Genomic DNA, 230,081 nt, shown 5'->3' with positions numbered 1-230,081 from the left:
GGTGTGTGGCCAAAGGTCCCATCGTCAGAGGTGTAGACGTTCCGCCACCATACGACACGAGAGTGCCGCAATTGCTAGGACTTGAGACATGGATCACAGGTGACATAGGAACCAACGATGGCCTTTCGAAGGTCATCTGCTTGATGTACTGCCTGACTCGCAGGCGCTCGCGATCACCCTCCGGGGGGACTCGTGCGCGGACTACCATCACCCCATGACCCGTGTACTGCTCGCCGAGGACGACGCATCCATCTCGGAACCGCTGGCGCGCGCCCTGCGGAGAGAGGGGTACGAGGTCGAGGTGCGCGAGGACGGGCCGACCGCGCTCGACGCCGGGCTCCAGGGCGGCGTCGACCTGGTCGTCCTCGACCTGGGCCTGCCCGGCATGGACGGCCTCGAGGTCGCCCGGCGGCTCCGCTCCGAGGGCCACACCGTGCCGATCCTGGTCCTCACCGCCCGCGCCGACGAGGTCGACACCGTCGTCGGGCTCGACGCCGGCGCCGACGACTACGTCACCAAGCCCTTCCGGCTCGCCGAGCTGCTCGCCCGCGTCCGGGCCCTGCTCCGCCGCGGCGCCACCGAGCCCGCCGCCCCGCCGTCCACCCACGGCGTCCGCATCGACGTCGAGTCGCACCGCGCCTGGATGGGTGACGAAGAGCTCCAGCTCACCGCCAAGGAGTTCGACCTGCTGCGGGTCCTCGTCCGCGACGCCGGCCGGGTCGTCACCCGCGACCAGCTGATGCGCGAGGTCTGGGACACCACCTGGTGGTCCTCCACCAAGACCCTCGACATGCACATCTCCTGGCTCCGCAAGAAGCTCGGCGACGACGCGGCCAACCCCCGCTACATCGCCACCGTCCGCGGCGTCGGCTTCCGCTTCGAGAAGAGCTGAGGACCTCCACGCCGTGCGCCGCAGGCTGATCAACTCCACCCTGGCCGTGGTGCTCGTCGTCATCGGCGTCTTCGGGGTCTCCCTCGTCATCGTCGAGGCCCGCACCATCTCCGCCGCCGCCCAGGAGTCCGTGGACGTCGAGGCGCTGCGCCTGGTCTCCATCGTCGACAGCCGCCTCTTCGGCGGGGAGCCGGTCAACCCGGACATCCTCGCCGAGCAGAGCGGCGCCAAGCGGTACGCGCTCATCGAGATCCCCGGCCGCCCGCCCATGGAGATCGGCGAGCGCCCCCAGGGCAGCGTCATCCGCGGCACCGCGACCGGCGAACGCGGCGAGACCGTCACCGTCGAGGTGTCCCGGTCCACCATCACCTCCGAGGTCGGCCGCACCCTGCTGATCATCTGTGCGGTCGCCCTGCTCGCCGCCCTGGCCGCCGTCGGCCTCGCCGTACGCCAGGCCAACCGGCTCACCTCCCCGCTCACCGACCTCGCCGAGACCGCCGAACGGCTCGGCTCCGGCGACCCGCGCCCCCGCCACAAGCGGTACGGAGTCCCCGAGCTCGACCGGGTCGCCGACGTGCTCGACGGATCCGCCGAGCGGATCGCCCGGATGCTCACGGCCGAGCGGCGGCTCGCCGCCGACGCCTCCCACCAGCTGCGCACCCCGCTCACCGCGCTGTCCATGCGCCTGGAGGAGGTGGCGCTCGCCGACGATCTCGACACCGTCAAGGAGGAGGCGACGATCGCCCTCACCCAGGTCGAGCGGCTCACCGACGTCGTCCAGCGGCTGCTCACCAACTCCCGCGACCCGCGGACCGGCTCCGCCGTCGCCTTCGACCTGGACGAGGTCATCAAGCAGCAGATCGAGGAGTGGATGCCGGCCTACCGCAGCGCCGGCCGCGCCCTGGTGCACTCCGGCAAGCAGGGCATGCGGGCCGTCGGCACCCCCGGCGCGGTCGCCCAGGTCCTCGCCGCGCTCATCGAGAACTCGCTCATGCACGGCGGCGGCACCGTCGCCCTGCGCACCCGGGTCACCGGCAACCAGTCCGTGATCGAGGTCACCGACGAGGGCCCCGGCGTCCCCGCCGACCTCGGCGCGCGGATCTTCGAGCGGGCCGTCAGCGGCCGCAGCTCCACCGGCATCGGCCTGGCCGTCGCCCGCGACCTCGCGGAGGCCGACGGCGGCCGTCTGGAGCTGCTCAAGGAGCATCCGCCGGTCTTCGCCCTGTTCCTCAGCCGCGAGGTCCGCGGCCGTGCCCGGGAACGCGAGCGCCCGGTCCGCTGAGGGACCGGGCGCGACGGGCAGGAGACGTCTCAGCCGACTCTGTCGGGCTGCGGGCGCACCGCCTGCTTCGGAGCTTTCTCCAGGAACGATTCCGCCACGGCGACGGGCTCCGGCAGCGCCCGGAAGACCCACGTCCGGTACGACCAGAAGCGGAACAGCGTCGCGACGCCGATGCCGAAGAACTTGAAGAAGTTGCTCTGCAGCGGGGTGTCCCAGCCGAAGCCGTACGTCGCCACGAACAGGATCCCGTTCTGGATCACCAGGCCGACGGCGCTGAACACGAAGAACAGCGTGACCTCGCGGGCCCGCCGGCTCTTGTCGCGGTCCCGGTAGGTGAAGTACCGGAAGCCGACGTAGTTGAAGGCGATCGCCACGACGGTGGCGATGATGCTCGCCCTGACCACGGGCAGGTCCGTGAAGTGGCGTACGAGGTTGAAGACGCCGAGGTCCACCAGGAGCCCGACACCGCCCACCGCGCCGAACTTCGCGAACTCGCGGGTGAGCCGGTCGAGCCGCACCCGCAGTGCGCTTCGTTCACTCATGGTGATCGCTCAGCCCCGTCCGTTCGGTTTCGTCAACCCAGCCATGCTAACGAGCCGCACGGGTGACCGCCCGGGGACACCGCAATCACCCGCACGTGCCCGCCCGGGCTGTCGTAAACCACAGGGTGACGGGGTACACCGGCTCGGCGGATACCCTAAGAGGGTGACGTTCCCGGTAGTCGGCATGGTCGGCGGCGGTCAGCTCGCTCGTATGACACACGAGGCAGGCATCCCCCTCGGCATCAAGTTCAAGCTCCTCAGTGACACTCCCCAGGACTCGGCGGCCCAGGTGGTCAGCGAGGTCGTCATCGGCGACTATCGCGACCTGGACACGCTGCGTGACTTCGCGCGCGGCTGCGACGTGATCACCTTCGATCACGAGCACGTGCCCGCGGAGCACCTGAAGACCCTGGAGGCGGACGGTGTCGTCGTCCGCCCCGGGCTCGACGCCCTGGTGCACGCCCAGGACAAGGGGGTGATGCGCGCCAAGCTGGACGAGATCGGCGCGCCCAGCCCGCGGCACCGCATCGTGGCCGACCCGGCCGACGCGGCCGCGTTCGCCGCCGAGGTGGGCGGCTTCCCGATCATCCTGAAGACCGTGCGCGGCGGATACGACGGCAAGGGCGTGTGGTTCGTCCGCTCCGAGGAGGACGCCCGCGACCCGTTCCTCGCGGGTGTCGCGGTGCTCGCCGAGGAGAAGGTCGAGTACGTCCGCGAGCTGGCGGCCAACATCGTCCGCTCCCCGCACGGCCAGGCCGTCGCCTACCCGGTGGTCGAGTCCCAGCAGGTCGACGGCGTCTGCGACACCGTCATCGCCCCCGCCCCCGGCCTCTCCGAGGAGCTGTCGGGCCAGGCGCAGGAGCTGGCGCTGCGGATCGGCCGGGAGCTCGGCGTCGTCGGCCACCTGGCGGTGGAGCTGTTCGAGACCACCGACGGTCGGATCCTCGTCAACGAACTCGCCATGCGGCCGCACAACTCCGGCCACTGGACCCAGGACGGCGCGATCACCTCGCAGTTCGCCAACCACGTCCGGGCCGTCCTCGACCTGCCGCTGGGCGACCCCCGCCCGCGCGCGACGTGGACGGTCATGTGCAATGTCCTCGGCGGCGACTACCCGGACATGTACACGGCCTACCTGCACTGCATGGCCCGGGACCCGCAGCTCAAGATCCACATGTATGGCAAGGACGTGAAGCCCGGCCGCAAGGTGGGGCACGTCAACACCTACGGCGACGACCTGGACGACGTGCTGGAGCGCGCGCGTCACGCCGCCGGCTATCTGCGAGGAACGATCGTTGAGTAATCCGCTCATTGGCATCGCCATGGGGTCCGACTCCGACTGGACCGTCATGGAGGCCGCGGCGCAGGCTCTGGACGAGTTCGAGATCCCGTACGAGGTCAACGTCCTGTCGGCGCACCGGATGCCGCGCGAGATGATCGCGTACGGGGAGGACGCGGACGGCCGCGGCCTGAAGGCGATCATCGCGGGCGCCGGCGGCGCCGCCCACCTGCCGGGCATGCTCGCCTCCGTCACCCCGCTGCCGGTGATCGGCGTCCCGGTGCCGCTGAAGTACCTCGACGGCATGGACTCGCTGCTCTCCATCGTGCAGATGCCGGCCGGCGTGCCGGTCGCGACCGTGTCGGTCGCCGGCGCGCGCAACGCGGGCCTGCTCGCCGCCCGGATCCTCGCCGCGCACGACGCGGACCTCCTCGCCCGGATGAAGGAGTTCCAGCAGGAGCTCAACGACCAGGCGACGGAGAAGGGCAAGCGGCTGCGGGCCAAGGTCGAGGGCTCCACGTCGTTCGGCTTCGCGAAGTGACGGCGGGCGGCTCGGCGGCGTACCTGGACGAGGCGCGGGAGCTGCTCGCCGCGCACCCCGTGGCCGACGGCCACAACGACCTGCCGTGGGCGCTGCGCGAGCACGTCCGCTACGACCTGGACCGGATGGACATCGCCCGGGACCAGGCCGGCCGGCTGCACACCGACCTCGGGCGGCTGAGGGCCGGCGGGGTCGGGGCGCAGTTCTGGTCGGTGTACGTGCGCTCCGACCTGGCGGGGGACGGGGCGGTCAGCGCGACGCTGGAGCAGATCGACCTGGTCGACCGGCTCCTCGTCCGGTACGCCGCCGACCTCGCGCCGGCGCGGACCGCGGACGACATGGAGACGGCCCGCGCGGCCGGCCGGATCGCCTCGCTGAAGGGCGCCGAGGGCGGCCACTCGATCAACAGCTCCCTCGCCACGCTGCGGGCGCTGTACGCGCTGGGCGTGCGGTACATGACGCTCACCCACAACGACAACATCGCCTGGGCGGACTCGGCGACGGACGAGCCGGGCGTCGGCGGCCTGTCGGCCTTCGGCCGCGAGGTGGTCCGCGAGATGAACCGGCTGGGCATGCTGGTCGACCTCTCGCACGTGGCCGCGACGACGATGCGGGACGCGCTGGCGACGACCGAGGCGCCGGTGCTGTTCTCGCACTCCTCGGCGCGTGCGGTCTGCGACCACCCGCGGAACATCCCGGACGACGTCCTGGAGGCGCTGCCCGCCAACGGGGGAGTGGCCATGGCCACCTTCGTCCCCAAGTTCGTGCTCCCGGCGGCGATGGAGTGGACGGCCGCCGCGGACGAGAACCTGCGGGCGCACGGGCTGCACCACCTCGACACCACGCCCGAGGCGATGAAGCTCCACGCGGCGTTCGAGGAGGCGCGTCCGCGCCCGGTGGCGACCGTGGCGACGGTCGCCGACCACCTCGACCACATGCGCGAGGCGGCGGGCGTCGACCACATCGGTATCGGCGGTGACTTCGACGGCACGGCGTTCACCCCGGACGGCCTCTCCGACGTCGCCGGCTACCCGAACCTGATCGCCGAGCTGCTCCGCCGCGGCTGGTCGAAGCCGGACCTGTCCAAACTGACCTGGGGCAACGCGGTCCGCGTCCTGCGCGACGCGGAGTCGGTGGCACGGGACGTCCAGTCCCGCCGCGGCCCGTCGATCGCGACGATCGAGCAGCTGGACGGGGTCTGAGAGACCGGGGGCCCGCCCCGCGCGGGGCGGGCCCCCGGCCCCTTGCGTCAGGCCGCCGGGCGGCCCATCGCGCGGTACGTCCAGCCCGCCTCGCGCCAGCGCTCCGGGTCCAGCGCGTTGCGGCCGTCGAGGACGACGCGGGACGACGCCACCGCGCCGAGCTCCTCCGGCGACAGCTCACGGAACTCGCGCCACTCCGTCAGGTGCAGCACCACGTCCGCGCCGCGCACCGCGTCCAGCGCCGAGTCCGCGTACACCAGGGTCGGGAACAGACGGCGCGCGTTCTCCATGCCCTTCGGGTCGTACACCGTCACCTGGCCGCCCTGCAGCTGGATCTGGCCCGCCACGTTCAGCGCCGGCGAGTCGCGGACGTCGTCCGAGTCCGGCTTGAAGGTCGCGCCCAGTACCGCCACCCGCTTGCCGAGGAACGAGCCGCCGCCGACCGCCTCGCGCGCCATCTCGACCATCTGGCCGCGGCGCCGCATGTTGATCGAGTCGATCTCCCGCAGGAACGTCAGCGCCTGGTCCGCGCCCAGCTCGCCGGCGCGCGCCATGAACGCCCGGATGTCCTTCGGCAGACAGCCGCCGCCGAAGCCGATACCGGCCCGCAGGAACTTCGCGCCGATCCGCTCGTCGTACCCGATCGCCTCCGCGAGCTTCGCCACGTCGCCGCCGGCCGCCTCGCAGACCTCGGCCATCGCGTTGATGAAGGAGATCTTGGTGGCGAGGAAGGAGTTCGCCGAGGCCTTCACCAGCTCCGCCGTCGGGTAGTCCGTCACCACGAAGGGCGTGCCCTCCGCGAGCGGCACCGCGTACACCTCGCGCAGCAGCTTCTCCGCGCGCTCGCTGCGGACGCCGACCACGACCCGGTCCGGGTGCAGCGTGTCGTCCACGGCGAAGCCCTCGCGCAGGAACTCCGGGTTCCAGGCCAGCTCCACGCCCTCCGGCAGCAGCGCCGAGAGCCGCTCCGCGGAGCCCACCGGCACCGTCGACTTGCCGACGACCAGCGCGCCCTCGCGTGCCACCGGGGCGAGCGAGGCGAAGGCGGCGTCCACGTACGACATGTCGCAGGCGTACTCGCCGTGCTTCTGCGGAGTGTTCACGCACACGAAGTGGACGTCGCCGAACGCGCCGATCTCCTCCCAGGAGGTCGTGAAGCGCAGCCGGCCGCTGGAGCCCTCGATCCCGGCGACGTGCTTCGCCAGCAGCTCCTCCAGACCGGGTTCGTACATCGGGACCCGGCCCGTCGACAGCAGTTCGATCTTCTCGGGCACGACGTCGAGCCCGAGCACCTCGAAGCCCAGTTCCGCCATCGCCGCTGCGTGGGTGGCGCCGAGGTAGCCGGTGCCGATCACGGTGATCTTGAGGGCCATGCGGAGACTCCAGTGACGTCGGGCGGAATGCCTGCCCGAGCATAGTCGGGCCCTGGCCCGCGGCCTCCCCACGCCCTACCATTTGGGTTACTTAACGGTAGTTAGCAACGTGGGAGTGACTGCACGTGTCTGGTTCCGCTGATTTCGACCTGTACCGGCCCTCGGAGGAGCACGACATGCTCCGCGAGACGGTCCGTTCGCTCGCGGAGGCGAAGATCGCTCCGTTCGCCGCGGCCGTGGACGAGGAGGGCCGGTTCCCGCAGGAGGCCCTGGACGCGCTGGTCGCGGCCGACCTGCACGCGGTCCACGTCCCCGAGACCTACGGCGGCGCCGGCGCCGACGCCCTCGCCACGGTGATCGTGATCGAGGAGGTCGCCCGAGCCTGCGGAAGCTCCTCCCTGATCCCCGCCGTGAACAAGCTCGGCTCCCTCCCGGTGATCCTCTCCGGCTCCGAGGAGCTCAAGCACAAGTACCTCGCCCCGCTCGCCAAGGGCGACGCGATGTTCTCGTACTGCCTGTCCGAGCCGGACGCCGGTTCGGACGCGGCGGGCATGAAGACCCGCGCGGTGCGTGACGGCGACTACTGGGTGCTGAACGGCGTGAAGCGCTGGATCACCAACGCCGGCGTCTCCGAGTACTACACGGTCATGGCCGTCACCGATCCCGAGAAGCGCTCCAAGGGCATCTCCGCGTTCGTGGTGGAGAAGGGCGACGAGGGCGTCTCCTTCGGCGCCCCGGAGAAGAAGCTCGGCATCAAGGGCTCCCCGACCCGCGAGGTCTACCTCGACAACGTCCGCATCCCCGCCGACCGCATGATCGGCGCCGAGGGCACCGGCTTCGCCACCGCCATGAAGACCCTCGACCACACCCGCGTCACCATCGCCGCGCAGGCCCTCGGCATCGCGCAGGGCGCCCTGGACTACGCCAAGGGCTACGTCAAGGAGCGCAAGCAGTTCGGCAAGCCGATCGCGGACTTCCAGGGCGTGCAGTTCATGCTCGCCGACATGGCCATGAAGCTCGAGGCCGCCCGCCAGCTCACCTACGCCGCCGCGGCCAAGTCCGAGCGCGTCGACGGCGACCTCACCTTCTTCGGCGCCGCCGCCAAGTGCTACGCCTCCGACGTCGCCATGGAGGTCACCACCGACGCCGTCCAGCTCCTCGGCGGCTACGGCTACACCCGCGACTACCCCGTCGAGCGCATGATGCGCGACGCCAAGATCACCCAGATCTACGAGGGCACCAACCAGGTCCAGCGCATCGTCATGGCCCGCAACCTGCCCTGATGAGCGAACGCGCGGACCTGGACGCGGTGGCGGAGGCGCTCGCCGTCCTGCCGCCGCACTGGTACGGGTGGACGGACGAGCTGCACGACCTGTACGAGCGGTTCCTGAAGGGACCACAGCTGCCGCTCCCGGAAGAGTGCCGGCCGAGGTTCGAGAGGCGGCGGGCAAGGGAGCGGCTGTCCTCGGCCACGTACCAGGCGTGGTGGCGTCTGCAGAAGCACGTGCAAGGCGGCGGACTGCGGTCCGCCGAGCGGGCCGAGGCGGTGGACCTGGCCGAGCGCTGTGTCCGTACCGGCTTCCTGGCGCACGAGGCCGTGAACTTCCTGCACACGCTCGGCCGCCCGGACGGCGAAGCGGCCCTGCAGCGGCTTGTGCAGGACCCGTCGGTGCTCCCGTACGACCGGGCCTGGGCGCGCGAGTGGCTGGTCTGGCTGCGCCGGCCCGACTACGACGCCCGGGCCCGTGAGTCCGTCGCGGGCGAGGAGCCGCTGCTGCCGGAGGTGGTGCGGGACCTGCCCGCCGCCGCGCACGGCGGCGTCGCCTGGCCGGAGACGGATTCGCGGGAGACCGTCGACCTCCTTCGCCGGGTGCTCGAGGCGCTGCTGCCCGCCGAGCGCCTGGAGCGGCAGGAGCCGCCGGCCGACTGGACCTACGACGACGAGGGCGAGGAGGTCGACTACTCCGAGCGCCCGCAGTGGTTCGACGTCGAGCTCGTGCGGCGCCACCTGATGCCGCATCCCAGGCTGGTCACGCGCGAGCGGATCGCCGAGCTGCGGAGCGAGTGCGCACGGCTCGGGCTGGACGTTGCCGCCGAGGACTTCGCCGAGCGGCAGCTCACCCGGATCCGGGCGCTGTTCGCGGGCGCGGCCCTCGAACGGACCGGGCAGCTCGAGTACGAGTGGAACCCGTTCCTCACGCCGTGGGCGATGGACCTCGCCCGGCGGTTCGTGGAGCGGGACGCCGCCGCGGAGGAAGCGGTGTCGATGCTGAGTTACCTGGACGACGTGCCGTACACCCGCGAAGTGCTGGCCCGCCTCGCTGCGGACACCTCGCTCCGTCCGGAGCTGCGGAACCGGATCGAGGGAATCCGCTGAGAAAGGGCCCGCCGGGCGCTCGATGCGAGCGCCCGGCGGGCCCTTTCGTCTCCGTGACGGGAGGTCAGCGGTTCGACGTGACCGTCACCGGCTCGTCGTTCTGGATCTGGCTGACCAGCTGCTTCACCTTCGGCATGTCCCACTTCAGCGAACCCTGCGGCGCGCTGCCGGAGATCGGGATGTTCATGGACTTGCCGGTGCCGCCGCTGATGCCCTTCATGGCGAAGAACATCTTCCCCAGGTCGTACAGCGACATGTCCTTGTCCACGATCAGCGTGTCCAGGCCCGCGCCCAGCGTCGGGTACAGCTTGAACGGGTTGATGATCGTGCCCGGCGTCGCCGCCTGGTTGGCCAGCGCGGACAGGAACTTCTGCTGGTTCTTCGTACGCGCCAGGTCCGACTCCGCGAAGGCGTAGCGGGTACGGACGAACGCCAGCGCCTGCTCGCCGGTGAGGGTCTGGGTGCCGGCCTGGAAGTTCGCGCCGGAGTTCTTGTCCTTGAAGCCCTTCTCGATGTTCATCTCGACACCGCCGAGGGCGTCGACGATGTTCGCGAAGCCGGCGAAGCCGATCTCCGCGTAGTGGTCGATGCGCAGCCCGGTGTTGAACTCCACGGTGCGCACCAGCAGCTCGGGGCCGTCCATCGCGTACGCCGCGTTCAGCTTGGAGCCGCCGCGGGCCTTGTACGTCTTGCCGGACTCGGAGCCGACGAAGGAGGGGATCGTCACCCACGAGTCACGCGGCAGCGAGACCATCGTGTTCCCGCTGGAGCAGGCGGCGAGGATCATCATCGAGTCGGTCCGCTTGCCCTCGGCGGAGCCGGTGTGGAGCTTCTTCTTCTCCTCGGCGGACATGCCCTCGCGGCTGTCCGAGCCGACGATCAGGTACGTGGTGCAGTCGCCCTCCTCGGGGCGCTCGATGACCTTGGCGAGGTCGACCTCGCCGCGCAGCTTGGAGCTGGCCCAGGCGTACGTGCCGCCCGCCCACGCCAGCAGCACGACGAGCAGCACGATCGAGCCGACCTTGATCCGCCGGCGCCAGTCCGGGGCGGCGGGGCCGTAGCCGTCGTCGTCGTAGTACGGGTCGCGCGGCGGCGGGACGGTGCCGCGGCCGCCGCCCTGGGGGCCGCCGTAGACCTGACCGGTGTTGTACCCGGAGTCGTACCCGGTGCCCTGCGCGTGGGTGTAGTTCTGGTTGTGTCCCTGGCCGCCCTGGCCGTACCCGGGCTGCTGCGGCGGCACGGGCGGGCGCTGCCGCTGCGCGCGCACGTGACGCATCACACGCGGGCCATCGGGCTCGTCGCCTGCGTTGCCGTGGCCGTATCCGCCTTGCCAGTCGCTCATGCCGAACAGTGTGCCGTTCGCCCCCGTGGCGCCGACAGGCCGGGTGGACAATCGCACCGGGCCTGTTGCCAAGCTGATGCAAAGGTGACCCAGCCGAAGCACCCGGCAAGCTCGGCATAAGGTGGACGGCATGACAGATCAGGGCGATATCCCGGGCAAGCCCACCTCCGCGTCGCGGACCACGCTCAGCCACATCATGACCAGCCACGACACCAACCTCCTGGGGACGGTGCACGGCGGCGTGATCATGAAGCTGGTGGACGACGCCGCCGGGGCCGTCGCCGGCCGTCACTCCGGCGGCCCGGCCGTGACCGCCTCCATGGACGAGATGGTCTTCCTGGAGCCGGTCCGCGTCGGTGACCTGGTGCATGTGAAGGCACAGGTCAACTGGACCGGACGGTCCTCGATGGAGGTCGGCGTCCGGGTCCTCGCCGAGCGCTGGAACGAGTCCACGCCGGCCCAGCAGGTGGGCTCCGCGTACCTGGTGTTCGCCGCCGTCGACGCGGACGGCAAGCCGCGCCCGGTGCCGCCGGTGGTCCCGGAGACCGAACGGGACAAGCGCCGCTACCAGGAGGCCCAGATCCGCCGCACCCACCGCCTGGCCCGCCGCCGAGCCATCAAGGAACTCCGCGAGCGCCGCGCGGCCGAGGGCTACGACGACTGACCGGCGGGGCCCCGGCCCCCTTACCCGCACACCACCTGGTCCCCGGTGACCGCGTCGAACTCCCCGGAGTGCGTCGACTCCGGCCGCACCGGGGTGACCCCCCGATAGTCCGCCCCGGCGGTCACCCGCATCGTCCGCCCCTGCCCCGCCACCGCTCGCAGCTCCGCCCCCGGCAGCGCCGCCGCCAGGGACTTCGCCGAGCGGTCCCAGCGCGGGTCGTACGTGACGAGGGTGCGCCGCACCACCGGCCCCGTGCTGTTCAGCGGCGCGCCCGTGGTGTCGAAGCCCGTGCCCCGCAGCGCCGCGTCGACCTTGCGGCCGAGACCGGCCGTGCGGGTCCCGTTGTAGACCTGCACCCGGATCTCCCGCGGCGCCACGTCCACCACGACCCGCCGCACCGCCGGCCCGCGGTGCGGGGCGAGCGGTTTGTCCTCGCGCAGCGCCAGGAACAGCTTGCGGGCCTTCTTCGCGTCCCACTTCACCGTGGAGCCGATCCCCTTCACCGGGAAGCTCACATCCCCCACCGGTACCGAGACGAACTCCGACGAGGCCGGCCCGAAGCCCCGCATCGCCTTGGCGAGGTCCAGCATCCGGTCCGCCCCGAAGCCCTGGTCGGCCCGGACCGAGCCGAGCACGGTCGTGGCGACCTCCCGGAACCGCACCGGGTTCAGCAGCACCCCGTTGCCGGTGATCCGGTGGATCAGCGCCGCGAGGAACCGCTGCTGGCGCTGCATCCGCCCCAGGTCCGCCGCCCCGTCGACGTGCCGGGAGCGCACGTACTGCAGCGCCTGCCCGCCGCTCAGCCGGTGCCGGCCCGCGGGCATGGCCAGGCCCGTGTAGGTGTCCTTCATCGGCTTCGCGGTACAGATCTCCACCCCGCCGACCGCGTCGACCGTCTTCATGAAGCTGGTGAAGTCGACCTCCAGATAGTGGTCGATCTTGACCCCGGTCATGTTCTCGACCGTGCGCACGGTCAGCGCCGGCCCGCCCTCCGCGTACGCGGCGTTCAGCTTCACCGGGTGCGCGTCGTGGCGCCGGCCGGTGGTCGCGTCGACGTGCTCGGGCATCTCCGCGTACGAGTCGCGGGGGAGGCTCACCACACTGGCCCGCTCCCGGTCCTCGGAAAGGTGCACCAGCATCACGGTGTCGGTGCAGTTGCAGGGCGCGCCGCCGAGCCGGTACTTCTCCTTCTCCGCCTTGGTGATCTTCTCCCGTCCGTCGGTGCCGACGAGCAGGACGTTCATCCCGTGCCCGGCCTGCGGCCGGTTCTTCATGTCCTTGAACGGGTCGATCCGGTCGATCCCGGTGTTCAGGCCCGTCATCAGGGCGTGCCCGATCCCGCCGGCCCCCAGCACCAGCACCGAGAGCGTGGTCGCCATCCGCATCCCCCAGCGGGGCCGCTCTTCCCGTCTGACGCGGCGGGCCGGGGCGGGACGGCGGCCGGCCGGCCGGGGACGGGGCGGGCGGGGCGGTGTGGGCACCGGGGGCACCTCCGGTGGGTTGAGGGAGACCGACAGAACCGTAGGTCCATACGATCAGCGGCAGCGGGCCCCGACCCCGCGGCGCGCGACCATGTCCCCCATTCGCGGTAACGTGGCCGACGATGAACGCCATGCCTCCCGTCTCCGTGATCATGCCGGTCCTCAATGAGGAGCGGCACCTGCGCAACTCGGTCCGTCACATCCTCGAGCAGGAGTACGACGGCGAGATGGAGGTGGTGATCGCGCTCGGGCCGTCCACGGACCGCACCGACGAGATCGCCGCCGAGCTCGTTGCCGAAACGGCATCCGATGACCGCGCGCGGGTCCACACCGTCCCCAACCCCACGGGCCGTACGCCCGCCGCGCTCAACGCGGCGATCAAGGCGTCCCGCCACCCGATCGTGGTGCGCGTGGACGGTCACGGCATGCTGTCGCCGAACTACATCGCCACCGCCGTCCGGCTCCTGGAGGAGACCGGCGCGCAGAACGTGGGCGGCATCATGCACGCCGAGGGCGAGAACGACTGGGAGCACGCCGTCGCCGCCGCCATGACGTCGAAGATCGGCGTGGGCAACGCGGCCTTCCACACCGGAGGCGCGGCCGGCCCGGCCGAGACGGTGTACCTGGGCGTCTTCCGCCGCGAGGCGCTGGAGCAGCAGGACGGCTACAACGTGGAGTTCATCCGCGCCCAGGACTGGGAGCTGAACTTCCGGATCCGCGAGGCCGGCGGACTGATCTGGTTCTCGCCCGAGTTGCGCGTCCAGTACCGGCCGCGGCCGAGCGTGCGCGCGCTGGCGAAGCAGTACAAGGACTACGGCCGTTGGCGGCACGTGGTGGCCCGCTACCACGAGGGCTCCATCAACCTGCGCTACCTGGCCCCGCCGACGGCGGTCTGCGCGATCGCGGCCGGCCTGGTGGCGGGCGTCACGCTCAGCCCGCTCGGCTTCGTGATCCCGGCCGGCTACCTCGCCGCGATCACCGCGGGCTCGGTCCCGGCCGGCAAGGGCCTGCCGCTGAAGGCCCGGCTGCAGATCCCGGTCGCGCTGGCCACGATGCACATGTCCTGGGGCTTCGGCTTCCTCACCAGCCCCCGCGCCCTGGCGAAGAAGGTCATCGCCAGCCGCCGCCCGGCGGTGACGACCGCGCAGGTCTGACACACGTCGCCCAGCGAGGGGCCGCCCGGTGCGTCATGCACCGGGCGGCCTCGTCGTGTCGGCGGTGCCGGGACGTCAGTCCTTGCCGTCCCAGCGGTACGGCCCGTACACCGGCATGCAGTGCTTCTCGTCCGCCCGGACCACGTCCGAGCCCTCCGGCAGATCGCCGGCCTCCGTCTTCGCCGGCTTGTACGCGGTGCCCTCGCGCCAGTCCTGACCGACGACCAGGGTGATCCCCTCGACCGTGGCGTCGGCCCGGACCGAGGTCGCGGGCAGGCCGAGCGCCGTGGCGACCGACACCGCGTCGGCCTTGCCCTGCTCGCCCCCGCTCTTCGGGTACTTGACCACGCTGTCCTTGCGCTGCTCGGCGTCCTGCGAGGAGCTCGCCTGCGTGAAGCCCTTGCCCTTCAGGGTGTCGGCGATGGCGCGCGCCCGGCCTTCGACCGCGGCCTCCGTGTCGGAGCGGGTGCCGTTGACCACCGTGACTCCGAGCGAGCCCGGAGCGGCCGCCGTGGGGCCCGGCTTCGCGGACGGGGCGGCGGACGGCTTGGCGTCCTTCGGGTCGCCGTTCTTGTCCATGGCGACGTCCTCGCGGATCATCCGGAAGATCTTGTCCGCGGAGCTCGGGACCATCTCCAGCTTGTTCCTGTCGAGCCGGGACTCCACCGTCGGGACGGTGGCCGTCGTCATCCGGTTCAGCTTCACGTTCTTGAGCTGCATCGACAGATCGAACAGGCCCTTGACCGAGGCGATCTCGTCGGACACCTGGAGCGCCTTGGTCGCCGTCTCGGCCAGGCCGAGCAACTGACCGGTGTCCGTCCACGCGTTCTGCTTCTGCAGCTTCTCGAACATGCCGTTCATGTACATGTGCTGGGCCTTGGCGCGGCCCTGGTCGTTACCCCAGGCGTGCCGGGTCCGCAGCCACTGGAGCGCCTGCTCGCCCTGGACATCTGTGGTGCCCTTGGGCAGCTTCAGACCCGAGCCGCCGGGGACCCGCAGGGTCGGCTTGTCGTGCACGCCGGTCTCGACGCAGACCGGGACGCCGCCGACCTCGTCCGCCATGGCGACCACACCGACGAAGTCGATCATCATCCAGTGGTCGATGTAGACCCCGGTCAGCGACTCCCAGGTGGTGAGGGTGCAGCCCGGACCACCGCGCCCCAGCGTCTCGTTGATCGGCCGGGTCGTCGTCGCGGCGTACGTCTTGCCCTTGGCGTCCGTGCACTTCGGGATCTTGACGATCGTGTCGCGCGGAATGGTGACGGTGGAGGCGTTCTTCCGGTCCGCGGAGATGTGCACGAGCATCTGCACGTCCGCGAGCGGCTGCTGGTTGCGGAGGTTCTTGCCGCCGCCCAGCTTGACGTTCCGCGGGTCGCTCCGGTCGTCGGAGCCGATCAGCAGGATGTTCAGCGGGGTGTTGCCCAGAGCGTTCGGCGCGGCCTTCTTCACACCGCTGTCGCCGCCGCTGCGGCCGCCGGAGCGCAGGTTGCTGTTGAGGTGCTCGTAGTACCAGTAGCCCGCGCCGGCCGTGCCGAGTATGAGCAGCGACACCGCGGCCGCCGTCCACTTGAGGACCTTGCGCTTGCCCTTCCTGGCACGCCGGCGCGGCCCGCCGCGCCGGTGGCCGCTGCCGCCGCCCGCCTCGCCCGGGCCGTTGTCACCGGCATCGCCGGAACCCGGCCGTACGCGCAGGCCCATCGTGCCCGCTTCCTCGTACAGGCTGTCGTCCCAGCCATGATCACGCGGGTGCGGAACGCGTTCCCGCGTCCCCTCCCTGCGCACCCTGCTCTGTCCCACCCCTGGGCCCCCCTCGGATATTCAGGTGCGGCCGTGGGCCCGGGATTTCCGGGTCACGCGGCGCACACCTTCTTGTCGGCTTCTACCTTCTCGATGTCCGGCACCTTGGCCGGGCCGGTGAGGGGCACCCCCGCGCCCTTGAAGTCAGAGCCGAGGATCAGTGTCATCGGTTCCATCTCACCGGCATCCTGTGTCCCCTGCTTGAGCGCCGTCGCGGGCAGACCCATCAGATCCGCCAGCTTCCGGGCCTGGTCGGCCTGGTTCGGGCCGTACTCCAGCGTCGTCGTGGCCTGCTTCTGCGGCGCGTTGCTCTTGTTCGTGGAGCGGTTCACGCCGGCGTCGTTCTGCAGCCAGAGGATCGTGTTCTGGGCCGCGCCGGTGATGCCGCTGCCGTTGTAGACGTCCACCCGGACCTTCGAGGCCTCCGCGCGGGGGCCCTTGAGGAGCGCGGCCTGGGCGTTCGCCTGGGCGTTCTTGGCGTCCTGCTCCTTCTTCTTCACCGCGGTGAGCGAGGTGTCGGACTTCATCAGCGCGAACAGCTGCTGCGCCTTCTCCGGGTGCGGGACGACCGTCGCCTTGATCTTCTCGGCCGGGTTGTCTATGACCGGCAGCGTGGCGAACGTGATGTTCTTCGGGTCGATCGGGGTGAGTTCCTTCGCCAGGTCGGAGAGCTTGGAGATGCTCCCTATGCCGGTGTCGACGGTCAGCGCGTTGGTGGCCGCCTCGGCCAGCCCGTACAGCTTGGTGGGGCTGGTCAGCGTCTCGTCCGACTTCATCTGACGGATCATCGAACTCAGGAACTGCTGCTGGACCTTGATCCGGTCCAGGTCGCTCTCGTTGCCGAAGCTGTGCCGGGTGCGGACGAACGCCAGGGCCTGCTCGCCGGCCACGACCGACTCGCCGGCGGGCAGGTTCAGCTTGGAGTCCTTGTCCTTGACCGGCTTCTTCAGGCAGACCTTCACGCCGCCGACGGCCGTCGTCATCTCCTTGACGGCGTTGAAGTCGGCCATCATGAAGTGGTCCACGGTCAGCCCGGTCAGCTCGGTGACCGTGCGCATGGTGCAGCCGGGGTCGCGGCCCGCCTGGCCGAGGCTGGTGTTGAAGCGGACGTCCCGCTCGCCGGGGATGGACTTCGTGCCCTCGGGCGTCTTGGTCTCGCACTCCGGGATGTCGGTCTTCAGGTCGCGCGGGATCGACATCGCCGTCGCGTTGGTGCGGTCCGCGGAGACGTGGAACAGGATCGTGGTGTCGGCGTGCCCGGGACTGTTCTTGTCGCCGTAGCCGGAGTTGCCGGAGCCGGTGCGCTTGTCCGTGCCGATCAGCAGGATGTTGAAGGCCTGGCCCTTCTTGAACCCGCCGCCGCTCGCCCCGGCCACATCGACCGTCTTGATGTTCCCGTTGAAGTGCTCGTACAGCGCGTACGCGCCCACGGCGCCCGCGACGACCACGAAGGCCGTCACGCCGCCGGTCCACATCAGGACCTTCTTCTTGCGGGACTTCGCCGGCTTGCGCTTGCGGCGGCCGGCCGGCGGTTCGCCGCCCTGGCCCTGGCCCTGGCCCTCGGGGACCCGGCGCCGGCGCTGGCCGGGGACGGGCGGGGCCTCGGGTGCGGCGGAGCGGCGGCGGCCGCCCTCGGGGGCGGGGCCTCTGGGACTCGGGGGAGTGCTGCCGCGCCTTCCGGAGACGGGTGCCGACTGCCCAGCGGAACGGTCCAGTCGCAGTTCGTAGTTACCGGTCCGCGGGTTGAGTACCCACTGGTCGGCGGGGTCGATCTCGTCCGCCCGTCCACGGCTGTGCGCGTCCACGGTTGCTTGAGTCCTCCGTCGGTGCGACGCGGCGCCTCCCCCGGGCGCTCGATGCGTTCGATCCTCGTCAGTGCGCGACCACGTGGTCGCGGCACCGGATCGCGTCACACTATCCGCCCAGTTCAGCGTGGGGCGACGTCCGTGACAAATTCCACGCACCTTACAAGCGGGCAATTCGCTCAAACACCGTTTCCTGCCGGACAGGGTTTGAGCAGCGCTTTACCAATTCACCTGCGAGTGACCGGACGGTCACTTCATGAACACACGCCCTCGGCGGCGTTGCGGCCGGAGAACGTGGGGGTCGGCTCGGGCTCCGGGGTGGCCGGCTCGTACCGTCCGCTGTCGCTCTCGTCGTCCGGGGCGACCTCCACCGGCCGGTCTTCGCGCAGCCGCCTGAACAGTTCGTCCGCTGCGGGTTGCACCAGTTCGTCCCGGTTCGCGTCGTACGTGTACGGGCGCCTCGGCACCGTGAGGAACTGCACCTTCTCCGTCGGCACGCTGCGCATCGAGCGCGCCAGGTCGTACAGGTCCCGCAGCGAGTCCAGGCCCGGATCGGTGGTGAGCGCCTTGGTCGCCGCGTCGAGGACCGGGTACAGCTTCGTCGGGTTCAGCAGGACGCCGTTGCTCTGCACCTTGTTGACCAGGGCGCCGAGGAACTGCTGCTGGCGGTCCATGCGTTCGGTGTCGCTGCCGTTGCCCAGCGACTTGCGGGCCCGTACGAAACCCAGCGCCTGCTCGCCGCGGAGGGTGTGCCGGCCGGCCGGCAGCTTCAGGTGCGCGTCCGGGTCGTTCACCGGCTCCTTCAGGCAGACCTCCACGCCGTCCACGGCGTCGACCATCTTCTTGAAGCCGCGGAAGTCCACCACCATGTGGTGGTCGATCCGGATCCCGGTCAGCTTCTCCAGGGTGCGGATGGTGCAGGCCGTGCCGCCGAACTCGTACGCCCAGTTGAACTGCGCGAACTGCTCGCGCGTGCGCGTTCCGTCCGGTTTGCGACAGCTCGGGATCCGGACCATCAGATCGCGCGGCACCGACATCGCCGTCGCGCTGGACCGCCCCGCGGACAGGTGCAGCAGGATCGTGGTGTCCGAGCGCTGGGTGCCCTTGTCCCGGCCGTACTTGCGGTTGCCGCTGCCGGCCCGGGTGTCCGAGCCGATCATCAGGATGTTCTGCGCCCCGAGCGCCCCCGGGCTCGGGCGCTCCTTCTCGTAGCGGCGCAGCTCCGCCTCGGCGGAGGTGTCGGTGGTGATGTTGGCGTCCAGCTTGCGGTACAGCCACCAGCCCGTGGCGGCCGCGGCCAGCACGACCACCGAGCAGCCGATCGCCGTCCACCGCAGCCAGTGCCGCTTGCGCGAGCGGCCGCCGGGCTCCCCGCCCGGCTCCCCGACGCCCGCCGGCCCGTCCGGGTCGGCGGGGGGCGGGGTGCCTGCGCTGTCCGTCACGTCCGGTCCCGTCCGTCGAGGGGGCAAAGAGGCATCAAAGGCGTGTACCCGCCGATCATGTACCGGCGTTGACGCCCGAGCCCGGGGACTCGGCGCGTCGCTGCGCCGGACGGGTGGCGGGAAATGTCGTGCGTGGTCCTGTCGGCCGGTCGGCCCCGGTGGCCGGTCGGCCCCGTGGCCGGCCGGTCCCGTGCTCAGTCGACCGTGAGCGTGACCCGCTCGCTGTCCACCCGCTTCTCGAGCCCGTCCGCGTCCAGCAGGTCCAGGTTGCGGCAGAGCACGACAGAGCCGCCGGCCGCCAGCGGCGCATACAGCCCCGCCGAGACGCCCTCCCAGGAGTCGTACGAGCGGCCCGTCAGCACCCGCGATCCGGGAGCCAGGCCCAGCTCCTCCGCGTCGGCCCGCGCCCGCTCCACGAGCTGGGCCCCCGTCAGCTCCACGCCGCCGACGGCCAGCGCCGGGGCGTCCGGATCGACCGGTACGAACGGGGCGAACCGGTCGCCCTGGCTCGGGACTTCCACGGCGTAGTCGGCGTATCCGGCCGGCGCGGCCGGGAAGCGGCGGCCCAACGGGGCGAGCGACAGCGCGATCCGCTCCCCGGAGCAGGCCAGGCCCTCCTCGAGCCGGTCCGGGCCGGCGACCACGAGGTCCGCGCCGGCCGGTTCGCCGCCGAGGTCGGCCGTCACGCCGGCGGACGAGCACGCCAGCAGCCAGACGGCGGTCTGCCAGTGGGCCGGAAGCAGCAGCGCGAGCCGGGCGCCGGGCTCGGCGGCGAGCTCGCCCTGGAGGAGATTGGCCGTCTTCGCCACCCAATTGGCGAAGGTGGCCACGGACAATTCGACGCGCTCACCGGTGGCGTCGTCGTAGAAGGTGACCAAGGGGCGGGCCGGGTCCGCGGCGAGCGCGGATCGCAGCAGGTCGGCGGGGGTGCGATCGGTGGCGTTCACCCGTGCAAGGGTACGCGGGCGGGGCCGCGGGGCACCGCCGTACCGGTGACGCGGGTCCTCCGTCGGGGGGAAAGACGCTCGGTTTCCGGGCCTGATCCCGGCGCGCGGATCGGTGGCGGCCTCCGCACGATCTCAGCATGCGTGCCTACCTTGCTACCTCCATCGGCGTCGTGTGTACGGCCGCCCTCGTCCTTCCTCTCGCTCCCGCGGCCGGCGCGGGGGACCTGCCTCCGGGCGATCCCCTCTCCTCGTCCGCCGAGTCCTCCCCACCCTCCTCGCCCTCCGCCTCCTCCCGGGCGGCGGAGGAGAGCGTGGCGGGGGAGACCCAGTCGCTCGAACTCGGCGTCCTCGGCGGCTCCCGCGCGGCCGGCGCCTCCGCTGTGCAGGGGCTGACCCGACAGGACGTCAGACCGTTCTCGCTGGTCGGTGTCGTCTGGGACGACGCCGACGCGGAGCTGCACGGCAGCGTCCAGGTCCGGACCCGGGCCGCCGGCGGCGCGTCCTGGTCGGAGTGGCAGGACGTGGAGAGCCACAACGCCGACGGTGCGGACCCCGGTGCGGAGGAGCGCGCGTCCGGCGCGGTGCGCGGCGCGACCGCCCCGCTGTGGGTGGGTGACTCGGACGGCGTCGAGGTCCGCGTACGGGCCGAGGGCGCCGCGCCGCTGCCGGAGGGGCTGCGGCTGGAGCTGGTGGACCCGGGCGAGGACGCGGCGGCGGACCTCGGCGCGGGCGGACCGCCGGGGGTCCCCCCGGGCGAAGCCCGGGCGAGGTCCCTGTCGTACGCCGCGCCCGAGGGCACGGTGATCCCGGCGCTGTCCCGGCGTCAGACCGAGGCGGCGTACGGGCAGGTGCCGGCCGAGCGGGTCGCGGCGAAGCCGTACATCGGGCCGCGGCCCCGGATCGTCACCCGCAAGGGCTGGGGGGCGAACGAGAAGCTGCGCGAGAAGAAGTTCGTGTACACGAAGAAGGTCAAGGCGGCCTTCGTGCACCACAGCGCGACCGGCAACAACTACACCTGCAAGCAGGCCCCCTCCGTCCTGCGCAGTATCTACCGGTACCACGTCGTGAGCATGCGCTGGCGGGACTTCGGCTACAACTTCGCCGTCGACAAGTGCGGAAACATCTACGAAGGCCGTGCCGGGGGAGTGACCAGGGCGGTCCTGGGCGCCCACACACGTGGTTTCAACACCGACAGCATGGGCATCGCCGTCCTCGGCACCTTCGGGTCGAGCAACCCGCCGGCGGCCGCCACGACCGCGGTGGCGCGGCTGACGGCGTGGAAGCTGGGGCTCTTCGGGGCCAACCCGAAGGCGAAGACGACGCTGACGTCCGGTGGCGGCAACCGGTTCAAGAAGGGCAAGCAGGTCAGGCTCAACGTCATCTCCGGCCACCGCGACGGCTTCTCGACCGCGTGTCCCGGGGCCCGTCTGTACAGCAAGCTCGGTGCCACCCGGACCGCGTCCGCGAAATATCAGGGGCGTGCTTGAAACACGTACACCCCATACGGTCATCGGTCCGGTCATCTGCATAAACTGACCGGTCACATCGCAGGACCAGCGGTGTGACCGGCCCGAGCAGGAAGCAGAGACGACTGGTGACAGAAGCGATCCTCCTCGTCGGCGGCAAGGGGACGCGGTTGCGGCCGCTGACGGTGAACACGCCGAAGCCGATGATCCCGGCGGCGGGAGTGCCCTTCCTCACCCACCAGCTGGCCCGCGCGCGGGCCGCCGGCGTCGAACACGTCGTCATGGCCACGTCGTACCTGGCGGAGGTCTTCGAGCCGTACTTCGGCGACGGCTCGGAGCTGGGGCTGAGCCTGGAGTACGTCACCGAGGAGGAACCGCTCGGCACGGGCGGGGCGATCCGCAACGTGGCGGCGCGGCTGCACTCGGGGCCGGACGACCCGGTCCTGATCTTCAACGGGGACATCCTCACGGGCCTGGACATCCGCGCCCTGGTCGACACCCACGAGTCGTCCGGCGCGGACGTCTCCCTCCACCTGACCCGGGTGGAGGACCCGCGGGCCTTCGGGCTCGTGCCCACGGACGCGACCGGTCGCGTCACGGCGTTCCTGGAGAAGCCGCAGACGCCGGAGGAGATCGTCACCGACCAGATCAACGCCGGGGCGTACGTGTTCCGGCGCTCGGTCATCGACACGATCCCGGCGGGGCGGCCGGTCTCGGTCGAACGCGAGACCTTCCCGGGGCTGCTGTCCTCGGGCGCGCACCTGCAGGGCATGGTCGACTCCACGTACTGGCTCGACCTCGGCACCCCGCAGGCCTTCGTCCGCGGCTCCGCCGACCTGGTCCTGGGCCGCGCCCCGTCCCCCGCTGTCCCCGGCCGCTGCGGCGACCGTCTGGTCCTCCCGTCGGCCCGCGTGGCCCCCGACGCCAAGCTCACGGGCGGCACGGTCGTCGGCGAGGACGCGGTCGTGGGCGCCGGCGCACGCATCACGGGCAGCGCGATCCTGGCGGGCGCGGTCGTGGAACCGGGCGCGGTCATCACGGACTCCCTCGTCGGCACCGGCGCCCACATCGGCGCCCGCACCCACCTCACCGGCTCGGTCGTCGGCGACGGCGCGACGGTAGGCCCCGACAACGAACTCCGCGACGGCGTAAGAATCTGGTGCAACACCACCCTCCCGGCGGGAGCGGTCCGCTTCTCGTCGGACCAGTAGCGGCGGCACCCGCCCCGCTACGCTCGTACGCATGGCCGGACGTTTCGCGCCCCGTACCCCCACCACCCGGGCCACCTTCCGGGGCGGGCACGTGCCCGTACCTCCCGCTCGCGACGGCAGGCGCGCCGCGCGGGAGTGGGCGCTGCCCGAGGCGACCGATCTCGGGCTGACGCTCGGGCCCCTGCGCCGCGGCCCCGCCGACCCGACCTTCCGGGCCACCGCCGACGGCTCCGTGTGGCGGGCCAGCCGGACGCCGGACGGGGCCGGGACCCTGCGGGTGAGCCTGCGGGACGGCGCCGCGCACGCCGACGCGTGGGGCCCCGGCGCCGCGTGGCTGCTCGACCGGCTGCCCGCACTGCTCGGCGCGGACGACGACCCCGCCGCGTTCGTCCCGCGGCACCGCCTCGTCGCCGCCACGCACCGCCGCCGCACCGGCCTGCGGCTGACCCGCACCGGGCTGGTCATGGAGTCGTTGATCCCGTCCGTCCTGGAGCAGAAGGTCACGACCGACGAGGCGTACCGCGCCTGGCGCCTCCTCGTCCGCCGCTTCGGCGAACCGGCCCCCGGCCCCGCCCCCGACGGCATGTACGCGATGCCCGACCCGCGGACCTGGCGGCAGATCCCGTCCTGGGAGTGGCACCGCGCCGGCGTCGACGACAAGCGCGCCGCCACGATCCTGCGCGCCGCCCGCGTCGCGCACCGCATGGAGGAGGCCGCCGCCATGGAGCCGGCCGAGGCCCAGGCGCGCCTGGAGCTCATCCCCGGCATCGGCCCCTGGACCTCCGCCGAGACGATCCAGCGCAGCAACGGCGCCCCCGACGCCGTCACCGTCGGCGACCTGCACCTGCCCGGCATCGTCGGCTACGCGCTCGCCGGCGACCGCGACGCCGACGACGCCGCGATGCTCGAACTCCTCGCCCCGTACGCCGGCCAGCGGCACCGCGCCGCCCGGCTGATCCTGCTCAGCGGCCGCGTCCCGCCCCGCCGGGCGCCGAGGATGACCCCCGGCGACATCGCCCGGCTCTAGGGGGTGTCTACCGGACCTCGACGAACGCGTCGGCGACCCGCACCGGCCGCTCCTTCGGCGCCGCCGCCGGATGCCCGACGGCGACCGCGCCCATCGGGTCCCAGTCCGCGGGCAGTTCGAGGACGTCCCGGACGACGTCACGGCAGAACATCGTGGACGACACCCACGCCGAACCGAGCCGCTCACCGGCCAGGGCCACCAGGAAGTTCTGCACACCCGCCCCCGCCGCGACCACGAACATCTCGCGCTCCGCCGCGTCCCGGCGCGGATCGCCGTAGTGGTGCGAGCCGTCCATCACCAGGCACGGCACCACGAGATACGGCGCGTTGCGCAGCACGTCCCCGCGCCGCACCCGCTTCGCGACCGACTCCTCCGACTTGCCGTCCCGCCGCAGATCCGCGATCCACGCGTCCCGCATCGCGTCGAGCAGCCGAAGCCGCGCGGCCTCCGACTCCAGCAGCACGAACCGCCACGGCGTCGTGTGGTGCGGCGCCGGCGCGGTGACGGCCGCCGCGACGGCCCGCCGCACCGCGCCCGGGTCGACGGGCCGGTCCGTGAACTCCCGCACCGTCCGCCGCAGCGTCACGGCCTCCCGTACGGCCTCGGAGGTCCCGAGCCGGAACATGTCGTCGGCGGGACTGCGTACCAGCACGTGGGCGCCGTCCTGGCCGCCCACGAGGTGCGGCAGGCCCCGGACCACCGCGACGGGCCGCCCCGCCGCCTTGCCCTTCACCAGGTCGCCCGCGGCGGCCAGTTCGTCCGCCGTGGCGACGACGGTCACGTCGAGCGGGTTGCCGTGCGCGTCCGTCCGGCCCCGCAGGTCGTCGAGGACGCGCACGCCCGCCGCGCCGATCGCCACGTCGGTGAGCCCGTTGCGCCACGGCCGCCCGAAGGTGTCCGTGACGACGACGCCGACGTCCACGCCGAGCGCCGCGCGCAGCCCGTCCCGTATCGCACGCGCCGAGGCATCCGGGTCCACCGGCAGCAACAGCACCGTCCCGGCAGGGGTGTTGGAGGCGTCCACACCGGCCGCCGCCATCACCAGACCCTGCCGGTTCTCGACGATCCGCAGCGTCCCGCGCCGGGCCACCACCCGCACCGTCTCCGCGTCGATCGCCTTCTCGCGGTCGTCCGCCGCGACGATCCGTCCCTCCGCCTTGCTGACGATCTTGGACGTGACGATCAGTACGTCCCCGTCGGCCAGGTCCGGCGCCGCGGCGGCGATCAGCTCCGCCAGGTCGTCGCCCGGCTTCACCTCGGGCAGCCCCTCGACGGCCCGGACGCGGTACTCCGCCGGTCCCGCCCCGGTCACCCGCGGACCTCGTCCGCCAGCGCCAGCGCCTCGCGCGCCATCGCCGCCGTCGCCTCGACGTCGGTCATCATCAGCGGCACCGCGCGGCAGCGGATCCCCGCCGCCTCCACCTGCGCCACCGTGCCCGCGTCGACCGTGTCGACGAGCCAGCCGTCCAGCAGCCCGGAGCCGTAGTGCTCCGCCACCGCCGCGGCCGTCGCCTCCACGCCCACCGCCGCGAGGACCTTGTCCGCCATCCCGCGCACGGGCGCGTCGCCCACGATCGGCGAGAGGCCCACCACGGGCACGCCCGCTTCCGCGATCGCCTCGCGGATCCCGGGAACGGCGAGGATCGTGCCGATCGACACGACGGGGTTCGACGGCGGGAAGAGGATCACGTCCGCCTCGGCGATCGCCTCCAGAACCCCCGGGGCGGGCTTCGCCTGCTCCGCGCCGACCGGTACGACCGCCTGCGCGTCCACGGAGGCGCGCAGCTTCACCCAGTACTCCTGGAAGTGCACCGCCCGCCGCTCGCCGTCGGTCTCGATCGCGACATGCGTCTCGACGCGGTCGTCCGACATCGGCAGCAGCCGTACGCCCGGCTGCCAGCGCGCGCACAGCGCCTCGGTGACGGCGCTCAGCGGATAGCCGGCGCCCAGCATCTGGGTCCGGACGATGTGCGTGGCGAAGTCGCGGTCACCGAGGCCGAACCACTCCGGCCCCACGCCGTACGCCGCGAGCTCCTCCTTGACGTGGAAGGTCTCGTCGGCCCGTCCCCAGCCCTGCTCCTCGTTGATGCCACCGCCGAGGGTGTACATCACCGTGTCGAGGTCGGGGCAGACCTTCAGCCCGAACAGATGGATGTCGTCACCGGTGTTGCCGATGACCGTGATGTCGGCGTCCGGGGCGGCCTGCTTCAGACCGCGCAGGAAGCGGGCGCCACCGATGCCGCCGGCCAGAACCACAATGCGCATGCAGTGCAGTTTGTCAGGCGGAGACGATCTCTTCGGCAGCCGGGGCGCATTGCGCCTGGTGCGTGGCCTGATGTGACGCCTCGTGCATGGGCATCTCGGTCAGGCCCGGGTAGTACACGTGCAGGCTGACCGCCGGTTCGAGGGAGTCGTTGACGACCTCGTGCACGTACCCCGGGGCGAACACGCGCTGGGCCCCGCCGGCGAGGGTGCGCCGGCCGCGCTCGGTCCGCTCGGTCAGCTCGCCCTCCAGGACGGTCAGGACACCGGACGAGCGGCCGTGGTCGTGCAGCCCGCTGCCCTGGCCGGGGACCCAGGACAGCAGCCATACCTCGTAGCCGGGCCCGGTGCGGAGCCGGTGGTACCAGCGGGTCGTGGCGTCGTACCGCACCAGGTGGGCCCACTGCGCGCGGTCGGCGGCGAGCTCGCGGGCCAGGCCGACGAACTCGGCCACGGTGGTGGGGTGCTCCTTGGCGGGCTGGAGCAGGTGCGGGACCTCAAGGATGTCGCCCGCGATCTGAAGGTCGCTGTCGCTGTTCATGGGTGCGGTGGTTCCTCGGCAGAACGTTGCAGGTGAGTGCAGGGAAGTGCGGGAGTGACGCGGAGGCGGCGACGCGGAAGAGGCGTCGGCCTCGGGAAGTTCGCTGGAGCGCTTACGGCATCAACAGCTGGAACAGCAACAGCAACAGCGCGCCTGGACAGCGCTGCGGAACCCACGGACGTGGGTCGCGGAGTGCGCTGTGGTCGCTGGCATGGCATCAAAGGTGGCGGGCGGCGTCCCGACTGTCAACTCAATGCCCGATTTGGCGGCAATGTTTCACCTCATCCGGTTACTCCGTGTGGAGAAAGGTTTGCGCAGTCGGAGGGTGGGAGACATGGCGCAGCAGCAGTGCCCGTAAACGCGGCGGGGGCTCCGTGATCGGACTGTGATCCGGATCGCTTCCGTGGCTGGATCGCAACATGATCCACGTCCCGGGCGTCTCTCTCCTCGAGAGAGGGCGGCGTCGTCAAGGCGGTGGGGTGTGTCATGGTTTTTGGCGATTTGAACACTTTCCGCATAGCCTTGGTTCCGCAGAGTGAATACGGGGCCCAATAGCAGATCTCGGCTTGACTCGCGCGGAGCTACGAACTTGTAATTTCACTCGTGTCGTTCGGCCGAAAGGCGACGGCAACGCACGGGGACGCAAATGACGGACGAGGGGCGCACATGACCGAGTTGTTCCAGGAACTGCTGGTCGAGGACGCGGACGACGAACTCGGCTGGCAGGAGCGCGCACTGTGCGCCCAGACCGATCCGGAGTCCTTCTTCCCCGAGAAGGGCGGCTCGACCCGGGAGGCCAAGAAGGTCTGCCTGGCCTGCGAGGTCCGCTCCGAATGCCTCGAGTACGCCCTGCAGAACGACGAACGCTTCGGCATCTGGGGCGGTCTGTCCGAGCGGGAGCGCCGCCGCCTGAAGAAGGCCGCCGTCTAGTACCGATCAGGCCGCCGGGCCGAGGTCGCGGGTCGACGCACCGTCCGGCACCGTCCGGCGTACCGACCGCCGCCGACCGGCCACCACGCGAGAACAGCTGTCCGCCGCCCGTGCATCGCGCACGGGCGGCGGACGCTTTTGTTCAGCCCGTGTGGGCAACCCCTGCGCACGGCCCCGTCCACGACCCCTGTGCACACCCCCTGTCCACAGCCCTTTGTCCACAGGCTGCGAACCCGGCTCCCCACAGCCGTTAGTGTGGGCCTCCGTCCGAGAGCTCCCCACGCCCCCCGCGGGCGACCCCCGGTGCCGGAGGGCCCGTACCTCGATGTCCGCAACTCCCGAGTTTCCGCGCCACGTCGTCACCGCCGTGCTCGTCTCCCACGACGGCGCACGCTGGCTGCCCGACGTCCTCGCCGGGCTGCTCGCCCAGGAGCGCCCCGTCCAGAACGTCATCGCCGCCGACACCGGCAGCGCCGACGACTCCGCCCGCCTGCTCACCGAGGCGCTCGGCGACGACCGCGTGCTCCACCTCGCCCGCCGCACCGGCTTCGGCGCCGCCGTCGAGGAGGCCGCGCGCACCGCGCCCGTCCTCGGCCCGGAGGAGCTCGAGTACCTCAAGCGCCCCAGCGGCTGGGACCCGGTCAGCCGGACCTGGCGCGACGACGCGTACGACATGCCCGAACTGCCGCACGGCGAACCGGTGCAGTGGCTCTGGCTGCTCCACGACGACTCCGCCCCGGCCCCCGACGCCCTCGCCGAACTCCTGCGCGTCGCCGACGCCGACGCGTACGCGGCCGTCGTCGGCCCCAAGCTGCGCGGCTGGTACGACCGCAAGCAGCTGCTCGAGGTCGGCGTCTCCATCGCCCGCAGCGGCCGCCGCTGGACCGGCCTCGACCGCCGCGAGCAGGACCAGGGCCAGCACGACCAGGTCCGCTCCGTCCTGTCCGTCTCCTCCGCGGGCATGCTGATCCGGCGCGACGTCTTCGAGCAGCTCGGCGGCTTCGACCGCCGGCTGCCGCTGATGCGCGACGACGTCGACCTGTGCTGGCGCGCCCACTCCGCAGGCCACAGCGTCCTCGTCGCCCCCGACGCGATCCTGCGGCACGCCGAGGCGTCCGCCCGCGAGCGCCGCACCGTCGACTGCGTCGGCCGCTCCGCCTCCCGCCCGTCGCCCGACCACCACCCCTCAACGACGCGCTTCGCGCGGCAGGGTGCGTCTCCGCACCGCGTCGACAAGTCCGGCGCCGTCTACACGCTGCTCGCCAACACCCGTGGCGCCGCCCTGCCGTACGTCCTGCTCCGGCTGGTCGTCGGCACCCTGCTGCGCACCCTCACCTACCTCGTGGGCAAGGTCCCCGGCCAGGCCGTCGACGAGGTCATGGGCCTGTTCGCCGTGCTGCTGCGGCCCGAGCGGATCTTCGCCGCCCGCCGCCGGCGCAAGAACCCGGCCGTCGCCCCGAACGAACTCAAGGCGCTCTTCCCCGCGCCCGGCGCCACCGTCCGCGCCACCGTGGAACAGGCCGTCTCCAACTTCGGCGGCTCCGACGCCGAATCCGGCGGCTCCCGGCACGGCGTCGTCGAGTCCGGGCCCGGCGGTGACGACGCCGACTACCTGGAGATCGAGCAGTTCGCCCGGCTGAAGAAGATCGCCCGCAAGCCCGGCCCGGTCCTCTTCGCCCTGCTGCTCCTGGTCTCCCTCGTCGCCTGCCGCGGCCTGTTCGCCGGCGGTGCGCTCACCGGCGGCGCCCTGCTGCCCGCCCCCGACTCCGTCGCCGAACTCTGGGGCCGGTACGCGGACACCTGGCACCCCCTCGGCACCGGCGGCACCCAGACCGCCCCGCCCTACCTCGCCGTGCTCGCCGGGCTCTCCGCCCTGTTCCTCGGCTCCACCGGCTTCGCGCTGACCCTGCTGCTCGTCTGCTCGGTGCCGCTCGCCGGCTTCACCGCGTACTTCGCCGCCCGGCCGCTCGTCGAGTCCCGGCTGCTGCGCGCCTGGGGCGCCATCGCGTACGCCTTCCTGCCCGCCGTCACCGGAGCGCTCGCCACCGGCCGGCTCGGCACCGCCGTCCTCGCGATCATGCTGCCGCTGATCGCCCGCGCCGCCGTCGCCGCCCACGGCTTCAACCGGCCCGACCGCGGCAGTTGGCGCGCCACCTGGGCGTACGCCTTCCTGCTCACCTTCACCATGGCGTTCACGCCGATCGTGTGGCCGATCGCCGTCGTGCTCGGCCTGGCCGTGCTGGTGGTGCGCCGCTCCGACCTGCCCGCCTACGGCCTGCGGTTCCTCGCCACCGTCGGCACCCCGGTGCTGGTGCTCGCCCCCTGGTCGCTCACGCTGCTGACCGACCCCGGCGCGTTCCTGCGCGAGGCCGGTCTCGACCTCGGCCCCGGCGCCGCCTCCGCGCTCGACCTGCTGGCGCTCAGCCCCGGCGGTCCCGGCACCGTCGGCGGGCTGCTGCTGCTCGGCGTCGTGCTCGCCGCCCTGGCCGGTCTGCTCCGCGAGGAGCGGCAGTTCGCCGTCCGCACCGCCTGGGCCGCCGCCCTCGTCGGCCTGGTCTTCGCCGTGCTCGCCAACGCCTCCGGCTGGGCGGGCCCGGCCACCCTCGTCTACGGCGCGGCCCTGCTCGCCGCCGGCATGATCGGCGCGGAGGGCGGCCGCACCCGCGTCGCCGCCCACGGCTTCGGCTGGCGCCAGCCGGTCGCCGCCCTGGTCGCGCTGGCCGCCGCGCTCGGCCCGCTGGCGGCCGCCGCCGGCTGGATGATCGGCGGTGCCGACGGCCCGCTGACCCGCCGCGACCCCGTGCAGGTCCCGGCGTTCGTCGCCGAGGAGTCCGGCACTCGCGACCAGCCCCGCACCCTCGTCCTCGGCGGCGCCTCGCCCGGCGAGGTCCAGTACGCCCTGGTCCGTGGCTCCGGCGGCGTCCTCGGCGACGCCGAACTCGCCACCACCGGCGGCGGCGACCCGCGCCTCGACAAGGTCGTCGCGCACCTGGTGGCCGGCTCCGGCGCCGACCAGACCGACCAGCTCAGCGGCTTCGCGATCCGCTACGTCCTGGTCCGCGACGGCGCGCCGCGCCAGATGAGCCGCGTCCTCGACGCCACCCCGGGCCTGAGCCGGCTCAGCCAGCTCGACGGCAGCGCCCTCTGGCGGGTCGACCGCCAGGTCGCCCGCGCCACCATCGTGCCGCCGGCCCGCGGCGACGAGCCCGTCGAGCCCCTGCCGGTCGCCTCCGACCGGGTCGAGGCGCACACGAAGATCCCCTCCGGCCCGGACGGCCGGATCCTGCGCATCGCCGACCGCGCCGACGACGGCTGGACGGCCACCCTCGACGGCAAGCCGCTGACGAAGACCACCGTCGACGGCTGGGCCCAGGGCTTCGAACTCCCCGCCGACGGCGGCCGGCTCGACCTCACGTACGAGGCGCCGCTCACCCACACCGTGTGGGTCTGGGCGCAGGCGTTCCTCGCCGTCGTCCTCCTGGTGCTCGCCCTGCCGGGCCGGCGCCGCGAGATCGACGACGACCTGCCGGAGGAGGACGTCGTCATCCCCGCCCAGGCGATGGAGGGCGACGGCCGCCGCGCCCGCCGGCTGCGCGCCGCCGCCGAGGCGGAGGCCGCCGCCGCGGCGGAGACGGCCGGCGACGCGGAGCCCGAGCCGGTTCCGGTGCCCGCGCAGGCGGAGCCGTACGCCGATCCGTACGGGCAGCAGCAGCCCTACGGCGACCAGCAGGGCTACGACCCGTACGGCCAGGCCCAGCAGCAGTACGCCGATCCGTACGCCCAGCAGGGCTATGACCCGTACGCCCAGCAGCAGGGCTACGCGGACCCGTACGCCCAGCCGCAGTACGGCGATCAGCAGTACGGCGACCAGCAGGGCTACGACCCGTACGGCCAGGTCCCGCAGCAGTACGACGGGTACGGCCAGGGCGACGCCTACGGCCAGGGCTACGGGTACGGCAACGAGACCGAGCAGCGTCCCGACGGGAGCAGCAACCAGTGAAGCGCACCACCCTCTCCCTGATCGCGGCCGCCACCGCCCTCGCCGCCGTCACCGGCTTCGCCGCCCTGACGGCCCCCGATGGCACGAAGACGGCCGACCTGTCGCTGCCGCTCGGGCTGCCCGTCGAGCGCACCACCCTGCTCTGCCCCGTGCCCAGCAGCTCCGAGGTCGCCGAGACCACTTACACCTCGTACACCCCGCCCGGGCAGGGCGCCGGCTCCGCCCAGGGCGCGGGCGGCAAGGGCGACGCGGACAAGCCCGCCGACAAGGCCGAGCTGCTGCCGTCCACGGTCACCCTCGTCGACACCGACCCCAAGAAGGCCGCCGACGCGGCGAAGAAGCCCACGCCCACCAAGCCCACGCTCAGCCTGACCAAGCCCGGCACGCCCGTCACCGCCCAGGTGAACGGCCCCGCCGCCCCCGCCCTCGTCGGCACCGCGACCGGCGCCCTCGCGCCCGGCTGGACGACCCAGCTGTCGACCGTCGTCCCGGCCGGCGGTGCCCGCGGCCTGCTCGGCGTCACCTGCACGCCGCCCGACACCGACGTCTGGTTCCCGGCCGCCTCCACCGCCAAGGAGCGCCAGGACTACGTCCACCTGACGAACCCCGACGACACCGCCGCCGTGGCCGACATCGAGCTGTACGGGCCCGGCGGCAAGCTCAAGTCCGTGCTGACGGACGGCATCTCCGTGCCGGCCCGCTCCAGCGTCCCGGTGCTGCTCTCCACGCTGACCGCCGAGGCCCCCGCGGCCGACGTGACCGTGCACGTGACGACGCGTACCGGACGGGTCGGCGCGGTCGTCCGGGTCGCCGACGACAAGATCGGCAGCGACTGGCTGCCGGCCTCCGCCGACCCCGCCGCCACGGCCGTGCTGCCCGGCATCCCCGCCGACGCGACCGGCGTCCGGCTCGTCGCGTACGCGCCCGGCGACGACGACGCCGAGCTCAAGGTCAAGTTCGTCGGGGCGTCCGGCACGATCGTCCCGGCCGGCGGTGAGTCGCTGACCGTGAAGTCCGGCATGACCGCCGCCCTCGACCTGCCGAACCTGACCCGCGGCGAGGCGGGCGCGCTGATGATCGTCCCGGCCGACCCCAAGCGGCCGACGCCGGTGGTGGCGGCGCTGCGCGTGGTGCGCGGCAAGCCCGGCAAGCAGGAGCTCGGCTTCGTCCAGGCCACCGCGCCGGTCACCGTCCGCGGCACCGCCGCCGACAACCGCGCCGCCAGCTCGACGCTCTCGCTGACCGCGCCGGGCGAGACCGCCCAGGTGAAGGTGACCGCCTCGGCGGGCAGCGGCGGCGGGGCGACCGTCTCCAAGACGGTCACGGTCAAGGCGGGCACGACGACCGCGTTCGCCCCGCCGGTCCCGTCCGGGCTGAAGGGCGGCTACGCGCTGACGGTCGAGCACGTCTCGGGCGGGCCGGTGCACGCGGCCCGGATGCTGGCGCTGCCGGAGGACGGCGTCCCGATGTTCACGATCCAGGCCATCGGCGACGACCGGGGCACCGTCGACGTCCCCACGGCCCGCCAGGACCTGTCGGTCCTCGACGACTGACCTGGCGGGGGTACGGGCGGTCTCGCTCCTTCGGGAGGTCTCGTCCCGCGGTCGGGCTCAGTCCTGCCCGTACCGCGGGTCGACCGACTCCGGGGAGAGGCCGAGGAGATCGGCGACCTGCTCCACGACCACCTCGTGGACCAGCGTCGCCCGCTCCTCGCGGCTCTTCGTACGGATCTCCACGGGCCGCCGGTAGACGACCACCCGGGCGGGGCCGTCCTTCTTGGCCGGCACGGAGCCGCCCAGCGGGACGGTGTCCTCCCGGACGTCCGGCGGCACCTCCATCACCAGGAACTCGACGTCGACCAGCTGAGGGAACCGCCGCTCCAGGCGCTCCACCGAGTCCAGGACCAGATCGCGGAAGGTGTCGGCGCGGCTCGCCGACAGCGGGACCTGGGGCGGCGCGACGGGGCCCCGCATACCTCGGCCGTGGCGGTCCCGCCGGCGGATCCGCGGCTCGGTCGGTCGGGGCGGCACAGAACTGTCCATCACTCACGCAGGGTAGCCCCGAACGGACCGATCGGGCCGTCTCCGGGGGCCGATCGAGCCGCCCTCGGCGTACGGTCGCGCCGAGCCCGAGTACGGTCGCGCCGATCCCGAGTCCGGTCACGCCGTATCCCGAACCCGATCGCGTCGTCACGCGAGCCGATCGCGCGGTCTCCGCCGCCCGGAGGCGCCCGGCGCGCGCCCTCCGCGTCCGTGCGCCGGTGTCCGACCGCCCCCTACGCCGGGGTCACCCCCGCCTCCTCAGGACTGTCGATAGTTGAACATTCCGGCCACGCATGGGCCCGAATCGACACGTCCCCGCGATCGCCTCCCGGGCCGTGGTTGACCGGTTTTCTCCCCATCGCTGTCCGGAACCCGTCCTGCCCCCGACCGCCCTCCCCACCTCCCGCGCAGGTCAGGACCGTCGGGCGGAACGGCCCCGTGGCGGACGTCACCATGCGACACGGTGGAGTGACCTGGTGGAGAGTCGTCGCGGCCCGCTCAAGAGTGCGGTACCGTCCAACGTCGTGAGCCCTGTACGTCGCTGTTCGCGCACCGCGTGCGGCCGCCCTGCCGTCGCGACGCTGACGTACGTCTACGCCGACTCGACTGCGGTCCTCGGCCCGCTCGCCACCTACGCCGAGCCCCACTGCTACGACCTGTGCGCCGAGCACAGCGAGCGCCTCACCGCGCCCCGCGGCTGGGAGGTCGTCCGGCTCTCCGACGGCTCCGCCCCGGCCCGGCCCAGCGGCGACGACCTGGAGGCCCTGGCCAACGCCGTGCGCGAGGCGGCCCGTCCGCAGGAGCGCGCCGCCGAGGCGGGCGGCGGTGGCGGCAAGGGCGGCCGCGGCGGCGAGGTGGGCCGCCGGGGCCACCTGCGCGTGCTCCGCTCCCCGGACTCCTGACACCGGACCCCTGACACCGAGGCTGCCCTGCCCACCGCATTCCTGAAGTACGGAGCACGGACCTCCGGAATCCAGACGGACCCGTTTCGTACGCGCTGTCCCGAAGCCGCCCTGCCGGTCTCCCCGCGGCGGCGGGTAGTTTGGGCGTTCCGTACACGCGCCGCAACCGCGTGCAGGTGACCTCAGGAAGGTGAGTCCGTGGCTGCTGATCTCTCGCAGATCGTGAAGGCGTACGACGTCCGCGGAGTTGTTCCGGACCAGTGGGACGAGGAGCTCGCCGAGCTCTTCGGCGCGGCCTTCGTCCAGGTGACGGGCGCGGACGGGATCGTCGTCGGCCACGACATGCGTCCCTCGTCGCCCGGCCTCGCCGGCGCCTTCGCCCGCGGCGCCGCCGCGCAGGGTGCGGACGTGACCCTGATCGGCCTCTGCTCGACCGACCAGCTGTACTTCGCGTCCGGGCAGCTCTCGCTGCCGGGTGCCATGTTCACCGCCTCGCACAACCCGGCCCGGTACAACGGCATCAAGATGTGCCGCGCGGGCGCCGCTCCCGTCGGCCAGGACACCGGCCTCTCCGAGATCCGCGCCCTCGTCGAGCGCTGGTCCGAGCAGGGAGCGCCGCAGCCCGCCGGGCGGACCGGCACGGTCGCCGAGCGGGACACCCTCGGCGACTACGCCGCGTACCTGAAGTCGCTGGTCGACCTGACGGCGATCCGTCCGCTGAAGGTCGTCGTGGACGCCGGCAACGGCATGGGCGGCCACACCGTCCCCACCGTCTTCGACGGGCTCCCGCTGGACCTCGTCCCGATGTACTTCGAGCTCGACGGCACCTTCCCCAACCACGAGGCCAACCCGCTCGACCCGAAGAACCTCGTGGACCTGCAGGCCCGCGTGCAGGCCGAAGGCGCGGACCTGGGCCTCGCCTTCGACGGCGACGCCGACCGCTGCTTCGTCGTCGACGAGCACGGCGACCCGGTCTCCCCGTCGGCGATCACCGCGCTGGTCGCCGCGCGCGAGCTGGCCAAGGCGCCCGGCGGGACGATCATCCACAACCTCATCACCTCGTGGTCCGTGCCCGAGGTCGTCCGCGAGAACGGCGGCACGCCGGTGCGGACCCGAGTGGGGCACTCCTTCATCAAGGAGGAGATGGCGAAGAGCGGCGCGATCTTCGGCGGCGAGCACTCGGCGCACTACTACTTCAAGGACTTCTGGAACGCCGACACCGGCATGCTCGCCGCGCTGCACGTCCTCGCCGCGCTCGGCGGCCAGGAGGGCCCGCTGTCGCAGCTGGTCGCCTCGTACGACCGGTACGCCGCCTCCGGCGAGATCAACTCCACCGTCGCCGACCAGACGGCCCGGATGACCGCGGTGAAGCAGGCGTACGAGGGGCAGGACGACATCACCCTCGACGAGCTGGACGGGCTGACCGTGACCGCCCCCGACTGGTGGTTCAACCTGCGCGCCTCCAACACCGAGCCGCTGCTCCGCCTGAACGTCGAGGCCCGCGACGCGAGCACCGTCGAGCGGCTGACCCAGCAGGTCCTGGCGATGGTCCGCGCGACGGACTGACGCCCGCCCGCCGGGGCCTCCCGCGTGCCCCGCCCGGGCCGCGCGGGAGGTTCCCCGGCGGTAGGCTGACCTGGCCCGACGGGGCGCCGACCGGACGCCGGGAGGGCGCCGCCACCACGTCTGTCCGAAGGGGACACCACATGCCGCTCGAAGCCGGCCTCCTGGAGATCCTGGCCTGCCCGGCCTGCCACGCTCCGCTGAACGACCGCTCGGCGGACGAGACCCCCGAGCTGGTCTGCACGGGCGCCGACTGCGGCCTGGCCTACCCGGTCCGCGACGGCATCCCGGTCCTGCTCGTCGACGAGGCCCGCCGCCCCGCGTAGGACGCCGCAGGAAGACCGTCGGCCGACGTCCGCGTTGTACGAGTGGTGACGGTGGGACCCGTGGGACCCCGAGCCCGGCCGAAGGGCGGGCGCACCCCACGGACCCGCCCCGCTCCGCCCCGCACCCGCATCCCGGAGGCACCATGCTGGACGAGACCCTGCTCGACGCCCCGGAGGCCCTCGCCCGTGCCGACCGCCGGGGCCTTCTGCGCGCCGCCGCCGAGGCGGGCGCCCGGGTCCGTACCGCCGCCCGGCACGCCGCCGAGGCCGGTATCGCGGACCTGCGCCCCGACGGCCGACCGCGCACCGTCCTCGTCGCCGGCCCCGGCGCCGCCGCCGTCGGCGTCGCCGACCTCGTCGGCGCCCTCGCCGGAGCGGCCGCCCCCGTCATCCGGCTGCGGCCCACCGGCGTCGCCCCCGCCGCCGGCGCCCTGCGCTGGGAACTCCCCGGCTGGGCGAGCCCCCTCGACCTGCTCCTGATCCCCACCACCGACGGCGCCGAGCCCGGCCTCGCGCTGCTCGCCCAGCAGGCGTACCGGCGCGGCATCACCGTCGTCGCCGTCGCCCCGCAGCGCTCCCCGCTCGCCGAGTCCGTCGTCGCCGCCCGCGGCCTGGTCGTCCCGCTGGCGATCGCCCCGCACGCGATGTACGACGAGGAGATCCTCGCCGCCAGCCCCGGCTCGCTGTGGGCGCTGTTCACGCCGCTGCTGGTGCTCCTCGACCGGGTCGGCCTGTTCACCGCCCCGCCCGAGACGCTGGAGAAGGTCGCCGACCGGCTCGACCGCACCGCCGAGCGCTGCGGCCCCGCCATCGCCACGTACGACAACCCGGCCAAGACCCTCGCCGCCGAGCTCGCCGACTCGCTGCCGCTGATCTGGACCGAGGGCGAGACCGCCGGCCCCGTCGGCCGCCGCTTCGCCGCCGTGCTCGCCGAACTCGCCGGACTGCCCGCGCTCGCCGCCGAACTGCCCGAGGCGCTGCCCTCGCACGGCGTGCTGCTCGTCGGCGGCTACGCCGCGGGCGCCGACCCCGACGACTTCTTCCGCGACCGCGTCGAGGAGCCGCAGGCCCTGCACGCCCGCGTCGTCCTGCTCCGCGACCGCCCCGCCGGCGGGCTGACCGCCGCCCCCGCCGCCCGCGAACTCGCCCTCAGCCACGACACGCCGATCAGCGAACTCGAGCCCGCGCTCGAACCGCAGGACGAGCCCGAGGCGGAGGACGGCACCCTCGAAGCCCTCGCCGAACTGCTGGCCGTGACGGATTTCGCGGCCGTTTACCTGTCGCTCGCCTCGGCCGTGGACGCTGCCGGAAGCACCGGGGCAACCGAACCGCCGACCGCGGCGTCCGACTCGACGACGCGCGACGCCGACGGCGGTTCGTGACCGTCCCGAGCCCTGCCCGACGTACCGAGCACGCTGGAGCGCCCGATGGACCGCCTCTCCAACACCGTCCGCCCCTACGCCTGGGGATCCACGACGGCCATCCCGGAACTGCTCGGCACCGCCCCCACCGGTGAGCCGCAGGCCGAGTTGTGGATGGGCGCCCACCCCGGCGCCCCGTCGGTCACCCCGCGCGGGCCGCTCAACGAGGTGATCGCCGCCGACCCGGTAGGCGAACTCGGCGCCGCCGCCGTCGAGGAGTTCGGCCCCCGGCTGCCGTTCCTCTTCAAGATCCTCGCGGCCGGCGCCCCGCTCTCCCTCCAGGTCCACCCCGACCTCGCGCAGGCGCGGTCCGGACACGCCGCCGAGGAGGCCGCCGGCATCCCCGTCGACGCCCCGCACCGCAACTACAAGGACGCCAACCACAAGCCCGAACTCCTCTGCGCCCTCACCCCGTTCGACGGGCTCTGCGGCTTCCGCGCCCCCGACGAGGCCGCCGACCTGATCGCCGCCCTCGGCGTCGACTCGCTCAAGCCGTACGTCGACGTCCTGCACGCCCACCCCGAGGACGCCGCGCTGCGCGAGGTCCTGACCGCGCTGCTGACCGCCGAGCGCCACGAGATGGCACACACCGTCGCCGAGGCGGCCGCGGCCGCCGCCCACCTCGGGGGCGACCACGCCGTGTACGCCGAACTCGCCCACCACTTCCCCGGCGACCCGGGCGTCCTCGCCGCCATGCTGCTCAACCGCGTCCGGCTCCAGCCCGGCGAAGGGATCTTCCTCGGCGCCGGTGTCCCGCACGCCTACCTCAGCGGGCTCGGCGTCGAGATCATGGCCAACTCCGACAACGTGCTGCGCTGCGGACTCACCCCCAAGCACGTCGACGTCCCCGAACTGCTGCGCGTCGTCCGCTTCGAGCCCGGCGAGCCCGGTGTGCTCCGCCCCGAGGCGTCGCCGTCCGGCGAGGAGCTGTACGACACCCCGATCGACGAGTTCCGGCTCTCCCGCTACGTCCGCTCCGAAGGAGCCGTGCCCACCGACATCACCGCCGAGGGCCCGCAGATCCTGCTCGCCACCGCAGGCCGGCCCACAGCAGGCGAAGTCACCCTCGCCCCGGGGGAGTCGGTCTTCGTTCCCGCAGGCGAAAAGACCGAACTGTCCGGTACGGGGACGCTCTTCCGCGCCACGGTCGCCGCCTGAGGTAAAAAGGTGCGGCCGAACAGCGGCCGCGCCCCGGGACCACGGGCCCAGGGGCGGCACCGACGAAGGGAACACACAGACCCATGAGCGCGTCAGGCGGAACCAAGGCGATCGTGGCGGCACTCGCCGCCAATCTCGCGATCGCCGCAGCCAAGTTCGTGGCGTTCCTCTTCAGTGGTTCGTCCTCGATGCTCGCCGAGAGCGTCCACTCGCTCGCCGACTCCGGCAACCAGGGGCTGCTGCTCCTCGGCGGCAAGAAGGCCCAGCGCGAGGCGACCCCGCAGCACCCGTTCGGCTACGGCCGCGAGCGCTACATCTACGCCTTCCTCGTCTCCATCGTGCTGTTCTCCGTCGGTGGCATGTTCGCCATCTACGAGGGCTACCTGAAGATCAAGGAGCCGCACGAGATCGAGCACTGGTACTGGCCGGTCGGCGTCCTGGTCTTCGCGATCATCGCCGAGACGTTCTCCTTCCGCACCGCCATCAAGGAGTCGAACGCGATCCGCGGCGAGCTCTCCTGGAAGGAGTTCGTCCGCCGGGCCAAGGCACCCGAGCTCCCGGTCGTCCTCCTGGAGGACCTCGGCGCGCTGGTCGGCCTGGTCCTCGCCCTCGGCGGTGTCGGCCTCGCCCTCCTCACCGGCGACGGCATCTGGGACGGCATCGGCACCCTGTGCATCGGCATCCTGCTCATCGCGATCGCGATCGTGCTCGCCGCCGAGACCAAGTCGCTGCTGCTCGGCGAGTCCGCCGGCCTCGAGGACGTCAAGAAGATCGAGGAGGCGGCCGTCGACGGCGAGACCGTCACCCGCCTCATCCACATGCGCACCCTGCACCTCGGCCCGGAGGAGCTGCTCGTCGCCGCCAAGGTCGCGGTCCGCCACGACGACACCGCCGCCCAGGTCGCCACCGCGATCGACGCCGCCGAGCAGCGCATCCGCGCGGCCGTGCCGATCGCCCGGGTGATCTACCTGGAGCCGGACGTCTACAGCGAGGCCGCCGCCCAGGCCGGCCCGGACCCGGCCGCCACCCCCGGCGGCCCGGGCCCGACCGCGGACCACTGACGCCCGGGGCACGCACGCCCCGAGACACCCACGCAGGGCCGAGGCCCCGGCGGCCGGAAACGGCTCCCCGGGGCCTCGGCCATGCCCCGCCGCTGCGCCGATCGGTGTAGATTCGTAACGCCAGACGTCGCTGCTGATGGCGGTCGGGCGGCCCGCACGGGCCGACCGAGGGAGAGAGGGCCTCCGACGACTGCACCGCGGGTTTTCCCGGGCATTCGTATGCCCGCTGCCGTGGTGCCGGCGTGCCCGAACGAGCCTCGAAACCCGAACCACGAGGAGCAGCTCCGTCATGACGACTGTCGTCAACCAGGACTTCAAGGTCGCCGACCTCTCGCTGGCGGCCTTCGGCCGCAAGGAGATCACCCTCGCCGAGCACGAGATGCCCGGCCTGATGTCGATCCGCAAGGAGTACGCGGACCAGCAGCCGCTCGCCGGCGCCCGCATCACCGGCTCCCTGCACATGACCGTGCAGACCGCCGTCCTCATCGAGACCCTGGTCGCTCTCGGTGCCGAGGTCCGCTGGGCCTCCTGCAACATCTTCTCCACCCAGGACCACGCCGCCGCGGCCATCGCCGTCGGCCCGAACGGCACCCCGGAGAACCCCCAGGGCGTCCCGGTCTTCGCCTGGAAGGGCGAGACCCTGGAGGAGTACTGGTGGTGCACCGAGCAGGCCCTGACCTGGCCGAACACGCCCACCGGCGGCCCGAACATGATCCTCGACGACGGCGGTGACGCGACCCTGCTCGTCCACAAGGGCGTCGAGTTCGAGAAGGCCGGCGCGGCCCCGGACCCGTCCACCGCGGACAGTGAGGAGTACGGCCACATCCTCCGTCTCCTCAACCGCACCCTCGTCGAGAGCCCGCAGAAGTGGACCCAGCTGGCGTCCGACATCCGCGGCGTCACCGAGGAGACCACCACCGGCGTCCACCGTCTCTACGAGATGATGCAGGCCGGCACCCTCCTCTTCCCGGCGATCAACGTGAACGACGCCGTGACGAAGTCGAAGTTCGACAACAAGTACGGCTGCCGCCACTCCCTGATCGACGGCATCAACCGCGCCACCGACGTCCTCATCGGCGGCAAGACCGCCGTCGTCTGCGGCTACGGCGACGTCGGCAAGGGCTGCGCCGAGTCCCTCCGCGGCCAGGGCGCCCGCGTGATCATCACCGAGATCGACCCGATCTGCGCCCTGCAGGCGGCGATGGACGGCTACCAGGTCGCCACCCTCGACGACGTCGTCGAGACGGCCGACATCTTCATCACGACCACCGGCAACAAGGACATCATCATGGCCACGGACATGGCCAAGATGAAGCACCAGGCGATCGTCGGCAACATCGGTCACTTCGACAACGAGATCGACATGGCCGGCCTCGCGCAGCTCCCCGGCATCGTCAAGGACGAGGTCAAGCCGCAGGTCCACACCTGGACCTTCCCCGACGGCAAGGTCCTCATCGTGCTGTCCGAGGGCCGTCTGCTGAACCTCGGCAACGCGACCGGTCACCCGTCCTTCGTGATGTCGAACTCCTTCGCGGACCAGACCCTGGCCCAGATCGAGCTCTTCACCAAGCCGGAGCAGTACCCGACCGACGTCTACACGCTGCCGAAGCACCTCGACGAGAAGGTCGCCCGTCTGCACCTCGCGTCCCTGGGCGTGAAGCTGACGACCCTCCGCCCGGAGCAGGCCGCGTACATCGGCGTCAAGGTCGAGGGCCCGTACAAGCCGGACCACTACCGCTACTGACGTACCGCGCCCGGTGCGTCCCGCGTGTCCGTGCACGGACACGCGGGCGCCCGGTACGGCCGTCCGTAACGGAAAAGGCAGGCCCCCGCACCCCCGTGCCGGGGGCCTGCCTCGTCCCGACTACCGCCCCAGGAAGCACCCCGAGGATCCGGACCCATGCCCCGCGGCCGTTATTCGCTCTACGATCCGCACGATCACACCCCCCTCGGTGAAGAGCACTTCCACTGCGCGCCCGGCCCCTCCGGCTGGCGCTACGTCTCACAGATCACCGCCCCCTCCGGCGACCACGCAGGCTCCGTCGACCTGGCCGTCGACGAACTGGGCCGCCCGATCCGCCTGGAACTCCACGCCCTGAGCTGGCAGGTCCGCGGAGCCGCCCTCGACGGCGTCACCTGGGTCCGCACGGACCCCACCGGAACCCACGCCACCGAAGGCAATGTGCGCGCCCACGCCTTCACCGGCTCGTCCCCGGCGTTCCTCGTCGCGATCAGTCGTCTGCTGCGTCTCACCCCCGATTCCCCCGCGACCCGCGTACGGCTGGTCGCCTTCACGGATCCGGTCCTCGCCCCCCTCACGGTCGACCAGTCCTGGGCCCTGATGAAGAGTGAAGCGCACGCCACTGACAACGGGGTGCTCATGGTGGACGAGTACCAGGTCAGCGCCCTGGACACGGGCGAGCAGCACACCGTCCACCTCGCCGGCGACGTGGTCCTGGCGGCCCCCGGCATCGAACTCGAGGACCTCGACACCCCGCCGTCGGTCTTCCCCGCCTAGGCGGGCGGCGCGAAGCCCGTCGACGCCGGCGGCCGGGACTGCGTGACCGGCTGGGGAACGGGCTCCGTGGGCGGAGGCGCGGCCTGCGTGACGGGCTGCGGCACAGGCTGAGCGGTGTGCATCGGGGGAGTACCGCCCACCGCCTGCGAACCGTGGGCCTGGGCCGCACCCGCCGCCGGACCGGCCGTGGCGGCCGCCGCGACGGCCCGGCGCGTGTCGCGCGCCTGCCGCTCGGCCACGACACCGGCCAGAAACGCGTCCGCGGGCACCCCGGCCGGCGGGGGCGTACCGGTCCGCGCGACGAGATCGTTCGCGAGCCGCTCCGCCAGCGCCCGCCCGACGTGCGGGTCCAGCTGGCGCGCACGCGTCAGGTACTGCCGTATCGCCAGCCACAGCTCGTCCGGCACCGAGGAGAGATCCAGCTGCGTGAACCGCCCGACGAGCCACGGCGGAGGAGGCGGAACCGGCACGGCCCGCGCCGCGGTCACGCGCTCCCGCACCACCAGCGTCCCGGCGAACACGTCACCGAGCCGCCGGCCGCGCGCCGAGACGAGCGACGCGATACAGGCGACGATGCCCATCGTCATCATGATCTCCGCGACGCCCATCGCCCCGCGCATCAGCGCATGCCGGAACCGGATAGGCCCGCCGTCGTCCCGTACGACCCGCAGCCCGCAGGCCAGCTTCCCGAGCGACCGCCCGCGCGACAGCGTCTCCACCGCGATCGGCCCCCCGACCAGCACCAGCAGGAACGAGGCGATGGACATCGCCGTCCGCGCGGCACTGTCCAGCGAAGACGTCGCCACGGTGAGCGTCACCGAGAGCACCAGGTAGACGACCCACACCACGACGAGGTCGATGAACACCGCCAGCGCCCGGCTCGGCAGCCGCGCCGGCTGCAGCCCCAGATAGACGGCGTCCCCCGTCACAACCCCACTCACGTGCCCACCCTTCGTCGACCTTCTCGTCCCCACCGAACGCCAGTCTGCCAAGCTGGCCCGCAGCGCGCCGCAGTAGTACGGACCCGTCCGCATCCAGTGCCTGGAGCAGCAGCCGATCATGGACCTCGACGTCTACGTCACCGCCCACCGTGCCGAGTGGGAACGCCTCGACCACCTCCTGAGCCGAGGCGGAAAGCTCACCGGAGCCGAGGCCGACGAACTCGTCGCCCTCTACCAGCGCACCGCCACCCACCTGTCGCTCATCCAGTCCAGTTCGCCGGACCCGATGCTCACCGCCCGGCTCACCCAACTGGTCGCCCGCGCCCGCGCCACCGTCACCGGCGCCCGCCGCGCCTCCTGGCGCGACGCCCTGCACTTCCTGACCGCCGGATTCCCCGCCGCCGTCTACCGCTCGCGCCGCTGGTGGATACCCGCGGCGCTCCTTTCCACGCTGGTCGCCGTGATCATCGGCTGGTGGATCGCCGCCAACCCCGACGTCCAGGCCACCATCGGTGCTCCGGCGGAACTCCGCGAGATGACCCGCCCCGGCGGCCAGTACGAGACGTACTACTCGAGCCACCCGGCGGCCTCGTTCGCCGCCCAGGTCTGGACGAACAATGCCCAGGCGGCCGCGGTCTGCCTGGTCCTCGGCGCGTTCCTGGGCATCCCGGTGCTCTGGATCCTGTTCCTGAACATGCTGAACCTGGGCGTCGGTATCGGCCTGATGTCCGCCGCCGGCCGCCTCGACGTCTTCCTGGGGCTGATCCTTCCGCACGGCCTGCTCGAGCTGACCGCCGTCTTCGTCGCCGCCGGAACCGGCCTGCGCCTGGGCTGGACGGTCATCGACCCCGGCCCGACGACCCGCCGCGTCGCCCTGGCCCAGCAGGGGCGTGCGGCGATCGGCATGGCGATGGGCCTGGCGCTGGTGCTGTTCGTGTCGGGCCTGATCGAAGGCTTCGTCACTCCGTCGGGCCTGCCGACCTGGGCCCGCATCACCATCGGCGTCGTGGCCGAGCTGGCCTTCCTCGCGTACGTGTACGTGCTCGGCGGCCGAGCCGCCCGCGCCGGCGAGACGGGCGACGTCGCCCTGCCGGACCGCAGCGCCGAACTCCCGACCGCCGCCTGATGTGCGGAGCACTCCGCTGAGCTGCTAGTCTCCTCTTCGCCCGCAAAAACTGTTGACACAGTCGGAGCGGGGAGGTAGATTCAAACGGTTGCCTCGGACTGGACATGACCGAGGATCACAGCTAGTATCTATCTCACTCCGGTCCGGAATTAAGTTTCCGCGGAGTCACCCTCGATTCCTTATCCGGATCACGAAGCCGATTCGCTCGGCGGAAATGCTTCTGATAAAGTCGAGAAAGCCGGAAGGGCCCCAAGCGAAAGCGAAGGGACCGGAAAGCAGCCGAAAGGCACCGAGGAAATCGGATCGGAAAGATCTGATAGAGTCGGAAACGCAAGACCGAAGGGAAAAGCCCGGAGGAAAGCCCGAGAGGGTGAGTACAAAGGAAGCGTCCGTTCCTTGAGAACTCAACAGCGTGCCAAAAATCAACGCCAGATTAGTTGATACCCCGTCCATCTTCGGATGGTCGAGGTTCCTTTGAAAAGTCCATCCCGCTTGCGGGGTGGCAATACACAGCGAGGACGCTGTGAACGATCGGTCATATTCCGACCGACTCGTTCCGCTCAACGCGAGTGTCACCCGATTACGGGTAAACATTCACGGAGAGTTTGATCCTGGCTCAGGACGAACGCTGGCGGCGTGCTTAACACATGCAAGTCGAACGATGAAGCCCTTCGGGGTGGATTAGTGGCGAACGGGTGAGTAACACGTGGGCAATCTGCCCTTCACTCTGGGACAAGCCCTGGAAACGGGGTCTAATACCGGATACGACTGCGGGAGGCATCTCCTGCGGTGGAAAGCTCCGGCGGTGAAGGATGAGCCCGCGGCCTATCAGCTTGTTGGTGGGGTAATGGCCTACCAAGGCGACGACGGGTAGCCGGCCTGAGAGGGCGACCGGCCACACTGGGACTGAGACACGGCCCAGACTCCTACGGGAGGCAGCAGTGGGGAATATTGCACAATGGGCGAAAGCCTGATGCAGCGACGCCGCGTGAGGGATGACGGCCTTCGGGTTGTAAACCTCTTTCAGCAGGGAAGAAGCGAAAGTGACGGTACCTGCAGAAGAAGCCCTAACTAACTACGTGCCAGCAGCCGCGGTAATACGTAGGGCGCAAGCGTTGTCCGGAATTATTGGGCGTAAAGAGCTCGTAGGCGGCTTGTCGCGTCGGATGTGAAAGCCCGGGGCTTAACCCCGGGTCTGCATTCGATACGGGCAGGCTAGAGTGTGGTAGGGGAGATCGGAATTCCTGGTGTAGCGGTGAAATGCGCAGATATCAGGAGGAACACCGGTGGCGAAGGCGGATCTCTGGGCCATTACTGACGCTGAGGAGCGAAAGCGTGGGGAGCGAACAGGATTAGATACCCTGGTAGTCCACGCCGTAAACGTTGGGAACTAGGTGTTGGCGACATTCCACGTCGTCGGTGCCGCAGCTAACGCATTAAGTTCCCCGCCTGGGGAGTACGGCCGCAAGGCTAAAACTCAAAGGAATTGACGGGGGCCCGCACAAGCAGCGGAGCATGTGGCTTAATTCGACGCAACGCGAAGAACCTTACCAAGGCTTGACATATACCGGAAAGCATTAGAGATAGTGCCCCCCTTGTGGTCGGTATACAGGTGGTGCATGGCTGTCGTCAGCTCGTGTCGTGAGATGTTGGGTTAAGTCCCGCAACGAGCGCAACCCTTGTCCTGTGTTGCCAGCATGCCCTTCGGGGTGATGGGGACTCACAGGAGACCGCCGGGGTCAACTCGGAGGAAGGTGGGGACGACGTCAAGTCATCATGCCCCTTATGTCTTGGGCTGCACACGTGCTACAATGGCAGGTACAAAGAGCTGCGATGCCGCGAGGCGGAGCGAATCTCAAAAAGCCTGTCTCAGTTCGGATTGGGGTCTGCAACTCGACCCCATGAAGTCGGAGTTGCTAGTAATCGCAGATCAGCATTGCTGCGGTGAATACGTTCCCGGGCCTTGTACACACCGCCCGTCACGTCACGAAAGTCGGTAACACCCGAAGCCGGTGGCCCAACCCTTGTGGAGGGAGCCGTCGAAGGTGGGACTGGCGATTGGGACGAAGTCGTAACAAGGTAGCCGTACCGGAAGGTGCGGCTGGATCACCTCCTTTCTAAGGAGCACAGCACCGATTGCAGACAAACGTTCTGCACGGTCAGCTCATGGGTGGAACGTTGATTAGTTGGCACGATTCTTCAGAGTCTCCTGTTAGTACTGCTTCGGCGTGGAACACGGGAAGAACCGAGAAGGTCGTGCTTGGCACGTTGTTGGGTATCTGAGGGTACGGCCGTAAGGTTTGTATCTTCGCGATGCTTACCCCAGTGAACTCGCCTTGTTGTGGCGGGGTGATGGGTGGCTGGTCGTTGCTTGAGAACTACACAGTGGACGCGAGCATCTGTGGCCAAGTTTTTAAGGGCGCACGGTGGATGCCTTGGCACCAGGAACCGATGAAGGACGTGGGAGGCCACGATAGTCCCCGGGGAGCCGTCAACCAGGCTTTGATCCGGGGGTTTCCGAATGGGGAAACCCGGCAGTCGTCATGGGCTGTCACCCACTGCTGAACACATAGGCAGTGTGGAGGGAACGAGGGGAAGTGAAACATCTCAGTACCCTCAGGAAGAGAAAACAACCGTGATTCCGGGAGTAGTGGCGAGCGAAACCGGATGAGGCCAAACCGTATGCGTGTGAGACCCGGCAGGGGTTGCGCATACGGGGTTGTGGGATCTCTCTTTCACAGTCTGCTTAAGCTGTGAGGCGAGTCAGAAACCGTTGATGTAGGCGAAGGACATGCGAAAGGTCCGGCGTAGAGGGTAAGACCCCCGTAGCTGAAACGTCAGCGGCTTGCTTGAGAGACACCCAAGTAGCACGGGGCCCGAGAAATCCCGTGTGAATCTGGCGGGACCACCCGCTAAGCCTAAATATTCCCTGGTGACCGATAGCGGATAGTACCGTGAGGGAATGGTGAAAAGTACCGCGGGAGCGGAGTGAAATAGTACCTGAAACCGTGTGCCTACAAGCCGTGGGAGCGTCGGAACCCTTCGGGGTTCTCGTGACTGCGTGCCTTTTGAAGAATGAGCCTGCGAGTTTGCGGTGTGTTGCGAGGTTAACCCGTGTGGGGAAGCCGTAGCGAAAGCGAGTCCGAATAGGGCGATTCAGTAGCGCGCTCAAGACCCGAAGCGGAGTGATCTAGCCATGGGCAGGTTGAAGCGGAGGTAAGACTTCGTGGAGGACCGAACCCACCAGGGTTGAAAACCTGGGGGATGACCTGTGGTTAGGGGTGAAAGGCCAATCAAACTCCGTGATAGCTGGTTCTCCCCGAAATGCATTTAGGTGCAGCGTCGTGTGTTTCTTGCCGGAGGTAGAGCACTGGATAGGCGATGGGCCCTACCGGGTTACTGACCTTAGCCAAACTCCGAATGCCGGTAAGTGAGAGCACGGCAGTGAGACTGTGGGGGATAAGCTCCATGGTCGAGAGGGAAACAGCCCAGAGCATCGACTAAGGCCCCTAAGCGTACGCTAAGTGGGAAAGGATGTGGAGTCGCAGAGACAACCAGGAGGTTGGCTTAGAAGCAGCCACCCTTGAAAGAGTGCGTAATAGCTCACTGGTCAAGTGATTCCGCGCCGACAATGTAGCGGGGCTCAAGCGTACCGCCGAAGTCGTGTCATTGCAGTACATACCCCCAACGGGGACTGTGATGGGTAGGGGAGCGTCGTGTGCCGGGTGAAGCAGCCGCGGAAGCGAGTTGTGGACGGTTCACGAGTGAGAATGCAGGCATGAGTAGCGATACACACGTGAGAAACGTGTGCGCCGATTGACTAAGGGTTCCTGGGTCAAGCTGATCTGCCCAGGGTAAGTCGGGACCTAAGGCGAGGCCGACAGGCGTAGTCGATGGACAACCGGTTGATATTCCGGTACCCGCTTTGAAACGCCCAATATCGAGCCCATTAATGCTAAGGCCGTGAAGCCGCCCCGGAGCCTTCGGGCAAAGGGGAGTGGTGGAGCCGCCGACCCAAGGTGGTAGTAGGTAAGCGATGGGGTGACGCAGGAAGGTAGTCCAGCCCGGGCGGTGGTTGTCCCGGGGTAAGGGTGTAGGGCGCTGTCTAGGCAAATCCGGACAGCACATAGCCTGAGACCTGATGCCGAGCCGATTGTGGTGAAGTGGATGATCCTATGCTGTCGAGAAAAGCCTCTAGCGAGTTTCATGGCGGCCCGTACCCTAAACCGACTCAGGTGGTCAGGTAGAGAATACCGAGGCGTTCGGGTGAACTATGGTTAAGGAACTCGGCAAAATGCCCCCGTAACTTCGGGAGAAGGGGGGCCATCACCGGTGAAGGAACTTGCTTCCTGAGCTGGGGGTGGCCGCAGAGACCAGCGAGAAGCGACTGTTTACTAAAAACACAGGTCCGTGCGAAGCCGTAAGGCGATGTATACGGACTGACGCCTGCCCGGTGCTGGAACGTTAAGGGGACCGGTTAGCTCTGTTTCGACAGGGCGAAGCTGAGAACTTAAGCGCCAGTAAACGGCGGTGGTAACTATAACCATCCTAAGGTAGCGAAATTCCTTGTCGGGTAAGTTCCGACCTGCACGAATGGCGTAACGACTTCTCGACTGTCTCAACCATAGGCCCGGTGAAATTGCACTACGAGTAAAGATGCTCGTTTCGCGCAGAAGGACGGAAAGACCCCGGGACCTTTACTACAGTTTGATATTGGTGTTCGGTTCGGCTTGTGTAGGATAGGTGGGAGACTTTGAAGCGGCCACGCCAGTGGTTGTGGAGTCGCCGTTGAAATACCACTCTGGTCGTGCTGGATGTCTAACCTCGGTCCGTGATCCGGATCAGGGACAGTGTCTGATGGGTAGTTTAACTGGGGCGGTTGCCTCCCAAAGGGTAACGGAGGCGCCCAAAGGTTCCCTCAGCCTGGTTGGCAATCAGGTGTTGAGTGTAAGTGCACAAGGGAGCTTGACTGTGAGACCGACGGGTCGAGCAGGGACGAAAGTCGGGACTAGTGATCCGGCGGTGGCTTGTGGAAGCGCCGTCGCTCAACGGATAAAAGGTACCCCGGGGATAACAGGCTGATCTTCCCCAAGAGTCCATATCGACGGGATGGTTTGGCACCTCGATGTCGGCTCGTCGCATCCTGGGGCTGGAGTCGGTCCCAAGGGTTGGGCTGTTCGCCCATTAAAGCGGTACGCGAGCTGGGTTTAGAACGTCGTGAGACAGTTCGGTCCCTATCCTCTGTGCGCGCAGGAATATTGAGAAGGGCTGTCCCTAGTACGAGAGGACCGGGACGGACGAACCTCTGGTGTGCCAGTTGTTCTGCCAAGGGCATGGCTGGTTGGCTACGTTCGGGAGGGATAACCGCTGAAAGCATCTAAGCGGGAAGCCTGCTTCGAGATGAGTATTCCCACCTCCTTGAGAGGGTAAGGCTCCCAGTAGACGACTGGGTTGATAGGCCGGATGTGGAAGCCCAGTAATGGGTGGAGCTGACCGGTACTAATAGGCCGAGGGCTTGTCCTCAGCTGCTCGCGTCCACTGTGTTAGTTCTGAAGTAACGAACACGCCCCCCTACGGGTGGTGCGGCGGTTCAACTTCATAGTGTTTCGGTGGTCATAGCGTTAGGGAAACGCCCGGTTACATTCCGAACCCGGAAGCTAAGCCTTTCAGCGCCGATGGTACTGCAGGGGGGACCCTGTGGGAGAGTAGGACGCCGCCGAACAATCATTGTGGGAAAGCCCCGCACCATCTGGTGCGGGGCTTTTCTGCGTTGTGGGTTTCTACCCCATGCTCCATGGGTTCGATCTCCTCGACAGACAGTTCGTCGGGTCGTCGAGGAGATCCAGGTCCATCAGAGGCGGCCGGCCGCCTTCAGTGCCAGATAGGCATCCGCCAGCGCCGGCGCGAGGGTGTCCGGCGTCGCGTCGACGACCGTGACGCCGTGGCGCTGAAGCTGTTCCGCCGTGCGGAGGCGCTGGGCCTGGGCCTGGGCGCCGGCGGCTGCCTCGTACACGGCGTCGACCGTGCCGCGGGCGCGGGCCATCTCGGCGGTGTGCGGATCGGCGACGGAGGCGACCACGACCGTGTGCCGCTGGGTGAGCTGGGGGAGGACCGGCAGCAGGCCCTCCTCGATCGGGGCGGAGTCCACGCTGGTCAGCAGGACGAGGAGCGAACTGCGCGGAGCCTTGGCCAGGGCGGTCGCGGCGAGGGAGCGGGCGTCGGTCTCGACGAGCTCGGGTTCGAGCGGGGCCATGGCGTTGACCATGGCGGGCAGGACGTCGGTCGCGGACCGGCCGAGGACCTGGGCGCGGACGCGGCGGTCGTACGCCAGGAGGTCCACGCGGTCGCCGGCGCGGGAGGCCAGGGCGGTGAGGAGGAGAGCTGCGTCCATCGAGGCGTCGAGGCGCGGGACGTCGCCGACGCGGCCGGCCGAGGTGCGGCCGGTGTCGAGGACGATGAGGATGTGGCGGTCGCGCTCGGGGCGCCAGGTGCGGACGGCGACGGTGGTCTGGCGGGCGGTGGCTCGCCAGTCGATGGAGCGGGTGTCGTCGCCGGGGACGTACTCGCGGAGGCTGTCGAACTCGGTGCCCTCACCGCGCGTCAGCACGCTGGTGCGGCCGTCGAGTTCACGGAGCCGGGCCAGCCGGGAGGGCAGGTGCTTGCGGCTGGTGAACGGGGGCAGGACGCGGACCGTCCAGGGCACCTCGTGGTTGCTCTGACGGGCCGCCAGGCCCAGCGGGCCGAAGGAGCGGACGGTGACGCGGGTGGCCTTGCGCTCGCCGCGGCGCGTCGGACGCAGGACGGTGGTGAGCCGCCGGCGTTCCCCCGCAGGGATCGTCAGTTCGTGTCGGGACGCGGCCTGTTCGGTGCCGGGGAGCCAGCTGCTCGGCGGCCAGGCGTCGCGGACGCGGGCCCGCAGCTTGCGGCGCGAGGGGTTGGTGACGGTGAGCTGCACGGTCGCCTCGTCACCCAGTCGAACTGACGTATCACCACTTCGGGTGAAACGCAGCGCTCGCACTGGCGCGGCCATCGCGTAGTCGCACAGAATTGCGAGGGAGAGGGGCGCGTTCACCGCCAGCATCCCCGTCCAGCTGGGGGCGAGGATGCCGACGGGGAGCGAGCCGATGGCGGCGAGGAGCGCGGTTCGTCCGGTCAGAGCCACGTCGCTGCCTCAGCGGGGGACGGGGACGTGGGCGAGGATCGCGGTGATGACGGAGTCGGGGGTGACTCCCTCCATCTCGGCCTCGGGCCGCAGTTGGATGCGATGACGCAGGGTGGGCAGGGCGAGGGCCTTCACGTCGTCCGGGATCACGTAGTCCCGGCCGGTGAGCCAGGCCCAGGCGCGAGCGGTCGACAGCAGTGCGGTGGCACCTCGGGGAGAGACCCCGAGCGTCAGTGAGGGGGATTCACGCGTGGCACGGCAGATATCGACGACATAGCCGGCAATCTCCGGGGAGACCTGGGTCTTCGCCACGGCGGTGCGGGCGGCTTCGAGTTCGGCGGGTCCGGCGACCGGACGGACGCCGGCGGCCCGGAGGTCGCGCGGGTTGAAGCCGTCGGCGTGCCGGGTGAGGACGTTGATCTCGTCCTCGCGGGACGGCAGCGGCACGGTCAGCTTGAGCAGGAAGCGGTCGAGCTGGGCCTCGGGGAGGGGGTAAGTGCCCTCGTACTCCACCGGGTTCTGCGTCGCAGCGACGAGGAAGGGCTCGGGCAGCGGACGCGGGGTGCCGTCCACGGTGACCTGACGCTCCTCCATGGCCTCCAGGAGGGAGGACTGGGTCTTCGGAGGAGTGCGGTTGATCTCGTCGGCGAGCAGCAGGTTGGTGAAGACCGGGCCGGGCTGGAAGGAGAACTCGGCGCTGCGGGTGTCGTAGACCAGCGAGCCCGTGACGTCACTGGGCATCAGATCGGGGGTGAACTGGACGCGCTTGGTGTCGAGTTCGAGTGCGGCCGCCAGGGAGCGGACGAGCAGGGTCTTCGCGACGCCGGGGACGCCTTCCAGGAGGACGTGGCCGCGGCAGAGCAGGGCGACGACGAGACCGGTGACGGCGGGGTCCTGGCCGACCACGGCCTTCGCGATCTCGGCGCGCAGGGCCTCCAGGGACGCGCGGGCGGCGTCCGGGCTCTCGGCGGTCGCGGGGGTCGGGGCGCTCATGAGGTGCGTACCTCTCTTTCGAGGGCGTCGAGTTGGTCTGCCAGGCGTATCAGGGCGGCGTCGTCGGCGGGAGCCGGGCCGAAGAGGAGCTCCCTGAGGTCGCGGCCGCTCTCGGGGAGACGGGCGGAGACCGCGGGGAGCAAGGAGTCGGGAGCGTGGGCGTCGCGCGGGGCGACGCCGAGGAGGGGGGCGATCCGGGTGCGGGTCGCGGTGCGCAGGACGGTGGCGGCGCGGTCGCGGGCGCCGGCCCTGCGGTAGAGGCGGGCGCGGCCCTCGGTGGTCTCGGAGGCGCGGATGGCCACCGGGAGACGTTCCGTCACGAGGGGGCCGAGGCGGCGGGCGCGCCAGACGGCGGCGAGCAGGGCCGCGACGACGAGCTGCAGCGTGCCCCACAGCCAGCCGGACGGGACGAGCGAGAGGAAGCCTTCGGTGACGTCGCCTTCCTCGGACGACTCGTCGGTGGACCCTTCCGCGAGCGAGGGGTCGGACAGAGAGGGGAGGTACCAGACCAGATGGGTGCGGGAACCGAGGAGTTGAAGGGCGAGGGAGGCGTTGCCCTGCTCGTCGAGACGGTCGTTGTAGAGCAGGTCGGGAGCGCCGAGGACGACGGTGTCGCCGTTGGTGCCCTCGATCTGGACCAGCGTCGGGTCGCCGTCGCTCGGGTAGCAGAGGTGGGCCTGCGACGCGGGGAGCGAGGAGCGGTACGTCACGCCGCCGAGGAGGACGCTGCCGGCGCGCTCGGCGGCCGGGAGGTCGCAGGCGGGCTGCAGGTTGCTCACCGGGGCCTCGGAGGCGGTTGTGACGCCCGGGGCGAGGGTGCCGACGGAGGCGGGGCCGGGCGCGAGGAGGACGGTGCGGCTTCCCGCGTCGGAGAAGGCGGAGGTCAGGGTGCGCTGCTGACGTGGGGTCAGCAGGTCGGGGGTGGTGACCAGGAGCGTGGTGTCGGGGTCGGCGGCGGCCGTGGCCTCGGCGAGGGTGGTGACCGGGGTGATGGTGACGCCCTGGCCCTTGAGGAGTTCGGCGACGGCGCGGCTGCCGAGCTTGTCGGCGGAGCGCGGGTCGAGCCGGCCGTGGTGGTCCCCGGCGCGTACGGCGGCCAGGGCGATGGCGCCGATCACGAGGACGGCGAGTGCGAGGAGCAGTCCGCGGGTGCGGGTCCACACGACGCGGGCGGGTACGGCCGTCGAGGTCGGGCTCGTGGGAGTCCTGCTCATCGGGCGGCCCCCTCGGCGGTGGCGTCGGCGGCTTCCAGCTTGGGCTTCGTACGCTCCAGGGCCTGGTCCAGGCGGGCCACCCGGCGGTACGCGGGCTCGTCCGCGGTGCGGCCGCCGTACGTGACGTCGTCGAAGGTGCGGGCCGCGGCGCGCAGTTCGTCCGCGTGCTCGGGCAGGGCGCGGCCGGCCTCGGCGGCGGCCTCGTCGGAGGTGCGGCCTGGGCGAGGGTCGAGGACGGTGCGCTCCTCCAGGGAGCGGACGACGGCGCGCATGCGTTCCTGGACGGCCTGGTTCCAGCGGCCGGCGGCCGCGTGGCGGTCCGCGGCCGCCCGGTGTTCGGCGGCGGTGCGGGGGCTGTCGTCGAAGAGGGAGTCCGCGGCGCCCGGTGTGCGCTGCGGGGTTCCGAGCCGCCACCACAGGGCGGCGATCAGCGCGACGACGACGACCGCGACGGCCGTCAGCCCGAGCCAGCCGCCTGGGCCGACGCCCGAGGCGGACTCGAAGAGTCCGCCGACCCACTCCCAGAACCTGTCGAGCGCGCGCTGGAGCAGGCTCGGGTCGTTCTCGTGGTACACCGGTTTGGACAGTTCCCGCTCCGCCGCCTCGCGGGCGGGGTCGCGGGGCGTGTCCACCGGCACGTCCGTGCGTACGCGGAGCAGCAGATGCGCCGCGATCGTTCCCCCCGTGGTGATCACCCCGTCAGCTCCCGGAGGGTTGGCCGCCGGGGGCGGGGGACTGACCGCTCAGGCCCGCGGCCCGGGCGAGTTCGATGTCGAGGGCCTCGCGGCGGATGCGCTGGTCGACGTAGAGCAGGACGACCACGCTGGCGGAGATCGGGTACGTGATGGCGGCTCCGATCACCGCGCCGATGCCGGTGACGATCAGGAAGCCCCAGCTGTACTCGGGGGTCTCGCCGCGCATGATGCTGCCGATGAAGTCGCCGTCGAACAGGAGGGCGGCGAGGCCGAACGGCAGGCTGATGAGCATCGTGATCAGCCAGGTCAGGATCGCTACCAGGATCGTGATGCCGAAGATCCGCCACCAGGAGCCCTTGACCAGCTTCGCGGAGCGCTTGAGCGACTCGATGACGCCGCGGCGTTCCAGCATCAGCGCCGGCGAGGCCAGGCTGAAGCGGATGGCGAGCCAGACGACGACGGGGATCGCGGCCAGGCCGCCGAGGGTGGCGAGCCCCGCGCCGCCGACACCGCCGATGAGCACGCCGGGCGTCAGCCCGATCGCCAGGGGTGCCACCACCATGGTCAGCAGGATCAGCGTGAGGCCGAGCAGCGGCAGCAGCCGGGGCCGGGCCTCGTGCCACGCGTCCGCCACCGTCACTCCGCGGCCGAGGACGGAGCGGCTGATCACGATGGTGAGCAGGGCGGAGCTGACCGTCGTGGCGGCGAGGGTGAACAGCAGGGCCGGGACGCTGCCGAGCAGCGAGGCCTGCACGCTGTCGGCGGTCTGCGCCAGCGCCTCGGACGGAGACGCGTCCGGATCGAAGTCCTGCGGAGTCGGCACGAGAAAGCGCTGGACCAGGATCGTCGCCAGCTGGGTGATCACCGCGACCGTGATCGAGATGGCCAGTACGGGACGCCAGTGGGTGCGCATCGTCGACACCGCGCCGTCGAGGATCTCGCCGATGCCGAGCGGGCGCAGCGGGATCACTCCGGGCTTGGCGGCCGTGGGCGCCGGGGCGCCCCAGCCGCCGCCCCAGTTCTGCTGGGGCTGCTGCGGCGGGACCGGACCGCCGCCCCCTGCGGGGGCGGTCGGCGGCGACCACTGGGCCGCGGGCGGCTGCTCCTTCGACCACTTCGCACCGGGCTCGTCCGCGTCGGCGGGGCCGGCGGGCCGCGGGATCGCGGTGTCCTCGCGGCCGTCGGAGGGGTCGGAGGGCGCAGATCCGGGCGAGGCCCAGCCCGGAGTGTCGTTCACGGTCGTCCACCTCGAGTTTCGGTCGCGGGGCCGGCTCACCGAGCCGGCCCGGTCTCAGCGCCCGGCAGCCCTGCGGGGCGGCCGGCCGGCTGCCATCGTGCCACGCGGGGCCCGCCAGCGGGCGGGCCCGGGGATCTCCTGGCCGGCTCGGTCTCGCAGGTCACCGGGTGCAGAAGGGGCGGAGAGCGACCAGTCCGTACAAACTCACGGGTAGAGGGGAGAAGAGGGGTGGGTGAAGGAGCGGTGATCTTCCGGCAGGTCGGGGTACGGTGCTGGCCGGCCACGGGGGCCACGGGGTGACCTGCACGCCTGACGTCGACACCCACGCACGAGGTGACCGGCGCCGGATGATCAAGGGGATCGTCGGTGCCGGCCAGTGAGCTATCTCACCAGCCACCTTGAGACTGATACGGAAATGGGATGATGTCGATATGAAGGGACGCGTTCTCGTCGTCGATGACGACACCGCACTGGCCGAAATGCTCGGGATCGTGCTGCGGGGCGAGGGCTTCGAGCCGTCGTTCGTGGCGGACGGAGACAAGGCACTCGCCGCTTTCCGGGAAGCCAAGCCTGACCTGGTGCTGCTCGACCTGATGCTGCCCGGAAGGGACGGCATCGAGGTGTGCCGGCTCATCCGCGCCGAGTCCGGCGTGCCCATCGTCATGCTCACCGCCAAGAGCGACACCGTCGACGTCGTCGTGGGTCTCGAGTCCGGGGCCGACGACTACATCGTCAAGCCGTTCAAGCCGAAGGAGCTCGTCGCCCGTATCCGGGCGCGGCTGCGCAGGTCGGAGGAGCCCGCCCCGGAGCAGCTCGCCATCGGCGACCTCGTCATCGACGTGGCCGGCCACTCGGTGAAGCGCGACGGGCAGTCCATCGCCCTGACGCCGCTCGAGTTCGACCTCCTGGTGGCCCTCGCCCGCAAGCCGTGGCAGGTGTTCACCCGTGAGGTCCTCCTCGAGCAGGTGTGGGGCTACCGGCACGCGGCCGACACCCGGCTGGTGAACGTGCATGTCCAGCGGCTGCGCTCCAAGGTCGAGAAGGACCCGGAGCGGCCGGAGATCGTCGTGACCGTCCGAGGCGTCGGTTACAAGGCCGGACCGAGCTGATCATGAGCGTAGGCAGTGCTGCTCCGAAGCCCGGGGAGCCGGGAGTCCGTACGGGGCGGACTGCCGGGCCCAGGCGCGGCCCCTCCAGGCTCGGCCGTCCGCTCGGCGGGCGGCTGCTCCAGGACAGGGCACCGGGTGGACCGGTGCTCCGTCTCGTCATGCGCTGGGTGCGCCGGCCGCTGCTGCCGGCCGTACGGCTGTGGCGGCGGAACATCCAGCTGCGGGTGGTCGCGGCCACGCTGCTGATGTCGCTCGGCGTGGTGCTGCTGCTCGGGATCGTCGTCATCGGCCAGGTGCGCAACGGTCTGCTCGACGCGAAGGAGAGGGCCGCCCAGAGCCAGGCCGCCGGTGGTTTCGCCGCTGCGCAGGACCGGGCGAGCACCGCGACCGCGCCGGGCGGCCAGGACGGCGGCCGTGCCGGTTCCTCGGTGAACTGGCGGTCCGAGCTGGTCGCCATGCTCGCCAGCGGCGGGCAGAGCGCCTACAACGTGGTCGCGCTGAGCCTCGAGTCCGAAGGGACCGCGAGCCGCGGCGCCCGCGCCTCGGGCGAGGTCGACCCCACCACCAGCATTCCCGTGGACCTGCGGCACGCCGTGGCGCAGGGCGCGGGCACCTTCCAGTCGTACACGCGGATCCACTACGCCTCCGGCAAGGCGTCCGAGCCGGGCCTGGTCGTGGGCAAGCGGCTCAACGACCGCGAGGGCACCCAGTACGAGCTGTACTACCTGTTCCCGCTGGCGCAGGAGGAGGACTCCCTCGCCCTGGTCAAGACCACCCTGGCGACCGCCGGGCTGTTCGTCGTCGTCCTGCTGGGGGCGATCGCCTGGCTCGTGGTGCGGCAGGTCGTCACACCCGTGCGGATGGCCGCGGGCATCGCCGAGCGGCTCTCCGCGGGCCGGCTGCAGGAACGCATGAAGGTCACCGGCGAGGACGACATCGCGCGGCTCGGCGAGGCGTTCAACAAGATGGCCGCGAACCTCCAGGGCAAGATCCAGCAGCTGGAGGAGCTGTCGCGGATGCAGCGGCGGTTCGTCTCCGACGTCTCGCACGAGCTGCGCACCCCGCTGACGACGGTGCGGATGGCCGCGGACGTCATCCACGAGGCCCGCAGCGACTTCGATCCGGTGACCGCGCGCTCCGCGGAGCTGCTGGGCGACCAGCTCGACCGCTTCGAGTCGCTGCTGGCCGACCTGCTCGAGATCAGCCGCTTCGACGCGGGCGCGGCCGCGCTGGAGGCCGAGCCGATAGACCTGCGCGAGGTCGTGCGGCGCGTCATCGGCGGCGCGGCGCCGCTGGCCGAGCGCAAGGGCGGCCGGATCGTCGTCGTCGGCGACGAGCAGCCCGTCGTGGCCGAGGCGGACGCCCGCCGGGTCGAGCGCGTGCTGCGCAACCTGGTCGTCAATGCCGTCGAGCACGGCGACGGCAAGGACGTGATCGTGCGCCTGGCCTCGGCCGGCGGCGCGGTGGCGGTGGCCGTGCGGGACTACGGCGTCGGCCTGAAGCCCGGCGAGGCGACGCGGGTCTTCAACCGCTTCTGGCGCGCCGACCCGGCTCGCGCCCGTACCACCGGTGGTACCGGTCTCGGCCTGTCCATCGCGGTGGAGGACGCGCGGCTGCACGGCGGCTGGCTGCAGGCCTGGGGCGAGCCGGGCGGCGGCTCGCAGTTCCGGCTCACGCTGCCGCGGACCGCGGACGAGCCGCTGCGCGGCTCCCCGATACCCCTGGAGCCCGAGGACTCGCGGCGCAACCGCGAGCAGGCCGCGGAGCCCCGGGACGGAGCGGACCGCAACCGGCGGCCGGCCGTGCCCGCCCAGCCCGGCGGCGAGCGCCCCGGGCTGACCATGCCCGTCGGCCTGCCCGGCCCGCCGCGGCTGCCGCGCGAGGTGGCCGACCCGACGGCGCTGCCCGGTGGCGTGTCCCGGGTGGTCGCCCGGACGGGCGGCGAGGGCAGTGAGGTGACGAGGACGCCGTCGGCGGCGGAGCGGGAGGACACCACCAGTGGGGGCTGACACCGGACGCCGGGCCCCGAGCCCGGCCGGCGGCACGCAGGACGGTCAGGGCGGGGCGAACGGCGAGCGGGGGTTCGTACGCGCCGACGGCGGCGCTCGGGCCCCGGGTGCTGCGGACGGCGTGCGGTCCTGGCGTGGTGCCGTCGTGCCGCGGCCTCGGTCCGCGCCGGACGCCGGGCGGCCAGGACGGGGCGCGGGTGTCGCGCGCAGTGCGGTCGTGCTCGCTGTCGGCGGCGTGCTGGCCAGCGGGTGCGCGGGCATGCCGGACCGGGGGGACGTGCGCCAGGTGCGGGCCTCCAATCCGGGGGACTCGCAGGTACGGGTGTACGCCGTGCAGCCGCGCGAAGGGGCCGCGCCGGACGAGATCGTCGACGGCTTCCTGGAGGCGATGACCAGTGACGACGCCGGATTCGCGACCGCGCGCAAGTACCTGACCGAGGAGGCCGCGCTCACCTGGAAGCCGGAGGAGCGCATCACCGTGCTCTCCACCGCGCCCGACCGCAAGCAGTCGGACCAGCCGGAGGACCGGGACGCGCGGGAGCTCACGTACCCGATCTCCGGAACGCAGATCGCGACGGTCGACGCCCGGCACGCCTACCAGCCGATGAGCCCTGCCGACTTCTCGCGCTCCATCCACCTGGTGCAGGTGGACGCCGAGGACGGCAAGGGCAACGGCAAGGAGTGGCGGATCGACCGGCTGCCGCCGGGCCTGGTGCTCAGCGAGTCCGACTTCCAGCGCAACTACCGGTCGATCAACAAGTACTACTTCGCCTCCGGCGAGGACTGGGTGGTCGCGGACCCGGTCTACATCCGCAACCGTCAGGACCCGGTCACCCGCATGGATCCGGTGGCGCAGACCGTCAAGGCGCTGCTCGAAGGGCCGACGAACTGGCTGAAGCCGGTCGTCGACTCGCGTTTCCCGACGGGTACGGCGCTGAAGAAGGGCGTCACCACCCTCGCCACGGACGACCAGAGCACCCTCAAGGTGCCGCTCAACGACAAGGCCGAGCACGTGGGCCGCGAGCAGTGCCGGCGGATGGCCGCACAGCTGCTGTTCACGCTCGCCGACCTGCAGTCGGTGCGGATCGAGCAGGTCGAGCTGCAGCGCTCCAACGGCTCGCAGCTGTGCGTGGGCAGCAAGGCGCAGGCGGAGGAGTTCGCGCCGGTCCGGGAGTCCGGCAGGGCGGAGAACGCGTTCTTCGTCGACGGTCACGGCACGCTGATGATGCTGCCCACCGGCGGCAAGGAGGTCGGCAGTCCGAGCGCAACGCTCGGACCGTTCGGCAAGGGCCTCGCGCCGCTGCGGTCCGTCGCCGTGTCCCGGGACGAGAGCCGGGCGGCCGGGGTGAGCCACGACGGCCGCCAGCTGCGCGTCGCGTCGATCATCTCCGACCACGAGCCGAAGCCGGCCAAGGTGATCAGCTCCGCGGTCCGGCCCCAGGACCGGCTGTCCGCCCCGAGCTGGGACGGCCGCGGCGACCTGTGGGTGGCCGACCGCAACCCGCTCAAGCCGCAGCTGCTGATGGTGCCGGACGGCGAGGGCACGGCGGTCCCGGTCCGCACCCCGTGGCTGGGCAGCGGCACCCGCGTCGAGGCGCTGCGGGTCTCCGCGGACGGCGTCCGCGTCGCGCTGCTGCTGAACGAACAGGGCCGTACGACGCTGCAGATCGGCCGGATCGAGCGGCAGGAGGGGCCGGGGGGCCGGCCGGTGGTGTCCGTGGTCGACCCGCAGTTCGCCGCGCCGCGCCTGGAGTCCGTCTCGGCGGTCTCCTGGGCCGGTCCCAGCCGGCTCGTGGTGGTCGGCAAGGAGGCCGGGGGCGTGGAGCAGGTCCGGTACATCCAGACGGACGGTTCGACGTCGGCCACCTCGGTGCTGCCCGGCCTCAACGAGGTCAAGGAGGTCGCCGCGCCGCACGACGACCGCTCGCCGGTCGTGGCGAACTCGCAGAGCGACGGCATCGTGCGGCTCGCGCCCGGCGCGAGCTGGCAGCCGATGATCAAGGCCGGCGCGTCACCCGTCTATCCGGGGTAGCCGGGGCGTCACTCGTACGGGGACGGGCGGCAGGTTTGTTCCGGCCGCCCGGCCCGAAGGAGGAGTGCGGCTTCTTCCGGCCGCCGGGCCCACCCCACCGGCACCGGAATCGAACAGGCCGGTGCGTGGCACGGAGGGTCGCGAACGCCCGCCGCACACGGCCGGCCCGGCCGGTTTTCCACAGCGGTGGCCGGATTCCCCGTACCGGCGGACAGTGGGGTCATGCGGGACTGGTGGCGCGAGATCGCCGGGCTGGTGCTGCCGGTCGCCTGTGGGGGCTGCGGCAGCGCCCGTACTCCGCTGTGCGCGTCCTGTGCCCGGGCGCTGCACGGCTCGGCCGCGCGCCGGGTGAGGCCGACCCCCGAGCCCGCCGGGCTGCCGGCCGTCCATGCCGCCGCGCCGTACGAAGGCCCGGTGCGCGCCGTGCTGCTCGCCCACAAGGAACGCGGTGCGCTGGGGCTCGCGGGCCCCCTGGGGTGCGCACTGGCCGGGGCCGTACGGGCCGCTGCCGGGCCCTGTGCCGCCGCCGGGGCCGGACCTCTGCTCCTTGTACCGGTGCCCTCCTCACGGCGCGCCGTGAGGGCGCGTGGCCACGATCCGACCCGCCGGATCGCGCGGGCCGCGGCCGCCCGGCTGCGGAGCTCCGGCCGGCCCGCCCGGGTGCTTCCCGTCCTGCGCCAGCACCGTGAGCCGGCCGACCAGTCCGGGCTCGGCGCCCGTGCCCGGAGCGTCAACATGCGCGGCGCGCTGGAGGTCGTGCCCGGCGGTGAACGGCTGCTCGGGGCAGGGCAGGTGGTGCTCGTCGACGACCTGATGACCACCGGTGCCACGCTGACGGAGGCGGCCCGGGCACTGAGTGCCGTTCATGGCGCGTCCGTCGATGGATTCACCCGTTCGAGGGCAGCCGTCGTGGCCGCCGTTCCCCGTCCGTTCGAAATAAACCGGAACTACCTGGGAACACGCAACGTTGCAGGTGGTGAGAGGGGAAAAAGACCTCTTCGGAGGTAAGTGCTGGTAGCAGGTGCCGACACCCGTCCGAGCGAGCTATGTTCGGGTGAGAGGAAAGCGAATGCTACGCCTCAGCGAATGCAGGAGTGCGCCTACAGGACAGGAGTTCAAGGCGAATTAACCTCCGGTTGGTGGGGTGGGGATCTTGCCGACTGGGGAGGAGGAGGGTCAAAGTCGCCAGTCCGAGGCTCCGGCGATAGACCGGGGCCTGGTGCAAAGGGAGATGCTCAGCGGCAGCAGAGCCGACCTGAGCGATCCGGGAACGGAGTTCTGCGTGGACATCGTCGTCAAGGGCCGCAAGACCGAGGTGCCCGAGCGGTTCCGCAAGCACGTGGCCGAGAAGCTGAACCTGGAGAAGATCCAGAAGCTCGACGGCAAGGTGATCAGCCTCGACGTCGAGGTGTCCAAGGAACACAACCCGCGGCAGGCCGACCGGTCGGACCGCGTGGAGATCACCGTCCATTCCCGAGGCCCGGTCATCCGGGCGGAAGCAGCAGCAGGCGACCCGTACGCAGCGCTCGACCTCGCCCACGGCAAGCTCGAGGCGCGGCTGCGCAAGCAGCACTCGAAGAGGTCCACGCGCCGTGGCAACGGACGGCTGTCGGCGGCCGAAGTACCGGAGGTGGTCCCGGACGTGGCCACTCTGAACGGAAGCGGCGAGCCGGTCCCCACGGAGGAGCTGGACGGAGTGCCCACCACGATGATGGGCACCGTCGAGGTGAAGGGCGAAGGGCCGCTGGTGGTCCGGGAGAAGACCCACAAGGCCGCCCCCATGACGCTCGACCAGGCGCTCTACGAGATGGAGCTGGTCGGGCACGACTTCTATCTGTTCGTCGACTCCGACAACAAGCAGCCCAGCGTGGTCTACCGGCGACACGCGTACGACTACGGTGTGATCCACCTGGAGTCCGACCCGCTCGCCGGGGAGGACGCCGGCGGTGCCGGCGGAGCGCTCGGCGGCTGACGGCGGCCGACTCACAGTCACCCTCTCGGTGCCCCTGGAACGCCCTGTGCGCCCCCAGGGGCACCCTCGTGCGGCCACGGGATCACCGCAGTGTCGCCCGGGCATGGAATCATGGCCAGCACGCCAACCGGTGCTCCGTGGGCTGCGGTTGGCCGACCGAACACGTACTTCAGGCCACGGCCTTCAGGGGGCGGAACGATGGCGAACAGCTTCGGGCCTGTGCACGGCGGGCGAATGCCCGACGGCGCGGCCACCTTGGAGGGACCGGATCCGGCCAGCGGGGAGTCCCGCAAGGAGCCGATCCGCGTCCTGGTGGTGGACGACCATGCCCTGTTCCGCAGAGGTCTGGAGATCGTGCTCGCCCAGGAGGAGGACATCCAGGTCGTCGGCGAGGCCGGGGACGGCGCGGAGGCCGTCGACAAGGCCGCCGACCTGCTGCCGGACATCGTGCTGATGGACGTGCGGATGCCCAAGCGCGGCGGTATCGAGGCGTGTACCTCCATCAAGGAGGTGGCCCCCAGCGCGAAGATCATCATGCTGACGATCAGCGACGAGGAGGCGGACCTCTACGACGCGATCAAAGCGGGCGCGACGGGCTATCTCCTGAAGGAGATCTCCACCGACGAGGTCGCCACCGCGATTCGCGCGGTCGCGGACGGGCAGTCGCAGATCAGTCCGTCGATGGCGTCGAAACTCCTCACCGAGTTCAAGTCGATGATCCAGCGCACCGACGAGCGCCGGCTGGTGCCGGCGCCGCGGCTGACCGACCGGGAGCTGGAGGTGCTGAAGCTGGTCGCCACCGGAATGAACAACCGGGACATCGCCAAGGAGTTGTTCATTTCCGAGAACACGGTGAAGAACCACGTCCGGAACATCCTGGAGAAGCTTCAGCTGCACTCCCGGATGGAGGCCGTGGTCTACGCGATGCGGGAGAAGATCCTCGAGATCCGCTGACGGGACGGGCGACGCCGCCGCGGCGGGTCGCGACGGGTCGGGCCGCGCCGGGCCGCCGTCAGTCCAGGGCGGCGACGAGCGCGGCCGTCAGCTCGGGGCGGTTCAGCTGCTCGACGCGGACGGAGTCGCAGCCCACCCACTCGGCCGCCTCGCGCAGCGCCCGGGCCATCGGCTCGACGGCCTTCGCGGTGTCCAGGGACACCTGGCGGGCCACCAGGGTGCGCCCCTCGCGGGCCGGGTCGACCCGGCCGAGCAGCTTCCCGCCGGAGAGCAGCGGCATCGCGAAGTAGCCGTGCACCCGCTTCTGCTTCGGTACGTACGCCTCCAGCCGGTGCGTGAAGCCGAAGATCCGCTCCGTGCGCGCCCGCTCCCAGATCAGCGAGTCGAACGGCGAGAGCAGCGTCGTACGGTGCCGGCCGCGCGGCTCGGCCGCCAGCGCCGCCGGGTCCGCCCAGGCGGGCTTGGACCAGCCGGCCACCGTCACCGGCACCAGACCCGAGTCGGCCACCGCAGCGTCGAACTGCTCGCCCTTGAGCCGGTGGTAGTCCGCGATGTCGGACCGTGTCCCCACACCGAGCGCCTCGCCCGCCTGCCGCACCAGGCGCCGTACGCACTCGGCGTCGTCCAGGTCGTCGTGCAGCAGCGTGTCCGGGATCGCCCGCTCCGCCAGGTCGTACACCCGCTTCCAGCCGCGCCGCTCGACGCAGACCACCTCGCCGTACATCAGCGCCCGCTCGACGGCGACCTTGGACTCGGACCAGTCCCACCACTCGCCCTTGTTCTTCGCGCCGCCCAGCTCCGTCGCCGTCTGCGGCCCCGCGGCGCGCAGCTGCTTGATCACCGCGTCGTACGCGCCGTCCTTCAGGTCGTGGAACCACTGCGGCCGTGCACGATAGGCACGGCGGCGGAAGGCGAAGTGCGGCCACTCCTCGACGGGCAGGATGCAGGCGGCGTGCGACCAGTACTCGAAGGCATGGGGTCGTGCCGGAGACGCGCTGTCGGACGCAGCCGTCCAGTACGCGTCCTCGACGGTGCTCCGGCCGACCGCGCCGAGGCGGGCGTACGGGATCAGCTCGTGGGAGCGGGCCAGTACCGAGATCGTGTCCAGCTGGACCGCGCCCAGGTGCCGCAGCACGCCCCGCACCCCGGCCCGGCGGTCCGGGGCGCCCAGGAAGCCCTGGGCGCGCAGCGCGATCCGGCGGGCTTCGTCGGCGGACAGTTCGGCGGCGGGGCGCGGCTGCGGCACGGTCGTCATGTCTCGCAGCCTAGGTCGCGGCACTGACAGTCGGACGCGCGCCGGAAGGCAGGACACCGGCGGTCAGGTGCGCGCCGGAAGGTACGGCAGGGGCGACGGCAGCCCCAGGTCGGACGGCAGCAGCGCGCCGACCCAGCAGTCCCGCAGGGTGCCCTTGTTCGCGATGCCGGCCCTCAGCACGCCCTCCACGGTGAAACCCGCCTTTTCGACGACGGCGCGCGACGGTGTGTTGCCGACCTCGGCCCGCCACTCCAGGCGGGTGCAGCCGAGCGTGGTGAAGGCCCAGCGGGCCAGGCCGAGCACGGCCTCGGTCATGTAGCCGCGGCCCCGGTGCTCCTTGTCCATCCAGAAGCCGATCTCCCAGGTCCCCGAGCTCGGGTGGTGCAGGCCGATGGCCGCCACCGGGCGGTCTCCCGGCCGCAGGCGCACGGCGAAGCTGTACTCGGTGTCGTTGCGCCAGCCGTCCGGGACCATGCCGTTCAGGAAGTACTCGGCGTCGTTCCGGCCGTAGGGCGACGGGACGGTCGTCCAGCGCTGGATCTCGGGATCCTGGCAGCTCGCGTACACCGCCTCGGCGTCCTCGGGGACGAACGCGTCCAGCAGAAGGCGGTCGGTAGTGAGTGTGACGGGCTCCATGACGGGATTGTGGTCGGGCCGTGGTGCCGATGCGAACACTTTTCGGGACTTGCGGCACCTTCCGAGCGCCTCGTGCGTTCTCTTTCCGGGCGGCAGTTCGCATCGAAGCCGGTGGACCTCCCGGTGCGGCGGCCTCCTCGCTTACGATGGCCGGTGCGGCGGGGACCACCTGCCGCGCCCGTGCCAGTGTCCATGACAAGACCCAGTGCCAGGCCCGACCGGCAAGGAGACCAGCCTCAGTGTCCGTCTTCAACAAGCTCATGCGTGCAGGCGAAGGCAAGATCCTGCGCAAACTGCACCGCATCGCGGACCAGGTCAACTCCATCGAAGAGGATTTCGTCAACCTCTCCGACGCCGAGTTGCGGGCGCTCACCGACGAGTACAAGGAGCGCTACGCCGACGGCGAGAGCCTGGACGACCTGCTCCCCGAGGCCTTCGCCACCGTCCGCGAGGCGGCCAAGCGCGTCCTCGGCCAGCGCCACTACGACGTCCAGCTCATGGGCGGCGCCGCGCTGCACCTCGGCTACGTCGCCGAGATGAAGACCGGTGAGGGCAAGACCCTCGTCGGCACGCTCCCGGCGTACCTCAACGCGCTCTCCGGCAAGGGCGTGCACATCATCACGGTCAACGACTACCTGGCCGAGCGCGACTCGGAGATGATGGGCCGCGTCCACCGCTTCCTGGGTCTGAACGTCGGCTGCATCCTGGCCAACATGACCCCGGCGCAGCGCCGCGAGCAGTACGCCTGCGACATCACGTACGGCACGAACAACGAGTTCGGCTTCGACTACCTGCGCGACAACATGGCCTGGTCGTCGGACGAGCTCGTCCAGCGCGGCCACAACTACGCCTGTGTCGACGAGGTCGACTCCATCCTGGTCGACGAGGCCCGTACGCCGCTGATCATCTCCGGCCCGGCCGACCAGGCCACCAAGTGGTACGGCGACTTCGCGAAGCTGGTCACCCGCCTCACCAAGGGCGAGCCCGGCAACCCGCTGAAGGGCATCGAGGAGACCGGCGACTACGAGGTCGACGAGAAGAAGCGCACCGTCGCCATCCACGAGGCCGGCGTCGCCAAGGTCGAGGACTGGCTGGGCATCGACAACCTCTACGAGTCGGTGAACACCCCCCTCGTCGGGTACCTGAACAACGCCATCAAGGCGAAGGAACTGTTCAAGAAGGACAAGGACTACGTCGTCATCGACGGCGAGGTCATGATCGTCGACGAGCACACCGGCCGTATCCTCGCCGGCCGCCGCTACAACGAGGGCATGCACCAGGCGATCGAGGCGAAGGAAGGGGTGCAGATCAAGGACGAGAACCAGACCCTCGCCACGATCACCCTGCAGAACTTCTTCCGCCTCTACGACAAGCTCTCCGGCATGACCGGTACGGCCATGACCGAGGCCGCCGAGTTCCACCAGATCTACAAGCTGGGCGTCGTCCCGATCCCGACGAACCGGCCCATGCAGCGCCTGGACCAGCCGGACCTGATCTACCGGACCGAGGTCGCCAAGTTCGCCGCGGTCGTCGACGACATCGCCGAGCGCCACGAGAAGGGCCAGCCGGTCCTCGTCGGCACCACGTCCGTCGAGAAGTCCGAGTACCTGTCGCAGCAGCTCGCCAAGCGCGGCGTGCCGCACGAGGTGCTCAACGCCAAGCACCACGAGCGCGAGGCCGTGATCGTCGCCCAGGCCGGCCGCCGGGGCGCGGTCACCGTCGCCACGAACATGGCCGGCCGTGGTACGGACATCAAGCTCGGCGGCAATCCGGACGACCTCGCCGAGGCCGAGCTGCGCCAGGCGGGCCTGGACCCGGTCGAGCACGTCGAGGAGTGGGCCGCGGCCCTGCCCGGCGCCCTGGAGCGGGCCGAGAAGGCCGTGAAGGCGGAGTTCGAGGAGGTCAAGGAGCTCGGCGGCCTGTACGTCCTGGGCACCGAGCGCCACGAGTCCCGCCGGATCGACAACCAGCTGCGCGGTCGTTCCGGCCGTCAGGGCGACCCGGGCGAGTCCCGCTTCTACCTCTCCCTCGGCGACGACCTGATGCGCCTGTTCAAGGCCGCCATGGTCGAGCGCGTGATGGCCATGGCCAACGTGCCGGACGACGTGCCGATCGAGAACAAGATGGTCACCCGCGCCATCGCCTCCGCCCAGTCCCAGGTCGAGGGCCAGAACTTCGAGACGCGCAAGAACGTCCTGAAGTACGACGAGGTCCTCAACCGGCAGCGCGAGGTCATCTACGGCGAGCGCCGCCGCGTCCTGGAGGGCGAGGACCTGCAGGAGCAGATCCAGCACTTCATGGACGACACGATCGACGACTACATCCGCCAGGAGACCGCCGAGGGCTTCGCGGAGGAGTGGGACCTCGATCGGCTGTGGAACGCGTTCAAGCAGCTCTACCCGGCCAAGGTCACGGTCGACGAGCTGGAGGACGAGGCGGGCGACCGGGCCGGGCTCACCGCCGACTACATCGGCGAGTCCATCAAGGACGACATCCACGAGCAGTACCAGGCCCGTGAGCAGCAGCTCGGCTCGGACATCATGCGCGAGCTGGAGCGCCGCGTGGTGCTGTCCGTGCTCGACCGCAAGTGGCGCGAGCACCTCTATGAGATGGACTACCTCCAGGAGGGCATCGGTCTGCGCGCGATGGCGCAGAAGGACCCCCTGGTCGAGTACCAGCGCGAGGGCTTCGACATGTTCTCCGCGATGATGGAGGGCATCAAGGAGGAGTCCGTCGGCTACCTGTTCAACCTGGAGGTCCAGGTCGAGCAGCAGGTCGAGGAGGTCCCGGTGCAGGACGCCGCGGAGAAGACCTCGCTCGCGAAGGAGGGCGCCCCGGCGGGTGCCCGTCCGGAGATCCGCGCCAAGGGCCTGGAGGCCCCGCAGCGTCCGGACCGGCTGCACTTCACCGCGCCCAAGGTCGACGGCGACGGCTCGGTCGTCGAGGGCGACTGGGCGTCGGACGAGGCCGCGGCCGGCGACGGGATGACCCGCGCGGAGCGCCGCAAGGCGCAGAAGGGCGGCGGGCGGCGCCGCAAGAAGTAAGCCGTAGGCCCTGGTGAGGGCCGCCCCGGAGGGGCCGGGCGGGTCCGGAAGCGGACCCGCCCGGCCCCTCCGGCGTTCTCCGGGCCCGGGGGACGGCTGGGGGGCAGGCGCGGGCGTCAGCGTGGGCCGCGGGACTGGGCCGGGACCCGGGGCGGGAGGTCGTCCAGTTCGACGGCGGCGCAGCGCCAGCGGTGGTCGGCGGCCGGGCGCTCCAGGCGGAAGGCCATGGCGCGCACGCGCTCGCCGGTGGCCACGACCGCGGAGACCTCCATGACCGTGGCGTCGGCGGCGACGGTGTCGCCCTGGACACGGCAGCGGCGCAGGACCGGCCGTACGCCGCCGAAGGGGACGTCCGGGGCGAGCCGGACCAGCTGCTCGTACGCCGGGCCGACGGTCTGGCCCAGCATCCAGTGCACGGGGCGCTCGCCGCTCAGGACGGCGAGCAGCCGCTCGGCGAACAGCGCGTACGGGGGCAGGGCCCGCGGCGGCGTGCGGCGGGGGTCACCGGGGCGGAGGCCTCCCGGGCGGAGGTTGCCGGGACGGGTGTTGCCCGGGCCCGTGGTGCGGGGGCGGGTGCTGCGGGGGCGGGTGGTGCCGGTCATGGTGGGGGTCCCCGATCCGTCGCGGCCCGGCGAGGGATACCGGGCGGTAACTTCTGTTGGGGATCTTGTACGGGCGGGATCCGCGCGGTCGCAAGGCACGGACCGGGCCGCGGCGGAGGCCGCCGGATTCACCTATCAGAGTGACGTGGGGCGGGTTTGAGCGCTCTGCCGGGCAGAGAGGGAGGGTGACTGCCCGCGCGGCGGTGGACGGGCCGTGGGCGGGCTCCCGCGCCCCGAAGGGGGACCTTCGCACGTATCCTGAGGGCGTTTCCGACTACGAAAGCGGCCAGCCATGCGCGTGTACGTCCCCCTGACCCTCCCCGGACTCGCACAGGCGCACAAGACCGGCGAGCTCGGCCCCGGCCCGCTGACCGCCTACGCCGTCACCCCCGCGCTGCGCGAGTGGTACGTCTCCGACGACATCGAGGAGCTCGAGTACGCGGCGCTCAACCGGGCCGCGGCCGCGTCGCTGCGGATGCTCGCCGGGGACCCCGCGGCCGCGCGCCGCCGGGTCGTCGTCGCGGTGGACGTGCCGGACCGCGAGGCGACCGTCGACCCCGACCGGGGGCTCGACGCGTCCTCGCTCGGCGAGGTCCGGGTCGCCGGCGCGGTGCCGCTCGCCAAGGCGGCCGCGGTGCACGCCGACGCGGACGACGCCGAGTCCGACGTGGCCGCGGCGGCTGCCGCGCTGGGCGCGGCGGACCAGGGCGACGACGACGCCCGGTTCACCGTGGACGGGGCCGAGGACCACGAGCTGCTCTGGTACGGCGTCCAGGAGATTCCCGGGCTGCTCGCCTGACGTGTCAGAGGCTGGCTGTACGGTTTCGGGCCATGGGGAAGCACCTGGTCTGGGACTGGAACGGCACGCTGCTCGACGACATCCACGCGGTCATCGGGGCGACGAACGCGGCCTTCGAGGAGCTCGGGCTCGAGCCGATCACGCTGGAGCGGTACCGCGAGCTATACACCGTGCCGGTGCCGAAGTTCTACGAGCGGCTGATGGGACGGCTGCCCACGGATGCGGAGTGGGTCGTCATGGACGACGCGTTCCACAAGCACTACTGGGCTCGGGCGGATGCGTGCGGGCTCATGCTGGGGGCGGCGGAGCTGCTGGCCGAGCGGCAGGCCGCCGGGCGCACGCAGTCGCTGCTGTCCCTCGCGCCGCACGACCGGCTGATACCGATCGTGCGGCGGCACGGGATCGAGGAGCGGTTCGTCCGGGTGGACGGGCGGGTCGACGCGTCGACGTCCGGTAAGGCGGGGCACATGGTGCGGCATGTGGAGGCGCTAGGCGTCCCGCCCGAGACCGTTGTCGTCATCGGGGACGCGGCCGATGACGCCGTCGCGGCGGCGCATGTGGGGGCGCGGGCCGTGCTCTTCACTGGTGGCTCGCACAGTCGGGCCTCGCTGGCGCGGGTGGGTGTGCCGGTGGTCGACTCCCTTGCGGAGGCGGTCGCTGTCGCGGACGAGTTGGCCTAGGGCCGGGGTTCGCTGTCGGGTACGGCCTGTGGGTGGTCTGCGCCCGGAACGATGGCCCACAAACCGGCACCGTCGCGGGCCCCTACGGCGTGTGTTCCCGCAAGATCTTCAGGAACTCCCTCATCCATGTCGGGTGGTCCGGCCAGGCTCTTGAGGAGACCAGGACGCCGTCGACGACCGCCTCCGTGTCCTGGAACGTGGCCCCGGCGGCCTGCATGTCCAGTTCCAGGGCCGGGTACGACGTGACGCGGCGGCCCTCCAGGCTGCCGATCGCGGCCGTCAGCAGCGGGCCGTGGCAGATCTGGGCGACCGGCTTGTCCGCGTCGAAGAACGCCTTGAGGATCTTCCGCAGCTCCAGGTCGTTGCGGAGGTACTCCGGCGCGCGGCCGCCCGGGATCACCAGGGCGACGTAGTCCGCCGGGGCCACCTCGGAGAACGCCAGGTCGGCCGGCCAGGTGTAGCCGGGTTTCTCGGTGTACGTGTCGTAGCCGGGCTCGAAGTCGTGGACGACGAAGCGCAGCTGCTTGCGCGTCGGCGCCGCGATGTGGACCTCGTACCCCTCCTCCTGGAGCCGTTGGTACGGGTAGAGGACTTCCAGCGATTCCGCCGCGTCCCCCGTGACGATCAGGATCTTCGGTGTCATGTGACGCCTCCGGAGTCTCGTCTTGCGAAGAAGGACATGTGTCGCTGTCCAGAACGTCAAACTTCGCCCCCTGCTTTTGTACACATACGGCTCATGACGAGCCAGGGGTCCGGAGCGATAGGCTTTTCCCGTGATCAGCGCCATACGCCGAGGGGGCAGCGAAGCCCCCGGCCCGCGCCCGGAGTGCCACCGCGCCCGGGCGAGCAGGGCGATCGCTGATCTTCTCCGTTCCGGCCCGTGCCCCATGAGAATGGCCGACAAGGGCCCGGAACTCTTTCATCCCGGCATAGCGTCGACCGCGACCGGACACCCCGCGTCGCGGCGTTGTGCCCTTTCTTTCACCTACGTCACGCAACGGCGCGCGACAGGAGCCAGAGGACATGCAGACCAAGCTGGACGAAGCCAAGGCCGAGCTGCTCGCACGGGCCGCCCGGGTAGCTGAGAACAGCCCGGTCGGGGGGCGACTTCCGACGGGCCCGGAGGGCGGGGAGCGCCCGGACCGGGACGCCCTGTTCGAGTACCTCCAGCGCTACTACCTGCACACCGCCCCAGAGGATCTGCAGGGCCGCGAACCGGTGGACGTCTACGGCGCCGCGATGTCGCACGCGCGGCTGGCCGAGAACCGCCCCCAGGGCACCGCGAACGTCCGGGTGCAGACCCCCACGCAGGACGAGAACGGCTGGACGTCCAGCCACTCCGTGGTCGAGGTCGTCACCGACGACATGCCGTTCCTGGTCGACTCCGTCACCAACGAGCTGTCCCGCGTCGGCCGCGGCATCCACGTGGTGATCCACCCGCAGATCGTCGTCCGCCGCGATGTCACCGGCAGGCTCATCGAGGTGCTCACCACCGAGGCCAAGGGCGAGCTCCCGCACGACGCGGTCACCGAGTCCTGGATCCACGTCGAGATCGACCGCGAGACCGACCGCGCCGACCTCAAGCAGATCACCTCCGACCTGCTGCGCGTCCTGTCCGACGTCCGCGAGACCGTCGAGGACTGGGAGAAGATGCGCGACGCCGCGCTGCGCATCGCCGAGGGCCTCCCCGAGGAGCCGGTCGCCGACGACCTGCGCCCCACCGAGGTGGAGGAGGCCCGCGAGCTGCTCCGCTGGCTCTCCGCCGACCACTTCACCTTCCTCGGCTACCGCGAGTACGAGCTGGTCAACGGCGACGCCCTGACGGCCGTCCCCGGCACCGGCCTCGGCATCCTGCGCTCCGACCCGCACCACAGCGGCGACGACCACCACGCCCACCCGGTCTCGCAGTCCTTCAGCCGGCTGCCCGCCGACGCCCGCGCCAAGGCGCGCGAGCACAAGCTGCTGATCCTGACGAAGGCCAACAGCCGGGCGACCGTGCACCGGCCCTCGTACCTCGACTACATCGGCGTCAAGAAGTTCGACGCGCAGGGCAACGTCGTCGGGGAGCGCCGCTTCCTCGGCCTGTTCTCCTCGGCCGCGTACACCGAGTCCGTCCGCCGCGTCCCGGTCATCAGCCGCAAGGTCGCCGAGGTCCTCGCGGGCGCCGGCTTCTCGCCGAACAGCCACGACGGCCGCGACCTGCTGCAGATCCTGGAGACCTACCCGCGCGACGAGCTCTTCCAGACCCCGGTCGACGAGCTGCGCTCCATCGTCACCTCCGTCCTGTACCTGCAGGAACGCCGCCGGCTGCGGCTCTACCTGCGCCAGGAGGAGTACGGCCGCTTCTACTCGGCCCTCGTCTACCTGCCGCGCGACCGGTTCAACACCACGGTCCGCGAGAAGCTGACGGACATCCTCAAGGAGGAGCTCGACGGCACCAGCGTCGACTTCACCCTGATGAGCACCGAGTCGGTGCTGACCCGGCTGCACTTCGTCGTGCGCGTCGCGCCCGGCACCGAGCTCACCCACCTGTCCGACGCCGACAAGGAGCGCATCGAGGCCCGGCTCGCCGACGCCGCCCGCTCCTGGGCCGACGGCTTCGGCGAGGCGCTGAACGCCGAGTTCGGCGAGGAGCGCGCCGCCGAACTGCTGCGCAGCTACGGCAACGCCTTCTCCGAGGGCTACAAGGCCGACCACTCGCCGCGCGCCGCCGTCGCCGACCTGGTCCACCTGGAGCAGCTCAAGAGCAGCGGCCAGGAGTTCTCGCTCTCGCTGTACGAGCCCGTGGGCAGCGGCCCCGGCGAGCGCCGCTTCAAGATCTACAAGTCCGGACCGCAGGTCTCCCTCTCCGCCGTCCTGCCGGTGCTCAACCGGCTCGGCGTCGAGGTCGTCGACGAGCGCCCGTACGAGCTGCGCTGCGCCGACCGCACCCACGCCTGGGTGTACGACTTCGGTCTGCGGATGCCCACCGCCAACGGCGACTACCTGGGCGAGGACGCCCGCGAGCGGTTCCAGGAGGCGTTCGCCGCGACCTGGACCGGCGAGGCCGAGAACGACGGCTTCAACGCGCTGGTGCTCTCCGCCGGGCTCGGCTGGCGCGAGGCGCTGGTGCTGCGCGCCTACGCCAAGTACCTGCGCCAGGCCGGCTCGACGTTCAGCCAGGACTACATGGAGGACACGCTCCGCAACAACGTCCACACCACCCGGCTCCTGGTCTCGCTGTTCGAGGCCCGGATGTCGCCGGAGCGCCAGCGGGCCGGCACCGAGCTGATCGACGGCCTCATGGAGGAGCTGGACGGCGCGCTGGACCAGGTCGCCTCCCTCGACGAGGACCGCATCCTGCGCGCCTTCCTCACCCTGATCAAGGCCACGCTGCGGACCAACTTCTTCCAGAAGGGCGCCGACGGCACCCCGCACTCCTACGTGTCGATGAAGTTCGACCCGCAGGCCATCCCGGACCTGCCGGCCCCGCGCCCGGCGTTCGAGATCTGGGTGTACTCGCCGCGCGTCGAGGGCGTGCACCTGCGCTTCGGCAAGGTCGCCCGCGGTGGCCTGCGCTGGTCCGACCGCCGTGAGGACTTCCGTACCGAGATCCTCGGCCTGGTCAAGGCGCAGATGGTGAAGAACACCGTCATCGTGCCGGTCGGCGCCAAGGGCGGTTTCGTCGCCAAGCAGCTCCCGGACCCGTCCGTGGACCGGGACGCCTGGCTGGCCGAGGGCGTCGCCTCGTACAAGACCTTCATCTCGGCGCTGCTCGACATCACCGACAACCTCGTCGGCGGCGAGGTCGTGCCGCCGGCCGACGTCGTCCGCCACGACGAGGACGACACGTACCTCGTCGTCGCCGCCGACAAGGGCACCGCCACCTTCTCCGACATCGCCAACGGCGTCGCCGAGGAGTACGGCTTCTGGCTCGGCGACGCGTTCGCCTCCGGCGGCTCGGCCGGCTACGACCACAAGGGCATGGGCATCACCGCCCGCGGCGCGTGGGAGTCCGTCAAGCGGCACTTCCGCGAGCTGGGCCACGACACCCAGACCGAGGACTTCACGGTCGTCGGCGTCGGCGACATGTCCGGCGACGTGTTCGGCAACGGCATGCTGCTCTCCGAGCACATCCGCCTGGTCGCCGCCTTCGACCACCGGCACATCTTCATCGACCCGAACCCGGACGCGGCCACCTCGTACGCCGAGCGCCGCCGCCTGTTCGACCTGCCGCGCAGCTCCTGGGCCGACTACGACACCGACCTGCTGTCCGCGGGAGGCGGCATCCACCCGCGCACGGCCAAGTCGATCCCGGTCAACGCGCACATGCGGGCCGCCCTCGGCATCGAGGAGGGGGTCACCAAGATGACCCCCGCCGAGCTGATGAAGACGATCCTGCAGTCGCCGGTCGACCTGCTGTGGAACGGCGGCATCGGCACGTACGTGAAGTCCTCCGCCGAGTCCAACGCCGACGTCGGCGACAAGGCCAACGACGCCATCCGCGTCGACGGCCAGGACGTGCGCGCCAAGGTCATCGGCGAGGGCGGCAACCTCGGCGCGACCCAGCTGGGCCGCATCGAGTTCGCCCGCACCGGCGGACCCGTGGGCGAGGGCGGCAAGGTCAACACCGACGCGATCGACAACAGCGCCGGCGTCGACACCTCCGACCACGAGGTCAACATCAAGATCCTGCTCAACGGGCTGGTCGCCGAGGGCGACATGACCGTCAAGCAGCGCAACAAGATCCTCGCGGAGATGACCGACGAGGTCGGCTCGCTGGTGCTGCGGAACAACTACGCGCAGAACACCGCGCTCGCCAACGCGATCGCCCAGTCGCCGTCCCTGCTCCACGCCCACCAGCGCTTCATGCGCCGCCTGGGCCGCGACGGGGCGCTGGACCGCGCGCTGGAGTTCCTGCCCAACGACCGGCAGATCCGCGAGCTGCTCAACACCTCCCGGGGTCTGAGCCAGCCGGAGCTCGCCGTGCTGCTCGCCTACACCAAGATCACGGTGGCGGACGAGCTGATCGGCACCGACCTGCCCGACGACCCGTACCTGCGGGGTCTGCTGCACGCGTACTTCCCGACGCAGCTGCGCGAGAAGTTCGCCGAGGCGGTCGACAACCACCCGCTGCGCCGCGAGATCGTCACCACGGTCCTGGTCAACGACACCGTCAACAGCGGTGGTTCGACCTTCCTGCACCGCCTCCGCGAGGAGACCGGCGCGTCGCTCGAGGAGATCGTCCGCGCGCAGGCGGCCGCCCGCGCCATCTTCCGGCTCGGTGAGGTCTGGGACGCGGTCGAGGCCCTCGACAACAAGGTGCCGGCCGACGTGCAGACCCGGATGCGGCTGCACTCGCGGCGGCTCGTCGAGCGCGGCACGCGCTGGCTGCTCGGCAACCGGCCGCAGCCGCTGGAGCTGGCCGAGACGATCGCGTTCTTCTCCGAGCGGGTCGAGCAGGTCTGGGCGAAGCTGCCGCAGCTGCTGCGCGGCTCGGACCTGGAGTGGTACCAGTCGATCCTCGACGAGCTGACCGCGGTGGGCGTGCCGGAGGAACTGGCGCTGCGGGTCGCGGGCTTCTCGTCCGCCTTCCCGACGCTCGACGTGGTCGCCACCGCGGACCGCACCGACAAGGACCCGCTGGCGGTCGCCGAGGTCTACTACGACCTGGCCGACCGGCTGCGGATCACCGAGCTGATGGACCGGATCATCGAGCTGCCGCGCAACGACCGCTGGCAGTCGATGGCCCGCGCCTCGATCCGCGAGGACCTGTTCGCCGCGCACGCCGCGCTCACCGCGGACGTGCTGGGCGCCGGGAACGGCACCTCCACGCCGGAGGAGCGGTTCAAGGCGTGGGAGCAGAACAACGCGGCGCTGCTGGGCCGGGCGCGGAGCACGCTGGAGGAGATCCAGGGCTCGGACGACTTCGACCTGGCGAACCTGTCGGTGGCGATGCGGACCATCCGCACGCTGCTGCGCACGCACGGCTAGCCGACGGCTCGACGAAGGGGCGCCCCCGCCGGATCTCTCCGGCGGGGGCGCCCCTCGTCGTCCGCCGCTCAACCCCTCGGCTCGCCGACCGACGTCCGCCACAGGGCCCGGCAGGCCAGGAACCCGGCGGCGAGCAGCAGCCCGTTGCGGGCGACCATGACGGCGAGCCCGGCCGGGGTGCCGGAGAGGACGTCCTCGTACAGCACGGGGTACGCGAGCGCGCTCAGCGCGGTCGCGGGCAGGAGCAGCAGCGCCGCCGGGCGCATCACGGTCTCCCGGCAGGTCAGGCAGACGGCGGCGAGGCCGAGCAGCCAGATCATGTACTGGGGGCTGATCACCCGGCTGGTCAGGGTGAACAGCAGCACCGCGGCGAAGGCCGCGTCCAGCGGGGTCGCCGCGGTCCAGCGGCGGGCCCGCACCCGCCAGACGACCAGCCAGCAGCAGGCGGCCAGCGTGGCGAGCAGTGCGAGCACCTCGACGTACGAGATGTGCGGGCCGACGTACTCGAACGCGCCGTAGCGGTACTGGATCCGGCCCGGCCAGAGCCCGGCGGCGCGGGCCAGGGCGAGCGCGGTGCCGCCGAGCGACTCGATCTGGATGCCGCGGGCGCCCTGCTGGAGCAGGAAGTCCAGGGAGTGCCGGAACAGCACGCCCAGGGTGATCAGCAGCGCGACCGCGGTGGAGCAGGCGGCCGTCCACGCCTCCCGGGTGGAGCGGCCGCGGGGCGTTCCGATGAGGGTGAGCGCCGGCCACACCTTGATCATCGCGCCGAGGCCGGCGAGCGTGCCGCCGAGCGCGGGCCGGGAGCGCAGCGCGAGGACGGCGAGCACGGCGACCGCGGTGGTCTGGACGTCGTACCGGGCGAGCGGGATGTGCAGCAGCAGCGGCAGCCCGCAGACCCACATCCAGGCGCCGTGCGTGACGCGGGCGCTGTCGGCGCGGGCGAGGGCCAGGGCGACGACGGCGTCGGCGAGCAGGGTGAGGCCGACGAAGGCCTGGAAGTACGTGAACCAGGGCAGCGCGGCGGGGGAGCCGATGACGAGGGCGGCGCCGGGCGGGTACTGCCAGGTGGGGTCGTCGGGCGGGAAGGTGCCGTGGGCGAGCCGGTCGTACCAGAACCGGTAGAGCACGTGCACCTCGCGGCCGACGCCGCCGATGCCGAGGCTGTCCCGCCACAGCAGCACCAGCATGCCGAGCCGGGTGAGGACCCAGACGGAGGCGAGCGCGATGTGGGGCGTGTGGCTGGTGGCGACGTAGGACGCGGCGGTGAACGTCTCCGACTCGAACGGCGAGCGGGTCAGGGAGGGCGGCGGGGCGGTGGTACGGCCGGTGGCCCCGGTCGCCTCCTCGGCACCGTCTCCGGACCGGAACCCGCCGCTTCCGCCGGACCTGCCGCGTCCGACGGACCTGCCGCGTCCGACGGCCCGGCGGGCGCGGCGCAGGGCGTTGGTGCGGCGGGTGGGAGCGCGGGCGTCCGTGGGAGCGGGCGGTGCGGCGGCGTCCGGCGGGGCGGCGGCGAGTGCGCCGGCTTCCGCCGGGCCGGGGGCGGTCGCGCGCGCGCCGATCCGGCCTGCGTGCGTCGCGTGGGTATCCATGGCGTCGGCCGGGCGTTCGTCGGCACCTGGGGCGGCAGGAGGGGGCGCGCCCGCGCGCGTCAGGCCTGGGCCCGTCGTGCGCGCGTCGAGCCGGCCCGTCGTCGTCGCGTGGGTGTCCGGCCGGGAGGTGGTCTCGTCGGGGGGCGGTTCGGGCGGGGCGGGGGTGTGATCGTTCGTCATCAACGCCGCACTCTAGTCCGGTTCGCCCTTTAACTCCCGGTCTTTGCCGTCCGGCTCCCGCGCTCGGCCGCCTTCTTGGTGAACTCCTCGTACGCCCCGACCACCTCCGCCGCCGGTCCGTCCATCCGCAGCGTGCCCGCCTCCAGCCAGAGCGCGCGGTCGCAGGTCCGGGTGATCGTCGCGTTGCTGTGGCTGACCAGGAACACCGTGCCCGCCTCCGCGCGCAGCTCGTCGATCCGCTCCTGGCTGCGGGCCCGGAACCTCGCGTCGCCGGTCGACAGCGCCTCGTCGATCAGCAGCACGTCGTGCGACCTGGCGGCGGCGATCGAGAAGCGCAGCCGCGCGCCCATCCCGGAGGAGTACGTGCGCATGGGGCGGGAGACGGCATCGTCCTTCTCGTTGATCCCGGAGAAGTCCACGATCTCCTGGTAGCGGGCCGTGATCTCGGCGCGGCTCATCCCCATCGCCAGGCCGCCGAGGATCACGTTCCGCTCGCCCGTCAGGTCGTTCATCAGGGCCGCGTTCACGCCGAGGAGGGCGGGCCGGCCCTGGGTGTAGACATGGCCCCGGTTCACCGGGAGCAGCCCGGCGACCGCCTTGAGCAGCGTCGACTTGCCGGAGCCGTTCGAGCCGATCAGGCCGATCGCCTCGCCCCGGTACGCGGCGAAGCTCACGCCTCTGACCGCGTGGACCTGGCGAGCGGTGGGGCTCTGGCGGCGCGACACGAGGCGGCGCAGGGCCGCTGCGGCGCCTGCCTTCGGCGCCCGCCCGCCCTGGACGGTGTACGTGACGTGCGCGTCGTCCACGACGACGGTCGGGGTGCGTTCGGTGAGGTCCTGCCGGTCCTCGATGTCAGCCACGGCCGTACGTCTCCTCTCCCTGCCAGAACCAGACGAAGCCGCCCACGAAGGCGAGCACGGCCCAGCCGGCGGCCAGGGCCCAGGCGTACGGCGGCAGCTGCGCCGCGGTGAAGCTGTCCACCAGGGCGTACCGCACGAGGTCGATGTACAGCGCAGCCGGGTTGGCCTGCAGCGCGGTGACGGCCGCGTCCGGGAGCCGGCCCGCCCCGGCGAGGTGGTGCAGCGACCACATGACACCCGACGCGTACATCCAGGTCCGCAGGACGAACGGCATCAGCTGCGAGACGTCCGGGGTGCGGGCGGCGAGCCGGGCCATCACGAGCGCGAGCCCGGTGTTGAACAGCGCCTGCAGGGCCAGCGCCGGGACGGCGAGCAGCCAGGTCGGGTCGGGGAACTCGCCGAAGCAGCACAGGATGACGGCCAGCGCGCCCAGCGAGAAGGCCAGTTGCTGGAGCTGCTGGAGCGCGAGCGCCACGGGGAGGCTCGCGCGGGGGAAGTGCAGGGCGCGGACCAGCCCCAGGTTCCCGCTGATCGCGCGGGTGCCGGCGAGCACCGACTGGGCGGTGAAGGTCCAGACGAAGACGCCGGTGAGGAGGAACGGCACGTAGTCCGGGACGCCGTGCCGGACGTCCATGATCACGCCGAAGACGACGTAGTACACGGCCGCGTTGAGCAGCGGCGTCATCAGCTGCCACAGCTGGCCCAGCCTCGCCTGGCTGTACTGCGCGGTCAGCCGCGCGGTCGCGAACGCGGCGATGAAGTGCCGGCGCGACCAGAGCTGCCGGACGTACGCGGGCAGGCCCGGCCGCGCGCCGCTCACGGTCAGTCCGTGGCGCAGGGCGAGGGCGCGCAGGTCCCCGGGCGTCGGCGGCGCCTGCGGCGGGGTGTCGAGGAGGAGGGTCACGGGCTCGCTTTCGCTCGGAGGCGAGGACGACGGCGGCGATGGCGGCGACGTACGGCACACGGCACGGAGCGGCGCATCGACGGCGTTGCGACGGAACGGGTCCGTATCGTCGTGACGTGAGCGTAGGCCCCATGACGTCGGAACGCAACCGTCTCGTCGTGACGTGGTCGTGGCATCATCCTGTGCATGACCACACCTCCCGGCTCCGGAGCCTCCCGCCGCACCCCCGCCGGCGCGGCCGTGCTGCGCGAGGACGTCACCGACGCGATCCGCGCCGCCGTCTTCGAGGAACTGGCCGCCGTCGGCTTCGCCCGGATGTCGATCGAGGGCATCGCGCGCCGCGCGGGCGTGGGCAAGACCGCCGTCTACCGGCGCTGGAAGTCCAAGCTGTCCCTCGTCCTCGACCTCGTCGGCGCGGTCGCCGTCCAGGGCCTGCCCGCACCCCGGACCGGCTCGCTCCACGGTGACGTGCGCGCCCTCCTGGAGGTTGCCGCGCATGCCCTGCGGCACCCGGTGGCCTCGCAGGTCATCCCGGACCTGCTGGTGGAGGCGCACCGGAACCCCGAGATCGCCGACGCCGTCAAGGCCGCGCTGCTCGACGCCCAGCAGGGCGTGGTCGCCCAGATCGTGCGCGAGGCCGTCGCCCGCGGGGAGCTGCCCGAGGGCGCGGACCCGGACCGCGCCCTGGACCTGGTGGTCGGACCGCTGTACTGGCGGCTGGTCGTCGTGCGCGGCGAGCTGCCGGCCGGGTACCTGGACGACCTCACGCGCAGCGCGGTGGCGGCGCTCACGGCGTAGTACGCGCTCACGGCGAAGTGGGCGCGCTCATGGCGCAGCCGCGTACGGCAGACGCCGCTACTTCACCGCACCCGCCATCACGCCCGACACGAACTGCCGCTGGAACGCGAAGAACACCACCAGCGGGATCACCATCGACACGAACGCGCCCGGCGCGAGCACGTCGATGTTGTTGCCGAACTGCCGGACCTGCTGCTGCAGCGCCACCGTGATCGGCGGCGACTCCGAGTCCGCGAAGATCAGCGCGACCAGCATGTCGTTCCAGACCCACAGGAACTGGAAGATGCCGAGCGAGGCGATCGCCGGGCCGCCCAGCGGCAGGACCACCCGGGTGAACAGCCGCACCTCGCCCGCCCCGTCGAGCCGCGCCGCCTCGAGGAGTTCGCGCGGGATCTCCGCGAAGAAGTTGCGCAGCAGGAAGATCGCGAACGGCAGGCCGAAGGCGGTGTGGAAGAGCACCACCCCGAACGTCGTCTCGAAGATGCCGAGCGTGCCGAACAGTTCGGACACCGGGACCAGCGCCACCTGCACCGGCACCACCAGCAGCGCCACCACCGCCAGGAACCACCAGTCGCGGCCGGGGAAGTCCAGCCAGGCGAAGGCGTACCCGGCGAGCGAGCCGATCACCACGACGAGGACGGTGGCCGGAACGGTGATCAGGACGGTGGAGAGGAGGGAGTCGGTGATCGTGTCGTTCGCCAGCAGGTTCGCGTAGTTCTCGGCCGTCAGCTGCGCGGGCGCGGTGAACACCTCCCACCAGCCGCTCGCCGCGATGTCCGCGGGATCGCGCAGCGAGGACAGCAGCAGACCGATCGTCGGCATCAGCCAGAACAGACCGACGAGGACGAGGAACACCCGCATCCCGCCACCCGCGACCCGCCCCGCGACGCGTGTACCGAGCCCGCGCACCGGCGCCCCTCCTTCCGTGCCGCTCATCGGCGCCCCTCCCGTCGCATCCTCCGGACGTTGCCGTGTTCTCCCGGGGGGCGGCCCCCGGACCCCCAGCAGAGCGCGCGGGGTTCGCCTGCCGTGGCCTTCACCGGCGGCCTTCCCTTCGCATGCGCCTGATGTTGAACGCCATCACCGGCAGCACGAGCAGCAGCAGAAGGACGGCGATCGCGCTGCCCACGCCCAGGTCCGCGTCCGTGCCGAAGGACGAGCGGTACAGCTGGAGGGCCAGGACGTTCGCGTCGTCCTGCGCCGAGCCGGGCGCGATGATGAACACCAGGTCGAAGACCTTCAGCACGTTGATCATCAGCGTCACCAGGACCACCGCGAGCACCGGCGCCAGCAGCGGCACCGTCACCCGCCGGAAGACCTGCCACTCGTTCGCCCCGTCGACCCGCGCCGCCTCGAGCAGTTCGCGCGGTACCGCGGCGAGCCCCGCCGCGATCAGCACCATCGCGAAGCCCGCCCACATCCACACGTAGCTGCCGATGACGGCGGGCGTGACCAGCGAGGGTCCCAGCCACTGCACGCCGTTGTACTGCTCCCGGAAGTTGCTCTCCGGCAGCCGCAGCAGCGCCCCCTCGGCCGCCGCCGGCAGGCGGAACGAGCCGTCCGCCCCAGCCGTCGCCGAGGCGACGACCCTGCCGTCCTTCACCGCCTCCACGCGCAGTCCCTTGAGCCCGAGTTCCTTCGGGTCAACGACATTGGGTCTGCCGCCGCCCCCGCGGGTGAAGTCCAGCCACGCGGTGCCGGTGATCGCGCCGTCGCCGGCAGGCCGCGTCGCAGGCCGGGCGTCCTTCGGCATCTGCGCGGGCGCCACGCCGACGAGCGGGAGCAGGGCCGGCTCGCCCGCGCGGACCGGGGTCTTCGTCACGTACCCGCCGTCGCCCGTCGCCTTCAGCGGATGGACGGGCAGCGGGCGCGCCTTCGGGAAGACCGAGGACTCCGCGAACGTGTCGTGCACGCCCACCCAGACCGCGTTGGCGACCCCGCGGTCCGGGTCCTGCTCGTACACCAGCCGGAAGATGATGCCCGCGGCGAGCATCGAGATGGCCATGGGCATGAAGACGACCAGCTTGAACGCCGTTCCCCAGCGCACCCGTTCGGTGAGCACCGCGAAGATCAGGCCGAGCACGGTGGCGACCGCCGGGGCGAACACCACCCAGATCGCGTTGTTCTTCACGGCGGTCAGGATCGTGTCGTCCGTGAACAGCTCGGCGTAGTTGGCGAGTCCGGCGAAGGAGTCCCCGGACTTGTCGAAGAACGAACGCCGGACCGAGTACCCGATCGGGTAGACCACGAGCGCACCCAGCAGGACCAGCGCGGGGAGCAGGAAGCCCGCCGCGACGGCCCTGCGGGTGCCGGTCACGCTTGCGCGTATGCCGGTCACGCGGCTCAGCTCTTGTACGCCTTGGCCGCGTCGGCCTCCAGGCGTGCCTGGGTCCCCGCGACGTCCTTCGGGTTCTTCAGGAAGTCCTGCAGCGCCTTCCACTCGCCCTTCCCGGGCGTGCCGCCGAACGACTGCGGCATCTGGTCCGACATGTCGAAGCGGAAGTCGTCGCCGGAGGCGATCAGCGCCTTGGCGATGGTGCGCAGCACGTCGTTCGGGTACGCGGCCGGGTCCAGCGCCTTGTTGGGGGAGAGGAAGCCGCCCTGCGCCGCCCAGATCCTCGCCGCGTCCGGCGAGGCGAGGAAGGTCAGCAGCGCCTGCGCGCCCTTGGTGTCCTTCAGCGCCACCGCCGCGTCGCCGCCGGTCACCACCGGGGCCGGGCCGGAGCCCACCGCCGGGAACGGGAACACCTTCGCGTCCGTACCGACCTTCGCCTGCGTCTGGCCGATGTTGACGGCCACGAAGTCGCCCTCGAAGACCATCGCGGCCTTCGGCTGGTCGCCGCCGGTGAAGGTCTGCGTCACGGAGACCGGGAACTCGGTCTGCAGCGCGCCCGCCGCGCCGCCCGCGAGCAGCTGAGGCTTGCCGAACAGCTCGCCGAGGGTCGTGAGGGCTTGGGCGACGGACGGGTCGGTCCATTTGATCTCGTGCTTGGCCAGCTGGTCGTACTTCTGCGGGCCCGCCTGGGAGAGGTAGACGTTCTCGAACCAGTCGGTGAGCGTCCAGCCGTCCGCGCCGCCGACCGACACCGGGGTGACGCCGGACGCGGAGATGGTCTCGGCGGTGGCCAGGAAGTCCTTCCAGGTCTTCGGCTCACTCGCGCCCGCGTTCTCGAAGGCGGCGCTGTTGTACCAGATCAGGGACTTGTTGGCGGCCTTGAAGTAGACCCCGTACGGGGTGCCGCCGACGGCGCCGAGGTCCTGCCAGCCCTTGCTGTAGTTCTTGGCGAGCTGGGCCTTGGCGTCCGCGCCGAGCGGCTTGATCCACTTCTGCGCGGCGGCCTGCTGGATCGCGCCGACCTGCGGAAGCATCGCGACGTCCGGCGGGCTGCCGCCGGCGATCTTCGTACCGAGGAAGTTGACGATCGGGTCCTGCGCCGGGACGAACGTGACCTCCGCGCCGGTCCTTCTCTCGAACTCGTCCAGGACCTTGGTGAAGTTCTCCTGCTCGGGACCCGTCCAGACGGCCGCGACCTCGATCTTCTCTCCCTTCAGGGAGGGTAAGGAGAGGGTGGAGGCCCCTGGGGACTCCTTGCTTTCCGGCTCCTTCTTCCCGCCGTCGCCGCCGCAGCCGGCGAGGCCGAGGGCGGCGGCGGTGGTGAGGGCGGTGATCGTCAGTGCGGCCTTGCGTGTACGAAGAGTTGTACGCATTTCTGCCCCGTCTCTTTCGTGCGCGAGCGCGTCCCGTGCCGACAGGTCTACGCCGGGGGCACGGGGCTCGCAATACCGCTGTCGGGGTCGAACAGGGGATCGTGATCGGCTCGTGACGTGCCGTCAGAAGTGGATCACGTGTGGTTCGCCGGGGTCAGCGGGGCTAGTGGGGCGGCGTCCACGGAGCGCGCGGCGCGGTCGAGCGCGGAGGCGAGCAGGGCGAGGTCCGTCGGCCCGTTGCCCAGCTCGCGGACCGGGCGGCGGGAGGGCGGGTCGCCCATCCGCTCCCACTCCAGCGGGACGACGGTCGGGCGGAGCGTCGCGGTGCGCGGGATGCGGCCCGTGACCCGGCCGCCCTGGAACGGCGTCACGCGCCCGTCCGGATGGCCGAGCCGGCCGCGGCCGGGCGCGGGGTCGTCCGGTCCGGGCGAGGCCGGCGGGGCGTCGAGCACGATCCGCAGCCGCGCGCCGTGCGCCAGTTCGGTGTCCGCGGTGCGGTCCGGCCGGCCCGAGGTCGCCACCAGATGCACCCCGAGCCGCTCCCCGTTGCGCGCCACGGCCTCCAGGGCCCGTACGACCGACCCGGCGGCGGGCCTGCCGGGCGAGCCCAGCGCGGGCGCGACCAGCGCGTCGTAGTCGTCGACCAGGACCACGAGCCGCGGCAGCCCCGCGGCGTCGGCCCGGGCCCCCCGTGCGGCGTCGGGCGGCGAGGCCGGGCCCGGGATCCGCGCCCCGGCCGGCTCGCCGGACGGCTCGTACGCCCCGGGGTCGTACGCGCTCGCCCGCCGTGCCCGCGCGCTGGGCGTGTCGCCCAGGTCGCCGCCACCGGGGGCGCCGTCCACGTCGGCGCCCGCGCCGTACGCGGCCGTCCGTGCGCTCGTCGTGTCGCCCACGTCGGCTGCGCGCAGGAGGCGGCCGCTGGGGCGGTCGCCGAGGTCGGCGCCGGCGTCGTACGTGGCCGAGGCCGCGCCGGGGCGCGGGAGACGGCCGCTGGGGGTGTCGCCCGTGCCCGTCGTCCGCCCGTGCGACGCGTCCGACCAACGGGACGTGCGGGCGCTCGGACGGGACGTCAGGTCGTCGGGGCTGGTACGGGCGTCGGGGACGCGGGCCTCCCGCGCCGGGGCCTCCGCCGCGGCCAGGAGCTCCGCGCGGCGCTTCAGCTCCGCACCGAGCGCCTGCGCGAACGCGCGCATCCGGACCGGGTCCGAGGCCACCAGATGCTCGGTGACGTGCGGCAGTTCCGTACAGGGCGCGAGGCCCTCGCCGCGCTCGCCGCCCGCGCCGTCGACGAGCAGCAGCCCGAGCCGGTCCGGCCGGCCCGCCGCCGCCAGCGAGGCGGCGAGCGCACGCAGCAGCTCCGTACGGCCGCTGCCCGGCGCGCCCTCGATCAGCAGGTGCGGGCCCTCCGCGATCAGGTCCACCGCCACCGGCCCGTGCGGCCCCGCGCCGAGCACCGCCGTGCCCTCGCCGGCCGCCGCCCAGCGGGCCATCAGCGAGGCAGGCGTGGCGCGGGCGAGCCCCAGCTCGTCCAGGAGCCGCGCCGACGGAGGCAGCGCCGCAGCCGGCCGGGCACCGCGCGGCGTCCCGGCCTCCGCCCGCAGCGGCGCCAGCGCCCGGGCGAACCGCTCGGCCCAGGCCGGCGACACCGCGTCGAGCGCCGCCACCGTGCCGTGCCCGGCGGCGCGGCCGCCGGCCGTGCGCAGCAGCCGCAGCGCCGTCGCCACGTCACCGCTCAGCAGCGCCGCCGCCCCGCACTCGCGAAAGGGCAGCGCGGCCGCGCAGGCCGTCTCGTACGTCGCCGCCACGGGGGACGTCGGGGAGGCGGCGGGCGCCTCGGCGAGGACGATCAGATGGATGCCGGCCGCCGCGCCCGCGCCGGCCAGCCGCGCGGTGGTCTCGCGCAGCGCCGCGGAGCCGGGGTCGCCGTCCACGACCACGACCGTGTGCGGCCCCTCGTACTGCGCCGCGGCCTCCGCGATCGCCGGGCGGTCGGCGCTCGCCCAGCCGGGGCCGAGCGGGCCGTCGTCGAGGCGGCGGGTCAGCTCGGCGGTGCGGGCGGCGGCCTGCTCGCGGTCGTACGCGAGCAGCAGCCGGCAGTCCTGGCCGTGCGCGGGCCTGAGGTGCGGCAGCCAGCCGAGCCAGCCCCACGTCCGCCGCCGCTCCTCCAGCGGACGCGCGCGGTCCGCCGCGATCAGCACCAGCTCCAGGTCGGCGGGGGAGTGCAGGGCAGCGAGCTGCGCCACGACGGAGCGGGCGAGGCCCGCGAGCCGCTCGCGCGGGCCGGCCAGGCCCAGGGACCCGGCCTCGCGCAGGCCGACGGTCACCGGGACCGCCGCCAGTTCGGCGCGGTCGGCCGTGCCCAGCCGTACCACGAGGGCCTCGGGGTGCTCGGGGCCGCGCTCCCAGAGCCGGGGGCCCGGGCCGAGCGCGGTGAGCAGGACGGACGCGGGGTCCGGCCAGGTGTCGGCGGCGGGGGCCGGGGCGGCGGGCGCGGGGGCGGCGGTGGCGTGCGCCGGGGCGCCGCCGGAGAGCGGGGCCGCCCCGTCCTTGCCCCCGGCGAGCCGGCGTGCCCAGGCGCCGAGGCCGCGCTTGCGGCCGCCGTCGGGGGATGGCAGCGCCTGGCGGCGGGTCTGGCCGGTGCGGCTGTGCTGCGCGCCGCCGGCGTCGCCCTCGTCGTCGCGGGCCCGGCCGTGCGCGTCCTCGCCGGTTCCGTACGCGTCCGCGGCGGCCGCCCGGGAGGCGTCCCCCGGCTCCGTACCCCCCGCGGCGGGCCGGGGCGGGTACGGGACACCGCGTCCGCCGTGCGTCCGGTCGTCCGCGCCCGGGTGGGCCGGGGAGCCGTATCCGCCGCGGCCGCGGGCGCCCGTGGACACCGTGCCGCCCGAGACCGGGCCCTCCACGGCGGGCGGGCCCGCGGGCGCGGGGACGGCGGCGGGGGCGTCGCCGGGGCGGGTCACGCGCAGGTGGCCCTCGCCGTCCGGGGCCGTGGCCATCGCGTCCCCGGCACCGGAGGCCGGCGGCGTCAGACGCAGCGCGGACTCGCCGAGCCGGAGCAGCGCCCCGGGCGGCAGCGGTACGGCACGGGCGCCGACGTCGACGCCGTCCAGGCTGGTGCCGTTCGTCGAGCCGAGGTCCGCGACGGTGACCCGCCCGTCGGACCCGACCGTGACCGTGCAGTGCATCCGGGAGACGTCCGGGTCGTCCAGCGGCACGTCCGCGTCCAGGGAGCGGCCCACCCGGATCGCGCCGCCGTGCAGCAGATGCACCCCGCCCGCGTCCGGCCCCGCCACCACGTGCAGCCGAGCCGCCACCTCGCCCTCGCCGGGCGCGTCGTCCGCGCCGGGGCCGGGCCCGCCGAGCGACAGCACCGCGCCGTCGACCAGCGGCGGCTCGCCGAGCGCGCAGCGTTGTGTGTCGAGCCGCTCCTGGCCCGCGTACAGCACGACCGGGCCGGTGGCCTCCGGGCCGGCGACAGCCGCGGCGAGACCCGAGGCGACGGCGGCCAGGGCCGTCCCGGCCGGGGCGGTGACGAGCACGTCGCAGGATCGCCCGGCCGCGCCGGAGTGGCCGTGGCCGGTGTGCGGCGCGAGGACGGTCAGCCGGATCTGCATCGCCGTCAGCGGTCCCTTCTGCGCGGTGCGCCCGGCAGGGGACCGCCCCGGCGGAACCGGCGCCTCCCCCTGACCCGGGACGGACGCGTCGTCCGGTACAGGTCGGCACGGACGAAGGGCTCCCGACCCCACGACGCCGTGCTGAAGGCATCCTCGCACCTGTCGCCGACAACCTGTCCCCGGGTCGGCCAGAAACGATCTTGAATGGTCGACTGTGGGCGCAAAAGTGCGTGGTTGCGTCCGACAACCGAGGCACTCCCGACGCCCACGGCAACCGTCGGCGGCCGGAACGCGTCTAGATCCGTGTCGCGTTTCGGACAGGTCGGACACCGGCCGGACAGGAGAACGCGATCTCCGGCGACCGGGCCGTGACCCGTTCGGCGGCACTAAAGTGGGTCGGACACCCGGACGGGTCACAACACAGAGGACGACCCCCGGGCACGCTTCAGAAGGACCCCCGGGACCACGATCAGCAGGGAGCGCGTGACGTGCGGCCAATCGGCAGCAAGTACCTGCTCGAGGAGCCGCTCGGCCGCGGCGCCACGGGCACCGTCTGGCGAGCCCGCCAGCGGGAGACGGCGGGCGCCGAGGCGGCCGTTCCCGGCCAGCCCGGCGAGACCGTGGCGATCAAGGTCCTGAAGGAGGAGCTGGCCAACGACGCGGACATCGTGATGCGCTTCCTGCGCGAGCGGTCCGTGCTGCTCCGGCTCACCCATCCCAACATCGTGCGGACCCGCGACCTGGTCGTCGAGGGCGATGTCCTCGCCCTGGTCATGGACCTCGTCGAGGGCCCCGACCTGCACCGCTACATCCGCGAGAGCGGCCCTCTCACCCCGGTCGCCGCCGGTCTGCTCACCGCGCAGATCGCCGACGCGCTCGCCGCCAGCCACGCCGATGGCGTGGTCCACCGCGACCTCAAGCCGGCCAACGTGCTGCTCGCCGAGCGCGACGGGCAGATGCACCCGATGCTGACCGACTTCGGCATCGCGCGCCTCGCCGACTCCCCGGGCCTGACCCGCACCCACGAGTTCGTCGGCACCCCCGCGTACGTCGCGCCGGAGTCCGCCGAGGGCCGCCCGCAGACCTCCGCCGTCGACATCTACGGCGCCGGCATCCTGCTGTACGAGCTGGTCACCGGCCGGCCCCCGTTCGCCGGCGGTACCGCCCTGGAGGTGCTGCACCGGCACCTCAGCGAGGACCCGCGGCGCCCCTCCACCGTCCCCGCCCCGCTGTGGACGGTCATAGAGCGCTGCCTCAGCAAGGACCCGGCGCGCCGGCCGAGCGCCGTGAACCTGGCCCGCGGGCTGCGCGTGGTCGCCGACGGCATCGGCGTGCACTCCACCCCGGCCCAGATCGAGGCCGCCGAGGGCGTCGGCGCCCTGCTCGCGCCCGACCCGGCGCCCGCGCCCGTACCGGGCAGCCCGGCGGCGCCCGGTTCCGCCGACGCCACCCAGGTGCTGCCGGCCGGCTCCGCCTCGTCGTACGACCCCGGCGCCGCGACCAGCGTCCTGCCGGTCAACGGCGCGGGCGACGCGACCTCGGTCATGCCGCCGGTCCCCCCGCGCCCCGACGGTCCGCCGCAGCCGCAGCCGGAGGACCCGCACCCCTGGCAGAACCAGCTGCAGGGCGTCCGGGACCGCAACGAGCAGACCCAGATCCAGTACCTGGACCCGAACGAGGACCCGCTGCGCCGCCGGCCCCAGCGCCGCCCCGCGCAGCCGCCGCCGTACCAGCCGCAGCAGCAGCCCCAGCCGTACCAGCAGCCGCAGCCCCAGCCGTACCAGCAGCAGCCGGCCCCGCGCCGGCAGCAGCCGCCGCAGCGCCGGCCGTACGCCCCGCCGCCGCAGCAGCAGTACGCGCCCCCGCAGCCGCCGCCCCAGCAGCCCGCGCCGCGGCCGCCGCGCGAGCCGCGCCAGCCCCGGCAGCGCAGCGCCAACCCGATGCGGATCCCCGGCCTCGGCTGCCTCAAGGGCTGCCTGTTCATGATCGTGATGTTCGTGGTCGTGGGCTGGATGGTTTGGGAGCTCACCCCGCTGCAGGGCTGGATCGCGGAGGGCAAGAGCTACTGGGAGGCGATCGGGGACGGCATCGACTCCTTCACCAGCTGGATCGACGAGATCACCAGCACCGCCGACAGCATCGGCGGCAGCGGGGGTGCTACCGGCGGTACGGGGCAGTAGGAGCCTCCGCAGAGCCGCCGACTCTGCCGATTTGTCGACTTCCGGGGGGTGAATTCCCCCCGGGAGTCGAGACCGGCGACCGGGTCCGCGTAACTTTGACGCGAACTCCAGCCGCTGAGGGAGCAGTCTTGGCACGCAAAATCGGCAGCCGCTACACGGCCCACCAGATCCTCGGGCGGGGCAGCGCCGGCACGGTGTGGCTCGGCGAGGGCCCCGAGGGCCCCGTCGCCATCAAGCTGCTGCGCGAGGACCTGGCCTCGGACCAGGAGCTCGTCGGCCGCTTCGTCCAGGAGCGCACCGCCCTGCTCGGGCTCGACCACCCGCGCGTCGTCGCCGTCCGCGACCTCGTCGTCGACGGCAACGACCTGGCCCTCGTCATGGACCTCGTGCGCGGCACCGACCTGCGCACCCGCCTCGACCGGGAGCGCCGGCTCGCCCCCGAGGCCGCCGTCGCGATCATCGCCGACGTCGCCGACGGGCTCGCCGCCGCGCACAAGGCCGGCGTGGTGCACCGCGACGTCAAGCCGGAGAACATCCTGCTCGACATGGAGGGCCCGCTCGGCCCCGGCGGCGCGCACCCCGCCCTGCTCACCGACTTCGGCGTCGCCAAGCTGATCGACACCCCGAAGCGGACCAAGGCGACCCGGATCATCGGCACCCCGGACTACCTGGCCCCCGAGATCGTCGAGGGCCTGCCGCCGCGCGCGGCGGTCGACATCTACGCCCTGGCGACCGTCCTGTACGAGCTCCTCGCCGGCTTCACGCCCTTCGGCGGCGGGCACCCCGGCGCGGTGCTGCGGCGGCACGTCACCGAGACCGTCGTGCCGCTGCCCGGCATCCCCGAGGAGCTGTGGCAGCTGATCGTCCAGTGCCTCGCCAAGGCCCCCGCCTCCCGGCTGCGCGCCTCCGAGCTGGCGGTCCGGCTGCGGGACGTGCTGCCGATGCTCAAGGGCATCCCGCCGCTGGACGTCGACGAACCGGACGCGGAGCCGGCGTCGCCGGAGCCGTACGAGGAGGAGCAGCACGCCACCCGCGGCGGCGAGCCCGCCCCGCGCCGCGCCTCCGTCCCCCTCGTCCCCGGAGCGTCCCCGGACTCCAACCGGGACACCCACACCTCGATGCGCGTCCCGGGCCCCGACGAGCTCTCCGGCGGCCCCCTGGGCACCGCCCGCGCGCCCAGGGCCGCCGGCGCCCGCCGCCCCGGCTCCGCCCGCCACAAGGCGGAGGCGGTGCGCAAGCGGCGCATCACGCTGACGGTGGCCGGCGTCGTCCTCGCGGCGGCGATCGGGGCGGGCGCGTACGCGGCGACGAGCGGCGGCGAGGAGGCCCCGCCGCAGGACTCGAAGCAGACGACACAGCCGTAAGGAGGCGGGCGGAGGGCCGTGCGGTCCGGCTCCTTGCCCGGAGCCGTTACGCTGGACGCGTGGCAGTCGTCGATGTATCCGAAGAGCTGAAGTCCCTCTCCTCGACCATGGGGTCGATCGAGGCCGTCCTGGACCTCGACAAGATGAGGGCAGACATCGCCGTGCTCGAGGAGCAGGCCGCGGCGCCGTCCCTGTGGGACGACCCGGACGCGGCCCAGAAGATCACGAGCAAGCTTTCGCACCTCCAGGCCGAGGTCCGCAAGGCCGAGGCGCTGCGCGGCCGCATCGACGACCTCGGGGTGCTCTTCGAGCTCGCCGAGGAGATGGACGACCCGGACACCCGCGCCGAGGCGGAGACCGAGCTCGTCGCGGTCCGCAAGGCGCTGGACGAGATGGAGGTCCGCACCCTCCTGTCCGGCGAGTACGACGAGCGCGAGGCCCTGGTCAACATCCGCGCCGAGGCCGGCGGCGTCGACGCCTCCGACTTCGCGGAGCGCCTGCAGCGCATGTACCTGCGCTGGGCGGAGCGCCACGGCTACTCGACGGAGATCTACGAGACGTCGTACGCGGAAGAGGCCGGCATCAAGTCCACGACCTTCGTGGTCAAGGCCCCGTACGCCTACGGCACGCTCTCGGTCGAGCAGGGCACGCACCGCCTGGTGCGCATCTCGCCCTTCGACAACCAGGGCCGCCGCCAGACGTCCTTCGCGGGCGTCGAGATCCTCCCGGTCGTGGAGCAGTCCGACCACGTGGAGATCGAGGAGTCGGACCTGCGCGTGGACGTCTACCGCGCGTCGGGCCCCGGCGGCCAGGGCGTCAACACGACGGACTCCGCGGTCCGCATCACGCACATCCCCACGGGCATCGTGGTCTCCTGCCAGAACGAGCGCAGCCAGATCCAGAACAAGGCCAGCGCGATGAACGTCCTCCAGGCGAAGCTCCTCGAGCGCCAGCGCCAGGAGGAGCGCGCCAGGATGGACGCCCTGAAGGGCGACGGCGGCAGCTCCTGGGGCAACCAGATGCGCTCGTACGTCCTCCACCCGTACCAGATGGTCAAGGACCTCCGCACGGAGTTCGAGGTCGGCAACCCGCAGTCCGTCCTGGACGGCGAGATCGACGGCTTCCTCGAGGCCGGCATCCGCTGGCGCAAGCAGACGGAGAAGTAACCCCGGTACACCGACGGCGCCGCCCCTCACCGACGAGGGGCGGCGCCGTCGTCGTGTCGCGGAACATGCCTGCGGTCTACTCTCGGAGCCGGCACGTCCGAGACGGGGGGAACGGATGGACGACAGGGGCATCGGCGCGCTGATCGACGAGGCGTCGGCGGACGCGGTGGTGCTGGACCGTGTGGCGTACGGCGCCGGGGCGACCCGCTGGTTCGTGTGCCGTACGGCCGGGGAGTACACGGGGGTGCGGGGCGCGTTCGGAGCGCGGGACTGCGTCAGCGTCTATCTCGACGGGCGGATCGGGCGGGTGGCGTACGGGCCGTCGGTGCGGGCGGAGATCCTGCGGATCGCGGCGCGGGACCGGGACTGCGTCGTCGGAGTGCTGCGGGACGGGTCGTGTGTGCTCGAGGTCGAGTACATCGCGGGCGAGGCCGAACTCGACGAGTTCGAGGAGTCCTTGGGGCGGGCCGCCGAGGTCTACGTCGGGGCCTTCCCCGGGCGGGACGACGACGGCGTACGGGCGGTGACGTTCGTCGTGCCGGATCCCGACGGCACGGTACGGGCCGCGCCGCACTGACGTCGCGCCGGACTCAATTCGCGCGCGCAAGCGGAACCTTCGCGTTTTCCTCGCTATGTCGACATGGGAACTGTGTATGGGGAGGCGGGAGTTCCGGGTTTACGTCACAGTTGCTTCACCGCATGGCGGGCAAGACTGGAGCTTTCGGGCATTGCGCGCGCAACGTGCTTGACGGTGCCTCGAATTCTCGCCAGGCTGACGCGTGGCATGCGTATTTCTGGGGCGTGTGTGAACGGGGGCCGGAACCAGTAACGTGACCGCCTCCCCTGGCCGTTGCCCCGAGCGCTGCTCCGAAGACGAGATGAGCTACTGGGGGTAGCAACCAGATGACGAAGAAGACGCGCGTCCGCGTCGCGCGGATAGCGGCCGGCGCGGTGATCGCCGCCGGTGCGTCGCTCACTGCGGCGGGTGCGGCCTCGGCCGTGGGTGTGGACGTCGAGATCGCCGGGCTGAGCGTCGAGGCTCAGGTCGGCGGGGAGAACGGCGAAGAGGACGACCCGTGCATCCCGGGCTCGCCCGGCTGTGAGGACCCGACCTCGCCGGACCCGACGACGCCGGACCCGACCACGCCGGACCCGACGACCCCGGACCCGACGACGCCGGATCCCACCACGCCGGACCCGACGACCCCGGACCCGACGACGCCGGACCCGACCACGCCGGACCCGACGACGCCGGACCCGACGACCCCGGACCCGACGACGCCGGATCCCACCACGCCGGACCCGACGACCCCGGACCCGACGACGCCGGACCCGACCAACCCGGGCCCGACGAACCCGGACCCGACCAACCCGGGTCCGACCAACCCCGACCCGACCACGCCGGGCACCACCAACCCCGACCCGACCACGGGCGGCACGGACGGTGGCAACGGTGACGGTGGCGCCGGTACCTGCACCGTGGACCTCGACGGCGCCGAGTGCGTCGACAACGACCCGGGTACCAACAACGCCGGCTCGCAGCCCGTCGAGCAGGGCAAGGCCAAGGAGGAGCTGGCGGAGACCGGCGCCGCCGAGACCACGTTCCTGCTGATCGGCGCCGCGACCATGATCGCCGGTGGCATCGGCTTCCGTATGCTGCCGCGTCTGGTCTCCGGTGGCCGTGGGGCCGCTGCCTAAGCGGTAACGCACACAGCAGAGGGCCGGGGCGGCTGTTCCTTCCAGCCGCCCCGGCCCTCCGTGCGTTCGCTACGCGGTCTGCAGTGCCGTGATCAGCGCCGCCGCCGCCACCAGGGCCAGCACCAGCGCCAGCAGCATCGCGGGAGTCAGGCCGCCGAGGGGGCCCTGCTGCTGCATCCGCTCCCGGTTCGCCCGGCAGACGGGGCAGCGGCCCTCCGCGACGGGCGCCGCGCAGTTGGCGCACACCAGTCGGTCGTAGGTCATGCGCTCTCCTCTCCCGGGCTTCCGCGCGGCCCGTCTCCCCGTACAACGCTCCGGGGGACACGGCCGTTCCCCCTACCACTGTGCCAGCTCTCGCGGGTTTCGGCGCGCCCCGCCGGATTCCGCCGGTTCCGTCCCGAGGGGCGAAAAGGATATAGCGCTCAAGCTGGGACGGCGACTGCGCGGGCGGTCCCCCGTCGCGTAGTGTCACGCACACCTATACCCCCGGCCGACCGTGGTGCACCCGTGATCCGATTCGACAACGTCTCCAAGTCCTATCCGAAGCAGAATCGCCCCGCGCTCCGGGATGTCTCCCTGGAGATCGAGAAGGGCGAGTTCGTCTTCCTCGTCGGCTCGTCCGGCTCCGGAAAGTCCACCTTCCTGCGGCTGATCCTGCGCGAGGAGCGCTGCAGCCACGGACAGGTGCACGTCCTCGGAAAGGACCTGGCCCGGCTCTCCAACTGGAAGGTCCCGCACATGCGGCGCCAGCTCGGCACCGTCTTCCAGGACTTCCGCCTGCTGCCCAACAAGACCGTCGCCGAGAACGTGGCGTTCGCCCAGGAGGTCATCGGCAAGCCCCGCGGCGAGATCCGCAAGGCCGTGCCCCAGGTGCTCGACCTCGTCGGCCTCGGGGGCAAGGAGGACCGGATGCCCGGCGAGCTCTCCGGCGGTGAGCAGCAACGCGTCGCCATCGCCCGGGCGTTCGTCAACCGGCCGATGCTGCTGATCGCGGACGAGCCCACCGGAAACCTGGACCCGCAGACCTCCGTCGGCATCATGAAGCTGCTCGACCGCATCAACAGGACAGGGACCACCGTCGTCATGGCGACCCACGACCAGAACATCGTCGACCAGATGCGCAAGCGCGTCATCGAGCTCGAAGGCGGGCGCCTCGTCCGCGACCAGGCTCGCGGCGTCTACGGTTACCAGCACTGAGCGGGCGGGAGACAGCACACCATGCGCGCTCAGTTCGTGCTTTCCGAGATCGGCGTCGGCCTCCGGCGCAACCTGACGATGACCTTCGCCGTGATCGTCTCCGTGGCCCTGTCGCTCGCCCTCTTCGGCGGCGCCCTGCTCATGCGCGAGCAGGTCAGCACCATGAAGGACTTCTGGTACGACAAGGTCAACGTCTCCATCTTCCTCTGCAACAAGAGTGACGCGGCCACCACGCCGAAGTGCGCCAAGGGCGCGGTCACCGCGCAGCAGAAGGACCAGATCAAGACCGACCTGGGCAAGATGGACGGGCTCGTCGAGCAGGTCCACTACGAGTCCGCCGAAGAGGCGTACAAGCACTACAAGGAGCAGTACGGCGACACGCCCATCGCCGCCACCATCACGCCGGACCAGATGCAGGAGTCGTACCGGGTCAAGCTCAAGGACCCGGAGAAGTACAAGGTCGTCGCGACGGCCTTCGCCGGCCGGGACGGCGTGCAGTCCGTCCAGGACCAACGGAACATCCTGCAGAACCTGTTCGACCTGATGAACGGCATGAACGTGGCCGCGCTCGGCGTGATGGGCCTGATGCTGGTCATCGCGCTGATGCTGATCGTCAACACCGTGCGGGTGTCCGCGTTCAGCCGGCGGCGCGAGACCGGCATCATGCGGCTCGTCGGCGCGTCCAGTTTCTACATCCAGATGCCGTTCATCATGGAGGCCGCCTTCGCCGGACTCCTCGGCGGCGCGGTGGCCTGCATCATGCTGCTCGTCGGCCGGTACTTCCTGATCGACCACGGGCTCGCGCTCGCCGAGAAGATGCAGCTGGTCAACTTCATCGGCTGGGACGCCGTCTTCGCCAAGCTGCCGCTCGTCCTCGTCATCGGCCTGCTGATGCCGGCCATGGCCGCCTTCATCGCGCTGCGCAAGTACCTGAAGGTGTGACGAGCGCCGCCCTCGCACCACGAGCGCCGTACGGGCAACCGCCGTACGGCGCTCGGTGCTTGTCCTAGAGTGGGCCGCATGGTGGGCCCAGGCTTCTGTCGCAGGCCCCGTCGCCACGGCGCCGGGGCCGCCCTGACGTTGGTCTTCGCCGGAGTGCTCGCCGCCGCGGTGGTGACCGACACGCTGCCGCGCGCCGCATCCGACGAACCGCGCGCCCTGAGCGGCGCCGCCCGCCCGGCCACCGTCGACCGCGAGGCGCTGACGGAGGCCGCCGCCGAGGCGATCGCCGACGGCAAGTCCGGCACCCAGGCCGCCGAGGAGTTCGTCAGCCGCAGCGGCGACCGCTGGGGCGCGGTGTACGACAGCCGGGAGTACCAGGAGTTCGAGCAGGCCCTCGGCGGCCGGTACACCGGCGTCGGGCTGTCCGCCCGGCGCGCCGGCGACGGGGGCGTCGAGGTGGCGGACGTCCGCGCCGACGGCCCCGCCGGACGCGCCGGGCTGCGGGTCGGCGACCGGCTGCGGAGCGTCGACGGCCGCCCGGTCGACGCCCTGTCCGTCTCCGAGGCGGTCTCCCTGCTGCGCGGCGACGGCGTCCCCGGCTCGCCCGTGGTCCTCGGCATGGCCCGTGGCGGGACCGCCTGGACGGTGACGCTGCGGCGGGCCGCGCTGGCCACCGAGACGGTCACCGTGCGGCGGCTCGACGACGGGGCCGTACTGATCCGGGTCACCGCCTTCACCCGCGGCGCCGGCGACCGGGTGCGCGAGGCGGTGCGGTCCGCCCCGGCCGGGGTGGGCGTCCTGCTCGACCTGCGCGGCAACTCCGGCGGCCTGGTCTCCGAGGCCGCGGTGGCCGCCTCCGCCTTCCTCGACGGCGGCCTGGTCGCCACGTACGACGTCGACGGCGAGCAGCGCGCGGTCTACGCCGAGGACGGCGGCGACACCCGCCGGCCCGTGGTCGCGCTGATCGACGGCGGCACCATGAGCGCGGCCGAGCTCCTCACCGGCGCCCTGCAGGACCGCGGCCGGGCCGTCACCGTCGGCTCCCGCACCTTCGGCAAGGGCTCCGTGCAGATGCCCAGGGCCCTGCCCGGCGGCTCGGTCGCCGAGCTCACCGTCGGTCACTACCGCACCCCCGCCGGCCGCGGCGTCGACGGACGCGGGATCATCCCGGACCTCACCGTCGGCGACGGCTCGGGTCCGCGCGCCGAGGAACAGGCCCGCTCGGTATTGAGTGGCCTCAGGAGGGGCTCGTAGTGCGAAAATGACCGCACTATGGCAAAGGGACTCGTGAACGTGCAGGGCAAGCCTGCGAAGAAGAACACCAAGGACAAGGGTCCGGAGCGCAAGCTCATCGCGCAGAACAAGAAGGCGCGGCACGACTACCACATCCTCGACACCTACGAGGCGGGCGTCGCCCTCATGGGCACCGAGGTGAAGTCGCTGCGGATGGGCCGGGCCTCGCTGGTCGACGGCTTCGTGCAGATCGACGGGCACGAGGCGTGGCTGCACAACATCCATGTGCCCGAGTACATGCAGGGCAGCTGGACCAACCACTCGGCGAAGCGGAAGCGGAAGCTGCTGCTGCACCGCGCCGAGATCGACAAGCTGGAGCAGAAGGCGAACGAGACGGGTCACACGATCGTGCCCCTCGCGCTCTACTTCCTGGGCGGCCGGGTGAAGTGCGAGATCGCGCTGGCCAAGGGCAAGAAGGAGTACGACAAGCGGCAGACCCTGCGCGAGCAGCAGGACACCCGCGAGGCGAGCCGGGCGATCGCGGCGGCCCGACGGCGGCAGCGCGCCCAGGAGCGTTAATCCGCTGGCAACCGCGGCCGGTGGTCACGTACCATGGGCCCTGCACCTCACAGCGGGTGCACATCTTGAAAAATCAACATGGGGATGATCGGTTTCGACAGCGGATGTCGAAGCAGGGGAAGCGTGTCGAGGAAGCGGCAATGATCTCGTAAACCACGCGCCGAAACCTATAATCGCCAACACCAAGCGCGATTCCTTCGCCCTCGCTGCCTAAGTAGCGACTTGCGAAGTGTCAGCCCGGGGCTGTTCCCGACCCGGATCCTGGCATCATCAAGGGGACTAAACCTTGATCCCGGTCACGGGGTGAAGAGGGAAATCAAACAGTGACTGAGCCTGTTCCGGACTTGTCTGGGTGATCCGGAGGGCTGAGAAACTCGTACCAGACTGCACACGGAGAAGCCCTGGTTCCGCACCGTTGGACGCGGGTTCGATTCCCGCCATCTCCACGAGTCGGGGTGGAGCGTGCTCGCAGACAGTGCGAGCCCGGTCCGCCTCGTCGGTGTTCTGGGGGCATGACCCCCAGACCCCCTCATCCCATGTGGGCGCAGGCCCGGCAGTCGTCACGACCGCCGGGCCTTCGTCATGCTCAGGGTCAGGGCAAGAGCCGCCGCCAGCGGCGGGGCCAGGTAGCCGTACGCCGCCGTCGGGGCGTGCTCCGCGGCCCAGCCGCCCACCGCCGAGCCGGCCGCGATCCCGCCGAGCAGGGCGGTCACCGCCAGCGTCATGCCCTCGTTCAGCTGAGACGGCGGCGTCAGCCGCTGGACCAGGGACATGCCGGTGACCATCGTCGGGGCCGTCGCCATGCCCGCCAGGAGCAGCCCACCCGCCAGGGCGAGCAGCGAGCCCGTCGTGGCGGCGAGGAGGGGGAGGGACATCAGGAGCGCCATGGCCGTCAGGCAGGCGCCGAGGCCCGCCGCGCGCCTCACCCGGCCGTACACCAGACCCGCCGCGCACGACCCGGCCGCCTGGAGGGCCAGCACCGGACCGGCGACCGGGCCGTCCACGTACGCCAGCGTCACCACCTCCATCGAGCCGAACACCGCGCCCGTCGCCAGGAAGACCCCCAGCAGCGGCGCCATCCCGGGCGCGCGCAGCGGCGAGCCGGCCGAGGTGCGCGGGGCCGGCGGCGGCTCCGTCGCGCGCTGCGCGGCGAAGAGCAGCACGCCGCCGAGGAACAGCGCCGCGGCGATCAGCGAGCCCGCCTGCGGGAAGAGCGCCGAGCAGAGGAACGCGGCGAGCACCGGCCCGAGCATGAAGCACAGCTCGTCCACGGCCTGCTCGAAGGCGTTCGCGGTGTGCCGGGCCGCCGCGTCGTCCCGGTACAGATGGGCCCAGCGGGCCCGGGACATGCCGCCGGTGTTGGGCGCGGTTGCCGTGGTCGCGGCGCAGATGAAGAGCGTCCAGGCCGGTGCCGCGGCCCGTACGCACAGGAGCAGCGCCAGAGTTCCCAGTACGGACAGGACAGTGGCCGGGACGGCGACGCGGGCCTGCCCGTACCGGTCCACGAGCCGTGCCGTCCACGGCGCGACGAGCGCCATCGCGGCCACCCCGGTCGCGTTGACCGCTCCGGCCAGCGCGTACGAGTCGTAGCGGTCGGAGATCATGATCACGGCCGCGACGCCGAACATGCCCGACGGCAGCCGTGCCACCAGGTTGCCCGCGGTGAACGCCTTCGTGCCCGGCAGGGCGAACAGCCGCGCGTACGGGTTGGAGCGCCGGCGCGGCGGGGGCGCGTCGCGGTAGCGGGGGGCGAGGGCGGGGCCGTGCGGGGTCAGGGTCAGAGGGGTGCGAGGCATGGATCAAGGCTCGTGGAGGCCTCCCCACCCGGTCCAACACCTAATCGATCGCCATTCACGCGCCTGCGTTGTTAAATGCCGCGTGGCCTCCTCCTCCGATCTCGAACCGCGCCTGCTGCGCGCCTTCACCGCCGTCGCCGACGAGCTGCACTTCACCCGCGCCGCCGCCCGGCTGTACGTGGCCCAGCAGGCCCTCAGCCGCGACATCCGGCGGCTGGAACGGGAGCTGGGCGCCGAGCTGTTCGTGCGCACCACCCGGCAGGTCACCCTCACCGCGGACGGCGAGCGGCTGCTGCCGTACGCCCGGCAGGTCCTCGCCGCGCACGACGCGCTCGCCGACGCCTTCCGGGCCGCGGCCCGGCCGCTGCTCGTCGACCTCAACAGCCCCGGCCTGGTCACCACGACCGCCGTCCTCACCCGCGCCCGCGAACTCGCCCCCGACCAGGAGCTGATGGCCCGGTACGAGAGCGGGCTCACCGGGGCCGCCGCGCAGATCGTGGCGGGCGGGCTCGACGTCTCCTTCGGCCGGTACGGGGGACTGGCGGCGGCGACCCGGGCCCGGCTCGGCGCGCAGCTCGTGCGGTACGAGCAGATGGCGGTGATCCTGCCCGAGGACCACCCCCTCGCGGGCCTGCCCGAGGTGCCGCTCGCCGCGCTCGCGGGCGAGCGGATCTACGCGGGCGCCGGCAACGACCGCACGCCGGAGTGGACCGACCTGGCGGCGCGGCTGTTCGCCGGGCGGGGCATCGAGATCGCGCCGCCCGCGCCGCTCGCGGTCGGCAAGGAGGAGTTCCGGCGGCTGATGGCCCGGCACCGGGTCCCGGTGCTCGCCGTGGTCGACTTCCCGCCGATGCCGGCCTCCGTGCTGCGGCCGCTGACCGACCCGGTACCGCTCTCCCCGGTGTCGCTGGTGTGGCGCAAGGGGCTGCGGCACGCGGGCCTGGACGCGCTGCGCCGGGCGGCGGCGGAGCTCGCGGCCGCGGAGGGGTGGCTCCGTCGGCCGCCCGGCGCCTGGCTCCCGGAGGACGAGCCGGGCCTGCCGGTACCGTGACGGCCGCGGCTCACACGACCCGCACCTGCCCGGTGAGAGCAAGGTTCCGTACCCGTCACCTCACGGCACCGGCCTGAAACGCGCCCTTCCTACCGTCGAGGAGCACGTTGGGGACGAGACACGGAGGTGGGACATGGGCGGCCGGTGGATCGAACGCTGGGAGCCGGAGGACGAGACGTTCTGGCGTGAACAGGGGGAGCGGATCGCCAAGCGCAACCTGCTCTTCTCCGTGATCTCGGAGCACATCGGTTTCTCGATCTGGACCCTGTGGTCGGTGATGGTCCTCTTCATGGGGCCGGAGTACGGGATCGACCCCGCGGGCAAGTTCTTCCTGATCGGCACCGCCACGTTCGTCGGCGCGCTGATCCGCATCCCGTACACCTTCGCGGTCGCCCGTTTCGGCGGCCGGAACTGGACGATCGTCAGCGCGGCGCTGCTGCTCCTGCCGACCGGCTTCGCCTACGTGGTGATGGAGCCGGGGACCTCGTACGGGACGTTCCTGCTGGTGGCCGCGCTCACCGGCGTCGGCGGCGGCAACTTCGCCTCGTCGATGACCAACATCAACGCGTTCTTCCCGCTCCGCAAGAAGGGCTGGGCGCTCGGCCTCAACGCGGGCGGCGGCAACATCGGCGTCCCGGTGGTCCAGCTGATCGGCCTGCTGGTCATCGGCACCGCCGGCGCGGCGCACCCGCGGATCGTGCTCGGCGTCTACATCCCGCTGATCGTCGTGGCGGCGCTGTGCTCGGCGCTCTTCATGGACAACCTGGCCCCGGTGAAGAACGACACCGGCGCGGTCCTGGAGGCCGTGCGGGCCAAGCACACCTGGATCATGGCGTTCCTGTACATCGGCACCTTCGGTTCCTTCATCGGCTACAGCTTCGCCTTCGGTCTGGTGCTCCAGACCCAGTTCGGCCGGACCCCGCTGCAGGCCGCCTCGCTGACGTTCGTCGGCCCGCTGCTCGGCTCGCTGATCCGGCCGGTCGGCGGCTCGCTGGCGGACAGGTACGGCGGCGCGCGGATCACGCTGTGGACCTTCGTGGCGATGGCGGCGGCGACCGGCGTGGTCGTCTACGCCTCGGTGATCGAGTCGCTGACCGTGTTCCTCGTCGGCTTCATCGGGCTGTTCGTGCTCAGTGGCCTCGGCAACGGCTCCACGTTCAAGATGATCCCGGCGATCTTCCTGGCGCAGGGCCACCGCAAGGGCCTGTCCGGCGAGGAGGCGGAGGCGTACGGCCGCCGGCTCTCCGGGGCCTCCATGGGGCTGATCGGCGCGATCGGCGCGGTCGGCGGGCTCGGCATCAACCTCGCCTTCCGGCAGTCCTTCCAGACCGCGGGCACCGGGACCTCGGCCTTCGTCGCCTTCCTGGCCTTCTACGCTGCGTGCATCGTCGTCACCTGGGCGGTATACCTTCGCCGGCCGGCCGCCGTGCCGGACACCGCCGAGGGCGCGGCGACCGAGCCGCAGCGCGGATACGCCGAGGTGTGAGCCGACAGTGGCCGGTGACACAGTGGCTGGATCCGCCCGTAACGACCGGGAAATACAGCGGAACCGAGACTGTCACGCCGTGCCGTCAGTCTCAGGTCCCATGAACGAGCAAGAGCAGGGACCTCTCGCGGGTTTCACCGTCGGTGTCACGGCGGCGCGGCGTGCGGACGAGCTGGCCGCGCTGCTGCGCCGCCGCGGGGCGGCCGTGGTGCACGGGCCGGCCCTGCGGATCGTCCCCCTCGCCGACGACACCGAGCTCCTCGCCGCGACGAAGGAGCTGATCTCCAACGCCCCGGACGTCGTCGTCGCCACCACGGCGATCGGCTTCCGGGGCTGGATCGAGGCGGCCGAGGGCTGGGGCCACGGGGAGGAGCTCCTCGCCTGTCTGCGCGGGGTGGAGCTGCTGGCCCGCGGGCCGAAGGTCAAGGGCGCGGTGCGGGCCGCCGGGCTCACGGAAAGCTGGTCGCCCTCCTCGGAGTCCATGGCCGAGGTGCTGGAACGGCTCCTCGCGGAGGGCGTCGCGGGCCGCCGCATCGCGCTCCAGCTGCACGGGGAGCCGCTGCCGGGGTTCGTCGAGGCGCTGACGGCGGGCGGCGCGGAGGTCGTCGGGGTGCCGGTGTACCGGTGGATGCCGCCGGAGGACCTCGCGCCGCTGGACCGGCTGCTCGACCAGGTGCTTGCCGGTTCGCTGGACGCGGTGACGTTCACCAGCGCGCCGGCGGCGGCCTCGCTGCTCACCAGGGCGGAGGACCGCGGGGTCCTCGCGGAGCTGCTGGCGGCGCTGCGGCACGAGGTGCTCGCGGTGTGCGTGGGGCCGGTGACGGCACTGCCGCTGCAGGCCCGGGGCATCGACACGCTCCAGCCGGAGCGGTTCCGGCTCGGGCCGCTGGTGCAGCTGCTCTGCCGGGAGCTGCCGGCCCGGGCCCGTACGCTCCCGGTGGCCGGCCGCAGCATCGAGATCCGCGGGCACGCGGTGCTCGTCGACGGGGAGCTCCGGCCGGTGCCTCCGGCGGGCATGGCGCTGCTCGCCGCGCTGGCCCGGAAGCCGGGTTGGGTGGTCTCCCGGGCGGACCTGCTGCGCGTCCTGCCCGGCGCGGGCCGAGACGAGCACGCGGTGGAGACGGCGATGGCCCGCCTCCGCACCGCCCTCGGCGCCCCGAAACTGATCCAGACGGTGGTCAAGCGCGGCTACCGACTGGCGGTGGACCAGGCGGCGGAGACGAAGTACGGCGACGCGTAGGGCCGTTGGGGCCGCCGGGGGGCGGCCCTCCCGGTTACCGTGGCCCCATGGTCCCCATCCGCCCCGCCGTTCCTGCCGACGCCCCCGCTCTCGCCGCCGCGCTGGTGCGCAATCGCGCGTACATGCGGCACATCGAGCCGTACCGGAGCGAGCGTTACTACACCGCCGAGGGGCAGGCCGAGCGGCTGGCCGACGGGGGGCGGCGCTGGGTCGCCGTGGACGGCGAGGCGCTGGTCGGGATGGCGATCCTGTCCGGGATCGTGCTCGGGCCGTTCCGCAGTGCCTCGCTCGGGTACTGGGTGGACGGCTCGTACGCCGGGAAGGGTCTGGCCACCCGGCTCGTCGAGGAGGTCTGCCGGGCCGCCCGCGAGGAGCTGGGGCTGCACCGCATCGAGGCCGGCACGCTGCTGGACAACCACGCCTCCCAACGGGTCCTCGCCAAGACGGGGTTCACCACCGTCGGCCTCGCTCCGGAGTACCTGCACATCGACGGCGCCTGGCGGGACCACCACCTCTTCCAGCGCATCCTGCACGACGATCCTCCGCCGCAGGACTAGTCGGCTCCGCCCCGGGTGGGCACTCTGGTGGGCGGCACCGCACGCCGACCGTCCGCCGCACGCGAGGTGGTGACAGGGACATGCCTTCCGTGGTCATCGACACCGGCCGGATCTGCCTCGACCTGGCCGCCCAGCCGCCCGACCGCGCCGACGCCCTCGACCGCTGGCTGCACGCCGAGGGCCTGGTCCCCGGGGCCACCCGGCTGCCCGCCGTGGACGGCCGCTGGGTCGCCCGGTTCCGCGAACTCGGCGACTGCGTCGGCGCGTTGGTCCACGCCCAGCTCCAGGGAGCCGGCCCCGACCCGGCCGCCCTCGCCCGGCTCAACGCCCTCGCCGCGGCCGCCGCCCCGCCCGCGCCCCGCGCCGTACGCGGCGAGACCGGCGCGCTCGTGCGGGAGTTGAGCGCCGAACCCGACTGCCGCGCCCTGCTCGCCGCCGTCGCCCGCGACGCGGTCGACCTGCTCACCGACCCCGTCGCCCGCACCCTGCTGAGGCAGTGCGAGAGCGACGACTGCCGGCGCTGCTACCTCGACACCTCCCGCGGCCGCCGCCGGCGCTGGTGCTCCAGCGAGGTCTGCGGCAACCGCGAACGTGTCGCCCGGCACCGCCGCCGGCATCCCACGAAAAGAAATTCCGCCGTGAGTTGAGCAGAACCCCGGGGCCCCGCGTAAGAGAGGAGGACAGCAGTCCGCCAGAGGTCTCGACCGGGAGGTTCAGCGTGCGCAAGGATGCCGCCGTGGCCGATGACCGTCCGCATCGGGCCCGCCATCGCGGCAGTCCCGCACGGCTCCAATCCTCCGTCCCCGACGAGGAGCTGATGCGGGCGCTGTACCGCGAGCATGCCGGCCCTTTGCTCGCCTACGTACTGCGCCTCGTCGCCGGCGACCGCCAGCGCGCCGAGGACGTCGTGCAGGAGACGCTCATCCGTGCCTGGAAGAACGCCGGCAGCCTGGGCCAGGCCACCGGTTCCGTCAGACCCTGGCTGGTGACGGTCGCCCGTCGCATCGTCATCGACGGCCACCGCAGCCGGCAGGCCCGGCCGCAGGAGGTCGACGCGTCGCCGCTGGAGGTCATGCCCGCGGAGGACGAGATCGACAAGGCTCTCTGGCTCATGACCCTCTCCGACGCCCTCGACGATTTGACCCCGGCCCACCGGGAAGTCTTGGTCGAGACGTACTTCAAGGGGCGTACCGTCAACGAGGCGGCCGAGACGCTCGGCATACCCAGCGGGACCGTGCGGTCCCGCGTGTTCTACGCACTGCGTTCGATGAAGCTCGCGCTGGAGGAGAGGGGGGTGTCGGTATGACCGCGTTCGACAGCGGACCGGCGTACGACCGCGAGTCGCCGCACGATGCCGTCGGCGCGTACGTGCTCGGCGTGCTCGACGACGCCGACGCCACCGCCTTCGAGGCGCACCTCGCCGGCTGCGAGCAGTGCGCCGGGCATCTGGAGGAGTTCTCCGGGCTCGAACCGATGCTGGCCATGCTCGCCGAGGGCGCCGGCCCCGAGCAGCGCACCGGCGAGCCGCAGAGCATCGACCCGTACGCGGAGGAGGCCTTCGACGCCTTCGCCCCGCGCCCGCCCGCGCCCCGTCCGGTGATCCCGCGCCCGGCCTCCGCCGGGCCGTCCGTGGCGCCCGTCGTGCCCCGGCCGGAGCTGCTGGACCGGCTCGTCGACGAGGTCGCGGTCAAGCGCGCCCAGCGCCGCCGCCGGACCATGTACCTGGTCGCCGCGGCCGCCGCGCTGATCATCGGCGGGCCCGCCGTCGCCGTCGTCGCCACCTCCGGGGACGACGGACGGAGCAACGTCGCCGCCGACCCGCACCCCACCAGCCCCGCCGAGGACGCCTTCTTCCACCACATGGAGGAGAAGATCGCGGCCACCGACGCGATCACGAAGGTCAGCGCCACCGTCGGCATGGAGAAGAAGGGCTGGGGCACCCACACGGTCCTGGAACTCAAGAACGTCAAGGGCCCGCTGAAGTGCACCCTCGTCGCCGTCTCCAAGACGGGGGAGGAGGAGATCGTCACCTCCTGGGCCGTCCCGAAGTGGGGCTACGGCATCCCCGACAGCCCCAACGAGGCCGGTAAGAACCCGCTGTACGTGCACGGCGGCTCGGCCATGGACCGGGACGAGATCGACCGCTTCGAGGTCAGGACCTTCGACGGCGACCGACTGGTGGAGGTCGACGCCTGACAGAGCCGCCACCGTGGCGTACGCTCGACGGCTGCCCAGTGCACGTTGAGAAAGGGGCCTCGGTGGCCGCGCAGGAAGCCGATGGTGTGGTCGACACCGTCCGGGACCGCGAGATCGGTGTCGAACAGGAACATCTGGACCGGGTGTACCGGCGACTCGAGGAGAAGATCCACGAGGCGGAGTTCCTGATGCACGACGCCGCCCAGCGCGGACACGTCGGGACGCCCGGCGCGCTCGCCGAGCGCGACGCCCAGGTGTTCCGGGCCGGCGTCCACCTCAACCGGCTCAACAACGAGTTCGAGGACTTCCTCTTCGGCCGGATCGACCTGCTGGACGGCAAGGACGGCAAGAAGGGCCCGGACGGCGCGTACACCTCGGTGGAGCCCGCCGAGGACGCCGTCCGGCCCGACAACACGGCCGACATCGGCGAGACCCTGCACATCGGCCGGATCGGTGTCCTCGACGCGGACTACGCCCCGCTGGTCATCGACTGGCGGGCCCCCGCCGCCGCCCCGTTCTACCGCTCCACCCCGGTCGACCCCGGCCGGGTGGTGCGCCGCCGGGTCATCCGCTCCAAGGGCCGCAAGGTGCTCGGCGTCGAGGACGACCTGATGCGCCCCGAGCTGACCGCCTTCCTCGGCGGCGCCGAGCTGCCCGCCATCGGCGACGGCGCGCTGATGGCCGCCCTCGGCCAGGCCCGCAGCCACACCATGCGCGACATCGTCTCCAGCATCCAGGCCGAGCAGGACCTGGTCATCCGCGCGCCCGCCGCCTCCGTCACGTACGTCGAGGGCGGCCCCGGCACCGGCAAGACGGCCGTGGCGCTGCACCGGGCCGCGTACCTGCTCTACCAGGACCGGCGGCGGTACGCGGGCGGCATCCTGATCGTCTCGCCGACGCCGCTGCTCGTCTCGTACACCGAGGGCGTGCTGCCCTCGCTCGGCGAGGAGGGCCAGGTCGCCATCCGCGCGGTCGGCTCGCTGGTCGACGGCGTCGAGGCCACCGTGTACGACGAGCCGCCGGTCGCCCGGGTCAAGGGCTCCTCGCGGATGCTGAAGGTGCTGCGCAAGGCGGCCCGGGGCGCCCTGGAGACGCCGGTGCCCGCGGCGAAGGACGGGCAGCTCGCCCTCGGCGAGGAGCCCGGGGCCGCCGCCCCCGGCACGCCCACCCGGCTGCGGGTCGTCGCCTTCGGCCGCCGGATCGAGCTGGAGGCCGAGGAACTGCAGCGGATCCGCACCAACGCGCTCGGCGGCACCACCCCGGTCAACCTGCTGCGCCCGCGCGCCCGCCGGCTGCTGCTGGACGCCCTGTACGCCAAGTCCGGCGCGGGCTCCCGGCACACGGACCCGGAGCTCGCCGCCGAGCTGCGGTCCTCCTTCGACGAGGACGTCGCGAGCGAGGACTCGTTCCTCGGCTTCCTGGACGCCTGGTGGCCGGAACTCACCCCCCGCGGGGTCCTCGACGCGATGGCCGACGAGAGACGGCTCGCCCGGTGGTCCCGCCGGGTGCTCAACCCCGGCGAGGTGCGCCGGGTGGCCCGCTCGCTGCGCCGGGAGGGGTACTCGGTGCACGACGTGGCCCTGCTCGACGAGCTGAACAGCCTGCTCGGCGCCCCGGCCCGGCCGAAGCGGAAGCGCGAGTACGACCCGCTGGACCAGCTCACCGGCCTGGAGGAGCTGATGCCGGTGCGCGAGGAGACCCAGCGGGAGCGGGCCGAGCGGCTGGCCGCGGAGCGCACCGAGTACACGCACGTCATCGTCGACGAGGCGCAGGACCTCACGCCCATGCAGTGGCGGATGGTCGGCCGCCGCGGCCGGCACGCCACCTGGACGGTCGTGGGCGACCCGGCCCAGTCGTCCTGGTCCACCCCGGACGAGGCCGCCGAGGCCCGGGAGGAGGCGCTGGGCAGCCGGCCGCGGCGCCGCTTCGAGCTGACCGTGAACTACCGCAACCCGGCGGAGATCGCCGAGCTGGCGGCCAGGGTCCTGGCCCTGGCGATGCCCGGCAAGGAGTCCCCGCGCGCGGTCCGCTCGACCGGGGTGGAGCCGCGTTTCGTGGCCGTGCCGGAGCGGGACGGGCTGCCCGCGGCCGTGCACGCGGAGGCGGCGCGGCTCCTGGAGCGCGTGGACGGCACGGTCGGCGTCGTGGTGGCGATGCACCGCCGCGAGCAGGCCGCGCGTCTCCTGGCGGACCTGGGCGACCGGGTGGTGGCGCTGGGCTCGCTGGAGGCCAAGGGCCTGGAGTACGACGCCACGGTGGTCGTCTCGCCGGCGGAGATCGCCGACGAGTCCCCGGCCGGTCTGCGGGTGCTGTACGTGGCACTGACCCGGGCGACGCAGCAGCTCACGGTGGTCTCCGGGCCGCGTGACGTACCGGACGAGGACGGGGTGCCGGACCTGCTGCGGGACTGAATCCGGTCAAGCTGCGCGGCAGGAATCAGTTCCGGGGGTCGTTTGTTAGCCTGTCTGTGGCACCGGCTCGATCCAAGCCCCCGGGCCCAACCTTCGTCCCTCAGAGGGACCACTTGCCGCGAGGCGAGCATGGCGGGTCGGTGCCACTCAAGACGCCTTTCGTGCGTATGCACGAAATCGAGGCCCCTGTCACCACGGGTGACGGGGGCCTCTTCTGTTCTTCCTCCAGCTCTCGTATGGTGGAAACTACTTTCCGAAAACAAAATGACCGCATTACCTGCTACCAGCTGGTAGGTGCGACGATCGGAGGGCGCCGCCGGGCAGCCGGCCCGGGGCGGCGTAGCAACGCAGCTAGGGAAAGCAGAGGAACCCGGACATGGCAACGGCGCCCAGCGTCTCGTACTCGATGACGGTCCGTCTCGAGGTACCGGCGAGCGGGACTGCGGTCTCCCAGCTCACCACCGCGGTCGAGTCCTCCGGCGGCCACGTCACCGGCCTCGACGTGACCGCTTCCGGCCACGAGAAGCTGCGTATCGACGTCACCGTCGCCGCGACCTCCACCACCCACGCGGACGAGATCGTGGCGAAGCTCGGGACCATCGAGGGCGTCGTCCTCGGCAAGGTCTCCGACCGTACGTTCCTCATGCACCTCGGCGGCAAGATCGAGATGGCGTCCAAGCACCCCATCCGCAACCGTGACGACCTCTCCATGATCTACACCCCGGGCGTGGCCCGGGTCTGCATGGCGATCGCCGAGAACCCCGAGGACGCCCGCCGCCTCACCATCAAGCGCAACTCGGTCGCCGTGGTCACCGACGGCTCCGCCGTCCTCGGCCTCGGCAACATCGGCCCGAAGGCCGCGCTGCCGGTCATGGAGGGCAAGGCGGCCCTGTTCAAGCGCTTCGCCGGCATCGACGCCTGGCCGATCTGCCTGGACACCCAGGACACCGACGAGATCGTCGCGATCGTGAAAGCCATCGCCCCCGGTTTCGCCGGTATCAACCTCGAGGACATCTCCGCGCCCCGCTGCTTCGAGATCGAGGCGCGGCTGCGCGAGGCCCTGGACATCCCCGTCTTCCACGACGACCAGCACGGCACCGCCATCGTCGTGCTCGCCGCGCTGACCAACGCGCTGCGGGTGGTCGGCAAGGGCATCGGCGACGTACGGGTCGTCATGTCCGGTGCGGGCGCGGCCGGTACGGCCATCCTCAAGCTGCTCATCGCCGCCGGCGTGAAGCACGCGGTGGTCGCCGACATCCACGGCGTCGTGCACGCGGGCCGCGAGGACCTGGTGGACGCGCCGGCCGACTCGCCGCTGCGCTGGATCGCCGACAACACCAACCCGGAGGGCGTCACCGGCACCCTCAAGCAGGCCGTCGTCGGCGCGGACGTGTTCATCGGCGTCTCGGCCCCGAACCTGCTCGGCGCGGAGGACGTGGCGGCGATGGCGGAGGGCGCGATCGTGTTCGCGCTCGCGAACCCGGACCCGGAGGTCGACCCGGCGGTCGCCCGCCAGACCGCGGCCGTGGTGGCCACCGGCCGCTCGGACTTCCCGAACCAGATCAACAACGTCCTGGTGTTCCCGGGTGTCTTCCGCGGTCTGCTCGACGCGCAGTCCCGCACCGTCAACACGGAGATGATGCTCGCCGCGGCGAGTGCGCTCGCGGACGTCGTCACCGAGGACGAGCTGAACCCGAACTACATCATCCCGTCGGTCTTCAACGACAAGGTCGCCGGCGCCGTGGCGGGCGCGGTGCGCACCGCGGCGAAGGCGGCGGGGGCGGGGACCGACACGGCGGCGAACGGGCTCTGACGCCTCGCCGAACGGGGTCTGACGGCGCGTCGCGGGACGTCGCGCCGTAAACCCGCCTTTAGGGTTCTGTTCGGCTCCGCAGCGTCTTCGCGGAGTCGACGCAACGTCACCGCGAAGGGCCTCTGGCGCTTTTCGTGTGACCCCGGAGGGTGCCGGATTGGCGTTCCCGCCGCTGGTGGGGGCAGGATGCCTATTCGGGCGCGAGGGTCTGGCGACAGACCCGGGTCCGGGGACTGTCCGAGGGCCCTGGCAGCATCGGCTTCGCTGTGCCCAACATGCGGCTCCGCCGCGTGGCCCGCCTCACAGGCAAGAAGAACACGGGAGTAACAACATGAACCGCAGTGAGCTGGTGGCCGCCCTGGCCGACCGCGCCGAGGTGACCCGCAAGGACGCCGACGCCGTGCTGGCCGCCTTCGCCGAGATCACCGGCGAGATCGTCGCCAAGGGTGACGAGAAGGTCACCATCCCCGGCTTCCTGACCTTCGAGCGCACCCACCGTGCCGCTCGCACCGCCCGCAACCCGCAGACCGGCGACCCGATCGACATCCCGGCCGGTTTCAGCGTGAAGGTCTCCGCGGGCTCGAAGCTCAAGGAAGCCGCCAAGGGCAAGTAAGCGCCCTCCGTACGCCCGTACGAAGCGCACAAGGGCCGGTGGCCACCCCAGGGGGTGGCCACCGGCCCTTGTGCCGTTCTGAGGGCCCCTCAGCCACGCTGAGAGGCCACCGGAGCCCTGCACCAGCGTGCTGCCCCGCCGCTCGACCTCGGCGCCGGGTTCCACGAGCTTCTGCATGCTGTGTCTTCCCGGGGGGCGACCCCCGGACCCCCGGCAGAGGGTCCCGGGGCCGAGCGGGCCCGCTCGGCGGGGCTAGACCAGCGCGCTGCCCGGCAGCTCGACCTTCGCGCCCAGTTCCACGAGCTTCTGCATGAAGTTCTCGTAGCCGCGGTTGATCAGGTCGATGCCGTGGACGCGGGACGTGCCCTCGGCCGCCAGGGCGGCGATCAGGTACGAGAAGCCGCCGCGCAGGTCGGGGATGACCAGGTCCGCGCCCTGCAGCTTGGTGGGGCCGGAGACGACCGCCGAGTGCAGGAAGTTGCGCTGGCCGAAGCGGCAGTCCGAGCCGCCCAGGCACTCGCGGTACAGCTGGATGTGCGCGCCCATCTGGTTCAGCGCCGAGGTGAAGCCGAGCCGGGACTCGTACACCGTCTCGTGGACGATCGACAGGCCCGTCGCCTGCGTCAGCGCGACCACCAGCGGCTGCTGCCAGTCGGTCTGGAAGCCGGGATGGACGTCCGTCTCCAGGGCGATGGACTTCAGCTGGCCGCCGGGGTGCCAGAAGCGGATGCCCTCGTCGTCGATCTCGAAGGCGCCGCCGACCTTCCGGTACGTGTTCAGGAAGGTCATCATCGAGCGCTGCTGCGCGCCGCGCACGTAGATGTTGCCGTTGGTGGCGAGCGCCGCGGACGCCCAGGAGGCCGCCTCCAGGCGGTCCGGGAGCGCCTGGTGGTTGTAGCCGCCGAGCTTGTCGACGCCGGTGATGCGGATCGTCCGGTCGGTGTCGATGGCGATGATCGAGCCCATCTTCTGCAGCACGCAGATGAGGTCCTCGATCTCCGGCTCGATCGCCGCGTTGGACAGCTCGGTCACGCCCTCGGCGAGCACCGCCGTGAGGAGCACCTGTTCGGTCGCGCCGACGGACGGGTACGGCAGCCGGATCTTGGTGCCGCGCAGCCGCTGCGGGGCCTCCAGGTACTGCCCGTCCGCACGCTTCTCGATCTTCGCGCCGAACTGCCGCAGCACCTCGAAGTGGAAGTCGATCGGCCGGCCGCCGATGTCGCAGCCGCCCAGGCCCGGGATGAACGCGTGCCCGAGCCGGTGCAGCAGCGGCCCGCAGAACAGGATCGGGATGCGGGACGAACCGGCGTGGGCATCGATGTCGGCCACGTTGGCGGACTCGACGTGCGACGGGTCGAGCACCAGCTCGCCGGGCTCGTCGCCCGGGCGCACCGTCACGCCGTGCAACTGGAGCAGCCCGCGCACCACGCGCACGTCGCGGATGTCGGGCACGTTGCGGAGCCGGCTCGGCGCCTCGCCGAGCAGGGCGGCGACCATCGCCTTGGGCACGAGGTTCTTCGCGCCGCGGACGCGGATCTCGCCCTCCAGCGGGGTGCCGCCGTGGACAAGCAGGACATCGTCTGTGCCGGTCATGAATCTCGCGTTCCGAAGGGGTCCCCCACAGCCGTGCGAGGGGGAGGTCGGGCAGGGCCAGGGAAAAGGGTAAGGGCCGAGCACCCCCCTTTCGTAAGGGTGCGGCGGCCACGCAGATGTAATGAATTCGGCACAACACCCTCCGTTCCCGTCACCTTGCGGAGCGTTACCGTCCGTTTGTTGCCGTCTCGTTCCCCGGACATCGGACGCCGACCGCCTCACCTGCGCCGCCGCCGGGCCCTCGACCGGTCCTGTCGCCGGGTCCCCAAGACGGGCCCGGATGCGGGATCATGTCTCGCATGACCGAGGTGTCCTCGCTCACAGGACGGCTGCTCGTCGCCACGCCCGCGCTGACGGACCCGAACTTCGACCGCGCGGTCGTGCTGCTGCTCGACCACGACGACGAGGGCTCCCTCGGCGTGGTCCTGAACCGCCCCACCCCCGTCACCGTCGGTGACATCCTGGAACCCTGGGCACCGCTGGCCGGCGAACCCGGCGTGGTCTTCCAGGGCGGCCCGGTCTCGCTCGACGCCGCGCTCGGCGTCGCGGTGATCCCCGGCGACGAGGGCCCGCTCGGCTGGCGCCGGGTGTACGGGGCGATCGGGCTGGTCGACCTGGAGACCCCTCCCGAACTGCTCGCCGCCGCGCTCGGCTCGCTGCGGATCTTCGCCGGGTACGCGGGCTGGGGCCCCGGCCAGCTGGAGCAGGAACTCACCGAGGGTGCCTGGTACGTGGTCGAGTCCGAGCCCGGCGACGTCTCGTCCCCGCATCCGGAGACGCTGTGGCGCGCCGTGCTGCGCCGGCAGCGCGGGGAGCTCGCGATGGTCGCCACGTACCCCGACGACCCGTCGCTGAACTGAAGCCGCCGGGCTTCAGTACCCTTGGGACCCATGAGCACTCTCGAGCCCGAGCGCGGGGCAGGTACGGGAACCCTCGTAGAGCCGACGCCGCAGGTGTCCCACGGCGACGGCGACCACGAGCGCTATGCCCACTACGTCCAGAAGGACAAGATCATGGCGAGTGCCCTCGACGGCACTCCCGTGGTGGCACTGTGCGGCAAGGTCTGGGTACCGGGGCGCGACCCCAAGAAGTACCCCGTCTGTCCCATGTGCAAGGAGATCTACGAGTCCATGGGCTCGGGCGGTGACAAGGACAAGGACAAGGGCGGCAAGGGCAAGTAGCCCACCGGTCTGACGCGGGGACGGCCCCCGGTGCGCGTGCTGCGGCACGCGCACCGGGGGCCGTCTCGCGTTGCACGGGGTGCTTCCGCGGGTCACGGAGTGGTCGAGACCACTTGTCGGGGTGTGTGCACGGCAATAGCCTCACGCGTGTTGTGCAACACGAAACGCTCGTTGCGCATGTTGCAACGCGGATCCCGGGAGCCCCGAATGAAGCGTTCCGTCCGAATCGCCGCCCCGCTCACCGCCCTCGTCCTCGCCGGCCTCGCCGCCTGCGCCCCGCAGACCTCCGGCGGCGCGGCCGCCAAGGACGACACGAGCGGCACGCTGCGCGTCTGGCTCTTCCGCGAGGTCGACAACCGGCCGAAACAACAGGTCGTCGACGCCGCGATCGCCGCCTTCGAGGCCCGGCACGAGGGCGCCGACGTGCAGGTCGAGTACATCCCCGTCGAGACCCGCGCCCAGCGCGTCAAGGCCGCCTTCAACGACCCCGCCTCCGCCCCCGACCTCATCGAGTACGGCAACACCGACACCGCCGGCTACGTGAAGGACGGCGGACTCGCCGACGTCACCGCCGAGTTCGGCGCCTGGCCCGACGCCGAGGACACCGACCCCGCCGCGAGGTCCTCCGTCACCGTCGACGGCAAGGTCTACGGCGCCCCGCTCTTCGTCGGCGTCCGCGCGCTCTACTACCGCACCGACGTCTTCCGCGAGTTGGGCGTCCGGCCGCCCAAGTCCCAGGCCGAGCTGATCGCCACCGCGAAGAAGGTCCGCAAGGCGAAGCCCGAGCTGTACGGACTCGCCGTCGGCGGCGCGTACACCTACGGCGCGATGCCCTTCGTCTGGGCCGACGGCGGCGAACTCGCCACCGGCCGGGCCGGTGCGTACCGGGCCGCGATCGACAGCGAGGCCGCCCGCAGGGGCGTCGCCGCGTACACCTCGCTCTTCGGCGACGACAACTGCCCGGCCGCCAAGTGCGCCGCCATGGGCGGCAACGCGACCGTCACCGCCTTCGCCTCCGGCAAGGCCGCCATGGCCATCGGCGGCGACTTCAGCCACGCCGCCGTGGAGGCCGGCGCGGTGAAGGGCAAGTACGCCGTCGTCCCGCTGCCCGGTGTCGCCCCCGGCTCCATAGCCCCGCCGTTCGCCGGCGGCAACAACCTCGGCGTGCTCCGCAGCACCGCGCACCGCACCCTGGCCGTCGACCTGATGAAGACGCTGGCCGGCAAGGAGACCCAGGGCAAGCTCTTCGACGCGATGGGCTTCCTGCCCACGTACACCGACGTCCGCGCCGACGCCGCCCGCCGGCAGCCCTTCGTGAAGCCCTTCATCGACTCCCTCGACGCGGGCGCCAAGTTCGTCCCGGCGTCCCCGGCCTGGGGGCAGATCGACGCCCAGCAGGTGCTGCCGACGATGTTCCAGGAGATCGTCAGCGGCCGGAAGGACGTGGCCGGCGCCACCGGCGACGCGGCCGAGAAGATGGACGCGGCGTTCGCGGCGGCGCGATGACCGCGACGGCACGCACCGGCTGGACGCCCTGGCTCTACCTGCTGCCCGCGCTCGCCGTGCTCGGCGCGCTGCTGGTGTACCCGATCTGGCAGCTCGGCCTGATCTCCACGCTCGAGTACACCCAGGCTCAGGTCAGCGGCGGCGAGCCGACCTCGTTCCAGGGCCTCGGCAACTACGCCGCCCTCTTCTCCGACCCGCAGTTCTGGCAGGTCCTGCTCGCGACCGTGCTGTTCGCCGCGGCCTGCGTCGTCACCACGCTCGCCGTCGGCTGCACCCTGGCCGTGCTGCTGACCCGCGTACGCGCCGTCCCGCGCCTCGCGCTGATGCTCGCGGCGCTCGGGGCGTGGGCGACGCCGGCGGTCACCGGCTCCACGGTGTGGGTGATGCTCTTCGACCCCGACCACGGGCCGGTCAACCGGCTGCTCGGGCTCGGCGACCTCTCGTGGACGTACGGGCGCTACAGCGCCTTCGCACTGGTCCTCTTCGAGGTCGTCTGGTGCTCGTTCCCGTTCGTGATGGTCACCGTCTACGCGGGCCTGCGGGCCGTCCCCGCCGAGGTCCTGGAGGCCGCCGCGCTCGACGGGGCCTCGCAGTGGCGGATCTGGCGGTCGGTCACCGCGCCGATGCTCCGGCCGATCCTGCTCGTCGTCACGATCCAGTCGATCATCTGGGACTTCAAGGTCTTCACCCAGATCTACGTGATGACCAACGGGGGCGGCATCGCCGGCCAGAACCTCGTGCTCAACGTGTACGCCTACCAGAAGGCGTTCGCCTCGTCCCAGTACAGCCTCGGCTCGGCGATCGGCGTCGTGATGCTGCTGATCCTGCTGGCCGTGACGCTGGTGTACCTGCGGCTGCTGCGGCGGCGGGGAGGGGAACTGTGAGGGACTTCCGTGCACGCCGCCTCCTGGCCGAGGCGGGCGCGCTGCTCGTCGCCGCGGTCGTGGCGTTCCCGCTGTACTGGATGGTGCTCTCGGCCTTCAAGCCGGCCGGGGAGATCCAGTCGGCCGAGGCCCGGCCGTGGACGCTCGCGCCAACCCTGGACTCCTTCCGGCGCGTCTTCGAACAGCAGGATTTCGGCCGTTATCTCCTCAACAGCCTGCTCGTCGCGGGCACGGTGGTGGTCGCCTCCGCGGTGATCGCGTTCCTCGCGGCGACGGCCGTCACGAGGTTCCGCTTCCGCTTCCGGACCACGCTGCTGGTCATGTTCCTGGTCGCCCAGACGGTGCCCGTCGAGGCGCTGACGATCCCGCTGTTCTTCCTCATGCGGGACCTCGGGCAGCTCAACACGCTCGGCTCGCTGGTCCTGCCGCACCTCGCGTTCTCGCTGCCGTTCGCGATCTGGATGCTGCGCGGCTTCGTGAAGGCGGTGCCGGAGGCGCTGGAGGAACAGGCCGCGCTCGACGGGGCGAGCCGGGCGCGGTTCCTGTGGACGATCCTGTTCCCGCTGGTCTTCCCGGGCCTGGTCGCGACGAGCGTGTTCTCGTTCATCTCGACCTGGAACGACTTCCTGTTCGCGAAGTCCTTCCTCATCAGCGACACCTCGCAGTCGACGCTGCCGATGGCGCTGCTGGTCTTCTTCCAGCCCGAGGACAACGACTGGGGCGGCATCATGGCGGCGTCGACCGTGATGACGATCCCGGTGCTCGTCTTCTTCGTACTCGTCCAACGCCGCCTGGTCTCCGGCCTGGGCGGCGCGGTGAAGGACTGACGCCCATGCATCTGATCCCCGCTCCCCGCACCGTCTCGGGCCCGCACCGCTGCGGGTTCGCCCTCGACGACGGGACGGCGCTGTCCGCCGGGCCCGGCACGGAGTCCACCGCGCGCTGGCTGCGCGCCACGCTGGGCGCGGCCCTCGGGCTGCCGCTCCCGCCGGCCCCGGAACCGGGCGGCCACAACACCCTGGTGCTGCGCGTCGACGACACGCTGGGGCCCGAGGCGTACCGGCTCTCGGTGGCCCCGGCCCTGGGCGTCGAGATCGTGGGCGGCGACCCCGCGGGCGTCTTCTGGGGCGCGCAGACGCTGCGTCAACTCCTCGGGCCGGACGCCTTCCGGAGCGCCCGCCTGCCGCGCGAGGCGACCTGGGGCGTGCCCGCCCTCACCGTCACCGACGCCCCCCGCTTCCGCTGGCGGGGCGTCATGCTCGATGTGGCGCGGCACTTCATGCCGAAGGGCGACGTGCTGCGGTACGTCGATCTGCTCGCCGCGCACAAGCTGAACGTGTTGCATCTGCATCTCACCGACGACCAGGGCTGGCGTCTGGAGATCGAGCGGTACCCGCGGCTCACCGAGGTCGGCGCGTGGCGGCCGCGGACCAAGTGGGGGCACCGGGACTCGCCGTACTGGAGCGAGACGCCGCACGGCGGCTTCTACACGCACGACGACATCCGCGAGATCGTCGCGTACGCCGCCGAGCGGCACATCACCGTCGTCCCCGAGATCGACCTCCCCGGCCACTCGCAGGCCGCCATCGCCGCGTACCCCGAACTCGGCAACACCGACGTCGTCGACACCTCCGCGCTCGGCGTCTGGGACGACTGGGGCGTCAACCCCAACGTGCTCGCGCCCACCGACGCCGTCCTCCGCTTCTACGAGGGAGTCTTCGAGGAGGTGCTCGACCTGTTCCCGTCGACGTTCGTCCACGTCGGCGGCGACGAGTGCCCCAAGGACCAGTGGCGGAAGTCCCCGGCCGCCCAGGCCCGCATCAGGGAACTCGGGGTCGACGGCGAGGACGGCCTGCAGTCCTGGTTCGTCCGGCACTTCGACCGCTGGCTCGCCGACCGCGGCCGCCGGCTCATCGGCTGGGACGAGATCCTGGAGGGCGGCCTCGCCGGCGGCGCCGCCGTGTCCTCCTGGCGCGGCTACGAGGGAGGGATCGCCGCCGCGGAGGCCGGCCACGACGTCGTCATGTGCCCGGACCGGCACGTGTACCTGGACTACCGTCAGGCCCCTGGCGACGACGAGCCGATGCCCATCGGCCCCGTACGGACCCTGGAGGACGTCTACCGGTTCGAGCCCGTGCCCCCGGGCCTGTCCGAGGCGGCCGCCGCGCACGTGCTCGGCACCCAGGCCAACGTGTGGACCGAGGTCATGCAGGACCGCGGCCGCGTCGACTACCAGGTCTTCCCCCGGCTCGTGGCATTCGCCGAGGTCGCGTGGTCCGCCCTGCCCGCCCCCGCCGAGCGCGATCACACCGGTTTCGAGCGGCGCATGACCGCCCATTACGCGCGGCTGGACGCGCTCGGTGTCGCGTACCGGCCGGCTTCCGGACCCCGTCCCTGGCAGCGCCGTCCCGGCGTGCCCGGACGTCCCTCCGAGGAGCCGCCGACGACCGCGTGAGTACCGACAAATCCGGCCATATCCCGAGTCGTGGGAGGTCCGGGACGGAACCTTCCTTCACGGACCCTCGCGCCGGACGGCTCGGAACATGTGCCAGAGTTGCCACGTCCGGGCTGTGAGCACGTACGGTACGGCCACACAGGCGGGACGACCGGGGACAGTCGGGGACACCGGGAAGGGGCAGCGGGTTGACCACGCACGCACCACGGACGGCGCATTCGGTGACGCTGCCGGCCACGCTCGACGAGGCCGTGGCCGCGCTCACCGCCATGCCCGCCGCCGTGCCCGTCGCGGGCGGCACCGATCTGATGGCGGCCGTCAACCGGGGGCAGCTGCGCCCCGCCGGGCTCGTGGGCCTCGGCCGGATCAACGAGATCCGCGGCTGGCAGTACCAGGACGGTCACGCGCTGCTCGGCGCGGGTCTCACCCACTCCCGGATGGGCCGGCCCGACTTCGCCGCGCTCATCCCCGCGCTCGCCGCGGCCGCCCGCGCCGCCGGACCGCCCCAGATCCGCAACGCCGGCACCCTCGGCGGCAACGTCGTCTCCGCCGCGCCCGCGGGCGACTCGCTGCCCGTCCTGGCCGCCCTGGAGGCGGACCTGGTCGTCACCGGCCCGGACGGCGGCCGCGAGATCCCCGTCTCGCACCTGCTGGCCGGCCGCGACCTGCTCGCGCCCGGCGAGCTGGTCGGCTTCGTCCGCGTCCCCCTGCTGCACGCCCCGCAGGTCTTCCTCAAGGCCACCGGCCGCACCGGCCCCGCCCGCGCGGCCGCCTCCGTCGCCGTCGTGCTCGACCCGGCACAGCGCGCGGTGCGCTGCGCGGTGGGCGCGATCGCGCCGATGCCGCTGCGGCCGCTCGAGGCGGAGCGCTGGATCGCCTCGCTGGTCGACTGGGACAACGACCGCGCCCTCGCCCCGGAGGCGCTGACCGCCTTCGGCGAGTACGTGGCCGCGGCCTGCATCCCGGACCCGGAGGGCGACGAGCAGCTGCCGCCCGCCGTACTGCACCTGCGGCGCACCGTCGCCGCGCTGGCCCGACGGGCACTGGGGAGGGCGCTGTCGTGAGCACCGAGGACAACGAGCATCTGCACCTGTACGGGACCCCGCAGGGCCCCGAGACGGGACAGGTCCCCGCGCAGGGCGGCCCGGAGCAGGAGCCCCACGGCGGCTGGCAGCCCATCCCGCAGAGCGAGGGCTACGACAGCGACGCCACCGCCTTCGTCCAGCTGCCCCCGGACTTCGACTTCGGCGCCGCGCCGCTGGCCGCGCCCGGCCACGGCTACACGCCGCCGCCGATGATCGTGCCGCTCACGCCTGCCTCGGCGAACGACCCGGCCGCGACCGGCACCTGGGTGGTCCAGGAGCCGGTCGAGGCGGAGTACCTGCCGCCGCAGGACACCGCGGAGCCCCAGACCGAGCCGGTGGACCCGCACGCCACCGGGCAGTGGAGCTTCGCCGAGGAGAGCCGGTCGACCGGGCAGTGGACCATCCCGACCATGCCGGAGGGTTCGGACGAGTCGGGCGAGTACACGACGTCGATGCTGGCCCAGTACGCGAGCAGCGCGCCCGCGACCCTGCCCGGCGGCGCGCCCGCGCCGTGGGCGATGCCGCAGGAGCCGGAGGGCGGCGAAGGGCAGCCGGAGCGCTTCGCGGAGGAGCCGGCCGCCGGGGAGCCGGTCGCGGAGGAGTCCGCGCGCGAGGACGCGCACGGGTCCGGGCACGAGGACGCGCACGTGCACGCCGGTGCCGCCGTCGAGGAGCCCCACGCCGCCGAGAGCCGCCCCGAGCGACCCGAGCCCTTCCCCGAGGTCCCCGAGGCGCTCCCGGAGCCCCCTGAGGCCCTTCCCGAGCCCCCGCCCGCCCCTGTGTTCGACACGGGCAGCAGCAGCGACAGCGACGAGCACCCGCACATCTCGTACGTGCTGCGCGTCAACGGCGCCGACCGGCCCGTCACCGGCTCCTGGATCGGCGAGTCGCTGCTCTACGTGCTGCGCGAGCGCCTCGGCCTCGCCGGCGCCAAGGACGGCTGCTCGCAGGGCGAGTGCGGTGCGTGCAACGTCCAGGTCGACGGCCGCCTGGTGGCCTCCTGCCTGGTGCCCGCCGCGACCGCCGCCGGCAGCGAGGTCCGTACCGTCGAGGGCCTGGCCGTCGACGGCGAGCCGTCCGACGTCCAGCGGGCCCTCGCCAACTGCGGCGCCGTCCAGTGCGGCTACTGCATCCCGGGCATGGCCATGACCGTCCACGACCTGCTCGAGGGCAACCCCGCGCCCACCGAGCGGGAGGCCCGCCAGGCCCTCTGCGGCAACCTCTGCCGCTGCTCCGGCTACCGGGGCGTGCTCGACGCCGTCCAGGAGGTCGTCGCCGAGCGCGCCGCGGGCACCCGCGCCGAGCCGGCCGCCGACCCGGCCGGCGGGGCGCGCATCCCGCAGCAGATCCCCCACCCGCTCGACGGAGGCATGGCGTGAGCAGCGACGCGACCACCGCCGTTCCCGCCGTACCCACGGCGCTCGACGGCCCCCGGCAGGAGGAGCGGGAGCACGGCCTGGGCGTGTCCGTGCCGGCCGCCGACGCCCGCGCCAAGGCCGAGGGCACCTTCCCGTACGCCTCCGACCTGTGGGCCGAGGGGCTGCTGTGGGCGGCGGTGCTGCGCTCCCCGCACCCGCACGCCCGGATCGTCTCCATCGACACCACGGCCGCCGCGGAGCTCCCCGGCGTCCGCGCCGTCGTCACGCACGCGGACGTGCCCGGCGACCCGGCGTACGGCCGGACCGTCGCCGACCGTCCGGTGTTCGCCTCCGACGTCGTCCGGCACCACGGCGAGGCCATCGCCGCCGTCGCCGCCGACCACCCCGACGCCGCCCGGCTCGCCGCCGCGGCCATCGCCGTCGAGTACGAGGTCCTGGAACCGGTCACCGACCCGGAGAAGGCGTTCGCCGCCGAGCCGCTGCACCCCGACGGCAACCTGATCCGGCACATCCCGCTCCGCTTCGGCGACCCCGACATCGCCGGCGAGGTGATCGTCGAGGGCCTGTACCGGATCGGCCGCCAGGACCCCGCGCCGATCGGCGCCGAGGCCGGCCTCGCCGTGCCGCGCCCCGACGGCGGCGTGGAGATCTACACCGCCTCCACCGACCCGCACACCGACCGCGACCTCGCAGCGGCCTGCTTCGGGCTCGCCCCCGAGCAGGTCAAGGTGGTCGTCACCGGCGTGCCCGGCGCGACCAGCGACCGCGAGGACCCCGGCTTCCAGATCCCGCTGGGCCTGCTCGCGCTGCGCACCGGCTGCCCGGTCAAGCTCACCGCCACCCGCGAGGAGTCCTTCCTCGGTCACGCCCACCGCCACCCCACCCTGCTGCGCTACCGGCACCACGCGGACGCGGAGGGCCGGCTGGTGAAGGTGGAGGCGCAGATCCTGCTCGACGCGGGCGCGTACGCGGACCACTCCGCCGAGTCGCTCGCCGCCGCCGTCTCGTTCGCCTGCGGCCCGTATGTCGTGCCGCACGCCTTCGTCGAGGGCTGGGCGGTCCGGACGAACAACCCGCCCTCCGGCCACATGCGCGGCGAGGGTGCCCTGCAGGTGTGCGCCGCGTACGAGGCGCAGATGGACAAGCTGGCGGCCCGGCTCGGCGTCGACCCGGCCGAGCTGCGGATGCGGAACGTACTGGCGACGGGCGACCTGCTGCCCACCGGCCAGACCGTGACCTGCCCCGCCCCGGTCGCCGAACTGCTCGGCGCGGTACGGGACTTCCCGCTGCCGCCGCTGCCGCTGGACGACCCCGAGGAGGACTGGCTGCTGCCCGGCGGCCCGGAGGGCGCGGGCGAGCCGGGGGCGGTGCGCCGCGGCGTCGGCTACGCGCTCGGCATGGTCCACATGCTCGGCGCGGAGGGCGCGGACGAGGTCTCGACGGCCACCGTGAAGGTGCAGGACGGGGTCGCGACGGTCATCTGCGCGGCCGTGGACACCGGCTCCGGTTTCGGCACGCTGGCGCGACAGATTGTCCAGGAGACCCTCGGCATCGACGAGGTGCACGTCGCCTCCGTCGACACCGACCAGCCCCCGGCCGGCGCGGCCACCCACGGCCGGCACACCTGGGTCTCGGGCGGCGCGGTCGAGCGGGCGGCCAAGATGGTCCGTACGCAGCTGCTGCAGCCGCTGGCGCACAAGTTCGGCATGTCGACGGAGCTGCTCCAGATCACCGACGGCAAGATCACCTCGTACGACGGCGTGCTGTCCACGACGGTGACCGAGGCGATGGACGGCAAGGAGCTGTGGGCCACCGCGCAGTGCCGCCCGCACCCGACGGAGCCGCTGGACGAGTCGGGCCAGGGCGACGCGTTCGTGGGCCTGGCGTTCTGCGCGATCCGCGCGGTGGTGGACGTCGACATCGAGCTGGGCTCGGTGCGGGTGGTCGAGATGGCCGTCGCGCAGGACGTCGGCCGGATCCTGAACCCGGCGCAGCTGGTGGCCCGCATCGAGGCGGGCGTCACGCAGGGCGTCGGCGCGGCGCTGACGGAGAACCTGCGCACCGCACGCGGTGTCGTCCGGCACCCGGACTTCATGGGCTACGCGCTGCCGACGGCGCTCGACGCCCCGGACATCCGGATCGTCACGCTGATCGAGGAGCGGGACGTGGTGGCCCCGTTCGGCGCGAAGCCGGTGAGTGCGGTACCGGTCGTGACGGCGCCGGCGGCGGTCGCCTCGGCCGTGCGGGCGGCGACGGGCCGCCCGGTCAACCGGCTGCCGATCCGCCCGCAGGCGGCGGTGGCGGCAGCAGGCTAGGTCGACAGGTACGACGAAGGGCCCGGGGAGTACCCCGGGCCCTTCGTCGTACCTGTCGACCTGGAGACCGTGGCGGGAATCGAACCCGCGTCACTCGAGTTGCAGTCGAGCCCCTGAACCTCTCGGGCACACGGTCGTGGTGGCGACAGGAACGACGGTAGGCGCGCGGGAACGAGGCGCGGAAGGGCAACCCGGGTGCCGCAACGGGACTGCCATACGCCGTTCATGAACGGCGGACCGGTCGTACGACCAAGGTCCCGGGTCCGGTCGTTCCTGCGACAGGGTCCCCGCACGGGTTCACCTCTTACCCTGAGGGGATGAGCGCCCCTGACCCCCGCGACACCGACGTCGCAGACGTACCGCCCGCACCCGACCGGACCGCCGCCGAGGAGTCCGCGGGCAGCGTGCTCGACCGGGAGCACCGGGCGCTCAGCATCGGGATCGTCTCCGTGGTCCTGCTCATCGCCTTCGAGGCGACGGCCGTCGGCACGGCGATGCCGGTCGCGGCGCGGGAGCTGGACGGGGTCGCGCTGTACGCCTTCGCCTTCTCGTCGTACTTCACGACCAGCCTCTTCGGCATGGTGCTCGCGGGGCAGTGGTCCGACCGCAGCGGACCGCTCGCGCCGCTCGCCGTCGGCATGGCGTCCTTCGCGGCCGGACTGCTGCTGGCCGGGACCGCCGGGACGATGTGGCTGTTCGTCCTGGGGCGGGCCGTGCAGGGCCTCGGCGGCGGGCTGGTGATCGTGGCGCTGTACGTGGTCGTCAGCCGCGCGTACGCGGAGGCGCTGCGGCCCGCGATCATGGCGGCGTTCGCGGCGGGCTGGGTGGTGCCGTCGGTGGTCGGGCCGCTGGCGTCCGGGACGATCACCGAGCATCTGGGGTGGCGCTGGGTCTTCGTCGGCATCCCCCTCCTCGTGGTCTTCCCGCTGGCGCTCGCGCTGCCGGCGATCCGACGGACGGCGTCCGGTCCGGCCGACCCGACGGCGCCGCTGCCGCCGTACGACCGGCGGCGCATCCGGCTGGCGCTCGGGATCTCGCTGGGCGCGGGGCTGCTGCAGTACGCGGGCCAGGAGCTGCGCTGGCTCTCTCTGGTGCCGGCGGCGGTGGGCGCGGCGCTGCTGGTGCCGTCGGCGCTGGGACTGCTGCCGAAGGGCACGTTCCGGGCGGCGCGGGGGCTGCCGTCGGTGGTGCTGCTCCGGGGGATCGCGGCGGGGTCGTTCATCGCGGCGGAGTCGTTCGTGCCGCTGATGCTGGTCGCGGAGCGCGGGCTGAGCCCGACGCTGGCGGGGCTGTCGCTGGCGGTCGGCGGGCTCACCTGGGCCGGGGGCTCGTACCTGCAGGCCCGGCCGTGGATGACGCGGTACCGGGAGCGGGCGCGGGTGGCCGGGATGGTGCTGGTCGCGGCGGCGATCGCGGCGGCGCCGAGCGTGCTGATCCCGGCGGTGCCGGCGTGGGTCGTGGCGGTGGCGTGGGCGTTCGGCTGCCTCGGGATGGGCGTGGTGATCGCCTCGACGAGCGTGCTGCTCCTCGAACTGTCGGCGCCGGAGGAGGCGGGGGCGAACTCGGCGGCCCTCCAGATCTCGGACGGCCTGTCCAACGTCCTGCTCCTGGCGGCGGGCGGGGCGGCGTTCGCGGCGCTGGGGGGCGGGGCGCTGGGCGACGCGGCGCACGGCGCGGCGGCGGTGTCGTCCCACCCGGCCGCGTTCGCCGCGGTCTTCCTCCCGATGGCCGCGGTCGCCGCGACCGGCGCGTGGGTCGCCACGCGTCTGCGGGCCCCGAAGTAGGCCCCGGCCCGGCCGCTGCCGGTGGACGGCCGCGGGCGGGGCCGCGACGCGAATACCCATGGCGGGTCGCACGCCGTCGCCGGCCGCGGGCCGTCTCGGGTGCGCCCGGCCTGGCGGCCGGGCGGTGTTTCCCACCCTCACCGCCCGTACGGGAAGCCGGCTCGGCGAACGGTTCTCCCGCCGTGGGTCCCCGCCCTCGGCGGCCGCGGGCCGTCTCGGGTGCGGCCGGGCGGTGCTTCCCACCCTCACCGCCCGTACGGGAAGCCGGCTCGGCGAACGGTTCTCCCGCCGTGGGTCCCCGCCGTCGTCGGCCGCGGGCCGTCTCGGGTGCGGCCGGGCGGTGTTTCCCACCCTCACCGCCCGTACGGGAAGCCGGCTCGGCGAACGGTTCTCCCGTCGTCGGTCCCCGCCGTCGTCGGTCCCCGCCCTCGGCGTCGCCGGCCCGGCGTGCGCCCGCCGGCCGCGCTGGGCGCGGCGCCCCGGGACGGTCGCCGGCTCCCGTACCCCCGTCGCTTGCCGCGCCCGTCCGCCCTGCCCGGCCCGACTCGTCGCCTCTCCCCGCGCCCGTCGTGCCCCCCGGCCCCGAGATCTGTCGCCGCCCGCCCCGAAAAGTCGTCGACCCCTCCCGCCCCCGCGCCTACCCTCGCCCCATGCGAGAGATCACGGTCAGGGTGCCCCCGGAGCTCGTCGATCTGGCGGATGCTCGTGGCGTCGGGGTCGAGGAGCAGGTGGAGGAAGCGGTGCGGCGGTACATGAGCACCGAGGAGGCGGTCGTGCGGCACCACGCCATGCGGCTGGCGATGCGGCACGCCTCGCTGCTGCGGAGGCTCGGGGAATGAGTACCCGCTTCCTCACCGTCCACGAGGTCGCCCACATCGCCTGCACCGCGTTCACCGGCGACGGCACCCCCGAGCTCCGCGCGCCCGGACTGCTCGAGTCCGCCGTGCACCGCCCGCGGGCCCGCATGTTCGGCGAGAGCGCGTACGGCGACCCGTACGAGCAGGCCGCCGCGCTGCTGCACGCCATCGCCGCCAACCACCCCTTCGTCGACGGCAACAAGCGCGCCGCCTGGCTCTCCGCCGCCGTCTTCCTCTCGGTCAACGGGATCGATCTCGCCGACGCCGATCTCGATCGGGCATATGAGCTGGTCATCGACGTGGCCGGCGGCGACCTAGCCGACATTTCGGACATTGCGCGCCGCCTCCGGGAGCTGTGAGGACCGTCTCACGCGGCCCCGCCACGCCCCCGCGCGCGGCAGGGCGCCCCGGCCTCACCGGTAAGGTGGCCCGGTTGTCATATCTGGACGAGCGTCGAACCGGAGACCGTGACTACCACCGCCAGCTCCTCCCACCACCTCTCTCCCGCCTTCCCCGGCCGCGCCCCCTGGGGCACCGCCAACAAGCTGCGTGCCTGGCAGCAGGGTGCCATGGAGAGGTACCTGCAGACGCAGCCGCGCGACTTCCTCGCCGTCGCGACCCCCGGCGCCGGTAAGACCACCTTCGCGCTCACCCTGGCGTCCTGGCTGCTGCACCACCACGTCGTGCAGCAGGTCACCGTCGTCGCCCCCACCGAGCACCTGAAGAAGCAGTGGGCGGCCGCCGCGGCGCGGATAGGGATCAAGCTCGACCCCGAGTACAGCGCCGGGCCGCTCAGCAAGGAGTACGACGGGGTCGCGATCACGTACGCCGGCGTCGGCGTGCGGCCCATGCTCCACCGCAACCGTGCCGAACAGCGCAAGACCCTCGTCATCCTCGACGAGATCCACCACGCCGGTGACTCCAAGTCCTGGGGCGAGGCGTGCCTGGAGGCGTTCGAGCCCGCCACCCGGCGGCTCGCGCTCACCGGTACGCCCTTCCGGTCCGACACCAATCCGATCCCCTTCGTGACCTACGAGGAGGGGAACGACGGGATCCGGCGGTCCGCCGCCGACTACACCTACGGCTACGGCAACGCCCTCGGCGACGGCGTCGTCCGGCCCGTCATCTTCCTCTCCTACAGCGGCAACATGCGCTGGCGCACCAAGGCCGGCGACGAGATCGCCGCCCGGCTCGGCGAGCCGATGACCAAGGACGCCATCAGCCAGGCCTGGCGCACCGCGCTCGACCCCCGCGGCGACTGGATGCCGAACGTGCTGCGCGCCGCCGACCGGCGGCTCACCGAGGTCCGCAAGTCCATCCCCGACGCCGGCGGCCTCGTCATCGCATCCGACCAGGACTCGGCCCGCTCCTACGCCAAGCTGATCCGGGAGATCACCGGGACCAAGGCCACCGTCGTGCTTTCCGACGACACCGGAGCCTCCCAGCGCATCGACGAGTTCAGCGAGAACGACGACCGCTGGATGGTCGCGGTCCGCATGGTGTCCGAGGGCGTCGACGTCCCCCGGCTCGCCGTCGGCGTGTACGCGACCACCATCTCCACCCCGCTCTTCTTCGCCCAGGCCGTCGGCCGCTTCGTACGATCCCGCAGGCGCGGCGAGACCGCGTCCGTGTTCCTTCCCACCATCCCCAGCCTCCTCGGCTTCGCCAACGAGATGGAGGTCGAGCGCGACCACGTGCTCGACAAGCCGAAGAAGGACGGCGAGGAGGACCCGTACGCCGAGTCCGAGAAGGAGATGGCGGAGGCCGAGCGCCAGCAGGACGAGGACACCGGCGAACAGGACATGCTGCCCTTCGAGGCGCTGGAGTCCGACGCCGTCTTCGACCGCGTGCTCTACAACGCCGCCGAGTTCGGCATGCAGGCCCACCCGGGCAGCGAGGAGGAGCAGGACTACCTCGGCATCCCCGGCCTCCTCGAGCCCGACCAGGTGCAGCTGCTGCTGCAGAAGCGGCAGGCCCGGCAGATCGCGCACAGCCGCAAGAAGCCGGACAGCGAGGCGGACCTGCTGGAGCTCCCGGCCGAGCGGCGGCCCGTCATCTCCCACAAGGAGCTGCTCGAACTGCGCAAGCAGCTCAACACGATGGTCGGCGCCTACGTGCACCAGAGCGGCAAGCCGCACGGCGTGATCCACACCGAGCTGCGCCGGGTGTGTGGCGGCCCGCCGAGCGCGGAGGCGACCGCCGGACAGATCCGCGAGCGGATCAAGAAGGTCCAGGAGTGGGCCACCCGGATGCGCTGAGGGCCGCGCCGCACGGTCGCGCAGGGCGCGCTGCAGGGGTGACGAGGACGCGCTGAGGACGCTTCGAAGATCCGCTGAAAAGCCGCCCACCGGCCTGTTTGCGCCCCGAACCGGCCGTATCCGGTCGCCCGCGCCCGGATTCTGGACGAGGTCTTCCGCTGAGCGGAGTGGGTCGCTACTGTCCCGGCCAAGCAAACGCCCCGTGGCAACGCCGCCGCGGAGCGCAGCCGGTACTGCACCCCCGTTCGCCGGCGGCCTCTGACGTGCGTCGCCGTGGGACCGGTGTCGTAGCACCGCAGGAGTCCGTCCGGCACTCACTCCGAAGGAGAGGGCGTCGTGACCGCGGAGACCTCCCAGACGCTCGACCGGGGACTGCGTGTCCTCAAACTGCTCGCCGACACCGACCACGGCCTGACGGTCACCGAGTTGTCCAACAAACTCGGCGTGAACCGCACGGTGGTCTACCGTCTGCTGGCCACCCTGGAGCAGCACGCCCTGGTCCGCCGCGACCTCGGCGGCCGGGCCCGCGTGGGCCTCGGCGTCCTGCGCCTGGGCCGCCAGGTCCACCCGCTGGTGCGGGAGGCCGCGCTGCCCGCGCTGCGCTCGCTCGCGGAGGACATCGGCGCGACGGCCCACCTGACGCTGGTGGACGGCGCGGAGGCGCTCGCGGTGGCGGTCGTCGAGCCGACGTGGACGGACTACCACGTGGCGTACCGGGCCGGTTTCCGGCACCCGCTGGACCGTGGCGCGGCCGGCCGGGCGATCCTCGCCGCCCGCCAGGGCGGCATGACCGAGCCGATGTTCACGCTGACGCACGGCGAGCTGGAGGCCGGCGCCAGCGGCGCGGCCGCCCCGCTGATAGGCGTCACCGGCATAGAGGGCAGCGTCGGCGTGGTCATGCTCGCCGACGCGGTCCCGGAGCGGGTGGGCCCCCGCGTGGTCGACGCGGCCCGCGAGGTCGCGGACGCCCTGCGCTAGTCCGGTGGTGAGCGGGGCGGGGGAGCGGGGCGGGGCGCCCGTTATCTTGGGGGGCGTGTTCAGCAACCTCTCCCGTGTCCGCGTGCTCGCGCTCTGCGCGTTGCCGGTCGTCGCGCTGCTCGCCGTCGTCGGGACGGCGCCGCTGCCGTTCGCGGTGGCGCAGCCGGGCACGACGGCGGACGTCCTCGGCACGAACGAGGGGCGGCCGATCATCACCATCACCGGCGCTCCCGTGCGCCCCACGACCGGCCAGTTGCGGATGACCACGATCCTGGCCACCGGGCCGAGCACCGAGGTCGACCTCGGCGACGTCGCGGACGCCTGGTTCCGTACGGACCGGGCCGTGTACCCGCGCGCCATGGTCTACCCGACGGGGAAGTCCGACGAGGAAGTCACGAAGCACAACCTCCGGCAGATGGAGGAGTCCCAGGACGCCGCCACGCTCGCGGCGCTGAACCACGTGGGCAAGAGCCCGAAGGACGTGAAGGTCTCCCTGCACCTCGCGGACGTCGGCGGCCCCAGCGCCGGTCTGCTGTTCTCCCTCGGGATCGTCGACAAGCTCGTCGGGAACGGGGCGGGCGGCGAGCTCACCGGCGGGAAGATCGTCGCCGGCACCGGGACGATCGACGCCGACGGCGCGGTGGGCGCCGTCGGCGGGGTCTCGCTCAAGACCCAGGCGGCCGGGCGGGACGGGGCGACGGTGTTCCTCGTCCCCAAGGCGGAGTGTGACGACGCGGAGGCCGAGCTGCCGAAGGGCATGCGGCTGATCCCCGTCTCCACCCTCGACGACGCCGTCGCGTCCCTGACGGCCCTCGGCCGCGGCCAGGAGGCCAAGGTCCCCAGCTGCTGACCGGGCGGCCCGCAGGCGTGCTCTAGGCAGCCAGTACCACCCGCCGCCCCTCGGCGGGAGCGGCGGCCAGCCGCAGCCCCCACTCGACCAGCCGCCAGCCCAGCCGGGCGCGGACGGGCGTGCGGGGGAGGCACCGGAAGGAGTCCGCCTCCCGGTGCAGTTCGGCGGCGCGCAGGTCGTGCAGATGACGGTGGATGTCGGCGTGCATGGCGGAGATCCCTTCAGTCGTTCTTCTGCGGGAGGGCGTGCAGGTGGACGCGGACGCGCTCGGCGTCGCCGGGCGTGGCCCGCGGGTAGCCGGCGAGCACCTCGTGGATCTTGTCGTTGATCTCGCGCAGCTGCTCCGGCGTGACGGCGAGGGTGTAGTCGCTCATGTCGGCGGCGCGCTGCCATTCCTCCGGCCAGTCGCTGCGAGTGGCGATCCAGGAGGACACCTCCTGCTGGTGGATCGTCGCGATCTCGTGCAGGTACGCGTCGACCGCGCCCCGGGTCTCGGCGCTGCCGTCCTTCACCAGCGACTCGTCGAACACCGTCCCCGTGTGCGCGGCCCGCCACCACCGCTCCCGCCCCTTGCCGTGCTCCGGGGCGTCCTCGACGAAGCCGTGCGCGGCGAGCTGCCGCAGGTGGTAGCTGGTCGCCCCGCTGGACTCGCCGAGCCGCTCGGCGAGCTGCGAGGCGGTCGCCGGCCCGTGCCGGCGCAGCGCCTGCAGGAGCCGGATGCGGAGGGGGTGGGCGAGCCCGCGCAGCGAGCGGGCGTCGAGGACACGTGGCGGGCGGTTCTCCTGGTCTTCGGCCATGGCACGACTGTAAGGCTTGCAAAGAAGTCTATGCAAGGGTTTCTTTGCAAGGACTTCTTTGCGGCGCTCCCCTCGTGTGCGAGGGCTGCCTCGTACGCGGGGGCTGCCTCCTACGCGGGGGCCCTGCCCCCGCCCCTCCGCCCTCCGCCCTCTACCCCTCGTCCTCCGCCGCCTGCTGCACCAGGGGCACGATCCGCAGCGGGACCGGGTTCTCCATCACGATCGCCGTCGACGCGCGGACGATGCCCTCGAAGCCGACCACCCGGTCGATCACCCGCTGCAGGTCCGCGTTCGAGCGGGCGACCAGGCGGCAGAGCATGTCCCCGTGGCCGGTCGTCGTGTGCAGTTCCAGGACCTCCGGCACCGTCGCCAGATGGGCCCGTACGTCGCCGCCCTGGCCCTGCTTGATCTCCAGCGTCGCGAACGCGGTCACCGGGTAGCCGAGGGCCGCCGGGTCCACGTCCGGGCCGAAGCCGCGGATCACGCCGTTCGACTGCAGCCGGTCGAGCCGGGCCTGGACGGTGCCGCGGGCCACGCCGAGCCGGCGGGACGCCTCGAGGACCCCTATGCGCGGCTCCTGTGCCAGGAGGGTCAGCAGTCGCCCGTCCAGATGATCGATCGCCACGTGGGTCTCCCGTTGGTCATCCTGTGCAGAACGTACGCCGATACTGACGTGTCGCTGGACAGATTGACCAGTGATTCAGCGAACTATTGCGCAGCTTGTGGAACGGAGAGAGTCTGCGCACATGACTGAGACCCTCCACACCACCCCCAACACCGCGCGCGAGGCCGATCCCTTCCCGGTCAAGGGAATGGACGCGGTCGTCTTCGCCGTCGGCAACGCCAAGCAGGCCGCGCACTACTACTCCACGGCCTTCGGCATGAAGCTCGTCGCGTACTCCGGACCGGAGACCGGCAGCCGTGAGACGGCGTCGTACGTCCTCACCAACGGCGCGGCCCGCTTCGTGCTCACCTCCGTCATCAAGCCGTCCACCGACTGGGGCAACTTCCTCGCCGAGCACGTCGCCGAGCACGGCGACGGCGTGATCGACCTGGCGATCGAGGTGCCGGACGCGCGCGCCGCGTACGCGTACGCCGTCGAGCACGGCGCGACCGGCCTCACCGAGCCGTACGAGGTGAAGGACGAGCACGGCACCGTCGTCCTCGCCGCCATCGCCACGTACGGCAAGACCCGTCACACCCTCGTCGACCGCTCCGGCTACGACGGCCCGTACCTGCCCGGCTTCGTCGCCGCGGACCCGATCGTGGAGCCGCCGGCCCGGCGCACCTTCCAGGCGATCGACCACTGCGTCGGCAACGTCGAGCTCGGCAAGATGAACGAGTGGGTGACCTTCTACAACCAGGTCATGGGCTTCACGAACATGAAGGAGTTCGTGGGCGACGACATCGCGACCGAGTACTCGGCGCTGATGTCGAAGGTCGTGGCCGACGGCACGAAGAAGGTCAAGTTCCCGATCAACGAGCCGGCGATCGCGAAGAAGAAGTCGCAGATCGACGAGTACCTCGAGTTCTACGGCGGCCCGGGCGTGCAGCACATCGCGCTCGCCACGAACGACATCGTCGCGACGGTGCGCGCGATGCGGGCCGCGGGTGTCGAGTTCCTGTCCGTGCCGGACGCGTACTACGACACGCTCGGCGAGTGGGTCGGCGACACGCGTGTGCCGATCGACGAGCTGCGCGAGCTGAAGATCCTCGCGGACCGGGACGAGGACGGCTACCTGCTGCAGATCTTCACGAAGCCGGTCCAGGACCGTCCGACCGTCTTCTTCGAGATGATCGAGCGGCACGGGTCGATGGGCTTCGGCAAGGGCAACTTCAAGGCGCTCTTCGAGGCGATCGAGCGCGAACAGGACCGCCGCGGCAATCTCTGACGCGCGGCGGGCGAGCCGGGCGCCCGGGGGACGCCCGGCCCGCCACCCCACGCCGGCGCGGCTCGGGTCCCGCGCCCCCACCCCCCCCGTGTGGGCAATCGTCCGCTGGGGCGGGACGGGTGGGCACACGGGACGGCGCCCATGCGGGCGCGTTCCGCTTCTGCGCCTGGCCCGCACCCCTGGCGCAGCACGCTTGAGGTGCGGGCTATGGCAACGGGACGCAGGCGCCGCTAAGGGCGCCGTTCCGTCGTGCCCACCCTCCTCCCCCAAGCTCTCGGCTTCGCTCAAGCAGGGGGGACCCCCATCGCCCTGGGGGCACCTCCCGGACGAAGTCCGGGGGAGGAACGACTGCCCGCACCGGGCCCGCCCGGGGGCGGGTCGCCCAGCGCCGCCAGGGCCTCCCTGGCCTTCGGCGCGAGGAGCGGCGAGAAGGACGGGTTCGTGCGGAGGGCCTCCGCCAAGTGCCGCCGCGCCGCGCCGTACTCGCCGAGGGCGCGCTCGATCACCCCCCGGTGGTACGAGAACACCGCACTCCGCCGCCCCTCCTCCGTCGCCCGCTTCGCGTACGGCAGCGCCTCCTGCGCCTCGCCCGTCCGGTACAGCGCCCACGCCAGCGCGTCCGCGACCTCCATCGAGCGGTGGCCCTTCGTCCACTGCGTCCGCAGCCGCCGCACCGCGCTCCGCGGCGCGCCGTGGTCCGTCTCGTAACGGGCCAGCACCACCTCGCCGTTCACCCCGAACGAGCCCGCCTCCGTCACCCGCGCGCGCAGCGCCTCGTACTGCCTCGCCGCGTCCCGGTCCAGGCCCTCCGCCTCGTACAACTCGCCCGCCTCGAGCGCGTACTCCGGCAGCGGCGCCGCCGCCAGCGCCGCCCGGTAGTCCCGGAACGCCTCCGCCGCCCGCCCCTGCGCGCCGAGCGCCCGCGCCCGCCCCGCCAGCGACGGGCCGTGCGCCGGAACCAGCCGCAGCGCCGCTGTGTACTGCGCGGCCGCCTCCGCCGGCTCGCCCCGCTCCCAGGCCAGTTCGCCCAGCCGGTACAGACAGGCCGCCTTCTGCACCGGGCTCCCCGCGTGCGCCGCCGCCTCGATCGCCGTCGCATCGGCGTCCTCGCGCCAGCCGCGGTCGCGGAACGACTGCGCGGCCAGGTCCAGCGCCGCCGCCGTCGGCCGTGCCTTCTGCAGCGCCTCCGCCGCCTTGTGCGCCTTCGCGTAGTCGCCGAGCCCGTTGTACGCGTCGATCAGCACCGGGTACGCGGCCCAGCGCTTCGGCTTCTGCTTGCGTACCCGCTCCGCCCACGCCCGGCCCTGCGCGTAGTCGCCGCGTGCGTTGGCCAGCGCCCCCAGCGCCAGCTGCGCGTCCACGTTCCCCCGCTTCGCCGGCAGCACCGCCAGCGACTTCCGCAGCGCCCGCTCCGCCCGCCCGAAGTCCGCGGCCTGCGCGATCCGGGACCCGCGCTCGGTGTACGCCGCCCCCAGCACCGCCCAGGACGCGTCGTCCTCCGGATGCTCCCGCAGCCACGTCTCCCGGTCGCCGATCAGCACCGCGAGGTCCGGCAGCGAGGCCGGCGCCCCCGCGTGCGCCGCCGTCATCGCGCGGGCGGCCGGGCCGGGCAGCGGCTGCGGCCCGTCGTCCAGCAGCCCCGGCCCCCACACCAGCGCCGCACCCCCGAGCGCCATCACGCACACCCCGGCGAACAGAGCGTTCCGGGTCTTCACGGTCTTCATGGCGCTCACTCTGCGCCCGTACGAAGAGCACATCGTCGACGACGGACCGACGACGAACCCGAACGTCCGCCGGGTTCACACCGATGGCCCCGAGTGCCACGCTGGAGCCATGGACGATCTTCTCGACCGCCTGCGCGCCGGCCTCCCCGCCGAGGCCCTGCAGACCGATCCCGACGTCATGGCCTCCTACGCGAACGACATGGCGAGCTTCTGTCCGGCCGGTGCGCCCGCCGCCGTGGTGCTCCCACGCACGGTCGAACAGGTGCAGCACGTCATGCGGGTCGCGACGGAGCTGCGCGTCCCCGTCGTCCCGCAGGGCGCCCGCACCGGGCTGTCCGGCGGCGCCAACGCGACCGACGGCTGCATCGTGCTGTCACTGGTGAAGATGGACCGGATCCTGGAGATCGACGCGGTCGACCGGATCGCCGTCGTCGAACCCGGCGTCGTCAACGCGGTGCTCTCCCGGGCCGTCGACGAACTCGGCCTGTATTACCCGCCGGACCCGTCCAGCTGGGAGATGTGCACGATCGGCGGCAACATCGGCACCGCGTCCGGCGGCCTGTGCTGCGTCAAGTACGGCGTGACGGCGGAGTACGTGCTCGGCCTCGACGTCGTGCTCGCAGACGGCCGGCTGCTGTCCACCGGCCGGCGCACCGCCAAGGGCGTGGCCGGTTACGACCTCACCCGGCTCTTCGTCGGCTCGGAGGGAAGTCTGGGAATCGTGGTGAAGGCGGTACTGGCGCTCAAGCCGCGCCCGCCCCAGCAGCTGGTGCTCGCCGCCGAGTTCGGCTCGACGGCGGCCGCCTGCGCGGCGGTCTGCGCGATCATGGAGGCCGGCCATACGCCCTCGCTGCTGGAGATCATGGACCGCACCACCATCCAGGCGGTCAACAAGCTGGCGAACATGGGGCTTCCCCACACCACCGAGGCGCTGCTCCTGTGCGCCTTCGACACTCCGGACCCGGCCTCCGACCTGGCCGCGGTCGGTGAGCTGTGCACCGCCGCCGGAGCCACGCAGGTGGTCCCCGCCGAGGACGCCGCGGAGTCCGAACTCCTCCTCCAGGCACGCCGGTTGTCCCTGACCGCCCTGGAGGCCGTGAAGTCCGCGACGATGATCGACGACGTGTGCGTCCCGCGGACCAGGCTGGCCGCCATGCTCGACGGCACCGCCGCGATCGCCGAGAAGTACGGGCTGACCATCGGCGTCTGCGCGCACGCGGGCGACGGCAACACCCATCCCGTCGTGTGCTTCGACCACACCGACGCGGACGAGGCCCGCCGGGCCCGGGAGTCCTTCGACGAGATTATGGCGCTCGGCCTGGAGCTGGGCGGCACCATCACCGGCGAGCACGGGGTGGGCACGCTGAAGAAGGAGTGGCTGGCGCGGGAACTGGGACCGGTGGGAGTGGAGATGCAGCGCGGCATCAAGCAGACCTTCGACCCGCTGGGCATCCTCAACCCCGGCAAGGTGTTCTGAGACGGCGATACGAAACCGCCTCACAGCTCGCCGTCCTGCGACTCGTCCGACGGCCACGGGTCACGCAGCCACAGGTCGTCCCCGAGGGGGGTACCTCCCTGCTCGAGCGAAGTCGAGAGCTTGGGGGACGGGGCGAGCAGCCGGGCGAGCCCGTCGTCGAGGCCGAGCCGGTCGGCCTCGGTGCCCGGCGGGACCGCGCGCAGGGTCCGCTCCAGCCAGGCGGACACCTGTGCCGACGGGGCCTCCAGGAGCGCGTCCCCGTCCGGCGAGGACAGCGCCATCAGCACGACGCTGCGGCGGTCGACCTTCGTCGGCCAGATCCGAACGTCCCCGTGGCCGCACGGCCGGAACACGCCCTCGACGAGGAGCTCGCGGGCGAACGTCCAGTTGACCGGGTGCTCCGAGCCGACGTGGAAGGTGATGTGCACGGCGAACGGGTCGTCGGTGCGGTACGTCAGCCGGGCGGGCACGGGGACGCTGCGCTCGGGCGACAGCACCAGGCGCAGCTCCAGCTCGCGCTCCACGACGGTGTTCTCGCTGTTCTCGGTGTTCTGCACGGTTCCGCTCTCCCTGGTCTCGTGCGGGCCCCTCGCGGGCCTGCACCAGGTGAGAGCGGGGTGGTGACCCGCCATGACGCGACTTCCGGGAACTTTCTCGAGAAATTTCTCCGCGCGCGCCGTAAGAGGGGTGGGAGGGCGGTCCGGTCGTCAACGGACACCCTAGGCCCGTCCCCCTCGCGGGGTGACGGGAACCGGGGCGTTGTCGCTCGAAGGCGGGTTTTCCGGCCGCCTCCTTCTTCCCCTCGCGGGGTTCTTCGTTACTGTCCTCCTTGGCAGAGGCAGCGGTGCGTGACGGAACGGAGTCGGGGCAGTGGCTACTCCTCCAGGCGGCGGCGGAGAGGTACCCCAGGCCGGGTACTACCCGGACCCGTCCATTCCCGGATATGTCCGGTACTGGAACGGCGCCGCCTGGGTGCCCGGGACGAGCCGGCCCGCGCCGAAGGAGGGTGAGCCCATGCCGGCGCCGCCCGCCTCGGCGATGCCGCCGGCACCGGTACTCGCCTCCCCGGCACCCGCGCCCGTGGTCACGCCCTCCGTCGAGGAGACCGGGCCGGTGTTCCTGGACGAGGAGCCGCTCGAGGAGACCCGGCCCGAACCGGCCTCGGCCTGGCAGGCCGACACCGCGCGGCAGACCGGCTTCGGCGGCGAGCGCGACCAGAAGGTGTCCTGGGGCGCGCCCGAGGCCGCCGACCCGCGCACCCCGCACCAGGACCCCCGCACCCCGGCCGACCGCACCCCCGCGGACCGGACCCCGGCCGACCGGAATCCCGCCGACCGTGCCCCGGCCGCCGGGCCGTCCGCCGCTCCCGGCCTCCGGATCGCCGGCACCGTGCCCGGCAGCGGTGTGGTGCCCGCCGACCCGACGGGCGGCGCGCTGCCCGGCGTACGGCAGACGCAGCCCGGCCCGGACGCGCCCGAGGGGACGGTCGCCATCCGGCGCCGGCCCGCCGGCGACGACGGCGGGACCATGACCATCCGCGCCCTCGGCGGCCCGGCCGCCGCGGCCCCGCAGACTCCGCGGACCGCGCAGCCGCAGGCGGCCGCCCCGCAGAGCACCGCCCCACAGGTCCCCGCCCAGGCGCAGCCCCAGGCACAGGCCCCGGCGCCCGCGCCCGTCACCACGGGCCAGGGCGGCGGCGCCGACTCCTGGGCGCAGCAGGTGGCGCGGCTCTCCCAGCCGGAGCCCGCGACCTCGCAGCCGGTCCAGCAGCAGCCCGTCGTCCCGTGGAAGCCACCGGTCGAGGACCCGTTCCTGAAGGCCGCTCAGGCGCAGGCGTCCGCCCGCCCGGCCGGCCTCGGCAGGCGGCTCGTGGCCCGGTTGATCGACGCCGTGGTGCTCGGAGCGCTGGCCGGCGGCGCGGCGTCCCCGTTCGTCGCGCAGGCGATGGACCACATCGCCGGCAAGATCGAGGCGGCCAAGCAGTCGGGCACCACCGTCCAGGTGTGGCTCCTGGACGGCACCACGTCCGTCCAGTTCGGCATCGCCCTCGGCATCATGCTGGTCCTCGGCGTGCTGTACGAGGCGCTGCCGACCGCCAAGTGGGGCCGGACGCTCGGCAAGAAGCTCTGCGGTCTGCAGGTCCGTGACATCGAGGCGCACGAGCCGCCCGGCTTCGGGGCCGCGTTGCGGCGCTGGCTGGTGTACGGCGTGCTCGGGCTGCTGGTCGTCGGCGTGGTCAACGTGCTGTGGTGCGTGTTCGACCGCCCCTGGCGGCAGTGCTGGCACGACAAGGCGGCGCGCACCTTCGTCGCGGCCGCGTAGCCGGTCCCCCGAACGGGGGGCGACGCGTTGCGGGGCCGGTGCGGCCGGGATGCACTGCCCCCATGAGCAACGATCAGCCGCCGCCCGGTCCGCCGCCCGACGAGGACCCGTTCCGCAAGAAGCCGCCCGAAGAGGGACCGCCCCCGGGCGGCCCGCCCCCGCCGTCCGAGCCGCCCGGGTCGCAGCCCCCGCCGCCGGGGTCGCAGCCTCCGCCGCCGGGGTCGCAGCCTCCGCCGCCGGGGTCGCAGCCCCCGCCGCCCGGACCGCCGCCGCCCGGCTCCCCCTATGACAACGCCCCGCCGCCTCCCCCGTACGGCTCTCCGTACGGAGGAGGCGGCGGTTACGGCGCTCCGGACCCGCTCGCGGGGATGCCGCCGCTGGCGGACTCGGGCAAGCGGATCCTCGCCCGGATCATCGACTGGCTGATCATCACGGTGCCGCTGGCGCTCATCGGCATCCCGTTCGACGTGTACGAGCGGACCACCGACAGCGACGACTTCGGTGACGCCATCAGCCAGTCCAGCACCGGCAGCGGTCTGGTCTTCCAGCTCCTCAGCATCGTGGCGTTCGTCGCCTACGACACCGTGATGACCGCGAAGGCCGGGCAGACCGTCGGCAAGAAGCTGATGAAGATGCGGGTGGCGATGCTCAACGACGGTTCCACGCCGCCGGTGAACGCCTCGCTGATCCGCGCGATCGTGCTCTGGCTGCCCGCGCTGATCTGCTGCGCCTGTCTGTGGCCGCTGCTCCTGCTGATCCTGATCCTGGTCGACAAGCCCTACAAGCAGGGCTTGCACGACAAGGCGGCCAAGACGGTGGTGGTGTCCACGCCGCAATAGTCGTACGGCAGTCCGCGACGAGCGGACCACGGCGTCGCTCGGGTCCGGGCGCCGGCCCGCGCGCTCACGGGCGCGCGGCCGGCACCCGGATCTCCGCGTTCTCGGCCCGGCCCGCGGCGTCGGCCGCCGCGGCCCGGTGGGCCCGCGACCGGCGGGCGGCCGCGACCGGCATCGTGAGCACCACGAGCAGCCCGAGCAGCAGCGAGGTCACGCCGATGAGGGCGATCCCCGGCCCGGTGGTGGCGCGGGACAGGAGCAGCAGGGCGACGGTCGCGAAGACGACGGTGGCCGAACCGTAGGCGAGCTGTGCGGCATTGGGACGCGGCATGACGGGTCCAGTCCTCGAAGCAAGGGTGCATCGGTCGGGTGACGCGCACGGGGTCGCACTCTCCGGCGACTCTACGACGGGGGATGCCCGGACGAAACCGTTGGTAAGCATGACCTAACTCACGGTTCCGGTGCACAGGGGGCGCATCGAGTCACTGCCACCGTCAATTGCCGCGAACAATGCGCCGGATCCGGGGTGGTGAAACAGGGGTGGAACAGGGGTCGGGGGAGGGGTACCCCTCGTCTTCGGCCGGAACACCCGTCCGCATACCGGAAGTCGGCTCCTGCATAGTGCAGTTGACCAGTTCAAGTCAAGGTCTGTCTTTTCCCTGGTCTCTCCGGTCGAATGTCGTCACTTGTGACGTGCGACCCACCGACGGACACCCCACCTTCGGTCCGCGGTCCGCGGTCGCCGGGGAGGACACATTCAAGTGAGCAACAAGCGACGGGCGCTCAGAGCGTCCGCGATCGTCGTGACCCTGGCCGCCACCGCGGCGGGCGTCACGCTGACCGCGCAGGCCGACACGCACACGACCGCGCCGGCCGGCATCGAGCGGAACGACCCGGCTCCGGGCGCCGCCGAGGAGAAGACCCGGGTCGACCACGACCTCGAAGGTCCCTACAGCAAGCAGCAGGAGCAGCAGCGCAAGGCCGCCCTGGAGCAGGTGCTCTCGGGCGAGGCCAAGGTGGAGCGCCGGGGCGGCTCGCAGGTCGTCAAGCTCGACAGCAAGAAGTACGTCGAGCTCGGCCGGGAGAAGACCGACAAGATCTTCACCATCCTCGTCGAGTTCGGCGACAAGGTGGACACCACCACCCTGGTCGACCGCAAGGACGACGAGACGGACGAGCTGAAGCCGAAGTTCGGCGGCACGCCCGGTCCGCTGCACAACCAGATAGCCCAGCCGGACCGTTCGAAGGACAACTCGACGGCCTGGCAGGCGGACTACAGCCAGCAGCACTTCCAGGACCTGTACTTCGGCACCGGCAAGGACAAGAACGGCCGGCCGAAGCAGTCCCTGAAGACGTACTACGAGAAGACCTCCTCCGGCCGCTACTCGGTCGAGGGCGGCGTCTCCGCCTGGGTCAAGGTCCCGTACAACGAGGCGCGTTACGGCTCCAACTACTGCGGCCAGAGCAACTGCGCCAACGTCTGGGACACGGTCCGCGACGGCGTCGCCGCCTTCGTGGCCGACCAGAAGGCCAAGGGCCGTACCGACGCCCAGATCAAGGCCGACATGGCCGAGTACGACAAGTGGGACCGGTACGACTTCGACGCCGACGGCAACTTCAACGAGCCCGACGGCTACATCGACCACTTCCAGATCGTCCACGCCGGTGAGGACGAGTCGGCCGGCGGCGGCGTGCAGGGCGGCGACGCCCTGTGGGCGCACCGCTGGTACGCCTACGGCACCGACGCGGGCAAGACCGGTCCGGGCAGCAACAAGTCCGGCGGCACGCAGATCGGCGACACCGGCATCTGGGTCGGCGACTACACGGTGCAGCCGGAGAACGGCGGCCTCGGCGTCTTCGCCCACGAGTACGGCCACGACCTCGGCCTGCCCGACCTGTACGACACCGCGGGCGGCGAGAACTCGACCGGCTTCTGGAGCCTCATGTCCTCCGGTTCGTGGCTCGGCCGGGGCAAGGACGCCATCGGCGACCTGCCTGGCGACATGAACTCCTGGGACAAGCTGCAGCTCGGCTGGCTCAACTACACCAAGGTGAGCGACGAGCAGCGCGCGGCCAAGTCCACGCACAAGCTCGGTGTCGCGGAGTACAACACCAAGAACCCGCAGGCGCTGATCGTCGAGCTGCCGAAGAAGGCCGTCACCACCGAGATCACGGCCCCGGCCGAGGGCACCATGCAGTGGTGGTCCGACATGGGCGACGACCTCAAGAACACCCTGACGCGGTCCGTCGACCTGACCGGCAAGTCGAAGGCCTCCCTTGAGCTCAAGGGCTGGTACGACATCGAGCTGGACTACGACTACCTCTACACCGAGGTGTCGACGGACGGCGGCGCCAACTGGACCGCCGTGGACGGCACCGCCGACGGCAAGCCGCTCCCGCGCGACGCGTCCGGCGCCCCGGCGCTGACCGACGTCTCCGGCGCGTACAAGACGCTCGTCTACAACCTGGACGCGTACGCGGGCAAGAAGTTCGACCTGCGCTTCCGCTACCAGACGGACGGCGGCGCCGGCGGCAAGGGCTTCGCGGCCGACGCGATCACGCTCAACGCCGACGGTGCGGCGGTCTTCACGGACAACGCGGAGAACGGCGACAACGGCTGGACGGCGAAGGGCTTCTCGCGCATCGCGAAGGGCTTCACCAAGGAGTACGAGCAGTACTACATCGCCGAGAACCGGCAGTACGTCTCGTACGACGCCACCCTCAAGGTCGGCCCGTACAACTTCGGTTTCACGGGTGACAAGGCCGGCTGGGTCGAGCACTACCCGTACCAGAACGGCCTGCTCATCTGGAAGTGGGACCTGTCCCAGAAGGACAACAACACCTCCGTCCACCCGGGCCAGGGTCTGATCCTCCCGATCGACGCCCACGCCACCCCGCTGAAGTTCGCCGACGGCTCCCTGATGCGCAACCGCGTCCAGGCGTACGACTCGACCTTCGGCACGTACCGCACGGACGCCCTCCGGCTGCACAAGGCGGACGTCCCGGCGTACGTGAAGTCGCTGGCCGGCAACCCGGTCTTCGACGACCGCAAGGGCACGTACTGGTACAAGGAGACCGAGCGCGCCGGTGTCCAGGTAACTGACACGAACACCCAGATTCGGGTCGTCAAGGAGCCGGTGAACGGCCAGACGATCACGGTCCAGGTCGGTCCGTCGACCAAGTAATTCGTAAAACCCCAGGTCAATGCATGATCGGCCGTCGCCCCCTAGCGGGCGGCGGCCGATCGTGTTTAGGTGCGTCTGACCGCGTTCTTATTGACAGCAGACTCACGGGGGAGTGGTTCCGCATGCCTGGTGGAGGGTTCAGCAAGTTGCCGAGCGGCAGTGTGGTCGTCGCGATCGGGCTGCCCAGCCCGGCCGGGGACGGCCGTACGGTGCGCTTCCTGGTCCACGCCGGAAACCGGTCCCGCGCCCTGACCCGGCTGCGGAACCTGGGGCTGCGGGCGGTCTACCTGCGCGGCAACACCGAGCCCCCGACCCCGGACGAGATCACGGCCGTCCTGCACCACCCCGACGGCATGCTGTGGCGGGCGACCACGCAGGAGCTGTGGCACTCCATACGCTCCCTGCCGAAGGAGCCGGGGGCCCGTGAGCCCCTGACGGTGGCCCGCGAGCCCCTGGCGGCGGCCCGCGAGTCCCTCGCCCAGGAGCGCGTCGCCTAGCCCGGTACCGGGCGTTCTACGCGGTGACGACCGGCTGCCCGGTCAGCTCGACGCCGGCGGCCCGCAGCTCCTCCAGGGCACGGTCGGTGGACTCCTTCGCGACCCCGGCCGTCAGCTCGAGCAGCACCTTCGTCCGGAAGCCCTCGGCCGCCGCGTCCAGCGCCGTCGCCCGCACGCAGTGGTCCGTCGCGATGCCGACCACGTCCACCTCGGTGACCTCCCGGTCCCGCAGCCACTGCGCCAGCGTCTCGCCGTTCTCGTCCCGGCCCTCGAAACCGCTGTACGCGGCGTCGTACGCGCCCTTGTCGAAGACGGCGTCGATCGCGCCGGAGGCGACCGCCGGGGCGAAGTTCGGGTGGAAGCCCACGCCCTCGGTGCCGGCCACGCAGTGCGCCGGCCAGGAGCGGACGTAGTCCGGGTCGGGGGAGAAGTGGTCGCCCGGGTCGATGTGGTGGTCCCGGGTGGCCACCACGTGCCGGTACACGGCCCCCGCGGCCTCGCCGACCAGGTCGGTGACCGCGGCGGCGACGTCCGCACCCCCCGCCACCGCGAGGCTGCCGCCCTCGCAGAAGTCGTTCTGAACGTCCACGACGATCAATGCGCGGTGCATGGCGGTAGTCCTTCGGAGGGAGGGGGACGAGTCGGTGGGCGGTGCGGTCGGGGGTGCTGTCGAGCGTAGAGACTTCCCCCGCCCGGCGGGAGGGGGCATGCCGGGGCGCTACCCGCGCCCCGGCGGACTACACGTGCGTACGGCTGTACGTGCGGCTACACGTACTGGGTCGGGATGACCGGCTCGCCGCGGGACAGCTGCATCGCGGACATCGGCAGCCCGGCGCGGGCCCGGATGTGCCGCTCGCGGACGGCGTCGAGCGGTTCGCGGGCGACGACCTCGCCGCCGCGCACCAGCTCCACCAGGAGCTGCCGGTCGGCGAGCTCGGCCGGTACGGGCCCGGTGCCGAGGAGCTCCGCCTCGGCGACGCCCTCGTCGTCGAGCCGGCGGGCCGCCCACTTGCGGCCGCCGACGGACATCTTGCCGCCCAGCGACTTCTTGGCGACCGGGACCAGCGGGGCCTTCGGGTCGTCGGAGCCGGCGCGGGCGACCAGCTTGTAGACCATCGAGCAGGTCGGGTGCCCGCTGCCGGTGACCAGCTGGGTGCCCACCCCGTACGCGTCGACCGGCGCCGCCGCGAGCGAGGCGATGGCGTACTCGTCGAGGTCCGAGGTGACCACGATCTTGGTCTCGGTGGCGCCCAGCTCGTCGAGCTGCTGGCGCACCCGGTGGGCGACCAGGAGCAGGTCGCCGGAGTCGATCCGGACGGCCCCGAGGTCGGTGCCGGCCAGCTCGACCGCGGTACGGACGGCCTCGGCCACGTCGTACGTGTCGACCAGCAGCGTCGTGCCCTTGCCGAGCGAGTCGATCTGGGCCCGGAAGGCGTCCCGCTCGCTGTCGTGCAGCAGGGTGAAGGCGTGCGCCGAGGTGCCGACGGTCGGGATGCCGTAGCGGAATCCCGCGGCCAGGTCGGAGGTGGCTCCGAAGCCGCCGATGTACGCGGCGCGGGACGAGGCGACCGCGGCCAGCTCGTGGGTGCGCCGGGCGCCCATCTCGATCAGCCGGCGGCCGGCGGCCGCGGCGGACATCCGCGAGGCCGCGGCCGCGATGGCCGAGTCGTGGTTGAGGATCGACAGGATCACGGTCTCCAGGAGCACGCACTCGGCGAAGGAGCCCTCGACCCGCAGGATCGGCGAGCCGGGGAAGTACACCTCGCCCTCGGGGTAGCCCCAGATGTCGCCGGAGAAGCGGTAGCCGGCGAGCCATTCGAGGGTCGGCTCGTCGACGATCCCCTGTTCGCGCAGGAAGCCGAGGACGCCCGCGTCGAAGCGGAAGTTCTCCACGGCGTCCAGGACGCGGCCGGTGCCGGCGACGACGCCGTACCGGCGGCCCTCGGGCAGCCGGCGGGTGAAGACCTCGAAGACGGACCGCCGGTCGGCGGTGCCCGCCTTCAGGGCGGCCTGCAGCATGGTCAGCTCGTACTGGTCGGTGAAGAGCGCCGTCGACGGAACGTCCACCGGCAGCCCAAGGTCCGCAGCGTTCATGTCAGCGATGCTACACGAGAAATCGTCAGTTTGACGATTTCTCGTGGACGGGCGCCCGGAGGGCCGTACTCCGTTTATGCGGCGGGCCCCTGTGAGTGGCAGCATGGGGTGAGTGAGCGTCGCGCCAATCGAGATCGAACGCACGAAACCCGCCGAAGAGGTCCATGAGGCCGTCGAGCCGGACGTCCCCTGGGTGACGATCGTGCACAACGACCCGGTCAATCTGATGAGCTATGTGACCTACGTCTTCCAGGCGTACTTCGGCTACTCCAAGGACAAGGCGCACAAGCTGATGCTCGACGTGCACAACAAGGGCCGGGCGGTCGTCTCCAGCGGCACCCGCGAGGAGATGGAACGGGACGTGCAGGCGATGCACGGCTACGGACTGTGGGCGACCCTCTCCCAGGACCGCATGTGATGGCCGGACACTTCGAGGCGCTGCCCGGCGGCGGGGCGGCCGTGCCGCTCGACGAGGTCGAGATCTCCATCCTGCGCTCCCTGGCCGTCCAGCTCCTGGAGCTGATCGGCCCCGGCGACGAGCCCGTCGCCGGCGAGGACCCGCTGGCCGCGCTGTTCGCCGAGGGCCCGAGCGAACCGCCCTCCGATCCCGCGCTGCGCCGGCTCCTCCCCGACGCGTACGCGGACGACGACGAGGAACTGCGCCAGGCGTCGGCGGACTTCCGCCGCTACACCGAGAACGACCTGCGGACCCGCAAGCGCGACGACGCCCTCACCGTCGTCCGCACCCTCGACGGGCTCTCCGCCTCCGGCGAGGGCGGCGCCGTCCTCAAGCTCACCCCCGACGAGTCCCGCGCCTGGCTGGGCGCGCTCAACGACCTCCGGCTGACCATCGGTACCCGCCTGGAGGTCACGGACGAGGACCAGGGTGAGGCGCTGTACCGGCTGCCGGACGACGATCCGCGCAAGCCGATGGTCATGGCGTACCTCTGGCTCGGCGCGCTCCAGGAGACGCTCGTCGAGACGCTGATGCCCTGAGATCCGGACGTCACCGAGTGTTCGCTCAGCGGACGCTCAAATCCGGATAACGAATGCGTCAGCAACGGGCGCCCGTTCGGCCGGTGCGCCCGCTTTCTCCGCTTCTTCACCGTATGGGTCGTGATAGATCTTCACGACCTCCTGGTGACGCCACCCATGTCTCCAGGGGCGCGTGGCCCGGCTGATCGCCGGCGGCACTCCATCCGCATCCGGGGGGATCGGGAAGCACGGAGAAAGGCGCACCACCATGACCTCACTGCAGGTCGACCAGAAGCACGACGGCAATGAGGCCGCGGACTCCGCGGGCGAGGGCTATCACCGGGCACTCGGAGCCCGCCAGATCCAGATGATCGCGATCGGCGGTGCCATCGGCACCGGCCTCTTCCTCGGCGCGGGGAAGGGCATCTCCAAGGCGGGACCCAGTCTGATCCTCGCCTACGCCATCGCCGGCGTGGTCATCTTCTTCATCATGCGGGCGCTCGGCGAGCTCCTCATGTACCGCCCCGTGTCGGGCTCCTTCTCGGAGTACGCGCGCGAGTTCGTCGGCCCCTTCGCGGGCTTCGTGACCGGCTGGACGTACTGGCTCTTCTGGGTCGTCACCGGCATCACCGAGGTCACCGCCGCCGCGACCTACATGACGTACTGGTGGGACATCCCGCAGTGGCTGTCCGCCCTGGTCTTCACGGTCATCCTGTACGGCGCCAACCTGATCTCGGTGAAGCTCTTCGGCGAGCTCGAGTTCTGGTTCTCCATGGTCAAGGTCACCGCCATCGTCGGCATGATCCTGATCTGCGCCGGCATCCTCACGCTCGGCTTCTCCGACGCCGGCGACACCGCCTCGCTCACCCACCTGTGGGACCTCGGCGGCTTCTTCGCCGGTGAGCACGGCATCGCCTCGACGCTGATGACCCTGCAGATGGTCATGTTCGCCTTCCTCGCGGTCGAGCTGGTCGGCGTCACCGCCGGCGAGTCCAAGGACCCGAAGACCGTGCTGCCCAAGGCCATCAACACCGTGCCGTGGCGGATCGCCGTCTTCTACGTCGGCGCGCTGATCATGATCCTGTCGGTCGTCCCGTGGACCGAGTTCAAGCCGGGCGTCTCCCCGTTCGTCGCCGCCTTCGAGAAGATGGGCCTCGGCGTCGGCGCCGCGATCGTCAACTTCGTCGTCCTCACGGCCGCGCTCTCGTCCTGCAACTCGGGCATGTACTCCACCGGCCGCATGCTCCGCGACCTCGCGCTCAACGGCCAGGGCCCGACGTTCTTCACCAAGCTGACGAAGAACGGCACCCCGCTCGTCGGCACGACCTTCTCGGCCGCGCTGATGATGTTCGGCGTCTGGATCAACTACCAGTGGCCCGGCGACGCGTTCAACTACGTCGTCTCCTTCGCCACCATCTCCGGCATGTGGGCCTGGATCATGATCCTGGTCTGTCAGGTCCGCTACCGCCTCAAGGCCGACCGCGGCGAACTGCCCCAGTCGTCCTTCAAGGCCCCCGGCGGCATCTGGGCCAGCCTCTTCGCCCTCGCCTTCATCCTCATGGTCATCGTGCTGATGGGCATCGACAAGGACGCGCGGATCTCGCTGTACTGCGCCCCCGTCTGGGGCCTGCTGCTCGGCATCTCGTACCTGGGCCTCAAGCGGCGCAACCCCGAGGCCGCGGCCTTCGCCAAGCGCGCCTGACCAGCGCATCTCGGCATCCGGGCCGCCCCGTACCACTCCTCGGTACGGGGCGGCCCTTCCGCGCATCGGGCCCGCTTATCCTGTCGGACATGCTGACCGTTTCCCGTGACCTGTACGAGAAGATCGTCGCGCACGCCCGCGCGGACCACCCCGACGAGGCCTGCGGCGTCGTCGCCGGCCCGGTCGGCAGCGGCCGCCCCGAGCGTTTCATCCCGATGCTCAACGCCGCCCGGTCGCCCACCTTCTACGAGTTCGACTCCGCGGACCTGCTCAAGCTCTACCGCGAGATGGACGACCGGGACGAGGAGCCCGTGATCGTCTACCACTCGCACACCGCCACCGAGGCGTACCCGTCCCGCACCGACATCTCGTACGCGAACGAGCCCGGTGCGCACTATGTCCTGGTATCCACCGCGGACGCCGACGGCGCCGGCGAGTTCCAGTTCCGCTCCTTCCGGATCGTGGAGGGCGAGGTCACGGAGGAGAAGGTGGAGATCGTGGAGTCCTCCGCCGTATGACCCCGTCCGGCAGCTGAACGCGGAACGTCCAGTATCCGAGATCACATTCCGGAACCCGGACCGGGAATCGATACGATGAGCCCATGGTTCTCCACGACGTGAGCGAAGTGACGACGCCGGGCAGCGTGCTGCTCACGGCGCGCCTCCACGTCGACCTGTGCCGTCTCGCCAGCGCGATGTGAGCCGAGCGCACGCGCGCTCAGCAGCACCACCCCGCGCGGGGGCACACAGCCGCGCGCCCTTCACGCCACCTCCCGACAGGAGCCCATAGCCATGGCCATCGAGGTCCGCATCCCGACCATCCTCCGCACCTACACCGACGGCGCCAAGGCCGTCGAGGGCAGCGGCGCGACCCTCGCCGAGCTCTTCGCCGACCTGGAGACCCGTCACGCCGGGATCGAGGCCCGCATCGTGGACGACGGCAAGCTGCGCCGCTTCGTCAACGTGTACCTGAACGACGAGGACGTCCGCTTCCTGGACGGCATCGAGACCAAGCTGTCCGACGGCGACAACGTCACGATCCTGCCGGCCGTGGCCGGCGGCATGGTCTGACCGAGATGCGTTACGACTCCCCGCTCGCGGCCGTCGGCAACACGCCGCTGGTCCGCCTGCCCCGGCTCTCCCCGTCGGACGACGTCCGCATCTGGGCCAAGCTGGAGGACCGCAACCCGACCGGTTCGGTCAAGGACCGTCCCGCCCTGCACATGATCGAGCAGGCGGAGAAGGCCGGCCGGCTCACCCCCGGCTGCACGATCCTCGAACCGACCTCGGGCAACACGGGGATCTCGCTGGCGATGGCGGCCAGGCTCAAGGGCTACCGCATCGTCTGCGTCATGCCGGAGAACACCAGCGAGGAGCGCCGCCAGCTGCTGGCCATGTGGGGCGCGGAGATCATCTCCTCCCCGGCCGCCGGCGGCTCCAACACCGCCGTCCGGGTCGCCAAGGAACTGGCCGCGCAGCACCCGGACTGGGTGATGCTCTACCAGTACGGCAACCCCGACAACGCGGGCGCGCACTACGCGACGACCGGGCCGGAGATCCTCGCCGACCTGCCGTCCATCACGCACTTCGTCGCCGGCCTCGGCACCACCGGCACCCTGATGGGCGTCGGCCGCTACCTGCGCGAGCACAAGCCTGACGTCCGGATCGTCGCCGCCGAGCCCCGGTACGACGACCTGGTGTACGGCCTGCGGAACCTCGACGAGGGCTTCGTACCGGAGCTGTACGACGCCTCCGTGCTGACCACCCGCTTCTCGGTCGGCTCGGCGGACGCGGTCACCCGCACCCGCGAACTCCTCCAGCTGGAGGGCATCTTCGCGGGCGTCTCCACCGGCGCGGCGCTGCACGCGGCGATCGGCGTCGGCAAGAAGGCGGTCAAGGCGGGCGAGCCCGCGGACATCGCCTTCGTCGTCGCCGACGGCGGCTGGAAGTACCTGTCGACGGGCGTCTACACGGCGAAGACGACGGAAGAGGCGATCGAGACGCTGCAGGGCCAGCTCTGGGCCTAGGCCCGGCCCGGGCCCTGCCCGGCTCGACCCTTCACGCCAGATGGCGGACCTGGTCCCAGACGACCGGGTCCGCCGTTCCCACTCTGCGGCGGAACTCCCACACCGCCACCTCCCGGAGCTCGTCCGTCTCCAGGAAGCTCGGCCGCCCCTGCGCGTCGCCCACCGACCCCGGCGGCAGCGCGATCACCCCGGGCCGCTCGTCGCGGTACTTGCTGGTGATCTTCGCGACCAGCGCCGCGTCCCCGCGCAGCGACAGCACCAGACACGGCCGGTCCTTGGCCCGCCCGTCTCCCCCCACCGTCCCGTCCGACGCGCCTCGCGCGGCACCTCTCGATGGTGGCCCGTCCTCGTAGGGCACCAGCGCCCACCAGATCTCACCCGGCTTCGGCCGCCGCGCGGGCGCCCCCGCCGGCCCCCTCGGCCGTCCCGGCGGGCGGGTGCGACCTCCCGGTCGCCGGCCCGACCGGCCCCGCCCTCCCCCGGACTTCGTCCGGGGGGACCCCCAGGCGAGCGCGACGGCCAGCGCGATCACCACGACCGCCACCAGCGCGGGCCACCACGACGTGTCCATACCTCAAGACCGTACCGGTGCGCGCGCGTCGGCGCCGGGCCGCCCCGCCGTCCATCCGAACCGGTGACAGACCCCGTGAGTTGCCCCACAACGGGGCACTGCGGAGGAGCGGCGGAGGCCACCGCGCCGTACGCTCGACGGACCGCACGACCTCCCCCTCAGCGACATCCCCGCTCCCGTCCCCGGACGCCCGTCCACGGAGGTTCCCGCTTCATGAAGCTCACCGTCGTCGGCTGCTCAGGGTCGTTCCCGTCCGCGGAATCGGCCTGCTCGAGCTACCTCGTCGAGGCCGACGGCTTCCGGCTGCTCCTCGACATGGGCAACGGCGCCCTCGGCGAGCTGCAGCGCCACATCGGTCTGTACGACCTCGACGCGATCTTCCTCAGCCATCTCCACGCGGATCACTGCATCGACATGTGCGTGTACTTCGTCGCGCGCTACTACCGCCACGACGGCGGCCGCTGCGACGCGATCCCGGTGTACGCCCCCGAGGGCGCGGAGCAGCGGCTGACCACGGCGTACGCCGACATCCCGACCTCCGGCGCGATGAGCGAGGTCTTCGACTTCCGCACGCTGAAGTCCGCCGCCTTCGACATCGGCCCGTTCCAGGTGCGCACCGAGCGGGTCTGCCATCCGGTGGAGGCGTACGGCATCCGGGTGGAGCACGGCGGGAGGACGCTGACGTACTCGGGCGACACCGGCGTCTGCGCGTCGCTGGACGACCTGGCCGCCGGGGCCGACCTCTACCTGTGCGAGGCGTCGTTCACGCACGGCAAGGAGGACATCCCGGACCTGCACCTCAACGGCCGGGAGGCGGGCGTCTCCGCGGCCCGCGCGGGCGTGGGACGGATGGTGCTGACGCACATCCCGCCGTGGACGGACGGCGAGCAGAACCTCGAGGACGCGCGCGCGGTGTACGACGGCCCGGTGGAACTGGCCCGGGCGGGCGCGGTGTACGAGATCTGAGGACGCGCGTACACGGAGGCGCGTACGGGGAAGGCCCCGGAACCAGAGGGTTCCGGGGCCTTCGCCTTGGGGTCGTACGGGCTCACGCCTTGGTGAGGTCCTCGAGCTCCTCCTCGGGCTCGCGGCCCGGGGTGGGGAGGTTGAACTTGGTGATCGCGAACCGGAAGACCGCGTAGTACACCGCCGCGAAGACCAGGCCGATCGGGATGATCATCCAGGGCTTGGTGGCGAGGTTCCAGTTCAGCAGGTAGTCGATCGCACCGGCCGAGAAGGTGAAGCCGGCGTGCACGCCGAACGCCCAGGTGACGGCCATCGAGACCGCCGTGAGCACGGCGTGGATCGCGTACAGCAGCGGCGCGATGAACATGAAGGTGAACTCGATCGGCTCGGTGATGCCGGTGACGAACGAGGTCAGGGCGAGCGAGAGCATCATGCCCATCACGGCCTTGCGGCGCTCGGGACGGGCGGAGTGCGCGATGGCGAGCGCGGCGGCCGGCAGGCCGAACATCATGATCGGGAAGAAGCCCGACATGAAGAGTCCGGCGCTCGGGTCACCGGCGAAGAAGCGGTTCAGGTCGCCGTGCACGACCTCGCCGGCGGCGTTGGTGAAGTCGCCGATCTGGAACCAGGAGACGGTGTTCACGAACTGGTGCATGCCGACCGGGATCAGCGCGCGGTTGATCAGACCGAACAGGCCCGCGCCGGCGGCGCCGAGACCCGTCATCCACTCGCCGAAGGCGGAGATGCCCTCGCCGATCGGCTCCCACAGCAGGCCGAACAGCACGCCGACCAGGGTGCCGACGAAGGCCATGATGATCGGGACGAGCCGGCGGCCGTTGAAGAAGCCCAGCCAGTCGACGAGCTTGGTGCGGTGGTACTTCTGCCAGATCACCGCGGAGATGAGACCCATGAGGATGCCGCCGAGGACGCCCGGGTTGTTGTACGTCGCGGCGACGTCGACACCCTTGTTGGCGGTCGTGTTGACCACGGCCTCGGTGACGGGGAAGGCCTTCAGCACGTTGCTGTAGACCAGGAAGCCCACCAGGGCGGCGAGCGCCGTGGAGCCGTCCGCCTTCTTGGCGAAGCCGATGGCCACGCCGATGCAGAACAGCAGGGGCAGGTTGTCGAAGACAGCGCCGCCCGCCGTGGCGAACACGGAGGCGACCTTGTCCCAGCCGAGGCCGTCCTTGCCGAACACGTCGGGCTGGCCGAGGCGGAGCAGAATACCCGCGGCCGGCAGCACGGCGATCGGCAGCTGCAGGCTGCGACCGACCTTCTGCAGGCCCTGGAACAGACCGGAACCCCGCTTCTTGGCGGGAGCGGCGGCCTGGGCGGTAGCCGTACTCATCAACTTCCTCCAGTAGGCAAGGCGCCGCCAGAGGACAGTGAAAGGGGGTGACGGCGGCGTCTCGTGGAACGCGGTGGACTGGACCGCGTGGTCTACACCATTGAGAGGTGTAGACCAGTTTTAGCACGTGAGACTTAGATAAGGAACCTGCGAATTCTGTGTGCCCGCGCGGTGACGTACGGGTACGACGCAGGGCCCCCGGACCGGGTGGTCCGGGGGCCCTGCGGCGTTGTGAAGGAAGCCTTCGGAAAGCTGACGGAAGGGCGGGCGAAGACGGGCGGAAGGCGGCGGAACGGCCCTCGGCGGGCTATGCCTTCGTCGCGTCCCGGTCCATCTCCTCCTCCACCTCCTCGGGCTCGCGACCCGGGGTGGGGAGGTCGAACCTGGTGATCGCGAACCGGAAGATCACGTAGTACACGAGCGCGAAGCCCAGTCCGATCGGGATGATCAGCCACGGCTTCGTCGCCAGGTTCCAGTTGATGACGTAGTCGATCAGACCCGCCGAGAAGCTGAAGCCGTCCTTGACGCCCAGCGCCCAGGTCACCGCCATCGACACACCCGTCAGCACCGCGTGGATCGCGTACAGGACCGGGGCGATGAAGAGGAACGAGTACTCGATCGGCTCGGTGATGCCGGTGACGAACGAGGTCAGCGCGACCGACAGCATCATGCCGCCGACCTGCTTGCGGCGGTGCGGCCGCGCACAGTGGGTGATCGCGAGGGCCGCCGCCGGCAGCGCGAACATCATGATCGGGAAGAAGCCCGTCAGGAACTGGCCGGCCTCGGGGTCGCCCGCGAGGAACATCGGGATGTCACCGTGGACGACCGTGCCGTCCGGCTTCTCGAACGTGCCGAACTGGAACCAGATCGGCACGTTCAGGAACTGGTGCAGGCCGATGACCAGCAGCGCCCGGTTCGCCACGCCGAAGATGCCCGAACCCCAGGCCCCGAGACCCACCAGCCAGTCGCTGAAGTTCTCCAGCCCGTCGCCGATCGGCGGCCAGACCCACACGCACAGGGACGCGAACACGATCGCCACGAACGTCATGATGATCGGCACGAGCCGGCGGCCGTTGAAGAAGCCCAGCCAGTCGACGAGCTTCTTGCGGTGGTAGCGCTGCCAGAACCAGGCCGAGAGCAGGCCGATGATGATGCCGCCGAAGACACCGGGATTCTGGTACGTGTAGCCGCTGAACACCTGCTCGGGCGCCAGGCAGCCGCCGTTGACGTCCACCGTGCCCTGCGGGCAGTCCTCGGGGAACTGGCGCAGCACGTTGTAGTAGACGAGGAAGCCCACCGTCGCGGCGAGCGCCGTCGAGCCGTCCGCCTTCTTCGCCATGCCGATCGCGACACCGATGCAGAACAGCAGCGGCAGACCGAGACTGCCGTCGAGCAGGGCGCCGCCCGCGCCCGCCATCACCTTCGCGACGTTGTCCCAGCCCAGCCCGTCCACGCCGAACACGTCCGGCTGGCCGAGCCGGTTGATGATGCCGGCGGCAGGGAGCACGGCGATGGGCAGCTGCAGGCTGCGGCCCATCTTCTGCAGGCCCTGGAACAGCGCGCTGCCCCTGGACTTCCTCGGCGGCGCGGCGGCGCTCTCGCTGCTCATCGGCGTCCTCCCTGTTCCTCCCTGGAAAACTGGTGTAGACCAGTTGCGGTAGGCTCCCGATCGCCCGCCGGGACAGGCTTCCGGTGATCGTCATCATTCGGCAGAACGGCGGCACCCGCTCGCACAGTTGGGCCAACCGTGGGTTACCGTGACAAAGCGGACCACCGGTGCGCAGAACGGACAGGGAGAGACACATGGCCAGCAAGGCTGAGAAGATCGTCGCCGGGCTCGGCGGCATCGACAACATCGAAGAGGTCGAAGGCTGCATCACCCGCCTCCGCACCGAGGTCGTGGACCCGTCCCTCGTCGACGAGGCCGCCCTGAAGGCCGCCGGCGCCCACGGCGTCGTCAAGATGGGCACCGCCATCCAGGTCGTCATCGGCACCGACGCCGACCCGATCGCCGCAGACATCGAAGACATGATGTGAGCGACCTGCTCGGTTGACCGCATCGACGAGGGCCCGTTCCGGCAGGGGAACGGGCCCTTCGCCATGGGGGCTAGGCTCGGGGCATGTCTCGAATCGACGGCCGCACGCCCGAACAGCTCCGCCCGGTCACCATCGAACGCGGCTGGAGCAAGCACGCCGAGGGCTCCGTCCTCGTCTCCTTCGGCGACACCAAAGTCTTCTGCACCGCCTCCGTCACCGAAGGCGTCCCCCGCTGGCGCAAAGGCAGCGGCGAAGGCTGGGTGACCGCCGAGTACTCGATGCTCCCCCGCTCCACCAACACCCGCGGCGACCGCGAATCCGTCCGCGGCAAGATCGGCGGCCGCACCCACGAGATCTCCCGGCTCATCGGCCGCTCCCTGCGCGCCGTCATCGACTACAAGGCCCTCGGCGAGAACACCATCGTCCTCGACTGCGACGTCCTCCAGGCCGACGGCGGCACCCGCACCGCCGCCATCACCGGCGCGTACGTCGCCCTCGCCGACGCCATCGGCTGGGCACGGGGCAAGAAGCTCATCCGCGCCGGCCGCAAGCCCCTGACGGGCACCGTCGCCGCCGTCTCCGTCGGCATCGTCAACGGCGAACCCCTCCTCGACCTCTGCTACGAGGAGGACGTGAAGGCCGAGACCGACATGAACGTCGTCTGCACCGGCGACGGCCGCTTCGTCGAGGTCCAGGGCACCGCCGAAGCCGAGCCCTTCGACCGCAAGGAACTCAACGCCCTCCTCGACCTCGCCTCCGGCGGCTGCGCCGAACTCGCCGAGATCCAGCGCAAAGCCCTCGAAGGAACTCTGTAGAACGCGAAGGCGTCTTCACTGATACGGGCGCACGGGTCGAACCGTGCGCCCCGTCCACACGCGTACGTACAGGGGAGGACCCGACCGTGAAGCGCAGCCGCCGCTCCATAACCCTCGCCGTCGCCACGGCAGCCGTACTGACGACGACCGCCCTCACCGGCTGCGGAGCCCTCGACACGGCGCTCGACTGCGTCAAGACGGCCGACGCGATCGCCACCTCGGTGAACAACCTCCAGCAGGCCGTCAGCAACGCCTCGAACGACGTCACCCAGATCGAGGAGTCGCTGAACGCCATCGACACCGAACTCGGCAACCTCGAGAAGACGACGGGGAACGCGGACCTGTCCAAGGCGATCGACGACCTGAGCAAGGGCGTCGAATCCGTCCGCACCGCGGTCAAGAACGGCGACACCACCCCGGACATCAAGCCCGTCACCGACGCGGCCGGCGAGATCGCCAAGGTCTGCACCCCCGGATAATCGGGGGCATGACCCGACTCATCCTCGCCACCCGCAACGCGGGCAAGATCAAGGAACTCCACGCGATCCTCGCCGACGCCGGGCTCGACCACGAACTCGTCGGCGCGGACGCGTACCCCGAGATCCCCGACGTCAAGGAAACCGGCGTCACCTTCGCCGAGAACGCCCTCCTCAAGGCCCACGCCCTCGCCCGGGCCACCGGCCTGCCCGCCGTCGCCGACGACTCCGGCCTCTGCGTCGACGTCCTGAACGGCGCCCCCGGCATCTTCTCCGCCCGCTGGGCCGGCAAGCACGGCGACGACAAGGCCAACCTGACGCTGCTGCTGGCCCAGCTCGCCGACATCGACGAGGCCCACCGCGGCGCCCACTTCGCCTGCGCGGCGGCCCTGGCCCTCCCGGACGGCACGGAGCGGGTGGTCGAGGGCCGCCTGACGGGCATCCTCCGCCACGAGCCCGTCGGCACGAACGGCTTCGGCTACGACCCCATCCTCCAGCCGGAGGGCCACGACGTGACCTGCGCCCAGCTGACGCCCGAGGAGAAGAACGCGATCAGCCACCGGGGCAAGGCGTTCCGGGCGCTGGTGCCGGTGGTGCGGGAGCTGGTGGGCTGAGGGTACGGCGAAGGGCGCGGCACCTCACGGCTGCCGCGCCCTGGACGTGGGCCCGGTGGGACTCGAACCCACGACACACCGGACCTAAACCGGCGTCCTCTGGCCAGCTGGGATACGGGCCCGTCACCTCTACCCTACCGGCCCGATGTTTCCCTCCCCGACACCAGGTGCTGGTGATCGCATGGCAGTTGGGGCACAGCAGCCGCAGGTTCTCACGGCGATCGTCGCGCCAGTCCCCGTCGACGTGATCGACCTCCAGCGTCACGCCGCGCCGCGTCCGGAATGCGGAGCGGCCCGCACCGTATCGAGGGACTCGATGAAACGGTGCGGGCCGGATCCCTGCCGGGCCCGGCGTCAGATGCCCAGGTCCTTGATGATCTTCGCTACGTGGCCGGTCGCCTTCACGTTGTACAGGGCGCGCTCGACCTTGCCGTCCTCGTCGACGACCACAGTCGAGCGGATGACGCCGGTCACGACCTTGCCGTACAGCTTCTTCTCGCCGTACGCGCCGTACGCCTCCAGGACCTTCTTGTCCGGGTCGGCGACCAGCGTGACCTTCAGGTGCTCCTTCTCGCGGAACTTCGCCAGCTTCTCCGGCTTGTCCGGCGACACGCCGATCACGTCGTAGCCGGCGCCCGCCAGGACGTCGAGGTTGTCGGTGAAGTCGCACGCCTGCTTGGTGCAACCCGGGGTGAGCGCCGCCGGGTAGAAGTAGACGATGACCTTGCGGCCCTTGTGGTCCGCGAGCGAGATCTCGTTGCCGTCCGCGTCGGGCAGGGTGAAGTCGGGGGCGGTGTCGCCGGGCTGCAGTCGCTCGCTCATGGCTCTCCTCAGGGGGTGTACGCGTACGCCACCCGAGCCTAATGGGGGTCTGCCGCGACCAATCGGCGGCGAAGCTGAGAGACTGTCCGTCAACGACCGATTACGACTACGGAGGCAGCGCGGTGTCGGACGCCAGGACCCCTGCGCAGATCGAGGCGGACATCGTCCGCCGGCGCGAGCAGCTCGCCGTCACTCTCGACGAGATCGGCATTCGGGTGCATCCGAAGACGATCATCGGGGACGCCAAGGCGAAGGTCGCCTCCTCGGTCGACCAGACCGCGGGCCGGGCGTTCGCGGCGGTGCAGCGTTGCGCGGACGACGTGAAGGCACGGTTCACCCACGAGGACGGCAGCCCGCGCCTGGAGCGTGTGGTGCCGGTGGCGCTCGCCGTCGTCGGTGTCGTCGGGCTGCTGGCGCTCTCCTCGCGCAAGGGCAAGGGCTGACCGGAGCATGTCGCGCCAGGCGTGTAGGTTCGTCGCGTGAGCGAGAACACCCACGACAAGCTGCCCATCCGGATGCTCCACGACCGGGTGCTGGTCCGGACCGACACCCCTGAGGGGGAGCGGCGTTCCGGCGGCGGCATCCTCATCCCGGCGACGGCCGCGGTCGGCCGCCGGCTGGCCTGGGCGGAGGTCGTCGCGGTCGGCCAGAACGTGCGGACCGTGGAGACCGGGGACCGGGTGCTGTACGACCCGGAGGACCGTGCCGAGGTCGAGGTGCGGGGCATCGCGTACGTGCTGATGCGCGAGCGGGACCTGCACGCGGTCGCGGCGGACCGGTTCGAGGGGACGAAGGACTCGACCGGGCTGTACCTGTAAGGGTCCGGAGTTCCTGTCCGAGGGCCTGGTGACCATGGTCACCAGGCCCTTTCGCCTTTGCTTGCTACTGTGGGGACATCCCGACGAGACGCGCCGTACCGGGTTTCCTGCAAAGACGACGCACCGATCCCGATCCGTCTCCCGGAAGGTATGTCGTCGTCATGGCCTGGGTTCTTCTCGTCGTTGCCGGTCTTCTCGAGGTCGGCTGGTCCGTCGGTATGAAGTACACCGACGGGTTCACCCGTCTCTGGCCGAGCGTGTTCACCGCCGCCGGCATCGTCGCCTCCATGCTGCTGCTCTCGCAGGCCGCCAAGACCCTGCCCATCGGTACCGCCTACGGCGTGTGGGTCGGCATCGGCGCGGCCGGTGCGGCGGTGTTCGGCATGGCCGTGCTCGGTGAGCCGGCCACCGCCGCCCGGATCTTCTTCGTCTGTCTGCTGCTCGTGGCCGTGGTCGGCCTCAAGGCGACGTCGGGGCACTAGGGGGTGTGGGCGGCTGAGGGGCCACCGCTTCGGTCCGGCCCGTCGCGGGGGCCGGCGGGGGCGCCGGTGTGGGCGGCGGCTGGTCCCGGCGTGGTGCGGTGGGCTCCCGGTGGGGCCGGCCGCCGTTGCCGGGCGGCGTCGGCGGCTGCGGGCCGAGCAGCTCCTGCCGCTGCGGGCCGTCCGGCGCCCCCTCGCCCGTACCGGGAGCCGTGCCCGGGCCCGTGCCGGCGGCGAAGGGGTCCTGTGCGCCGTCCAGGACCGGCCCCAGGTCCTCCATGCCCGGGGCGGTCCGCAGCTCGAAGTCCCGTGGCTCCGTGTCCGCCAGGGCCTCGCGGGTGAACTGCGCCCAGATCTCGGCGGGTGCGCCGCCGCCGAAGATCCGCGGCTGACCCAGCGCCCCGTACAGGCTCTTCTGTGCGGCCGTGTCCGGGTCCTGACCCATCATCGCCACCACGGTGGCGAGGTCGGGGGTGTAGCCGGCGAACCAGGCCGCCTTGTCCTCCTCCGCCGTCCCCGTCTTGCCCGCCGCCGGACGTCCGGCGGCCAGCGCGGCGGTGCCGGTGCCGCCCTCGACGACCCCGCGCAGGACGGCGGTCGTGGTGTCGGCGGCCTCGCGGGAGACGGCCCGGCGGCGCGGGGAGGCGGGGAGTCCGAGGTCCTGGCCGTCCTTGGTGATCGAGGCGACCAGGGTGTATGTGCCGTGTTCGCCGTGGTTGGCGAGGGTCGCGTACGCCTCGGCCATGTCGAGGACGCTCGCGGTCGCGGGGCCGAGCGCGATGGACGGGGAGGCGGTCAGGTCGGGGGTGTTCGCGGGGAGGCCGAGCGCGACCGCGGTCTTGCGGACCTTCGCGGGGCCGACGTCCACGGCCATCTGCGCGTACACCGAGTTGACGGACTTGTCGGTGGCCTCGCGGACGCTGATGGGTCCGTACGAGCCGCCGCCCTCGTTCTCGGGGGCGTAGGGCGCGCCGCTCCAGCCCTCGACGGGGCGGCGGTCGCTGCCGTCGTAGTAGGCGTGCGGGGTGATGGGCCGGCCGTCCTGGGTCTGCGCGCCGTGTTCCACGGCGGCGGCGAACACGATCGGCTTGAACGTCGAACCGACCTGGTAGTCGCGGCGGGTGGCGTTGTTGACGTACTGCTGGGTGTAGTCGATGCCGCCGTACATCGCCACGACGCGGCCGGTTCCGGGGACCACGGCGACGGCGCCGACGCGGACGTTGCGGTCGACGGGGTTGCCGTCGCGGTCGAGGCGGGAGTTGACCTGGTCGTCGACGGCGCGGACCAGTGCGTCCTGCTTGTCGCGTTCCAGGGTGGTGGTGATGCGGTAGCCGCCGGCGGCGAGGGTGTTCTCGTCGAGGATGCCGTGGCCGGTCAGGTAGTCCTCGACGGCCTGGACGAGGTAACCGCGTTGTCCGGAGAGGCCGTTCGCGGGCCGGGCCTCGTGCGGGGCGGGGAAGCGCATGCCGGCGCGCTCGGCGCGGCTGAGCCACCGTTCGTCGACCATGCCGTCGAGTACGTAGTGCCAGCGGGCGACGGCCTTCGCGCGGTTCTCGGGGCGGGCGGCGACGTCGTACGCGCTGGGGGCGTTGAGCAGGGTGGCGAGGTAGGCGCTCTGCGCGGTGTCGAGGGTCTCGACGTCCTGGCCGTAGTAGGCGCGGGCGGCGGCCTGTACGCCGTACGCGTTGCGGCCGAAGAAGCTGGTGTTGAGGTATCCCTCGAGGATCTCGTCCTTGGTCTTCTCGCGGGTGAGCTTGATCGCGATGAAGAACTCCTTCACCTTGCGGGTGATGGTCCGTTCCTGGCCGAGGTAGTAGTTCTTGACGTACTGCTGGGTGATCGTGGAGCCGGACTGGGCGCCTTTGCCGGTGAGGGTGTTCCAGGCGGCGCGGATCATGGCCTGGGGGTCGACGGCGCGTTCGGAGTGGAAGTCGCGGTCCTCGGCGGCCAGGACGGCGTGCCGCAGGGCGGGCGGGATGCGGTCGAGGCGGACGTTCTCGCGGTTGACCTCGCCGTCGCGGGCGAGCTGGCTTCCGTCCGCGTACAGGTAGACGTTGGTCTGTGCGGTGGCGGTGGCGTTGGCGGCCGGGATGTCGACGAGCAGGTAGCCGGCGGCGAAGCCGCCGAGCAGCAGCAGCGCGGCGAACAGGCAGGCGTGGAGGACGCGGCGGAGGCGTCGGCGCCGGCGCCGTGGCTCGGGGGGAGGGGCGGGGGTGACGGCGGGGGGACGCACTGTCGGGTCCCGTGGCTCCCAGCCGGGCTGCTGTGACTCGTCGCGCATGCGCACATACTGCCTGTGAATCAGACAAAAGCCTCTTATCTGGCCCGAAAACCTCTCGCGGTGCCACTCCGGGGCAGCTAAGGTCGGGCGCTTTGGCGCGGAAGCGGAAGGAGGGGCGGGCTGTGCTCCGGTTATATGCGCTGGTGGCCGCAGGTGGGTTCCGACGCCATGCCACGTACCGGATGGCCACGTTCGCGGGACTGTTCACCAACACCGTCTTCGGCTTCATCCTGGCGTACACCTATATGGCCCTGTGGCACGAGCGCCCGCACCTCGGCGGGTACGACATGGCGGACGCGCTCGCCTATGTGTGGATCGGCCAGGGGCTGATCACCGTCTGCGGTCTGATGGGCGGCGGCTTCGAGGACGAGCTGATCGAGCGGATCAGGAGCGGGGACATCGCCGTCGACCTGTACCGGCCGGTCGACCTCCAGGGCTGGTGGTACGCGGCCAACCTGGGCCGCGCCGCGTACCAGTTCCTGGCCCGCGGGCTGGTCCCGATGGCGGTCGGCGCGCTGGCCTTCGACTTCGCGCTGCCCGAACGGGCGGTGACCTGGCCGGCGTTCCTGGTCTCGGTGGCGCTCGGCGCGACCGTGAGCTTCGCGCTCTGGTACCTGGTGGCGCTGAGCGCGTTCTGGCTGATGGACGGCACGGGCGTGGCGCAGGTGGCGTGGCTGTCGGGCCTGTTCTTCTCGGGGATGCTGCTGCCGCTGACGGTCTTCCCCGGGGCGCTCGGCGCGGTGGCGCAGGTCCTGCCGTGGGCCTCGCTGCTGCAGGTCCCGGCGGACGTGTACCTGGAGAAGTACCGCGGCTGGGAACTGCTGCGGGCGTACGGCTTCCAGGTGGGCTGGGCGGTGGTGCTGCTCGCGGCGGGCCGGCTGGTGCAGACGGCGGCGACGCGGAAGGTGGTGGTGCAGGGTGGCTGAGCGCTCGGCGGGTGGGGGCCGTGAGGCGGTACGGACGTACCCGGTGGTCGTGGACTCGCCGCGGCCGCACCGGACGGCCGTGGAGTCGTTGCGCACCTATCGGATGATCGCGGGCATGTGGATCCGCTCCACGATGACGTACCGCTCGTCCTTCGCGATGACCCTGTGCGCCTCGTTCGCGGTGACCTTCTTCGACTTCGTCGTCATCCTGCTGATGTTCGGTCAGGTGGAGGGCCTCGGCGGCTACTCGTTCGGCGAGGTGGCGTTCCTGTACGGCACGGCCGGTACCGCCTTCGGCCTGGCGGACCTGGCGATGGGCTCGCTGCAGCGGATGGGCACCCGGGTGCGGGACGGCACGCTCGACACGCTCCTGGTGCGACCCGCGCCGGTGCTGGCCCAGCTCGCGGCGGACCGGTTCGCGCTGCGCCGGCTCGGGCGGGTGCTGCAGGGCCTGTTCGTCCTGGTGTGGGGCCTGGCGCTGGTGGGCGCGGAGGTGGACTGGACGGTGCTGAAGGTGCTCATGGTGCCGGTGATGGTGGTGTCCGGTGCGGTGATCTTCGGTGCGGTGATGGTGCTGGGTGCGGCGTTCCAGTTCTGGGCGCAGGACGCGTCGGAGGTCACGAACGCGTTCACGTACGGCGGCAACACGCTGCTCGGCTACCCGCCGACGATCTTCGCGAAGGAGCTGGTGCGGGGCGTGGTGTACGTGGTCCCGCTGGCGTTCGTGAACTGGCTGCCCGCCCTGTACGTCCTGGGCCGCCCGGCCCCCGGGGGCGCGCCGGAGTGGGCCGGACCGGCGTCGCCGCTGGTGGCGGCGGGGTGCTGTGTGGTGGCGGGGGCGGCGTGGCGGAGGGGCTTGAGGGCGTACCGGAGTACGGGGAGCTGAGGAACGTGACCGACCGGAGGAAAGTGACGGGACCGGGGGACATGACCGACCTGAGGAGTGTGACGGAACCGGGGGACGTGACCGATCTGATCGAAGTGGAAGCCCTGGAGAAGGTCTTCGCGGTGCGGCGCAGAGGGGAGGGCTCACGGTGGCGCCGGGAGAAGCGCGAGGTCAGAGCGGTGGACGGCATCAGCTTCCGGGTCGCGCGCGGCGAGGTGGTCGGCTACATCGGCCCGAACGGCGCCGGGAAGTCGACCACGATCAAGATGCTGACCGGCATCCTCACTCCCAGTGGCGGCCGGCTGAGGGTCGCCGGCATCGACCCGGCGCGCGAGCGGTCGGGCCTGGCGCGGAGGATCGGGGTGGTGTTCGGGCAGCGGACGACGCTGTGGTGGGACCTGCCGCTGATCGACTCGTACCGCCTGGTGCACCGGATGTACCGGATCCCGGACGGCCGTTTCGCCCAGAACCTGGAGCGCTGCGTGGAGCTCCTGGACCTGGGCGGGCTGCTCGACGTACCGGTGCGGCAGCTGTCACTCGGACAGCGGATGCGCGGCGACATCGCCGCGGCGCTGCTGCACGACCCGGAGGTGCTGTACCTGGACGAGCCGACGATCGGCCTCGACGTGGTGTCGAAGACGCGGGTGCGGGGCTTCCTGCGGGAGCTGAACGCGGAGCGCGGTACGACGATCCTGCTGACCACCCACGACCTGACGGACATCGAGCAGCTATGCGGCCGGGTGATGGTGATCGACCACGGCCGGCTGGTGTACGACGGCGGCCTCGCGGGCCTGCACGAGGCGGGCGGCAGCGAGCGGCAGCTGGTGGTGGACCTGGAGCGGGAGCTGCCGCCGATCGAGGTGGCGGGCACCCGTTTCGTACGGGCGGAGGGCGCGCGGCAGTGGCTGGCGTTCCCGGCCTCGGCGTCGGCGGCGCCGGTGGTCGCGGCGGTGGCGGAGCGGTACCCGTTGGTGGACCTGTCGGTGCGGGAACCGGACATCGAGGCGGTGATCGCGAAAATGTACGACACGGGTGGCTCGGGAACTCAGGAGGCGGGCGAGAAGTCCTTGATGTAGGCACTTTCGTACGGGAACGGCACGGGAACGGGTGAATGGGATGGTCGACGGGTCTCTGGGCACGCCACCACGCCGCCCACTGGCGGCCTTCTCGTACACGGCGGCGGACGAGGAGAAGAGCCGCGGCGTACGCCGGATGAAGGCGACGGCGACGGGCCTGCTGCTGCTCGTCGCGGTCGTGTACGCCCTGGCGACCTGGGGCCGCAACGAAGGCTGGGGCGCGTGGACCGGTTACGTCGCGGCGGCGGCGGAGGCCGGGATGGTGGGCGCGCTGGCGGACTGGTTCGCGGTGACGGCGCTGTTCCGCCGCCCGCTGGGCCTGCCGATTCCGCACACGGCGATCATCCCGACGAAGAAGGACCAGCTGGGCGCGAGCCTCGGCGCGTTCGTGGGCGAGAACTTCCTGTCGCCGGAGGTGGTACGCGACAGATTGCGCGCCCTGGGCATCGCCGGCCGCCTGGGCGCCTGGCTGGCGGACCCGGCCCACGCGGACCGGGTGACGGCGGAGCTGTCGACGGCCCTGCGGGGCGCGCTGACGGTGCTGCGGGACTCGGACGTGCAGGCGGTGGTGGGCGAGGCGATCACGAGGCGGGCGGAGGCGGCGGAGATCGCGCCCGGCATCGGGAAGACGCTGGAGAAGGTGGTCGCGGACGGCGCACACCACAGGGCGGTGGACCTGATCTGCGCGAGGGCCCACGACTGGCTGGTGACGCACGGGGCGTCGGTGATGGACGCGGTGCAAGGGGGAGCGCCGGGCTGGACACCGCGCTTCGTCGACAAGAAGGTAGGCGAACGCGTCTACCGGGAACTCCTCCGCTTCGTCACGGAGATGCGCGACATGCCCGGCCACCCGGCGAGGGGCGCGATCGACCGCTTCCTGACGGACTTCGCGGCGGACCTCCAGGCCGACACGGACACGAGGGCGCGAGTGGAGCGCATGAAGTCGGACCTTCTGGCGCGCCCGGAGGTCCAGGACGTGATCGCCTCGGCGTGGTCGGCGGTGCGCACGATGATGCTGACGGCCGCGGAGGACGACCGCAGCGAACTCCGCCTCCGTGCCCGCGCCTCACTGATCTCCCTGGGCGGCCGCCTGGTCACGGACGGCAGGCTGCAGGGCAAGGTCGAGGGCTGGCTGGAGGACGCGGCGGCGTACGTGGTGACGACGTACCGGGCCGAGATCACGTCCCTGATCACCGACACGGTGGCGAGCTGGGACGCCACCCAGACGTCGCGAAAGATCGAGGCCAACATCGGCCGCGACCTCCAGTTCATCCGCATCAACGGCACGGTCGTCGGCGCGCTGGCCGGCCTGGTCATCTACACCGTGAGCCACGCCCTGGGCGGCTGATCCCCCCGGCCCAGCCGCCCAGCACGTGAGGGGAGGTGCTGGGTAGTACGGCGGTGAGGGCCGGGGCGTTCAACACCCTTCAGTACCCGCCCGTCAACGCCCGCTTCGAGCCGCCACGGCAGAGGCCACCCCGACGACCCCGGCGAGGGACAGCACGGCAGGCCAGGCCCCGATCTTCTTCGCCAAGGGGTGGGCCGCCCCGAAGGCCCCGAGGTAGGCGACGCCGAGCCCAGCGGTGACAGGCGTCCCATGATCCCGCTGCCACTCCCGAGCAGCCGCCACCCCGGCAGCCCCGAGCACGAGCCCCCCGAGGGGCCGCTTCTTGGTGTAACGGGCAACGGCGTAACCGCCGACGAGCCCGACGGTGGTGAGGAGAGGAGAAAGATTCGCAGCCATGGCCCGACCCTAACCCGCCCTCACTCCACCCCTACTCGCAGGCGACCCCGTCCCCGTCCCGGTCGAGGTGCCGCCCGTACCCGGGGTCACCCCGCCGCACAGGGGCCGCTCCGGCGGCGCGAGCAGCGGCGCAGTTGGCGTAGTACGCACTGTCGCCCCCGCCCCCGCCGCCACTGGAGGCGGACCCGCCGGAGGAGGACCCGTGATACGGCTCGCACGCCGTACCGTCGCCGTCCCGGTCGAGGTGGGACGCGTAGCCCTCGTCCCCCCGGTACAGCGGCGCGACTCCGGCTGCCCGGGCGGCGTCGCAGTTCCGGTAGTAGACGCGCGGAGCCTTGGTCGGCGTCGGAGTGGGCGTCGGTGTCGGTGCGGCGACAGTGATCCGCACAACGGCGGTACCGCCCTCGACAGCCGGGTCGGAGGGAGTCACCCGGTACACGAACTCATCGGTCCCGCTGTACCCGGCGCTCGGCGTATAGACGACGAGCTCCCCCTCGACGACAGCCGTCCCATGAGCCGGCGCGGCGTCAACACTGAGCCGGTACTCCCCAGCCCCCAACACCTCCCGCAGCGGATAGACACCGGTCTCGGCTCCCCTGACGCCCGTGTCATTGGCCAACACCGCGACCTTCAGCGCCGTACCCCCCTCGACCGGCTCCACGTCGTCCACCAGCGTCAACGTCACCCGCTCCGGACTGGCGGAAGGACTGACAGACGGAGTAGCCGACTCGGAAGGGGCAACGGCAGAAGCCCCCTTGGCGCCAGCACCCCCGCTCCCCGAAGCCCCACACCCCGCGACCGCAAGCGCCCCCACTACCACCGCAGCAAGAACCCCGCCGGATCTACCCATCCCCACCGAACCCACGCGCACCAAGCCCCCCTTGGCCACCGAACTCCTACGAAGGAAGCCCGATGCTTCCACGCCCCACCCCCCAAGGGAGCAACGTGTCCAAACCGTGGCCAAGACTGCCATCCGTCACAGCGTGACCCCAAGCGCGGCCATGCTCAGCGGCTCTCAGGTTGAGAATCTTCACTTTTCTTCCGCGAACAATGTTCAATGTGGCTTACATGTGAAGTACCGAACTGACGGGGCGGCGTTCTGCCTGCGGCGCCCCGGCCCCTGTGCGCGCAAGGAGTCGCGAACGCATGTCCTCATCCGAATCTCTTCGTGACAGCTGGCAGTACGACGTGCCCGTGAGCGGAAGCATGCACTTGCCGCCCGACGCCGGCTATGCGAAGGCGCTGACGAACCAGGGGTATGGGTTCGAGGCCGCGGTCGCTGACCTCGTAGACAACTCGATCGACGCCGGGGCGGACTCTGTCGTCGTGCACTTTCTCCGCGACAGCGACCGGATCGTCTCGTTGCTCGTTCTGGACAACGGCTGTGGCATGGACGCTGCTGGGCTCGACCACGCCATGACCGTCGGACGTCGCCGCAGGTACGACGGTCAGGCGCTTGGTATGTACGGAACAGGGCTGAAAGCGGCTTCCCTCTCTCATGCGCGGTCGCTGACTGTCATAAGCCGCACTAAGCGCAGCGCTCCAGCCGGACGCAAGCTCACGGTGGAGGGCATCGAGGATGGCTTCCGCTGCGACGCTGTTGATCCCGACTTCGCTCAGCAGCAGATCGACGTCTATGACGGGCTCATCGAGTGGCAGGGCACGATCGTTCGCTGGGACAGGGTGCGCTCCTTCGAGACCGTCGCACCCGGGCAGAGTGAGCATTATCTGTCCAAGGCGATAACCCGGCTTGAGACGCACCTGGGTCTCTACCTGCACCGCTTTCTCGCGCGTGGCCTGAAGCTCGACATTGCCGTGTGGGACGTCTCTACCGGCGAGGAGACAGACCATATCGGCGTCGACGCGCTGGATCCGTTCGGGTACAAGGTGCCCGGGAAGCCCGGCTACCCCAAGAAGTTCCTGACTTCGATGGAGGGGGTTGGGGACGTGGCACTCGAAGCTCACGTCTGGCCGGCGAAATCCAACTTGGCTGGCTTCCGTCAGATCGGAGCAGTGCATGAGCGGCAGGGGTTCTACTTCTACCGGAATGACCGGCTGGTACAGGCCGGGGGGTGGAACGACTTGCGTACCTCTGAGGGGCACATGGTGCTGGCGCGCATCGCAGTTGATCTGCCGGACCAGCCGGGAGAGGTCTTCAGCCTCACAGTCAAGAAGGACGGAGTGCACGTCACGCCAGCCTTCACGGCTGGCGTAGAGCGCGCGACTGATGGCGGGGGCAACTCGTTTCGGGTGTTTCTCGCCGACGCCGAAGCGGCCTACCGGGAAGGTGCTTCACGGTCTGTCGTCGAGCGGCCGTCGGTGATTGCGCCGGGCAAGGGGTTCGACCCCAAGGTGAAGCGCGCGGTCCGTGAAGAACTCCTGCTCAAGGCCGGTGAGGACCCCATTCGGATTGAGTGGGTTTCGCTCCCCGACGGACGGTTTTTCGACCTTGACCGGGACGACTACGCCATCCTCATCAACAAGAACTTCAGGGACGACTTCAACGATGGACGCCGTGGCGGGTCGAACGATGCGCCCGTAACCAAGACGCTGCTGTATCTGCTCCTCCAAGACTGCTTCGGTCTTGGTCGCTGGGAGAAGAAGCGGGCAGACCGCATTGATTACTGGAACAGCATTCTGCTTGCAGCCGTAAATGCTCAGCGTGACCGTCGTACCCGTCCCGATTCTTGAACAGTAAAACCTCCGAAATCAAGGAGATGGAGTTGACCGATATACTCCTGGAAATTCACGCCGAGGTTCTGAACGGGATGACGGCTAGCCCGCGTCATTTTGTGAAATCTGCTGAATTGGCGGCCGAAGATGATTTCCCGGGTGCTGATATTACCGAGGAGACGTTCCGCTTGCGTCTGGCCGAGGACGCCGGGCGGGGCGGAGCGCTCACCGCACTGTGGGCCAGGGCGCTGACTGCGTGGGACTTCGCAGAGAATCCGCGTTGGGCATCGGGGACGAGGCCTCGTACAGACCAGCGGCGAGCTGCGGCGTACGACCGGCTTCAGTTCAGTGATGACCTCCGCAAGATCCTCGATGCCGCTGTTCCGGTGTCACGCATGGCCGGGACTACGGTCATTGCCCCGGAGCATGTGCCCTGGTACACGACGGAGCGTGCTGCAGCCCGCTCCTTCTACTGGAAGGCGTACGAGGGGAAGCTTCGGGCGAAGGGCTGGTCCGAGGAGGCGATCGCCAGTCTCGACGCAGCCAGCCACGCCGTTGTCGAACGTCTCGCTGACCCCGAACAGGATGCCGCCCGGCAGGCCAAAGGCTTGGTCGTCGGCTACGTCCAGTCCGGCAAGACCGCGAACTTCACTGGCGTTACGGCGAAGGCCATCGATGCGGGCTACCGGCTTGTCATTGTCCTCGGCGGGACACTCAACCTGCTGCGGGCCCAGACCCAGCGCCGTCTCGATATGGAGCTGATCGGCCAGGAAAACATCCTTCGTGGCGCCGATCCGGGCGATGTCGACAGCCTCGTCGGGATTGACTATGTGGGAGACGACGCCGACTGGCCAGACTTCGTGCAGCACGGAGGTCGGCCGTCGACGCTGAACGCATTTGACATCGAACGCCTCACGACGCGCGACAACGACTACAAGAGTCTCGCACGGGGAATCCGGGCTTTGGAGATTGAGAAGCGGGAGCATGCGCTGCCGCTTTACGATCCGGTGAACCTGCATCACGCGGCTGCCCGGGTTCTGGTCGTGAAGAAGAACAAGTCCGTGCTGAAGAAGCTGGTCCAGGATCTCAAGCAGATCCATGGAATCCTCGGCGAACTGCCGGCGCTGATCATCGACGACGAATCCGACCAGGCGTCGGTGAATACGATTGATCCCAGGAAATGGGAGAAGGACTCCGTTGAGCGCACAGCAATCAACGGACTGATCTCACAGCTGCTCGGACTTCTTCCGCGTGCTCAGTACGTCGGTTACACGGCTACTCCCTTCGCGAACGTCTTTGTGGACCCTGGAGACTCTGAGGACATCTTCCCCAGCGACTTCCTGATCTCCCTGCCCCGTCCCCATGGGTATATGGGCGTTCAGGACTTCCATGACCTCGATTCCTCTCTGGCCCCCTCGGAACGCACTGTTGCCAACTCGCAGCAGGAGGCTCATGTCCGCGGTATCTGGGACAGCGCAGATGACCGCCTGCAGGAGGCCATGGACAGTTTTCTGCTCACCGGTGCGTTGAAACTCTTCCGCGCCGACCATGGCGTGCCCGAGGGGCCTTTCCGTCACCACACCATGCTTGTACACCAGTCCGTCCGGATGGACGACCACGCCGCCCTCGCGCTGCGTATCAACACCATGTGGCACGAAGCCGGGTACGCCTCGTCGGAGGGGCACGCGCGCCTGGGAGCCCTGTGGGCCGCGGACTTCGCGCAGGTCTCGGGGGCACGGGCAAGAGACTTGCCTAACCCGGTCTCCTACGAGGAATTGCGTCCGTATGTCAGCCGAGCGCGACAGCTCATCGCCAAGGGTGGCAATCCTGTTGTCGTAGTCAATGGCGACTCCGACCGGTACTTCGAGCAGATGGACCTTGACTTCGACCGCACGCCCAACGTGTGGAAGATCCTCGTCGGAGGCACCAAGCTCTCCCGCGGTTTTACGGTCGAGGGCCTCACCATCACCTACTACCGGCGTACGACCAAGCAAGCGGACACGCTCATGCAGATGGGCCGCTGGTTCGGGTTCCGTCCGGGCTATCGGGACCTGGTGCGCCTGTACATCGGGCGTGAGGAGCCGATGACGAAGACTTCGTCAGCAGATCTCTACGAGGCATTCGAAGCGATTTGCCGCGATGAGGAGCTGTTCCGTCAGCAGCTTGCCCAGTACGCCGAGCTCATCGACGGGAAGCCACAGGTCACCCCTGCCCAGGTGCCTCCGCTCGTTGCGCAGCACCTGCCATGGATCAGACCCTCCGCCCGTAACAAGATGTTCAATGCAGAACTCGTGGAGGTGCGCTCGCCTGGTAAGCCCATTGAGCCGGCGGCGTACCCGCAGTCGGCGGCGGCTTTGCGCCGAAACACAGAGCGCTGGAGTTCTGTGCTGAAGCTTCTTCCTCAGCACCCCGCGCGGTTCGGTGTGCCGGGAGACGGCACTGGGGGAGCGGGACGGTCGTTTGCCGCGCTCACAGCCCGCATCGGGCATGCAGAACTCCTCTCGGTCCTCAGCAGCCTGGAGTGGGAGCGGGAGGGCCATTTCCAGCCGCACTTGCGCTACTTGGCGCAGTTGGACGGGCGCCTGGCCACCGTGGATGACTGGCTGCTGATCGCACCGCAGCTGTCGCAGGGGGCGGCTGAGGCGTCTCTTCTGGGATCTGTGCCGCTCACACTCGTGCGTCGTAGTCGGCAGGATGGGAAGTCGTCGTTCGGCCGAATCGCGAGTGTCGAGCATCAGGTGGTGGCGAAGCATCTGATCGAGGTCGCAGCGGATGGCGGGGCGACGGCTGCAATGGGTGCTGTTGTGGGCCCTAACACCGGTGTGGCGCTGGTCTATCCGGTGGTTGAAGGCAAGGCGGACCAGGATGTGCTCGCGGCGATCAGCCGAGGGGTGGCAGACCCCGCCAAGGTGGTCATGGCGTTCACTCTCGTGCCGCCGAAGTCTGCGATCAATTCAACGCGTCAGCTTGTCCGATTCCAGGCCAAGGACTCCCGTCACGCTGACAGTGCGATCGTGGACGCACATCTCTGACTGACCACACACTGACATGGCACGGTTGGGCGGCTTCGCCGGCCAACCGTGCCACAGCGGTGCGCTGCGGAGTGGGGTGCGCTGGCTGCGGTCGACGAAGTGGAGCTCGTCGTGACCGAGCTGGTGTCGAACGCATCAAGCATGTGGGGGAAGGCGCTCCGGCCGTGCTCGTGCTTGAGGGGAGCGGTAGTCGGCTGCGCGTGGAGCTGCATGGCAAGAGTTCTGTGGTGCCACTCTTGAGGCGGTTCGGGCGGACGCGTGTGATGCCGAGTGCGGCCGCGGAGTTCACCTTCTGGCCTCGATGTCGATTGGCTGGGACATTCGTGTAACCAGCCTGGGGAAGGCGGTGTAGTGCGAGCCGTCTCTTGTGGCTGAAGCAATGTGTGCGCGCGCGTCGTGCGTCCACCGCTCTGGACGGATACCGCGAGCTGGTGGGATCCACGGCTCGCCCTGGCCAGCACGGTCAAAGGTGAACCAGGAGGCCGCGGGCACCCTGATCCCCGATCGCCTGGTCTGGCTTGCCTTGCAGGGGGTGATCCGGACGCATTGGCCCGCGCGCAGCAGTTCTACGCGGGGTCCGAGGCGGCGTGACCGCCGCCCTTGCGCAGCTCTGCGCGCAGTTCTTCCGGAGTGCGCCAGCTTTCTCCTTCGTGGCTCCGGTGGCACATTCGGTGGCAGTTCGCGCAGAGGAATGCAAGGTCCTTGAGCTTGGTGTCGCGGGGGCCGGAGACGTGAAGGGGCAGCCGGTGGTGGACCTCCACGTAGCCGGCGCCGAGCGGACCGTAGGCAGCGCCGAAGTCGAACGTGCAGACCTCGCAGTGGAGAGGCTGGTTCAGCTTCCTTGCCTGCTTGATCTTGCGGTCCCTCAGCCCGCGGTCCCGTTCGCGGTAGAGGGCCCAGCGGGCGAGCAGTCGGCCTTCGCGGGCGTTGGTCTCTCCGTCCTCGGCAGTCTCGCCAGGCTGCGCGGGGATGAGGTGCAGCTCGCCACTTGCGATGCCGGCCTGGAGGGCCTGGGCGGCAGCGAGCATCTCGGACTCGTTCTTGAGGAAGTCCGCAACGACCTGCTGGGTGGGGCGGCCGCCCTTGGTCGCTTCGCCCGCGTAGTCGGGGTGAGCCGTGGCGATGTCCGTAGTCTTGCGGCTGACGCTGTTGGGCGAGCGGAATCGCGGGTCTACGGCTGCGTCCCCGTGGAGCGGGAGAGAGCGGAGCAGATCGGACAGCTCATGCACGCGCGGATCGGTCTGGCGCAGTTCGCGCCACCCGTTTTCGATGACGAGCGCGCAGGCAAGCAGCAGTTCGTCTCTTACCCAGGAGATTTGCGCCATGCTGCGCATCGTATAAGTGTTCGTGTGGCGTGTGGAGTGTCAGGAGGTGTGCGGCGATGCCGCACACTAGGGGGGCGTTGTCAGTGGGGTCTGTCACTCTCTGTGATGACTGGTGGGCAAGGCGCCAGCGAGGTACGTGGTCGAAGGAGGGTGCATGACCGGCACTGAGGCGGAGTTCACTTCAATCGAGATCTGTGCTGGAGCCGGCGGGCAGGCTATTGGGCTGCATGCGGCGGGATTCAGGCATCTTGCGCTCGTGGAGATCGACAAGCATGCGGCGGCAACTCTGCAGCGCAACATCGACTCGCGGGAGGACTGGGCGTGGGAGAAGCAGCACTGTGACCTGCTGCATAAGGACGTCAACGAGTTTGATCACAGCAGGGATCTGAAGAGGTACGGCCGCCCCCTGCAGCAGGAGGAACTGGATCTGCTCGCAGGCGGCGTTCCGTGCCCGCCCTTTTCTCACGCTGGCAAGCAGCTGGGCAGGGACGACGAGCGGGATCTCTTCCCGCGCATGCTCAAGCTCGTGGAGACGTTGAAGCCGCGGGCGGTGATGATCGAGAACGTTCGCGGGATCCTGGACCCGAAATTCTCCGATTACCGGGACTTCATCGAGGCCAAGCTGCAGGGTGGTACGTACCTGGGGGAGGACGGCTCCCTCGTCGCAGACACGGGGCTCGGGTACAAGGTGTGTCACTGGGGCCTTCTGGAAGCCAGTGACTTCGGCGTTCCGCAGCTCCGGCCCCGCGCGATCCTCGTCGCCATCCGCAACGACGTCCTCAAGGACGTGAAGTACGAATGGCCGACGCCGACGCATGAGGAGGCGGTGAGCGTCGTCAGGGCCCTCAGGACGTCGATGGAGAAGCGGTACGAGGCGTACTACGACGGGCCGCGGGACCGGGAAGCGCGCGAGGCCTATGCCCGGTGGCATCGGAGGGCGACTGAGCGCCACGAGGAGCTGAAGGCCAAAGACAGCGCCGGCATTGCCCCCACGCTTGTGGGCGGGTCCAAGAAGCACGGCGGGGCTGACCTTGGCCCCAGCAGGGCCAAGGCCGCCTGGAAGCAACTGGGCGTGTCCGGTCTCGGTGTGGCTAATGACATCGAGACGTGCCAGAAGAAGGGATCGGAAGATCGGGACCTCTTCGGTCCTGATGGGCCGATGCTGACCGTCGAGCAGGCGGCGATCATCCAGGGCTTTCCGAAAGACTGGATCTTCGACGGTGGTAAGACGGCTCAGTACCGGCAGGTCGGCAACGCCTTCCCGCCGCCAGTCGCCGAAGCAGTAGGCCGGTCGATCATGGATGTCCTGAAGGCCGCCCGGGAACGGGACGCCAAGGAATCCTGATCACGTCGTGCCCGTGCCTCGCGCACGGGCACGACGCTTCTCCACCTCGGCTGCGATCCGGGCCGCGCACTCAGATGAAGGCTCGTGCTCCCAGAACCGCAGTACGGTCCATCCGGCCTCTTCGAGTCGCTGATCGGTGTCACGGTCACGCGCCATGTTCCGCGCCACCTTGTCCGACCAGTACCCAGGATTCGTCTTCGGTGGCACGTAATGCACAGGGCAGCCGTGCCAGTAGCAGCCATCGATGAATACGGCGACCCTGACTGGACGGAAGACGATGTCTGCGGTCCGGCGCAGATCGGGTAGCGGCCTGGCCGCTACCCGGTAGCGCAGCCCTTGGGCATGGAGAAGCCGCCTGACCAGCTGCTCGGGCTTCGTGTCCCGGCTGCGGATCGCCTGCATGTTGCGGCGGCGGGCCTCCGAAGAGGCCCACGAGCCTTCCGGCGGCGTCCATGCTTCGTGTGTCTGCACTGCCTCTCCTCCTGTGGGAGAGGCTAGTCCCCCGACGAAGCCCCCTTCTTCGTAGAGGGGAGGAGAGGCGCCCGCTCACGGCCGTCATCGTGCCCGGCGACGACCCAGCAGCGACCGTCAAGCAGTATTTGCGGGTGGCCCGCGTGGTGGGGCTTGGCCTCCACGACGCGAACGCCGAGACTCTCACCCTCCTGCGGTATGGGAAGGCCCAGTGCTTCCGCCACCTTCTTGTGGCTGGGGTAGTCGCCGCAGATCAGGATCCCCTCGTCGCGAAGCCTGTCGCGTGCGCCTCCGTCCCCGCGGACGCGTTTCATGTAGTCCTTCTGCTGGGCTAGCGTCCTGATGACGGTGCGGCTGATCCGGCGCTTCTGTACGCGGCGGAACAACTCGTTGACCTTTGCCTGGCCCGGGCTGCGCTTCGATCCTGCGCCGGCGGTGAGGATGGCAGCCTGAGTGTCCCTGTCAAGGTGGAGCAGGAGGTTTTCTTCAAGAGGCTGCTCGAACCAGAGCCAGTGCACGAGGTCCCGGTCCTTCTTCGTCAGCCGGAACTTCCCGTCACGGTTTCCCTTCTTCGTGACATTTCCGCTCGTGGTGAGCTTGGCGCGATTCGCGCGGAGCAACCCCGCGCTCCACTTCTTCTCCCAATCATCAGCCCACACGACCAGGCAGATCTCGTCCAGAGCCTCCGGGGGAATCATCCAGCCGTACGGTGTCTGCGAGAACTTGCAGTCGACCTCGATTCCTTCGATCAGATAATCCATGTCGACACCGCTCTTGAGGCCGAACTCCCGGAGCAGATTGATCTCGACCAGAGTTCCCGCGTGGGTCTTTTCTGTCTTGTGCAGGTCGTTCCAGTCGAAGCGGCCTGTGTGCTCGCCATCGAGCAGTTGGTCGATGGTGTCGCGAAGTACCCGACCGAAACGCTCTCCCCTGGGGTCCACACTCAGCCAGTACTGCCGGACCAGCATGAGCTCGGGGTCGTCGTGCACGGTGGAGGAGAGCGCGGACGGGTCGAACAGGGTCAACTCGGGCTCCTCTGATGACGGTGGGACGGATTCGTACCACAGAATGACTCGTGAGGGGCGAGCTGAGTTCCCGGTGACGCGATGTTCGTCAGGTTGCCGGGGCGTTACTCCGCCCCGTGGCACGTCGCGTAGGTGTTGGTCGAGCCGCACCAGCACGCCGCCCCCCGGGCCGGAGGCCATGGAGTGGCTCGGCCTCGGGCGGCCAGGGTGGTGGCGTACTGGGGGAGGAGGGCGGGGTTGGCCGGGGTGGAGGTTTCCGAGGCGGCGAAGGCTTCGTAGGAGGGGACCGTGGCCGGGACGATGCCCAGGTTCGGGGTGCCGGCGGCGGAGAGTTCGCGGAGGGAGGCCTCCAGGTCCGTGAGGTGGGCCCGGTACGTGGGGTACTCCGCCTCCAGCTCCGGGTAGGACGCCAGGAGCTCGTCCAGTTCCCGTTCCGGCCAGTGCAGGACCGCCACCGGGAACGGGCGGGAGAGCGCGGTGCGGTACGAGCCCAACTCGCTGCGGAGCCTCGTGATCTCCGCCTGCAGTTCCGCCGGGTCGTCCGAGCCGAGCGACCACAGGCGCTTCGGGTCGTGCAGTTCGTCCAGGGCGACCGCGCCCGTGTGCAAACCGTCCGCGCGGGTGTCCCACGCGTCGTGGGGGAGAGCCAGCATGCGCCGCACCCTGTGGCGGGAGATCAGGAGGGACTGGGTCGCGTACGGGAGGTCGTCCGAGCCCTCCGCCGCCAGCAGCCGCGCCGCCTCCGTGAACGTCGACTCCGACTGCTCCAGCTCGTCGTGGGCCTCCAGCGTCTCCGCGACGATCTCCCACGGCGCCGCGTCCCCGGGGGCCGACCTCCGCACGCCGTCGATGATCGCCCTGGCCTCCGCCTCGTGGCCGTACTCCCACAGGTTCGCGGCCTTCAGCGCGCGGATCAGGGAGGGGTTGCCCGGATCGCCGCCGAGCAGCGTGTCGTACAACTCCGTCGCGCGGGCACGGTCGCCCGCCAGTTCCAGATGCGCCGCTGCCCTCAGGAGCAGCGGTTCGCGGTCCTCGGGGTACGTCGACGCGGTCCGCAGCAGACGCTCGGCTTCGGTCGTGTGGTCGGCAGGCGTGTCGGGGCGCATGGTGAACACCGTACTGCTGTACGCCAGTCGAGGCGGGGCTCGCGCGGTCTGGTGAGTTGACGGGACGGCCCCTATCGTGCGCCCGTGCAGCCGCAACGGATACGTGGACGTGTCGTCGTCGTGCAGCGGGCGCCGCGCACCTGGGCCGCCCGCGTTCTCTGGACCGTCGCCGAGGTCGCGGTCACCTTCGGGGTCGTCGTGCTTCTCCTCGTCGTCCACCAGCTCTGGTGGACCAACCACCAGGCCCGCCTCGGCGCCGAGCGCCAGGTGCGGATCCTTGAGGAGGAGTGGGGGGACGTTTCTTCCGGACCATCCCCCGAGGGGGCGCCTGCCGGCGCATCGGAGGCGGTGGATTCGGGCCCCGGGGCGCCCTCGCCGTCCGCTTCCCCCGTCGAGAGCCGCCCACCCCGGCCACCCTCCCTCTCCTCCGCCTACGCCGTGCTCCGCATCCCCGCCCTCTCCCTCTCCGTGCCCGTCGCCCCCGGTGTCTCCAAGCGCGGGGTGCTCGACAAGGGGTACGTCGGGCACTACCCGCGCACCGGCCGGCCCGGTCAGGTCGGGAACTTCGCGCTCGCCGGGCATCGCAACACCCACGGCGAGCCCTTCCGGTACATCAACCGGCTCCGCCGCGGCGACGAGATCCGGGTACGGACCCGAGCGCGCGAGTACGTGTACGTCGTCGACCAGGTCCTCGCGCGTACCTCGCCCCGCGACACCGGCGTCATCGCGCCCGTGCCCCGCAGCCTCGTCCACCCCTCCGCCGGGTACGAGACGGACGGTTCCTATCTCACGCTCACCACCTGCACACCCGAGTTCAGCTCCACCTATCGGCTCATCGTCTGGGCTAAGCTCAGGAGTTAGGCGTGTGATTCGTCGGAAGGGGGTGGGGCGCGTGCAGCTGTCCGGTCGGGCCGTTTCTCTCGTGCTCTTCGTCCTCGCCGTCACTCACGCCCTGCTCGCCGACGGGTCCGCGCTCTCCGCCGTCGCCGTCGTCATCACCGCCGCGGCCGTCAGCGCCCTCGCCACCGCCCGGCTCGCCCCGGCCGTACCGCCCACCCGCGTACGGACCGCCATCCGCGACCGCGAGCAACGCACCGCCTTCCTGCCGCAACGCGATCCCGACGCCTCCGGGCGTCGTCGGCCCCGAGCCCCCGGCCGTCGTCTTCTGTCGACGACCGCCGGCTAGTCACTCTCCCTCTGTACCCGTGTCTGTGTCCGGCCGGTTGTCGTCCTGCCGTTTTCCCTTTTCCGGCACGACCTCTCCCGGAGGGCTCCCATGTCCGTTTTCGCCTCGCTCGTCGAGCAGCTCGCCGAGCTGCTCCAGCCGCTGTTCGCCCCGAACTCCACCGCCGCCGCGATCGTCCTCTTCACCGCGCTCGTACGGCTCGCCCTGCTGCCGCTCTCCCGCGCCGCCGCCCGTGGCCAGAAGGCCCGCGTGCGGCTCGCGCCCGAGATGGCCGCGCTGCGGGAGAAGTACGGGAAGGATCCCGAGCGGCTGCAGAAGGAGGTGCTCGCGCTGCATGCGCGGGAGCAGGTGTCGCCGCTCGCCGGGTGCCTTCCCAGCCTGGTGCAGTTGCCCGCGTTCTTTCTGCTCTTCCATCTGTTCTCCGGGGAGCGGATGGCCGGGCATTCTCTTCTCGGCGCGCCCCTTGGGGACAACTGGGCTGACGCCCTCTCGCACGGTGGAGTCTTCGGCGGCGCCGGTGTCGTGTACGTCGGGATCCTCGTCCTCGTCGCCGCCGTCGCCACGTACACGTTTCTCCGCGCCCGGCGGGACAGCGCGGTCACTGCGGCCCCTGCGGTCCCCTTCGCCCGCCTGCTGCCGCTGCTCTCGTACGGGACCCTCGTCACCGTCGCCGTCGTACCGCTCGCGGCCGCGCTCTACGTCGTGACCAGCACCTTGTGGACCGCCGTCGAGCGCGCGTTCCTCTATCCCGCGCCCGTTCCCGCTCCCGACCCGGCTACCGCTCGGTAAGAGTCCAAGGACTGAGCCGGGGCTTGCAGGGGGTCCGTAATTCTTGGAGGATCGGCCAAATCTACCTCCGATGGCCGCACTCCATCGGCCGGGGATCACCTCACCTCGACCACAGGGAGAACCCATGAAGCTGCTGCGCGTCGGACCGGCGGGCGCCGAGCGGCCCGCGCTGCTCGACCAGGAGGGGACGCTGCGGGACCTGTCCGCGCTGGTGGACGACATCGACGGGCGGGTGCTCGGCGACGCGTCCGCGCTCGACCACATCCGGGCCGCCGCCGGCGCGGGCGTGCTGCCCGCGCTCGACGCCACCGGGCTGCGGATCGGGCCGCCGGTCGGCCGCATCGGCAAGGTCGTCTGCATCGGCCTGAACTACCACGACCACGCCGCCGAGACCGGCGCCGCGACGCCCGCCGAGCCGGTCGTCTTCCTCAAGGCCGCGGACACCGTCGTCGGCCCCGACGACACCGTCCTCGTACCGCGCGGCTCGGTGAAGACCGACTGGGAGGTCGAGCTCGCGGTCGTCATCGGCCGAACCGCCCGCTACCTGGAGACCGACGAGGAGGCGCTCGCGCACGTCGCCGGGTACGCCGTCGCCCACGACGTCTCCGAGCGCGAGTTCCAGATCGAGCGCGGCGGCACCTGGGACAAGGGCAAGAACTGCGAGACCTTCAACCCGCTCGGGCCGTGGCTGGTCACCGCCGACGAGGTGCCGGACCCGCAGGCCCTCTCGCTCAAGCTCTGGGTGAACGGCGAGCTCAAGCAGGACGGCTCCACCGCGGACCAGATCTTCAAGGTCGCCGAGGTCGTGCGGTACGTCAGCCACTTCATGACGCTGTACCCCGGCGACGTCATCAACACCGGAACCCCGGCCGGCGTCGCCATGGGGCAGCCGGAGCCCAAGCCGTACCTGCGGCCGGGGGACGTCGTGGAGCTCGAGGTCGAGGGCCTCGGGCGGCAGCGGCAGGAGCTGAAGGGCGCGTGACGCGCACGACGGAGGGCTGCCGGTTCACCCGAGTCTGACCGGAGGCCGGAAGGCCGGAAGGCCGGAGGCTTACCCGAGCCTGACCGGAAGGCCGGAAGGTGGCCGGAAGGCCGGAGGCTCACCCGAGCCTGACCGTCACGCCCTCCCGTGCCGAGCGGCGGGCCGCCTCCAGGACGTCCAGGGTCGCGGCCGCCTCCAGCGCGGTGACCGGGTTCGGGGACTCGCCGCGGAGAGCGGAAGCGATCGCCGCGTAGTACGCCGGGTAGTCGCCCGGCAGCGACTCCACCGGGTCCCCGCCGCCCGTCAGCGGGGACTCGCCCGCGCCCAGCCGGCCCCACAGCTGCTCCGGCTCCACGCCCCACGGCTCCGTGGAGCCCGGGCGGCGGCCCTCGCGGAGCGCCGCCTCCTGCGGGTCCAGGCCGTACTTCACGTACCCGGCGCGCTCGCCGAGCACCCGGAACCGCGGGCCCAGCTGGGCCGTCGTGGCGCTCACGTACAGGTGGGAGCGGACGCCGTTCGCGTGCGTGACCGCGAGGAAGGTGTCGTCGTCGGCCTCCGCGCCCGGGCGGCGCACGTCCGACTCCGCGTACACCTGGACGGCCGGGCCGAACAGCACCAGCGCCTGGTCCACGACGTGGCTGCCGAGGTCGTACAGCAGGCCGCCGATCTCCTCCGGCGCGCCCGACTCGCGCCAGCCGCCCTTCAGGCGCGGGCGCCAGCGCTCGAAGCGGGACTCGAAGCGCTGGACAGTGCCGAGCGTGCCGTCCGCGACGAGGGCGCGGAGGGTGAGGAAGTCGTTGTCCCAGCGGCGGTTCTGGAAGACCGAGAGCAGCAGGCCCTGCTCCTCCGCGAGCGCGGCCAGCCCGCGCGCCTCGGCGGCCGTGCCGGCGACCGGCTTGTCGACGACGACCGGGAGGCCGGCCCGGAGCGCCGCGCCGGCGAGCGGTACGTGGGTCTTGTTCGGGGACGCGACGACGACCAGGTCCAGCTCGTCCGCCCGGTCCCACAGCTCGTCGGGCGAGGCGGCGACCCGTACGCCGGGGAACTCGGCGCGGGCCTGCGCCGCGCGCTCCGGGTTGCCGGTGGTGACGGTGTCGAGGACGAGACCGTCGGTGGCGGCGATCAGCGGGGCGTGGAAGACGGAGCCGGCGAGGCCGTAGCCGACGAGGGCGACGCGGAGGGGAGTCCGGGGGGTCATGGAGGCCACTTAAGCAACGCTGTTGCCTAAGTGCAAGCGGGAGCGACAATGGAGGGGTGAACAGCACCCGTACCGGCGCGAACCAGCCCGCTCTGCGCAGCCACAACGCGGCCCTCGTCCTCGACCTGCTGCGGACGGCCGGGGCGGCCGGGCTGAGCCGGCCCGAGCTGGCCGAGCGGACCGGGCTCACGCCGCAGGCCGTCAGCAAGATCACCGCGCGGCTGCGTACGGAGGGGCTGGCCGGGGACGCGGGGCGGCGCGCGTCGACGGGCGGCAAGCCGGCGACCGCGCTGCGGCTGGTGCCGGAGGCCGGTCACGCGGTGGGGGTCCACCTCGACCGCGACGAACTCACGGCGGTAATGGTCGACTTGGCGGGGATGGTGGTGGGCGTGCGGCAGGCGCCGCTGGACCTCGGGGCGCCGGCGGAGGTCGTGCTGGGCGCGATCGAGGGCGCGGTGCGGGGGGTGGCGGAGGAGGCCAGCCGTCGGTCGCCGGGTCCGGCCGCGCCGCTCGGTGCCGGGGCTGCCGCGCCGCTCGGTGTCGGCGTCGCCATGCCCGGGCCGCTCGATCATGCCGCCGGGGTGCCGTACCGGGTGACCGGGCATCCGCAGTGGGACGGGTACCCGCTCCGCGACGAGCTGGCGCGGCGGCTCGGCGGGGTCGTCGTCCTCGACAAGGACACCAACGCCGCCGCGCTCGGGCTCGCGCTGCGCGCCGGGGCGCCGGAGTCGTTCGCGTACCTGCACCTCGGTACGGGACTGGGGGCGGCGCTCGTCCTCGGCGGCGCGGTCTACCGGGGGGCGAGGACCGGGGCGGGGGAGTTCGGGCACCAGACCGTCCAGCTCGACGGGCCCCCGTGCGGCTGCGGCGGGCGCGGCTGCCTGGAGGTGCTGTGTCTCGGCGCGGTGGCGCGCGGGGACGTCGCGGAGTCGGCGCGGGTGCTCGGGACGGGGGCGGCGAACCTCGTCGCGCTGCTGGACGTCGACCGGGTGGTCCTCGGCGGGCGGATCGTGGAGGCGGAGCCGGAGCCGTTCGTCCGGGGCGTGGGCGAGGTGCTGGGCGCGCTGGCCCGGCGGCGTACGGGGGCGGGGCAGGGGGCCGGAGGGCGGCCCGTACCGGTGGGGGTGGCCGGGGGTGCGTACGCGGTGGCGGAGGGGGCGGCGCAGTTGGTGCTGGCGCCGTTGTTCGGCAAGGGCGGGGAGCGGTGAGCGAGTGAGCGAGTGAGCGCTGGGGGTTCCGGGGTGTCCGTGTGTGCCCCGGTGTGTTGATCCGATGATGGGCTGATCGGGCGGATTCGGTGGGGCGTACGGGGGGTGGGCCGCGTCGCTCCCGGGGCGGGGCGCGTCGGGGTGGCAGCGTCGCGGGCGACCCGTACGCCCGCGAGCAGCAAAGGCACAGGTCCAGCCATGCCCATGCCCAAGGTCACGCCCACACCCACGCCAGCGCGACACACTTCCCGGCGGCTGCGCGATGCGCTCGTGCGCGGAGCGGCCGGTACCGCCGTCCTGTTGTTCTCCGGTCCGGCGGCGGTGGCCGTCGGACCGGGGCCCGGACCCGGCGGGGAGCGGCAGGACCAGCCGCCGGCGTGCGGGAAGGTGTCCGATCCGGAGTTCCCGATCGACACGCGGATCCACGGGGGGCCGGCGGTGTACCGGCCGGGGGAGCGGTTCGCCACGTGGAACGTGGACCTCACGAACACGACGGACGAGGCGTGCGACAGCGTCCACCCGGTCCTCGCGCTCACCGACCGCGACCGGGTGCTGCGGCCGACGCAGATCCGGTTCGACTTCTACGACGCGCATGCGCGTCGGTGGCGGCCGGTGACGTTCGAGGGGACCGAGGAGGACGAGAACGTCGGCGTCTTCGACGACGGCTTCCCGGGGTTCGCCGTACCGGCGGGGCGGACGCTGACGATCCCGGTACGGCTGGCGTTCCGCGCGGGCACCGCGCCGAACGAGGTCGTGGCGAACGCGGCGATCGTGCAGCGGCGGGGGGACGACGGGGACTGGGTGGGGGAGTCGGACGACTACCGGCTGGTGATCGGCGGGGCGAGCGGCCCGGCGACCCCGCCGAAGCGGGAGGCCGAGGGCGACGACGGCCTCACCGGCAACAGGGTACCGCCCACCACCCCGACCGTCCCGCTACCGCCGGAACTGGCCCAGACGGGCGCCCGGCGAGCGGCGGCCGCGCTGGCGGTGGGGGCGGGTGCGGCGGTCGTGGCGGGCGCGGTACTGCTGGCGGTGGTCCGGCGACGCGGGTCCCGTTGAGGCGGGGAGGTCGGGGGTGGGGACGGGCCGGGTGGGGCTCCCGGGCGCCACCCCTTGTTCACCTTTCTGTTCATCGCCGTCTGCGACGATCAGCGCGTGGACTATCCGAACGACCAGGTACCAGGCGCTCCCATCCGGTTCGGCATTCCGGAGCACGGGCGTATTCCCAAGTACTACGCCGTGAAGGCGAAGATCTCCGTGCTCGTCGAGGAGTCGGGGGAGGGTGGGCTGCTGCCCACCGAGCGGGATCTCGCCGCGCGGTTCGAGGTCTCGCGGGAGACCGTCCGGCAGGCTCTGCGCGAGTTGCTGCTCGAAGGGCGGTTGCGGCGGCAGGGGCGCGGGACCGTCGTCGCCGGGCCCAAGCTCGAACAGCCGCTCTCCCTCGCCAGCTACACCGAGGGGGTGCGGAAGCAGGGGCTGACGCCCGGGCGGTCCCTCATTTCGCTCGAGCAGTTCCCCGCCACCGCACCCCTCGCCGCCGAGCTCGGCGTTCCCCGCGGCGAACCCGTCTGGCACATGGAGCGCGTGCTGCTCGCCGACGACGAGCGGGTCGGGCTCGAGTCCACGTACGTGACCGTCGCCCGACTGCCCCGTCTCGACGTCGACTTCGAGCCCGACTCCTCCTTCTACGCCTACCTCCACACCGAACTCGGCATCGCCTTCGGCGACGCCGACGAGCGCATCGAGACCGTCCTCGCCACGCCCCGCGAGGCCCTGCTCATCGGGACTCCTCCCGCGCTCCCGATGCTGCTCCTGCACCGCTTCTCCCGGGACCCCGACGGCCGCCCGCTCGAACGCGTCCGCACCCTCTACCGCGGCGACCGGTTCAGCTTCACCGCCCACCTCGGGCCCCAGGGGTAGCCCGCAACGGTCACCTCAGCGCTTGAGCGTGAACGTGAAGTCGTCGGCGGTCCTGGCGTTCAGGCGGATCGGCGAGACGATTCTTCCGTCCGCGATCAGTCGCTCCACCTCCGCCCGCCCCAGTCCGCAGCCCTCGGCGATCAGCCGCGCCGGCCGGAGGGGGATCCGTGCCGCGAAGCGGACCGACACGTCGATCGCCTCACGGTCGTCACGACGCGAACCACCTGTGTCCAGGCGCCAGGCTCCCGCCCAGTCCAGCGCTATGCGATTGCGGCGCCGTACCGCCGGGTCCTGCAGCAACTCGGCTGCCAGAGCCGCGTCGTTGTCGTGCATCCGGTCCAGCAGGTCGGGTCGTACGGAGCGCACGTTCACCCGCTCCAGGACCGTGAGCTTCGCCGTGTCCCCGCACGTGGTGCAGAGGACGAGCAGCCAGGCGTCGATGCGCTTGTGGTTCGCGTTGACACGGAACTTGCCGTGCGCGCGGAAGCGGTCGAACAGGCACGCGTGGCAGCGGCGACGGACGAGCGGAAGGCAGGTGGGAACGACCACCCAGTTTTCGAGCACAGAAATACACCGGTTCCAGTGAGAAGTCCGCAGCAAAAGGCAGCGCGGCGCGCACATGGCGCGACGCGCGACAGATCAGCGCTCGGGATGTCTCACAGGGTGTACAACGGCACGTCCTTGCCCAGACGACTCGGTTCCGCAGCAACGTAGTGGGGTGCGGGGGCGCCGGGCCAACGACTTTTCGGATCACGGAACGATAACGGGTCTGGTCCAAGCTTGGCGGGTCGTTCACTCTCCCGTCGCCCACCCGACCCGTCCGGGTCACCCGTTCCCAGGACCGTCGTCGGCATGAAGGTGATCGTCGTAGGAGCCGGCGTGGTGGGAACCATGCACGCCTGGCACGCAGTGGAACGCGGCCACGAGGTCGTGCACATCGAGCGCGAGGCCGAGGCGCGCGGGGCCTCGCTCCGCAACTTCGGGCAGATATGGGTCAGCGGGCGCGCCGGCGGCGAGGAGGTCGAGACCGCGCTGCGCGCCCGCGAGCTCTGGGAGGGCATCGGCTCCCGCGTCCCCGAGCTCGGGTTCCGGGCCAACGGCTCGCTCACCCCTGTCCGCAACGACCTCGAACTCGCCGTCGCCGAGGCGGCCCTCGCCCGCCCCGACGCCGCCGCCCGCGGCTACAAGCTGCTCACCGCCGACGAGGCCCGCGCCCTCAACCCCGCCCTGCGCGTCGAGATCTTCGAGCCGGACTGGGCCGACATCGACAAGAACCTGGCGGAGTACGTCGACGCGTGGAAGTCCGCGACCGGCAGCTGACCGGCGGCTGATCGGCGACCCCGCCGACGCCAAGAGTTCACCGCACGTCCCTTCCGCCTCCCGAAGTATCGCGGAAAGATAACGGGTACGGACCAACGCCCCTGAGAAATCAGGGGCGTTGGTGTGTCATCCGGACCCTTCCACGGAGGAACCCCATGCCGACGAACGGCATATCCCGCCGCAGCGTGCTCGCCGCCGGTGCGGCCACCGGTGCGCTCGCCGCCACCGGCGTCGCCGCCGCCCCGGCCGCCCTGGCGGCCGCCCCCACGCTCCCCGACGGCACCAGCAAGGACAAGGTGCTCGTCGTCGGCATGGACGGTCTGCGCCACGACCGCATCGACGCCGCCGACGCCCCGAACCTCAAGCGCATGATGGCCGAGGGCACGTACGGCCGCTCCCTGCTCTACGCCAACCCGATGGCCGCCACCTCCTCCGGCCCCGGCTGGTCGACCATCTCCACCGGCGTCTGGCCCGACAAGCACGGCGTCCGCGACAACAGCTTCACCGGCCGCAACTACACGCAGTACCCCGGCTTCCTGGCCCGCCTGCACCAGGTCCGGCCCGCGCTCTCCCTCTACGCCGCCGTCGACTGGAAGCCGCTCGACACGTACGGCACCGTCACCGCCGGTGCCGACGCCAAGATCGTGCTCGACGGGGACCGCGACGGCTACGTCGGCCACGACGAGACGATCACCGCCGACAGCGTGAGCGTGCTGCGCGACCAGAACCCGGACGTCGCCTTCGTCTACCTCGGCAACACCGACGTCGTCGCCCACGCGAACGGCACCGGCCAGAAGTACCTCGACGCCCTCGCCGTCCAGGACGCCCAGCTCGGCCGCCTGATCGCCGCGATCAAGGCCCGCCCCGCGTACGCGACGGAGCGCTGGACGGTCATCGTCTGCACCGACCACGGCCACGTCGACACCGGCGGCCACGGCGGCTCGTCCATCGAGGAGCGCCGCACCTTCGTGCTCGCCACCGGCCCCGGCATCGCCGCGGGCGCCCGGCCCATCGACACCCGCCTCGTGGACGTCGCCGCCACGGTCTTCCACCAGCTCGGCATCACCCCCGACCCGGCCTGGGGCCTGGACGGCAAGCCGGTCCAGCAGCGCTCCACCGACCCGTTCGACGCGCTGCAGTCCTCGCTCACCGGCCGCGTCGACGAGACCGGCATCCCGGCCGGCGTCCTCGGCTTCACCCACACCGCGCCCAGCGGCTGGTCGATCGTCAACAACGCCATGGGCACGGGCGGCATGACCGAGTGGCGCGGCTGGTCCTTCGCCACCGACGAGTTCTGGTCCCGGACGCAGCGCGACCAGTCCCGCGAGCTGAACGTCCGCGCCCGCGGCGTGTTCGCGGTCGCCGACTCCGACGAGTGGTCCGACAAGAGCTTCTCCGGCCCGTACGACACGACGCTGGTCTCGCCGGCGTACGCGGTCTCCGGCGCCGCCCGCGTCACCCTCGACCTCACCACCTTCTACCGCCAGGAGGGCGGCCAGACCGCCCAGATCCTGGCCTCCTTCAACGGCGGCACCCCGACCGTCGTCAAGAGCTACACCTCCGACGTCGTTTCGCAGCCCCAGTCGCTGACGGTGAACGTCCCCGCCGGCGCGTCCAGCGTCAACTTCCGCTTCCGCTACACCGGGTCCAACAACTGGTACTGGGTGATCGACGGGGTCAAGGTCCGGACTTCCTGACCTAGGCTGGGGGCGTCGCCACAGCGCTGTCGCGTCGCCCCCAGCACTCGCACGTTCGTACGGCAGGAGTCCCGCACCCATGGCAGAGCGCAAGCCGATCGAATCCTGGCTCACCGACATGGACGGCGTCCTCATCCACGAGGGCGTGCCGATCCCCGGCGCCGACGCGTTCATCAAGAAGCTGCGGGAGACCGGGAAGCCGTTCCTGGTCCTCACCAACAACTCGATCTACACCGCCCGCGACCTGCACGCCCGCCTCAACCGCATGGGCCTGGAGGTCCCGGTCGAGAACATCTGGACCTCGGCGCTCGCCACCGCCCGGTTCCTCGACGACCAGCGCCCCGGCGGTACCGCGTACGTGATCGGCGAGGCGGGCCTGACCACGGCGCTGCACGACATCGGCTACGTGCTCACCGACCACGACCCGGACTACGTGGTCCTCGGCGAGACCCGGACGTACTCCTTCGAGGCGATGACGAAGGCGGTCCGGCTGATCAACGCGGGCGCCCGCTTCATCTGCACCAACCCGGACGAGACCGGCCCCTCCCTCGAGGGCCCGCTGCCCGCCACCGGGTCGGTCGCCGCGCTGATCACCAAGGCGACGGGCAAGGAGCCGTACTTCGCGGGCAAGCCGAACCCGCTGATGATGCGGACCGGGCTGAACGCGATCGGGGCGCACTCCGAGTCCAGCGCGATGATCGGCGACCGGATGGACACCGACATCCTGGCCGGCCTGGAGGCCGGTATGCGCACCTTCCTCGTGCTGACCGGGCTGACCGGCCACGCCGAGGTGGACCGCTACCCGTTCCGCCCGTCGGAGATCGTCGACTCGATCGCCGACCTCGTCGACCTCGTGCAGTAGCCGGCGGACGGGTCCCCTGGTCGGGCCCGCTGCGGATGCGGAAAGCCCCGAACCGCGCGAACCTGCCAGTACCAGGAGGTCACGATGCGTTCAGGTCCGATTGCTCTCCGTGCCGCGGGAGCGGCCGCCGCCGTACTGGTGCTCGCCCCCCTCCCGGGTGTCGCGCAGGCACACGAGGGCGTGAAGGTCTCCGTCACCCCGGGCACGGCGAAACCGGGGGCGGACATCGATCTCCGGGTCAGCGGCTGCAAGGGCACGACCGGCGCGGCCAAGTCCCCGGCCTTCGTCGCGGACGCGGAGCTGTCGGGGCGGGACGGCGGCGGGCGCCCGCTGTTCGGCGACACGACGCTGAAGTCGGGCCTGGACGACGGTACGTACCGCATCACCGTGACCTGCGACGGCCACGACCACCGGGACGTCGGCACGGTCCGGGTCGAGCACCGGGCGAAGCCGACCCACAAGCCGACCCACAAGCCGACCCACAAGCCGACGCACAAGCCGACCGACCGGCCGACTCGGAAGCCCACGGAGAAGCCCGTCCACCGGCCCACCGACCACGCCACCCCCGTCGCCCCGGTGCGCGCGGGCGGCGGCGGGGCGGCGGCGCTCGCCGCGGCCGGCGCGGAGCAGCAGGACGTCGAGGAGCAGGGCCCCGGCACCCCGCACACCTTGATCGGCCTGGGCCTGGCCGGCGTCGCCGCGGTCGCCGTCGCCTTCCGGCACAGCCGCCGCCGGGCGCAGCTGCGGGCCGGTTCCGCCGCGCGCAAGGACGCCGAGTGACATGTCCGGGGAACCACGAACGAGCGGTACCGGGCGGCTGCTGGCCGGCATCACCTGGGCCGTACTGCTCCTGGGTCTGTGGCTGTGGGGCCGCGAGGCCACCTCGGGCCCCCGCGGGCACTCCGCGCCGACCACGGGCGACGTCGCCGCCGTCGGCCGCCCGCTGGGCGTCGCGCTGCCGCCGGCACACCGGCCCGTCGCGCCGGTGGAGCCGCGGAGACTGGAGATCTCTTCCATAGGCGTCGCCGCCCCGGTCGTCCCCCGGGGCCTGGACGCCACGGGGGCGATCGACCCGCCGCCGTACGAGATGGCGCAGTCGGTCGGCTGGTTCGACCGCGGCGCGAAGCCCGGCGCGGACGGGGCGGCGCTGCTGGTCGGCCATGTCGACACGGAGACCCGTCCGGCGGTCTTCTACAACCTCAGCTCCACCCGCCCCGGCGCGAAGGTCGTCATCACCCGGGTGGACGGTTCGGTCACGGAATTCACGGTGGACGACGTCCAGGTCTTCCCGCGCGAGCACTTCGATCCCCGGAAGGTGTACGGGCAGCGCGACCCGGACCGCGCGGAACTCCGGCTGATCACCTGCGGCGGCACCTTCGACCGCAAGACCGGCGCGTACACGGCGAACGTGGTCGTCTCGGCGTACCTGACGGGTGTCAGGGGAGCGGCGAGGGCGTAAGGACCGGCCGGCCCCCGAACATGATCGAGGCCCCTCACCATCGGTGAGGGGCCTCGATTGCGCGTGCGCCGCCAGGGACTCGAACCCCGGACCCGCTGATTAAGAGTCAGCTGCTCTAACCAACTGAGCTAGCGGCGCCTGCTGACAGAGAAAACTCTACCTGACGTCTGAGCGTGCTCCCGACCATTTCCGGGCGCGCCCGGCCTGTCGGATGGTCGTTTTGTACCTTTGATCCGTCAAAATGCAATATGTCCGGACAGTTGAGACACTGGCGCCCGTGCAACAGCGCCAGAAGATCTTGACGAGTGTGGAGGGGATTCGCATGAGTGTGCCGGTCTTCGAGGAGTACGAGCCCGCGGCCGACTGCGGCTGCCCCGGCTGCGCACGGCAGCGGCGCGATCTCGCGCAGGGCCTCCCCGTCCGTGCGGGCGGTCACCCGGGGGCCCACGGTGCCCGCCGCGCCCTGGTCCTGATGACCGCGGCGGGCGTGGTCCTGGGCGGCGGCGGGACGGCGGCACTGGCGGAGGAACTGGGCCTCGGGACGCCGGGCCGGGCCCCGGCCGACACGGGCGCCGCGCAGGCCGGAGGCTCCGGTGCCGACGCGGGCGCCGTACAGGCCGACGGCTCCCTTGCCGAGGCCGGCGCCCCTCCCGCGGCCGACACCCGCCCCCTCCCCGACACCCCCCAGGGCTACACCGGCCCGCTCCACGGCGGCACGGCCGGCCAGGCCGGACCCCCCTCGGCCAACCCCACCCCGACGACCAGTCAGATCGACGTGGCGACGCTGCCCCGCAGCACCCGCGCGGAGATCATCAACCGCGCGAAGCGCTGGGTGACGGCGCAGGTCCCGTACTCGATGTCGGCGTACTGGTCCGACGGCTACCGCCAGGACTGCTCCGGCTACATCTCCATGGCCTGGAACCTCCCCGCCAACGAGTGGACCGGCAGCCTCGCCCGGTACGCGACGCGGATCGACCGCACGGAGCTCCAGCCCGGGGACATCCTGCTCTTCCACAACCCGGACAACCCGACGCGCGGTTCGCACGTGACGGTCTTCGGCGGGTGGACCGACTACACCCACACCGCGTACGTCGCGTACGAGCAGACCAAGCCGCGCACCCGCAAGCAGGCCACGCCCATGGCGTACTGGAACAACTCCGACCGGTACCTCGCGTACCGCTACAAGGGCGTGGTCGCCGGGAGCGACGTCGGCAGCGCGGGCAGCGGGTCGAGCACGACGGCGTTCCCGGGAGCGGCGTACTTCGGTCCGGGCGCGAACAACAAGTACGTCACGCAGCTCGGGAAGCTGCTCGTCGCGCGGGGCGGCGCGCGTTTCTACAGCGAGGGCCCCGGGCCGCGGTGGGCCGAGGCGGACCGGAGGGCGACCCAGGCGTTCCAGCAGGCGCAGGGCTGGACGGGCAAGGAGGCGGACGGGCTGCCCGGCCCGCACACCTGGCGGCTGCTCGTCGCCGGGCAGGGCCGGAGCATCGGCGGTTCGAGTGGTTCGGGCGGGTCGACGACGACTGCGCCGGCGTTCCCCGGGCGTGCCTCCTTCCGTCCGGGGCAGTCCAACGCATATGTGGAGAAACTGGGCAAGCAGTTGGTGAAGCGGGGGTTTGGCAAGCACTACCTGTCGGGACCCGGTCCGCGCTGGACGGAGGCGGACCGCCGCAACGTCGAGGCCTTCCAGCGAGCCCAGGGCTGGCGCGGCGCGGCGGCCGACGGCTATCCGGGGCCGGAGACCTGGCGCCGGTTGTTCCGATGAACCAGTGAGAGCGTGAGGTGGAACGGATGACCACAGCGACACCCGACCGCGACAGGGAGGGCGAGGGCCTGCCCCCTCGCACCCCGCCGGGGGCTGCCGAGGCCGTGCCGGACGCGCCGCGTCCCGGTGCGGGCCGTACGCCCACGGGGCGGCGGACTCCGGTCATCGGGGCGGAGACGACCGGGCCGATCCCGGTGCACCGCCTGTTCCGCGAGGACCCGTCGGCCCCGCCGCCCCCGGGCGGCGAGGTCGCCCCGGGCCCGCACACCCGTCCCGCGCCCGGCCTCACCCCCCGTCCGGAGGGCCACCGCCGAGCGGACACGGTCTTCGACTACGAGGCCCCCTTCACCCCGGTTCCCCTGCCGGCCCGCCCGCACGCGGACGAGGCGTCGGAGCCCGGGGAGCGGAGGGAGGCGGCGGGGCCGGCGCCCGCGCCGGCCATGGACCAGGCGCCGCGGGACCTGGCCGGCCTGCAGGGCTCCGACGCCCTGCGGGGTGCGTCGGCCCCGGCAGGCGCCGCGGCGCCGACGGACGCTTCGGCAGGTGGCGACGACCCGGTGGTGCCGGGGAGCGCTTCGGTGCCGGAGGGCGAGGCCGTGGTGCGGGGTGAACCTGAGCTGCGGGGCGACGCCGCGCTGCGCGCCGCGTCCGTGCCGGCGGGTGCCTTGGCAGCGACGGACGCTTCTGCAGCGGGCGACCACCCGGTGGTGCCGAGGAACGCTTCGGTGCCGGAGGGCGAGGCCGCGGTGCGGGGTGGTGCGCCCGCTCCGCGAGGCGACGCGGCGTCGACGGGTGCTTCGGTGGCGGGCGATGCCCCGGTGATGCCGGGGAGCGCTTCGGAGCCGGAGGGAGACGCCGCGCCACGAGGCGCTGCGGCGCCGACGGACGCTTCCGCAGCGGACGTTCGCCCCGCGGTGGCGGGGAACACCTCGGTGGAGCGGGACGCCGCAGCGCCGGCTGACGACGCCGCCCCGTCGAGTACTCCCGCGTCCTCGGACATGCCTGCCCCGAGTACCCCCGCGTCGTCGGACACCCCCGCCCCGTCGAGTGCCCCCGCGTCCCCCGACGCCCCCGCCCCGCACGACGCCCCCGCGTCGCCCGACGCCGAGTCCGTCACCGCGGCGGACGCCGCCGGTCCCGCTGACGAGGTGTCAGTGAGCCCCACGGTGCTGATTCCCGAGCCCGCTGCCGCCGCCCCGGCCGAGCGGGCTGTCTCCCGCGGCGACTCCGACGCGTCGCGTGAGGCCGTGATCGGGGCGCCGGCCGCGCCCCCGGACGCGGCGCCCAAGCCGCGGTACCGGGTGTTCGACTTCGAGGCGCTGTTCGCGCCGGGGCAGGCCGGTGTGACGGTCGGGACGGCGGCCGAGGCTTCCGGAGGGGGCGGGTTCCAGGCCGCCGACGTACGGCCGGCTGTGGTGCCGCCCGCCGCGCGCCGGGCCGTCGACTCCCGGCGGGCGCCCCGGCCGAAGCCCGCGCCGAAGCGGCCCGCGCCCACCGCCGACCCGGCCCTCCGGGAGCGGCCCGGGCCCGTGCTGCCCGGGTGGATCGGCGTCGCCGTCGGGGCCGCCGCGCTCGCCGCGTGCGCCGCGGTGCTGTGGTGGGCCGGGGCCGTACCGGACGTCGTCGCGCAGATGCTGCGGCTGCCGGACCGCCCGTACCACGGCATCCACCTCGGGCTGTGGGCCCTGCTCGCCCTCGGCGTGCTGCTGATCCTGTTCTCCCTCGGCGGCCTGAGCCGCGGCCGCGTCGGGTACGCCTGGGTGCTCACGCTGTTCGGCGAGTACCGCGGCACCGTCCGCCGCACCGGCCTGCTCTGGGTGAGTCCGCTCCTGCTCCGCCGCCGCGTCGACGTCCGGCTCCGCCACTGGCGCAGCGAGCCGCTGCCCGCGGTCGACGCCAAGGGCACCGCCCTCGACGTCGTCGTCCTGGTCGTCTGGCGGATCCGCGACACCGTCCGCGCCGCGCTCGGCGTCGAGCACCACGAGGAGTACCTGCGCGAGCAGGTCGAGGCGGCCATGGCCCGCGTCCTCTCCCAGCTCCCCGCCGACGCGTTCCACGAGGACGCCCCGACCCTCCGCGACGCGGAGGCGGTCGGCGAGGCGCTGACGAAGCTGCTCTCCGCGGAGTGCGCGCCCGTCGGCATCGACGTCTTCTCGGCGCAGCCGACCCGTATCGAGTACGCCCCCGAACTCGCCGCCGCGATGCAGCGCCGCAGGATCGCCGCGATCGACGCCAAGCACCGCGACAGTGTGCTGACGTCCGTCGTGGACGCGGTGGACGACATGGTCCACCGGCTGACCACGCGTGGTCTGGTCGAGCTGGACGACTACGAGCGCAAGGCGCTGGTGAAGGACCTGACGGTGGCGTTCTACACGGGCCGGGGCACCGGGGGAGAGGGCGCGTAACGACGTCCGACCCCCGCCGCGATTGGTATGGACATGTTCAAGTCCCGTCCATACATTGGTACTTGGTCCAGACCAGAACCATCCCGCTCCACCGCACGCGCGCGTGCGCATTCGCTCAGCCCACAGAACTCCCCACGTTCTCCTGGAGCAGAAGCATGCGAAAGCGCACAACGAAAACGAAGGTAGGTGCGGCCGCGGTCGCGCTCGGCGTCGCCGGCGTCACGTTCGTGTCGACCGGCTCCGCCACCGGCCACGGCTACACCGACTCCCCGATCAGCCGTCAGAAGCTCTGTCAGAACGGCACCGTGACCGACTGCGGCTCCATCCAGTGGGAGCCGCAGTCGGTCGAGGGCCCCAAGGGCTTCCCGGGCGCCGGGCCCGCGGACGGCACCATCTGTGCCGGCGGCAACTCCCGGTTCGCCCAGCTCGACGACCCGCGCGGCGGCTCCTGGCCGGCGACCCGGGTCACCGCGGGCCAGAGCTACACCTTCCGCTGGCAGTTCACGGCCCGCCACCGCACCACCGACTTCAAGTACTACATCACCCGGAACGGCTGGAACCCCTCCCAGAAGCTCACCCGGGCGGCGCTCGACCCCCAGCCGTTCCTGACCGTCCCGTACAACAGCCAGCAGCCGCCGGCGACGCTCTCGCACTCCGGGACCGTCCCGGCCGGCAAGTCCGGCAAGCATCTGATCCTGGCGGTGTGGACGATCGCGGACACCGCGAACGCGTTCTACGCCTGCTCGGACGTTCAGTTCTGACGCGCAGTCAGCTACGGTCCGCCGCATGACGACTCGGACCGTGGCAGCCGCCGGCACCGTGGCGGAGCTCGTACAGCGCCGGTGGGGCGACCGGAGGACCGGACTCCGGAGCCGGGGAACGGTCCTCACGTACCACGACGTCGCCGCGGGCGCCGCCGCCCGCGCGGCCCTGCTCGTGGAACTCCTGCCCCGGGGCGCGGAGCCGCACCTCGGGGTACTGCTCGACAACACGCCGGAGTACCCGCTCTGGCTCGGCGCGGCGGCCCTCGCGGGGGCCGCCGTCGCCGGCATCAACCCCACCCGGCGGGGCGCGGAACTCGCCCGCGACATCGTCCACACGGAGTGCCGGGTGCTGGTCACACAGCGCGCGTACCTGCCGCTGCTCGAGGGCCTGGCGCTGCCGGACGTACGCGTCCTGGTCACGGACACCGACGCGTACGGCGCACTGCTCGCCCCGTACGAGGGCGCGAAGCCCGGCGAGGCGGTGGTCCGGCCGGTCGGCCCGGCGAGCCGCATGCTCCTCTACTTCACCTCCGGTTCCACCGGCGCGCCCAAGGCGGCGATCTGCAGCCAGGGGCGGCTCGCGGTGGCGGGCGCGTCGCTGGTGACGCAGTTGGGGGTGCGGCGGGACGACGTCCACTACATCTGCATGCCGATGTTCCACGGCAACGCCGTGATCGCCGACTGGGCGCCGGCGCTGGTGGCGGGGGCGGGGGTGGCGCTGCGGGAACGGTTCTCGGCGTCGGGATTCCTGCCGGACGTACGGGAGTTCGGGGCGACGTACTTCACGTACGTGGGGCGCGCGGTCCAGTACCTCCTGGCCACCCCGGAGCGCCCCGACGACCGGGCGCACGGCCTGCGGCTCGGCTTCGGCACGGAGGCGGGCGCGGTGGACACGGCGCGGTTCGCGGAGCGGTTCGGGGTGCGGCTGGTGGAGGGGTACGGCTCGTCGGAGGGCGGCGCGGCGATCCAGCGGACCCCGGACACGCCGCGCGGTGCGACAGGACGGGCGGCGCCGGGGGACGCGCTGGCGGTGGTGGACGCGGAGACGGGCGAGGACTGCGCGCCGGCGCGCTTCTCGGAGGCGGGGGTGCTGCTGAACGGGGCGGCGGCCATCGGCGAACTGGTCAACAAGGGCCGCAACCCCTTCGAGGGCTACTGGCGCAACCCGGAGGCGGAGGCGGAGCGGCGGCGCGCGGGCTGGTACTGGACGGGCGACCTCTTCTACCGCGACGAGGCGGGCTTCCTGTACTTCGCGGGGCGCACGGACGACCGGCTGCGGGTGGACAGCGAGAACCTGGCGGCGGCGGTGATCGAGAACATCCTGGCGCGCTGGGAGGACGCGACGGGGGCGGCGGTGTACGCGGTGCCGGATCCGGTGGCGGGGGACCTGGTGATGGCGGCGCTGGCGATGCGGGAGGGCCGTGAGTTCGTACCGGCCCGCTTCGAGAGGTTCCTCCGCGCCCAGGAGGACCTCGGCACGAAGATGCCGCCCCGCTTCGTGCGGGTGGTGCGGGCCCTCCCGACCACGGCCACCAACAAGATCCACCGCGCGTCCCTCCGCCGCGACGCGTTCGTGTGCGACGACCCCGTCTGGTGGCGCCCCACCCCGACGTCCGGGTACGAACCCCTGACCCCGACGTCCCTGACCGGCCTCCGCACGACGTACGAGTCGCAAGCCCGAGCCGAGCTGATCTGGCGCTGATTCCCCGGTAGGGCCAGGCATACCTCCCGGACGCCCACTGGGGCCATCCCGTGGCCGTCGGCGGGACCGTACCTTGGCCGTATGGATCTGCGGCTTGCGCTTGCTCGACCCCTTGTCTTTCCACGGACCGCCTGGCCGTGGAGGGCCGTCGCGTACCTGGGGAGCGGGGTCGTGGCGGGGGGTGTCGCGCTCGCGGGGCTCCTGCTCGCCGCGCCGCTCTTCGTCGTCGGCGCGCTCGCGCTCGGCCGCTTCGAGCGGTGGCGGCTGCGGGCCGTGGACCGCGCGCCCGCGGCCGACCCGCACCGCACCCCCACCGCACCCGGCCTCGCCGCCTGGGCCCGGCTCCGAGTCAGGGAGCAGGCGACGTGGCGGGAGACCGCGTACGCGCTCCTGCTCGCCACGGTCCTGTGGCCGCTCGACCTCCTCGCCCTCGTCGTCGTACTCGGCCTCCCCGCCGCCCTCCTCTCCGCGCCCGTCCAGCTCGCCCTCGACGGCCAGGAGGCCAAGGTCGTCAAGGCGTACCTGGTCACCGACTACCCGCAGGCCCTCGCCGCCGCGCTCCTCGGCGCCGTCCTGCTCCTCGTCCTCCTCGTCCCCCTCGGCGCCTACGCCGCCGCCCGCGCCGCCCTCGCCCGCGCCCTCCTCGCGCCCCGCGACGCCGAACTGCGCGACCGGATCGGCGAGGTCACCCGCTCCCGCGCCCGTCTCGTCGCCGCGTTCGAGGCCGAGCGGCGCCGCATCGAGCGCGATCTCCACGACGGCGCCCAACAGCGCCTCGTCGCCCTCACCATGACCCTCGGCCTCGCCCGCCTCGACGCCCCGCCGGACAGCCCCCTCGCCGCGCAGCTCGCCAAGGCGCACGACGAGGCCGCGCACGTCCTCACCGAACTGCGCGAGCTGATCCACGGCATCCACCCCCAGGTCCTCGCCGACTACGGACTCGCCGCCGCCCTCGCGGACGCCGCCGACCGTTCCGCCGTGCCCGTCGACACCGAACTGCACCTGCCCCGCCTGCCCGCCCCCGTGGAGTCCGCCGCGTACTTCGCCGCCTGCGAGGGCCTCGCCAACATCGGCCGGCACAGCGGCGCGGACAAGGCCCGGCTCACCGCCCGGTACGACACCGGAGCCGACCGCCTCACCCTGCTCCTCCACGACGACGGCCGCGGCGGCGCCGACCCCGAGCGCGGCTCCGGGCTCACCGGTCTCGCCGACCGCATCGCCGTCCTCGATGGCACACTGACGATCTCCAGCCCGCCCGGCGGCCCGACCCTGATCCGAGTGGAGATACCGTGCCCGACGCCCTCCGCGTAGTCCTGGCCGAGGACAGCGTCCTGCTGCGCGAGGGGCTGATCGGGCTGCTCGCCCGCTTCGGCCACCAGGTCGTCGCCGCCGTCGGCGACGCCGACGCCCTGCGCGAGGCGGTCCCCGCGCACGAGCCGGACATCGTCGTCACCGATGTCCGCATGCCGCCGGGCTTCCAGGACGAGGGCCTGCGCGCCGCCGTCGCCCTGCGCGCCGAGCACCCGGCGCTCCCGGTCCTCGTCCTCAGCCAGTACGTGCAGCGCAGCTACGCCGCCGAACTCCTCGACGCGGGCGACGGCACCGGCGTCGGCTATCTGCTCAAGGACAGGATCGGCCAGGTCGAGGAGTTCCTGGACGCACTCACCCGGGTCGCCGCCGGCGGCACGGTCGTCGATCCCGAGGTCGTACGGCAGCTGCTGCGCCGCCGCCGCGACCCGCTCGCCGCACTGACCCCGCGCGAGCGGGAGGTGCTCGGCCTGGTCGCGGAGGGGCACTCGAACGGGGCGATCGCCCGCCGCCTCGTCGTCACCGAGGCCGCCGTCGGCAAGCACATCGGCAACATCCTCGGGAAGCTCGACCTGCCTCCCGCCGAGGACACCCACCGGCGGGTCCTGGCCGTGCTCACGTACCTGAGGGGGTAAGCCGGAAGGGCCCCTCGCTTCCGCGAGGAGCCCTTCCGTGTCGGTGCGCCGCCAGGGACTCGAACCCCGGACCCGCTGATTAAGAGTCAGCTGCTCTAACCAACTGAGCTAGCGGCGCCTGCTGACGAAAGTAATACTACCTGGTCCCGCGGGGTGCTCCCGACCACCACGTCCCGGCCTCAGATCGCCAGCGACAGCACCATCGGCGCCGCCCTCCGGTTCAGCGTGTCCGCCGCCGTGCGCAGCCGGTGCGCGTGCTCGATCGGCAGCGACAGCGCCAGGCAGCCCACCGCCGAGCCCGCCGTCAGCGGGACCGCCGCGCAGACCGTGCCGATCGCGTACTCCTGGAGGTCGAGCACCGGCACCGACGCCGGCTGGCTGTCCAGCTTGGAGAACAGCACCTTCTCGTTGGTGATCGTCCGCGAGGTCAGCCGGGCGATCCGGTGCCGGGACAGATGGTCGCGGCGGCCGTCCAGGTCGAGCTGGGTGAGCAGGCACTTGCCGACCGCGCTGGCGTGCGCCGCCGAGCGGAAGTCCACCCACTCGTGGACGGCCGGCGTGCGCGGCCCGTCCGCGTACTGCGTGATCCGCACCTCGCCGTCGATGTACCGGCTGATGTACACCGCCGCGCCCACGGAGTCCCGCAGCTCGCCCAGGGTCTCCTGGAGCTTGCGCTCCAGGGCCTCGCGCCGGGTCGCGCCGGAGCCGAGCAGGACGAGCGAGTCGCCGACCACGTACGCGCCGTCGGCGACCTGCTCCACGTACCCCTCGCGGCGCAGCATCAGCAGCAGCGGGGACAGGTGGCCGACGGGGAGGCCGGTCTCGCGCCCGATCTGGGTCTCCGTGACGCCGCCGGCGTGCCGGGCGACCGCTTCGAGGACCCGCAGGGCGTACTGCACCGAGTGGAACGGTGCGGTGGGCTCGGGCATCAGAGCCTCCCCCTACCCGATGGTGGTCGCACTGGTCATATGCTTCCGGTCGTTCCGTTCCACGATAGCTGTCAAGCACCGCGTCGGGAGCGGCTGTTGACGAGTTTTCCGCGCCCCGACCGGCCTCTGCGCTGGGACGCTGCAAATTGGCATATGTCAGAGTCATGCCCCATGAGGTGATCGGCACGGGAACAACCGGAGACACCCTCCTGTTGTCGTCCAGCATGAGTGACAACGTGAGCGACCCCGTCCGGGGAACGGTGCGCGGGACCGCGCCCGTCCCGCTGTCCGTCCTGGACCTGGTGACCGTCGGCAGCGGCCGGACCGCCTCGCAGGCCCTGGCGACCAGCGTGGAGATCAGCCGGCTCGCCGAGCGCCGCGGCTACCACCGCCACTGGGTGGCCGAGCACCACTCCATGCCCGGCGTCGCCTCCTCCTCGCCCGCCGTGATCCTCGCCCACCTCGCCGCCCACACCGAGCGCATCCGTCTCGGCTCGGGCGGCGTGATGTTGCCCAACCACGCCCCGCTGGTGATCGCCGAGCAGTTCGGCACGCTGGAGGCGCTCGCCCCGGGCCGGGTCGACCTCGGGCTCGGCCGCGCGCCGGGCACGGACGGCGCGACCGCCGCCGCCCTGCGCCGGACCGACCGGCCGAACGAGGGGGCATTGGGGTCTCCCCTGCTCGAGCGGAGCCGAGAGCTTGGGGAAGACTTTCCCGAGCAGCTCGCCGAGCTGACCCGGTTCCTCGACGACGACTTCCCGGACGGGCATCCGTACGCCCGGATCCACGCCGTCCCCGGCCCGGTGCAGGGCCCGAAGGGCCGGCCGCCGGTCTGGCTGCTCGGCTCCTCCGGCTTCAGCGCCCGGCTCGCCGGACTGCTCGGGCTGCCCTTCGCCTTCGCCCACCACTTCTCGGCGCGGAACACGATCCCGGCGCTCGACCTGTACCGGGACTCCTTCCGGCCGTCCGCCGTCCTGGACGCGCCGTACGCGCTGATCGGCGTCTCGGCGCTGGCGAACGACGACGCGGCGGAGGCGCGCCGGCAGGTGCTGACCGGGGCGCTGTCGATGCTGCGGCTGCGCACCGGGCGGCCGGGTCTCATCCCGACGCCGGAGGAGGCGGAGGCGTACGCGTTCACCCCGGCCGAGCGGGAGTTCGTGGACTCCTGGCTGGGGAACGTGATCCACGGGACGGCGGACGAGGTGCGGGACGGCTTGGACGCGCTCCAGAAGCGCACCGGCGCGGACGAGTTGATGATCACGGCCAACGCGCACGGCGGGGAGGCGCGGCTGCGGAGCTACGAGCTGATCGCGGACGCGTACGGACTGCCGGACGGGGTCTGACCCGCTCCGGACTCGGCTCGGACTCCGCCTGGAAGAAGCCTCGTTGGTTCAGGACCGAACCACCGGGCGGACCCGCCCTAAGTGAACCTTAAACCGCTCGTCACGCATGGTGGCGAGCGGTTCCGCTTTCTGCTCCACGCCTCTGACAAGGGATTTCATCCGTCAATTGGTCTAGTCCTCGTTTGGTTCAGACCATTGACGCACTGTTCGCGCGGCGGCTATCACTGCTCCAACTCCTGTACCGCGTACCCCCTCGGAGGCCGCACGTGCACCCCCGCAAACCCTTGATCGCCGCGCTCGCCACCGCGGCCCTCGCCGCCGGCACGCTGGCCGCGACGGTCGGACTCGGCTCCGCACAGGCGGCCGACACCACGGCAGCCGTCACCCCCGGCGGCGTCCGCATCGCGTACTACGACCAGTGGAGCGTGTACGGGAACGCGTTCTACCCGAAGCACCTCGACACCCGGGGCATCGCGAGCAACCTGGATGTCATCAACTACTCGTTCGGCAACATCCACCCCACCGACCTCACCTGCTTCATGGCCAACAAGGCCGCGGGCGACGACAACAACCCGAACGCGGGTGACGGTGCGGGCGACTCGTACGCCGACTACCAGAAGTCCTTCAGCGCGGCCGACTCCGTGGACGGCGTCGCCGACAAGTGGGACCAGCCGATCGTGGGCGTCTTCAACCAGTTCAAGGAACTGAAGGCCAAGTACCCCCACCTGAAGATCAACATCTCGCTCGGCGGCTGGACCTACTCCAAGTACTTCCACGACGCCGCGAAGACGGACGCCAGCCGCAAGAAGCTGGTCTCCTCGTGCATCGACCAGTACCTCAAGGGCAACCTGCCGGTCGAGGGCGGCTTCGGCGGCCCCGGCACCGCGGCCGGGATCTTCGACGGCATCGACATCGACTGGGAGTACCCCGGCTCCTCCGGCGGCCACCTGGGCAACCACTACGGCCCCGAGGACAAGCAGAACTTCACGCTGCTCCTCGCCGAGTTCCGCAAGCAGCTCGACGAGTACGGCGCGGCCAACGGTGGCAAGAAGTACCTGCTGACCTCGGCCCTGCCGGCCGGCCAGGACAAGATCAAGTACATCGAGACCGACAAGATCGGCCAGTACTTGGACTACGCCAACATCATGACGTACGACATGCACGGCGCCTGGGACGGCGACGGGCCGACGTACCACCAGTCCCCGCTGTACCCGTCCCCGAACGACCCGACCGACGTCATCGCGCCGGGCACCGAGAAGTACTCGATCGACGACGCCATCGACGCCTGGATCGACGGCGACTCGACGTACGGCATCGCGGGCGGCTTCCCGGCGAACAAGCTGACCCTCGGCTACGAGTTCTACTACCGCGGCTGGAAGGGCGTGCCGGCCGGCACCACCAACGGCCTCGCCCAGACCGCGACCGGCGGCTCGAACGCCCGCCCGCTGAGCCAGCAGGCCGGCATCGCGCACTACAAGGAGCTCGGCGGCATCGTCGACAACGCGTCGACCACCTTCTGGGACGACCAGTCGAAGTCCTCGTACTTCTACAAGGACGGCGAGTTCTTCACCGGCCTGAACCAGAAGTCCATCCAGGCCCGGGTCGACTACGGCAAGCAGCGCGGCCTCGCCGGCGCGATGATGTACTCGCTGCTCGGCCTGGACGAGAACATCACGCTGCTGAAGCAGATCAACAGCGCCCTCGGCGGCACCACCGTCCCGCCGACCACGCCGCCCACCACCCCGCCGACGACCACCCCGCCCACCACCACGCCTCCGACGACGCCCCCGCCCACCGGCTGCGGCTCCGTCCCGGCGTACGTCGCGGGCCAGGTGTACAACGCGGGCAACGAGGTGTCCCACAACGGCCGCAAGTGGAAGGCCAAGTGGTGGACGCAGAACGAGGTGCCCGGCACCACCGGCGAGTGGGGCGTCTGGCAGGACCTCGGCGCCTGCTGAACCCGCCTGCTGATCCGCCTCCGAACCACCCGCACCACCCATGAGACGCTGCCCCCGCCCGGGAAGTCCCGCCCGGCCGGGGGCAGTTCCATGTCCCGCGTCGGGCCGGGGGCGGTGCCATGTCTCCCGGGCCGTCAGGCCGGCAGCGGCGCGACCCCGATCAGCCGGTCGATGCGGTCGGCCGGCACCGCCCGTGAGTACAGCCAGCCCTGGCCGGTGTCGCAGCCGATGCGGCGCAGCCGGGTGGCCTGGCCGGAGGTCTCCACGCACTCCGCGGTGACCGTGAGCCCGAGCCGGTGGGCCAGCTGGACCAGGGCCTCGACGATGAGCTCGTCCGCCGGGTTGGCGTGCGCCTCGTCCTGGAAGCCGCGGACGAAGGAACCGTCCAGCTTGAGGACGGAGACCGGCAGCCGGGAGAGGTACGCGAGGTTCGAGTAGCCGGTGCCGAAGTCGTCGATGGCGATCCGTACGCCCATGTCGCTCAGCGCCTGCAGGGCCTGCAGCGGCCGGCCGGCGGAGCCCATCACCGCGCTCTCCGTCAGCTCCAGTTGCAGCAGGTGCGGGGCCAGGCCCGTCTCCGCGAGGATGCCCGCCACGTCCGCGACCAGGTCCGAGTCCCAGACCTGGCGCACGGCCACGTTCACGCTCACGAAGAGCGGCCGCTCCCGCGGATGGTCCTTCTGCCACTGCCGCGCCTGGCGGCACGCGGTGCGCAGCACCCATCGTCCGAGCTCGACGATCGAGCCGTCCTCCTCGGCGATCCCGACGAACCGATTCGGCGCAAGAGTCCCGAACTGGGGGTGATTCCACCGCACCAGCGCCTCCACGCCGTGCACCACGCCGTCCGACAGGCCGACCAGCGGCTGGTACTCGAGCGCGAACTCCCCGCGCTCCACGGCCGGTCGGAGCGTGGAGCTGAGCGCCTGCCGGGTCATGCGGTGCGCGTTGCGCTCCGGGTCGAAGAGCGTCCAGCGGGCCTTGCCGTCGGCCTTCGCCCAGTACAGCGTGGTGTCGGCGGCCTGCATCAGCCCGGTCGCCGTCGTCCCGGCGGCGACCCGCTCGACCACGCCGATCGACGCGGAGACCGAAAGCCGCTGCCCGGCCAGGTCGAAGGGCTGCTGCAGCGCCGCGAGCACGGACTGGGCCAGATCGGCCAGTTGCTCGGTACCGGTGGAGTCCTCCACCAGGATCGCGAACTCGTCCCCGCCGAGCCGCGCCACCAGGTGCCCACCGCTGCGCGTGTATCCGTCGTTGTCGGCGCACTCCGTGAGCCGCGCGGCCACCGCGGCGAGCAGCCGGTCGCCGACGCGGTGCCCCATGGTGTCGTTGACCGCCTTGAAGCCGTCCAGGTCCAGGTAGCAGAGCCCGATCCGCCCTGTTTCGCCGTGCCCGTACGACTGGTGCGACTGGTACACCGGGTGGGACGGGCCCATGCCGCCGTCGCCGGGGTCGTCGTTCTGCGCCGCGGTCTCCAGTGCCACCGCGAGCCGTTCGAAGAACAGGGTGCGGTTCGGCAGCCGGGTCACCGGGTCGTGCATCTGCAAGTGCCGCAGCCGCGCCTGGAGTTCGCGCCGGTCGCTGATGTCCGCGACGGACAGCAGGACCCGTCCGCTGTCCGCCGCCGGGGCGACCGTGACCTCGGCCCACAGCGACCGGCCGTCGGGGTGCTTGAGCCGCCGGGTGCAACGGAAGCGGGAGCGCCGGCCGTGCAGCACCTCGTGGTACGCGTGCCAGGTCCGGCCGTCGGAGGCGAGGTCGACGAGGTCGGCGGCGGCCTGGTCGAGCAGCGAGCCCGTGTCCGTGCCGAGCAGCGAGGCCATCGCGTCGTTGGCCGTCACCACCAGGCCCTCCCGGTCGACCACCGCCATCGCGAGCTGGGCGGCGCGGAACGCGGCGCGGCAGTCGCGCAGTTCGGGCTCGTACGGTCCCGACGCGTACGGTCCCGGCGCGGACGCTCCCGACGCGTGCGGTGCGGACTCGCGCGGTCCCGACTCGCGCAGTGCGTCGCGATGACGCTCCGTGATCATCCGGGGAGTCCCCGGCACGGCGGAGAGCGGTACGTGCGCCGGTCCTTCTGAGGTTCCGCTCACCGCTCGCTCCCGCAGTGCAGTCGTTCCGTACAGGTGTGTTCGGGCGTGGGTCGGTCAGGAAAGTGTGCCGATCATAGAGGTTGCCCGTGCGGCCCATCCAGCTCCGAACGGGCGGTGGACGCCGCCCGCTGAGGTGAGTATGCCCACGGCTCAGGCCGCCCGATCGTTTCTGCGCAGGTGTGACGCGAGGACAGCGACGATGTGACCGAAAGTGACATCCGATGAATCGCGCGCGTCGCCCGGCGCGTCGCCGACTCACCCGACCGGGCGACTGAAAAGGGGCGAAACCCCAGAAAACGTCACAAGGTGGTTGAGGTGTCCCGCATGCCGCAGCCGGAGGTCTACGTGGAGGGTCAGCAGACACCCGAGGGAGTGGACCGTGCCCGGCTGCGCGCCGGCGGGGCGGCCTTCACGTCCCTCGTGGCACTCGCCGCGACCGGGCTCGTGGCGGGCCCCGCCGTGGGTGCGCCCTCGGCCGGACCGTGTGCCCTGCCGCGCAGTGCCGCCCACCACTCCCTCGGCCTGGACACCTGGAACAGCGCCTACCCGCAGCCGGTCCGCTCCCTCGACGCGGTCATGCTCTTCCTGTCCTTCCCGGACGCCGAACCGCTGCTCTCGCCCGAGGAACTGGCCGCCGACCACTTCCCGGCGACCAGCGAGTTCTTCGAGCGGGCCTCGTACGGCCGGTTCGCGCTGCGCCCGCACCCGCGGCGCGAGTGGATCGAGATGCCGAAGGACTCCACCGCGTACGACATACGGCGTGACTGGGCGAGCGACAAGCGCACCGCGTACCTGCGCGACGCACTGGCCGCGGCCGACGGCAAGGTGGACTTCTCCCGGTACGACATCGTCTACCTGGTCGCCGACCCGGACGCGCCCGGCGTCGACTCCGACGCCACCAAGGTCGTCAACCTGGACAGCCCGCTCACGGTCGACGACACGGAGATCAAGCGCGTGGTCACCGTCTTCGAGCGGCACCCGCCGGACCGGAACGTCCTGGCCCACGAGACCGGGCACGTCTTCGACCTGCCGGACCTGTACCACCGGCCGGTGGACGGCAAGGGCGACTGGGACACCCATGTGGGGGACTGGGACGTCATGGGCAGCCAGTTCGGGCTCGCACCTGACCTCTTCGGCTGGCACAAGTGGAAGCTGGGCTGGCTGGACCGCAAGCAGGTGCACTGTGTGCAGACGACCGGGCCGACCCTGGTCAGCCTGGACGCGATGGCCGCCGCTCCGGCCGCGGGCGGGACGCTCGGCACCCGGCTCGCGGTCGTGCGGACCGGGGAGGACTCGGTCCTGGCCTTCGAGGCGCGCGGGGCGACCGGCAACGACACGGACACCTGCACCGAGGGCGTCCTGGTCTACCGGGTCCGGGGCGAGGCGGCGTCCGGCGACGGCCCGATCGAGGTCGTGGACGCCCATCCGCGCACCGAGGCCTGCTGGGACCGCTCGGTGTACCCGCCGCTGGCGGACGCACCGGTCGCCGAGGGCGAGGCGTTCACCGTCCCCGGGGAGGGCGTCCGGGTGGAGGTCGCGGACCGCTCGCCGGGCGGGGCGTGGACGGTGAAGATCACGCTCCCGGAGAGAGAAGGCTGAACGACGAAGAAGCCCCCCGCTTCCGCGAGGGGCTTCTTCCGTCTGTGCGCCGCCAGGGACTCGAACCCCGGACCCGCTGATTAAGAGTCAGCTGCTCTAACCAACTGAGCTAGCGGCGCCTGCTGACGTCGTAGACATTAGCATCCTGATCCGCCGCAGGAAAAATCGATACCCGCACGTCGGGGGCGCGGCCGGTCCGGACCGCCCGGACGCAGGCCCACAGCAGGACCTCCGGGCCGGGGAGCCAGGGCTGCCGGGTGTCCGGCGCGACCACCCAGCGGGGGCCGTCGGCGGACTGCGGGCGCAGGGCCGGGATGGTCACGGCGTCGCCGACGCCGTGGCAGAGCAGCGGCGGCACGGCCTCGCCCCACTCCTCCCACCGCAGCAGCGACGGGAGCCGGTGGGCGGTGCCGGGGGCGGTGAACAGCAGCATCCGGCCGCGGTGCGCGGCGACCGGCCCGGAGCCGGGTCCGTCCGCCCAGAGCCGGTCGAGCATCCGGCGGCCGAAGACGGCGGGCACGTTGACGATGTCGAAGGCCGCGCCGCAGGGCAGGACGGCCGGCGCGGCCGGGCGGGCCTCCCAGAGCGCGAGCGTGGAGCGCGGGTAGGGCGCGGCGGAGGCCAGCCACTCCGCGCCGGGAGCGGTGACCTGCGCGGTGTGGTGCCGCCCCTCGTCACGCAGCAGCGCGAAGATGTCCGACCGGCGCTCGTCGAGGTCGCTCTGGGCCGGGCTCAGCGGGGTTTCGTCTCGCAGCCATACGCTCATGCACTCAGGTGTACCGGCGGTGACGACTCGGTTGCCCCGTGTTGCGGGAAACCCGGACAGAGGCTGCTTCGGGGGAGTATCGTGCCCGCCCGGCATATGCCAGGGCTACGGGCCAGAGGCGGAGTCGCGCCCCCGGCCCCGTCGCAGGCTCACTCCTCGTCGGGCCGGCCGCCCGTGCGGATCAGGTCGCGGCCGAACTCGACCATCTTGCGGGCATAGTCCGGGGTCCACTCCGCGCGCTCCGCGATCGCCTCGTCGGTGAGGCGGTCGAAACGGCGGGGGTCGGCGAGCTGCGCCGCGGCGATCGCCTGGAACTCCAGCGCCCGGTCCGCCGCCGCCCGGAAGGCGAGCGTCAGCTCGGTCGCACGGGCCAGCAGCTCCCGCGGGTCCTCGATGGACTCCAGGTCGAAGAAGTGCTCGGGGTCGGCGGCAGCCTCGGCAGGCTCGAAGATCAGCGGTGCGGGCCGGAGCCGCCGCTGCACGCTCCGCTCGGGTTCCGCCATGTGTGGTTCCTCCTCGCAAACGCACGGCCCGGACACCCGGGCCACTTCCCATTCTCCCGCGCCCCGCAAGAGGGCCCCACCCCTGGCCGCCCGCCGCCCGACGGACACCCGCGGGCCGCGGGAGGGCGCCCCGCGGTGCCTCATACGACGGCGGCCTCGGCGCCGCCTACCGGAACACGGACGCCGGCGGCTTCGGGGACGGCTTCGCGCCGGCGTCCGTGACCGGGGCCGCGCCGCCGGTGAAGTCCATGAGCGAGCGGCCGTGTTCGACACGGCCGGCGTGCGGGTCGGAGGCGACGCGGCGGGTCAGTTCGGCGACCGGGAGCGGGGCGTCGGAGGCGAGCAGGACCGCGTTGCCGAAGCGGCGGCCGCGCAGGACCGTCGGGTCCGCGGTCAGGGCCAGCTCGGGGAAGACCTCGGCGGCGGTGGCGATCTGGCCGCGCAGATGCGTGAGCGGCGGGCCGTCGGCCAGGTTCGCGGCGTAGCGGCCGCCGGGCCGCAGCGCCCGGCGGACCTCGCCGAGGAACTCGGTGCTGGTCAGATGGGCGGGGGTGCGGGCGCCGCTGAAGACGTCCGCGACGACCAGGTCGGCCCAGCCGTCCGGGACCTTGCCGAGCCCGGCGCGGGCGTCGGTGGACCGGACCCGGATCCGGGCGCCGGGATCGAGCGGCAGCTCGCGGCGGACCAACTGCACCAGGGGCCCGTCCAGCTCCACGATCTGCTGCGTCGAGCGGGGCCGGGTGGCCGCCACGTACCGGGCGAGGGTGAACGCGCCGCCGCCGAGGTGCAGCACCTGCAGCGGCCGGTTCGGGGGCGCGGCGAGGTCGACGATGTGACCGAGCCGCCGCTGGTACTCGAAGGACAGGTGCGCCGGGTCGTCGAGGTCCACGTGCGACTGCGGGGCCCCGTCGATCAGCAGCGTCCAGCCGCGGGGGCGCTCCCGGTCGGGTATGAGCTCGGCGAGCCCGCCGTCGACCTTCTCGACGACGGGATCGGCCGCGGCCGCCCGGTCGCGCTGCTTGTTCCTTGCCACCCGACCATTATCGGCGCCCTCAGCGGCAGCCGTCGGCCGCCTCGATCAGCCGGGCCGCCTCGCCGAGCGCCTCGCGCAGCGCCGTCGGGTCGGTCACCTGGCCGTCGTCCCCGGGCGGCAGCAGCCAGTCGGCGGGACCGTCCTCGGCGGGGCCCCCCGCGGGCTCGGCCTCCGGGAGGCGCAGCCCCCGTCCGTCCGTCCGGGAGCAGGCGCTGCCCGGCAGGTCCCAGCCCTCGGCCGTGCCGGGCGGGACGAGGAAGCCGAGGGTGTCGCCGGTCCCGTCGTGCAGGACGGGACCGACCGCCGGGGCGAGTCCGCGGCGCAGGATGTCGACGGCCTCGAGCCCCTGCCGGACGGGGACGGTGACCAGGTCGCAAGGCTCAGGAGGCTCCGCGTGCGGGGCGCTCGCATCGGGTGTGGGGTCGTGCTCGGCCGTCGTGGTCCGTGGGCTGATCTCCATGCCGGTCTCCAACAAGGGATCCCCTCCTCGTGCCAGGGGAGCAGACACGTTACGTCTGTCCGCCCGGTTCAACGCCCGCACCCGTCAACGGCTACGGCGGCACGCCGCCGCAAAGGATGGCAGTTCATGGCGGATCGTGGGTGAGATATCCGGTTTGTAGCCAAACACCGGGTGAGCGACCGGTCACAGCAGGTACGTTCTTGCCCCGCCGGAACACCGGCAGCACCAGGAGAGGGCTCGGCCATGGCGACGTCACGGGCAGTTCCCAATCTCGCCTTCCGCAGGCTCCGTGGCCAGCAGTCGCCGTCGGAGTTCGCCGCGGCGGTCCGCCGGGCGGCGCGGGAGATCGGCGAGCAGGTCGCCTGCGACGCCCGCTACATCGGACGTGTGGAGGCCGGAGAGATCCGCTGCCCCAACTACGCGTACGAGCGGGTGTTCCGGCACATGTTCCCCGGTCTGACGCCGGCGGACCTGGGCTTCGCGGCCCGGGAGGACGTACGCGGGCGGCGGGCGACCGCCGCGGCCGCGGCGTCCCAGGCGGCCCTCACCACCCGGAACGATGAGGAGAGCGACGTGCTGCGTCGCGCATTCATGACGAGCGGTACCGCCACCGTGGCGGCCGCCTCGCTGGGACTCGGCGGCAGCGCCGCCGCGATCCCGGCCCCCCGGTCCCCGCAGCGGATCGGCGACGCCGAGGTCAAGGCCGTCGAGGCCGCCGTACGGCGGATCCGGCTGCTCGACGACCGGCACGGCGCGGAGGGCCTGTACAAGGTCGCCGCCCAGCCGCTGCGGGCCGCGTACGCGCTGCTCGACGAGGGCGTGACGAGCCGCCGCGCGACCGAGGCGCGGCTCCAGTCCGGCGCGGGCGAGCTGGCCCTCTCGGTCGGCTGGCTGGCCCACGACTCGGGCCGGCACGACGACGCCCGCTCCCACTACGCGGAGGCCCTGGCCACCGCGCGGGTGGCGGGCGACCCGGCCCTGGAGGCGCACGCCTTCTGCAACACCGCCTTCCTGGCCCGCGATGCAGGAAGGTTCCGCGAGGCGGTCCGGGCGGCCCAGGCCGGGCTGTACGCGGCCCGCGCGGTGCCCTCGGCGCGGCTGCACGCGCTGCTCTCGCTGCGCGAGGCAGGGGCCTGGGCGGGGCTCGGCGACCGGGCCTCCTGCGAGCAGGCTCTCGGCCGGGCGCACGGGCACTTCGCCAAGGGGTCCTGCGACGCGGACCCGGAGTGGATGTCGTTCTTCGGCGAGCCGGAACTGGAGGTCCTGGAGGCCCAGTGCTGGTCGGCGCTGGGCGAGCACGGCCGGGCCGTCCGGCACGCGCACCGCGCGACCGTGCTGCAGAACCCGCACTTCGCGCGGAACCTCGCGCTGTACCGGGCCCAGCTCGCCGGCGACCTGGCCCGCGCCGGGCGGCCGGACGAGGCGGCCGTGGAGGCGCGGCGGGTGTTCGCCTCCCTGGAGGGCGTCCAGTCGCAGCGGATCCGCCGCATGCTGGACGCGACCCGGAAGCTCCTCGCCACGCCGTGAGGCGGGGACCCGCCGTGGCGCGGGGGGCTCGGGGTGGTGCGGGGGACGCGCCGTAGTGCCGAGGGCTACGCCTCCATGTGCCCGGTGTCGTTCCAGCGCTCCACCGCGGGCGCGCCGTACTGCCAGCCGAGCACCGACAGACTCGTCGGGTCCAGCTTGATCCGGGAGCCGAAGAACACGTCCTCGCCCAGCCAGCGCGCGGCGATCGAGCGCAGGATGTGGCCGTGCGCGAAGACCAGGACGTCCCGGTCCGCCGAGCGCGCCCAGGCCACCACCTCGTCCGCGCGGGCCGTCACGTCCGCGCGGCTCTCGCCCTCCGGCACGCCGTCGCGCCACAGCAGCCAGCCCGGGGCGCGCTCCTGGATCTGCGGCGGGGTCAGCCCCTCGTACGCGCCGTAGTCCCACTCCATCAGCGCGTCCCAGCGCTCCGCGCGCTCGCCGAACCCGGCCAGCTCGCAGGTCTCGGCCGCCCGGGACAGCGGGCTGGTGCGCACCTCGACGCCGGGCAGACCCTGCCAGGGCCCGCGGTGCAGCCGCTCGCCGAGCAGCTTCGCGCCGCGCCGCCCCTCGTCGAGCAGCGGGATGTCCGTCCTGCCGGTGTGCCGGCCGAGGAGCGACCACTCGGTCTGGCCGTGACGGGCGAGCAGGATGCGCGGTGCCATGAAGGGGCTTCTCCCTGAATGTCCTCGAACGGGTGTACCGGGGCTGCACGTCCATCATCCCGTACGTGAACGCGGCGGTCTCCTCAGGCAACCCCGGCCCCCGCCGTGACGTCCCCCAGAGGTCAGGACCGATCACATTTTCGGATCAGCACGCCTCGGGGGGACGTACGGATGCCGCTGCCGCAAGCAGCCCAGGGGGCCCGGCCCCGTTGGTGGACCGAGCTGCTCCTGCTCGTCGCGGTGTACGGCGCGTACACCGGCGGCCGGCTGCTCGCCCGCGGTGACGCGCAGACCGCCGTGGACCACGGCCTGGCGATCCTGCGCGTCGAGAAACTGCTGTACCTCAATGCCGAGCACCCGTTGAACAGGCTGTTCACCACCACCCCCGAGCTCGCGATCCCCGCGGACTTCGCGTACGCGACCCTGCACTACCTGGTCACCCCGGCCGTGCTGATCTGGCTGTTCCGCCGCCGCCCCACCCGCTACCGGGCGGCCCGCACCTGGCTGATGCTCTCCACCCTGCTCGGCCTGGTCGGCTTCACCCTGCTGCCCACCTGCCCGCCCCGGCTGCTCGACGCCGGCCACGGATTCGTCGACACCATGGCCCAGTTCAGCGCGTACGGCTGGTGGGGCGGGGCGGCGAGCGCGCCGCGCGGCCTGGGCGGGCTGACCAACCAGTACGCGGCCATGCCCTCGCTGCACGTCGGCTGGGCCCTGTGGTGCGGCGTGATGCTGTGGCGGTACGGGCGGACGCCGCTGCTGAAGGCGCTCGGCGCGGCGTACCCGCTGCTGACCGTGATCGTGGTCATGGGCACGGCCAACCACTACTTCCTGGACGCCGTCGCCGGGGCGGCCGTGATGGGGCTCGGGCTGCTGCTCACCACCCCGTTCCTGCGCGCCGTGGACCGGCTGCGGCCTCGCGTGTCCACGGCTTCGTCCCCGATTGTCAGTGGCGGATGCGACACTTCCGCGGGTGAGCGAATCCCAGGCCGGCGGAGCGCCCCCGTCTCCGCAGACGCCTCCGCAGACGACACTCCGGCGCCGGCTCGCTGAGCTGCGCGGGCCCGCCGTCCCGCCGCGTGCGATGGACGCGCGGGCGCTGGCGGCGCTGGCCGCCAACCCCGGCTGCAAGCGGCGCGCGCTGCTCGACGGCGCGGGCGTCGACAAGAGCACGCTGGCGTCACGGCTCGGGTCCCCGGCGGCGTACGGACAGTCCCAGTTCGCCATCATGCGGGGCAACGCGTTCGAGGCGAAGGTCAAGGCGGACGGCGGCCGGGAGCTGCTACGGCTGCTCGGCGTGGACGACGCCGCCGACGTGCTCGTCCCCGACCTGGCCGCGGCCGGCCCGGAGGGACGGGCGGCGCGGACCTCGCTGGCGCTGCGGGAGGCGACGGAGGCGGGAGCGTCCGGGGCCTGGACGCTGCTCGACCATCCGCTGCTGGCCCTGGACGTCGCCGGCTCGCCGGTGTTCCTGGAGCCGGACGCGGTGGTGATCCGCCCGGACGGACGGTGGACGGTCGTCGAGATCAAGTCCTTCCCGATGGTCGACGGTTCGGCGGACGCCTCGAAGGTCGGCGCCGCGGCCCGGCAGGCGGCCGTGTACGTCCTTGCCCTGGAGCGGGTCGCGGCGGTGACCGGGGGCGCGAGCGTGGCGCAGTCGGTGCTGCTCGTCTGCCCGAAGGACTTCTCGAACCTGCCGACCGGCTCGATGGTCGACGTACGCAAGCAGGCGGCGGTGACCCGTCGTCAGCTCGCCCGGCTGACCCGCATCGAGGACATCGCGGCCGCCCTGCCGGAAGGGCTGACGTTCGACGTCGAGACCTGTACCCCGGAGCAGCTCGCCCAGGCCGTGGAGGCGGTGCCGCACGCGTACGCGCCGGAGTGCCTGGCCGCCTGCGAACTGGCCTTCCACTGCCGGGAGCGGGCCCGGCTCGCGGGCGTGGTGGAGGTGCTCGGCCGGTCGGTGCGCGGGGAGCTCGGCGGACTGACGACCATCGGCGCGGTGCTCGACGCGGCACGCGGCCAGGACGGCGACGCGGAGGACCCGACGGTGGCCGCGGTCCGCCGGGCACGGGCGCTGCGGGCGGAGGCGCTGGCGGCGGCTTCGGTGCCGGGGCCGATGCCGGCGTCGGGATCGGCTTCGGCGGAGGGGGCGATGGCGTGTCTCTGATCTCCACCCTCGCGCGCATGGAGGCCGTCGAGAGCGGCCGGGCGCAGCCGCTGGCGACCGTACGCCACCGGCACCTGTCCGAACGACCCCTGGTCTTCGTCCCGTTGACCACCGCCGGTGAGGCCGGCGCGCCCCTCGGCGCGCTGGTCGGCACCGACCCGGCGGAGCCCCGGCTGCTCGTCGTGCCGCAGCCCCGCGACCGCGACCTGCGGTTCGCGTTCCTCGCGGACCTGGCCGACGAGATCCTGCCGTACGTCGACTCGTTCGCCGACGGCGTCGAGGCTGTGGCGAAGAAGGAGACCGACCCGGAGACCGGGAAGAAGGTCGACGTCGAGGTCGAACTGTGCGCGGACGCCCCCCAGTTGCTCGTACCGAGCCGGGCCGGCGCCGAGTACGTACGACTCCTCGGGCGCTCGATGCGGTTCCGGCGCACCGTCGAGCAGGACCCGGAGACGCCGTTCCCGGCGCCGCCCCGCGTGCCGCTCCTCGGCCGCTGGCTGACGCACTTCGGCGAGCGGGCCCGCGTACCCGGCTCCTCGCTGCTCCTCGCCGCGACGGACCTGCTGAACCGGCACTGGGCGACCGGCCAGTCCTCCCTGGAGGACCAGCACCTCGGGGCGCTGCTGGCCTGGATCGACGTGCCGGACGACGAGTCCGGCGCGGAGGCCGCGCTCCGGGCCGAGCTGGGCCGGGACGCGGCCGGTCTGCTGCTGTGCCCGCCGGCCGGCCCGGCCACCGACCCGGCGTTCGACAACCGGCTGCTCGCACCCGCGATCGAGCGGTACGACCGGGCCCGGCAGGGCCTGGGCGCGGCCGAGGACGGCGAGGCCGCGGACGTGCGCCTCGGCGAACTGCACCGCGCCGAGCGGGAGATCCGCCGGCTCATCGCCGCGCAGCTGAAGCCGACCTGGGACGCGGTGTGGCGGGCGGTCGAGCTGCTGCGGGAGCTGCCGGAGGGCGCGCGGGTACCGGACCGCTGGACGCGCGACCGCTGGTCGTTCACCGCCCACCGGGACCGGGTGGCGGCCGGCGAACCCCCGCAGCCGCGCCGCGACGACGCGGTGACCGCCGCCCGCAAACTGGCCGCGCGCGAGCAGGCGCAGGGCCAGCTGGAGGCCCAGGAGGCGCTCGACGACCCGCTGGTGTTCGCGGGGCGGCGGCTGTCCGGAGAGGCGTTCGTGGCGGAGGTGACCGAGGTGACGATGGCGTGGACGGAGTCGAAGCGCCCCGCACCCCGGCCGCTGCTCACCGTCCGCACCGACGACCGGCCGCACCTGGGCGAGGGCGTGAAGGTGTACCGCTCGCTGGACGGCAAGCCGCAGTCGGCCGCATTCGTCGGGTACGAGGAGGACGGCTCCGTGGTGCTGCGGATCCTGGACCGGATGGGCCGCGGCAAGGAGCCGGCGGAGGGCTCGGTGCCGGAGAAGGGCGAACGCGTCGCCTGGACGCTGTTCGAGCACGAGGCACGGGTGGGCGCGAAGCTGCCGGACCCGGAGGAGACGCCCTGGACGCACGGCGGCCCTCCCCCTGGCTTCGCCGGGGGGACCCCCGGCACCGGCGTCGCCGAACTGCCGGACGCCGTGACCCCGGAGGACCTGCTGTGACGTTCGACCCCTCTGCGGAGGCCGCGCGGGCGACGTCCGCCATCCTGGCCGGCACGATGCACGGCGACGCGCGAGGCGTCGTCGTGGACTCGCCGCCGGGTGCCGGAAAGTCGACCCTCGTCGTCCGCGCCGCACTGGAACTCGCCGCTGCGGGACGCCCGTTGATGGTCGTAGCGCAGACGAACGCGCAGGTCGACGACCTGGTGCTGCGGCTCGCGGAGAAGGAGCCGGAGCTCGAGGTGGGCCGGCTGCACTCCAACGACAGCGACCCGTACGACAAGGCGCTGAACGACCTGGAACAGGTACGGAAGTCCGCGAAGGCCGCGGATCTGGCGGGCCTCCCGGTGGTGTTGTCGACGGCCGCGAAGTGGGCGCACGTGAAGAACGTGGAGCCGTGGGCGCACGCGATCGTCGACGAGGCGTACCAGATGCGCTCGGACGCGCTGCTCGCGGTGGCGGGCCTGTTCGAACGCGCGCTGTTCGTGGGCGATCCCGGACAGCTGGACCCGTTCTCGGTGGTCGGCGCGGAGCAGTGGGCGGGCCTGACGTACGACCCGTCGGCGTCAGCCGTGAGTACGTTGCTGGCCCACAATCCGGACCTCCCCCAGCACCGCCTCCCGGTCTCCTGGCGCCTCCCGGCGTCGGCGGCCCCGTTGGTCTCCGACGCGTTCTACCCGTACACCCCGTTCCGCAGCGGCACGGACCACGGCGACCGGCGGCTGTCGTTCGGCGTCCCGTCCGACGGCTCCGGCCCGGACCGGGTGCTCGACGAGGCGGCGGAGTCCGGCTGGGGCCTCCTGGAACTCCCCGCCCGCCACACGCCCCGCACGGACCCGGAGGCGGTCCGCGCGGTCGCCCTGGTCGTCCGCAGGCTCCTGGACAGAGGCGGCGCGACGGTCAGCGAAGTCCCCCAAGCTCTCGGCTCCGCTCGAGCAGGGGGGACCCCCATCCCGGACGCCACCCCCCTCACCCCCGACCGCATCGCCGTGGGCACCGCCCACCGGGACCAGGCGGCCGCCGTCCGTGCCGCGCTGGCGGAGCTGGGCGTCTCGGGTGTCACGGTCGACACGGCGAACCGCCTGCAGGGCCGCGAGTACGACGTGACGGTCGTCCTCCACCCCCTGTCCGGCCGCCCCGACGCCACGGCCTTCCACCTGGAGACCGGCCGCCTCTGCGTCCTGGCCTCCCGCCACCGCCACGCCTGCATCGTCGTCTGCCGCGCAGGCGTCACTGACCTCCTGGACGACCACCCGTCCACGGAACCGGTCCAGCTGGGCGTCACGGTCAAATTCCCGGACGGCTGGGAGGCCAACCATGCGGTGCTGTCGCACCTGGCGGAGCACCGGGTGAGCTGGGGGCTGTGAGGGGGCCGGGGGAGGCGGCCCCGGACCTCTCGAACGGGGACGCCGGACAGCTTCGACAGTCTCAGAAGTGGCGCATCCGCCGGACGGAGTCCGGCACGCCGCCGGAGGCGGCCGGGGAATACAGCCCGGACGGCTGGGAGGCCAACCATGCGGTGCTGTCGCACTTGGCGGAGCACCGGGTGAGCTGGTCGCCCTGAGGCCCTCGTGGCACAGCCTTCGGTCACGGCCGCGCCATCCGGGAACGGACCTCAGCGTTCGTCGAGTTCCACGCGGGGGGCGCTGTCGTGCCAGACGGCGAAGACGGAGAGTTCGCGGGCGTCGCGGGTGAAGGTGACGCGGATCCAGGTGGGTTGCTTCCAGACCTGCATCTGCCAGCCTGCCGAAGGGATCGCCGAGACCAGTTCGGCCGACGTGTCGCCCAGGGCGAAGACCACCCGGCCGCCGTCGAGCGTGTAGCTCTTCACCTCGCCCTCGGGGGTGGGCTGCGGCTTGGTGGGGGTGGGAGTGGGGCGGGGCTTCTTCGGGGTGGGTTTCCTCGTGGGGGGCTGGGTGCGGGGGCGTGTCGTCGACGACGCCACCGGGCTGGGGTCGCCCGCTGACGGGGAGCCCGAGTTCGCGGCGGGGATCGGGAGGGCCAGGGGCGGGTCGTACGCCGTGCCCGCCATCACCGTGTGCACGCCCCACCAGGACAGCGTGACCGCCGCGCCCGTGGCGAGCGACCACGCCAGGGCGTGTACCAGTCCTCTTCGCATCGCGGCCATCATGCACCACGTCCCCGGCCCCCGTGTCCCCCACATGGCGTACGGTGCCGCCCATGGCAAGTGTGCTCGTGGTCGAGGACGACCAGTTCGTACGCTCGGCCCTCATCCGGCATCTGACCGACGCCGCCCACACGGTACGCAGCGTCGGCACCGCCCTGGAGGCGCTGCGCGAGGTCGCCCATTTCCGGTTCGACGTGGTCATTCTGGACCTCGGCCTGCCCGATCTGGACGGGGCCGAGGCGCTGAAGATGCTGCGCGGGATCACCGATGTCCCCGTCATCATCGCGACCGCGCGGGACGACGAGGCCGAGATCGTGCGGCTGCTCAACGACGGGGCGGACGACTACCTGACCAAGCCGTTCTCCGTGGAGCACCTGTCCGCGCGGATGGCCGCGGTGCTGCGCCGCGCCCGGTCCTCCGGCGAGGCGCCGCCGAGCCGGGAGATCAGGGTCGGGGGGCTGTCCGTCGATCCCCTGCGGCGGCAGGCCCGGTTGGACGACAAGCCCCTGGACCTCACCCGGCGGGAGTTCGATCTGCTGGCCTTTCTCGCCGGGCGGCCCGGCGTCGTCGTCTCCCGGCGGGAGCTGCTCGCCGAGGTGTGGCAGCAGTCGTACGGGGACGACCAGACCATCGACGTCCATCTGTCCTGGCTGCGCCGGAAGCTCGGGGAGACGGCGGCCCGGCCCCGGTACCTCCACACCCTGCGGGGCGTGGGCGTGAAGCTGGAGCCGCCGCAGTGAGATGGGCGCTGGTCAAGGTGTCGCTCGCGGTCACCGCCATGGTCGTCATCGCCTTCGCCGTCCCGCTGGCGCTCGTCGTCAAGGAGATGGCCAGCGACCGGGCGTTCTCCAACGCCGAACGGCGGGCCTCCGGCCTCGCCCCCGTGCTCGCCATCACCACCGACCGCGCCGAGCTCGACCGGGCCGTCGCCAGTACCGAGGACGGCGCGGCGGGGCGTCTCGCCGTGCACGTCCCGGCCGGTGACGAGCCGGGTGCCCGGGCGGTGGAGATCGGTACCCGGCGGGCCGCCGCGGAGGACCTGGAGACCACCCGCCGGCTCGGCCGGGCCACCGTCGCGGAGGTCGACGGCGGCTCGGTGCTGCTGCAGCCGACCGCGGTCGGTTCCGGGCGGGTCGCGATCGTCGAGCTGTTCGTGCCGGAGGGGGAGCGGTCCAACGGGGTCGCGACCGCGTGGCTCCTGCTCGCCGGGGTCGGGATCGCGCTGATCGTCGGGTCCGTCGCGGTCGCCGACCGGCTCGGCGTACGGATGGTCCAGCCGGCCCAGCGGCTCGCCGGCGCCGCGCACGAGCTGGGCGAGGGGCGGCTGGGGGCGCGGGTGCCGGAGGAGGGGCCGCCGGAGCTGAAGTCCGCCGCGATCGCCTTCAACGCGATGGCCGACCAGGTCGTCCAGCTGCTCGCCAACGAGCGCGAGCTGGCCGCGGACCTCTCGCACCGGCTGCGTACCCCGCTGACCGTGCTGCGGCTCAACGCCGCGTCCCTGGGCTCCGGTCCGGCGGCCGAGCAGACCCGGGCCGCGGTGGAGCAGCTGGAGCGCGAGGTCGACACCATCATCCGTACCGCCCGCGAGGCGAAGCCGCAGACCCAGGCGACCGGGCCGGGCGCGGGCTGCGACGCGTCCGAGGTGGTGCGGGAGCGGATGGCGTTCTGGTCCGCGCTCGCGGAGGACGAGGACCGGAAGGTACGGGTCGCCGGCATCGACCGGCCGGTCCGCATCCCGGTCGCCCGCCCCGAACTCGCCGCCGCCCTCGACGCGCTGCTCGGCAACGTCTTCCGGCACACCCCCGAGGGCACCGCGTTCTCCGTGGACGTCCACAACGGCGACGACGCCGTGATCGTCCTGGTCTCCGACGCCGGCCCCGGCATCGCCGACCCGGCCGCCGCGCTGGCGCGCGGCAACAGCGGCGACCGCGCCGGCTCCACCGGCCTCGGACTGGACATCGCCCGCCGCATGGCCGAGTCGACGGGCGGCGACGTCCGCCTGGGCCGCTCGGTCCTCGGCGGCACGGAAGTCCGCATCTGGATTGCCCTCGCCGACCACACCCGCACCACCCCCACCCGCAGAGCCCGCCGCAAGCGCGGCTGAGCCGCCGCCGAGCGGCGGCGGACGGACGGCCACGGGTGGGCTGAGCCCCTGCGGATCCACGGCCCCACCCCCCAGCCTTTCCCCGGCCCCATCCCTCCCTTAAGCGGAGCCTAAGGATCCTCAACCCCGGCCGTTTCACGGTAATTTGTCCGAATCCCGGTCGCTAGCGTGCTGCCCGCACCCCACCCCCGCAACACAGAGGCAGGCACGCGATGGGCAGCAGTTCGCATCGGCGCAGGGCGAGCGGTCGGACCAAGGCCGTGGGCGCGGTCGTCGGCGCCGCGGTGATCGGCGGCGCGGCGTTCGCGTTCACCGGTACCGCGCAGGCGTCGGCCGTCGGCGCCGCGTACACCAGGACCAGCTCCTGGACCGGCGGCTACACCGGGCAGTACGTCGTCACCAACGGGACCGACAAGGTCCAGTCCGGCTGGACCCTCGAGTTCGACCTGCCCGCCGGTACCGCCGTCGGGTCCCTGTGGAACGGCGAGCACACCGTCTCCGGGCGGCACGTCACCGTGAAGCCCGCGAGCTGGAACAAGGACCTCGCGCCCGGCCAGTCCGTCACCGTCGGCTTCGTCACCTCCGCGACCGGCACCGCGGGCGACCCGACCGGCTGTCTCATCAACCAGGCCGCCTGCTCCGTCGACACGGGCGCCACCCCGCAGCCCAGCGGCCGGCCCACCGAGCAGCCCACGCCCACCCCGACGCCCACCGTCAAGCCGACCCCCACGGCCACCGCCACCCCGACTCCCACGGCCACCGCGACCCCGACCCCCACCACGCCCCCGGCCCCCTCCGGCGGCGCCAGGTTCGCCCCGTACGTCGACACCTCGCTCTACCCGGCGTACGACCTGCTCGCCACCGCCGACGCGACCGGCGTGAAGGAGTTCAACCTGGCCTTCATCACCTCCGGCGGCGGCTGCGCCCCGCTGTGGGGCGGGGTCACCGACCTGGAGAACGACAAGGTGGCCGCCCAGATCGGCGCGCTGCGCGCCAAGGGCGGCGACGTCCGGGTCTCCTTCGGCGGCGCGGCCGGCCACGAACTGGCCCTGAACTGCGCGAACTCCGCCGACCTGGCCGCCGCGTACGGCAAGGTCATCGACCGGTACAAGCTCACCAAGGTCGACTTCGACGTCGAGGGCGCGGCCCTGCCGGACACCGCCGCCAACACCCGCCGCTCCCAGGCCATCGCCCAGCTCCAGAAGTCGCACCCGGGCCTGGACGTCTCCTTCACGCTGCCGGTCATGCCCGAAGGGCTCACCCAGCCCGGCGTGAACCTGCTGGCCGACGCGAAGAAGAACGGCGTCCGGGTCGATGCCGTGAACATCATGGCCATGGACTACGGTCCGGCCTACAGCGCCGACATGGGCACGTACGCGATCCAGGCCGCGACCGCGACCCAGGCGCAGATCAAGGGCGTCCTCGGACTGTCCGACGCCGCCGCCTGGAAGGCCGTGGCGGTCACCCCGATGATCGGTCTCAACGACGTCACGACCGAGATCTTCAAGGTCGACGACGCGACCCAGCTGGTCGACTTCGCCACGTCCAAGGGCCTCGGCTGGCTGTCGATGTGGTCCTCGACCCGCGACAAGCAGTGCGCGGCCGGCGCGGTCAACCACGCGGACGCCACCTGCTCCTCCATCCTCCAGCAGCCCCTCGCCTTCACCAAGGCGTTCTCCGCCTACAAGTAGGTCCTACGGGTCCTCCCCCCAAGGCCCCCCACAGGAAGGGCGCGGTGAAGGGTCAGCCCTTCACCGCGCCCTGCATGATGCCGCCCACGATCTGCCGGCCGAGCACCACGAAGACCAGCAGCAGCGGCAGCGTCCCCAGCAGCGCGCCCGCCATGACCACGGCCTGGTCCGGGACATAGCCCCGGCCCAGGCCGGCGAGCGCCACCTGCACGGTCGGGCTGCCGCTCTGCGTCAGGGCGATCACCGGCCAGAAGAAGTCGTTCCAGGCCATCACGAACGTCAGCATCGCCAGGACCGCCATCGCCGGCCGGGCCGCCGGGAACACCACGTGCCACAGCACCCGCCAGGTGCCCGCGCCGTCCACCCGGGCCGCCTCGACCAGCTCCGCGGGCAGCGCCTGCACCAGGTACTGCCGCATGAAGAACACCCCGAAGGCACTGGCCAGGGCCGGCATGATCACCGCCTGCAGCCGGTCGGTCCAGCCGAGTTCGGCGATCAGCAGGTACAGCGGGACGACGCTCAGCTGCGGCGGCACGGTCATCGTCGCGATCACGACGACCAGGAGCCCGTTCCGGCCGCGGAAGCGGAGCCGGGCGAAGGCGAAGCCCGCCAGCGTGGCGAACAGCACCGTGCCCGCCGCCACCGTCCCCGCCACCACCGTGGTGTTGAGCAGCGCCGTGCCGAGGGCCGCGTCGGTCCAGGCGATCCTCAGGTTCCGCAGCAGGTTCCCGCCGAACCAGAACGGCGGCGGGCTCTGCGCCAGCCGCGTCGACGTCACCGACGCCGCGATCGCCGTCCACAGCAGCGGGAACAGCGAACCGGCCGCGAACAGCGCCAGGACCAGGTACGTCGGCCACCCCGCGGGCCGTCTCGTCACACCCGGCCCCTCTCCGCGCCGGACGTCCGCCGCCGCCCGACCAGCAGCCAGTTGGCCACGCCGATCAGCAGCAGGATCAGGAACATCGCCCAGGCGATGGCCGAGGCCCGCCCGAGGTGCAGGTTCACCCAGCCCTGCTCGTACAGGTAGAGCCCGAGGGTCTGGTACTGGTGCTCCGCCCCGCCGTTCGCGCTGCCGCCGGCGTTGAACAGCAGCGGCTCGCCGAACAGCTGCGTCGCGCCGATCGTCGACACGATCACCGTGAACAGGATCGTCGGACGCAGCGCCGGCACCGTCACATGCACGAACTGCCGCCACCGCGAGGCCCCGTCGAGCTCCGCCGACTCGTACAGCTCGTCCGGGACCGCCTGCATCGCCGCCAGATAGATCAGCGCGTTGTAGCCGGTCCACCGCCACACCACGATCGTCGACACCGCGAACTGCGCGGACCAGGTGCCGTTCTGCCAGTCCACCGCGCCGAACCCGACCAGCCCGAGGACCCAGTTGACCAGCCCGTGGTCGCGGCCGAAGAGCAGTACGAACACGAGCGTCGCGGCGGCGACGGACGTCGCGTACGGGGTGAGCACGGCGACCCGGAAGAACATCCGGCCCCGCATCCGCCGGTGCAGCAGCTGGGCGAGGCCGAGCGCGATCAGCAGCTGCGGCACCGTCGACAGGATCCCGATGGTGACCGTGTTGCCGAACGCGTTCCAGAAGAAGTCGTCGACCAGCAGCCGGGAGAGGTTCCGCAGCCCCACCCATTCCCGGTGCTCCGGCGCGGTCAGCTCCACCCGGTGCAGCGCCACCCAGCCGGTGTACACCATCGGGACCAGCCCGAAGGCGGCGAAGAGCAGGAAGAACGGGGCGAGCAGCGCGTACGGGCTCGCGCGCACGCGCAGGCCCCGCAGCCGTCCGCCCCGGCTGGGCGTCGACGACGCCGTCACAGGTCGAGGGCGTTGTCGATCGCCTTGACCGCCGCGTCCCATCCCTCCTGCGCCGTCTTGCCCTTCTGGTCGACCTGGAGCATCCCGACGTCCGCGAGGTTCTGCTGGATGACCAGGTCCTTCGGGCCGACGGGGGCCACCGGCACGTCCCGCGCGGCGCGGGCGAAGATCGCGCCGGTCGGCGCCCCGCGGAAGTACGGATGGGTGGCCTCGGCGACGACGGGCAGCCGGTGCGCGGCCGAGGCGCTGGGGAAGCTGCCGCGCTTCTCGAACAGCACGGCCTGCTGCGCGGGCGCGGTCAGCCAGGCGGCCAGCCGGGCGGCCTCCGCGGTGTGCTTCCCGGCGGAGGGGACGACGAGGAAGGAGCCGCCCCAGTTGCCGGGCCGGGGCGCGGCGGCGACGTCCCACCGGCCCTTGCCGGCCGGGCCGGCCTTGTCCTCGATGTAGCCGAGCATCCAGGCCGGGCAGGAGACGGTCGCGAAGGTGCCCTGGGAGAAGCCCTGGTCCCAGTCGGGGGTGAACTGCTGCAGCCGGGCGGTCAGACCGCCCTCGGCGAAGGCGGCGGCGAGGTTCCAGGCGTCCTTCACGGCCGGGTTGGTCTTGTAGACCACCTCGCCGTCGGCGTCGTAGAACCGCTCGGCACTGCTGCCGTTGATGGCCGACAGCACTCCGGACGCGGAGTCCACGAACGCGGTGCCCTCCGGCGCGCCTTGCTGGTAGCGGGTGCCGGCCTCCAGGTAGGCGCGCCAGTCGCCGGCCCAGAGCGCGCCGACGGCCTCCCGGTCGGTGGGCAGCCCGGCCTTGGCGAACAGGTCCTTGCGGTAACAGACGGCCTGCGGGCCGATGTCGGTGCCGAGCGCGACGGTCTTGCCGTTCGGGGCGGTGCCCTGCGCCCACTTCCACGGCAGGAACGCGGACCGGTCGACGCCGGGCGCACGGCCGAGGTCCTCCAGCTTGCCGGCCTGGGTGGCGGTGATCTCGGCGATGTTGCCGACCTCGACGGCCTGGATGTCCGCGAGTCCGGAGCCGGCGCCGAGGTGGGTGAGCAGCTGCGGGTAGTAGTTCTCGTTCCGGGCGATGGAGGTCTGCTTGATCACCACGTCCGGATGCAGTCGGGTGTACGCGTCGTACAGCCCCGCCTCCTGGTAGCCGAAGGCGCCGAAGACCCCGACCGTGAGCGTCGTCACACCGGTGCCGCCGGTGCCGCCGGCCCCGTCGTGGTCCGGTGCACAGCCGCCGAGGAGGGCCGCGGCGAGCGCGGCCGCGAGGAGGGGTCTGAGGCCTGGGCGCATGGCGACACGTTAGGGGCCGGGGCCGTCGAGGGCCGGGGACACGACGAAGGCCCGGTCTGTTTACAGACCGGGCCTTCACTCTTCAGGGTGAGTGACGGGACTCGAACCCGCGGCCACCTGGACCACAACCAGGTGCTCTACCAACTGAGCTACACCCACCATGACCGGCGGTTTACCCGAAGGTTTCCCCGACCGGCCGAGAAGAAGTCTACAGGGTCCGAGAGGGTGCTCGCGCCCGCATTGTTTTCGGTTCCTCTCGGGCGCGAGCCACGGCTCGTCCGCAGGTCAGTCGCGGGTCATTCCGCGGGCTGTACGTGCTTGGCCGCGATCTGCCGGGCGGTGTCGCTGTCCGGACCGGGCGGCGGGACGAAGATCGCCTCGCGGTAGTAGCGCAGCTCGGCGATGGACTCGCGGATGTCGGCGAGCGCCCGGTGGTTGCCGTTCTTCTCCGGACTGTTGAAGTACGCCCTCGGGTACCAGCGGCGGGCCAGCTCCTTGACCGAGGAGACATCGACGATCCGGTAGTGGAGGTAGCCCTCCAGTGCGGACATGTCACGGGCGAGGAAGCCGCGGTCGGTGCCGACCGAGTTTCCGCAGAGGGGAGCCTTGCGGGGCTCCTTCACGTGCTCGCGCACATAGGCGAGGACCTGGGCCTCGGCGTCGGCGAGGGTGGTGCCGCCCGCCAGCTCGTCGAGCAGCCCGGAGGAGGTGTGCATCGCGCGCACCACGTCGGGCATGGTCTCCAGGGCCGCGTCCGGCGGGCGGATCACGATGTCCACACCGTCGCCGAGCACGTTCAGTTCCGAGTCGGTGACCAGCGCGGCCACCTCGATGAGTGCGTCGTCCGTCAGCGAGAGCCCGGTCATCTCGCAGTCGATCCACACCATGCGATCGTTCATGCGTCCTACCTTATGGCTGATGGGCGCCCGGGGAGAGACCCCCGGACGCCCATCGGGCGCGACGGTGCGCTTCAGCTCGCGCTGCGCGGTCCCGGCAGGGCCGGGCGTCCGGAGGCGTACGCGTCCGACTGCGGCTTGCCCGGTTCGGGGGCGAGCTGCGCCGGGCGGCGGGCCGCCGCGGACGCCTGCGCCGGGACCATCGGGTCCAGGACCGTGGTCGCGGCCTCGCCCTGCGGGCGGCGGGCCCGGTAGGCGGCCCGGTACGCGGCCGGCGAGGAGCCCAGCTGGCGGCGGAAGTGCCCGCGCAGCGCCACCGGCGAGCGGAAGCCGCAGCGCCCGGCGACCTCGTCGACCGAGTAGTCCGAGGTCTCCAGGAGCCGCTGCGCCTGCAGCACCCGCTGGGTGATCAGCCACTGCAGCGGCGCGGATCCGGTCAGCGAGCGGAACCTGCGGTCGAACGTGCGCCGTGACATGTACGCGCGCGCCGCGAGGGTCTCCACGTCGAACTGCTCGTGGAGGTGCTCCAGCGCCCAGGCGACGACCTCGGCCAGCGGGTCGGCGCCGATCTCCTCCGGTAAAGATCGATCGAGGTAGCGCTCCTGACCGCCGCTGCGCCGCGGCGGGACGACCAGCCGGCGCGCCAGGGCGCCCGCGGCCTCCGTGCCGTGGTCGGTCCGCACGATGTGCAGACAGAGGTCGATGCCGGCGGCGGTGCCGGCGGAGGTCAGCACGTCCCCGTCGTCGACGAAGAGCTCCCGCGGGTCCACGTGGACCGACGGGTAGCGCTTGGCGAGCGTCGGCGCGTACATCCAGTGCGTGGTCGCCGGCCGGCCGTCGAGCAGCCCGGCCGCCGCGAGGACGAACGCGCCGGTGCACAGCCCGACGATTCTGGCGCCTTCCTCGTGCGCCCGGCGGATCGCGTCGAGCGCCTCCGGGGGCGGCGGCGAGGTGATCGACCGCCAGGCCGGCACGACGACGGTGCCCGCCCGGCTGATCGCGTCCAGTCCGTACGGCGCGGTGAGTTCGAGGCCCCCTGTGGTCCGCAGCGGGCCGTCCTCGCCGGCGCACACCAGCAGCCGGTAGCGGGGCACGCCGGCGTCCTGCCGGTCGATGCCGAACACCGAGAGCGGGATGGAGCTCTCGAAGATGGGGCCGCCGCTGAACAGCAGCACCGCGACGACTTCGCGGCGGCGGCGCCCGGAGAGTTTCCGCGCGGCCTCCGGTGCAACGGAGTCCTGGCTCATGACGCTAAGCCCCCCTCGGTGTTCGCGTCTCCCTGGTCCTGTCGCTCCTGCACGTTTCCCCTCGGTTTTGCACGAGTCCCCAGTCTTCGATACCCATGATCGAATCTACTGCGTCCCGTGGCGCCGGCGTGACAAGTTCTGCATCCGGCACATTGTCGACAAGGCAACTTGGCGCGAAGCATTCGATCACGAAGCGTTCCACTCGCGGGCCGCGCAGGGAAGTGGGTCGGACGCCGATGGCCCGTCCCCGTAGGGTGCGCAGGACGCTTCCGGGGCTTTCTTCGCTGGTGGCACCGGGGTTACGGGGTGCTTCCGGCAAGGACTCGCCGGTCAGGTGAAGTTGGCTGAAAACCTACGGGTGCGTGCGTGCGAATCCGTCAGTCCTGACGGGATTCCGGCGCCGTCTTCCGCCCCGGTTCCGTTCCGAGCGGCGCAGCAGCACCCGGCAGACCGCCGTCACCGCCGCCAGCCCGAGGGCGGTGCCCGCGGCCCCGCCCAGCGAGGTCCCGTACGCGAGCAGCACCACGGGCGCGACGACGCAGGCGAACAGCGCCCACCGGACGACGTCACCGGCGGGCTGGGCGGCGGAGGCGGACAGGGGGGCGGCCGGCGGTCCGGGCACGGAGGGGCTCCCTCGGGGTCGGGGGGTGTGACCCCGTGGCAACGAGGAGCGGAACGTTCCGGTCACTGGGCGGACGTCCGTTCGGCCTCCGTTCGGACGCCTGTAGGACACAAGCGGCATTGCCATATCGGGAGCGGCTCGTGCATGCTCCCTGGGACGCCGTGCGGAAGCCGTGCATGGGACGGGCGGCCCTGGGCAGGAGAGGAGTGTCGCCGTACCCTTGGGGGTATGGGCTTGGGAAGATGATTCCCGGACACGGCTCCGACGTCCCCCGTCGTTCCGTTCGACTGCTTCCTCGTTTCCTTCCTCAAGGACCTGATTCGCCGAGACACCGATGGCCGGTCACGAATTCCCCGAACCCGCGGACCGCAAGCGCGTCGCCGACTCCACGGTCGACCCGCTCGCGGTGGAACAGCCACGCCCGTCCTGCGACCCGGCCTTCCGGCACGGCGTCGTGGTGGGCTTCGACGGCTCCACGTCCAGTGAGCGCGCCCTCGCGTACGCGATCGGCATGGCCCGCCGCTCCGGCTCCGGCCTGATCATCGTGCACGTCGCCAACCGGCTGCCCACCACCGTCTGGGCGGGCTGCGAGCCGCCGGTCTTCGTCGACGTGCCCGATCACCGCACCGAGGTCCTCGGCCTGGAGCTGGCCTGCGCGGAGTATCTGAGCGAGGTTCCCTGGATCCTCGTCGAGCGCGGCGGTGACATCTGTCACGAGCTGGAGGAGGTCGGGCGCGAGTACTCGGCCGACGCCATCGTGGTCGGATCCACGCACGGGATCGTCGGGCGGATCTTCGGCTCGGTCGCCGGCCGCCTCGCACGCCGCGCCCAGCGGCCCGTCGTCGTCATCCCGTAACGGTCACCCCGCAGGCAGCGTCCCGTACCACCCGCGTCACCGCAGTCACTTCCCCAACTCCCTTTGTACGGCGATAAATCCCGCCATTCTCAGGTGAATTGTGTGCTTGTGAAGGGTACATAAAGAGTCACCGGAACCAGCACCCACGCAGCACAACTGCACACCTGAAGGGAGCCCGCCGTGGACAAGGACGTCGCCGCGGGAAACAGCACCTCCACACTCGGCCAGCTCGCACTCGGACTCACACTGCTCGCCTTCGGCATAGGCAGCACCGGTGTGATCGACAACGTCGCGGCGTCGAACGCCGCCTCCCTCGCCACCTGGGTCGGCGGGGTCACCCTGTTCCTCGTCGGTCTGCTCGCGCTGCGCGCGGGCAACTCCGGTGAGGGCACGGCGTATGCGGCCCTCGGCGCGTTCTGGTTCACCTGGGGCACCGCGGCGGGCGACCCGTCGTCGGCCGAGGCGACCGGGGTCTTCCTGCTGCTGTGGGCGCTGCTCGCGCTCACGCTGACGATGTCGGCGAAGGGCAGCGGACTCTTCGGACAGGGCGTGTACGGGCTGCTGTTCGTCTCCCTGCTGCTCTCCGGCGTCGCCTCGATGGCGGGCAACGACGGTCTGGGCAAGGCCGGCGGCTGGGTCGCGGCGGTGGCGGGCCTCGCGGCCTGGTACGGCGCGACGGCGGCGGTCGCGAACTGGCCGACGTCCCTGGGGCGTGCCGCGGGCCGGGGGGTGACGGCCACCGGCTGACGCGGCCCCGCCGGGCCCGCCGTTCCTGGGCGGGGGCCGCGGGCCCGGGAAAGAGAGCGGTCCCCGCGCACGGATGGTGTGCGCGGGGACCGCTCTCTTGTCCGGCCGGGCGTCCGGCTTCCGGGGACAGGCCGGAAGTGCGCCGGACGGGCTTTCCCGGCCGTGGCCGAGACGGCGGCTCCGGGGGACAGCCCGGAGCCGCGGGCCCTGGGGGACCGGCCCCCGGGGGCTGCTACTCGACCGTGACGGACTTGGCCAGGTTGCGCGGCTTGTCGATGTCGCGGCCCATGGCGAGCGCCGTGTGGTACGCGAAGAGCTGCAGCGGGATGCCCATGAGGATGGCGTCCAGCTCGTCCTCGTTCTTCGGCACGACGATGGTGTGGTCGGCCTTCTCCTGCGGCTGGTGGGCCACGGCGAGGATGCGGCCGCTGCGGGCCTTGATCTCCTCCAGGGCGGCGCGGTTCTTCTCGAGCAGGTCGTCGTCGGGGACGATCGCGACCGTCGGCAGGGCCGGCTCGATCAGGGCGAGCGGGCCGTGCTTCAGCTCGGAGGCCGGGTACGCCTCGGCGTGGATGTAGGAGATCTCCTTCAGCTTGAGGGAGGCCTCCAGGGCGACCGGGTAGCCGCGCACGCGCCCGATGAACATCATCGAGGCTGCGCCCGCGTACTCCTCGGCGAGCTTCTTGATCTCGTCCTCGTTCTGCAGGATCTCGGCGATCTGCTCGGGCAGCTTGCGCAGGCCCTCGATGATCCGCTTGCCGTCGGTGACGGACAGGTCGCGGATGCGGCCGAGGTGCAGGGCGAGCAGCGCGAAGGCGACGACGGTGTTGGTGAAGCACTTGGTGGAGACCACGCAGACCTCCGGGCCGGCGTGCACGTACACGCCGCCGTCGGCCTCGCGGGCGATGGCCGAGCCCACCACGTTGACCACGCCGAGGACGCGGGCGCCCTTGCGCTTGAGCTCCTGGACGGCGGCCAGCACGTCGTACGTCTCGCCGGACTGGGAGACCGCGATGTACAGGGTGTCGGGGTCCACGACCGGGTTGCGGTAGCGGAACTCGGAGGCCGGCTCGGCGTCCGCGGGGATGCGGGCCATGGACTCGATCAGCCCGGCGCCGATGAGGCCGGCGTGGTACGAGGTGCCGCAGCCGAGGATCTTGATGCGGCGGATGGTGCGGGCCTCGCGCGG

At 71.9% G+C, this 230,081-nt stretch carries 194 protein-coding genes, 6 tRNA genes, 3 rRNA genes, 1 other RNA gene, 3 pseudogenes and 1 riboswitch (1 of these 208 cut by a window edge); of the genes and pseudogenes, 132 read left to right on the top strand and 75 right to left on the bottom strand.

The annotated features are described in order from the left end of the window. The first annotated feature begins 214 nt into the window (after nt 1-214). Together ABZO31_RS12795 and ABZO31_RS12790 are read left to right on the top strand one after the other, a co-directional pair. Nucleotides 215-892, top strand: coding sequence for a response regulator transcription factor (locus ABZO31_RS12795; protein WP_406861281.1), 678 nt, complete (start codon nt 215-217; stop codon nt 890-892). 13 nt (nt 893-905) lie between these two features. After that, complete coding sequence (locus ABZO31_RS12790; RefSeq protein WP_406861280.1) at nt 906-2,174, top strand: ATP-binding protein; 1,269 nt, start codon at nt 906-908, stop codon at nt 2,172-2,174. 29 nt (nt 2,175-2,203) lie between these two features. Here ABZO31_RS12790 and ABZO31_RS12785 read toward each other — a convergent pair whose 3' ends face one another. Beyond that, nucleotides 2,204-2,716 carry a GtrA family protein gene (locus tag ABZO31_RS12785; RefSeq protein WP_406861279.1) on the bottom strand — a complete coding sequence of 171 codons (513 nt, stop codon included), beginning with the start codon at nt 2,714-2,716 and terminating at the stop codon, nt 2,204-2,206. A gap of 184 nt (nt 2,717-2,900) precedes the next feature. On the opposite strand from ABZO31_RS12785, the gene ABZO31_RS12780 reads away from it, so the two are divergent. Genes ABZO31_RS12780 through ABZO31_RS12770 form a run of 3 tightly spaced genes read left to right on the top strand, consistent with a single transcriptional unit; the run spans nt 2,901 to nt 5,738 of the window. Next, nucleotides 2,901-4,019 (top strand): 5-(carboxyamino)imidazole ribonucleotide synthase, encoded by a 1,119-nt coding sequence (locus ABZO31_RS12780; RefSeq protein ID WP_406865335.1) that lies wholly within the window; start codon nt 2,901-2,903, stop codon nt 4,017-4,019. Between the two features lie 19 nt (nt 4,020-4,038). After that, a complete protein-coding gene (purE, locus tag ABZO31_RS12775; protein WP_406865334.1) occupies nt 4,039-4,536 on the top strand; it encodes a 5-(carboxyamino)imidazole ribonucleotide mutase in 498 nt (165 codons plus the stop codon). Next, entirely contained in the window at nt 4,533-5,738 is a 1,206-nt protein-coding gene (locus tag ABZO31_RS12770; protein WP_406861278.1) for a dipeptidase, read from the top strand. The genes purE and ABZO31_RS12770 overlap by 4 nt, the downstream gene beginning before the upstream one ends. A gap of 47 nt (nt 5,739-5,785) precedes the next feature. On the opposite strand, the gene ABZO31_RS12765 is transcribed toward ABZO31_RS12770, so the two are convergent. Continuing rightward, a complete protein-coding gene (locus ABZO31_RS12765) occupies nt 5,786-7,111 on the bottom strand; it encodes a UDP-glucose dehydrogenase family protein (protein ID WP_406861277.1) in 1,326 nt (441 codons plus the stop codon). Between the two features lie 125 nt (nt 7,112-7,236). Between ABZO31_RS12765 and ABZO31_RS12760 the strand changes: the two genes are divergently transcribed. Then, nucleotides 7,237-8,394, top strand: a complete 1,158-nt coding sequence (locus tag ABZO31_RS12760) for an acyl-CoA dehydrogenase family protein (protein WP_406861276.1) — start codon at nt 7,237-7,239, stop codon at nt 8,392-8,394. Continuing rightward, nucleotides 8,394-9,488: a hypothetical protein gene (locus ABZO31_RS12755; protein ID WP_406861275.1), complete on the top strand. Its 1,095-nt coding sequence runs from the start codon at nt 8,394-8,396 to the stop codon at nt 9,486-9,488. Before ABZO31_RS12760 ends, ABZO31_RS12755 begins: the two co-directional genes overlap by 1 nt. 64 nt (nt 9,489-9,552) lie before the next feature. On the opposite strand, the gene ABZO31_RS12750 is transcribed toward ABZO31_RS12755, so the two are convergent. Continuing rightward, the gene (locus tag ABZO31_RS12750; protein ID WP_406861274.1) at nt 9,553-10,830 is read right to left on the bottom strand and encodes an LCP family protein; all 1,278 of its coding nucleotides are present in this window, start codon (nt 10,828-10,830) and stop codon (nt 9,553-9,555) included. 130 nt (nt 10,831-10,960) lie between these two features. On the opposite strand from ABZO31_RS12750, the gene ABZO31_RS12745 reads away from it, so the two are divergent. Then, nucleotides 10,961-11,494, top strand: coding sequence for an acyl-CoA thioesterase (locus tag ABZO31_RS12745; protein ID WP_406861273.1), 534 nt, complete (start codon nt 10,961-10,963; stop codon nt 11,492-11,494). Between the two features lie 20 nt (nt 11,495-11,514). Here ABZO31_RS12745 and ABZO31_RS12740 read toward each other — a convergent pair whose 3' ends face one another. Then, a complete protein-coding gene (locus ABZO31_RS12740) occupies nt 11,515-12,879 on the bottom strand; it encodes an LCP family protein (RefSeq protein WP_406865333.1) in 1,365 nt (454 codons plus the stop codon). Between the two features lie 218 nt (nt 12,880-13,097). Between ABZO31_RS12740 and ABZO31_RS12735 the strand changes: the two genes are divergently transcribed. Next, complete coding sequence (locus ABZO31_RS12735) at nt 13,098-14,129, top strand: glycosyltransferase family 2 protein (RefSeq protein ID WP_406861272.1); 1,032 nt, start codon at nt 13,098-13,100, stop codon at nt 14,127-14,129. A gap of 75 nt (nt 14,130-14,204) precedes the next feature. Here the strand turns inward: ABZO31_RS12735 and ABZO31_RS12730 are convergent, their stop codons facing one another. The 4 genes from ABZO31_RS12730 to ABZO31_RS12715 all read right to left on the bottom strand — a co-directional run bounded on the left by ABZO31_RS12730 (nt 14,205) and on the right by ABZO31_RS12715 (nt 20,120). Next, nucleotides 14,205-15,926 carry an LCP family protein gene (locus ABZO31_RS12730; RefSeq protein WP_406861271.1) on the bottom strand — a complete coding sequence of 574 codons (1,722 nt, stop codon included), beginning with the start codon at nt 15,924-15,926 and terminating at the stop codon, nt 14,205-14,207. Nucleotides 15,927-15,979: 53 nt separating this feature from the next. Then, the gene (locus ABZO31_RS12725) at nt 15,980-17,731 is read right to left on the bottom strand and encodes an LCP family protein (RefSeq protein WP_406861270.1); all 1,752 of its coding nucleotides are present in this window, start codon (nt 17,729-17,731) and stop codon (nt 15,980-15,982) included. 254 nt (nt 17,732-17,985) lie between these two features. Continuing rightward, the gene (locus tag ABZO31_RS12720) at nt 17,986-19,449 is read right to left on the bottom strand and encodes an LCP family protein (protein ID WP_406865332.1); all 1,464 of its coding nucleotides are present in this window, start codon (nt 19,447-19,449) and stop codon (nt 17,986-17,988) included. Next, on the bottom strand, nt 19,368-20,120 hold the full coding sequence (locus tag ABZO31_RS12715; protein WP_406861269.1) for a TIGR03089 family protein: 753 nt from the start codon (nt 20,118-20,120) through the stop codon (nt 19,368-19,370). The genes ABZO31_RS12720 and ABZO31_RS12715 overlap by 82 nt, the downstream gene beginning before the upstream one ends. A 137-nt stretch (nt 20,121-20,257) precedes the next feature. Here ABZO31_RS12715 and ABZO31_RS12710 point away from each other — a divergent pair, with 137 nt between their 5' ends. The 3 genes from ABZO31_RS12710 to ABZO31_RS12700 all read left to right on the top strand — a co-directional run bounded on the left by ABZO31_RS12710 (nt 20,258) and on the right by ABZO31_RS12700 (nt 23,824). Further along, nucleotides 20,258-21,607, top strand: a complete 1,350-nt coding sequence (locus ABZO31_RS12710) for a peptidoglycan recognition protein (RefSeq protein WP_406861268.1) — start codon at nt 20,258-20,260, stop codon at nt 21,605-21,607. A 107-nt stretch (nt 21,608-21,714) separates the two neighbouring features. After that, nucleotides 21,715-22,797 (top strand): sugar phosphate nucleotidyltransferase, encoded by a 1,083-nt coding sequence (locus tag ABZO31_RS12705; protein WP_406861267.1) that lies wholly within the window; start codon nt 21,715-21,717, stop codon nt 22,795-22,797. Between the two features lie 31 nt (nt 22,798-22,828). Continuing rightward, on the top strand, nt 22,829-23,824 hold the full coding sequence (locus ABZO31_RS12700; protein WP_406861266.1) for a DNA-3-methyladenine glycosylase family protein: 996 nt from the start codon (nt 22,829-22,831) through the stop codon (nt 23,822-23,824). A gap of 7 nt (nt 23,825-23,831) precedes the next feature. Here ABZO31_RS12700 and ABZO31_RS12695 read toward each other — a convergent pair whose 3' ends face one another. The 3 genes from ABZO31_RS12695 to ABZO31_RS12685 are packed head-to-tail and all read right to left on the bottom strand — an operon-like array spanning nt 23,832 to nt 26,627. Beyond that, nucleotides 23,832-25,136, bottom strand: coding sequence for a coenzyme F420-0:L-glutamate ligase (locus ABZO31_RS12695; RefSeq protein WP_406861265.1), 1,305 nt, complete (start codon nt 25,134-25,136; stop codon nt 23,832-23,834). Continuing rightward, nucleotides 25,133-26,089 (bottom strand): 2-phospho-L-lactate transferase, encoded by a 957-nt coding sequence (gene cofD, locus ABZO31_RS12690; protein ID WP_406861264.1) that lies wholly within the window; start codon nt 26,087-26,089, stop codon nt 25,133-25,135. Before cofD ends, ABZO31_RS12695 begins: the two co-directional genes overlap by 4 nt. Before the next feature lie 13 nt (nt 26,090-26,102). Then, nucleotides 26,103-26,627, bottom strand: coding sequence for a cysteine dioxygenase (locus ABZO31_RS12685; RefSeq protein ID WP_406861263.1), 525 nt, complete (start codon nt 26,625-26,627; stop codon nt 26,103-26,105). A 666-nt stretch (nt 26,628-27,293) separates the two neighbouring features. Here ABZO31_RS12685 and ABZO31_RS12680 point away from each other — a divergent pair. From ABZO31_RS12680 to ABZO31_RS12670, 3 genes are all read left to right on the top strand, one after another. Further along, entirely contained in the window at nt 27,294-27,557 is a 264-nt protein-coding gene (locus tag ABZO31_RS12680; protein WP_318106492.1) for a WhiB family transcriptional regulator, read from the top strand. A gap of 325 nt (nt 27,558-27,882) precedes the next feature. Next, entirely contained in the window at nt 27,883-31,557 is a 3,675-nt protein-coding gene (locus tag ABZO31_RS12675) for a glycosyltransferase family 2 protein (RefSeq protein ID WP_406861262.1), read from the top strand. Then, nucleotides 31,554-33,110 carry a DUF5719 family protein gene (locus tag ABZO31_RS12670; RefSeq protein WP_406861261.1) on the top strand — a complete coding sequence of 519 codons (1,557 nt, stop codon included), beginning with the start codon at nt 31,554-31,556 and terminating at the stop codon, nt 33,108-33,110. The genes ABZO31_RS12675 and ABZO31_RS12670 overlap by 4 nt, the downstream gene beginning before the upstream one ends. A 57-nt stretch (nt 33,111-33,167) precedes the next feature. Here the strand turns inward: ABZO31_RS12670 and ABZO31_RS12665 are convergent, their stop codons facing one another. Next, on the bottom strand, nt 33,168-33,599 hold the full coding sequence (locus ABZO31_RS12665) for a metallopeptidase family protein (protein ID WP_406865331.1): 432 nt from the start codon (nt 33,597-33,599) through the stop codon (nt 33,168-33,170). A gap of 476 nt (nt 33,600-34,075) precedes the next feature. On the opposite strand from ABZO31_RS12665, the gene ABZO31_RS12660 reads away from it, so the two are divergent. From ABZO31_RS12660 to ABZO31_RS12625, 8 genes are all read left to right on the top strand, one after another. Then, nucleotides 34,076-34,501, top strand: a complete 426-nt coding sequence (locus ABZO31_RS12660; protein ID WP_406861260.1) for a DUF3499 domain-containing protein — start codon at nt 34,076-34,078, stop codon at nt 34,499-34,501. A 198-nt stretch (nt 34,502-34,699) separates the two neighbouring features. Next, nucleotides 34,700-36,067, top strand: a complete 1,368-nt coding sequence (locus ABZO31_RS12655; RefSeq protein WP_406861259.1) for a phosphomannomutase/phosphoglucomutase — start codon at nt 34,700-34,702, stop codon at nt 36,065-36,067. A gap of 140 nt (nt 36,068-36,207) precedes the next feature. Continuing rightward, the gene (locus ABZO31_RS12650) at nt 36,208-36,390 is read left to right on the top strand and encodes a Trm112 family protein (RefSeq protein WP_406861257.1); all 183 of its coding nucleotides are present in this window, start codon (nt 36,208-36,210) and stop codon (nt 36,388-36,390) included. A 143-nt stretch (nt 36,391-36,533) separates the two neighbouring features. Continuing rightward, nucleotides 36,534-37,772, top strand: coding sequence for an SIS domain-containing protein (locus ABZO31_RS12645; protein ID WP_406861256.1), 1,239 nt, complete (start codon nt 36,534-36,536; stop codon nt 37,770-37,772). Between the two features lie 45 nt (nt 37,773-37,817). Next, nucleotides 37,818-38,969, top strand: a complete 1,152-nt coding sequence (gene manA / locus ABZO31_RS12640; RefSeq protein ID WP_406861255.1) for a mannose-6-phosphate isomerase, class I — start codon at nt 37,818-37,820, stop codon at nt 38,967-38,969. A gap of 83 nt (nt 38,970-39,052) precedes the next feature. After that, nucleotides 39,053-40,030: a cation diffusion facilitator family transporter gene (locus ABZO31_RS12635; protein WP_406861254.1), complete on the top strand. Its 978-nt coding sequence runs from the start codon at nt 39,053-39,055 to the stop codon at nt 40,028-40,030. A gap of 289 nt (nt 40,031-40,319) precedes the next feature. After that, complete coding sequence (ahcY, locus tag ABZO31_RS12630) at nt 40,320-41,774, top strand: adenosylhomocysteinase (RefSeq protein ID WP_406861253.1); 1,455 nt, start codon at nt 40,320-40,322, stop codon at nt 41,772-41,774. A gap of 156 nt (nt 41,775-41,930) precedes the next feature. Beyond that, nucleotides 41,931-42,548 (top strand): hypothetical protein, encoded by a 618-nt coding sequence (locus tag ABZO31_RS12625; protein ID WP_406861252.1) that lies wholly within the window; start codon nt 41,931-41,933, stop codon nt 42,546-42,548. On the opposite strand, the gene ABZO31_RS12620 is transcribed toward ABZO31_RS12625, so the two are convergent. Then, nucleotides 42,545-43,489 (bottom strand): RDD family protein, encoded by a 945-nt coding sequence (locus tag ABZO31_RS12620; RefSeq protein ID WP_406861251.1) that lies wholly within the window; start codon nt 43,487-43,489, stop codon nt 42,545-42,547. The two genes, ABZO31_RS12625 and ABZO31_RS12620, sit on opposite strands and share 4 nt — an antisense overlap. A gap of 118 nt (nt 43,490-43,607) precedes the next feature. Here ABZO31_RS12620 and ABZO31_RS12615 point away from each other — a divergent pair, with 118 nt between their 5' ends. From ABZO31_RS12615 to rrf, 4 genes are all read left to right on the top strand, one after another. Then, complete coding sequence (locus ABZO31_RS12615) at nt 43,608-44,615, top strand: stage II sporulation protein M (protein WP_406861250.1); 1,008 nt, start codon at nt 43,608-43,610, stop codon at nt 44,613-44,615. A 593-nt stretch (nt 44,616-45,208) separates the two neighbouring features. Next, nucleotides 45,209-46,732, top strand: a 16S ribosomal RNA gene (locus ABZO31_RS12610). A 286-nt stretch (nt 46,733-47,018) separates the two neighbouring features. Next, a 23S ribosomal RNA gene (locus tag ABZO31_RS12605) occupies nt 47,019-50,138 on the top strand. 82 nt (nt 50,139-50,220) lie between these two features. Beyond that, nucleotides 50,221-50,337, top strand: a 5S ribosomal RNA gene (gene rrf, locus ABZO31_RS12600). The 16S, 23S and 5S rRNA genes sit together here, the layout of an rRNA operon. A gap of 129 nt (nt 50,338-50,466) precedes the next feature. On the opposite strand, the gene ABZO31_RS12595 is transcribed toward rrf, so the two are convergent. Genes ABZO31_RS12595 through ABZO31_RS12575 form a run of 5 tightly spaced genes read right to left on the bottom strand, consistent with a single transcriptional unit; the run spans nt 50,467 to nt 55,916 of the window. After that, nucleotides 50,467-51,777 (bottom strand): DUF58 domain-containing protein, encoded by a 1,311-nt coding sequence (locus ABZO31_RS12595; protein WP_406861249.1) that lies wholly within the window; start codon nt 51,775-51,777, stop codon nt 50,467-50,469. A 9-nt stretch (nt 51,778-51,786) separates the two neighbouring features. Next, nucleotides 51,787-52,770: an AAA family ATPase gene (locus tag ABZO31_RS12590; protein ID WP_406861248.1), complete on the bottom strand. Its 984-nt coding sequence runs from the start codon at nt 52,768-52,770 to the stop codon at nt 51,787-51,789. Beyond that, the gene (locus ABZO31_RS12585; protein WP_406861246.1) at nt 52,767-53,984 is read right to left on the bottom strand and encodes a DUF4350 domain-containing protein; all 1,218 of its coding nucleotides are present in this window, start codon (nt 53,982-53,984) and stop codon (nt 52,767-52,769) included. The genes ABZO31_RS12590 and ABZO31_RS12585 overlap by 4 nt, the downstream gene beginning before the upstream one ends. Next, entirely contained in the window at nt 53,981-54,679 is a 699-nt protein-coding gene (locus tag ABZO31_RS12580) for a DUF4129 domain-containing protein (RefSeq protein ID WP_406861245.1), read from the bottom strand. Before ABZO31_RS12580 ends, ABZO31_RS12585 begins: the two co-directional genes overlap by 4 nt. A gap of 4 nt (nt 54,680-54,683) precedes the next feature. Beyond that, nucleotides 54,684-55,916 carry a glycerophosphoryl diester phosphodiesterase membrane domain-containing protein gene (locus ABZO31_RS12575; RefSeq protein ID WP_406861244.1) on the bottom strand — a complete coding sequence of 411 codons (1,233 nt, stop codon included), beginning with the start codon at nt 55,914-55,916 and terminating at the stop codon, nt 54,684-54,686. 431 nt (nt 55,917-56,347) lie between these two features. Here ABZO31_RS12575 and mtrA point away from each other — a divergent pair, with 431 nt between their 5' ends. From mtrA to ABZO31_RS12545, 6 genes are all read left to right on the top strand, one after another. Beyond that, nucleotides 56,348-57,025: a two-component system response regulator MtrA gene (gene mtrA / locus ABZO31_RS12570; RefSeq protein WP_009333493.1), complete on the top strand. Its 678-nt coding sequence runs from the start codon at nt 56,348-56,350 to the stop codon at nt 57,023-57,025. A 2-nt stretch (nt 57,026-57,027) separates the two neighbouring features. Then, nucleotides 57,028-59,034 (top strand): MtrAB system histidine kinase MtrB, encoded by a 2,007-nt coding sequence (mtrB, locus tag ABZO31_RS12565; RefSeq protein ID WP_406861243.1) that lies wholly within the window; start codon nt 57,028-57,030, stop codon nt 59,032-59,034. 259 nt (nt 59,035-59,293) lie between these two features. After that, nucleotides 59,294-61,066 carry an LpqB family beta-propeller domain-containing protein gene (locus ABZO31_RS12560; RefSeq protein ID WP_406865330.1) on the top strand — a complete coding sequence of 591 codons (1,773 nt, stop codon included), beginning with the start codon at nt 59,294-59,296 and terminating at the stop codon, nt 61,064-61,066. A 222-nt stretch (nt 61,067-61,288) separates the two neighbouring features. Further along, nucleotides 61,289-62,074 (top strand): ComF family protein, encoded by a 786-nt coding sequence (locus ABZO31_RS12555; RefSeq protein WP_406861242.1) that lies wholly within the window; start codon nt 61,289-61,291, stop codon nt 62,072-62,074. Nucleotides 62,075-62,348: 274 nt separating this feature from the next. Beyond that, nucleotides 62,349-63,038: a ribosome hibernation-promoting factor, HPF/YfiA family gene (hpf, locus tag ABZO31_RS12550; protein WP_406861241.1), complete on the top strand. Its 690-nt coding sequence runs from the start codon at nt 62,349-62,351 to the stop codon at nt 63,036-63,038. A gap of 198 nt (nt 63,039-63,236) precedes the next feature. Then, nucleotides 63,237-63,992: a response regulator gene (locus ABZO31_RS12545; RefSeq protein WP_406861240.1), complete on the top strand. Its 756-nt coding sequence runs from the start codon at nt 63,237-63,239 to the stop codon at nt 63,990-63,992. A gap of 58 nt (nt 63,993-64,050) precedes the next feature. Here ABZO31_RS12545 and ABZO31_RS12540 read toward each other — a convergent pair whose 3' ends face one another. Both ABZO31_RS12540 and ABZO31_RS12535 read right to left on the bottom strand, forming a co-directional pair. Beyond that, nucleotides 64,051-65,247: a winged helix-turn-helix domain-containing protein gene (locus tag ABZO31_RS12540; protein ID WP_406861239.1), complete on the bottom strand. Its 1,197-nt coding sequence runs from the start codon at nt 65,245-65,247 to the stop codon at nt 64,051-64,053. Between the two features lie 63 nt (nt 65,248-65,310). Beyond that, nucleotides 65,311-65,883, bottom strand: coding sequence for a GNAT family N-acetyltransferase (locus ABZO31_RS12535; RefSeq protein WP_406861238.1), 573 nt, complete (start codon nt 65,881-65,883; stop codon nt 65,311-65,313). Nucleotides 65,884-66,122: 239 nt separating this feature from the next. On the opposite strand from ABZO31_RS12535, the gene secA reads away from it, so the two are divergent. Then, nucleotides 66,123-68,927, top strand: coding sequence for a preprotein translocase subunit SecA (gene secA / locus ABZO31_RS12530; RefSeq protein WP_406861237.1), 2,805 nt, complete (start codon nt 66,123-66,125; stop codon nt 68,925-68,927). Between the two features lie 116 nt (nt 68,928-69,043). On the opposite strand, the gene ABZO31_RS12525 is transcribed toward secA, so the two are convergent. Next, nucleotides 69,044-69,529, bottom strand: coding sequence for an Rv3235 family protein (locus tag ABZO31_RS12525; RefSeq protein WP_406861236.1), 486 nt, complete (start codon nt 69,527-69,529; stop codon nt 69,044-69,046). Nucleotides 69,530-69,821: 292 nt separating this feature from the next. Between ABZO31_RS12525 and ABZO31_RS12520 the strand changes: the two genes are divergently transcribed. Together ABZO31_RS12520 and ABZO31_RS12515 are read left to right on the top strand one after the other, a co-directional pair. After that, nucleotides 69,822-70,328, top strand: coding sequence for a DUF6912 family protein (locus ABZO31_RS12520; RefSeq protein ID WP_406861235.1), 507 nt, complete (start codon nt 69,822-69,824; stop codon nt 70,326-70,328). Between the two features lie 32 nt (nt 70,329-70,360). Further along, complete coding sequence (locus tag ABZO31_RS12515) at nt 70,361-71,008, top strand: HAD family hydrolase (protein ID WP_406861234.1); 648 nt, start codon at nt 70,361-70,363, stop codon at nt 71,006-71,008. Between the two features lie 82 nt (nt 71,009-71,090). Here ABZO31_RS12515 and ABZO31_RS12510 read toward each other — a convergent pair whose 3' ends face one another. Then, a complete protein-coding gene (locus ABZO31_RS12510; protein ID WP_406861233.1) occupies nt 71,091-71,651 on the bottom strand; it encodes a DJ-1/PfpI family protein in 561 nt (186 codons plus the stop codon). Between the two features lie 380 nt (nt 71,652-72,031). Between ABZO31_RS12510 and ABZO31_RS12505 the strand changes: the two genes are divergently transcribed. Beyond that, nucleotides 72,032-76,981 carry an NAD-glutamate dehydrogenase gene (locus ABZO31_RS12505; protein ID WP_406861231.1) on the top strand — a complete coding sequence of 1,650 codons (4,950 nt, stop codon included), beginning with the start codon at nt 72,032-72,034 and terminating at the stop codon, nt 76,979-76,981. A gap of 68 nt (nt 76,982-77,049) precedes the next feature. Here the strand turns inward: ABZO31_RS12505 and ABZO31_RS12500 are convergent, their stop codons facing one another. The 3 genes from ABZO31_RS12500 to ABZO31_RS12490 are packed head-to-tail and all read right to left on the bottom strand — an operon-like array spanning nt 77,050 to nt 80,520. Next, on the bottom strand, nt 77,050-78,756 hold the full coding sequence (locus tag ABZO31_RS12500) for a glycosyltransferase 87 family protein (protein WP_406861230.1): 1,707 nt from the start codon (nt 78,754-78,756) through the stop codon (nt 77,050-77,052). A gap of 29 nt (nt 78,757-78,785) precedes the next feature. Then, nucleotides 78,786-79,607, bottom strand: a complete 822-nt coding sequence (locus ABZO31_RS12495) for an ABC transporter ATP-binding protein (RefSeq protein WP_406865329.1) — start codon at nt 79,605-79,607, stop codon at nt 78,786-78,788. A gap of 1 nt (nt 79,608) precedes the next feature. After that, the gene (locus tag ABZO31_RS12490) at nt 79,609-80,520 is read right to left on the bottom strand and encodes an ABC transporter permease (protein ID WP_406861229.1); all 912 of its coding nucleotides are present in this window, start codon (nt 80,518-80,520) and stop codon (nt 79,609-79,611) included. Between the two features lie 186 nt (nt 80,521-80,706). On the opposite strand from ABZO31_RS12490, the gene ABZO31_RS12485 reads away from it, so the two are divergent. Next, on the top strand, nt 80,707-81,318 hold the full coding sequence (locus tag ABZO31_RS12485) for a TetR/AcrR family transcriptional regulator (RefSeq protein ID WP_406861228.1): 612 nt from the start codon (nt 80,707-80,709) through the stop codon (nt 81,316-81,318). A 57-nt stretch (nt 81,319-81,375) separates the two neighbouring features. Here the strand turns inward: ABZO31_RS12485 and ABZO31_RS12480 are convergent, their stop codons facing one another. The 4 genes from ABZO31_RS12480 to ABZO31_RS12465 form a co-directional block, all read right to left on the bottom strand. Beyond that, entirely contained in the window at nt 81,376-82,254 is an 879-nt protein-coding gene (locus ABZO31_RS12480; protein ID WP_406861227.1) for a carbohydrate ABC transporter permease, read from the bottom strand. 100 nt (nt 82,255-82,354) lie between these two features. After that, on the bottom strand, nt 82,355-83,665 hold the full coding sequence (locus ABZO31_RS12475; protein WP_406865328.1) for a carbohydrate ABC transporter permease: 1,311 nt from the start codon (nt 83,663-83,665) through the stop codon (nt 82,355-82,357). Further along, nucleotides 83,662-85,026, bottom strand: a complete 1,365-nt coding sequence (locus tag ABZO31_RS12470; RefSeq protein WP_406861226.1) for an ABC transporter substrate-binding protein — start codon at nt 85,024-85,026, stop codon at nt 83,662-83,664. Before ABZO31_RS12470 ends, ABZO31_RS12475 begins: the two co-directional genes overlap by 4 nt. A gap of 134 nt (nt 85,027-85,160) precedes the next feature. Continuing rightward, entirely contained in the window at nt 85,161-88,637 is a 3,477-nt protein-coding gene (locus ABZO31_RS12465; RefSeq protein WP_406861225.1) for an FtsK/SpoIIIE domain-containing protein, read from the bottom strand. A gap of 488 nt (nt 88,638-89,125) precedes the next feature. Here ABZO31_RS12465 and ABZO31_RS12460 point away from each other — a divergent pair, with 488 nt between their 5' ends. The 5 genes from ABZO31_RS12460 to ABZO31_RS12440 all read left to right on the top strand — a co-directional run bounded on the left by ABZO31_RS12460 (nt 89,126) and on the right by ABZO31_RS12440 (nt 95,045). Beyond that, nucleotides 89,126-90,817 carry a serine/threonine-protein kinase gene (locus tag ABZO31_RS12460; RefSeq protein ID WP_406861224.1) on the top strand — a complete coding sequence of 564 codons (1,692 nt, stop codon included), beginning with the start codon at nt 89,126-89,128 and terminating at the stop codon, nt 90,815-90,817. A gap of 128 nt (nt 90,818-90,945) precedes the next feature. After that, nucleotides 90,946-92,181, top strand: coding sequence for a serine/threonine-protein kinase (locus ABZO31_RS12455; RefSeq protein ID WP_406861223.1), 1,236 nt, complete (start codon nt 90,946-90,948; stop codon nt 92,179-92,181). Nucleotides 92,182-92,240: 59 nt separating this feature from the next. Next, nucleotides 92,241-93,347, top strand: coding sequence for a peptide chain release factor 2 (prfB, locus tag ABZO31_RS12450; RefSeq protein WP_406861222.1), 1,107 nt, complete (start codon nt 92,241-92,243; stop codon nt 93,345-93,347). Between the two features lie 115 nt (nt 93,348-93,462). Continuing rightward, nucleotides 93,463-93,924: a hypothetical protein gene (locus tag ABZO31_RS12445; protein ID WP_406861221.1), complete on the top strand. Its 462-nt coding sequence runs from the start codon at nt 93,463-93,465 to the stop codon at nt 93,922-93,924. A gap of 326 nt (nt 93,925-94,250) precedes the next feature. Next, a complete protein-coding gene (locus ABZO31_RS12440; RefSeq protein ID WP_406861220.1) occupies nt 94,251-95,045 on the top strand; it encodes an LPXTG cell wall anchor domain-containing protein in 795 nt (264 codons plus the stop codon). Between the two features lie 69 nt (nt 95,046-95,114). On the opposite strand, the gene ABZO31_RS12435 is transcribed toward ABZO31_RS12440, so the two are convergent. Then, entirely contained in the window at nt 95,115-95,309 is a 195-nt protein-coding gene (locus ABZO31_RS12435; protein ID WP_406861219.1) for a hypothetical protein, read from the bottom strand. A 243-nt stretch (nt 95,310-95,552) separates the two neighbouring features. On the opposite strand from ABZO31_RS12435, the gene ftsE reads away from it, so the two are divergent. The 5 genes from ftsE (at nt 95,553) to ssrA (ending at nt 99,445) form a co-directional block, all read left to right on the top strand. Beyond that, nucleotides 95,553-96,242, top strand: coding sequence for a cell division ATP-binding protein FtsE (gene ftsE, locus ABZO31_RS12430; protein ID WP_406861218.1), 690 nt, complete (start codon nt 95,553-95,555; stop codon nt 96,240-96,242). Between the two features lie 21 nt (nt 96,243-96,263). Next, a complete protein-coding gene (ftsX, locus tag ABZO31_RS12425; RefSeq protein ID WP_406861217.1) occupies nt 96,264-97,184 on the top strand; it encodes a permease-like cell division protein FtsX in 921 nt (306 codons plus the stop codon). Nucleotides 97,185-97,262: 78 nt separating this feature from the next. Continuing rightward, nucleotides 97,263-98,438, top strand: a complete 1,176-nt coding sequence (locus ABZO31_RS12420) for a S41 family peptidase (protein WP_406861216.1) — start codon at nt 97,263-97,265, stop codon at nt 98,436-98,438. Between the two features lie 18 nt (nt 98,439-98,456). Beyond that, on the top strand, nt 98,457-98,996 hold the full coding sequence (gene smpB / locus ABZO31_RS12415) for an SsrA-binding protein SmpB (RefSeq protein WP_406861215.1): 540 nt from the start codon (nt 98,457-98,459) through the stop codon (nt 98,994-98,996). Nucleotides 98,997-99,076: 80 nt separating this feature from the next. Further along, nucleotides 99,077-99,445, top strand: a transfer-messenger RNA (tmRNA) gene (gene ssrA / locus ABZO31_RS12410). A 111-nt stretch (nt 99,446-99,556) separates the two neighbouring features. Here the strand turns inward: ssrA and ABZO31_RS12405 are convergent. Then, nucleotides 99,557-100,792: an MFS transporter gene (locus ABZO31_RS12405; RefSeq protein WP_406861214.1), complete on the bottom strand. Its 1,236-nt coding sequence runs from the start codon at nt 100,790-100,792 to the stop codon at nt 99,557-99,559. Between the two features lie 82 nt (nt 100,793-100,874). On the opposite strand from ABZO31_RS12405, the gene ABZO31_RS12400 reads away from it, so the two are divergent. From ABZO31_RS12400 to ABZO31_RS12355, 10 genes are all read left to right on the top strand, one after another. Next, nucleotides 100,875-101,843: a LysR family transcriptional regulator gene (locus tag ABZO31_RS12400; RefSeq protein WP_406861213.1), complete on the top strand. Its 969-nt coding sequence runs from the start codon at nt 100,875-100,877 to the stop codon at nt 101,841-101,843. Between the two features lie 133 nt (nt 101,844-101,976). Next, nucleotides 101,977-103,329 carry a nitrate/nitrite transporter gene (locus tag ABZO31_RS12395; protein WP_406861212.1) on the top strand — a complete coding sequence of 451 codons (1,353 nt, stop codon included), beginning with the start codon at nt 101,977-101,979 and terminating at the stop codon, nt 103,327-103,329. Nucleotides 103,330-103,429: 100 nt separating this feature from the next. Next, nucleotides 103,430-104,569 (top strand): uroporphyrinogen-III synthase, encoded by a 1,140-nt coding sequence (locus tag ABZO31_RS12390; protein WP_406861211.1) that lies wholly within the window; start codon nt 103,430-103,432, stop codon nt 104,567-104,569. A 47-nt stretch (nt 104,570-104,616) separates the two neighbouring features. After that, nucleotides 104,617-105,126, top strand: a complete 510-nt coding sequence (locus ABZO31_RS12385) for a GNAT family N-acetyltransferase (protein WP_406861210.1) — start codon at nt 104,617-104,619, stop codon at nt 105,124-105,126. An 80-nt stretch (nt 105,127-105,206) separates the two neighbouring features. Further along, the gene (locus tag ABZO31_RS12380; RefSeq protein ID WP_406861209.1) at nt 105,207-105,773 is read left to right on the top strand and encodes a CGNR zinc finger domain-containing protein; all 567 of its coding nucleotides are present in this window, start codon (nt 105,207-105,209) and stop codon (nt 105,771-105,773) included. A gap of 71 nt (nt 105,774-105,844) precedes the next feature. Continuing rightward, complete coding sequence (locus tag ABZO31_RS12375; protein WP_406861208.1) at nt 105,845-106,432, top strand: sigma-70 family RNA polymerase sigma factor; 588 nt, start codon at nt 105,845-105,847, stop codon at nt 106,430-106,432. Next, entirely contained in the window at nt 106,429-107,322 is an 894-nt protein-coding gene (locus tag ABZO31_RS12370; protein WP_406861207.1) for a zf-HC2 domain-containing protein, read from the top strand. The genes ABZO31_RS12375 and ABZO31_RS12370 overlap by 4 nt, the downstream gene beginning before the upstream one ends. A 62-nt stretch (nt 107,323-107,384) precedes the next feature. Continuing rightward, nucleotides 107,385-109,733, top strand: coding sequence for a HelD family protein (locus ABZO31_RS12365; protein WP_406861206.1), 2,349 nt, complete (start codon nt 107,385-107,387; stop codon nt 109,731-109,733). A 376-nt stretch (nt 109,734-110,109) separates the two neighbouring features. Then, a complete protein-coding gene (locus ABZO31_RS12360) occupies nt 110,110-111,546 on the top strand; it encodes an NAD-dependent malic enzyme (protein ID WP_406861205.1) in 1,437 nt (478 codons plus the stop codon). Between the two features lie 331 nt (nt 111,547-111,877). Continuing rightward, nucleotides 111,878-112,159: an HU family DNA-binding protein gene (locus ABZO31_RS12355; RefSeq protein WP_393648087.1), complete on the top strand. Its 282-nt coding sequence runs from the start codon at nt 111,878-111,880 to the stop codon at nt 112,157-112,159. 252 nt (nt 112,160-112,411) lie between these two features. On the opposite strand, the gene murA is transcribed toward ABZO31_RS12355, so the two are convergent. After that, nucleotides 112,412-113,752: a UDP-N-acetylglucosamine 1-carboxyvinyltransferase gene (murA, locus tag ABZO31_RS12350; RefSeq protein WP_406861204.1), complete on the bottom strand. Its 1,341-nt coding sequence runs from the start codon at nt 113,750-113,752 to the stop codon at nt 112,412-112,414. 299 nt (nt 113,753-114,051) lie between these two features. Between murA and ABZO31_RS12345 the strand changes: the two genes are divergently transcribed. The 9 genes from ABZO31_RS12345 (at nt 114,052) to ABZO31_RS12305 (ending at nt 124,557) form a co-directional block, all read left to right on the top strand. Beyond that, complete coding sequence (locus ABZO31_RS12345; RefSeq protein WP_406861203.1) at nt 114,052-114,612, top strand: YqgE/AlgH family protein; 561 nt, start codon at nt 114,052-114,054, stop codon at nt 114,610-114,612. A gap of 30 nt (nt 114,613-114,642) precedes the next feature. Then, nucleotides 114,643-114,933, top strand: coding sequence for a DUF3039 domain-containing protein (locus tag ABZO31_RS12340; RefSeq protein ID WP_037879418.1), 291 nt, complete (start codon nt 114,643-114,645; stop codon nt 114,931-114,933). A gap of 207 nt (nt 114,934-115,140) precedes the next feature. Continuing rightward, the gene (locus ABZO31_RS12335; protein ID WP_406861202.1) at nt 115,141-116,439 is read left to right on the top strand and encodes an extracellular solute-binding protein; all 1,299 of its coding nucleotides are present in this window, start codon (nt 115,141-115,143) and stop codon (nt 116,437-116,439) included. Beyond that, nucleotides 116,436-117,323, top strand: coding sequence for a carbohydrate ABC transporter permease (locus ABZO31_RS12330; protein WP_406861201.1), 888 nt, complete (start codon nt 116,436-116,438; stop codon nt 117,321-117,323). The genes ABZO31_RS12335 and ABZO31_RS12330 overlap by 4 nt, the downstream gene beginning before the upstream one ends. Then, nucleotides 117,320-118,150: a carbohydrate ABC transporter permease gene (locus tag ABZO31_RS12325; RefSeq protein WP_406861200.1), complete on the top strand. Its 831-nt coding sequence runs from the start codon at nt 117,320-117,322 to the stop codon at nt 118,148-118,150. Before ABZO31_RS12330 ends, ABZO31_RS12325 begins: the two co-directional genes overlap by 4 nt. 5 nt (nt 118,151-118,155) lie before the next feature. Further along, nucleotides 118,156-119,778, top strand: a complete 1,623-nt coding sequence (locus ABZO31_RS12320; RefSeq protein ID WP_406861199.1) for a beta-N-acetylhexosaminidase — start codon at nt 118,156-118,158, stop codon at nt 119,776-119,778. A 188-nt stretch (nt 119,779-119,966) separates the two neighbouring features. Continuing rightward, nucleotides 119,967-120,842: an FAD binding domain-containing protein gene (locus tag ABZO31_RS12315; protein ID WP_406861198.1), complete on the top strand. Its 876-nt coding sequence runs from the start codon at nt 119,967-119,969 to the stop codon at nt 120,840-120,842. Then, the gene (locus tag ABZO31_RS12310) at nt 120,839-122,242 is read left to right on the top strand and encodes a 2Fe-2S iron-sulfur cluster-binding protein (RefSeq protein ID WP_406861197.1); all 1,404 of its coding nucleotides are present in this window, start codon (nt 120,839-120,841) and stop codon (nt 122,240-122,242) included. Before ABZO31_RS12315 ends, ABZO31_RS12310 begins: the two co-directional genes overlap by 4 nt. Further along, on the top strand, nt 122,239-124,557 hold the full coding sequence (locus ABZO31_RS12305) for a xanthine dehydrogenase family protein molybdopterin-binding subunit (RefSeq protein WP_406861196.1): 2,319 nt from the start codon (nt 122,239-122,241) through the stop codon (nt 124,555-124,557). Before ABZO31_RS12310 ends, ABZO31_RS12305 begins: the two co-directional genes overlap by 4 nt. 61 nt (nt 124,558-124,618) lie before the next feature. Here ABZO31_RS12305 and ABZO31_RS12300 read toward each other — a convergent pair. Further along, nucleotides 124,619-124,693 (bottom strand) — tRNA-Cys (locus tag ABZO31_RS12300). Nucleotides 124,694-124,874: 181 nt separating this feature from the next. Between ABZO31_RS12300 and ABZO31_RS12295 the strand changes: the two genes are divergently transcribed. The 6 genes from ABZO31_RS12295 (at nt 124,875) to ABZO31_RS12270 (ending at nt 131,284) form a co-directional block, all read left to right on the top strand. Beyond that, nucleotides 124,875-126,341 (top strand): MFS transporter, encoded by a 1,467-nt coding sequence (locus ABZO31_RS12295; protein WP_406861195.1) that lies wholly within the window; start codon nt 124,875-124,877, stop codon nt 126,339-126,341. Nucleotides 126,342-126,991: 650 nt separating this feature from the next. After that, a complete protein-coding gene (locus ABZO31_RS12290) occupies nt 126,992-127,180 on the top strand; it encodes a hypothetical protein (protein ID WP_406861194.1) in 189 nt (62 codons plus the stop codon). Next, a complete protein-coding gene (locus tag ABZO31_RS12285; protein WP_406861193.1) occupies nt 127,177-127,557 on the top strand; it encodes a type II toxin-antitoxin system death-on-curing family toxin in 381 nt (126 codons plus the stop codon). The genes ABZO31_RS12290 and ABZO31_RS12285 overlap by 4 nt, the downstream gene beginning before the upstream one ends. A 108-nt stretch (nt 127,558-127,665) precedes the next feature. Beyond that, nucleotides 127,666-129,456, top strand: coding sequence for a DEAD/DEAH box helicase (locus ABZO31_RS12280; RefSeq protein WP_406861192.1), 1,791 nt, complete (start codon nt 127,666-127,668; stop codon nt 129,454-129,456). A 336-nt stretch (nt 129,457-129,792) separates the two neighbouring features. Next, nucleotides 129,793-130,434 carry an IclR family transcriptional regulator gene (locus tag ABZO31_RS12275; RefSeq protein WP_406861191.1) on the top strand — a complete coding sequence of 214 codons (642 nt, stop codon included), beginning with the start codon at nt 129,793-129,795 and terminating at the stop codon, nt 130,432-130,434. Between the two features lie 55 nt (nt 130,435-130,489). Then, nucleotides 130,490-131,284, top strand: a complete 795-nt coding sequence (locus ABZO31_RS12270) for a S16 family serine protease (protein ID WP_406861190.1) — start codon at nt 130,490-130,492, stop codon at nt 131,282-131,284. Between the two features lie 22 nt (nt 131,285-131,306). Here ABZO31_RS12270 and ABZO31_RS12265 read toward each other — a convergent pair whose 3' ends face one another. The 3 genes from ABZO31_RS12265 to ABZO31_RS12255 all read right to left on the bottom strand — a co-directional run bounded on the left by ABZO31_RS12265 (nt 131,307) and on the right by ABZO31_RS12255 (nt 132,706). Next, nucleotides 131,307-131,492, bottom strand: a complete 186-nt coding sequence (locus ABZO31_RS12265; protein ID WP_406861189.1) for a hypothetical protein — start codon at nt 131,490-131,492, stop codon at nt 131,307-131,309. Between the two features lie 13 nt (nt 131,493-131,505). Beyond that, nucleotides 131,506-132,081: an ArsR/SmtB family transcription factor gene (locus ABZO31_RS12260; protein WP_406861188.1), complete on the bottom strand. Its 576-nt coding sequence runs from the start codon at nt 132,079-132,081 to the stop codon at nt 131,506-131,508. A gap of 151 nt (nt 132,082-132,232) precedes the next feature. Further along, on the bottom strand, nt 132,233-132,706 hold the full coding sequence (locus ABZO31_RS12255; RefSeq protein ID WP_393648071.1) for an Lrp/AsnC family transcriptional regulator: 474 nt from the start codon (nt 132,704-132,706) through the stop codon (nt 132,233-132,235). Nucleotides 132,707-132,827: 121 nt separating this feature from the next. Between ABZO31_RS12255 and hppD the strand changes: the two genes are divergently transcribed. Then, nucleotides 132,828-133,973: a 4-hydroxyphenylpyruvate dioxygenase gene (gene hppD / locus ABZO31_RS12250; protein ID WP_406861187.1), complete on the top strand. Its 1,146-nt coding sequence runs from the start codon at nt 132,828-132,830 to the stop codon at nt 133,971-133,973. Nucleotides 133,974-134,257: 284 nt separating this feature from the next. Here the strand turns inward: hppD and ABZO31_RS12245 are convergent, their stop codons facing one another. Continuing rightward, on the bottom strand, nt 134,258-135,697 hold the full coding sequence (locus ABZO31_RS12245) for a tetratricopeptide repeat protein (protein WP_406861186.1): 1,440 nt from the start codon (nt 135,695-135,697) through the stop codon (nt 134,258-134,260). 109 nt (nt 135,698-135,806) lie between these two features. Between ABZO31_RS12245 and ABZO31_RS12240 the strand changes: the two genes are divergently transcribed. After that, complete coding sequence (locus ABZO31_RS12240) at nt 135,807-137,174, top strand: FAD-binding oxidoreductase (protein WP_406861185.1); 1,368 nt, start codon at nt 135,807-135,809, stop codon at nt 137,172-137,174. A 20-nt stretch (nt 137,175-137,194) separates the two neighbouring features. Here ABZO31_RS12240 and ABZO31_RS12235 read toward each other — a convergent pair whose 3' ends face one another. Next, nucleotides 137,195-137,731: an SsgA family sporulation/cell division regulator gene (locus ABZO31_RS12235; RefSeq protein ID WP_406861184.1), complete on the bottom strand. Its 537-nt coding sequence runs from the start codon at nt 137,729-137,731 to the stop codon at nt 137,195-137,197. A gap of 313 nt (nt 137,732-138,044) precedes the next feature. Here ABZO31_RS12235 and ABZO31_RS12230 point away from each other — a divergent pair, with 313 nt between their 5' ends. Next, the gene (locus ABZO31_RS12230; RefSeq protein ID WP_406861183.1) at nt 138,045-139,496 is read left to right on the top strand and encodes an RDD family protein; all 1,452 of its coding nucleotides are present in this window, start codon (nt 138,045-138,047) and stop codon (nt 139,494-139,496) included. 62 nt (nt 139,497-139,558) lie between these two features. After that, complete coding sequence (locus ABZO31_RS12225; RefSeq protein ID WP_406861182.1) at nt 139,559-140,335, top strand: RDD family protein; 777 nt, start codon at nt 139,559-139,561, stop codon at nt 140,333-140,335. 64 nt (nt 140,336-140,399) lie between these two features. Here the strand turns inward: ABZO31_RS12225 and ABZO31_RS12220 are convergent, their stop codons facing one another. Then, nucleotides 140,400-140,663 carry a hypothetical protein gene (locus ABZO31_RS12220; protein ID WP_406861181.1) on the bottom strand — a complete coding sequence of 88 codons (264 nt, stop codon included), beginning with the start codon at nt 140,661-140,663 and terminating at the stop codon, nt 140,400-140,402. Between the two features lie 430 nt (nt 140,664-141,093). Here ABZO31_RS12220 and ABZO31_RS12215 point away from each other — a divergent pair, with 430 nt between their 5' ends. Then, nucleotides 141,094-143,517: an immune inhibitor A domain-containing protein gene (locus tag ABZO31_RS12215; RefSeq protein WP_406861180.1), complete on the top strand. Its 2,424-nt coding sequence runs from the start codon at nt 141,094-141,096 to the stop codon at nt 143,515-143,517. A 122-nt stretch (nt 143,518-143,639) separates the two neighbouring features. After that, nucleotides 143,640-143,939: pseudogene (locus ABZO31_RS12210) on the top strand (hypothetical protein); the annotation flags it as partial. A 91-nt stretch (nt 143,940-144,030) separates the two neighbouring features. Here the strand turns inward: ABZO31_RS12210 and ABZO31_RS12205 are convergent. Then, nucleotides 144,031-144,624 (bottom strand): isochorismatase family protein, encoded by a 594-nt coding sequence (locus ABZO31_RS12205; protein WP_406861179.1) that lies wholly within the window; start codon nt 144,622-144,624, stop codon nt 144,031-144,033. A gap of 155 nt (nt 144,625-144,779) precedes the next feature. Next, on the bottom strand, nt 144,780-146,108 hold the full coding sequence (locus tag ABZO31_RS12200) for a nicotinate phosphoribosyltransferase (RefSeq protein WP_406861178.1): 1,329 nt from the start codon (nt 146,106-146,108) through the stop codon (nt 144,780-144,782). 112 nt (nt 146,109-146,220) lie between these two features. On the opposite strand from ABZO31_RS12200, the gene clpS reads away from it, so the two are divergent. The 7 genes from clpS (at nt 146,221) to ABZO31_RS12165 (ending at nt 150,811) form a co-directional block, all read left to right on the top strand. Continuing rightward, nucleotides 146,221-146,526, top strand: a complete 306-nt coding sequence (clpS, locus tag ABZO31_RS12195; protein ID WP_406861177.1) for an ATP-dependent Clp protease adapter ClpS — start codon at nt 146,221-146,223, stop codon at nt 146,524-146,526. Next, the gene (locus ABZO31_RS12190) at nt 146,526-147,104 is read left to right on the top strand and encodes a DUF2017 domain-containing protein (protein WP_406861176.1); all 579 of its coding nucleotides are present in this window, start codon (nt 146,526-146,528) and stop codon (nt 147,102-147,104) included. Before clpS ends, ABZO31_RS12190 begins: the two co-directional genes overlap by 1 nt. A 247-nt stretch (nt 147,105-147,351) precedes the next feature. Continuing rightward, nucleotides 147,352-148,785, top strand: a complete 1,434-nt coding sequence (locus tag ABZO31_RS12185) for an amino acid permease (RefSeq protein WP_406861175.1) — start codon at nt 147,352-147,354, stop codon at nt 148,783-148,785. An 89-nt stretch (nt 148,786-148,874) separates the two neighbouring features. Next, the gene (locus ABZO31_RS12180) at nt 148,875-149,303 is read left to right on the top strand and encodes a Mov34/MPN/PAD-1 family protein (protein ID WP_406861174.1); all 429 of its coding nucleotides are present in this window, start codon (nt 148,875-148,877) and stop codon (nt 149,301-149,303) included. Nucleotides 149,304-149,386: 83 nt separating this feature from the next. Then, nucleotides 149,387-149,485 (top strand): putative leader peptide, encoded by a 99-nt coding sequence (locus ABZO31_RS12175; RefSeq protein WP_331915868.1) that lies wholly within the window; start codon nt 149,387-149,389, stop codon nt 149,483-149,485. A gap of 91 nt (nt 149,486-149,576) precedes the next feature. Further along, entirely contained in the window at nt 149,577-149,855 is a 279-nt protein-coding gene (locus ABZO31_RS12170) for a MoaD/ThiS family protein (RefSeq protein ID WP_406861173.1), read from the top strand. A 5-nt stretch (nt 149,856-149,860) separates the two neighbouring features. Further along, nucleotides 149,861-150,811: a PLP-dependent cysteine synthase family protein gene (locus ABZO31_RS12165; protein ID WP_406861172.1), complete on the top strand. Its 951-nt coding sequence runs from the start codon at nt 149,861-149,863 to the stop codon at nt 150,809-150,811. 31 nt (nt 150,812-150,842) lie between these two features. Here ABZO31_RS12165 and ABZO31_RS12160 read toward each other — a convergent pair whose 3' ends face one another. Next, nucleotides 150,843-151,382 (bottom strand): type II toxin-antitoxin system PemK/MazF family toxin, encoded by a 540-nt coding sequence (locus ABZO31_RS12160; RefSeq protein WP_406861171.1) that lies wholly within the window; start codon nt 151,380-151,382, stop codon nt 150,843-150,845. A 213-nt stretch (nt 151,383-151,595) separates the two neighbouring features. On the opposite strand from ABZO31_RS12160, the gene ABZO31_RS12155 reads away from it, so the two are divergent. Then, nucleotides 151,596-152,348, top strand: coding sequence for an MBL fold metallo-hydrolase (locus tag ABZO31_RS12155; protein ID WP_406861170.1), 753 nt, complete (start codon nt 151,596-151,598; stop codon nt 152,346-152,348). An 82-nt stretch (nt 152,349-152,430) separates the two neighbouring features. On the opposite strand, the gene ABZO31_RS12150 is transcribed toward ABZO31_RS12155, so the two are convergent. Both ABZO31_RS12150 and ABZO31_RS12145 read right to left on the bottom strand, forming a co-directional pair. After that, nucleotides 152,431-153,696 (bottom strand): PTS transporter subunit EIIC, encoded by a 1,266-nt coding sequence (locus tag ABZO31_RS12150; protein WP_406861169.1) that lies wholly within the window; start codon nt 153,694-153,696, stop codon nt 152,431-152,433. Between the two features lie 307 nt (nt 153,697-154,003). Next, nucleotides 154,004-155,305 (bottom strand): PTS transporter subunit EIIC, encoded by a 1,302-nt coding sequence (locus ABZO31_RS12145; protein WP_406861168.1) that lies wholly within the window; start codon nt 155,303-155,305, stop codon nt 154,004-154,006. Between the two features lie 194 nt (nt 155,306-155,499). On the opposite strand from ABZO31_RS12145, the gene ABZO31_RS12140 reads away from it, so the two are divergent. The 4 genes from ABZO31_RS12140 (at nt 155,500) to rdgB (ending at nt 157,638) form a co-directional block, all read left to right on the top strand. Beyond that, entirely contained in the window at nt 155,500-155,733 is a 234-nt protein-coding gene (locus ABZO31_RS12140) for a PTS glucose/sucrose transporter subunit IIB (RefSeq protein ID WP_351898403.1), read from the top strand. 83 nt (nt 155,734-155,816) lie between these two features. Then, nucleotides 155,817-156,548, top strand: a complete 732-nt coding sequence (gene rph / locus ABZO31_RS12135) for a ribonuclease PH (RefSeq protein ID WP_406861167.1) — start codon at nt 155,817-155,819, stop codon at nt 156,546-156,548. Between the two features lie 86 nt (nt 156,549-156,634). Further along, entirely contained in the window at nt 156,635-157,027 is a 393-nt protein-coding gene (locus ABZO31_RS12130) for a hypothetical protein (protein ID WP_406861166.1), read from the top strand. 8 nt (nt 157,028-157,035) lie between these two features. Then, nucleotides 157,036-157,638, top strand: coding sequence for an RdgB/HAM1 family non-canonical purine NTP pyrophosphatase (gene rdgB, locus ABZO31_RS12125; RefSeq protein ID WP_406861165.1), 603 nt, complete (start codon nt 157,036-157,038; stop codon nt 157,636-157,638). Nucleotides 157,639-157,685: 47 nt separating this feature from the next. Here rdgB and ABZO31_RS12120 read toward each other — a convergent pair. From ABZO31_RS12120 to bcp, 3 genes and pseudogenes are all read right to left on the bottom strand, one after another. Next, nucleotides 157,686-157,760, bottom strand: a tRNA-Leu gene (locus tag ABZO31_RS12120). Between the two features lie 20 nt (nt 157,761-157,780). Continuing rightward, nucleotides 157,781-157,903: pseudogene (locus tag ABZO31_RS12115) on the bottom strand (HNH endonuclease); the annotation flags it as partial. 89 nt (nt 157,904-157,992) lie between these two features. Then, a complete protein-coding gene (gene bcp / locus ABZO31_RS12110; RefSeq protein WP_406861164.1) occupies nt 157,993-158,460 on the bottom strand; it encodes a thioredoxin-dependent thiol peroxidase in 468 nt (155 codons plus the stop codon). A 122-nt stretch (nt 158,461-158,582) separates the two neighbouring features. Between bcp and ABZO31_RS12105 the strand changes: the two genes are divergently transcribed. The 3 genes from ABZO31_RS12105 (at nt 158,583) to ABZO31_RS12095 (ending at nt 159,760) form a co-directional block, all read left to right on the top strand. Further along, nucleotides 158,583-158,903: a DUF3618 domain-containing protein gene (locus tag ABZO31_RS12105; RefSeq protein ID WP_406861163.1), complete on the top strand. Its 321-nt coding sequence runs from the start codon at nt 158,583-158,585 to the stop codon at nt 158,901-158,903. Nucleotides 158,904-158,939: 36 nt separating this feature from the next. Then, nucleotides 158,940-159,278, top strand: a complete 339-nt coding sequence (locus ABZO31_RS12100; protein WP_406861162.1) for a GroES family chaperonin — start codon at nt 158,940-158,942, stop codon at nt 159,276-159,278. 58 nt (nt 159,279-159,336) lie between these two features. Next, nucleotides 159,337-159,403: riboswitch (guanidine-III (ykkC-III) riboswitch) on the top strand. A 36-nt stretch (nt 159,404-159,439) separates the two neighbouring features. Continuing rightward, nucleotides 159,440-159,760: a DMT family transporter gene (locus tag ABZO31_RS12095; RefSeq protein WP_406861161.1), complete on the top strand. Its 321-nt coding sequence runs from the start codon at nt 159,440-159,442 to the stop codon at nt 159,758-159,760. Here the strand turns inward: ABZO31_RS12095 and ABZO31_RS12090 are convergent. Beyond that, nucleotides 159,738-162,038, bottom strand: coding sequence for a transglycosylase domain-containing protein (locus tag ABZO31_RS12090; RefSeq protein WP_406861160.1), 2,301 nt, complete (start codon nt 162,036-162,038; stop codon nt 159,738-159,740). The two genes, ABZO31_RS12095 and ABZO31_RS12090, sit on opposite strands and share 23 nt — an antisense overlap. Before the next feature lie 182 nt (nt 162,039-162,220). On the opposite strand from ABZO31_RS12090, the gene ABZO31_RS12085 reads away from it, so the two are divergent. The 4 genes from ABZO31_RS12085 to ABZO31_RS12070 all read left to right on the top strand — a co-directional run bounded on the left by ABZO31_RS12085 (nt 162,221) and on the right by ABZO31_RS12070 (nt 166,274). After that, nucleotides 162,221-162,964, top strand: coding sequence for an ABC transporter permease (locus ABZO31_RS12085; protein ID WP_406865327.1), 744 nt, complete (start codon nt 162,221-162,223; stop codon nt 162,962-162,964). Nucleotides 162,965-163,067: 103 nt separating this feature from the next. Beyond that, nucleotides 163,068-163,850, top strand: a complete 783-nt coding sequence (locus tag ABZO31_RS12080) for an ABC transporter permease (RefSeq protein WP_406865326.1) — start codon at nt 163,068-163,070, stop codon at nt 163,848-163,850. A gap of 41 nt (nt 163,851-163,891) precedes the next feature. Continuing rightward, the gene (locus ABZO31_RS12075; protein ID WP_406861159.1) at nt 163,892-164,926 is read left to right on the top strand and encodes an ABC transporter ATP-binding protein; all 1,035 of its coding nucleotides are present in this window, start codon (nt 163,892-163,894) and stop codon (nt 164,924-164,926) included. A 40-nt stretch (nt 164,927-164,966) separates the two neighbouring features. Then, on the top strand, nt 164,967-166,274 hold the full coding sequence (locus ABZO31_RS12070; protein WP_406861158.1) for a DUF445 domain-containing protein: 1,308 nt from the start codon (nt 164,967-164,969) through the stop codon (nt 166,272-166,274). A gap of 93 nt (nt 166,275-166,367) precedes the next feature. Here ABZO31_RS12070 and ABZO31_RS12065 read toward each other — a convergent pair whose 3' ends face one another. Next, nucleotides 166,368-166,670, bottom strand: a complete 303-nt coding sequence (locus tag ABZO31_RS12065; RefSeq protein ID WP_406861157.1) for a hypothetical protein — start codon at nt 166,668-166,670, stop codon at nt 166,368-166,370. A 31-nt stretch (nt 166,671-166,701) separates the two neighbouring features. Further along, entirely contained in the window at nt 166,702-167,340 is a 639-nt protein-coding gene (locus ABZO31_RS12060) for an excalibur calcium-binding domain-containing protein (protein WP_406861156.1), read from the bottom strand. Between the two features lie 476 nt (nt 167,341-167,816). Between ABZO31_RS12060 and ABZO31_RS12055 the strand changes: the two genes are divergently transcribed. Both ABZO31_RS12055 and ABZO31_RS12050 read left to right on the top strand, forming a co-directional pair. Further along, nucleotides 167,817-169,361 (top strand): ATP-binding protein, encoded by a 1,545-nt coding sequence (locus tag ABZO31_RS12055; RefSeq protein WP_406861155.1) that lies wholly within the window; start codon nt 167,817-167,819, stop codon nt 169,359-169,361. A gap of 32 nt (nt 169,362-169,393) precedes the next feature. Then, nucleotides 169,394-172,375, top strand: coding sequence for a Z1 domain-containing protein (locus tag ABZO31_RS12050; RefSeq protein ID WP_406861154.1), 2,982 nt, complete (start codon nt 169,394-169,396; stop codon nt 172,373-172,375). Between the two features lie 566 nt (nt 172,376-172,941). Here ABZO31_RS12050 and ABZO31_RS12045 read toward each other — a convergent pair. Then, on the bottom strand, nt 172,942-173,700 hold the full coding sequence (locus tag ABZO31_RS12045) for an HNH endonuclease (protein ID WP_406861153.1): 759 nt from the start codon (nt 173,698-173,700) through the stop codon (nt 172,942-172,944). 154 nt (nt 173,701-173,854) lie between these two features. On the opposite strand from ABZO31_RS12045, the gene ABZO31_RS12040 reads away from it, so the two are divergent. Further along, nucleotides 173,855-175,045, top strand: a complete 1,191-nt coding sequence (locus ABZO31_RS12040; RefSeq protein ID WP_406861152.1) for a DNA cytosine methyltransferase — start codon at nt 173,855-173,857, stop codon at nt 175,043-175,045. Here ABZO31_RS12040 and ABZO31_RS12035 read toward each other — a convergent pair whose 3' ends face one another. The 3 genes from ABZO31_RS12035 to ABZO31_RS12025 all read right to left on the bottom strand — a co-directional run bounded on the left by ABZO31_RS12035 (nt 175,046) and on the right by ABZO31_RS12025 (nt 177,647). Next, nucleotides 175,046-175,516 carry a very short patch repair endonuclease gene (locus ABZO31_RS12035; protein ID WP_406861151.1) on the bottom strand — a complete coding sequence of 157 codons (471 nt, stop codon included), beginning with the start codon at nt 175,514-175,516 and terminating at the stop codon, nt 175,046-175,048. It lies immediately after the preceding gene. Nucleotides 175,517-175,539: 23 nt separating this feature from the next. Then, nucleotides 175,540-176,541 (bottom strand): NaeI family type II restriction endonuclease, encoded by a 1,002-nt coding sequence (locus tag ABZO31_RS12030; protein WP_406861150.1) that lies wholly within the window; start codon nt 176,539-176,541, stop codon nt 175,540-175,542. Nucleotides 176,542-176,645: 104 nt separating this feature from the next. Then, nucleotides 176,646-177,647 carry a tetratricopeptide repeat protein gene (locus tag ABZO31_RS12025; RefSeq protein ID WP_406861149.1) on the bottom strand — a complete coding sequence of 334 codons (1,002 nt, stop codon included), beginning with the start codon at nt 177,645-177,647 and terminating at the stop codon, nt 176,646-176,648. An 84-nt stretch (nt 177,648-177,731) separates the two neighbouring features. Between ABZO31_RS12025 and ABZO31_RS12020 the strand changes: the two genes are divergently transcribed. The 4 genes from ABZO31_RS12020 (at nt 177,732) to ABZO31_RS12005 (ending at nt 180,604) form a co-directional block, all read left to right on the top strand. Beyond that, nucleotides 177,732-178,508, top strand: a complete 777-nt coding sequence (locus ABZO31_RS12020; protein WP_406861148.1) for a class E sortase — start codon at nt 177,732-177,734, stop codon at nt 178,506-178,508. 31 nt (nt 178,509-178,539) lie between these two features. Then, on the top strand, nt 178,540-178,833 hold the full coding sequence (locus ABZO31_RS12015) for a DUF6412 domain-containing protein (RefSeq protein ID WP_406861147.1): 294 nt from the start codon (nt 178,540-178,542) through the stop codon (nt 178,831-178,833). A gap of 90 nt (nt 178,834-178,923) precedes the next feature. Continuing rightward, entirely contained in the window at nt 178,924-179,622 is a 699-nt protein-coding gene (locus ABZO31_RS12010) for a YidC/Oxa1 family membrane protein insertase (RefSeq protein WP_406861146.1), read from the top strand. A 124-nt stretch (nt 179,623-179,746) separates the two neighbouring features. Beyond that, entirely contained in the window at nt 179,747-180,604 is an 858-nt protein-coding gene (locus tag ABZO31_RS12005; protein ID WP_406861145.1) for a fumarylacetoacetate hydrolase family protein, read from the top strand. A 118-nt stretch (nt 180,605-180,722) separates the two neighbouring features. Here ABZO31_RS12005 and ABZO31_RS12000 read toward each other — a convergent pair whose 3' ends face one another. After that, entirely contained in the window at nt 180,723-181,802 is a 1,080-nt protein-coding gene (locus ABZO31_RS12000; RefSeq protein WP_406861144.1) for a Gfo/Idh/MocA family oxidoreductase, read from the bottom strand. A gap of 56 nt (nt 181,803-181,858) precedes the next feature. Between ABZO31_RS12000 and ABZO31_RS11995 the strand changes: the two genes are divergently transcribed. The 3 genes from ABZO31_RS11995 (at nt 181,859) to ABZO31_RS11985 (ending at nt 184,930) form a co-directional block, all read left to right on the top strand. Then, nucleotides 181,859-183,010 (top strand): ROK family transcriptional regulator, encoded by a 1,152-nt coding sequence (locus ABZO31_RS11995; protein WP_406861143.1) that lies wholly within the window; start codon nt 181,859-181,861, stop codon nt 183,008-183,010. A gap of 270 nt (nt 183,011-183,280) precedes the next feature. Then, entirely contained in the window at nt 183,281-184,069 is a 789-nt protein-coding gene (locus tag ABZO31_RS11990; protein ID WP_406861142.1) for a hypothetical protein, read from the top strand. 96 nt (nt 184,070-184,165) lie between these two features. Continuing rightward, nucleotides 184,166-184,930, top strand: coding sequence for a GntR family transcriptional regulator (locus ABZO31_RS11985; protein ID WP_406861141.1), 765 nt, complete (start codon nt 184,166-184,168; stop codon nt 184,928-184,930). Between the two features lie 15 nt (nt 184,931-184,945). Here ABZO31_RS11985 and ABZO31_RS11980 read toward each other — a convergent pair whose 3' ends face one another. After that, nucleotides 184,946-185,494, bottom strand: coding sequence for a DUF1062 domain-containing protein (locus ABZO31_RS11980; RefSeq protein WP_406861140.1), 549 nt, complete (start codon nt 185,492-185,494; stop codon nt 184,946-184,948). A 288-nt stretch (nt 185,495-185,782) separates the two neighbouring features. Between ABZO31_RS11980 and ABZO31_RS11975 the strand changes: the two are divergent. The 5 genes and pseudogenes from ABZO31_RS11975 to ABZO31_RS11955 form a co-directional block, all read left to right on the top strand. Then, nucleotides 185,783-186,199 (top strand): annotated as a pseudogene (locus ABZO31_RS11975) (FAD-dependent oxidoreductase); the annotation flags it as partial. A gap of 206 nt (nt 186,200-186,405) precedes the next feature. Next, nucleotides 186,406-187,947: an alkaline phosphatase family protein gene (locus ABZO31_RS11970; protein ID WP_406861139.1), complete on the top strand. Its 1,542-nt coding sequence runs from the start codon at nt 186,406-186,408 to the stop codon at nt 187,945-187,947. Between the two features lie 79 nt (nt 187,948-188,026). Continuing rightward, the gene (locus tag ABZO31_RS11965; RefSeq protein WP_406861138.1) at nt 188,027-188,809 is read left to right on the top strand and encodes an HAD-IIA family hydrolase; all 783 of its coding nucleotides are present in this window, start codon (nt 188,027-188,029) and stop codon (nt 188,807-188,809) included. Nucleotides 188,810-188,893: 84 nt separating this feature from the next. Further along, a complete protein-coding gene (locus ABZO31_RS11960; protein ID WP_406861137.1) occupies nt 188,894-189,589 on the top strand; it encodes a hypothetical protein in 696 nt (231 codons plus the stop codon). Between the two features lies 1 nt (nt 189,590). After that, entirely contained in the window at nt 189,591-190,268 is a 678-nt protein-coding gene (locus tag ABZO31_RS11955) for a class F sortase (RefSeq protein ID WP_406861136.1), read from the top strand. Nucleotides 190,269-190,332: 64 nt separating this feature from the next. Here the strand turns inward: ABZO31_RS11955 and ABZO31_RS11950 are convergent. Beyond that, nucleotides 190,333-190,406 (bottom strand) — tRNA-Lys (locus ABZO31_RS11950). 184 nt (nt 190,407-190,590) lie between these two features. On the opposite strand from ABZO31_RS11950, the gene ABZO31_RS11945 reads away from it, so the two are divergent. From ABZO31_RS11945 to ABZO31_RS11920, 6 genes are all read left to right on the top strand, one after another. Next, the gene (locus ABZO31_RS11945; protein ID WP_406861135.1) at nt 190,591-192,033 is read left to right on the top strand and encodes a peptidoglycan-binding protein; all 1,443 of its coding nucleotides are present in this window, start codon (nt 190,591-190,593) and stop codon (nt 192,031-192,033) included. A 26-nt stretch (nt 192,034-192,059) separates the two neighbouring features. Then, on the top strand, nt 192,060-194,438 hold the full coding sequence (locus ABZO31_RS11940; RefSeq protein ID WP_406861134.1) for an SPFH domain-containing protein: 2,379 nt from the start codon (nt 192,060-192,062) through the stop codon (nt 194,436-194,438). Between the two features lie 155 nt (nt 194,439-194,593). Next, a complete protein-coding gene (locus ABZO31_RS11935) occupies nt 194,594-195,199 on the top strand; it encodes a lytic polysaccharide monooxygenase auxiliary activity family 9 protein (protein ID WP_406861133.1) in 606 nt (201 codons plus the stop codon). Between the two features lie 25 nt (nt 195,200-195,224). After that, nucleotides 195,225-196,904, top strand: coding sequence for an AMP-binding protein (locus ABZO31_RS11930; RefSeq protein WP_406861132.1), 1,680 nt, complete (start codon nt 195,225-195,227; stop codon nt 196,902-196,904). Between the two features lie 81 nt (nt 196,905-196,985). Then, nucleotides 196,986-198,215: a sensor histidine kinase gene (locus ABZO31_RS11925; RefSeq protein ID WP_406861131.1), complete on the top strand. Its 1,230-nt coding sequence runs from the start codon at nt 196,986-196,988 to the stop codon at nt 198,213-198,215. Next, nucleotides 198,194-198,847 carry a response regulator gene (locus ABZO31_RS11920; protein WP_406861130.1) on the top strand — a complete coding sequence of 218 codons (654 nt, stop codon included), beginning with the start codon at nt 198,194-198,196 and terminating at the stop codon, nt 198,845-198,847. Before ABZO31_RS11925 ends, ABZO31_RS11920 begins: the two co-directional genes overlap by 22 nt. Nucleotides 198,848-198,891: 44 nt before the next feature. Here the strand turns inward: ABZO31_RS11920 and ABZO31_RS11915 are convergent. Both ABZO31_RS11915 and ABZO31_RS11910 read right to left on the bottom strand, forming a co-directional pair. Next, nucleotides 198,892-198,965 (bottom strand) — tRNA-Lys (locus ABZO31_RS11915). Nucleotides 198,966-199,026: 61 nt separating this feature from the next. After that, entirely contained in the window at nt 199,027-199,776 is a 750-nt protein-coding gene (locus ABZO31_RS11910; RefSeq protein ID WP_406861129.1) for an IclR family transcriptional regulator, read from the bottom strand. A gap of 224 nt (nt 199,777-200,000) precedes the next feature. Between ABZO31_RS11910 and ABZO31_RS11905 the strand changes: the two genes are divergently transcribed. Both ABZO31_RS11905 and ABZO31_RS11900 read left to right on the top strand, forming a co-directional pair. Next, entirely contained in the window at nt 200,001-201,119 is a 1,119-nt protein-coding gene (locus ABZO31_RS11905; protein WP_406861128.1) for an LLM class flavin-dependent oxidoreductase, read from the top strand. A 266-nt stretch (nt 201,120-201,385) separates the two neighbouring features. Further along, on the top strand, nt 201,386-203,077 hold the full coding sequence (locus ABZO31_RS11900) for a glycosyl hydrolase family 18 protein (protein WP_406861127.1): 1,692 nt from the start codon (nt 201,386-201,388) through the stop codon (nt 203,075-203,077). Nucleotides 203,078-203,211: 134 nt separating this feature from the next. Here the strand turns inward: ABZO31_RS11900 and ABZO31_RS11895 are convergent, their stop codons facing one another. Continuing rightward, complete coding sequence (locus tag ABZO31_RS11895; protein WP_406861126.1) at nt 203,212-205,167, bottom strand: putative bifunctional diguanylate cyclase/phosphodiesterase; 1,956 nt, start codon at nt 205,165-205,167, stop codon at nt 203,212-203,214. A 324-nt stretch (nt 205,168-205,491) separates the two neighbouring features. Here ABZO31_RS11895 and ABZO31_RS11890 point away from each other — a divergent pair, with 324 nt between their 5' ends. Further along, nucleotides 205,492-206,766: a M6 family metalloprotease domain-containing protein gene (locus ABZO31_RS11890; RefSeq protein WP_406861125.1), complete on the top strand. Its 1,275-nt coding sequence runs from the start codon at nt 205,492-205,494 to the stop codon at nt 206,764-206,766. 45 nt (nt 206,767-206,811) lie between these two features. On the opposite strand, the gene ABZO31_RS11885 is transcribed toward ABZO31_RS11890, so the two are convergent. From ABZO31_RS11885 to ABZO31_RS11865, 5 genes are all read right to left on the bottom strand, one after another. Then, nucleotides 206,812-206,885, bottom strand: a tRNA-Lys gene (locus ABZO31_RS11885). Further along, nucleotides 206,876-207,532 (bottom strand): bifunctional DNA primase/polymerase, encoded by a 657-nt coding sequence (locus tag ABZO31_RS11880; protein WP_406861124.1) that lies wholly within the window; start codon nt 207,530-207,532, stop codon nt 206,876-206,878. The genes ABZO31_RS11885 and ABZO31_RS11880 overlap by 10 nt, the downstream gene beginning before the upstream one ends. 149 nt (nt 207,533-207,681) lie before the next feature. Beyond that, nucleotides 207,682-208,035 carry a hypothetical protein gene (locus tag ABZO31_RS11875; protein WP_406861123.1) on the bottom strand — a complete coding sequence of 118 codons (354 nt, stop codon included), beginning with the start codon at nt 208,033-208,035 and terminating at the stop codon, nt 207,682-207,684. A 166-nt stretch (nt 208,036-208,201) separates the two neighbouring features. After that, the gene (locus ABZO31_RS11870) at nt 208,202-209,068 is read right to left on the bottom strand and encodes a spermidine synthase (RefSeq protein WP_406861122.1); all 867 of its coding nucleotides are present in this window, start codon (nt 209,066-209,068) and stop codon (nt 208,202-208,204) included. A gap of 19 nt (nt 209,069-209,087) precedes the next feature. After that, nucleotides 209,088-209,528, bottom strand: a complete 441-nt coding sequence (locus ABZO31_RS11865) for a hypothetical protein (protein WP_406861121.1) — start codon at nt 209,526-209,528, stop codon at nt 209,088-209,090. A 243-nt stretch (nt 209,529-209,771) separates the two neighbouring features. Between ABZO31_RS11865 and ABZO31_RS11860 the strand changes: the two genes are divergently transcribed. Next, on the top strand, nt 209,772-211,055 hold the full coding sequence (locus tag ABZO31_RS11860; protein WP_406861120.1) for a tetratricopeptide repeat protein: 1,284 nt from the start codon (nt 209,772-209,774) through the stop codon (nt 211,053-211,055). A gap of 65 nt (nt 211,056-211,120) precedes the next feature. On the opposite strand, the gene ABZO31_RS11855 is transcribed toward ABZO31_RS11860, so the two are convergent. Next, entirely contained in the window at nt 211,121-211,717 is a 597-nt protein-coding gene (locus ABZO31_RS11855; protein WP_406861119.1) for a histidine phosphatase family protein, read from the bottom strand. Nucleotides 211,718-211,888: 171 nt separating this feature from the next. Between ABZO31_RS11855 and ABZO31_RS11850 the strand changes: the two genes are divergently transcribed. The 4 genes from ABZO31_RS11850 to ABZO31_RS11835 are packed head-to-tail and all read left to right on the top strand — an operon-like array spanning nt 211,889 to nt 216,855. Then, on the top strand, nt 211,889-212,770 hold the full coding sequence (locus ABZO31_RS11850) for a phosphatase PAP2 family protein (RefSeq protein WP_406861118.1): 882 nt from the start codon (nt 211,889-211,891) through the stop codon (nt 212,768-212,770). Continuing rightward, a complete protein-coding gene (locus ABZO31_RS11845; RefSeq protein ID WP_406861117.1) occupies nt 212,691-213,887 on the top strand; it encodes a hypothetical protein in 1,197 nt (398 codons plus the stop codon). Before ABZO31_RS11850 ends, ABZO31_RS11845 begins: the two co-directional genes overlap by 80 nt. Next, nucleotides 213,878-215,491: a hypothetical protein gene (locus ABZO31_RS11840; protein WP_406861116.1), complete on the top strand. Its 1,614-nt coding sequence runs from the start codon at nt 213,878-213,880 to the stop codon at nt 215,489-215,491. The genes ABZO31_RS11845 and ABZO31_RS11840 overlap by 10 nt, the downstream gene beginning before the upstream one ends. Before the next feature lie 56 nt (nt 215,492-215,547). Then, on the top strand, nt 215,548-216,855 hold the full coding sequence (locus tag ABZO31_RS11835; protein WP_406865325.1) for an AAA domain-containing protein: 1,308 nt from the start codon (nt 215,548-215,550) through the stop codon (nt 216,853-216,855). Nucleotides 216,856-217,103: 248 nt separating this feature from the next. On the opposite strand, the gene ABZO31_RS11830 is transcribed toward ABZO31_RS11835, so the two are convergent. Then, complete coding sequence (locus ABZO31_RS11830) at nt 217,104-217,607, bottom strand: hypothetical protein (protein ID WP_406861115.1); 504 nt, start codon at nt 217,605-217,607, stop codon at nt 217,104-217,106. Between the two features lie 62 nt (nt 217,608-217,669). On the opposite strand from ABZO31_RS11830, the gene ABZO31_RS11825 reads away from it, so the two are divergent. The 3 genes from ABZO31_RS11825 (at nt 217,670) to ABZO31_RS11815 (ending at nt 221,411) form a co-directional block, all read left to right on the top strand. Then, nucleotides 217,670-218,356, top strand: a complete 687-nt coding sequence (locus tag ABZO31_RS11825) for a response regulator transcription factor (RefSeq protein WP_406861114.1) — start codon at nt 217,670-217,672, stop codon at nt 218,354-218,356. Continuing rightward, complete coding sequence (locus tag ABZO31_RS11820; RefSeq protein WP_406861113.1) at nt 218,353-219,720, top strand: HAMP domain-containing sensor histidine kinase; 1,368 nt, start codon at nt 218,353-218,355, stop codon at nt 219,718-219,720. The genes ABZO31_RS11825 and ABZO31_RS11820 overlap by 4 nt, the downstream gene beginning before the upstream one ends. Nucleotides 219,721-219,932: 212 nt before the next feature. Next, entirely contained in the window at nt 219,933-221,411 is a 1,479-nt protein-coding gene (locus ABZO31_RS11815; protein WP_406861112.1) for a cellulose binding domain-containing protein, read from the top strand. A 52-nt stretch (nt 221,412-221,463) separates the two neighbouring features. On the opposite strand, the gene ABZO31_RS11810 is transcribed toward ABZO31_RS11815, so the two are convergent. From ABZO31_RS11810 to ABZO31_RS11780, 7 genes are all read right to left on the bottom strand, one after another. Further along, the gene (locus ABZO31_RS11810; protein ID WP_406865324.1) at nt 221,464-222,381 is read right to left on the bottom strand and encodes a carbohydrate ABC transporter permease; all 918 of its coding nucleotides are present in this window, start codon (nt 222,379-222,381) and stop codon (nt 221,464-221,466) included. Beyond that, nucleotides 222,285-223,274, bottom strand: a complete 990-nt coding sequence (locus tag ABZO31_RS11805) for a carbohydrate ABC transporter permease (RefSeq protein ID WP_406861111.1) — start codon at nt 223,272-223,274, stop codon at nt 222,285-222,287. Before ABZO31_RS11805 ends, ABZO31_RS11810 begins: the two co-directional genes overlap by 97 nt. Then, complete coding sequence (locus ABZO31_RS11800; protein WP_406861110.1) at nt 223,229-224,524, bottom strand: ABC transporter substrate-binding protein; 1,296 nt, start codon at nt 224,522-224,524, stop codon at nt 223,229-223,231. The genes ABZO31_RS11805 and ABZO31_RS11800 overlap by 46 nt, the downstream gene beginning before the upstream one ends. An 86-nt stretch (nt 224,525-224,610) precedes the next feature. Continuing rightward, a tRNA-His gene (locus ABZO31_RS11795) sits at nt 224,611-224,683 on the bottom strand. Nucleotides 224,684-224,820: 137 nt separating this feature from the next. Further along, nucleotides 224,821-225,423 (bottom strand): oligoribonuclease, encoded by a 603-nt coding sequence (orn, locus tag ABZO31_RS11790; protein WP_406861109.1) that lies wholly within the window; start codon nt 225,421-225,423, stop codon nt 224,821-224,823. 71 nt (nt 225,424-225,494) lie between these two features. Next, the gene (locus tag ABZO31_RS11785) at nt 225,495-226,667 is read right to left on the bottom strand and encodes a helix-turn-helix domain-containing protein (RefSeq protein ID WP_406861108.1); all 1,173 of its coding nucleotides are present in this window, start codon (nt 226,665-226,667) and stop codon (nt 225,495-225,497) included. 352 nt (nt 226,668-227,019) lie between these two features. Next, entirely contained in the window at nt 227,020-227,289 is a 270-nt protein-coding gene (locus tag ABZO31_RS11780) for a hypothetical protein (protein ID WP_406861107.1), read from the bottom strand. Nucleotides 227,290-227,623: 334 nt separating this feature from the next. On the opposite strand from ABZO31_RS11780, the gene ABZO31_RS11775 reads away from it, so the two are divergent. Continuing rightward, the gene (locus tag ABZO31_RS11775; protein ID WP_406861106.1) at nt 227,624-228,145 is read left to right on the top strand and encodes a universal stress protein; all 522 of its coding nucleotides are present in this window, start codon (nt 227,624-227,626) and stop codon (nt 228,143-228,145) included. A 180-nt stretch (nt 228,146-228,325) separates the two neighbouring features. Next, nucleotides 228,326-228,892, top strand: coding sequence for a GPR1/FUN34/YaaH family transporter (locus ABZO31_RS11770; RefSeq protein WP_406861105.1), 567 nt, complete (start codon nt 228,326-228,328; stop codon nt 228,890-228,892). A 232-nt stretch (nt 228,893-229,124) separates the two neighbouring features. On the opposite strand, the gene glmS is transcribed toward ABZO31_RS11770, so the two are convergent. Further along, nucleotides 229,125-230,081 carry the 3' portion of a glutamine--fructose-6-phosphate transaminase (isomerizing) gene (glmS, locus tag ABZO31_RS11765; protein ID WP_406861104.1) on the bottom strand. 861 nt of this gene lie beyond the right edge of the window, so the window shows 957 of its 1,818 coding nt (coding positions 862-1,818); the start codon falls outside the window, past its right edge; it ends in the stop codon at nt 229,125-229,127.

Source organism: Streptomyces solicamelliae, from assembly GCF_045348655.1.
In the GTDB taxonomy this organism is placed as follows: Bacteria; Actinomycetota; Actinomycetes; order Streptomycetales; family Streptomycetaceae; genus Streptomyces; species Streptomyces solicamelliae.
This window is presented reverse-complemented; position numbering and strand designations above follow the sequence as displayed.

Coding starts and splice junctions, on each gene's coding strand:
- ABZO31_RS12795 (WP_406861281.1), top strand. CDS start 215: ATGACCCGTGTACTGCTCGCCGAGGACGACGCATCCATCTCGGAACCG.
- ABZO31_RS12785 (WP_406861279.1), bottom strand. CDS start 2,716: ATGAGTGAACGAAGCGCACTGCGGGTGCGGCTCGACCGGCTCACCCGC.
- ABZO31_RS12780 (WP_406865335.1), top strand. CDS start 2,901: ATGGTCGGCGGCGGTCAGCTCGCTCGTATGACACACGAGGCAGGCATC.
- purE (WP_406865334.1), top strand. CDS start 4,039: ATGGGGTCCGACTCCGACTGGACCGTCATGGAGGCCGCGGCGCAGGCT.
- ABZO31_RS12765 (WP_406861277.1), bottom strand. CDS start 7,111: ATGGCCCTCAAGATCACCGTGATCGGCACCGGCTACCTCGGCGCCACC.
- ABZO31_RS12755 (WP_406861275.1), top strand. CDS start 8,394: ATGAGCGAACGCGCGGACCTGGACGCGGTGGCGGAGGCGCTCGCCGTC.
- ABZO31_RS12750 (WP_406861274.1), bottom strand. CDS start 10,830: ATGAGCGACTGGCAAGGCGGATACGGCCACGGCAACGCAGGCGACGAG.
- ABZO31_RS12745 (WP_406861273.1), top strand. CDS start 10,961: ATGACAGATCAGGGCGATATCCCGGGCAAGCCCACCTCCGCGTCGCGG.
- ABZO31_RS12740 (WP_406865333.1), bottom strand. CDS start 12,879: ATGCGGATGGCGACCACGCTCTCGGTGCTGGTGCTGGGGGCCGGCGGG.
- ABZO31_RS12735 (WP_406861272.1), top strand. CDS start 13,098: ATGAACGCCATGCCTCCCGTCTCCGTGATCATGCCGGTCCTCAATGAG.
- ABZO31_RS12710 (WP_406861268.1), top strand. CDS start 20,258: ATGCGTGCCTACCTTGCTACCTCCATCGGCGTCGTGTGTACGGCCGCC.
- ABZO31_RS12700 (WP_406861266.1), top strand. CDS start 22,829: ATGGCCGGACGTTTCGCGCCCCGTACCCCCACCACCCGGGCCACCTTC.
- cofD (WP_406861264.1), bottom strand. CDS start 26,089: ATGCGCATTGTGGTTCTGGCCGGCGGCATCGGTGGCGCCCGCTTCCTG.
- ABZO31_RS12685 (WP_406861263.1), bottom strand. CDS start 26,627: ATGAACAGCGACAGCGACCTTCAGATCGCGGGCGACATCCTTGAGGTC.
- ABZO31_RS12680 (WP_318106492.1), top strand. CDS start 27,294: ATGACCGAGTTGTTCCAGGAACTGCTGGTCGAGGACGCGGACGACGAA.
- ABZO31_RS12675 (WP_406861262.1), top strand. CDS start 27,883: ATGTCCGCAACTCCCGAGTTTCCGCGCCACGTCGTCACCGCCGTGCTC.
- ABZO31_RS12665 (WP_406865331.1), bottom strand. CDS start 33,599: ATGGACAGTTCTGTGCCGCCCCGACCGACCGAGCCGCGGATCCGCCGG.
- ABZO31_RS12650 (WP_406861257.1), top strand. CDS start 36,208: ATGCCGCTCGAAGCCGGCCTCCTGGAGATCCTGGCCTGCCCGGCCTGC.
- ABZO31_RS12645 (WP_406861256.1), top strand. CDS start 36,534: ATGCTGGACGAGACCCTGCTCGACGCCCCGGAGGCCCTCGCCCGTGCC.
- manA (WP_406861255.1), top strand. CDS start 37,818: ATGGACCGCCTCTCCAACACCGTCCGCCCCTACGCCTGGGGATCCACG.
- ABZO31_RS12635 (WP_406861254.1), top strand. CDS start 39,053: ATGAGCGCGTCAGGCGGAACCAAGGCGATCGTGGCGGCACTCGCCGCC.
- ahcY (WP_406861253.1), top strand. CDS start 40,320: ATGACGACTGTCGTCAACCAGGACTTCAAGGTCGCCGACCTCTCGCTG.
- ABZO31_RS12625 (WP_406861252.1), top strand. CDS start 41,931: ATGCCCCGCGGCCGTTATTCGCTCTACGATCCGCACGATCACACCCCC.
- ABZO31_RS12615 (WP_406861250.1), top strand. CDS start 43,608: ATGGACCTCGACGTCTACGTCACCGCCCACCGTGCCGAGTGGGAACGC.
- ABZO31_RS12590 (WP_406861248.1), bottom strand. CDS start 52,770: ATGAGCGCCCCGACCCCCGCGACCGCCGAGAGCCCGGACGCCGCCCGC.
- ABZO31_RS12585 (WP_406861246.1), bottom strand. CDS start 53,984: ATGAGCAGGACTCCCACGAGCCCGACCTCGACGGCCGTACCCGCCCGC.
- mtrA (WP_009333493.1), top strand. CDS start 56,348: ATGAAGGGACGCGTTCTCGTCGTCGATGACGACACCGCACTGGCCGAA.
- mtrB (WP_406861243.1), top strand. CDS start 57,028: ATGAGCGTAGGCAGTGCTGCTCCGAAGCCCGGGGAGCCGGGAGTCCGT.
- ABZO31_RS12560 (WP_406865330.1), top strand. CDS start 59,294: ATGCCGGACCGGGGGGACGTGCGCCAGGTGCGGGCCTCCAATCCGGGG.
- ABZO31_RS12555 (WP_406861242.1), top strand. CDS start 61,289: ATGCGGGACTGGTGGCGCGAGATCGCCGGGCTGGTGCTGCCGGTCGCC.
- ABZO31_RS12545 (WP_406861240.1), top strand. CDS start 63,237: ATGGCGAACAGCTTCGGGCCTGTGCACGGCGGGCGAATGCCCGACGGC.
- ABZO31_RS12540 (WP_406861239.1), bottom strand. CDS start 65,247: ATGACGACCGTGCCGCAGCCGCGCCCCGCCGCCGAACTGTCCGCCGAC.
- ABZO31_RS12535 (WP_406861238.1), bottom strand. CDS start 65,883: ATGGAGCCCGTCACACTCACTACCGACCGCCTTCTGCTGGACGCGTTC.
- ABZO31_RS12525 (WP_406861236.1), bottom strand. CDS start 69,529: ATGACCGGCACCACCCGCCCCCGCAGCACCCGCCCCCGCACCACGGGC.
- ABZO31_RS12520 (WP_406861235.1), top strand. CDS start 69,822: ATGCGCGTGTACGTCCCCCTGACCCTCCCCGGACTCGCACAGGCGCAC.
- ABZO31_RS12515 (WP_406861234.1), top strand. CDS start 70,361: ATGGGGAAGCACCTGGTCTGGGACTGGAACGGCACGCTGCTCGACGAC.
- ABZO31_RS12510 (WP_406861233.1), bottom strand. CDS start 71,651: ATGACACCGAAGATCCTGATCGTCACGGGGGACGCGGCGGAATCGCTG.
- ABZO31_RS12505 (WP_406861231.1), top strand. CDS start 72,032: ATGCAGACCAAGCTGGACGAAGCCAAGGCCGAGCTGCTCGCACGGGCC.
- ABZO31_RS12500 (WP_406861230.1), bottom strand. CDS start 78,756: ATGACGAACGATCACACCCCCGCCCCGCCCGAACCGCCCCCCGACGAG.
- ABZO31_RS12485 (WP_406861228.1), top strand. CDS start 80,707: ATGACCACACCTCCCGGCTCCGGAGCCTCCCGCCGCACCCCCGCCGGC.
- ABZO31_RS12480 (WP_406861227.1), bottom strand. CDS start 82,254: ATGAGCGGCACGGAAGGAGGGGCGCCGGTGCGCGGGCTCGGTACACGC.
- ABZO31_RS12470 (WP_406861226.1), bottom strand. CDS start 85,026: ATGCGTACAACTCTTCGTACACGCAAGGCCGCACTGACGATCACCGCC.
- ABZO31_RS12465 (WP_406861225.1), bottom strand. CDS start 88,637: ATGCAGATCCGGCTGACCGTCCTCGCGCCGCACACCGGCCACGGCCAC.
- ABZO31_RS12445 (WP_406861221.1), top strand. CDS start 93,463: ATGGACGACAGGGGCATCGGCGCGCTGATCGACGAGGCGTCGGCGGAC.
- ABZO31_RS12440 (WP_406861220.1), top strand. CDS start 94,251: ATGACGAAGAAGACGCGCGTCCGCGTCGCGCGGATAGCGGCCGGCGCG.
- ABZO31_RS12435 (WP_406861219.1), bottom strand. CDS start 95,309: ATGACCTACGACCGACTGGTGTGCGCCAACTGCGCGGCGCCCGTCGCG.
- ftsX (WP_406861217.1), top strand. CDS start 96,264: ATGCGCGCTCAGTTCGTGCTTTCCGAGATCGGCGTCGGCCTCCGGCGC.
- ABZO31_RS12420 (WP_406861216.1), top strand. CDS start 97,263: ATGGTGGGCCCAGGCTTCTGTCGCAGGCCCCGTCGCCACGGCGCCGGG.
- smpB (WP_406861215.1), top strand. CDS start 98,457: ATGGCAAAGGGACTCGTGAACGTGCAGGGCAAGCCTGCGAAGAAGAAC.
- ABZO31_RS12405 (WP_406861214.1), bottom strand. CDS start 100,792: ATGCCTCGCACCCCTCTGACCCTGACCCCGCACGGCCCCGCCCTCGCC.
- ABZO31_RS12395 (WP_406861212.1), top strand. CDS start 101,977: ATGGGCGGCCGGTGGATCGAACGCTGGGAGCCGGAGGACGAGACGTTC.
- ABZO31_RS12390 (WP_406861211.1), top strand. CDS start 103,430: ATGAACGAGCAAGAGCAGGGACCTCTCGCGGGTTTCACCGTCGGTGTC.
- ABZO31_RS12385 (WP_406861210.1), top strand. CDS start 104,617: ATGGTCCCCATCCGCCCCGCCGTTCCTGCCGACGCCCCCGCTCTCGCC.
- ABZO31_RS12380 (WP_406861209.1), top strand. CDS start 105,207: ATGCCTTCCGTGGTCATCGACACCGGCCGGATCTGCCTCGACCTGGCC.
- ABZO31_RS12370 (WP_406861207.1), top strand. CDS start 106,429: ATGACCGCGTTCGACAGCGGACCGGCGTACGACCGCGAGTCGCCGCAC.
- ABZO31_RS12360 (WP_406861205.1), top strand. CDS start 110,110: ATGGCAACGGCGCCCAGCGTCTCGTACTCGATGACGGTCCGTCTCGAG.
- ABZO31_RS12355 (WP_393648087.1), top strand. CDS start 111,878: ATGAACCGCAGTGAGCTGGTGGCCGCCCTGGCCGACCGCGCCGAGGTG.
- murA (WP_406861204.1), bottom strand. CDS start 113,752: ATGACCGGCACAGACGATGTCCTGCTTGTCCACGGCGGCACCCCGCTG.
- ABZO31_RS12345 (WP_406861203.1), top strand. CDS start 114,052: ATGACCGAGGTGTCCTCGCTCACAGGACGGCTGCTCGTCGCCACGCCC.
- ABZO31_RS12340 (WP_037879418.1), top strand. CDS start 114,643: ATGAGCACTCTCGAGCCCGAGCGCGGGGCAGGTACGGGAACCCTCGTA.
- ABZO31_RS12335 (WP_406861202.1), top strand. CDS start 115,141: ATGAAGCGTTCCGTCCGAATCGCCGCCCCGCTCACCGCCCTCGTCCTC.
- ABZO31_RS12330 (WP_406861201.1), top strand. CDS start 116,436: ATGACCGCGACGGCACGCACCGGCTGGACGCCCTGGCTCTACCTGCTG.
- ABZO31_RS12320 (WP_406861199.1), top strand. CDS start 118,156: ATGCATCTGATCCCCGCTCCCCGCACCGTCTCGGGCCCGCACCGCTGC.
- ABZO31_RS12295 (WP_406861195.1), top strand. CDS start 124,875: ATGAGCGCCCCTGACCCCCGCGACACCGACGTCGCAGACGTACCGCCC.
- ABZO31_RS12290 (WP_406861194.1), top strand. CDS start 126,992: ATGCGAGAGATCACGGTCAGGGTGCCCCCGGAGCTCGTCGATCTGGCG.
- ABZO31_RS12285 (WP_406861193.1), top strand. CDS start 127,177: ATGAGTACCCGCTTCCTCACCGTCCACGAGGTCGCCCACATCGCCTGC.
- ABZO31_RS12265 (WP_406861189.1), bottom strand. CDS start 131,492: ATGCACGCCGACATCCACCGTCATCTGCACGACCTGCGCGCCGCCGAA.
- ABZO31_RS12260 (WP_406861188.1), bottom strand. CDS start 132,081: ATGGCCGAAGACCAGGAGAACCGCCCGCCACGTGTCCTCGACGCCCGC.
- hppD (WP_406861187.1), top strand. CDS start 132,828: ATGACTGAGACCCTCCACACCACCCCCAACACCGCGCGCGAGGCCGAT.
- ABZO31_RS12245 (WP_406861186.1), bottom strand. CDS start 135,697: ATGAAGACCGTGAAGACCCGGAACGCTCTGTTCGCCGGGGTGTGCGTG.
- ABZO31_RS12240 (WP_406861185.1), top strand. CDS start 135,807: ATGGACGATCTTCTCGACCGCCTGCGCGCCGGCCTCCCCGCCGAGGCC.
- ABZO31_RS12225 (WP_406861182.1), top strand. CDS start 139,559: ATGAGCAACGATCAGCCGCCGCCCGGTCCGCCGCCCGACGAGGACCCG.
- ABZO31_RS12220 (WP_406861181.1), bottom strand. CDS start 140,663: ATGCCGCGTCCCAATGCCGCACAGCTCGCCTACGGTTCGGCCACCGTC.
- ABZO31_RS12205 (WP_406861179.1), bottom strand. CDS start 144,624: ATGCACCGCGCATTGATCGTCGTGGACGTTCAGAACGACTTCTGCGAG.
- ABZO31_RS12200 (WP_406861178.1), bottom strand. CDS start 146,108: ATGAACGCTGCGGACCTTGGGCTGCCGGTGGACGTTCCGTCGACGGCG.
- ABZO31_RS12190 (WP_406861176.1), top strand. CDS start 146,526: ATGGCCGGACACTTCGAGGCGCTGCCCGGCGGCGGGGCGGCCGTGCCG.
- ABZO31_RS12185 (WP_406861175.1), top strand. CDS start 147,352: ATGACCTCACTGCAGGTCGACCAGAAGCACGACGGCAATGAGGCCGCG.
- ABZO31_RS12180 (WP_406861174.1), top strand. CDS start 148,875: ATGCTGACCGTTTCCCGTGACCTGTACGAGAAGATCGTCGCGCACGCC.
- ABZO31_RS12175 (WP_331915868.1), top strand. CDS start 149,387: ATGGTTCTCCACGACGTGAGCGAAGTGACGACGCCGGGCAGCGTGCTG.
- ABZO31_RS12170 (WP_406861173.1), top strand. CDS start 149,577: ATGGCCATCGAGGTCCGCATCCCGACCATCCTCCGCACCTACACCGAC.
- ABZO31_RS12165 (WP_406861172.1), top strand. CDS start 149,861: ATGCGTTACGACTCCCCGCTCGCGGCCGTCGGCAACACGCCGCTGGTC.
- ABZO31_RS12160 (WP_406861171.1), bottom strand. CDS start 151,382: ATGGACACGTCGTGGTGGCCCGCGCTGGTGGCGGTCGTGGTGATCGCG.
- ABZO31_RS12155 (WP_406861170.1), top strand. CDS start 151,596: ATGAAGCTCACCGTCGTCGGCTGCTCAGGGTCGTTCCCGTCCGCGGAA.
- ABZO31_RS12150 (WP_406861169.1), bottom strand. CDS start 153,696: ATGAGTACGGCTACCGCCCAGGCCGCCGCTCCCGCCAAGAAGCGGGGT.
- ABZO31_RS12145 (WP_406861168.1), bottom strand. CDS start 155,305: ATGAGCAGCGAGAGCGCCGCCGCGCCGCCGAGGAAGTCCAGGGGCAGC.
- ABZO31_RS12140 (WP_351898403.1), top strand. CDS start 155,500: ATGGCCAGCAAGGCTGAGAAGATCGTCGCCGGGCTCGGCGGCATCGAC.
- rph (WP_406861167.1), top strand. CDS start 155,817: ATGTCTCGAATCGACGGCCGCACGCCCGAACAGCTCCGCCCGGTCACC.
- rdgB (WP_406861165.1), top strand. CDS start 157,036: ATGACCCGACTCATCCTCGCCACCCGCAACGCGGGCAAGATCAAGGAA.
- bcp (WP_406861164.1), bottom strand. CDS start 158,460: ATGAGCGAGCGACTGCAGCCCGGCGACACCGCCCCCGACTTCACCCTG.
- ABZO31_RS12095 (WP_406861161.1), top strand. CDS start 159,440: ATGGCCTGGGTTCTTCTCGTCGTTGCCGGTCTTCTCGAGGTCGGCTGG.
- ABZO31_RS12090 (WP_406861160.1), bottom strand. CDS start 162,038: ATGCGCGACGAGTCACAGCAGCCCGGCTGGGAGCCACGGGACCCGACA.
- ABZO31_RS12085 (WP_406865327.1), top strand. CDS start 162,221: ATGGCCACGTTCGCGGGACTGTTCACCAACACCGTCTTCGGCTTCATC.
- ABZO31_RS12080 (WP_406865326.1), top strand. CDS start 163,068: ATGATCGCGGGCATGTGGATCCGCTCCACGATGACGTACCGCTCGTCC.
- ABZO31_RS12075 (WP_406861159.1), top strand. CDS start 163,892: ATGACCGACCTGAGGAGTGTGACGGAACCGGGGGACGTGACCGATCTG.
- ABZO31_RS12070 (WP_406861158.1), top strand. CDS start 164,967: ATGGTCGACGGGTCTCTGGGCACGCCACCACGCCGCCCACTGGCGGCC.
- ABZO31_RS12065 (WP_406861157.1), bottom strand. CDS start 166,670: ATGGCTGCGAATCTTTCTCCTCTCCTCACCACCGTCGGGCTCGTCGGC.
- ABZO31_RS12055 (WP_406861155.1), top strand. CDS start 167,817: ATGTCCTCATCCGAATCTCTTCGTGACAGCTGGCAGTACGACGTGCCC.
- ABZO31_RS12045 (WP_406861153.1), bottom strand. CDS start 173,700: ATGGCGCAAATCTCCTGGGTAAGAGACGAACTGCTGCTTGCCTGCGCG.
- ABZO31_RS12040 (WP_406861152.1), top strand. CDS start 173,855: ATGACCGGCACTGAGGCGGAGTTCACTTCAATCGAGATCTGTGCTGGA.
- ABZO31_RS12025 (WP_406861149.1), bottom strand. CDS start 177,647: ATGCGCCCCGACACGCCTGCCGACCACACGACCGAAGCCGAGCGTCTG.
- ABZO31_RS12010 (WP_406861146.1), top strand. CDS start 178,924: ATGTCCGTTTTCGCCTCGCTCGTCGAGCAGCTCGCCGAGCTGCTCCAG.
- ABZO31_RS12005 (WP_406861145.1), top strand. CDS start 179,747: ATGAAGCTGCTGCGCGTCGGACCGGCGGGCGCCGAGCGGCCCGCGCTG.
- ABZO31_RS12000 (WP_406861144.1), bottom strand. CDS start 181,802: ATGACCCCCCGGACTCCCCTCCGCGTCGCCCTCGTCGGCTACGGCCTC.
- ABZO31_RS11970 (WP_406861139.1), top strand. CDS start 186,406: ATGCCGACGAACGGCATATCCCGCCGCAGCGTGCTCGCCGCCGGTGCG.
- ABZO31_RS11965 (WP_406861138.1), top strand. CDS start 188,027: ATGGCAGAGCGCAAGCCGATCGAATCCTGGCTCACCGACATGGACGGC.
- ABZO31_RS11960 (WP_406861137.1), top strand. CDS start 188,894: ATGCGTTCAGGTCCGATTGCTCTCCGTGCCGCGGGAGCGGCCGCCGCC.
- ABZO31_RS11955 (WP_406861136.1), top strand. CDS start 189,591: ATGTCCGGGGAACCACGAACGAGCGGTACCGGGCGGCTGCTGGCCGGC.
- ABZO31_RS11945 (WP_406861135.1), top strand. CDS start 190,591: ATGAGTGTGCCGGTCTTCGAGGAGTACGAGCCCGCGGCCGACTGCGGC.
- ABZO31_RS11940 (WP_406861134.1), top strand. CDS start 192,060: ATGACCACAGCGACACCCGACCGCGACAGGGAGGGCGAGGGCCTGCCC.
- ABZO31_RS11935 (WP_406861133.1), top strand. CDS start 194,594: ATGCGAAAGCGCACAACGAAAACGAAGGTAGGTGCGGCCGCGGTCGCG.
- ABZO31_RS11930 (WP_406861132.1), top strand. CDS start 195,225: ATGACGACTCGGACCGTGGCAGCCGCCGGCACCGTGGCGGAGCTCGTA.
- ABZO31_RS11925 (WP_406861131.1), top strand. CDS start 196,986: ATGGATCTGCGGCTTGCGCTTGCTCGACCCCTTGTCTTTCCACGGACC.
- ABZO31_RS11910 (WP_406861129.1), bottom strand. CDS start 199,776: ATGCCCGAGCCCACCGCACCGTTCCACTCGGTGCAGTACGCCCTGCGG.
- ABZO31_RS11905 (WP_406861128.1), top strand. CDS start 200,001: ATGAGTGACAACGTGAGCGACCCCGTCCGGGGAACGGTGCGCGGGACC.
- ABZO31_RS11890 (WP_406861125.1), top strand. CDS start 205,492: ATGCCGCAGCCGGAGGTCTACGTGGAGGGTCAGCAGACACCCGAGGGA.
- ABZO31_RS11880 (WP_406861124.1), bottom strand. CDS start 207,532: ATGAGCGTATGGCTGCGAGACGAAACCCCGCTGAGCCCGGCCCAGAGC.
- ABZO31_RS11875 (WP_406861123.1), bottom strand. CDS start 208,035: ATGGCGGAACCCGAGCGGAGCGTGCAGCGGCGGCTCCGGCCCGCACCG.
- ABZO31_RS11865 (WP_406861121.1), bottom strand. CDS start 209,528: ATGGAGATCAGCCCACGGACCACGACGGCCGAGCACGACCCCACACCC.
- ABZO31_RS11860 (WP_406861120.1), top strand. CDS start 209,772: ATGGCGACGTCACGGGCAGTTCCCAATCTCGCCTTCCGCAGGCTCCGT.
- ABZO31_RS11855 (WP_406861119.1), bottom strand. CDS start 211,717: ATGGCACCGCGCATCCTGCTCGCCCGTCACGGCCAGACCGAGTGGTCG.
- ABZO31_RS11850 (WP_406861118.1), top strand. CDS start 211,889: ATGCCGCTGCCGCAAGCAGCCCAGGGGGCCCGGCCCCGTTGGTGGACC.
- ABZO31_RS11835 (WP_406865325.1), top strand. CDS start 215,548: ATGCACGGCGACGCGCGAGGCGTCGTCGTGGACTCGCCGCCGGGTGCC.
- ABZO31_RS11830 (WP_406861115.1), bottom strand. CDS start 217,607: ATGCGAAGAGGACTGGTACACGCCCTGGCGTGGTCGCTCGCCACGGGC.
- ABZO31_RS11825 (WP_406861114.1), top strand. CDS start 217,670: ATGGCAAGTGTGCTCGTGGTCGAGGACGACCAGTTCGTACGCTCGGCC.
- ABZO31_RS11815 (WP_406861112.1), top strand. CDS start 219,933: ATGGGCAGCAGTTCGCATCGGCGCAGGGCGAGCGGTCGGACCAAGGCC.
- ABZO31_RS11805 (WP_406861111.1), bottom strand. CDS start 223,274: ATGGGACGCGGCGGTCAAGGCGATCGACAACGCCCTCGACCTGTGACG.
- ABZO31_RS11800 (WP_406861110.1), bottom strand. CDS start 224,524: ATGCGCCCAGGCCTCAGACCCCTCCTCGCGGCCGCGCTCGCCGCGGCC.
- orn (WP_406861109.1), bottom strand. CDS start 225,423: ATGAACGATCGCATGGTGTGGATCGACTGCGAGATGACCGGGCTCTCG.
- ABZO31_RS11785 (WP_406861108.1), bottom strand. CDS start 226,667: ATGAGCCAGGACTCCGTTGCACCGGAGGCCGCGCGGAAACTCTCCGGG.
- ABZO31_RS11775 (WP_406861106.1), top strand. CDS start 227,624: ATGGCCGGTCACGAATTCCCCGAACCCGCGGACCGCAAGCGCGTCGCC.